This window comes from Streptomyces sp. NPDC005494 (genome assembly GCF_042872025.1).
In the GTDB taxonomy this organism is placed as follows: Bacteria; Actinomycetota; Actinomycetes; order Streptomycetales; family Streptomycetaceae; genus Streptomyces.
Genome location: NZ_JBIAJR010000007.1, coordinates 282,113 through 445,666, shown reverse-complemented (window position 1 = coordinate 445,666; position 163,554 = coordinate 282,113). Strand labels below are relative to the sequence as shown.

The 163,554-nt window shown below is 71.4% G+C and carries 143 protein-coding genes and 4 pseudogenes (1 of these 147 running past the window's edge); 62 read left to right on the top strand and 85 right to left on the bottom strand.

Translation table 11 applies throughout. The annotated features are described in order from the left end of the window. Positions 1–136: 136 nt before the first annotated feature. Together manD and ACFYQ6_RS22560 are read right to left on the bottom strand one after the other, a co-directional pair. Positions 137–1,351: a D-mannonate dehydratase ManD gene (manD, locus tag ACFYQ6_RS22565; RefSeq protein ID WP_361581462.1), complete on the bottom strand. Its 1,215-nt coding sequence runs from the start codon at positions 1,349–1,351 to the stop codon at positions 137–139. Between the two features lie 224 nt (positions 1,352–1,575). Continuing rightward, positions 1,576–2,130 carry an NUDIX hydrolase gene (locus tag ACFYQ6_RS22560; RefSeq protein ID WP_361581465.1) on the bottom strand — a complete coding sequence of 185 codons (555 nt, stop codon included), beginning with the start codon at positions 2,128–2,130 and terminating at the stop codon, positions 1,576–1,578. A 238-nt stretch (positions 2,131–2,368) separates the two neighbouring features. Here ACFYQ6_RS22560 and ACFYQ6_RS22555 point away from each other — a divergent pair, with 238 nt between their 5' ends. Then, positions 2,369–3,001, top strand: coding sequence for a DUF4232 domain-containing protein (locus ACFYQ6_RS22555; RefSeq protein ID WP_361581468.1), 633 nt, complete (start codon positions 2,369–2,371; stop codon positions 2,999–3,001). A gap of 105 nt (positions 3,002–3,106) precedes the next feature. Further along, positions 3,107–4,135, top strand: a complete 1,029-nt coding sequence (locus ACFYQ6_RS22550) for a bile acid:sodium symporter family protein (protein WP_361581471.1) — start codon at positions 3,107–3,109, stop codon at positions 4,133–4,135. 126 nt (positions 4,136–4,261) lie between these two features. On the opposite strand, the gene ACFYQ6_RS22545 is transcribed toward ACFYQ6_RS22550, so the two are convergent. The 7 genes from ACFYQ6_RS22545 to ACFYQ6_RS22515 all read right to left on the bottom strand — a co-directional run bounded on the left by ACFYQ6_RS22545 (position 4,262) and on the right by ACFYQ6_RS22515 (position 13,968). Then, positions 4,262–4,870 carry an XRE family transcriptional regulator gene (locus ACFYQ6_RS22545; protein WP_361581474.1) on the bottom strand — a complete coding sequence of 203 codons (609 nt, stop codon included), beginning with the start codon at positions 4,868–4,870 and terminating at the stop codon, positions 4,262–4,264. 72 nt (positions 4,871–4,942) lie between these two features. Next, complete coding sequence (locus tag ACFYQ6_RS22540; RefSeq protein ID WP_388764527.1) at positions 4,943–6,928, bottom strand: ABC transporter ATP-binding protein; 1,986 nt, start codon at positions 6,926–6,928, stop codon at positions 4,943–4,945. After that, entirely contained in the window at positions 6,928–7,758 is an 831-nt protein-coding gene (locus ACFYQ6_RS22535; RefSeq protein WP_361581480.1) for an ABC transporter permease, read from the bottom strand. Before ACFYQ6_RS22535 ends, ACFYQ6_RS22540 begins: the two co-directional genes overlap by 1 nt. Continuing rightward, positions 7,755–8,846 carry an ABC transporter permease gene (locus ACFYQ6_RS22530; protein ID WP_361581483.1) on the bottom strand — a complete coding sequence of 364 codons (1,092 nt, stop codon included), beginning with the start codon at positions 8,844–8,846 and terminating at the stop codon, positions 7,755–7,757. The genes ACFYQ6_RS22535 and ACFYQ6_RS22530 overlap by 4 nt, the downstream gene beginning before the upstream one ends. Then, positions 8,843–10,966 (bottom strand): alpha/beta fold hydrolase, encoded by a 2,124-nt coding sequence (locus ACFYQ6_RS22525; RefSeq protein WP_361581485.1) that lies wholly within the window; start codon positions 10,964–10,966, stop codon positions 8,843–8,845. The genes ACFYQ6_RS22530 and ACFYQ6_RS22525 overlap by 4 nt, the downstream gene beginning before the upstream one ends. Positions 10,967–11,109: 143 nt before the next feature. Beyond that, positions 11,110–12,765 carry an ABC transporter substrate-binding protein gene (locus ACFYQ6_RS22520; RefSeq protein ID WP_388764524.1) on the bottom strand — a complete coding sequence of 552 codons (1,656 nt, stop codon included), beginning with the start codon at positions 12,763–12,765 and terminating at the stop codon, positions 11,110–11,112. A gap of 153 nt (positions 12,766–12,918) precedes the next feature. Then, positions 12,919–13,968, bottom strand: coding sequence for a PP2C family protein-serine/threonine phosphatase (locus ACFYQ6_RS22515; protein WP_388764557.1), 1,050 nt, complete (start codon positions 13,966–13,968; stop codon positions 12,919–12,921). Positions 13,969–15,156: 1,188 nt separating this feature from the next. Here ACFYQ6_RS22515 and ACFYQ6_RS22510 point away from each other — a divergent pair. After that, positions 15,157–16,032 carry a peptidoglycan-binding protein gene (locus ACFYQ6_RS22510; protein WP_388764522.1) on the top strand — a complete coding sequence of 292 codons (876 nt, stop codon included), beginning with the start codon at positions 15,157–15,159 and terminating at the stop codon, positions 16,030–16,032. 115 nt (positions 16,033–16,147) lie between these two features. On the opposite strand, the pseudogene ACFYQ6_RS22505 reads toward ACFYQ6_RS22510, so the two are convergent. From ACFYQ6_RS22505 to ACFYQ6_RS22495, 3 genes and pseudogenes are all read right to left on the bottom strand, one after another. Further along, positions 16,148–16,744 (bottom strand): annotated as a pseudogene (locus ACFYQ6_RS22505) (N-acetylmuramoyl-L-alanine amidase); the annotation flags it as partial. Between the two features lie 147 nt (positions 16,745–16,891). After that, complete coding sequence (locus tag ACFYQ6_RS22500) at positions 16,892–17,644, bottom strand: BTAD domain-containing putative transcriptional regulator (RefSeq protein ID WP_388764520.1); 753 nt, start codon at positions 17,642–17,644, stop codon at positions 16,892–16,894. A gap of 76 nt (positions 17,645–17,720) precedes the next feature. Then, a complete protein-coding gene (locus ACFYQ6_RS22495; RefSeq protein ID WP_361582571.1) occupies positions 17,721–18,425 on the bottom strand; it encodes a peptidoglycan DD-metalloendopeptidase family protein in 705 nt (234 codons plus the stop codon). Between the two features lie 556 nt (positions 18,426–18,981). Here ACFYQ6_RS22495 and ACFYQ6_RS22490 point away from each other — a divergent pair. The 3 genes from ACFYQ6_RS22490 (at position 18,982) to ACFYQ6_RS22480 (ending at position 21,724) form a co-directional block, all read left to right on the top strand. Then, a complete protein-coding gene (locus ACFYQ6_RS22490; RefSeq protein ID WP_361582574.1) occupies positions 18,982–19,764 on the top strand; it encodes a peptidoglycan-binding protein in 783 nt (260 codons plus the stop codon). A gap of 65 nt (positions 19,765–19,829) precedes the next feature. After that, complete coding sequence (locus ACFYQ6_RS22485; protein WP_388764518.1) at positions 19,830–21,053, top strand: hypothetical protein; 1,224 nt, start codon at positions 19,830–19,832, stop codon at positions 21,051–21,053. A gap of 164 nt (positions 21,054–21,217) precedes the next feature. Continuing rightward, on the top strand, positions 21,218–21,724 hold the full coding sequence (locus tag ACFYQ6_RS22480) for an LGFP repeat-containing protein (RefSeq protein ID WP_388764516.1): 507 nt from the start codon (positions 21,218–21,220) through the stop codon (positions 21,722–21,724). A 32-nt stretch (positions 21,725–21,756) separates the two neighbouring features. Here ACFYQ6_RS22480 and ACFYQ6_RS22475 read toward each other — a convergent pair whose 3' ends face one another. Then, positions 21,757–22,095, bottom strand: a complete 339-nt coding sequence (locus ACFYQ6_RS22475; RefSeq protein ID WP_388764514.1) for a hypothetical protein — start codon at positions 22,093–22,095, stop codon at positions 21,757–21,759. Positions 22,096–22,155: 60 nt separating this feature from the next. On the opposite strand from ACFYQ6_RS22475, the gene ACFYQ6_RS22470 reads away from it, so the two are divergent. From ACFYQ6_RS22470 to ACFYQ6_RS22455, 4 genes are all read left to right on the top strand, one after another. Continuing rightward, a complete protein-coding gene (locus ACFYQ6_RS22470) occupies positions 22,156–25,038 on the top strand; it encodes a hypothetical protein (RefSeq protein WP_388764512.1) in 2,883 nt (960 codons plus the stop codon). 56 nt (positions 25,039–25,094) lie between these two features. After that, positions 25,095–29,108, top strand: a complete 4,014-nt coding sequence (locus ACFYQ6_RS22465; RefSeq protein ID WP_388764510.1) for a hypothetical protein — start codon at positions 25,095–25,097, stop codon at positions 29,106–29,108. A 329-nt stretch (positions 29,109–29,437) separates the two neighbouring features. Next, positions 29,438–30,535, top strand: coding sequence for a tetratricopeptide repeat protein (locus tag ACFYQ6_RS22460; protein ID WP_388764508.1), 1,098 nt, complete (start codon positions 29,438–29,440; stop codon positions 30,533–30,535). After that, a complete protein-coding gene (locus ACFYQ6_RS22455) occupies positions 30,532–31,620 on the top strand; it encodes a polyprenyl synthetase family protein (RefSeq protein WP_388764506.1) in 1,089 nt (362 codons plus the stop codon). The genes ACFYQ6_RS22460 and ACFYQ6_RS22455 overlap by 4 nt, the downstream gene beginning before the upstream one ends. A gap of 30 nt (positions 31,621–31,650) precedes the next feature. On the opposite strand, the gene ACFYQ6_RS22450 is transcribed toward ACFYQ6_RS22455, so the two are convergent. Together ACFYQ6_RS22450 and ACFYQ6_RS22445 are read right to left on the bottom strand one after the other, a co-directional pair. Next, a complete protein-coding gene (locus tag ACFYQ6_RS22450) occupies positions 31,651–33,435 on the bottom strand; it encodes a cholesterol oxidase substrate-binding domain-containing protein (RefSeq protein ID WP_388764504.1) in 1,785 nt (594 codons plus the stop codon). Between the two features lie 226 nt (positions 33,436–33,661). Then, positions 33,662–35,632: an ABC transporter ATP-binding protein gene (locus tag ACFYQ6_RS22445; RefSeq protein WP_388764555.1), complete on the bottom strand. Its 1,971-nt coding sequence runs from the start codon at positions 35,630–35,632 to the stop codon at positions 33,662–33,664. Positions 35,633–36,114: 482 nt separating this feature from the next. Here ACFYQ6_RS22445 and ACFYQ6_RS22440 point away from each other — a divergent pair, with 482 nt between their 5' ends. Further along, positions 36,115–36,540: a DUF5959 family protein gene (locus ACFYQ6_RS22440; RefSeq protein WP_361582598.1), complete on the top strand. Its 426-nt coding sequence runs from the start codon at positions 36,115–36,117 to the stop codon at positions 36,538–36,540. A gap of 248 nt (positions 36,541–36,788) precedes the next feature. Then, positions 36,789–37,034: pseudogene (locus ACFYQ6_RS22435) on the top strand (aldehyde dehydrogenase family protein); the annotation flags it as partial. 184 nt (positions 37,035–37,218) lie between these two features. Here ACFYQ6_RS22435 and ACFYQ6_RS22430 read toward each other — a convergent pair. After that, positions 37,219–38,496, bottom strand: a complete 1,278-nt coding sequence (locus ACFYQ6_RS22430) for a lectin (protein WP_361582601.1) — start codon at positions 38,494–38,496, stop codon at positions 37,219–37,221. A 418-nt stretch (positions 38,497–38,914) separates the two neighbouring features. On the opposite strand from ACFYQ6_RS22430, the gene ACFYQ6_RS22425 reads away from it, so the two are divergent. Beyond that, the gene (locus ACFYQ6_RS22425) at positions 38,915–39,418 is read left to right on the top strand and encodes a GNAT family N-acetyltransferase (protein ID WP_388764501.1); all 504 of its coding nucleotides are present in this window, start codon (positions 38,915–38,917) and stop codon (positions 39,416–39,418) included. An 88-nt stretch (positions 39,419–39,506) separates the two neighbouring features. On the opposite strand, the gene ACFYQ6_RS22420 is transcribed toward ACFYQ6_RS22425, so the two are convergent. Beyond that, positions 39,507–39,905: a hypothetical protein gene (locus tag ACFYQ6_RS22420; protein ID WP_361582607.1), complete on the bottom strand. Its 399-nt coding sequence runs from the start codon at positions 39,903–39,905 to the stop codon at positions 39,507–39,509. Between the two features lie 138 nt (positions 39,906–40,043). Next, entirely contained in the window at positions 40,044–40,802 is a 759-nt protein-coding gene (locus ACFYQ6_RS22415) for a DeoR/GlpR family DNA-binding transcription regulator (protein WP_388764499.1), read from the bottom strand. Between the two features lie 49 nt (positions 40,803–40,851). On the opposite strand from ACFYQ6_RS22415, the gene ACFYQ6_RS22410 reads away from it, so the two are divergent. From ACFYQ6_RS22410 to ACFYQ6_RS22400, 3 genes are all read left to right on the top strand, one after another. After that, the gene (locus ACFYQ6_RS22410; protein ID WP_361582612.1) at positions 40,852–41,235 is read left to right on the top strand and encodes a DUF4406 domain-containing protein; all 384 of its coding nucleotides are present in this window, start codon (positions 40,852–40,854) and stop codon (positions 41,233–41,235) included. Further along, on the top strand, positions 41,232–41,909 hold the full coding sequence (locus tag ACFYQ6_RS22405; RefSeq protein ID WP_361582615.1) for an NUDIX domain-containing protein: 678 nt from the start codon (positions 41,232–41,234) through the stop codon (positions 41,907–41,909). The genes ACFYQ6_RS22410 and ACFYQ6_RS22405 overlap by 4 nt, the downstream gene beginning before the upstream one ends. 256 nt (positions 41,910–42,165) lie before the next feature. Beyond that, positions 42,166–43,035 (top strand): hypothetical protein, encoded by an 870-nt coding sequence (locus ACFYQ6_RS22400; protein WP_361582618.1) that lies wholly within the window; start codon positions 42,166–42,168, stop codon positions 43,033–43,035. Positions 43,036–43,099: 64 nt separating this feature from the next. Here ACFYQ6_RS22400 and ACFYQ6_RS22395 read toward each other — a convergent pair whose 3' ends face one another. Beyond that, on the bottom strand, positions 43,100–46,108 hold the full coding sequence (locus tag ACFYQ6_RS22395) for a family 16 glycoside hydrolase (protein ID WP_388764497.1): 3,009 nt from the start codon (positions 46,106–46,108) through the stop codon (positions 43,100–43,102). A gap of 568 nt (positions 46,109–46,676) precedes the next feature. Between ACFYQ6_RS22395 and ACFYQ6_RS22390 the strand changes: the two genes are divergently transcribed. Then, positions 46,677–47,882 (top strand): oxygenase MpaB family protein, encoded by a 1,206-nt coding sequence (locus ACFYQ6_RS22390; RefSeq protein ID WP_361582623.1) that lies wholly within the window; start codon positions 46,677–46,679, stop codon positions 47,880–47,882. A 108-nt stretch (positions 47,883–47,990) separates the two neighbouring features. Here ACFYQ6_RS22390 and ACFYQ6_RS22385 read toward each other — a convergent pair whose 3' ends face one another. From ACFYQ6_RS22385 to ACFYQ6_RS22360, 6 genes are all read right to left on the bottom strand, one after another. Further along, a complete protein-coding gene (locus ACFYQ6_RS22385; RefSeq protein ID WP_361582625.1) occupies positions 47,991–49,154 on the bottom strand; it encodes a TetR/AcrR family transcriptional regulator in 1,164 nt (387 codons plus the stop codon). 321 nt (positions 49,155–49,475) lie between these two features. Continuing rightward, a complete protein-coding gene (locus ACFYQ6_RS22380) occupies positions 49,476–50,087 on the bottom strand; it encodes a dihydrofolate reductase family protein (protein ID WP_388764495.1) in 612 nt (203 codons plus the stop codon). A gap of 354 nt (positions 50,088–50,441) precedes the next feature. Then, complete coding sequence (locus ACFYQ6_RS22375; protein ID WP_388764553.1) at positions 50,442–51,434, bottom strand: endonuclease/exonuclease/phosphatase family protein; 993 nt, start codon at positions 51,432–51,434, stop codon at positions 50,442–50,444. A gap of 601 nt (positions 51,435–52,035) precedes the next feature. Next, positions 52,036–52,560 carry a hypothetical protein gene (locus ACFYQ6_RS22370; RefSeq protein ID WP_388764493.1) on the bottom strand — a complete coding sequence of 175 codons (525 nt, stop codon included), beginning with the start codon at positions 52,558–52,560 and terminating at the stop codon, positions 52,036–52,038. Further along, positions 52,557–53,210, bottom strand: a complete 654-nt coding sequence (locus ACFYQ6_RS22365; protein ID WP_388764491.1) for a hypothetical protein — start codon at positions 53,208–53,210, stop codon at positions 52,557–52,559. The genes ACFYQ6_RS22370 and ACFYQ6_RS22365 overlap by 4 nt, the downstream gene beginning before the upstream one ends. A 181-nt stretch (positions 53,211–53,391) precedes the next feature. After that, positions 53,392–54,198, bottom strand: a complete 807-nt coding sequence (locus ACFYQ6_RS22360; RefSeq protein WP_388764489.1) for a GTP pyrophosphokinase family protein — start codon at positions 54,196–54,198, stop codon at positions 53,392–53,394. A 269-nt stretch (positions 54,199–54,467) separates the two neighbouring features. Between ACFYQ6_RS22360 and ACFYQ6_RS22355 the strand changes: the two genes are divergently transcribed. After that, a complete protein-coding gene (locus tag ACFYQ6_RS22355; protein ID WP_361582639.1) occupies positions 54,468–56,207 on the top strand; it encodes a serine/threonine-protein kinase in 1,740 nt (579 codons plus the stop codon). Between the two features lie 211 nt (positions 56,208–56,418). Here ACFYQ6_RS22355 and ACFYQ6_RS22350 read toward each other — a convergent pair whose 3' ends face one another. Continuing rightward, on the bottom strand, positions 56,419–58,539 hold the full coding sequence (locus ACFYQ6_RS22350) for a HEAT repeat domain-containing protein (protein ID WP_388764487.1): 2,121 nt from the start codon (positions 58,537–58,539) through the stop codon (positions 56,419–56,421). A 213-nt stretch (positions 58,540–58,752) separates the two neighbouring features. Between ACFYQ6_RS22350 and rpmF the strand changes: the two genes are divergently transcribed. After that, complete coding sequence (gene rpmF / locus ACFYQ6_RS22345; RefSeq protein ID WP_361582645.1) at positions 58,753–58,923, top strand: 50S ribosomal protein L32; 171 nt, start codon at positions 58,753–58,755, stop codon at positions 58,921–58,923. Positions 58,924–58,998: 75 nt separating this feature from the next. On the opposite strand, the gene ACFYQ6_RS22340 is transcribed toward rpmF, so the two are convergent. Beyond that, a complete protein-coding gene (locus ACFYQ6_RS22340; protein ID WP_388764484.1) occupies positions 58,999–59,283 on the bottom strand; it encodes a hypothetical protein in 285 nt (94 codons plus the stop codon). 363 nt (positions 59,284–59,646) lie between these two features. After that, a complete protein-coding gene (locus ACFYQ6_RS22335) occupies positions 59,647–60,303 on the bottom strand; it encodes a hypothetical protein (protein ID WP_388764482.1) in 657 nt (218 codons plus the stop codon). Between the two features lie 395 nt (positions 60,304–60,698). Here ACFYQ6_RS22335 and ACFYQ6_RS22330 point away from each other — a divergent pair, with 395 nt between their 5' ends. Continuing rightward, positions 60,699–62,084, top strand: a complete 1,386-nt coding sequence (locus ACFYQ6_RS22330) for an MFS transporter (RefSeq protein WP_361582653.1) — start codon at positions 60,699–60,701, stop codon at positions 62,082–62,084. Positions 62,085–62,188: 104 nt separating this feature from the next. Here ACFYQ6_RS22330 and ACFYQ6_RS22325 read toward each other — a convergent pair whose 3' ends face one another. Together ACFYQ6_RS22325 and ACFYQ6_RS22320 are read right to left on the bottom strand one after the other, a co-directional pair. After that, positions 62,189–62,668 carry an NUDIX domain-containing protein gene (locus ACFYQ6_RS22325; RefSeq protein WP_361582656.1) on the bottom strand — a complete coding sequence of 160 codons (480 nt, stop codon included), beginning with the start codon at positions 62,666–62,668 and terminating at the stop codon, positions 62,189–62,191. A gap of 102 nt (positions 62,669–62,770) precedes the next feature. Next, on the bottom strand, positions 62,771–63,790 hold the full coding sequence (locus ACFYQ6_RS22320; protein WP_388764480.1) for an aldo/keto reductase: 1,020 nt from the start codon (positions 63,788–63,790) through the stop codon (positions 62,771–62,773). Positions 63,791–64,031: 241 nt separating this feature from the next. Between ACFYQ6_RS22320 and ACFYQ6_RS22315 the strand changes: the two genes are divergently transcribed. Further along, the gene (locus ACFYQ6_RS22315; protein ID WP_361582661.1) at positions 64,032–64,628 is read left to right on the top strand and encodes a helix-turn-helix domain-containing protein; all 597 of its coding nucleotides are present in this window, start codon (positions 64,032–64,034) and stop codon (positions 64,626–64,628) included. Positions 64,629–64,907: 279 nt separating this feature from the next. On the opposite strand, the gene lnt is transcribed toward ACFYQ6_RS22315, so the two are convergent. From lnt to ACFYQ6_RS22300, 3 genes are all read right to left on the bottom strand, one after another. After that, a complete protein-coding gene (gene lnt / locus ACFYQ6_RS22310) occupies positions 64,908–66,503 on the bottom strand; it encodes an apolipoprotein N-acyltransferase (RefSeq protein WP_361582664.1) in 1,596 nt (531 codons plus the stop codon). A 135-nt stretch (positions 66,504–66,638) separates the two neighbouring features. After that, positions 66,639–67,211 (bottom strand): hypothetical protein, encoded by a 573-nt coding sequence (locus ACFYQ6_RS22305; RefSeq protein ID WP_361582667.1) that lies wholly within the window; start codon positions 67,209–67,211, stop codon positions 66,639–66,641. Between the two features lie 70 nt (positions 67,212–67,281). Beyond that, a complete protein-coding gene (locus tag ACFYQ6_RS22300; RefSeq protein WP_361582669.1) occupies positions 67,282–68,076 on the bottom strand; it encodes an aspartate/glutamate racemase family protein in 795 nt (264 codons plus the stop codon). Positions 68,077–68,134: 58 nt separating this feature from the next. Between ACFYQ6_RS22300 and ACFYQ6_RS22295 the strand changes: the two genes are divergently transcribed. Then, a complete protein-coding gene (locus ACFYQ6_RS22295; RefSeq protein WP_361582671.1) occupies positions 68,135–69,322 on the top strand; it encodes a glycosyltransferase in 1,188 nt (395 codons plus the stop codon). Between the two features lie 114 nt (positions 69,323–69,436). Next, positions 69,437–69,805: a S1 RNA-binding domain-containing protein gene (locus tag ACFYQ6_RS22290; protein ID WP_388764476.1), complete on the top strand. Its 369-nt coding sequence runs from the start codon at positions 69,437–69,439 to the stop codon at positions 69,803–69,805. Positions 69,806–69,936: 131 nt separating this feature from the next. Here ACFYQ6_RS22290 and ACFYQ6_RS22285 read toward each other — a convergent pair. The 4 genes and pseudogenes from ACFYQ6_RS22285 to ACFYQ6_RS22270 all read right to left on the bottom strand — a co-directional run. Then, positions 69,937–70,240, bottom strand: a pseudogene (locus tag ACFYQ6_RS22285) (transposase); the annotation flags it as partial. Between the two features lie 123 nt (positions 70,241–70,363). After that, entirely contained in the window at positions 70,364–71,656 is a 1,293-nt protein-coding gene (locus ACFYQ6_RS22280) for a TerD family protein (protein WP_388764474.1), read from the bottom strand. 129 nt (positions 71,657–71,785) lie between these two features. Beyond that, positions 71,786–72,391 carry a sugar O-acetyltransferase gene (locus tag ACFYQ6_RS22275; RefSeq protein WP_361582680.1) on the bottom strand — a complete coding sequence of 202 codons (606 nt, stop codon included), beginning with the start codon at positions 72,389–72,391 and terminating at the stop codon, positions 71,786–71,788. Between the two features lie 346 nt (positions 72,392–72,737). Next, positions 72,738–73,604 carry a SigB/SigF/SigG family RNA polymerase sigma factor gene (locus tag ACFYQ6_RS22270; protein WP_361582683.1) on the bottom strand — a complete coding sequence of 289 codons (867 nt, stop codon included), beginning with the start codon at positions 73,602–73,604 and terminating at the stop codon, positions 72,738–72,740. Positions 73,605–73,918: 314 nt separating this feature from the next. Here ACFYQ6_RS22270 and ACFYQ6_RS22265 point away from each other — a divergent pair, with 314 nt between their 5' ends. Continuing rightward, positions 73,919–74,899, top strand: coding sequence for a TIGR03557 family F420-dependent LLM class oxidoreductase (locus ACFYQ6_RS22265; RefSeq protein WP_361582686.1), 981 nt, complete (start codon positions 73,919–73,921; stop codon positions 74,897–74,899). Between the two features lie 383 nt (positions 74,900–75,282). Then, positions 75,283–76,476, top strand: a complete 1,194-nt coding sequence (locus ACFYQ6_RS22260; protein WP_388764471.1) for an aromatic acid exporter family protein — start codon at positions 75,283–75,285, stop codon at positions 76,474–76,476. 73 nt (positions 76,477–76,549) lie between these two features. On the opposite strand, the gene ACFYQ6_RS22255 is transcribed toward ACFYQ6_RS22260, so the two are convergent. From ACFYQ6_RS22255 to ACFYQ6_RS22240, 4 genes are all read right to left on the bottom strand, one after another. Further along, positions 76,550–77,608 carry a YihY/virulence factor BrkB family protein gene (locus ACFYQ6_RS22255; protein ID WP_361582692.1) on the bottom strand — a complete coding sequence of 353 codons (1,059 nt, stop codon included), beginning with the start codon at positions 77,606–77,608 and terminating at the stop codon, positions 76,550–76,552. A gap of 174 nt (positions 77,609–77,782) precedes the next feature. Beyond that, positions 77,783–78,898, bottom strand: coding sequence for an NADAR family protein (locus ACFYQ6_RS22250; RefSeq protein WP_388764469.1), 1,116 nt, complete (start codon positions 78,896–78,898; stop codon positions 77,783–77,785). Positions 78,899–78,922: 24 nt separating this feature from the next. Continuing rightward, positions 78,923–80,203, bottom strand: coding sequence for a PP2C family protein-serine/threonine phosphatase (locus tag ACFYQ6_RS22245; protein WP_388764467.1), 1,281 nt, complete (start codon positions 80,201–80,203; stop codon positions 78,923–78,925). Then, entirely contained in the window at positions 80,200–81,000 is an 801-nt protein-coding gene (locus ACFYQ6_RS22240; protein ID WP_361582698.1) for an alpha/beta hydrolase, read from the bottom strand. Before ACFYQ6_RS22240 ends, ACFYQ6_RS22245 begins: the two co-directional genes overlap by 4 nt. Positions 81,001–81,242: 242 nt before the next feature. Between ACFYQ6_RS22240 and ACFYQ6_RS22235 the strand changes: the two genes are divergently transcribed. Then, on the top strand, positions 81,243–82,355 hold the full coding sequence (locus tag ACFYQ6_RS22235; protein ID WP_388764465.1) for an ABC transporter substrate-binding protein: 1,113 nt from the start codon (positions 81,243–81,245) through the stop codon (positions 82,353–82,355). Positions 82,356–82,527: 172 nt separating this feature from the next. Here the strand turns inward: ACFYQ6_RS22235 and ACFYQ6_RS22230 are convergent, their stop codons facing one another. Both ACFYQ6_RS22230 and ACFYQ6_RS22225 read right to left on the bottom strand, forming a co-directional pair. Continuing rightward, a complete protein-coding gene (locus tag ACFYQ6_RS22230; protein WP_361582703.1) occupies positions 82,528–83,007 on the bottom strand; it encodes a hypothetical protein in 480 nt (159 codons plus the stop codon). Positions 83,008–83,144: 137 nt separating this feature from the next. Further along, the gene (locus ACFYQ6_RS22225) at positions 83,145–83,885 is read right to left on the bottom strand and encodes a 3-oxoacyl-ACP reductase family protein (RefSeq protein WP_361582706.1); all 741 of its coding nucleotides are present in this window, start codon (positions 83,883–83,885) and stop codon (positions 83,145–83,147) included. On the opposite strand from ACFYQ6_RS22225, the gene ACFYQ6_RS22220 reads away from it, so the two are divergent. The 6 genes from ACFYQ6_RS22220 (at position 83,884) to ACFYQ6_RS22195 (ending at position 90,092) form a co-directional block, all read left to right on the top strand. Then, positions 83,884–84,564 (top strand): DUF3592 domain-containing protein, encoded by a 681-nt coding sequence (locus ACFYQ6_RS22220; protein WP_388764463.1) that lies wholly within the window; start codon positions 83,884–83,886, stop codon positions 84,562–84,564. The two genes, ACFYQ6_RS22225 and ACFYQ6_RS22220, sit on opposite strands and share 2 nt — an antisense overlap. 174 nt (positions 84,565–84,738) lie before the next feature. Next, positions 84,739–84,867: a hypothetical protein gene (locus tag ACFYQ6_RS22215; RefSeq protein WP_361582712.1), complete on the top strand. Its 129-nt coding sequence runs from the start codon at positions 84,739–84,741 to the stop codon at positions 84,865–84,867. A gap of 455 nt (positions 84,868–85,322) precedes the next feature. Further along, positions 85,323–85,820, top strand: a complete 498-nt coding sequence (locus ACFYQ6_RS22210; RefSeq protein ID WP_361582713.1) for a DUF6643 family protein — start codon at positions 85,323–85,325, stop codon at positions 85,818–85,820. A 44-nt stretch (positions 85,821–85,864) separates the two neighbouring features. Continuing rightward, entirely contained in the window at positions 85,865–86,692 is an 828-nt protein-coding gene (locus ACFYQ6_RS22205) for an MOSC domain-containing protein (RefSeq protein ID WP_361582715.1), read from the top strand. A gap of 133 nt (positions 86,693–86,825) precedes the next feature. Further along, positions 86,826–87,443, top strand: coding sequence for a hypothetical protein (locus ACFYQ6_RS22200; RefSeq protein ID WP_388764460.1), 618 nt, complete (start codon positions 86,826–86,828; stop codon positions 87,441–87,443). Positions 87,444–87,656: 213 nt separating this feature from the next. Continuing rightward, positions 87,657–90,092, top strand: a complete 2,436-nt coding sequence (locus ACFYQ6_RS22195; RefSeq protein ID WP_388764458.1) for a right-handed parallel beta-helix repeat-containing protein — start codon at positions 87,657–87,659, stop codon at positions 90,090–90,092. Here the strand turns inward: ACFYQ6_RS22195 and ACFYQ6_RS22190 are convergent. Beyond that, positions 90,062–92,368, bottom strand: a complete 2,307-nt coding sequence (locus tag ACFYQ6_RS22190) for a hypothetical protein (RefSeq protein ID WP_388764551.1) — start codon at positions 92,366–92,368, stop codon at positions 90,062–90,064. The two genes, ACFYQ6_RS22195 and ACFYQ6_RS22190, sit on opposite strands and share 31 nt — an antisense overlap. A 312-nt stretch (positions 92,369–92,680) precedes the next feature. On the opposite strand from ACFYQ6_RS22190, the gene ACFYQ6_RS22185 reads away from it, so the two are divergent. Next, complete coding sequence (locus tag ACFYQ6_RS22185; protein WP_361582724.1) at positions 92,681–93,511, top strand: DeoR/GlpR family DNA-binding transcription regulator; 831 nt, start codon at positions 92,681–92,683, stop codon at positions 93,509–93,511. A gap of 90 nt (positions 93,512–93,601) precedes the next feature. Here ACFYQ6_RS22185 and ACFYQ6_RS22180 read toward each other — a convergent pair whose 3' ends face one another. After that, positions 93,602–94,057, bottom strand: a complete 456-nt coding sequence (locus tag ACFYQ6_RS22180; RefSeq protein ID WP_361582900.1) for a VOC family protein — start codon at positions 94,055–94,057, stop codon at positions 93,602–93,604. A 229-nt stretch (positions 94,058–94,286) separates the two neighbouring features. On the opposite strand from ACFYQ6_RS22180, the gene ACFYQ6_RS22175 reads away from it, so the two are divergent. Both ACFYQ6_RS22175 and ACFYQ6_RS22170 read left to right on the top strand, forming a co-directional pair. Next, complete coding sequence (locus ACFYQ6_RS22175) at positions 94,287–94,715, top strand: hypothetical protein (RefSeq protein ID WP_388764456.1); 429 nt, start codon at positions 94,287–94,289, stop codon at positions 94,713–94,715. Between the two features lie 166 nt (positions 94,716–94,881). Next, on the top strand, positions 94,882–95,316 hold the full coding sequence (locus tag ACFYQ6_RS22170; protein WP_361582729.1) for an SRPBCC family protein: 435 nt from the start codon (positions 94,882–94,884) through the stop codon (positions 95,314–95,316). Between the two features lie 150 nt (positions 95,317–95,466). Here the strand turns inward: ACFYQ6_RS22170 and ACFYQ6_RS22165 are convergent, their stop codons facing one another. Beyond that, the gene (locus tag ACFYQ6_RS22165; protein ID WP_388764454.1) at positions 95,467–96,597 is read right to left on the bottom strand and encodes a PLP-dependent cysteine synthase family protein; all 1,131 of its coding nucleotides are present in this window, start codon (positions 96,595–96,597) and stop codon (positions 95,467–95,469) included. Between the two features lie 228 nt (positions 96,598–96,825). Between ACFYQ6_RS22165 and ACFYQ6_RS22160 the strand changes: the two genes are divergently transcribed. Together ACFYQ6_RS22160 and ACFYQ6_RS22155 are read left to right on the top strand one after the other, a co-directional pair. Then, positions 96,826–97,173 (top strand): hypothetical protein, encoded by a 348-nt coding sequence (locus ACFYQ6_RS22160; RefSeq protein ID WP_361582735.1) that lies wholly within the window; start codon positions 96,826–96,828, stop codon positions 97,171–97,173. Positions 97,174–97,421: 248 nt separating this feature from the next. Beyond that, complete coding sequence (locus tag ACFYQ6_RS22155) at positions 97,422–97,946, top strand: ATP-binding protein (protein WP_361582903.1); 525 nt, start codon at positions 97,422–97,424, stop codon at positions 97,944–97,946. Positions 97,947–98,156: 210 nt separating this feature from the next. Here ACFYQ6_RS22155 and ACFYQ6_RS22150 read toward each other — a convergent pair whose 3' ends face one another. Further along, positions 98,157–98,456 carry an SHOCT domain-containing protein gene (locus ACFYQ6_RS22150; protein WP_361582905.1) on the bottom strand — a complete coding sequence of 100 codons (300 nt, stop codon included), beginning with the start codon at positions 98,454–98,456 and terminating at the stop codon, positions 98,157–98,159. A gap of 198 nt (positions 98,457–98,654) precedes the next feature. Here ACFYQ6_RS22150 and ACFYQ6_RS22145 point away from each other — a divergent pair, with 198 nt between their 5' ends. From ACFYQ6_RS22145 to ACFYQ6_RS22135, 3 genes are all read left to right on the top strand, one after another. Continuing rightward, on the top strand, positions 98,655–99,224 hold the full coding sequence (locus ACFYQ6_RS22145; RefSeq protein WP_388764452.1) for a TetR/AcrR family transcriptional regulator: 570 nt from the start codon (positions 98,655–98,657) through the stop codon (positions 99,222–99,224). Between the two features lie 137 nt (positions 99,225–99,361). Then, on the top strand, positions 99,362–99,943 hold the full coding sequence (locus ACFYQ6_RS22140; protein ID WP_361582741.1) for a DUF4865 family protein: 582 nt from the start codon (positions 99,362–99,364) through the stop codon (positions 99,941–99,943). Next, positions 99,940–100,854, top strand: a complete 915-nt coding sequence (locus ACFYQ6_RS22135; protein ID WP_361582743.1) for a phosphotriesterase — start codon at positions 99,940–99,942, stop codon at positions 100,852–100,854. Before ACFYQ6_RS22140 ends, ACFYQ6_RS22135 begins: the two co-directional genes overlap by 4 nt. Positions 100,855–100,896: 42 nt before the next feature. Here ACFYQ6_RS22135 and ACFYQ6_RS22130 read toward each other — a convergent pair whose 3' ends face one another. Continuing rightward, positions 100,897–102,111 carry an ROK family protein gene (locus ACFYQ6_RS22130; protein ID WP_361582746.1) on the bottom strand — a complete coding sequence of 405 codons (1,215 nt, stop codon included), beginning with the start codon at positions 102,109–102,111 and terminating at the stop codon, positions 100,897–100,899. Between the two features lie 121 nt (positions 102,112–102,232). On the opposite strand from ACFYQ6_RS22130, the gene ACFYQ6_RS22125 reads away from it, so the two are divergent. From ACFYQ6_RS22125 to ACFYQ6_RS22115, 3 genes are all read left to right on the top strand, one after another. Continuing rightward, positions 102,233–103,456: an MFS transporter gene (locus ACFYQ6_RS22125; RefSeq protein ID WP_361582749.1), complete on the top strand. Its 1,224-nt coding sequence runs from the start codon at positions 102,233–102,235 to the stop codon at positions 103,454–103,456. A 79-nt stretch (positions 103,457–103,535) separates the two neighbouring features. Next, positions 103,536–103,904 carry an SCO4225 family membrane protein gene (locus ACFYQ6_RS22120; protein WP_388764449.1) on the top strand — a complete coding sequence of 123 codons (369 nt, stop codon included), beginning with the start codon at positions 103,536–103,538 and terminating at the stop codon, positions 103,902–103,904. A 21-nt stretch (positions 103,905–103,925) separates the two neighbouring features. Next, the gene (locus ACFYQ6_RS22115; protein ID WP_388764447.1) at positions 103,926–104,666 is read left to right on the top strand and encodes a maleylpyruvate isomerase family mycothiol-dependent enzyme; all 741 of its coding nucleotides are present in this window, start codon (positions 103,926–103,928) and stop codon (positions 104,664–104,666) included. Between the two features lie 156 nt (positions 104,667–104,822). Here the strand turns inward: ACFYQ6_RS22115 and ACFYQ6_RS22110 are convergent, their stop codons facing one another. The 4 genes from ACFYQ6_RS22110 to ACFYQ6_RS22095 all read right to left on the bottom strand — a co-directional run bounded on the left by ACFYQ6_RS22110 (position 104,823) and on the right by ACFYQ6_RS22095 (position 108,641). Then, positions 104,823–105,224, bottom strand: coding sequence for a MarR family transcriptional regulator (locus tag ACFYQ6_RS22110; RefSeq protein ID WP_361582757.1), 402 nt, complete (start codon positions 105,222–105,224; stop codon positions 104,823–104,825). A 112-nt stretch (positions 105,225–105,336) separates the two neighbouring features. Then, positions 105,337–106,002, bottom strand: coding sequence for a response regulator transcription factor (locus tag ACFYQ6_RS22105; RefSeq protein WP_361582760.1), 666 nt, complete (start codon positions 106,000–106,002; stop codon positions 105,337–105,339). After that, positions 105,999–107,444 carry a sensor histidine kinase gene (locus ACFYQ6_RS22100; protein WP_388764548.1) on the bottom strand — a complete coding sequence of 482 codons (1,446 nt, stop codon included), beginning with the start codon at positions 107,442–107,444 and terminating at the stop codon, positions 105,999–106,001. The genes ACFYQ6_RS22105 and ACFYQ6_RS22100 overlap by 4 nt, the downstream gene beginning before the upstream one ends. Positions 107,445–107,912: 468 nt before the next feature. Further along, positions 107,913–108,641, bottom strand: a complete 729-nt coding sequence (locus tag ACFYQ6_RS22095) for a TetR/AcrR family transcriptional regulator (RefSeq protein WP_361582765.1) — start codon at positions 108,639–108,641, stop codon at positions 107,913–107,915. Positions 108,642–108,769: 128 nt separating this feature from the next. On the opposite strand from ACFYQ6_RS22095, the gene ACFYQ6_RS22090 reads away from it, so the two are divergent. Then, entirely contained in the window at positions 108,770–109,231 is a 462-nt protein-coding gene (locus tag ACFYQ6_RS22090) for a nitroreductase family deazaflavin-dependent oxidoreductase (protein ID WP_388764444.1), read from the top strand. Here the strand turns inward: ACFYQ6_RS22090 and ACFYQ6_RS22085 are convergent. After that, positions 109,215–110,480: a geranylgeranyl reductase family protein gene (locus ACFYQ6_RS22085; protein ID WP_361582770.1), complete on the bottom strand. Its 1,266-nt coding sequence runs from the start codon at positions 110,478–110,480 to the stop codon at positions 109,215–109,217. The genes ACFYQ6_RS22090 and ACFYQ6_RS22085 overlap by 17 nt on opposite strands. Before the next feature lie 194 nt (positions 110,481–110,674). On the opposite strand from ACFYQ6_RS22085, the gene ACFYQ6_RS22080 reads away from it, so the two are divergent. Next, positions 110,675–112,039, top strand: a complete 1,365-nt coding sequence (locus ACFYQ6_RS22080) for a dipeptidase (protein ID WP_388764442.1) — start codon at positions 110,675–110,677, stop codon at positions 112,037–112,039. Positions 112,040–112,221: 182 nt separating this feature from the next. Continuing rightward, entirely contained in the window at positions 112,222–112,902 is a 681-nt protein-coding gene (locus ACFYQ6_RS22075; protein WP_388764440.1) for an MBL fold metallo-hydrolase, read from the top strand. Between the two features lie 715 nt (positions 112,903–113,617). Here the strand turns inward: ACFYQ6_RS22075 and ACFYQ6_RS22070 are convergent. Continuing rightward, positions 113,618–114,658, bottom strand: a complete 1,041-nt coding sequence (locus ACFYQ6_RS22070) for an NUDIX domain-containing protein (RefSeq protein WP_388764438.1) — start codon at positions 114,656–114,658, stop codon at positions 113,618–113,620. A gap of 196 nt (positions 114,659–114,854) precedes the next feature. Between ACFYQ6_RS22070 and ACFYQ6_RS22065 the strand changes: the two genes are divergently transcribed. Continuing rightward, positions 114,855–115,031 carry a hypothetical protein gene (locus ACFYQ6_RS22065; RefSeq protein WP_361582781.1) on the top strand — a complete coding sequence of 59 codons (177 nt, stop codon included), beginning with the start codon at positions 114,855–114,857 and terminating at the stop codon, positions 115,029–115,031. 32 nt (positions 115,032–115,063) lie between these two features. Here the strand turns inward: ACFYQ6_RS22065 and ACFYQ6_RS22060 are convergent, their stop codons facing one another. Further along, positions 115,064–116,032, bottom strand: coding sequence for an ROK family protein (locus tag ACFYQ6_RS22060; protein WP_388764436.1), 969 nt, complete (start codon positions 116,030–116,032; stop codon positions 115,064–115,066). Between the two features lie 183 nt (positions 116,033–116,215). On the opposite strand from ACFYQ6_RS22060, the gene ACFYQ6_RS22055 reads away from it, so the two are divergent. Further along, a complete protein-coding gene (locus tag ACFYQ6_RS22055) occupies positions 116,216–117,247 on the top strand; it encodes a LacI family DNA-binding transcriptional regulator (protein WP_361582787.1) in 1,032 nt (343 codons plus the stop codon). Between the two features lie 3 nt (positions 117,248–117,250). On the opposite strand, the gene ACFYQ6_RS22050 is transcribed toward ACFYQ6_RS22055, so the two are convergent. The 6 genes from ACFYQ6_RS22050 to ACFYQ6_RS22025 form a co-directional block, all read right to left on the bottom strand. Then, a complete protein-coding gene (locus ACFYQ6_RS22050; protein WP_361582790.1) occupies positions 117,251–118,549 on the bottom strand; it encodes a DUF6986 family protein in 1,299 nt (432 codons plus the stop codon). 173 nt (positions 118,550–118,722) lie between these two features. Then, a complete protein-coding gene (locus tag ACFYQ6_RS22045; RefSeq protein WP_356745787.1) occupies positions 118,723–119,685 on the bottom strand; it encodes an electron transfer flavoprotein subunit alpha/FixB family protein in 963 nt (320 codons plus the stop codon). Between the two features lie 58 nt (positions 119,686–119,743). After that, positions 119,744–120,529 (bottom strand): electron transfer flavoprotein subunit beta/FixA family protein, encoded by a 786-nt coding sequence (locus ACFYQ6_RS22040; RefSeq protein WP_031096812.1) that lies wholly within the window; start codon positions 120,527–120,529, stop codon positions 119,744–119,746. Positions 120,530–120,730: 201 nt separating this feature from the next. Continuing rightward, entirely contained in the window at positions 120,731–121,237 is a 507-nt protein-coding gene (locus tag ACFYQ6_RS22035) for a flavin reductase family protein (RefSeq protein WP_361582794.1), read from the bottom strand. Between the two features lie 43 nt (positions 121,238–121,280). Then, the gene (locus tag ACFYQ6_RS22030; protein ID WP_388764546.1) at positions 121,281–121,361 is read right to left on the bottom strand and encodes a putative leader peptide; all 81 of its coding nucleotides are present in this window, start codon (positions 121,359–121,361) and stop codon (positions 121,281–121,283) included. 72 nt (positions 121,362–121,433) lie between these two features. Further along, positions 121,434–121,760, bottom strand: a complete 327-nt coding sequence (locus ACFYQ6_RS22025; RefSeq protein WP_361582800.1) for a thioredoxin family protein — start codon at positions 121,758–121,760, stop codon at positions 121,434–121,436. A gap of 219 nt (positions 121,761–121,979) precedes the next feature. On the opposite strand from ACFYQ6_RS22025, the gene ACFYQ6_RS22020 reads away from it, so the two are divergent. Further along, positions 121,980–122,702, top strand: coding sequence for a lysophospholipid acyltransferase family protein (locus ACFYQ6_RS22020; RefSeq protein WP_361582803.1), 723 nt, complete (start codon positions 121,980–121,982; stop codon positions 122,700–122,702). 199 nt (positions 122,703–122,901) lie between these two features. Here ACFYQ6_RS22020 and ACFYQ6_RS22015 read toward each other — a convergent pair whose 3' ends face one another. From ACFYQ6_RS22015 to ACFYQ6_RS22005, 3 genes are read right to left on the bottom strand one after another with little or no spacing between them, the layout of a single operon-like run. After that, entirely contained in the window at positions 122,902–123,984 is a 1,083-nt protein-coding gene (locus tag ACFYQ6_RS22015) for a low specificity L-threonine aldolase (protein ID WP_361582806.1), read from the bottom strand. Beyond that, positions 123,963–124,727 (bottom strand): SDR family oxidoreductase, encoded by a 765-nt coding sequence (locus ACFYQ6_RS22010; protein WP_361582809.1) that lies wholly within the window; start codon positions 124,725–124,727, stop codon positions 123,963–123,965. Before ACFYQ6_RS22010 ends, ACFYQ6_RS22015 begins: the two co-directional genes overlap by 22 nt. 26 nt (positions 124,728–124,753) lie before the next feature. After that, complete coding sequence (locus ACFYQ6_RS22005; protein WP_388764431.1) at positions 124,754–126,151, bottom strand: DUF6421 family protein; 1,398 nt, start codon at positions 126,149–126,151, stop codon at positions 124,754–124,756. A gap of 281 nt (positions 126,152–126,432) precedes the next feature. Between ACFYQ6_RS22005 and ACFYQ6_RS22000 the strand changes: the two genes are divergently transcribed. Then, positions 126,433–127,083: a glycerophosphodiester phosphodiesterase family protein gene (locus ACFYQ6_RS22000; protein ID WP_361582907.1), complete on the top strand. Its 651-nt coding sequence runs from the start codon at positions 126,433–126,435 to the stop codon at positions 127,081–127,083. A gap of 84 nt (positions 127,084–127,167) precedes the next feature. On the opposite strand, the gene ACFYQ6_RS21995 is transcribed toward ACFYQ6_RS22000, so the two are convergent. Further along, positions 127,168–127,716, bottom strand: coding sequence for a GNAT family N-acetyltransferase (locus ACFYQ6_RS21995; RefSeq protein WP_361582815.1), 549 nt, complete (start codon positions 127,714–127,716; stop codon positions 127,168–127,170). Between the two features lie 186 nt (positions 127,717–127,902). Here ACFYQ6_RS21995 and ACFYQ6_RS21990 point away from each other — a divergent pair, with 186 nt between their 5' ends. The 5 genes from ACFYQ6_RS21990 (at position 127,903) to ACFYQ6_RS21970 (ending at position 131,270) form a co-directional block, all read left to right on the top strand. After that, complete coding sequence (locus ACFYQ6_RS21990; protein WP_361582818.1) at positions 127,903–128,508, top strand: DUF5134 domain-containing protein; 606 nt, start codon at positions 127,903–127,905, stop codon at positions 128,506–128,508. Positions 128,509–128,594: 86 nt separating this feature from the next. Further along, positions 128,595–129,530: a M56 family metallopeptidase gene (locus tag ACFYQ6_RS21985; RefSeq protein WP_361582821.1), complete on the top strand. Its 936-nt coding sequence runs from the start codon at positions 128,595–128,597 to the stop codon at positions 129,528–129,530. Positions 129,531–129,564: 34 nt separating this feature from the next. Next, positions 129,565–130,254, top strand: coding sequence for a phosphatase PAP2 family protein (locus ACFYQ6_RS21980; RefSeq protein WP_361582824.1), 690 nt, complete (start codon positions 129,565–129,567; stop codon positions 130,252–130,254). A gap of 30 nt (positions 130,255–130,284) precedes the next feature. Continuing rightward, positions 130,285–131,010, top strand: a complete 726-nt coding sequence (locus tag ACFYQ6_RS21975) for an HAD-IA family hydrolase (protein WP_361582827.1) — start codon at positions 130,285–130,287, stop codon at positions 131,008–131,010. 80 nt (positions 131,011–131,090) lie between these two features. Continuing rightward, positions 131,091–131,270: a hypothetical protein gene (locus ACFYQ6_RS21970; protein ID WP_361582829.1), complete on the top strand. Its 180-nt coding sequence runs from the start codon at positions 131,091–131,093 to the stop codon at positions 131,268–131,270. 171 nt (positions 131,271–131,441) lie between these two features. On the opposite strand, the gene ACFYQ6_RS21965 is transcribed toward ACFYQ6_RS21970, so the two are convergent. Next, positions 131,442–132,932: a hypothetical protein gene (locus ACFYQ6_RS21965; RefSeq protein WP_361582831.1), complete on the bottom strand. Its 1,491-nt coding sequence runs from the start codon at positions 132,930–132,932 to the stop codon at positions 131,442–131,444. A 163-nt stretch (positions 132,933–133,095) separates the two neighbouring features. On the opposite strand from ACFYQ6_RS21965, the gene ACFYQ6_RS21960 reads away from it, so the two are divergent. Both ACFYQ6_RS21960 and ACFYQ6_RS21955 read left to right on the top strand, forming a co-directional pair. Beyond that, positions 133,096–133,776: a DUF305 domain-containing protein gene (locus tag ACFYQ6_RS21960; RefSeq protein WP_388764427.1), complete on the top strand. Its 681-nt coding sequence runs from the start codon at positions 133,096–133,098 to the stop codon at positions 133,774–133,776. A gap of 88 nt (positions 133,777–133,864) precedes the next feature. Further along, entirely contained in the window at positions 133,865–135,262 is a 1,398-nt protein-coding gene (locus tag ACFYQ6_RS21955; protein ID WP_388764425.1) for an FAD-dependent oxidoreductase, read from the top strand. Between the two features lie 34 nt (positions 135,263–135,296). Here ACFYQ6_RS21955 and ACFYQ6_RS21950 read toward each other — a convergent pair whose 3' ends face one another. The 13 genes and pseudogenes from ACFYQ6_RS21950 to ACFYQ6_RS21890 form a co-directional block, all read right to left on the bottom strand. Continuing rightward, the gene (locus tag ACFYQ6_RS21950; protein ID WP_361582840.1) at positions 135,297–135,644 is read right to left on the bottom strand and encodes a helix-turn-helix transcriptional regulator; all 348 of its coding nucleotides are present in this window, start codon (positions 135,642–135,644) and stop codon (positions 135,297–135,299) included. Between the two features lie 51 nt (positions 135,645–135,695). Beyond that, complete coding sequence (locus tag ACFYQ6_RS21945) at positions 135,696–136,424, bottom strand: class I SAM-dependent methyltransferase (RefSeq protein WP_388764423.1); 729 nt, start codon at positions 136,422–136,424, stop codon at positions 135,696–135,698. Positions 136,425–136,453: 29 nt separating this feature from the next. Further along, positions 136,454–137,554 carry an NADH:flavin oxidoreductase/NADH oxidase gene (locus ACFYQ6_RS21940; RefSeq protein ID WP_388764421.1) on the bottom strand — a complete coding sequence of 367 codons (1,101 nt, stop codon included), beginning with the start codon at positions 137,552–137,554 and terminating at the stop codon, positions 136,454–136,456. Between the two features lie 167 nt (positions 137,555–137,721). Then, a complete protein-coding gene (locus ACFYQ6_RS21935; RefSeq protein ID WP_361582849.1) occupies positions 137,722–138,126 on the bottom strand; it encodes a hypothetical protein in 405 nt (134 codons plus the stop codon). 27 nt (positions 138,127–138,153) lie between these two features. Continuing rightward, positions 138,154–141,342 (bottom strand): glycosyl hydrolase 115 family protein, encoded by a 3,189-nt coding sequence (locus ACFYQ6_RS21930; RefSeq protein ID WP_388764419.1) that lies wholly within the window; start codon positions 141,340–141,342, stop codon positions 138,154–138,156. Positions 141,343–141,421: 79 nt separating this feature from the next. Then, entirely contained in the window at positions 141,422–141,601 is a 180-nt protein-coding gene (locus ACFYQ6_RS21925; protein WP_388764417.1) for a hypothetical protein, read from the bottom strand. 20 nt (positions 141,602–141,621) lie between these two features. After that, a pseudogene (locus ACFYQ6_RS21920) lies at positions 141,622–142,050 on the bottom strand (Na+:solute symporter); the annotation flags it as partial. Between the two features lie 64 nt (positions 142,051–142,114). Next, entirely contained in the window at positions 142,115–143,383 is a 1,269-nt protein-coding gene (locus ACFYQ6_RS21915) for a glucarate dehydratase family protein (RefSeq protein WP_388764415.1), read from the bottom strand. 38 nt (positions 143,384–143,421) lie between these two features. Next, a complete protein-coding gene (locus ACFYQ6_RS21910; RefSeq protein ID WP_388764413.1) occupies positions 143,422–144,525 on the bottom strand; it encodes an endo-1,4-beta-xylanase in 1,104 nt (367 codons plus the stop codon). Between the two features lie 140 nt (positions 144,526–144,665). Continuing rightward, entirely contained in the window at positions 144,666–147,068 is a 2,403-nt protein-coding gene (locus tag ACFYQ6_RS21905) for a glycoside hydrolase family 3 N-terminal domain-containing protein (protein WP_361582861.1), read from the bottom strand. Between the two features lie 52 nt (positions 147,069–147,120). Next, on the bottom strand, positions 147,121–148,020 hold the full coding sequence (locus ACFYQ6_RS21900) for a carbohydrate ABC transporter permease (protein ID WP_388764411.1): 900 nt from the start codon (positions 148,018–148,020) through the stop codon (positions 147,121–147,123). Between the two features lie 4 nt (positions 148,021–148,024). Next, positions 148,025–148,954: a sugar ABC transporter permease gene (locus ACFYQ6_RS21895; RefSeq protein WP_361582866.1), complete on the bottom strand. Its 930-nt coding sequence runs from the start codon at positions 148,952–148,954 to the stop codon at positions 148,025–148,027. A gap of 2 nt (positions 148,955–148,956) precedes the next feature. Further along, positions 148,957–150,201 (bottom strand): extracellular solute-binding protein, encoded by a 1,245-nt coding sequence (locus ACFYQ6_RS21890; RefSeq protein ID WP_361582912.1) that lies wholly within the window; start codon positions 150,199–150,201, stop codon positions 148,957–148,959. Between the two features lie 214 nt (positions 150,202–150,415). Between ACFYQ6_RS21890 and ACFYQ6_RS21885 the strand changes: the two genes are divergently transcribed. Both ACFYQ6_RS21885 and ACFYQ6_RS21880 read left to right on the top strand, forming a co-directional pair. Beyond that, on the top strand, positions 150,416–151,474 hold the full coding sequence (locus ACFYQ6_RS21885) for a LacI family DNA-binding transcriptional regulator (RefSeq protein ID WP_356745815.1): 1,059 nt from the start codon (positions 150,416–150,418) through the stop codon (positions 151,472–151,474). A 216-nt stretch (positions 151,475–151,690) separates the two neighbouring features. After that, positions 151,691–152,776 carry an exo-alpha-sialidase gene (locus ACFYQ6_RS21880; RefSeq protein ID WP_361582869.1) on the top strand — a complete coding sequence of 362 codons (1,086 nt, stop codon included), beginning with the start codon at positions 151,691–151,693 and terminating at the stop codon, positions 152,774–152,776. A 34-nt stretch (positions 152,777–152,810) separates the two neighbouring features. Here ACFYQ6_RS21880 and ACFYQ6_RS21875 read toward each other — a convergent pair whose 3' ends face one another. The 4 genes from ACFYQ6_RS21875 to ACFYQ6_RS21860 all read right to left on the bottom strand — a co-directional run bounded on the left by ACFYQ6_RS21875 (position 152,811) and on the right by ACFYQ6_RS21860 (position 157,239). Continuing rightward, positions 152,811–153,227: a universal stress protein gene (locus tag ACFYQ6_RS21875; RefSeq protein WP_388764407.1), complete on the bottom strand. Its 417-nt coding sequence runs from the start codon at positions 153,225–153,227 to the stop codon at positions 152,811–152,813. 1 nt (position 153,228) lies between these two features. Further along, the gene (locus ACFYQ6_RS21870) at positions 153,229–154,683 is read right to left on the bottom strand and encodes an APC family permease (RefSeq protein WP_361582875.1); all 1,455 of its coding nucleotides are present in this window, start codon (positions 154,681–154,683) and stop codon (positions 153,229–153,231) included. Positions 154,684–154,858: 175 nt separating this feature from the next. Next, entirely contained in the window at positions 154,859–156,079 is a 1,221-nt protein-coding gene (locus tag ACFYQ6_RS21865; protein WP_388764405.1) for a saccharopine dehydrogenase family protein, read from the bottom strand. 482 nt (positions 156,080–156,561) lie between these two features. Then, positions 156,562–157,239 carry a uracil-DNA glycosylase gene (locus ACFYQ6_RS21860; protein WP_361582881.1) on the bottom strand — a complete coding sequence of 226 codons (678 nt, stop codon included), beginning with the start codon at positions 157,237–157,239 and terminating at the stop codon, positions 156,562–156,564. A 205-nt stretch (positions 157,240–157,444) separates the two neighbouring features. On the opposite strand from ACFYQ6_RS21860, the gene ACFYQ6_RS21855 reads away from it, so the two are divergent. Beyond that, on the top strand, positions 157,445–158,449 hold the full coding sequence (locus tag ACFYQ6_RS21855; protein WP_361582884.1) for a BadF/BadG/BcrA/BcrD ATPase family protein: 1,005 nt from the start codon (positions 157,445–157,447) through the stop codon (positions 158,447–158,449). Positions 158,450–158,587: 138 nt separating this feature from the next. After that, positions 158,588–159,511 carry a hypothetical protein gene (locus ACFYQ6_RS21850; protein ID WP_361582886.1) on the top strand — a complete coding sequence of 308 codons (924 nt, stop codon included), beginning with the start codon at positions 158,588–158,590 and terminating at the stop codon, positions 159,509–159,511. A gap of 302 nt (positions 159,512–159,813) precedes the next feature. On the opposite strand, the gene ACFYQ6_RS21845 is transcribed toward ACFYQ6_RS21850, so the two are convergent. Together ACFYQ6_RS21845 and ACFYQ6_RS21840 are read right to left on the bottom strand one after the other, a co-directional pair. Then, positions 159,814–160,887: a lactonase family protein gene (locus tag ACFYQ6_RS21845; protein ID WP_388764402.1), complete on the bottom strand. Its 1,074-nt coding sequence runs from the start codon at positions 160,885–160,887 to the stop codon at positions 159,814–159,816. A gap of 107 nt (positions 160,888–160,994) precedes the next feature. Then, complete coding sequence (locus ACFYQ6_RS21840; RefSeq protein WP_388764400.1) at positions 160,995–162,506, bottom strand: FUSC family protein; 1,512 nt, start codon at positions 162,504–162,506, stop codon at positions 160,995–160,997. 377 nt (positions 162,507–162,883) lie between these two features. Here ACFYQ6_RS21840 and ACFYQ6_RS21835 point away from each other — a divergent pair, with 377 nt between their 5' ends. Next, a protein-coding gene (locus tag ACFYQ6_RS21835) for a beta-N-acetylglucosaminidase domain-containing protein (protein ID WP_388764398.1) crosses the window boundary here: on the top strand, positions 162,884–163,554 show its start. 1,342 nt of this gene lie beyond the right edge of the window; only the first 671 of its 2,013 coding nucleotides appear in the window; the start codon lies at positions 162,884–162,886; its stop codon lies off the right edge, out of view.

The following is a 163,554-nucleotide window of genomic DNA, read 5'->3' as shown; positions in this document are numbered from 1 at the left end:
CGGCCCCGCCCGCCCGGCCCTTTGGCCGGGGGGCGCCCCCTCCCCCCCGCTCCCCCCGGCCCCCCCCCCCGACGGGGGGGGGGGGGCCCCCCCCCCCCCCCCCCCCCCCCCGCCGCCCTGAGCACCCGCGGGGGGTTCACCAGTCGTGGACCGTGCCGTCCTGGAGACGGTTGACGGGCAGGTACGCCGCTTCGTAGGGGTGGGCCGCCGCCGCCTTCTCGTCGAGCTCCACACCGATGCCCGGGGCCTCGCCGGGGTGCAGGTGCCCGTCCGTGAAGGTGTAGGCGTGCCGGAAGACCTCGTCCGTGAGCGGTTCGTGGCCCGCGTACTCCTGGATCCCGAAGTTGTGGACGGCGAGGTCGAGGTGGATCGCTGCCGCCATCCCGACCGGGGAGATGTCCTGCGGGCCGTGCACGGCGGTCTTGATCTGGTGGAGCGCGGCGAAGTCCGCCAGCTTCCTGAGCGGAGTGACACCACCGAAGTGCGTGACGGCGGACCTGACGTAGTCGATCAGCTGCTCCGTGATGAGCGTCTGGTAGTCGTGGACGGTGTTGAAGACCTCGCCCACGGCCAGCGGTGTGGTGGTGTGGCGGCGTATCAGACGGAAGGCCTCCTGGTTCTCCGCGGGGGTGCTGTCCTCCAGCCAGAACGGCCGGTACGCTTCCAGGTCCTTCCCGAGCCGCGCCGCCTGGGCGGGCGTGAGGCGGTGGTGCGCGTCGTGGAGAAGGGGCAGTTCCTCCCCGAACTCCGCGCGGACCGCCTCGAAGACGGCGGGAGCGTGGCGCAGGTAGGCGTCGGTGTCCCAGTCCTCGACCAGGGGCCTGGCCTGCTGGTGGAGGACGGGCGACCCGTCGTCGTGCGTGGTGTGCACCCCGTACACGGCCTTGAGACCGGGGACGCCCGACTGGACACGCACCGCCTGGTATCCCTCGGCGAGGCGGGCCCGCACCGAGTCGAGCAGTTCCGGGATGTCCTTGCCGTTGGCGTGGCCGTAGGCGCGGACGCGGTCCCTGCTGGCGCCTCCGAGGAGCTGGTACAGCGGGAGTCCGGCGGCTTTGCCCTTGATGTCCCACAGCGCGACGTCGACGGCGGCGATGGCGGCCATCGTCACCGGTCCGCGCCGCCAGTAGGCGCCTCGGTACAGGGACTGCCACGTGTCCTCGATCCGGTGCGGGTCGAGACCGATGAGCAGGGGGACGACGTGGTCGGTGAGGTAGCTGACCACGGCCAGCTCCCGGCCGTTGAGCGTGGCGTCGCCCAGTCCGGTGAGCCCTTCGTCGGTCGTCAGCTGGAGCGTGACGAAGTTCCGGCCGGGGCTGGTGACGACCACCGTGGCGTCGACGATCTTCATGCGGATGCACTCTCCGATGCGAGGGGTGGGGCGGACCGGCTCAGCCCTTGGCTGCACCCGGCGTCAACCCTGCACCACGGTCATCGGCGCGGGCCCGTCGGGGCCGTGGTGCGCGGCCGGTGCCAGGCGCCACGGCGGACCGGCCTGCCGCGCACCGCACCCGCGCCTGCCACGCGCCTGCCGTGCGTCGAACTCGCGTCGGACTCGCGTCGGGGGACGGTGCCTCAGTCACCCGTGCGCAGGAGGCCGGCCGCGACGAGTCCGGCGAGGCCCAGGTCCGTGTCCGTGTACTCACCGCCGAGGAGGTGTGCCGTGTAGGCGTCACGCTCCAGCAGGAGCGGCTCCAGGAATTCCTCCGCGTCGGGGGTCGGTTCGGCGACCCTGCGGCAGTCCCGCGCCAGCACCCCGTACCGCACGTGCGTGGCGAAGGAGGCGAGGTACGTCCGCATGAAGACCTCGACGGTCCCCGCCCGGTGTCCGGTCTCCTCCAGGAGCTCCCGTTCCGCCGCGCACAGAACGTCCTCGCCGGGCTCGACCATGCCGCCGGGGAGCTCTGCCAGTACCTTGCCGGGGCCGGGACGGAACTGCCGTACGAGAACGCCCCGGCCGTCCTGCGTGAAGGCGACGAGGGCGACCGTGCGGGGGCCGTGGAGGACGTCCCAGTCCGACTCCCTGCCGTCGGGCTGCACATAGGTGCGGCATCGCACGTCCAGGTAGCCCGCCGGCCCGGGACGCTCGCTCCTCAGCGTCCACTCCAGCGCGTCACAGCTCTGCGTCATGAGCGGGAGCATGTCCAGCCCACGGCACGGCAAAACGGTCCCGTACCCGAGGAGCACCGGTGCCACCCGGTGGGACGCATGGCCGGCCTCCGGGCGGGCACGAGCCCTCGTGGAGGCGGCGCCCTCCGACGCACGATGGTTTTCGGCCGGCCCGCAACCCTCCGCGCGAATATCGCGTGCCTCACCGGTGTACGTGTTCGTGCGGAGCACTCGACGCCTCTCACCCCAAGGGGAAATCATGCGTCTTCACAGCACATCCGCCGTCGTCGCCGTCGCCGCTGCGGCCGCCCTCTCCCTCACCGCGTGCGACGGTGACGGCGCCACCGACAGCGCCCCCGCCGGTGCTTCTGCGTCGGCCACGCCGGACACCGGGGCTTCCACCGACGGCGGCACCGAGCGCCCCGGTGCCGCGGAGAAGACGCGAGCCCCGGGCGGAGGCGACACCCAGGCCTCCGCATCCGGCGCGCCGCGCGTGGGGGACGGCACCTGCCGGACCTCGGACCTCTCCTTCAGCAGTTCCGGGGGCATGGCGGAGGGCGAGGTACTGATCAACCTGAAGAACACCGGATCCGCCGCCTGCTCCATGCGCGGGTTCCCGGGGCTGGACCTGGAGGGCAAGGACGGCACGGTGAGCGCCGAGCGCAGCGACCGGTCCGCACCGACCGTCACCCTGGCCCCCGGGGAGGGAACCAACTTCTCCCTGCACTTCCCGCCCGGCACCGGCGACGGCTCGGGGGTGACGTTCACCTCGGCACTGGTGACCCCGCCGAACGAGACGCACTCGCACCGCATGTCACTCGCCGTCGGCGTCCCCGTGGACGCCGGCACGGCCCCCCGGATCACGGTGGACCCGGTCGGGTCGGGGAAGTAGTCACGCCGGGTCCCGGGGCGCTCCGCACCGACAAATCCTGGACATTTAGTCCGTATGATGAGACGGGTTTGCGGAGCCCGGGGCACACGGCGTCTCATCGCGCCTGTGCAGAACGAACAGATAACCCCTGATCAAACCGGTTCCGACGACAAGGGAGCGAGGCGCGCCGTCACGGTGTTCCCCGTCCTCGTGCTCGTGGCGGGCGTAGCCGGTCTCGTCACTCCCGGCACGTTCGCCGGCTGGACGGAGTCGGTCCCCTACCTGCTCGGCGTGGTCATGTTCTGCATGGGGCTGACGATGACTCCGCTCGATTTCAAGGGCGTGGCGAGGCGGCCGTGGGCCGTGGCGATCGGCCTGGTCGCGCACTATGTGATCATGCCCGGCCTCGGCTGGATCATCGCTCATCTGCTGGGGCTGCCTCCGCAGCTCGCGGCGGGACTGATCCTGGTCGGCTGCGCGCCGAGCGGCACGGCGTCGAACGTGGTGACCTTCCTGGCCCGTGGCGACGTGGCGCTGTCGGTGTCCGTGGCGACCGTCTCCACACTGGTCGCTCCCCTGGTGACGCCTCCGCTGACACTGCTCCTGGCCGGTGAGTACCTGCCCGTGGATGCCGGTTCGATGATCACGGACATTCTCAAGACCGTGCTCCTCCCGGTCCTCGGCGGCCTGGTGGTGCGGCTCGTCTTCGGCAGGCTCGTCGACCGGGTCCTGGGCGTCATGCCCTGGCTGTCGTCCCTCGCCGTCGCCGCGATCGTGTGCGCCGTCGTGGCGGGCAGCGCGAGCATGATCAAGTCGGCCGCTCTCACCGTCCTGCTCGCCGTCGTCCTGCACAACGGCCTGGGGCTCGCTCTCGGCTACGCCGCGGGCAAGGCGGCCCGGCTCGGCCGGCCCGCCAGCCGCGCCATGGCCTTCGAGGTCGGCATGCAGAACTCCGGCCTCGCCGCCTCGCTCGCCACCGCCCACTTCAGCCCGCTGGCCGCTCTGCCGGCCGCGGTGTTCTCCGTGTGGCACAACATCTCGGGCGCGCTGGTGGCCGCCTGGATGGCCCACCGGTCGCGGCGTGACGACGACGTGGCGCCCTCGGCAGGGCGGACACAGGACAGCACCGCCGCTGCCGCCACCGGCAGCGCCTGACGGCGAAGGTGCCCGGTCGGGACCTCCTGGCCGGGCACCTTCGCGTGCTCGCGTACGGTTCGCCGGCCACGCCGTACAGCCCGTCGGCCACCGCCGGACGGTCCGTCACTCATGCCGTACAGCCCGTCAGTCGCCCGGGTAGCTCACGATGGTCTGCGTAACGGCCGGGGAGTCCTGCGTCATGTAGTAGTGGGCGCTGAGCCCCGAGAACCGGGCGGTGTCGCCCGTCTCCAGCTGGTGGGGTACGTCGTCCACCACCAGGGTCGTCCGGCCGGACAGCACGGTCACGTACTCGACGGAATCCGTGCCGTGCGAGCTGACCTGGCTGGTGCCGTGCGGGTGCAGCCGTGACCGGTAGATCTCGATGCGGCCCTCGCCCCGGCCGGCGAAGAGCAGGTTGACCGAGGTCTCGCCGTCCGGCTCCTGGAGGTCCGCGGCCCGGACGATCTCGGGGCGCAGCATCGGCTGCCGCAGCAGATCCGTGGCGCCGACCTCCAGCACGTCGGCGATCCTGACGAGCACGTCCACCGTCGGGTTGGCCTCGGCGCGCTCGATCTGCGAGAGCAGCCCCTTGCTGACGCCTGTGGCCGCCGACAGCTCGCGCAGACTGAGGCCGCGGGCCAGCCGGCGGCGGTTGAGGTTGGACGCCAGCGACGCGCGCACGGTCCCTGGGGCGGCCGGCGGAGTCTGCGGACGCGTCGGCGCGGGCAGTGTCGGCGCGCTTGGTGTCTCCACCGTTGCGTTCCTCCTCACGGTCTCGGTAGGCGCAGGTCAGCGCACCACTCTAGCGGTGTGTCTGTCGGGCCGTCAGTCCTCGACGGCACCCCTCGCCCCGCTGCGGGGCGTATACCCCGGCAGTGCGTCGAGCATCCTGCGGGTCCATGGGTGCCCCGGCGCGTCCAGCACCTCGGTGACGCTGCCTTCCTCGACGATCCGCCCCTGGTACATCACCGCGACCCGGTCGGCGATCTGCCGCACCACCGCCAGGTCGTGGGTGATGAACAGGATGGCGAAGCCCTCGCTGCGGCGCAGTGAGTCGAGCAGATTCAGCAGCTGGGCCTGGACCGAGACGTCGAGTGCCGCCACCGCCTCGTCGCAGATCAGCAGCCTGGGCCTGGCCGCCAGGGCCCGGGCCAGCGCGACCCGCTGGCGTTCGCCGCCGGAGAGCGCGGCGGGACGACGGCCGGCGTACGGGAGCGGCAGCCCCACCTGCGAGAGCAGGGCGTCGACGTCCGACGGGGCGATGTCGCGGGCGCGTCCTCCCGCCCGGGCCGCCAGCGCCTCGCGCAGTGTCGCGCCCACCGTGCGCAGGGGGTTGAGCGAGGAGTACGGGTCCTGGAAGACGATCTGCGCCTGTCCGGCCAGCCTGCGACGGTCCGCCGTGGCGGGGCGCCGGCCGGCCGGCAGCGCGATGCCTCCCGTGCGCACGCTCCCGCTGTCGAACGTCTCCAGGCCGATGGCGATCCGCGCGAGGGTCGTCTTTCCCGAGCCGGACTCCCCCACCAGCGCCACCACGGAACCGGGCGCGACGGTCAGGCCGACGTCCCGCAGGGCGTGGTGGTCCCCGCCCGGCGAGCGGAACGTACGGTCCACGGAGGTGACGGCGAGTACCGCTTCCTCGCCCTTCGCGGCGCTGGGCGCGCCGCCGGTGCCGGGCTGCCGGTCGCCCGGCGCAGCAAGCGCGTCGCCGATCTCCGCCAGCCGGTGGCAGGCGGACTGCCGACCCCCGGTGACGGTCCGCAGGGCGAGGGGCGTGCTCCCGCACTGGGGCGCGGCGTACGCGCACCGGGCGGCGAACGGGCAGCCGCCGGTGCGCCTGCCGGGCGGCGGTACGAAACCCGGCAGGGCGGGCAGTTCGGCGAAGCGGGTGCGGACCGAGGGCTCGGACGCCAGCAGTCCGGCCGTGTAGGGGTGCGCGGGCGCCGATTCCAGCTCGTCAGGACGGCCGTGCTCCAGCACCGCGCCCGCGTACAGCACGTACACCCGGTCGCAGGCGGAGAACGCGACCCGCAGGTCATGGCTGATCAGTACGAGCCCCATGCCCCGGTCCCGCTGGAGGCCGCGCAGCAGATCCAGTACGGCCTGCTGGTTCGCGGCGTCCAGCGCCGTCGTGGGCTCGTCGGCGATCAGCAGTTCGGGATCCCCGGCGAGCGCCGCCGCCGCGGCGACTCGCTGGCGCATTCCGCCCGACAGCTCGTGCGGATACTTCCCTGCGACCTCGGGGCCGAGGCCGACCTCGGCCAGCCGGCGCGCCACCTCGGCCCGTCGGGCCCCGGCGTTCCGGCGCCCGCGCAGGACCCCGTGGCGCTCCCGCAGCCCGTCGGCGATCTGACGCCCGCAGGTCAGCTGCGGGTGCAGCATCGTGAACGGGTCCTGCATCAGCAGGGTGACGCGGCGTCCGCGCAGGGCGTGGCGGGCTCGCGGGGCGAGCTCCAGCACCTCCTGGCCGGCGATCCGCACCGTGCCCCCGGTGACGGCCGTGCCGGGCGGCAGCAGCCCGGCCACGGCACGCATCGCCAGCGACTTGCCGCTTCCCGACTCCCCGACGATGCCGACGCACTCGCCTCGGCCCACGGTCAGGGAGACGCCGTCCAGGATGGTGGCCGGTCCCGCGCCGCCTGCCGTGGCGGCGACCCGCAGCCCGTCCACGGCGAGCAAGGGCCCGCCGGGTCCGGGCGCTGTCCCGGCGAGCAGGGGCCCGCCGGGTCCGGGCGCTGTCCCGGCGAGCGGGGGCCCGTCCGGAACGGGTGTCTCGCCGGGAGCGGCGTGTCCGGTCGTGCGGCGCGCTGCCATCAGGACCTCCCTCGGTCGGAGAACGCCTCGAACAGCCGGTCGCCGAGGATGTTCAGCGCTACGGCCGCGACGACGATGAGGACGGCGGGCGCCAGCGCGGCGGACGGATTGTCGTACAGCAGGGTGCGGTTCTCGGAGAGCATCCGCCCCCAGTCGGGGGCGCCGGGCGGCACTCCGAGGCCGAGGAAGGAGAGCGAGCTGAGGGCGACGACGGCCCCGGCGAAGTTGAGCAGGGCGTTGGCGACGGCCACGGGCAGTACGTTCGGCCAGATGTGCCGGGTCATCACGGCGAACCGCGAGAGTCCGAGCGTCTCGGCGGCCTCGACGTAGGCGCGGTGCCGCTGTTCCAGCACGGCGGACCTGACCAGCCGGATGTCGGCGGGCGAGGTGAGCACCACGAGTACGCCGACCGCGAGCGCGTACCCGCCTCCGCCGATCCCGGCGACGACGATCGTCACCAGCAGGGCGGGAAGCGCGAGCAGCAGGTCCGCCCAGCGGCGCACCAGGGCGTCGGTCCAGCCGCCCCGGTAGCCTGCGAGCAGCCCCAGGACGTTGCCGATGACCATCGAGCCCAAGGCGACCAGGGCCGCGCCGGCCAGCGTCGAGCGCGCTCCGGCGACCACCATCCGGGCGATGTCACGTCCCAGTTCGTCGGTCCCGAGGAGATGCCCGCCGCCGGGCATCGTGACCCCGGTGGCCAGGTCCTGGGTGTCCCAGCCGGGCAGCAGCACCTGCCCCAGGGCGGCGGCCAGCACCAGCAGGAGCACCACGGCGCTGCTCCACAGGGCCGCCGGGGACAGACGGGGGAAGAGGGGCGTGCGGTTCTTCATCGGCCGTCCTTCTCGGGAGCGCCGGGAGCGCCGGGAGCGCCGGCCAGGGCGGGCCCCGGTGCGTCCTGGGCCGCGGGAACCCCGGGGCGCGGCGCCTTCGGTGCGGGGGTGGACTGCAGACGCGGGTCCAGCAAGGGCTGGGCGAGATCGGTGACGAGGTTGGCGGCGCAGACGAGGGCCGCGAGCAGCAGCGCCTCCGCCTGGACGACGGGCACGTCCCGGAAGGTGACCGAGTCGACGAGCAGCGAACCGAGCCCGGGAAGGGCGAACACCTGCTCCACCATGACGGTGCCGGCGAGCAGATAGGCGATGACGAGGCTCACCCCGGTGAGTACCGGCACCAGCGTGCCGCGCAGCACGTAGTGGAGCAGGATGTCCCGTTCCCGTACGCCGCGGGCGCGGGCGAACGTGACGTGCTCGCGCTCCAGTTCCCGCACGACGGCGGCCCGGGTGAGTTTCAGCAGCACCGCCGTGACCGCCAGCCCGAGGGCCACGCCGGGCAGCACCAGGTGGGTGAGACGGTCGGCGCCCGGGCCTTCGCCCGGCCCGTACGCCGGGAACCAGCCCAGCATCAGTGAGAAGACGTAGATGAGCACCAGCCCGCTCGCGAAGGCAGGTGTGGACAGGGCGACCACGCCGAGGCTCTGCACGGCCCGGTCGGTCGTACGCCGGTTGCGCAACCCGGCCAGGACGCCCAGCGGGAGCCCGAGCAGGAGGGCCACGAAGAGGCCGAGGCCGACCAGTTGGCCGGTCAGGGCGAGCCTGCCGCCGATCGCGGACGCGACACTCTCGCCGGTGCGGATGGAGGTGCCCAGGTCCAGCCGGACCGCGTCGCTGATCCAGTACCAGTACTGGGCGGCCAGCGGACTGTCCAGGTGGTGGCGGGCCCGCACGGCCGAGAGCGCCTCGGGCGTCGCGCTGCGCGGGCCGAGCAGGGTCTGCGCGGGGTCGCCGGGAGCCGCCTGGAGCAGGGCGAAGACGGCGACGGACAGGATGAGGAGCAGGACCGCCGTGCCGGAGACCCTGCGGAGTACGAAGCCGAGCGGCAGCCCGGCACGCAGGCGCGCGCCCGCGCGGACGGCGGTCATCGGCGCTCCCCGGACGACGAGGGGGCGGCCGTGCCGGAGGTCGACCGGGGGAAGTCGCGCTCCGGCACGGCCGGGGAAGCCGCACCAGGGTTCGGTCCGGGGGAGACCGGCCCCTGGGCGGCGGCTGTGGGCGGCGGCGCCGGAACGGCCCCGCCGAGATGGGTGTCGAGCCATTCGGCGACACGGGTGACGGCGTCGAGGATGTGCGCGGGCTCGGTGAACTCGTGCCCCTCGCCCGCGTACACGAGCAGTTCAGCGGGGGCCCGGCCGGCGCGCAGCAGCGAACGGTGGAGCTCGTGGGCCTGGCCCACGGGGGTGACCCGGTCCTCGGCGCCGTGCACGATGAGTGTCGGGGTACCGCTGCCGCCGTGGGCGAACACGGCGGACCGCCGGCACCACTCCATGGGGTCCTGCGGGGAGCCGATGCGGTAGGTGCGGTCGTAACCGCCGCCGATGTTGCTGGTGTGCGTGAAGCTGAGCCAGTTCGTGGGCGCCGACACCACGACGGCCGCTGCGAAGACATCGGTCCTGGCGGCGGCGAGGGCGGCGAGGTGCCCGCCGTAGCTGTGTCCGAGCACGGCGGCGCGGCGCGGGTCGGCGAGGCCTTCCCTGACGAGATGGCGGACCCCGGAGAGGACGTCCTCGAGATCGCCGCCGCCGACGTCGCCGACGACCGCGCGCGCGTGCTCCCGGCCCGCGCCGCTGCTGCCGCGCGGGTTGGGCAGCAGGACGAGATAGCCGGCGGCGGCGAGCGCCGGTGCCAGGCCGAGCACGTCGCCGGGCGCGTACATCGAGGACCAGAGCCAGGCCGGGCCCCCGTGCACGAGCACCGCGAGGGGGCGGGGGGTCCGCGTGCGGTCCTGGCCGGCCTGGAGCAGGAGCCCCCGGACCGGGCGGCCGTCCTCGGAGCGCCACGTCGTCGCGGTGGTGCGCAGAGACACGTCCGCGCTGTCCCGCGCACCGGCGTTGAGCGAGGTGACCGCCGTCCAGTCCCAGGCACCGGGACCGTGGGTCCGTGCGACGACCGCCTCGGCGGGGCGGCCCGGTGCGTCCAGGACGGTCACGGCGATACGCCCCGACGCGTCGAGGGACAGCGCGGGCCGGAAGCCCGCACCGCTCAGGGTCGCCTCGCCGCTCCAGAGACGGGCTCCGTCGTGTCCCACCCGGGAGCCGGTGCCGTCCCATCCGGCGTGCCAGAGGATGCCCGGGGCGGCGTGGTCGTCGAACTGGAGCCAGGTGGCGTCCTCGACGTCGTCCCGCCTGCGCACGTCGCCGGTGGTCAGGTCCATCAGGAGGGGCCGGCCGGAGACGATGGAGATCCCTTCGCACACCGCTGCCAGCCGCCCGTCGGCGGAGAGGGCGGGCGCCGCGAGCTGTCCGTCCGGCGTGTGGAGCGTGCGTGCGGTCCGGGTCACCAGGTCGAGTTCGGCGAACCTCGCGTCGTAGTAGCCGGCCGGCAGGGTTTCCTCGGAGACCGTGGCCACGGCGGTGCGCCCGCCACGCCACGCGACGTTCCACACGGTCAGCCCGGCCGGGCCCGCGGCCCGCACCGATCCGCCGGCCAGCTCGACCGTCCAGACCGAGCGGCGGCCGCCGCCCTCGGTGAAACGCTCGGGGACGGGAACGGGCCCGAGCCGCACCGGCAGCCCGAGGTTCATCCCGTCACGCTCGGCGCCGTCCTCGGCGCAGAGGAGCAGAGCCCGGGTGCCGTCGTCGGAGACGAGGATGTCCTCCACGGCGCCGGGCGCGGTGGCCACCGTACGGACGGATCCGGTCCTCGTGTCCAGGGCTGCCAGCTCCGGATGGCCGGAGCCCGCCGGTTCCGCGATGTGCAGCAGGGTCCGGGAGTCGGGCAGCCAGCGGGGGCTGTGGCGGTCCACGGCACGGTCCCGGGGGGCTCGGGGCACCGGCTCCGCCGACGCCGGCTCCTCGCGGAACGCCTCCGGCACGGCCGACAGCACCAGTTCGGTGCGCTGCGGTCCGGCGGCGCTGACCGCGACCGTACGGCCGTCGGGGCTGACCCGCGCTTCGACCGGGTGCGTCAGCCGGAGCGTCGCCTCGCGGGCGCGCCGCACCGCGAGCGCGGCGGGCGGCTGCGGTGGTGCGACGGTGCCGGTCATGTGTCTCCGTTCGTGGTGCTGGGGCGGGGCGGGGTGTCTGCCCCGCCCCAGGCCTGACGTGGCCGGGGAGCCGACGGGACGTCAGGCGGGCGCGGCGATGTGTCAGGCGAATGCGACGAGGGTCAGGGGGGAGCGACGAGGTGTCAGGCGGACTTACGGACACGGGTCGCCCACGGTCCGATCAACGCGTACGGGCCCTGCTCCAGGAGCACGATGTCCTTGGACAGCGCCGTCGCGCTCCGGGCCCACCAGAGCGGCAGGTAAGGCAGATCGGGGCCCGCCTCCTGCACCGCCTTCATCAGCAGCCTGCCGCGCTCCGCCGGGTCCGTGGACTTCTTGGCGCTGTCGAGCGCGGAGTTCACGGCGGCGTTGTCGTAGTGGGCGATGTTCGTGGCGGTGGCGGCCGCGTTGAGATACGGGTCGGCGAGCTCCGCCGGATCACCCGTGACGGGGAAATACCACAGGAACTGGAGCGGCTGCTTGCCGGAACCCAGCTCCGAGACCCACTGTTCGAGGGTGATCTCCTTGACGTCCAGCGTGATGCCGATCTTCTTCAGCGACGCGGCGAGTGCCAGTGCCGCCTTGCCGAGCTGCGGTCCGCTGCCGGGGTAGTGCAGCTCCACCTCGAAGCCGTCCTTGGCCGAGGACCTGGCCAGTTCCTCCCGGGCAGCTTCCAGGTCGAAGTCCGGGACGGGTATAGCTCCGTAGCCGGAGCGGACGTCGCCCGCCGGCATCAGGTCGCCCCACATGTCGGGGGACGGCAGGGCGTCGGCGACCTCGGCCTTGCCGTGCAGGAGGCCCTTGACCATGCCCGCGCGGTCGGCCGCGTGGGCGAAGGCGCGGCGGACGTGGATGTCGTCGAAGGGCGCCTTGGTGGTGTCGAAGGCCAGGGAGACGACCGAACGGTCGCCGGTGTACGTGACGCGCGCGGCCGACTCCCAGCTGCGGGCCTCGTCGGACGCCAGGCCGAGGGCGCCGTCCACGGCCTCGGACTTCATCGCCACGAGCCGCGTGCCCGCGTCCGGCACGAAGGACAGCTTGATCTTCTGGACGGCGGGCTTCTCGCCCCACCACGCGTCGTTGCGCTCGAGCAGCACGTGGTCGTCGGCGGCGAACTCGGTGATCCTGTAGGGACCGGTGCCCAGCAGCAGCGTCTGCGCCGTACCGACCTTCCCCTTGTTGCGGGTGAGGAAGGCGCGGCTGCTGACGAGGAGACCGCCCGCCGTGGTGGTCCAGGCGAACATCGCGTCCGGAGCCGAGAGACGGATGGTCACCTCGAGGTCGCCCGTGGCCTTGACCGAACTGACCCCCGCGTAGGCGTACGAGAGCGCGGAGCCGTTGTCAGGGTCGCGGATGGCCTCGATCGAGGCGACCACGTCGTCCGCGGTGAAGGGGGTTCCGTCCGAGAAGACGACACCCCGGCGCAGGGTGTACACGTAGGTCCGGGCGTCGGGCTGCTTCCAGGAGGCGGCGAGACCCGGCCCGAGCTCACCCGAAGGGCTGACCGACAGCAGGGATTCCTGAGCCAGTGCCGCGACGAGGTAGTTCAGCACGCCGGACTCGCGCCCCACGTCGAGGCTGGACAGGGACGACGGAAGTGCCAGCGTGAGCAGGTCGATCGCCGCGCCGGCGCCCTGCGCACCGCTGCCGGAGCCGGTCCCCGCAGCGTCGTCACCGCTGCCGGCGGGCTGCGGCGCACAGGCGGCCAGGACACCCGAAGCGGCCAGCAGGCCCATGCCCGCTCCAGCGATCCGCAGCACGTTCCGTCGGCTGAGGCTGCCGCCCGGCTCCGAGTTCATCAGGACCAACCCATCTCAAGATGTCCATTGATACTGCCCAATTGGGCACGGCCAGTATACGAATCACTTTGAGGGCGTCAACGTGCGGCTTATGGATGCCCCGAATGACGAACTTCGGGCGATTTGCTGGCGGGCGGAGCGCGGTGGCAGCCGTCAGGCTCCGGGGCGTACGCGGTGAAGCGCCAGCACGGCCTGGTCGTCCTGCGGCCGGCCACCGCTGTGCCGCCGGACGTCCTCGATCAGGGTGTCCAGGATCTGCCCCGGCGCCAGGCGGTCACGGGAGCGCGCCGTCCTGCCGAGCGCGATCGGCAGGCGGGCGACGGGGTCGTAGAAGACTCCGTCCGGGTCCCGGGACTCCGTGACGCCGTCCGTGTAGCAGAGCAGGGTGGCGCCGGGCGGAAAGCGGTAGCTGTCGACGGGCGCGGACCAGGCGCCCAGTCCGCCCATTCCCAGCGGGGGCGCCTCCTCGGAGGGCTCCAGGAGTGTGGCGCGGCCCTTCGCGTCGAGGAGCACCGGCGGCGGATGCCCCCGGTTGACGAGACGCACGACGTCCAGGTCCTCGGACAGCTCCGCGATGAGCGCGGTGGTGAACCCCTCCTCCTGTTCCTGCCCGCCGCGCCGCGCGCCCTCCCGCATCAGGGCCCGCTCCAGCCGGTCGACCAGCTGCGGAAGGTCCTCCGCCTCGTCCGCGGCATAGCGGAAGGCTCCCAGATCGGCGCTGACGGCTCTGACCGCTCCGAGCCCTTTCCCTCGCACGTCCCCGACCATGACGCGGATACCGAAGGGCGTGCTCTGCACCACGTACAGGTCACCGCCGATCGCGGCCTCGCTCTCGGCGGGCACGTATCGCGCGTCGATGCGCAGGTCCCCCAGACGCGACGGCGGGTCGGGCAGCACCGCCTGCTGGGCGACCGCTGCGACGTGCTGGGCACGCCGGGTGCGGGCGTCCTGTCTGCGCAGTGTGCGGTGGATCAGGAGGGCGAGCACGGTGAGAGCCGCGAGGGCGAGCTGGTTGGCCGCTCCCGCGTGCCAGCCGAAGGTACCGTCGATCCAGGCGAGAAACGCGTGTACGACCATCGAGGCGAGGCCCACCCCGATGATCCCGCGGACGCCGTGGAGCGGTGCCGCGGCGACGGGCGCCGCCATGAGGAGCGGTGCCGACGTCACTCCGTGCGGCGTGACCAGGTCGATCACCACGGCCATGACGATGAGACCTACGGGGATCCACTGGACTCTGAGCAGCTGCGGCACTCCCCCACGCTGCCTTCCGGCACGCTCCCGCGCATCCCGAGCGGCCGGACGGCCGACGGGGGCGAGACCGGCTCCCACACCGGTCGCTGTCTCGAACCCGACACCGGCCCCCACACCGGTCGCGACCCTGAACCCGACACTGGCCCCTCTCGTCGCGGCCCGGAACCCGGCCGAGCCCTCCGCACCGGTCGCGACCCTGAACCCGACACTGGCCCCTCTCGTCGCGGCCCGGAACCCGGCCGAGCCCTCCGCACCCCCGCGCCCGTCGCGGCCCGGAACCGGTCCCGCACCGGACGCGGCCCCGAACTACGACCACCCGCCCACAAAACGGGCTCCCGGTCGTCGCCGCGCGCACTTCGGACGTCGGGCTTACAATCACCCGCCCGCCCGGCCCCCGCTGGTCCGCCGCCCGTGCCGTCCCACCGCACGGGAGCCTCGCCGCAGGCCTTCGCCGTCAGTTCCCCGCGCCGCTGGTGACGCCTCGTCACCGCGCCCGGATGCCCCTCGCGTGCCGGGGGCCGTGACCGCGTCTGCGGTGGTCAGCGCCCCACCCCGGACATAGACTTGAGAGGGCTTTCGGCGCCTGCGGCGGTCTCGCCGCTGCCGATGGATGACGCGAACGGGCGCACGAAACACCGCATGCGGGATGACCCTCGGCTCGACGCCGCGGAGCAGCTCATGGACGTCACATCCGAACGCATGAGTCCGTCCCCTGTCCAAGTCCACGTCCGTGGGTCCGTGGGGAGGGGCATCCCCCGCCCTGGGTCTGCGCGTGCCCGCGCTGCGGGAGCGGCGAGGAATCCTCCTGTTCGAGGACCACCTGGGGCAGGCCGCCGGTGTCGACGACACACCGATCGTGGGCATCGGCGCGAGAGAATCCGGGCTCGGAATCCGGGCGGCGTGCAGTTCCACTGTCCCGGGCGCGGTCCAGGACCTCGGCCTCGCCGGCGACCCTCCGACCGACGAGGGCCCCGGCGACGGCAGATCGATGGCCGCCCCCTGCCCCCGCGCCCTTCCTCGGAGGGGCTGCGAAACAGCCGGTCGTCTCCCCGTGGAACTGATCGTGCCTGCCCTGCGGCTGCCGGGCTCGGTCCGCCGGACGGGACCGCCCCGCCGGACCGTCGAAGAGAGGCCGAGATCATGCACCAGTCCGTACGCGACCAATGGATCAGGTTCAACGACCCGCTCGAAGGCCGAGTCGATTTCATGTACCTCGACCAGAAAGGATGGGTGAGCACGGGGATCGGCAACAAGATCGACCAGACGGCCGCGCCCAACTCCGCCCCGAGTGCGGCGGAGCGGGCCGCCTCGCTCGCCCTGGCCGGCGAGCTGCTGTGGCTGGACGCCGGCGGTAATCCTGTGTCGGCGGACCTCGTCGCCGCCGAGTGGGACAACGTCAAGGGGCGCCTCGATCTTGCCCCCCAGGGACACAACGCGTTCCGGCCCCCGTTCACGTCGCTGCACGTGGACGACGCGGAGATCGACCGGCATGTGTTCGCCAAACTGGACCAGATGGAGTCCGTCCTCACCGCCCGTCCCGAGTTCGCCGACTTCGGCACGTGGCCCGCCAACGCGCAGCTGGCGACTCTGAGCATGTGCTGGGCGCTGGGACCCGCGTTCAAGTTCCCCAAGCTCCAGCAGCACGTGTCGGTGCGCAGTTGGAGCGGCGCGGCGGAGGAATGCCACTTCACCCCGGACGAGGGAACGATCAGGATCCGGAACAAGCTCGACCGAGCGCACTTCCTCCTGGCCCAGACCGTGGAGAACCAGGGGCTGCCCACCGAGAGTCTGGCACTCGACCTGTCTGACGTGTTCGGCGTGCAGGGTGCGCTGCTCGCCCTCGGCTACGACCCCGGCCGCCAGGACGGCGGGGACGGCCCCCGCACCCAGGGCGCCGTGCGTCAGTTCCAGGCCGACCACGGACTCGAACAGAACGGGGCTTTCAGTGACCCGGCCACGGTGGGCGCTCTCGGCGCCCGGCTCGCGGAGGCGGGTTTCACGGTGGTGGGTGTCTGACCGGTTCCGGCACACGGCTTCGGGTGGCAGCGTCGCTGCCACCCGAAGCCGTGTGCCGGAAACCGTGTGCCGGAACCGGTCGGACCGGCTCCGCCAGGACCTGTCAGGAGTGCGCCGGGACACCGGACAGACGCCCGCGCGTCCCTCGTCGCAGGTCCGTCATCTCCAGGCCCTTGGGGTCCACCTTGCCGGGCTGCCATTCACGGTGGCCGATCACGCTCCGCTCGCTCCAGCCGTGCGCTCGGCAGAGGGCGGCGGCCACCTTCTCGATGGCCTGCACCTGCTCCTTCGGCCACGGGTCTCGTCCGTCGCCCAGGTTCACGCACTCGAAGCCGTAGAAGCGGGCGTTGCCGTCCGTGTCCGCGGTTCTGTCCGGCGGCAGAGCGGTCTCTGCGATCACCGCGCGCAGGACGTCCTGGTCGCCCTTGCCCGCATGGTTGGTTCGGCCGTAGCCGACCAGGAAGACCGTGCCGTCCTTCGCGATGACTCCGTGGCACAGGGGGCCGGGCAGAGCGGAGTGGCCCTTGCAGCACAGGTCCACGCTGCCGGTCGTGCCTGAGGTCACCGTGTGGTGGATCATCACGCCGTGCACGGGGCCCCAGGGGCCCTTGTGGTTGCGGTTGTGCGTACGCCACGACCGGTGCTCGACCACGGTGAGCCCTTCGGAGCGCAGCGCGGCGAGGAAGCGGTCGGCTGAGAGTGGGGTGGCCATGACTCTCCTCGGGAATTGCCGGGCCCGCCCCGGGTGCGAGGCCGGCCTCTGCCCCTGCCACTCTTCGCCGATGAGCGTGACCGCCGCGTGACGGCCGCGTGACGCGCTTCCCGTGTGCTGCCAGGGGGGCGGTCCCGCGTCGCTCCTTCACGCCGCGCCCTCGTCCGGGGCGGCGACGGCCCTCGCGGGCCGGGCGCACTCCGACACCAGCCGGTACAGGTGTTCCGGCGGATCCAGGCCCAACTCGTCGCGCAGGCGGCGGGCGTAGCGGGTGAACGCGTTCAGGGCCTCGGAGAGGTTCCCGTCGGACAGATGGGCCAGCACCAGGGAGGTCTGGCCGCTCTCGCGCAGGGGCTCGGCGTGCACCGCGGCCTGCGCGGCGGCGATGGCCTCGGCATGCCGTCCTGCCGTACGCAGCCGCCCTGCCAGGGTCTCCAGGGCGTGCAGGCGCAACTGCCGCCACTCCTCGGCCTCCGACAGGGCCCAGTCCTCGTACCAGCCGGGCAGCAGCTCGGCCGAGAGAACGCGGACGATCTCCAGCGGCGCGCCGGGAACCCCGTCCGCCCCGGTGGGATCGGCGGTGGGGTCGACGAGGCGTTGCGCCGTCCGGCGCACGTGATGCAGATCGACGGTCGTGCCCGGCGCGAGACGCACCTCGGCGGAGGTGACGTCCAGCGCCTGCCGGCCTCTGTGGCTGAGGCGGGCCAGTGCCGCGCGCAGATCCGCGTGCGCGCACCGCTCGGAAGCCTCGGGCCACAGGGTGCCGGCGACGAGGGGTCTGGGCACCGCGGCCCGGCAGCGCAGGGCGACGAACGCGAGCACCCTCTCCGACCCGGCGGGTACGGTCACCGGGTCCTCGCCCACCCACAGCCCGAAACCGCCGAGGACTCCGATCCGCACGCGAGGCCGCTCAGGGCCGGCACGTCGCTCGGAGCCCATGAGGGGCGGCTCGGGACCCATGTCCGTCCCTCCGGCGTCACCAGCCGGGCTTCGCGACCTGGCCGTAGGCCCACCGGGAGCCCTTGGACATCTCGAAGTGCAGGTGCGGGCCCGTGGAGTTACCGGTGCTGCCGACCTTGCCGATGCGCTGCCCGGCCTTCACCGTCTGGCCTCGCTTCACCTGCCGTGCCGAGAGGTGGCAGTAGGTGTACACATGGCCGTTGTCCGCGTGCAGACCGATCCACTGGCCGTACGCGCCGCCGTCGCCGTTCGACCACTCGACGGTTCCGTTGCGCACGGCCACGACCGGTGAACCGGGGGCCGCCGCGAAGTCCTGGCCCGTGTGCCTGCCGATTCCGTCGGGCTTCCAGGCGTACGGACCCGGCCGGAAGAATTCGAACGACACCTTGTGCCCCGGCACGGGTGTGGCCACCCGCCCACCGTGCGAGGAGGCCCCCTTGGGCTTTGCCGCGGCTTTGCCGCAGTCCACCTGGAAGTGCTCCTGCTTGCCGAGGTCGGTGAGCGAGCGGCAACCGGGCACACCATCGGCGTCGTCGCCCTTGAGTCCCTGCTTGAGCTGGTACGTGCGGTAGGCCTTCTTGGTCTGCTCGCCGAAGTGGCCGGTGGCACCGTCCGGAATGTCGAAGCCCCGCTTGATCAGAGCGCGCTGGACGGTGCGGACCTGTTCGCTGGTCTTTCCGAATCGGATTTCCGACAGATCGATCTTGGTCATGGTGGCCATGATGGGCTCCTGACAGCCGCAGGGGTGCCGACCCGTCGCCGCAGCTCCCGAGCATGTCGGCCGTCGTCACGGCGGGCCGGACAGGAGAGAGAGGTGGCAGCGCCGGAAACGTCTCAACGAATTCTCTGACACTGCCTCATATTGTCCACCGTCCCCGCTCACGCAGGCACTTACGGGGTGCCGCGCCGGACGAAGCCGGTTCCATTCCGACTATAAACCTGCCCACGGCGACCGGCCACTATAACCGTCGACCGCATTCCACGCACCGTACGCCCTGCGGTCGTTCACTCCGCACGTGAGCTGTAGAACCGACAACAATACTCACCCTCGGCGATCGATGAATCCCCAACTTCTCCGGGACAGGGCTTCAATTGACGGCAGAGCAAGGACAGAAGCTCCTTCACGACGGGTTCCCGCCCGTTCATTCCCATCCGGTCGCGACGGCACTCTCGGCGTCATACGCTGAAAAGTGTCGGCCGGTCCGGCGAGAACCGGGAACGGGCCGAGGACGAAACCACCGCATCGCGAAGTGGAAGAGCGCGCTCGGAGGCACGTCATGGCAGCGTTCGACATCGAAGTGTCCAGCCCCGTCTCCGCGGGCTTCACCTCAGGACTCGGCGGCCCCCATATCGGAACGCATGCGCCGCCCGCGAAGTGGTACATCGAATACGGGATGGACCTGGGGGCGCAGGACGGGTCCATGGTCCGAGCCGCCTTCGACGGCCACGTCACCGTCTTCCACCCTCATGTCCCGACGGAGGACACCCCCAAGATCTACGGCGCCCAGGTCTTCATGCGCGCGCCCAACGACATGATGGGCGGCTTCTACACGCACATGAAGGATGTGCCGGACGGACTCGGTGTCGGTTCTCCCGTCGGCCGCGGCGACGAGCTGGGGTCCGTACTCCGGTTCCCCGGCACCACACCCCACCTCCACATGGCGATCGTCGAGATCCTCGGCGGCGCGCCCGCTCCGGACGACCGCTACCGCGGCGTGGACAACATGTACGACTTCTTCCTGGAGACGGCGACGTCCGACGCCGCCACCGGCGTCCAGTTCCTCCAGGACGGCTCGCCCCCGGTCGTCGGGGACGGCGGCGGTGGAGGTGGCTCCGTGGCCGTACACCTCGGCACCGTCCGGGGCATCCAGCAGGGGCTGGTCCTGCTCGGCTACTCCCCCGGGGTGGTCGACGGCATCGACGGACCGAACACCCAGGCCGCAGTGCTCGCGTTCCAGGCAGACCACGGACTGCCCCGGACCGGACAGTGCACCGATGTGTCGCTGGCGACGCTGGCGGCCCTGCTCATCGCCGGCGGCCATCAGGTGGACGGGGTATGACCCCCGCACCGCCGCTCCGGGCCACGGGCCCGCGACGACCGGCAGACCGCTGAGGAGGAGTTCTCATGGCCACCTGGACCGTCGGCGCGGCCAGGAGACGAGCGGCCCGTGCTCCGGCGTCGGCCGAGGACGACGCCACTCCGGACTCGGGCCCTCCGGGAGCGGTACCGACGGCCGCCTACGCCGGAGCGGAGGAGCCACCGGCCTGGGTGCAATTCCTCAGCCCGCGCGACGACATGGGCCCGTGGGAGCAGAAGGAGGGGCTGAGGGCCCGGATCACGGAGCTCGAAGCCATCATCGACGCCTTGAGCACACGGGCGTCCGTCGATTCCGACCGGCGCAGAGTGGTACGGAACTACGCGTCCAACGCTCGCAGAGAGCTCGCGGAGGCCGAGCGCTCCCTTCTCGTCACGCAGCCCGGCAAGAGGCGCGCGGCTCACCTGGGCGTCGCACAGGCACACATGGACGCGGCGCTGAACCTCATGGTCTGGATGGCGTCCGCCGAGGACGTCAAGGCCATGCTCCCGCAGATCGTGGCCCTGGTCGAGGAACACCTCCCGGCCGGCGACCCACGGCGGGTACGGGTCATCGACATCGCGCGCGGGATGCAGCACAACGCCGACCGAAAGCTCCGCCCCAGCGAACGGGCCTTCCTGGCCGAGACGGTCAGCCTCGCCCGCAAGCTTCTGTGGAACGAGCGGCTGCGCGTACGGAGCTTCGTACGCATCGTGGGGACGGTCACCATCGGCCTGACGATCGCCGCGGTGGCCGTCGCCGTGATCACCGTCATCTGGGAGGCGTTGGTCCCGCTCTGCTTCACCCCCGAGGTCAACGGCGGTTTCAACGTCGTGTGCCCGACACGCAGCCGATTCGTCATCCCGTTCCCGCCGGACTCGCCCGTCACCAGCCAGATGACCGCCCAGGTCGCACAGGCCGGGGACTATCTCGTCATCGAGATCATCGGCGTCCTGTCCGCCGCCGTCGCGTCGGCTGCGGCGCTGCGCCGCATCAGGGGCACCTCCCTGCCCTACAACGTCCCCGTGGTCCTGGCGCTGCTGAAGCTGCCGCTGGGCGCCCTGACAGCCGTGCTCGGCCTGTTGCTGATGCGCGGCGGATTCGTGCCGGGCCTCAGCGCCCTCGATTCCACTGCCCAGATCATCGCCTGGGCCATCGTCTTCGGTTACTCGCAGCAGTTGTTCACCAAGTACGTCGACCATCAGGGACAGGCTCTGCTCGATTCCGTCCGTGGGCCGGGTACCAGGAGCAGTTCGTCCCCCGACGCGGGGTGAGGGCGAGGTCAGGGATGCCACGACGCAGACACACCATTTCGCCGTTCTTCCCACCAGGGGTACGCCGGCACCCCGCCGGTAGCCCCCTGATCCGGCTTCCCGTCCACGGCGGGCGGGGAGCACCACGGCGCAAGGCGCGGCCGTGACCCGGAACTGGAGGTCCGATGTCAGCCATCGACGAGAAGTGGGTACAGACCCAGTGGCTCGGACAGCCGGTCGACACCGGCGTCGGCAGCGCGGAGGGAGCGAACCCCGACGGGCGCGGCCGGTCCCGGGACTACGAGCACGGGTCGATCTACTGGTCGCCACAGACCGGCGCCCACGAGATCCACGGGGACATCCGTCTGCACTACGCCCAGCTAGGAGGTTCGAGCCACTTCCTCGGCTACCCCCTCACGGACGAGTCGGGCTGCCCCGACGGTGTGGGCCGTTTCAACCAGTTCGAGGGCGGGTCGATCTACTGGACCCCGCAGACCGGCGCCCACGAGGTTCACGGCCCGATCCGTCAGACGTGGGCGGGCCTGGGCTGGGAGAACAGCTTCCTCCACTACCCGGTCTCCGACGAGATGGGCCCCCAGGAGCGGCGCAACAACCGTTTCCAGGGCGCCCGCATCGTGCGCAACGCGGACGGCAGCGGGGCCGTGGCCCACGAGTCCGTCCCCTTCGACTGAGACGCCTCGTGCGTCGGCCGGCCCTCTGGTCCCTACCGTGCCAGGAGACAGTCATGTTCCACATCGGCACCCAGCTCCTCCTCCTGCGGTTGTGGAGGGAGGTGCTGCCGGCACGGCACGGTGGGGGCCCTGGGGGCGGTGGAGGGGGGAGAGGCTTCGGCCGCGGCGGGGAGGGCCGCGGGGATCGAGGGCGTGACGGCCGCGGGGATCGCGGTGGGGAGGGCGGGCGTCCCGGACACCGCGACGACGGGGGTGGATTCCGGCGGGGCGACGGCGGGGACCGTGGTGGAGACGGCCGGCGCGGACCTCACCGGCCCGAGCACGATGGCGGCCCGCACGGCCCCGGCGAAGGCCCTCACGGCCCCGGGCACGACGGCGACCCGAACCACCCCGCTCCAGGGGACGGCACGCCCGTCACTGGTCCGTTCCGCGTGCTCAGGCCGCAGGACATGCTGGTCCTGGAGATCGGTCTGGTGAATCTCCGTCAGGACGGGGACCGGCTCGTGCGTCAGGCTCCGGGCCCCGCCCAGATCCTGGTCACCCTGCCGCCTCAGCACGTCGCCGAGGCAGCACTCCCCCTTCCGCCCACGCCGCCTTCACGCGTCGCGAGCTTCTCCGCGCGGCCGTCCACGCTTGCTTTCTCCCTGCCCGACGACATGGACGGTGTCGGCCTCTCGCTCGCGGCTCTCCTCGACTGGACCCGGCTGGTCCCCCAGTCGGTTCCGGTCGTCGGGGCCCCCGATCCCGGCACCTCTGCCGTCTACGGCGGTGTCCACAGGACCACGATCGAGTTCCCCCTACGGCTCCTGCTCACCCACGACGACGCCATCTCCCGCTGGGAGCACCTGGCCGATCCTTTCGCCGCCGACGGCCGCTCCGAGCTCTGGCACACGAGCCTGCTCGGCCCCGAAGCGGGTGAGGCGCCCCTCCTGCGTGCCGTGGCGACGACGGGCGTCCTGCCGCCCGGGCTGCCCCTGCTCCAGGATCATCTCGAGGGCATCGTCATCCAGACCAGCAGGCACGAGGTCTTCGACAAGAACGGGTTTCCCATCGAGATCCTCAGCGATCCGCTGCACGCCGAGCAGTTCAGGCTCACGTCACTGGGCGCCTCCGCGCATCTGCACGGCAGCTGGTCCCTCGACAAAGATGCGCTGAACCAGTTCGTCGAGGCGGGCCGGCCGGCCCCTCTGGCCTCGTACGACCACATCACCGGTCTCGGCAGGGACCAGTTCGTCCGGACGGCTGATCGCTATTTCTGCCACACCGGCCATCAGGCCCTGTTCATCATCGAAACCCGACGGGTCTTCACAGCCGCTGGGGACGGCACCATCGTGGCCGGCCTTCACTCGGAGCGGCACGCGGAGTTCCCGCAGCCGGACATCAGCTACGGGGCGACCACCGGTTACGTGCACCAGGGGCGGGAGATGCCCCTGACCTCGCTGCACATCGACGAGCGCGCCACTCCGAAGCTCAAGAACGCCGACCCGCCGTCAGGGCCCTTCTTCGCCGTGCTCGAGGACACCGGGGCCGACTATCTGCTGCCGGTCACCGGAACCGATCAGGAAGGCCGGAAGGTCAGCTTCCGTATGCCCCTCCTCCTCGTCCCGTCGGCAAGCGGAGCCAACGGTTCGGTCACGGCCTCCTTCCCGCACGCCACGCCCGCTCCGGCGGCGCTCGGTCCCGGTGACGCGCGCGCGATCGCCCGGCTGGACGGACAGGAGATGGCGATCGCGGAACCCCTGCCGGGCGCGCCCGGCAGCACCTGCCACCCCGTGGACACGCTGCGCTTCGACGTGCAGCCCAGAGCGCAAGGCGGCGATCACCCGCTGGACGCGGTGCTGTTCGTGGCCGGAGCCGAGGTCCGCGAACCCGCGGTCGAGGCCTTCGCGCCCGGCGGCGGCCGCGTGCAGGTGCGGATGAACGCCGGCTATCTGGAGCGCGGGTTCACCGACAACCCCTCCGGGGCCTACCTGACCATGAACACGCCGGTGCAGCTGCTGCTCAAGGCGGAACAGGCCGGCGGGCTCGCCAGTCCCAACTCGGCGGTCTCCGAGATCACCGGCCGTGCCGGGGTGCTGGCCGAGACCTTCTCGAAGGTCCCGGTCGCACCCGATGTCCCCCTCCCCATCGACGAGGTCACGAAGGCATTCAAGATCGGGAAGCTCCTGGGCATCGTCGAGCTGTCGGACATCCTGGGCACGATCCCGCAGTCGGCCGTCACCGATCTCGCGCAGCTCTCCGACAGCAGGATCGAGGAGATCATCAGGAGCGGGGATCCCAGGACCCTCCTGCCCGTCCCCGTCCTGCGCGTCACCGAACTCGCCGAGGGCGCGGGCAAGGAACTGCGCTACGTGTGGAAGCCGTCCATCAAGAGCTCCGGCATCGTCGGTCTCGATGACGCCTCGCTCGTCCTGGACTCGCGTACGACCGTGTCCACCGACGGCCTGGACAAGTCCAGCGTCAGCGGTGAACTGACCAACCTCAAACTGAGGTTCGCAGGCCTGGCCGAGGTGAGGATCGCCCGCCTCTCCTTCACCTCCGCGCCCGGTGGCAAACCCGACATCGACGCTTCCGGCCTGGAGCTGGTGTTCGAGGGTGCACTGTCGTTCATCAACAATCTGCGGAGCCTCCTGCCCGCCGACGGTTTCGGCAAGGGCGCGTACATCGACATCGACCCGTCCGGCATCAGGGCGGGCTACTCGCTGGCGGTACCCAGCATCGCCGTCGGTGTGTTCAGTCTGCAGAACCTCTCCCTCACCGCCGGGCTGACGATCCCCTTCGAGGCGTCGTCCATCCGCTTCAGGTTCGGGATCTGCAGCCGGGAGGACCCGTTCCTCGTGAGCGTCTCCCTGTTCGGCGGTGGCGGGTTCTTCGCCATGGAGGTCTCCTCCGAGGGCATCGAGCTCGTGGAAGGAGCCCTGGAGTTCGGAGGGACGGCTTCGCTCAATCTGGGTGTCGCCAGCGGCGGTGTCTCGATCATGGCCGGCGTCTACTTCAAGCTCGAGAAGAACGACCAGGGCGCCCAGGACATCACTCTGAGCGGCTATCTGCGCTGCAACGGCTATCTGTCGGTGCTCGGCATCGTCAGCGTGACCGTCGAGTTCTACCTGGAGCTCAGCTACCAGAAGTCCGGGGGCGAATCGGTGATACGCGGCCGGGGCACCCTCTCCGTCAGCGTACGGATCGCCTTCTTCAGCAAGACGGTCTCGCTCACCCTGGAGCGCAGCTTCGCCGGCGCGCCGGGTGACCCCACCTTCGCCCAGTGCGTGGAGCCGGACGACTGGGACACGTACTGCCTGGCCTACGCGGCCTGAGCCCGCCCTCCACCGACGCCCCGCAGCGGGCCCGGCCACAAAGGAGTCCTCCAGCCATGGCCCTCGAACAGCGGATCCACTGGACCGTCCTCCCGGGTGGTTTCTCGGCCGACGGGACGAAACTGCTCGTCTCGGTCTTCGTGTCGCCGCAGCTGTCCACCGGCGAGCCCCAGGCGCCCGGTACCCGAGCCATGCTCGGCCCTTTCCCCGACTTCCTGCGGTGGCCCGATCAAATCGCATCGGCCACGTTCGCATTCGCCACCACCGACGGTGTCACCAAGCCGCAGGACTTCCCGATCGGGCCGCTCGAACCGACCGGCGCGCCTCCCGACACGGTCCTGTGGCAGCGTCTCTTCCGCGCGGAGACGGTTCTGGACTCCTTCACGTTCGACCGGCACCAGGACCGTGAGGTCACCACCTGCCCCTCCCGGGCCATGACGGCGAGCGCCCGGCACATCTACGCCATGGCGGCCACCCGCTTCCCCGAAGGTCCACCGCGACGCAGCGAGCTGGACACGATGAGCGCGGAGGGCGGGATGCGGGGTCTGGCCCCGTCGTCCGCCGAAGGTATGAACACCTTCGAGCAACTGCAGGGCTTCCACCACCCGCCCCCGGCCCAGTCCACGCTCGCACGTTCCGAGGAGAACACCGATCCTCCGCTGGAACCCCCTGTGCCCGACTTCCACACCATGCTCAGCTCGCTGGGCGACCACCCGGCGTTGTTGCGCCGTCTGGGGCTGGTCCTGGACTTCGCGCTCCCCGCCGACGGTGTCCCCGACTCGGCGGGCGGTCTCTTCCTCGTCGTCGAGCCCACCTGGGAGCCGCTGCTGCGTGGCCCCGACGCGGGCCCGCCACTCAGCCATGACGTGACCCCGCACACGAGTTACGTCCTCGACCGGGCCAAGCATGCCTTCGTCGCCGGCGCCCGTGACGCGCAGCCGGCCGATCCGCTCGCTCCCCCGGCCCAGGGCCTGGTGCCGCTGCCCGCTGAGGAGTTCTCGATCGAGCAGGCCGATGCCGACGGCGCCCTTCTGCAACTGGACGCCACCGAACCGGAGTCCGTGGGACTTCCGGTCGTCCGCACAGGCGGTCTCACCCTGGCACGCAAGGACCGCATGGCTCATATCACCGAGGACTTCCAGGCCGCCGCCGAGCAGAAGCAGAAGGCCGACGAGCTCGTGGCGGACGCCGGCGCCACCGGTCAGGTGAAGCTGTTCGCCGAGGACCTCGTCCGCGGGCACCGGCTGGACGTCTGGGACGAGAGCCGCGCCCAGTGGTTCTCCCTGCACCAGCGCGACGTGGCGTACTGCCCGCCAGGACTGCCGCAGGCCCCGCTGTTCGCCGCCTCCGACGAAGGGTTCTTCCAGGTCGGCCTGGCCACCAGGCCGGAGACCGCACAGCGGCTCTACCTGCACGACAACGTCATCACCTGGGACGGCTGGTCACTGGCCGCACCGCGGCCGGGCAAGGTGGTGAGCGCAGCGGAACGGGCCCCGGACCCCGGGGACGAAACCACCCAGCCCCAGCGCATCGGCAATCCGGCCGCCCCCGGAATCCCGCTGGAGATCACGTCCGTCGCGCGGCCGGGGACGCTGCCGAAACTCCGGTTCGGCCGGTCTTACCGGGTCCGTGTACGCACCGTCGACCTCGCGGGCAATGGGCTCACCCCCGCGCAGGCCGACGCACTGATGCAGGCGGAACCCGGGAGGACCGATCTGGCACTCCCCGCCGACGGCCCGCAGCCGTTCCGCCGCTTCGAGACGGTCCCCTCCCCCGTGCTGGTGCCGCGTCTCCCGCTCGTCGACGGCGCCCGCGCCCAGCGGCTGGTCGTCCGCAGCGACCGCGAAGTGACGACCGAGCAGTACGCCGCCGCCTTCAACGCGTCGCCTTCGGTCACCGGCGGCGCCCACGCGCCGTACACACCCCACGACGAGCGCCATGTCGTGGCTCCGAAGGCCTCGCTGGAATGCGTCGAACGCCACGGGCTGCTGGACACCGCCATCGGTTCGGCCGACCCGGCCGTGCGGACCGCCGTGTACCGACTCGCGCTGCACGAGAGCGGATCGCTCGACGATGCCACGCTGCCGGGAGCGCAGGTGCAGGAGGGGGTCGACGCCGCCGACGGCGGAAAGTCACCGCCGCTGGTCCTGCACACGGGCGAGCAGGTGCCGATGCCCTACCTCCCCGATCCGCTGTCCACGGGCGCCGTGTTCTTCGGCCTCCCCGGTCTGCCACCGGGTCAGCCCTTCCCGGTGGAGTGGAACGGCGCCGCCTGGCACAGTCCGGTGTCCTTCCGGATCCGCGTCACGGAGGGCGACGGCCCGCCGCAGTTCGACCAGCAGGCGCGTGTCCTCACCGTGCAACTGCCCAAGGCCGCCGTCCACACCGTCCGGGTCTCCTCGCGGATCACCGTGGAGGACAGCGTGCTGGGCGTGGCCGACTGGTGCCGCGAGTCGACGGCGACCGACGACGCCCAGGTCGGTGAGCTGATGACATCGGCGCACGAGAGCCGCCACTGGCTCTTCACCCCCGGGCAGGAGTTCACCCTCGTCCACGCGGTGGCGCACCCGTTGAAGGATCCGCTGCTGCAGCTCGGTACAGCACCGGTCCGCCTCCCGTCGGCCACGACCGAGCACCTGCTGGGTGCCGTCACGGTGCACACCGGGAGCACCGAACGCGTCGACGTGTTCGCCGAGTGGACCGATGTCACGGACGAGGGGCCGGAGGGCCGGACCGAGCGGCCGGGCAGCGCGCACGTGCTCTCCCTTCCGCTCTCCCTCGCCGATACCGTGGACGCGGACGGCCGGCCTCTCAGGGTTCCTCCCTCCTGCACGGTGACCGACGGGGTGCTCACGTTCAGTACGGAGCTGGCCGAGACGCTGGCGAAGAATGCCCAGCCTCCGGCGGCTCCGCCCTACAGCCGGCAGGAGTTCGGCGACACCAAGCACCGCCAGGTGCTCTACCGGCCGGTGGCCACCACCAGGTTCGCCGAGTACTTCTCCGGGCAGCAGCCCTCGGTACAGGATCCGCCGAAGGGCGAAGCGGTGCCCCACTCGGTCCCGAGCAGCGCTCCTCCGGCAGCCCCCGGGGTCCTGTACTGCATGCCCACCCTGGCCTTCGAGGAGCCGGACAGCCCTCCCGGCACCGTGGTGCGGCAAAGGCGCGGCGGAGGCATCCGGGTCTTCCTGGACCGCCCCTGGTTCTCCTCCGGCGACGGAGAGCTCCTGGGCGTCCTCATCGACGACGGATCCGGCCCGGGCGCCCCCGGCGAGGAGCCGGTCGTCACGCAGATCGGACGGGACCCGATCCACCTGTCGGCTTCCGTAGGGCCCGCGACGGCCGCGATGTTCACCGGCAAGGTCGCGTACGTGGACACGGTCCGCCGCCCGTCCCGCGGCACGGCCGACGGCGTGGCCGGGGCCTCCACGGTCACCGCGCTCGGCTTCACCCCGCAGTTCGACAAGGCCCGCCGGCGCTGGTTCTGCGACCTCGAACTCGACACCGGGGACAGCTACTTCCCCTTCGTGCGTCTGGCCCTCGTGCGCCTGCAGCCCGCATCGATCACCGGGGCGGAGATCTCCGGTGTGGTGCTCTCCGATCTCGTACGGACGCTGCCCGACCGTGAACTCACCGTCAGCGGTGACTCGCCCGTGAGCATCACGCTGACCGGGCCGTCCTACCGTCCGCAAGGTGCACCGCCCCCCAGGGTCAGGGCTCGTCTGGAACGCAGGCACCCCGCCATCGAGGACGAGGACCTCGGCTGGGTGACGGTCGAGGACAGTGCCGTGGAGCTCGTGTCCGTGGACGCCGAGACCTCCGACAGGGCGGTGTTCACCGGCGAGGTGACTCTGCCGCAGCGCTGCCACGGATGGCACGGGCGCCACCGGCGGTGGGGTACCGGCGGGCGGCCGTGGGGCCGCAGAGGCCACGCCGAGGGCGGCCGGGGACAGGGCCTGCGGCTCACGGTCGAGGAGACGGAGTCGATCAGCACGGACGGCTCGGCCGAGACGCAGGAGCGGGTGGTCTACTGCGACTTCGTGGACCTCGGCGACATCGACCTGGACGGCTGAGGACGGCAGGTTCCACAGCCCCGGCTCCCCCGCGCCTCCCCCGCAAGGAGGACCCGTACGGCGAGCCCGCGCGGGCCCTGGAAGCGGGCTGTACGCGGGCGGACACGGCGGGGGGCCCACAAACCGGCGGCGCCGACGGGACTGCCCGGCCCCCGGGCGCCGTCCGTCCCGATGACTACACAGGGCTCCATCCGTGGCCCTCAGGTATGACCCACGACGAGATCGGAGAGGGATTCGCCTCACCCCCGCTCGCTCCTAACGTCCTGATCAAGACGGTGGGACAACCGCCGCACGGCAGCGATGCCGAGGACAGGCGAGACAGTGAGCAGGTGGCACGGGTGACTCAGCAGGACCGTCCGACGGTCAAGGCGTTCGCTCCGGAGTATCAGGGGGCCCTCGGATCCCTGTCGGTCAATTCCTCCCTCACCGAGGTGCTGGCCAAGGGCGTCGAGGAGCTGAAGGCGGCCGAACGTGCCGGGCAACGACGGGAGATGGCCCGCTGCGGGCTCGCGGTCGCGGAGGCCTGCCGGCGACTGGGCCGGATCGAGGAGGCCGATGCCGCGTGGAAGGCGAGCTACCGCGCGGCCCGTTCGGCGCAGGACAAGGGGGCGATGGCCTGGGCGCTGTGGAGCGGAGGCACACTGGCCCGCCAGCGCGGTTCGCTGGCCCTGGCCTACCGGCTTCTCCGGCTCGCGGCCGAACTGGGCGAACGGGGCGGCGATGTGGTCGTACGCGGTTACTCACTGGCCGGTCTCGCGGAGACCGGCCGCATCCAGGGCGACTACCAGGCCGTCGGGGAACTGCACGAGCAGCTGCTCGCCGAGGCGCGCCGGCGCGGGGAGGCCAGGCACACGGTGTGGGCGCTGGAGGGCATCGCGCAGATGCACCGCAACACCGGTTCGTACGACAAGGCGCTGGCCCTCTTCGAGGAGGCGGCGGAGACGGCGGGCCGGGCCGACGACCGGCGAGGGCGGGCCTGGGCGCTGCGCGGCATCGCCGACGTGGTCTCCGTACGCGACGGTGACGTGGACCGCGCCCTCGCGCTGCTCGGCGAGGCCGAATCCTTGTGCCGCGAGATGAAGTTGTCCAGCGCGCTGGCCTACAACCACAAGATGCGGGGCAACGTGCGCTACCGGGCCGGGCAGTATCCGCAGGCCCGTGCCGACTACGCGCTGGCGCTCGCGGAGTTCGAGGAGATGAACGAGCCACGCGGGACGGCACTCTCCCGGCTGGGACTCACCAAGGCGCTGGCCCGGCTCGGTCGCAATCCCGCGGAGACGGTCGTGGAACTGGCCGGGCTCCGCGAGACCCTGGACCGGATCGGCCTGCGGCACGCGCGGGACATGGTGGACAGGGCCGCAGCGGAGCTGGGGGTGGGCCCTCTGCCGGGGACCGGCCCTCGGGCCGAGGAGGCGATGACGCGATGACCACCTCCGCTACCGTGCCTGCCGGGCCCGCACACACCATGCGCCCGGAGCTCGCGGGCACCGCTGCCCGCACCCTCGTCCGCTGCCGCGATCTGGTGCGCCCCTCCCTGTCCGCCGCTCTGGAACGGCTCCATGAGTGGCCGGGCGAGATGGCCGCGTACTCGCTCGGCTGGTGCGAGGTCGGCGGCACTCCCACCGAGGGGGCCGTCGAGGGCAAAGGCGTGCGCCAGGCCCTCGCCGTCCTGTCCGCCGAGGCGGTCGGAGCGTCCGGGGAGAGCGCCCTCGCCGGTGCGGTGGCCGTCGAACTCGTCCACACCTTCTCGCTGCTGCACGACGACATCATGGACGGCGACGGGATGCGCCGGCAGCGTGAGACCGTGTGGAAGGCGTACGGCACGGGTCCGGCCGTACTCGCGGGCGACGCGCTGCTCGCCCTGGCGGTGCAGGTCCTCGCCGAGACGCCCGGTCCGCACGCTGCCGCGGCGGTCGGCCGGTTGTCCGGGACGCTGACCGGTCTCGTACGCGGTCAGGCCGAGGACCTGCTCTTCGCGTCCCGTCCCTGGACCGGGCCGGACGCCGTCCGGCCCGGTGAGTACCGCGCGATGGCCGAACTCAAGACCGGCACCCTGCTGGGGTGTGCCGCGGCGCTCGGCGGCCTCCTGGGCGGCGCACCGCCGCGCACCGTGGCCGCTCTGGACCGGGCGGGGCGGCACCTCGGGGTGGCTTTCCAGGCCGTCGACGACCTGCTCGGGATCTGGGGCGACCCGGCGGTGACGGGTAAGCCCGTGCACAGCGATCTGCGGCAGCGGAAGAAGACCTGTCCCGTCCTCGCCGCCCTCGCCGGGGGCGGGCGCCATGCCAGGGAACTCGCCGCCCTTCTGGACGCGCCGCTCCCCCTCGACGATGCCGGCGCGGTGCGCGCGACGGCACTCGTCGAGGCGTGCGGCGGGCGTACCGCCACTCTGGAGGAAGCCCGCCGCCACCTCGACGCCGCCCATGGCTGCCTGCGGGGTGTGCCCCTCGCCCCACGCGCGGCGTACGAGATCGAGGGGCTGCTCGAGTTCCTGCTCCACCGCGAGGTCTGAGGAGGGGCCGGCTCCGTCACCCCGGGCCGGTCACGTCCGGATCAGCCGGTCGGTGAAGGCGTTCCCGAAGACGCCGTGCGGATCCAGCCGGTCGAGCACTCCTACGGCTTCCGCCCACTGCCCGGGGCCGTACGAGGCGGGCACCGTCGTTCCGATGACCTCCGGGTCCGCCCAGGCCGCCGTGTCCGTGTACGCCCAGCCCTTGGACCACTCGACACGGGTGAGGGCGTAGTCGCCGTCGAAGGTGGCGAGCAGGAAGCGCTCCAGGTCCCGGTAGAACGCGTGGGCTCCCGGGGTCGTCGGCTGGGTGAGGACGTCGATCCACACCGCGCAGTCGAAGTCCGGCCGGTCCGCGGGGGGCCGTACGACGGAGAGCAGCGGCGGCCGGGCTCCGGGGGCGGCGGACTCCTCGGGCCGGTCCAGCCCGCCCACACGGATCTCGACCTGGCCGTTGACGGGGAACTCCCCGCGGGCGGCCCGGGTCTTCAGCTGCTCGCTGTAGTAGGCCGCGAACTGCGAGATGACGCGTTGCACCTCGGCCCGCCGGGTGATGATCGCGTACCCGTTGGCCGTCTCCCGCAGGGTCGTGGGGCGGAGGTAGAACTGCAGGTTGTGCGCCGCCCCCCAGAGGTCCGTGGAGAAGGTCGCCGCCAGCCCGGTGGCCGCCACGGTGTACTGGGCCGCGCCGAAGGCCGGGGCGAGATACCAGGCCCCTTCCCCCAGGAGGCGTCCGGCCAGCCGGGCGACGGGGGTGGGCAGCGAGTCGCTGAACGGATAGTTGTACGGGTGGTGCACGGCCCTCGCGGTCGGCGGACGCTCCGGGCTGAGGCTCCACACCTTCAGCCATGGCTTGTCCGTGAAGGCGAACCAGATCGCTTCCACCCGCCCCGCGCTGTCGAGGAAGTCGGCGAAGGTGTTGCCCCGGGCGGCGAGGGCGCTGCCCGGAGCGGCGAACAGTTCGTCGCTGGTGAGGTCGACGCGGCTCCGGCAGCGGAGCGGTACCTCCTCGCCCGCCTGGAGCACCGCCTCCACGACGAGACCGCGGCCGACGTGTGTGGCCAGGGCCTCGCATTCCTTGTCGGAGCCCCGGTGGAAGGTGCGCACCACGTACGCGGACCGGGCGGCGTCCCAGACGACCGCGGTGAGCGAGAGGACGAGGTTGCTCAGGGTTCCGTAGGTGTGTCCCGGGCGCGGGGTCTCCCCCACGGCGGGCACGCTGGTGCCGTGGGCGTCGATGGCGAGCGTCCCGCCGAGCGTCAGCTCACCCGGCGCCGGGGTGTTGGTGACGCCCAGGCCGTGTTCGGCGAGGTAGGCCGTCAGGGTCTCCAGGGTCACTCCGGTCTGCGCCCGGACGGCACCGGGGGCGCCGGGCGGCGGCGTCACGAGTTCCATCCGGGTCAGGTGCTCGGTGGTGTCCATGAGCAGCACGCGCCGGTCCGACTCGTCCGGCCCGGTGATGGTGAGGGGCGACCAGTTGTGCGCCTTGCCTCGTGCGCGCAGCCGCCAGCCGTTGGCGTGCGCCCAGTTCGCGAGGTCGGCGAGGTCCTGGCCGGTGCGGGGGGCGCAGGCCCACAGCCCGGTGTGGGTGATCTCGCCGGCCCAGTTGACGTAGGGGGTGCGGTACGCCACCAGCCCGGCGGGCAGTTGGGGAGGCGGCGACGGGACGATCGAGGGCGTTGCCGCGGCGGAAGGCTGCCCACCGGCCGCCACCACCGCGCCGGGTACACCGAGTGCTCCGCCGACGACGGCCGCCGCTCGCAGCACCCCACGGCGGGAGGGGACGGCCGGTGACGTGGAGTCAGAAGAATCAGGCATGGGCACGAACGTAGGCGGCTCCCTCTGTGCCCCTGACGCATACACCGGAAGACCTGCACGATCCTCACCGTCGGGTGTAATGCACCGCGAAGTCTCCTCGCGGCGAAGATCTTCCCCCGCGCCGTCGGCGGCCTCCGCGGGACGGGCGTCGAGCGAACCGCCGCCTGCCGTCGGCCCGTTCCCGTAGGCCGAGGTGGACGGCAGACCCTTACCTACGCCCTGGAGGTCACCGTGCCTCCTCCTGGCCGGCGGGGGAGGTACGTGGGCCGGGCAGCACGTCGGGGGAGGGTGCGGCGGCGAGACCGTACTGGGCGGCCTGGGCGGTGAACATGGCCTGGTAGAGGCCGTCTCGACGGGCCATCAGCTGCTTGTGATCGCCTTCTTCGGCGACCCGCCCCTGATCGAGTACGTAGATGTGATCGGCCTTCGCGGTCGCGGCGAGCCGATGGGTGACCAGTACGACCGCGTGCCCCTCGTCCGCCAGGGACCACAGCGCTTCGAAAGCCGCGATCTCGGCGTGCGGGTCGAGCGCGGACGTCGGTTCGTCGACCAGCAGGAACGGCGCTCCGCGGTACAGGCTGCGAGCGGTCCCGAGCTTCTGCCACTGGCCGCCCGAGAGCTGGACGCCGCGCTCGTACCCCTTGAGGACGATCGAGTCCCAGCCGTGCGGCAGACCTTCGACGAGCGCGAGCACGTCCGCGGCCCGGGCGGCTTCCCTGACCTGGTCCATGTCTCGCGGGCGGTCCCCCGCGCCGATGGCGACGTTCGCGGCGGCGGTCATCTCCCAGCGTGGGAAGTCCTGTGCGAGCAGCCCCACCGAGGCGAAGACCTGAGCCCGGTCGGCCTCGCGGAGCTCGACCCGCTCGCCCGACTCGCCCTCCCACCAGACGTCTCCCTCGCCGGGCAGCAGCAGGCCGGCGAGGACTTTGGTCAACGTGGTCTTCCCGGAGCCGTTCGCCCCCACCAGGGCGGTCACCTTGCCCCGGGGGACCGAGACGCTCACCCCGCGCAGGGAAGGGGCCGAGGCCCCGGGGTAGGTGAACGACACGTCGTCCACCCGCACGGCGTGCACCGGCAAGGGCAGGGCGGTGCCCGTACGGGGAATCGCCTGTGCCGTGGCCACCTCGACGGCCTTCTCGGTGTCGGTCAGGAACAGCAGCTCCTCGTACAGCCTGTTGACCTGCTGCACCAGGGAGGTGAGGCGGGCGGTCGAGGTACGGATCGCGATCACCGCCGTCCCGCCCACGGCCAGCGGCAGCCCGCCGCTCGCCAGCAGCCACCACAGCACCCCGTAGCAGGCCAGCGACGCCATCCCGGCGAACCCTCCGGCGACCAGGTCGGTGGAGGCCTGCGCCCTGGCCAGCCGTCGCTGTTCCGCCTCTGTCTGCCGGGACATCTCCTCGTACCCGGCGAGCAGTTTGGTGCCGGCCGCGTGCACACGGATCTCGCCCGCGGCGTGCGGACGGGTGAGGCATCCCAGCAGCGAGGCGATGGCGCGCCTGTGGTCGATCCAGGTCAGGCGCGAGAGGTAGTCGCGACGAGCCGAGCGGACGGCGCCCCACCCCTTGGGGAGGGCGATCGCCAGAAGCATCGGCAGCAGGGTCCAGTGCAGCGCCGCCAGAACCGTCGCGGCTGCCACCATGCCGATGAGTACATTGCCTACGCCCACCGAGAGCCGCAGCATGTTGCGGGCGGAGTCCGTGCCGAACCTGCCCGCCTCCAGGATCCGCTGGACCTCGGGCCGCTCCGTCGCCTCCACCTCGACCTGGGTGACGGCCGCGTAGTACCGCGCGGACACCGCTCGCTCCACCTGCGGCTCCAGCCGGCCGGACATCGCGGTCGACCACGCCGTCAGCAGTGCCGACCCCACCGCCACGAAGGCCAGCACCAGCAGTGACGGCAGGGCGTCACGCAGCTTGTCCGCGGTCGGGCCGGTCGCGAACAGCCGTGCGAGGACGCTGTTGACGGCGACCAGGCCCCAGGCCGCCGTGATTCCCTGGCCGAGCTGGGCGGCCACGACACCGGCGAGCGCACGCCTGTCCGTCTCCCAGCCGGTACGCAGCACCATGCCCACCATGCGTGGCAGCGCCGCCGCCAACCGCCCGAACCCGAGCCGCGTCAGAGGGCTTTCATGGCGCACGAACGCCTGGTCGTAGCGGAGCCGCCCCCCGAAGAGCTCGCGCTCCGCGTTCGACATGCCGTCCGCCCGTGCGGATTTACGCGCATCCTTGTTCGCCTCGCGGTTCGATCCGGCCGCTATCAACGTGTCTCCTCCGGCGGTTGCGGTTGTGTCGTCGGGCTCAACGAGCCGACTCCACTGTCGAACACATGTCTTTCGGTCGGTCTGTGCACCCGTCCCGCGCGCGGATCCGCGAGGGTGCGGCGTACACGGATCCCCGTCCCGCACGGTTCGGCCAGGAACGTCGACTGGCCGAAACGCCGGTGCCCGGATCGGCACGTCACGTGTCCTGCCCTGTCCAGTTCCGCGACGGCCCGTATGCCACCGTCGTCGCGCCGGCCCGGAGCGGCTCCGACGGCGGACACAGGAAGGCCGGCCCACCACCCCCCCGGGGACCCGGGAGGAGGTGCACGACGTGTCCGCCGGGACTCCGCACGCAGAAGGTTCCAGGGCATGATCGGCAACGGATCATCTCTGGACCCTCCGGCGAAAGGGCAGCCGTGTCCGACCCAGCTCCGAGAGAGCTCATCTCCCTGGCCGATGACGAGGGGAACAGCGTCGCCGTCGGCATTGTGGGTCCTCTGCCCGTATGGGCGGGAGGGCTGCGGGCCGAGATCCTGGTCCGGACGCCGTTCGTCTCCGGCCGTACCGACCTGGTGCTGTCCGTCTCGAAGCTGAGGGCCTGGGCGGAGGCTCTCGACAGACTGGCCGCCGGCGAGGACGTCGCCTGGATGGAGTGGGACAGGGGGCCCACCGTCTCGATCCAGCTCACCGGGGAGCGCGACTGCCCGGAGGTGATCGTCGAAGACGATTCGTCCATGGTCACCGTGCGGGTTCCGCTCGTCCCGCCGGACGACTGGATCGTCGGGCATCGGCAACGCCTGGACCGAGTGGTGGATCACTGGGTCCCGTTGCTGTCCCGGTAGCGCGCCGGGCGGTCGTCGACCGCAGCAGGGCAGAGTGAGTTGCAGGTCGGAGCGGGGCGGGAGCCTCGGGAAGTTCAGGGGCGGGCGGGAGCGTCGGGAGTTCGGGGAACGAACGGCAGGGAAATCACGATCCGGCCATCGGCGGCTGAGTTCACGCCGTGGAAGTCTGGGGCAGTATCACGGGCGACCGCAGAGAGACGGATTCCGTGATGATCTCACCCCTGGAGACGACCGAGCAATGCACCGGGTACGGCCTCTCCCTCGGCATCGTGACGGCTGACGGGCTCGCCGGGCTGGAGCTCGCCCGGCGCATCCCGACCGGCATCGTGCACATCAACGACCAGACGGTGAACGACGAGGCGAACGCCCCGTTCGGCGGGGTCGGGGCGTCAGGCACCGGATCGCGCCACGGCGGCACGGAGGCGAACATCGAGGCCTTCACGGAGACCCGCTGGATCACTCTGCGACGCGAGCCCGCCGGCTGTCCGCTCTGACGGAGGCTGACAGGCCGGGCCACCGTACGAGGACTTCTCGCCGCCCGCGCACGGGCGGCGAGAAGTCTTCGGCGGCCGGAAGGGCCGATCGTCCGCCGTCCGGATCAGTCGGTGCGGCCGGGCGCGATCGCCATCTGCCCCGTGCCCGTGAGGCGGTGCCCCGGATGCGGCGGCTGACGGTTCGTCACCTGGTGACGGTCCATTTCTGGTTGGCGGCGCCGGTGCAGGTCCAGATCTGCAACCGCGCCCCGTTGGCGCTGCCGCCACCGGACACGTCCAGGCACTTGTTCGCCTGCGGGTTCACGATGTCCTTGGCCGCAGGCGTCGCCCATTGCTGCGCCGCGGTTCCGTTGCAGTCGTACAACTGCACCAGGGACCCGTCGGCCGTACCGCCGGAGGCCACGTCCAGGCACTTGCCCAGCGCACGGATGGTGCCGTCGGAGCCCACGGTCCACTTCTGCGCCGCGGTTCCGTTGCAGTCGTACAGCTGCACCGCCGTACCGTTCGCCGCCGCACCACCGGCGACGTCCACGCACTTGCCGGCGAGCCCGGTGATGGGCCCACCACCCGAGGGCGTGTCTCCGGTGGTCACGCGGACGTAGTCCACGACGAGTTGCTGGGGGAAGCTGGTGCTGCCGTCCGGGTCGCCGGGCCAGTAGCCGCCGACGGCGAGGTTGAGGATGAGGAAGAACGGCTTGTTGAACACCCAGGCGTTGCCGTTGAGGTCGGCGGGTGTGCGGCGCTGGTAGACGGTGCCGTCCACGGACCAGGTGATCGAGTTGGGAGACCAGTCCACCGCGAACGTGTGGAAGGCGTCCGCGAAGGCGGCGCCGCCTGGCAGGGTGTAACCGGCGCCGATCCCGCCCGAGCCGGAGTAACCGGGACCGTGCAGGGTGCCGTGGACCGTTCCCGGCTCGAAGCCGACGTTCTCCATGATGTCGATCTCACCGCTGTTGGGCCAGCCCACACTGCCGATGTCGGCACCCAGCATCCAGAACGCCGGCCAGATGCCCTGCCCACGCGGGATCTTCATCCGGCTCTCGACGTGCCCGTACGTCGAGGTGAACCGGCCCGAGGTGTTCAGACGGGACGACGTGTACTCACATCTGCCGTACCAGCACTGGTAGTTGCCGGGGTTCTCCTTGCGGGCGGTGATGACCAGGTTGCCCTGGCCGTCGAGGGCGGCGTTGTTGGTGCCCGCCGTGTAGTACTGCCGCTCGTGGTTGTTGACGTTGTCACCGGTCTCGGTCAGCCACTTGCTGCCGTCGACGGCGGAGCCCGCGGGCCCGTTGAACTCATCGGCGAACGCCACAGCGGCAGTTGCTGCCGCCGTTGCGGTGTCGGAGACGGGCGCGGCCGTCGCGACGGGCGCGTTCTGCGCCAGGCCGGTCGTCAGCGAGGCGAAGCCGAGCGCCATGACGAGGGACAGGACCAGACGTCTGGGAAAGCGCGTGGAACTCATTTACTTCTCCCTTCGGGGAGCGTGGGGGATGACGCGCACATGACATATGCACCGAGGTGAGGCGGAAGGGGCACTCCCCTGAGACCCCCCGGCCGAGCGGACGGAGGGAACGAAGGGATGGAAGCACTTACTTCAGTACGTGATTTAAGGAATGAACGCCGAGCCTGTCAAGGCTTTGGTCTGGACCGGAGGCATGTACATCTCTTGCACACACGCTCACTTCCGGCCACGGCGCCCGGCAAGGGCCCACTCGGGCGGGACCCGCACGGCTAGTTGGCCGCCGGAGTGGTCAGGCCAGGACGCAGGGGTGTCGCACGCCTCACCACCTGCCGCCGGACTCGAGCCATCGGATCGGCATCGTCCGGCCAAGGCGGCTCGTGATGGGGCACGCGGCTGAGGCATGGGGCAAGGTGGGCCCATGTCACCATACGAGACCATGCCGTTCCACCTCGAGACCGAGCGGCTGACCCTGCGGCCGTGGGCGGAGTCCGACGCCGGCGAGTTCAGCTCCCTTCTCTCCGAACGCGGCGACGGAGCGCCGACGGTCGAGCACATCCGTACGTCCATCGCGGAGTTCCTCACCGAGACGGTGACGACGGGCATCGCTCTGCTGCCCATCCAGCGCCGCGCCGAAGGCGACTTCATCGGGTACTGCGGACTGATCATCGGCCGCTCCACCCTGGAAGAGCCGGAGATCGCCTATGAGTTGTTCCAGCGCGTGCACGGGTGCGGCTACGCCACCGAGGCGGCAGGCGCGGTCCTCGACGCCGCCGCCGCGACCGGGCGTGAGCGGCTCTGGTCGACCGTCCGCCCGTGGAACACACCGTCGTTGCGCGTCCTGGAGAAGCTCGGGTTCGACCGGGATCACGTCTCCACGGACGACAAGGGTGAAATCGTGTGGCTGAGACGAGAGTTGCGCTGAGCGACGCCACTCCCCCGGCCGGGGGGCGCGGTCGGCGGCCCCCTCCCGCCCGCCGGCCGGACGCGGCTCCGGGGAGCCGCGCGGGAGCTCAGCGACCGCGCCTCGCCACGGCCGCGAAGCGCGGCGCGTCGCCGTCGTGGGTCGCTCCTGTCAGATCGCCGAGGATGTCGACCTCGCCGAAGCCGGCGTCGCACAGTTCGGCGACGAGTTCCGCCGGAGTGAAGTAGCGGACCCAGTCGAGGAGCGTCCTGTGCCGGTCGGCCTCGAAGATCTCGTACGTGTCCAGGGACACGCACTCACCGTCGCAGCGACAGGTGTTGTGGGAGCCGAAACGGGGACGGGCGGACCAGAATCCGTCCACGAGCTCCGGGGCGCAGGCCGCCTGCTCCCGCGCCCCCGCGAAGGCGGATGCGGACTCGACGTCGAAGACGAAGCTGCCACTGGTGTCGAGATGTTCGCGAGCGGTGCGCGGCAGCGAGCGGCGCATGCCACTGAGGCTGGAGACCTGCCCTTCGGCGCACCGAGGCTTTTCGTCGCGCGCCGGGCCGGGACCGCGAGCGGACGGGCCCGAGCGGTCGGGCCCGAGCGGTCGGCGCGAGCGGACGGGCGCGGACGCCCGTAGCCGTCAGTCCGCCGCCAGGACCTCGACGCCGCGCGCCGTGAGCTGCTCGATGACCGGATGGTGCGCGGTCGCGTCCGTGACGAGGCCGCTGATCTCCTCCCACGGCAGGACACGGAAGCGGGAAGCGGCACCGATCTTCTCCGAGGAAGCCAGGACATAGGTGTCCGCGGCCCGCGCGGCCAGCGCGCGCTTCATCGCGGCCTCCTCGGCGTCACCGGTGGTCAGTCCCGCCTCGGGATGCACACCCGTGACGCCGAGCAGGCAGAGGTCCGCGGAGACGTTCTGCGCCGCCTCCACCGCCGCCGCTCCGCAGGCGACCGCCGAGTGTTTGAAGATGCGGCCGCCGAGCAGGAAGACCTCCGCCCGCGGATGATCGAGCAGTGCGGCGGCGATCGTCGGGCTGTGTGTGATCACGGTGCAGTCCAGGTTCCGGGGCAGGGCATGGACCACCGCGAGGGCTGTGGTGCCGCCGTCGAGGATCAGCGCCCCACCCGGCCGTACGAGCCCGGCGGCCACGGTGGCGACCTTCCGCTTGCCGTCCGGGGCCACGGCCTGCCGGGCTTGATAGTCCGCCACGGCCGGCGAAACGGGCAGCGCGCCGCCGTACACCCGCTGACACAGACCTTCGCCCGCCAGGTCGCGCAGGTCGCGGCGGATGCTGTCCTCGGAGATCCCCAGCTCGGCGGCGACGTCCTTGGCGACGATCTTGCCCTTGCGAGCGAGCAGACCCAGCAGATGGTCCCGTCGTTCAGCAGCCAGCATGCACACTCTCCCATGTTCTTTCACGTTTCTGCATGTATCGTACCTCAGCATGACCGACAAGCCCATGCTCATCCTCATCGCCGGCCCCTACCGCTCCGGAACCGACGGAGACCCCCAGGCGATGGCCGCCAATCTCGCCCGCCTCGAAGCGGCCGCGTGGCCGGTCTTCGCCGCGGGCCACCTGCCGGTGATCGGTGAATGGATCGCCCTGCCCGTCCTGCACTCGGCGGATGCCGGCCCAACCGACCCGCTCGCCGACCAGGTGCTGTACCCGGTCGCCGACCGCCTGCTCGCCCGCTGCGACGCCGTGCTGCGCCTGCCCGGCGCATCGGCCGGAGCCGACCAGGACGTCGCCACCGCCCGCCGCCGGGGCCTGCCCGTGTACGAAGACCTCGGCCAGATCCCTTCACTCGCCCCGCAGGCGAACGCGTGAGCCCCCGCCCCGGCGTCGACATCGCCGACCACCGCGGACGTACCGGCCTCGACCGGACCGGGCGCGATCTGCACCGCAACGCCGACGTCGTGATCCGCGACGTCGAACTCACCTCGCAGGGCTGGCACGTGCTGCGGCGCACCACGTTCGACTACCGCCGGCGCGACGGGCGATGGACCACGCAGGAGCGCGAGACGTACGACCGGGGCAACGGCGCGGTCGTCCTGCCGTACGACACGGAGCGCGGTCGCGTCCTGCTCACCCGCCAGTTCCGCTACCCGGCGTACGTCAACGACCATCCCGACGGGATGCTCGTCGAGGCCGCCGCCGGGCTGCTGGACGCCGACGACCCGCCGGCCGCGATCCGACGTGAGAGCGCCGAGGAGCTGGGGGTCACCCTGGGGCCGCTCACCCATGTCCTCGACGCCTACATGAGCCCTGGTTCCGTCACCGAGCGCCTCCACTTCTTCGCCGCTCCCTACACCCCTGCCGACCGGACCGGGGCCGGCGGCGGGCTGGAGGAGGACGGGGAGGACATCGAGGTCCTCGAACTGCCGTTCACCGAGGCCCTCGCCATGATCCGCGACGGGCGGATCGTCGACGGGAAGACCATCATGCTGCTGCACTGGGCAGCCCTGGACGGCCCCTTCGCTCCCGGAGCCGCTGACCGCTGACCGCTCAGCGGCCGCCGGCCACATCCGCACCGCGTCCCCCTCGCCCGCGTTCGAGGCGAGGGGGACGCGGTGCGTCCTCGTCACCCGGCCGACGGCGGAGCCGCTGTCACGGAACGTGGCGAGCGGCCGACTCCACGGCTGCCGGGAACCGCACCACAGGTGTACGTACGGCCACGGGGTGATGCGGATCGGTCCAGGACGCGGCGATGAACGGCCATGTCGTGGAGACTTGAGATGCTGGAAGGGGCCCCTGCCGGTGGAAGGCCGCACAGCCGGGACAGGGGCGCAGACGGAGCGCCACGTCCGGCCCGCAGACCGGACCGAGGCCCACGAGGAGGACACGATCGACACCACCGAGAAGACCGGGCACTCGCTGGACTCCGCCAGCGTCCTGAACGCGAAGGAGACGCTCCTCGAACTCCTCGGCCGCGCGGGTGTGTTCCGTGACGAAGCCGATGAGCTGATCGCGCTCGTGGAGGCCGGTGCGCTCGCGGACGCGCACGCCGAGGTCGCGAAGGCCGAGGTCGCGAAGGCCGAGGTCGCGAAGGCGGAGCGCGCCCCGGGCGAGAAGGGAGATTCGTACGACGCCGGCTGGCACGACGGTGCCCGGGCCGTCGGCGACGCGCTCGCCCGCCTCGCCGAGCGCGCCCTCGACCGGGCCATCGGCACGGCGGTGCCCGACTCGGACGATGACGACGCAGCCGAGTCCCATCACTCCGTCGGCAGGGTGGACGTGGAGCGCGCGAAGGTCGCGGTGACGCCGCTCTACCTCTCGTTCAACGACGCCTCGGACCTCGAACCCGAGGGGTCGGACGAGGTCCTCGCCGCGGTGCTCGGCACCATGAGCGTCGTGGGGCGGGTCGGTTACGCGGGGCAGCTGGAGGAGTTCACCGAGGCCCATCGGGAGCGGATGGCCCAGTTGTACGCGCGTTTCGGACCCCGCAGCCACATCGCCCTGCACGGCCGCTACTCCCTCCTCCACTCCCCCACGAGCATCGCCGTACTGGAGCGGCTCACGGCCGCGCCCTCGGCGCTCCGGGCGGAATGGGATCAGGCGGAGCTGCCCCCGGCCTGGCTGGAAGGTCTCCTGTCCGCCTGGAACGCCTCGGAGGATCGACCCGGATGAGGCCCGCGCCGAAGCGGGGCGCCCACAGCTCGTGGACGCCCCGCTCGCCGGTGGAGACCCGCGGTCAGCTCAGCGGCTCGATGCGGATGTTGCGGAACCTCACGGCGTTCCCGTGGTCCTGGAGACGGATCGCTCCCGCCGACGGCCCTTCCGGCGCACCCGCGCCGGTCGGCCCGTCGATCGCGATGTCGTCATGGACCTTCTTCCCGTTCCACACCACCGTGACGCGCGCGTCGGCGGTCTTCACGCCGCTGTCGTCGAAGCGTGCGGCCCGGAAGGTGATGTCGTACGTCTGCCACGTCTCCGGAGCGGTGGCAGCGTTGATGTCCGGCGCCTTCTTCTGGTAGATCGCCCCGGCCTCGTTCGTGTCGGGGGTGGTGTCGCCGAAGGAGTCGAGGATCTGGAGTTCGTAGCGGTCCTGGAGGTAGACACCGCTGTTGCCGCGGTTCTGACCGGTCACGTCGTCCGGCAGCAGGGGCACCCGGAACTCCATGCGCAGTCTGAAGTCCTGATAGGCGTCCTTGGTGCGGATGTCGCCGCAGCACACCTCCATGGACCGCTCGGGGGCGAGCGGCCATTCGACGCGCCGCCCGTCCGTGTGCTGCCACTGTTCCTGGGAGTCCGAGGTCCCGTCGAAGAGGGGGACGGAAGCACGGTGAGGGCGCACGGTGATCAGGTCGAGGTTGACATGACCGGTGTCACCGGTGTCGAAGCTGTACGTGACGGTGTTGCGCCCCGCCTTCAGCCGCACCCGCTCGGTCTGCGTCGACCAGGCGTCCCAGGTGCCCGTCGAGGCGAGTTTCGTCTGTCTGAGCTTCTTCCCGTTCACGTACAGGGAAAGGGACTTGGTTCCCTGGAAGGGGTTGGGGCCGTTGGAGTAGCGCAGGTTCACGTCGTGGTCGCCGGCCTTGGGGACGGTGATGTCGAAGGTCGTGCCGGTCCTGTTCTCCGTGTTGTAGCGGTCGACGAAGCCGCTCCCCGAGTAGCCGGTGTGGTCGGTGTGGACACCGGCCGTGCCGGTGAGCCGCGCCTCCTCCGCCTCGTACAGCGTGGCAGGCGCCGGCTGCTTGCCGGGCAGGGCGTTGAGCGTGTACCAGGCCTCCGTGCTCCACAGCGTCTCACCGGAAGCCGAGGCGAAGGGGCGTGGTGAGCGCAGGTGGACGACCCTGTCCGACTTGAGTCCGTCGAGACGCAGCCGCACGGTGCGGCTGTCGTCGGAGAGCGTCGCCGAGCGTACGGCGAGCCGTTCCTCGGCGATCTTCGGGCCGCCGTAGTCGGAGGTGGGGGTGTAGCGCCACTGCTCCGCCTGGTAGTGCGAGGCCAGCTCCTCGGCGGTGGCTTCGGAGAGCGGCTGGGTGTATTCGAGGTCGAAGCCGCCGGGGACGGCCCGCATCTCCTTGATGTCGAAGGTGTTGCCACCGTTCGGCGTGAGCTTCTGCAGGCCGAACTTCAGCTTGCCTTCCTGCCCCCAGTTGCCGTCGGCGCCGAGACCACCCGCGTATATCGAGCCGTCGGGCCCCATGGTGATGCGGTTGACGCCGGCTTCGAGCCCTTGCGTGTAGCGGAAGACGGCACCCTGGTACTGCCCCTTCACCTTTTCCAGGTAGGCCCGCTGGAGTCCCCCGTAGGTGACGTCACCGAAGAGCATCTGTCCGGCAAACCGGCCCTCCTTCACGTACAGGGGCGTGCTGGGTGAGTTGGCGATCTCGTTCTGCGGCAGCCAGAGCACCGGCTGGGTGGGGGTGCGGTCGTCGAAGGCCCCTGAGGGCTGGGTGTAGTGGTTGAAGAAGCGGTCCTGCTTGATCTGGACCAGCTTCGAGGCGGGCAGCCAGCCACCCTGGTTGTCGGTGGTGAAGAGAGAGTTCTCGGGACCCCAGCCGATTCCGTTCGGGGTCCGCAGGCCGCCGGCGATCGCCTGGATCTTCCCTGTCTTCCTGCTGACCTTGTACGTCGTGCCGCGGCCTTCCGCAGGCTGCGGCGTCGTGGTCGCGCCGCCGTAGTCGATGGCGACGGACAGGTTCACGTAGAAGTAGCCGTCACGGTAGAGGAGCCCGAACGCGAACTCGTGAAAGTTGCCGCCGTACGGCCAGGTGGCAACCGTGCGGTACTCGTCGGTGACCAGGTCCTTGTCGGAGTCGACGAGTTGCGTCAGCTCGTGCTTCTGCGAGACGTACAGCGAACCGTCGACGTACTTGATGCCCATCGGCTCGCGCAGGCCCTCGGCGATCTTCTTCACCGTCACCTTGTCGCGGCTGGTCTCGCCCGTGACATTGCCCAGGATGTACACCTCTCCGGTCGTGGTCTCCGACCCGCCCCAGGTGGAGAGCGCCAGGCGCCCGTCGGGCAGCCAGTCCATCCCGGTGACCTGCGGCTCGAAGCCTTCCGGACGCAGGTCGGTGAGGTCGAGGTCGGGGCGTACGCCGGTGAGCGGGAGGCCGTCACCTGGGGTGTCGGCGCCCGATTCGCATTCCTTGCGGCCCGGTGCCGTGACGCGGACGACCCCGGCGTCGGTGCTCAGCGCCTCGCTCGGGACGACCGCGAAGTCGCCCGCGCCCGGCGGCTTCCACGCGAGCGTCAGCTGCTGGTCACCGCCTCGCTCGAAGTAGTCGACGCGGAACGGGTGGGACCCCGCGGTCAGTTGTGCGGATCCGTCCTTCGGCTCCGCGCCGTGCAGACCGTCGTGGTCGATGACCTGCTGGTCGTCGATCGTGAGCCGTGAGCCGTCGTCGCTGGTGAGGCGGAAGGTGTACGAGCCGTCGGCGGGTACGACCAGGTAACCGGACACCTGCGCGACGAAGTTGTCGGCGAAGCCCCCGAAGTCGTCGACGGTGGACCAGTCGACGGTGGGCATCAGCTTGTCGTGGTTGGGCGTCTGGCCCGGTTTGAGCGTACACAAATTGCTGAGTGGCACCTGGGTGTCGAACACCCGCAGAGTGACGCCCGGTTCCTGAGACGGTATGTCGTCAGGCGCGGCGGCGGCCGGAGGCCCGGCCCAGACGCCTCCTGCGAGGAAGCCCCCGACGAGCAGGGCGGTGAGCTGTCTTCGGGCACGTTGGAACAGCCGTGGATGCATCGATCCTCCAGAAACGGGGGCACTCCGGACGGGCTGTACTGATCCGCGAAAGCGATCGCCTACGGTTGCGCCGCCACGCTAGGGGGCTTCTGCTGAAGAAGTCCATACTTTGTCATCTGTGAGTTCAAAGTGCGGGGGGCTCATTCCCGCGCACCACATCGATGGACTGCCGACAGGCGAGGGCCGCGGGGCGGCAGACCCGTGCGGCTCGCCGGCGCAGCCTGACGCCCCGTCAGGATGTGGCCGGAATCAGGCTTTCCCGGAGGCTCACACAGCACATCAGCCGGTGATGCGACAGGCACCGGCCGGTCGACCTTCGAACACCCCGGCCGCCGCCCCGCCCACCGGGCAGCGCGCATCGTGTCGCGCCGGAAGCGCCGTGGACGGCAGCGGCAGGGAAGGGGCGGCCACTCGGGGTCGGTCATCACCATTGCCGACGCCGAGACACCCCGCTATGTTAATTGAAAATCACATGGCTCAGCACGGTATGAATCATCGTGCTCACGCAACTGGCAAGCCAGATAGGGCACATAGCACCCTCTGGTCCATCAGGGAAGCGGGTAAGTCAATGGACAATCTCAGCAGGCGAAGGGCCCTGTCCCTCGGTGTCGCGCTCGGCCTCGTCAGCGTGGCGGATCCCTCCAAGGCGTGGGCATGGGCATCGAAGGACTCGGTCGCCGGAGCCGGGTCGGGCGTCGACCCGGAGTACGTCTGGGACAGCGCGACGGATCCTCTGATGGTCTCGCTGCTGGAGAACGGCCAGGTTCCCGCGGTCAACACCGCGATGAAGGAGTGGGTGAACAACAACGACGCCCTGCCCAGCGGTCTACCGGCCGAGCTCAGGGCGCACCTTCAGACGTACAACAAGCTGCCGTCCTGGGCCGACCCCGTCAAGCTGGCCCGCGCCGCCGACTTCAACCGGCGCAAGGACACCTACCTGTTCATGCTGTACGGCCTCGGCAGCGGGATCATGAGCACCGTGATCCCCCGGGAGGCACGGAGCGTCTACTGGTCCTTCGGCGGCGCCGACATGAAGGACCGGGCGGCCAAGACGTTCACGTTCGGCTACGACCTGTCGCAGCTGGACGCCTTCAAGCCGACCGGGCAGTTCATCGTCACGGCCAACAAGACGCGTCTGGTCCACGGCGCGGTGCGTCACCTGCTGCCGCAGTCGCCGCACTGGCAGGCGGGTGCCGACCAGACCATCCCGATCAGCGTCGCCGACATCCTGGTCACCTTCCACAGTCTGGGCACGTACGTCCACCGCAAGATGCTCGACTGGAAGATCCCCATGTCGAAGGCGGACGAGGAGGCGTTCCTGCACTCCTGGCAGGTCGCCATCTATCTGCTCGGCGTACCGGCCGAGTACATCCCGCAGACCTGGGCGGCGGCGGACGCCCAGTCGGCGCAGGTGCTCACCCCGATACTCGCCCCCACCCCGGAGGGCCTGGACCTGGCCGAGGTCCTGCTCGGCCTGACCGCGGAGATCGACCTCGGTGTCACGCGAGGGTTCCTGAACGAGTTCGTGCGCTACGCCCTCAGCGACCAGGTCGGCGACTGGCTGGGGCTGCGACGCGACTACGCGGCGGCGGCCCTGGTCCGCACGGTGTGGCCGGCCTTCATCCTGTTCCGCGAAGGCCTGTCGCCCGTCGCTCCCGGCGCCTTCTACGTCTTCGACCAGTTCCTGCGGGGCGTGGCCATGGCCTTCCTCAACAACGGCTCCTCCTCGACCACCACCCCGATCACCATCCCGACGGGGAACAGGCCGGGCTGAGCCACCGGGCCGCTGCCGCGCGTGCCCGTTCCTCGGCCGGTGCGCCGCGGAACGGGCATGCGCAGCCACCTGTGCGGGCGGGGCCTCCCGTTGTCGTGCGGCCCCGGGTCAGACGCCCAGGGCGCCGACGACCAGAGCTGTCACGGCGTCACGGTTGCCGGGGCTGTCACGCCACCGCAGGCCGCGTCCGGCCTCGACCGCGACACCGAACCCGGCGTGCACCAGCAGCCTGGCCTGGCGGGGGTCGAGCTCCGGCCTGGCCAGTCTCAGCTGCTGTTCCCAGACGGCGATGTGTTCACGCTGGGCGAGGACCAGGGACCGCCGCAGATCGGCCGGCAGGCCGGCGAGCTCGGCTTCCGCGACGCTGTTGAGGGCCGTGTACTCGAAGCTGTAGGCCACGTACGTCGACGCCAGGGCGACGAGGGCGTCGTGCGGGCCTTCCACCCCGTGCAGGCTCTGCTCCACCCCCTGGGCCAGCAGTCCGGCTGCCTGGAGGCAGGCCGCCTGGAGGATGTCCACCTTGCCGGGGTAGTGACGGTAGAGCGCGGACGGTGCCAGTCCCACCGCCTCCGCGATCTGCCCGTTCGTGACGCTGGCGAACCCGTCCCTGGCGAACAGCGGGATGGCGGCCGCGAGGATCTCCGCGCGGCGCGTCCGCGGCACCGGCTGGGCCGGCAGCTCGACCGGGCGTGCACCGCTGCGGGCCGTGGCGGGATCGGTCGCTGCCACGCGCAGTGACGATGCCGACAGCAGTTCCTCGGCCCGGCGTTGGGCGATCGAGGTGTGGTGCATGGTCACGGACCCGATCGCGCCGAGGGCCGCCGACGCGCGCAGACGCCCGTCGGGCAGCGGGTACTCGCGCTGCACCGCCTCGTCGACCCGCCCCACGACGTGCCCGAACTTCGCCGTGAGGTGCCGGCGGTCGTCATGGTTGAGGAAGCGGGCCTCCCACCGGTACACGCCGCCCGACGCCCGGTGCGCGACGGTGACCCGGGTGACGGCCGTGAGCACATCGGACAGGGGCGCCCCGGACGGCACCTCGTCGATCGCGGCGACGAGCCGGTCCGCCATGACGTCGGCACACTCGGCGAACAACGCGTACTTGTTCGGGAAGTGCCGGTACAGGGCCGCCGCGGTGATGCCCACTCCGGCGGCGATCTCCTCCATCGACGCAGCGTGGTAGCCGCGCTCGCTGAAGACCCGGCCGGCCGCCTCGACGATGAGCTGCTTGCGGTTGCGGGGCCGAGTGGCCGCGGTCGGATCGGCGGTCACGACCGAACGGGCGGTTGAGGAGACGGGGCCATGCGGATCAGTCAATCACACGTCGCCCGACGGTCACCGGTCCCAGCGCCACGGACCGCACGGGACACGAATCCGGCCATCGAGTGTGCTCCCCGGGCGAGGTGGACGGGCTCGAACGGCGATCCGCCGGACGAGGTGCACGGTCTCGAAGGCCTTCCGTCATGGCCCTCCTCGCGGAGGGGCTCGGGAGCGGACCGGTTCCGGAGCGGACCGGTTCCGGAGGGGCTCGGTTCGGGAGCGGCCCGGGACCTGGGATCCGCTCGGTTCCGGAGCGGACCGGTCCGGGAGTGCCTACGCGTCGGCCCCGTACGTCCCGTACTCCGGAGCTCCGGCCGATTCGTAGACGTGCACGGTCAGTCCGCCCGGTGTCGTCTCGTTGCTCACGAGCCGCAGGGCTGCCGGAGCGCCCCCGTCCGTGAAGAGGCGGCGTCCCTCGCCCACGACCACCGGGGCGATCACGAGGCGCAGTTCGTCGATCAGCCCGGCGGCCAGCAGGGACTGGGCCAGCCGGGCGCTGCCGTGGATCTGCAGCTCGCGGCCGGGCCGGAGCTTCAGGTCCGCGACCTGTGCGGGGACGTCCCCGGACAGGATCGTGGTCGGGTCCCATCCGGCCTCGGACAGGCTGTGGGAGGCGACGTACTTCGGCAGCGCGTTCAGGATGCGGGCGGAAGGATGCTCGGTCATCTTCGGCCAGTCACGCGCGAAGTTCACGTAGGTCCGGCGACCGAAGAGGAACGCGTCCGCCGCAGCGAGCCAGACACCGGCCAGTCGTTCGAACTCCTCGTCCAGGTACGGCACGAACCAGCCACCCCGGGTGAAACCGTCGCTGGTGTCCTCGTCCGGGGAGCCCGGCCCCTGGCAGACGCCGTCCAGCGACAGGAACTCCTGCAGTACCAATCTCATTGTGCGCACCACTCTCTCTTCGCCGGGCGAGGTGCCCGTAGCACTGAAGACATCGTGCCGGGCGACAACTCATCGGTGCGGGCGCTGCCGATTCTCCGGGTCATGTGTCGGACACGCCGACTCCGTGCACAGCGCCTGCGTACGGGAGCGGGTCACCCGCGCCCCGTCGTCCTTGTCCAGGGGGCACTCCGGTCGGGATGACGGCGATCCCGGCCGACCACCCGGCCATCTCCCCGGCCTCCGCCTCGATCTGAAGCCGTTGCAGGCCGCACAGCCGCTGCATGCCGACGGAACTTCCTGCGGAACCTCCGGCGGAACTTCCGGCGGAACTTCCGGCGGAGGTACGTAAGCGGCTCACCAGCTGATGCCGGCGGCCACCGGCAGGTGGTCGCTGCCGGTCGCCGGCAGCACCCAGGAGCTCTTCGGCTGCACCCCGCGAACCAGGATCTGGTCGATCCGCGCCACCGGGAACGTCGCCGGCCAGCTGAAGCCGAAGCCTTCCCCGGCCGCGTCCTGCGCGGATCGCAGCTGCGAGGTGAGGCCGTCGAACGCGCGGTCGTCCATGGTGCCGTTCAGGTCGCCCAGCAGCACCACCCGCTCGTTCCGCTCGGCTGCGACGGCCTCGGCGAGAGCCTGCGCACCGGCGTCCCGCTGCTCCGTCCGGTAGCCGCCCCTGGGCATCAGCCGTACGGAACCCAGGTGGGCGACGTACACCGCGAGGGGTCCACGGTCCGTGGTCACCGTGGCACGCAGCGCCCGGGGCGTCGGTTTCCTTTCTTCGGCCGACAGGTGCGCCGCGAGCGGCCCGGCCATGCCCTGCATCGCGACGTCGACCGTCCGGGTGTCAGAGAGCGGCAGCTTGCTCCACAACCCGACCGTGCCTCGCACCTCATGATGCGGGTAGGCCGTCGCCAGCTCCTTGTCGTACGTGGCCTCGGCCTGCGGGGTGATCTCCACCAGGGCCAGCAGATCCGCTCGGGAAGCGGCCAGGTCGTGGGCGGCACCGACCGGGTCGGGGTTTCCCGCCCCCACGTTGTGGCTGACCACGGTGAGGTCACCGCCCGAGTGGGACGTGTTGCCGAGCACCCCGCCGAAGAGGCTGAGCCACACCAGCGCGGGCAGCAGCAGAGCGACCACCGCGGACGCGGAGCGGCGCCACAGCGCCCCGGCGAGGAGTACGGGTACGCACAAGCCGAACCATGGCAGGAAGGTCTCCACGAGACTGCCGAGCCCCCAGGCATCCGGGACCTGCGCGTGCAGCAGCATGAGCAGGCCCAGCAGCAGCCCCAGCGCGGCGAGCACCGGGCCGCGCTTCCAGGGTCCAGGGCGAGCGGCGAAGCGGATCACGTTGCGGATGCCCGCACGACGGGTACCGGAGCGCCGGCGTCCGGCAGGACCCTGCCCGGCCCCCACCGGGGCCACGACCTCGGCACGCTTCTCGGCTTCGGCGCGATCCTCGGCCTCACCCCGCTGCCGCCGCGCATCCGCGAACTCCTGTGCTGATGTACTCACTGATCAAGTTCCCGGCTCATGAGGTCCGCGGAGGACTGGGACAGGTGCACGGAACCGTCCCGTACGTACGCGAGGCTCCTGACGATCGTCGGGCCGGTCCCGGCACTGCGTCGGCCGGCCGCGATCGCTTCGAGGCTATGGGCCGGCACATATCCTCGGCGTATCGAAAACTCCCTCACCCACGCGTTCCCTACGTGGGCGCAGGGCGCAGCACTCGTCTCCCTGTGCACGCTGGATGCCGTCGGCCTCTGCTCGTCAGTGGAGCCCTGAGGACGTCGCACGAGGTTTCACCGCGACCGCGGCGCTCGAAGGAGAGCGGCCCACGACTGCGCCCCTTGGCCAGGAGATGGTGGACCGCTTCCGTTGCCCGGCCGGACGTGACGACGGCCGCGAACGGTCCGCGGCAGCGCCCGGGAAGGGAGACGAGAAGGCGCGCCTACGGGTGGCCGGTTCGGCTCTCGCCCCGGGCGAACTCGTGGCTCCGGCACAGTTCGTCCACCGCCTCCGCCGCCTCCCTGCGCACCTCGGGGTCAGGGTGCAGTAGGTAGCGCTCGACGACCGGCAGCGCCATACGGTCGTACGTGGCGCCCAGTATGGACAGGACGTAACCCAGGAGCACGGGCTCGAACGTGTCCGCACCGACGGCGAGGGCTATCACCACCCCGTAGGGGAGCTGGTAGTGCGTGGAGGCGGTGCAGACGGCGTGCAGCGCCGACTCACGGACCGCACAGGTCTCGTGGGAGAGCGCGACCAGGACGAGTCGCTCGACGACCCGCTCGGCGTCGTCCGGCGCCAGGCGTCCCGTCTCCAGTACGTCGCTGATGGCGTCGAGGCAGAAGTCCCGGCGCCGGGTAGCGGGCGCGTCCAGCTCCTCCCAGGCCGACTCGACCACTGCGATCAGTCGTCGGCGTCCCGGTACACCCAGGTCGCTCCGTTCGCTCCGTTCGCTCCGTTCGCTCAACGGTCGCGGCCGAGGTCGAGGTCGGTGTCGAGGTCGAGGTCGAGGACGAGGTCGGGGGCGGGGTCGGGCCAACTCGCCACGAGGTCTTCGCGATCCGGGTAGGCGGAGTCGGAGTCCTCCTGCTGGACCGTCTCACCGTTGAGCCAGCACACCGGCCCGAAGCTGCCGTCACCGATGTCGAACAGGCAGCACACTCCACCGCTGGCCGCCGTGAGACCGGTGAACACCTCCCGGACGCGAGCGGACCGCGCGAACAGGCGGCTCATCGCCGATGTCGCTGCCCAGAACTCCAGTGAGGCGTAGCCCGGATGCAGCATGGACTCGAAGCGGATCGTCAGGTAGACGTAGCCGATACCGACGCGCCCGTCCTGCTCGACATCGAGGCCGCACCTCTCCGCGTACTCCCGCACCGCGTCATCGACGCCGAACATGATGGACGTGTCGAGATCGAGCGTGCCGCGTGGGGAGCAGTCGACCGGTGCGCTCTTCCAGTCCGACGTGAAGGGAACGACGATCCGGTCCCCGCCGGGCAGTGTGAGCTCGAGCGGCGGTCTGTCCGTACGCGGTGGGGTGAGCGCGGCCAGATTCACCAGCGCCCGGGCAACGTTCCCGGGAGGCAGGTAGATGTCGTAGCCGTAGGCGAGCCCCATTGCGTTTCCCCCTCTGCCGGGCCGAGCCGCAGCTTCTCACCCTTCGCCCCCGAGGAGCACGCCGGTTTCCGAAGAGGGGGGAAGAACACCTGGTCAGCACCCGGCCGGCCCGGAGGACAGCGCCGCTTCCCGATTCCCACCCCCGGCGGCCGGTGGACCGACCGTCCGGCCCGCGAGGCGGTCAGTCCGCCGGCCCGCCTGCGTTCTCGCCGCTGTCCTCGGCTTCTGCACCCGCCCGAGCGCTCCTCCACAGCCGCATCAGCATCTGCTCCTCGGCGTCCGGCGTGGTGTCCTCGGCGCTCTCCGGCACCGCACCCCGCACCTCGGTGTGCAGCTCCTCCATCTGCTGGTCGAGCAACTCGGCGAGATGCGCCGCCTCGGTCAGCCTGGCGACGAGACCGGCGGGGACGGAACCGTCGTACTTGTAGTAGATCTTGTGCTCAAGGCTGGCCCAGAAGTCCATCGCGATGGTCCGGACCTGTACCTCGACGGTCACCGGCACCGGGCCGGTGCTGAGGAAGACCGGGATCTCGATGAGGGCGTGAAGGCTCTTGTAGCCGTTGGGCTTGGGGTGGGTGATGTAGTCCTTGATCCGGAGCACCCGTACGTCGGTCTGGAAGGTGAGCGCCTCCAGGACCCGGTAGGTGTCGGCGATGAAGCTGCACGTGATGCGCACGCCGGCGATGTCGTGGATGGACGCCCGGATCGCCTCGGGAGTGGGCTCGATACCCAGGCGCGCGACCTTCTGCAGGACGCTCGTGGGGGATTTGACGCGGGAACCGACATGCTCGATGGGGTTGTACCGGTGCAGGTGCAGAAACTCCTTCCGCAGGATGGACACCTTGGTCAACACCTCGTCGACGGCGAACTCGTGCTCCATCTGGATGCGCTGGAAGTCCTTGCGTATCCGGCGTACGAAGGCCACGTCCGCCGGTGCGGGCGGCTCCTCGCGGGTGCTGTCCGCGGGTGCCTGCGCCTGGTCGGCCACGGTGGTGCTCCTGTCCCGGGTCGGTAGGCGAGTTCCGACGCGTTCGCCGGGCGCGCCGCACGGAGGCGGACGCACTCCCATGCTCGCACCGGTGAAGGGGCCCGGCCACCTGCGACATGGCTCGTGCACCCTACGGGCGCGTGCCGCGAACGCACGACTCGGGCGCCGGCCGGTGTTTGTGAAGTTTCCGCAGATCGCCTGTACGCGGCGCACGTGCACGGCATGATCCGGGATGACGGGGGCCGGGGCGGAACGAGGAGGCGTGGCGGTTGCGGGACCAGCTGCTGGGGGGCCGCTACCGGCTCGTGGAGCCGCTCGGCAAGGGCGGGATGGGACAGGTGTGGGAGGCCCGGGACGAGACGCTGGGCCGGCTCGTGGCGGTCAAGCTCATCTCGCTGCTCGCCGGCGGCGGCAGTCACGCCACCGACGCCCGCGCGCGCTTCCTGCGTGAGGCGCGGCTCACCGCCCAGCTCCAGCACCCCCACATCGTGACCCTGCACGACGTCGGCGAGGTGGACGTGGAGGGACGGACGACGCCCTTCCTGGTCATGGAACGGATACGCGGTGAAGGTCTGGACGCCCTGCTGCGCCGCAGCGACGTCACCCCGGAGGATGCGGCGCGGTGGGGCTCCCAGGTGGCCGACGCGCTGGCCGAGGCTCATGCGGGCGGAGTGCTGCACCGGGACGTCAAACCCGCGAACATCATGGTCACGAGCTCCGGCCATGTGAAGGTCCTGGACTTCGGCATCGCGCGCGCGGCCGACCCGTACGCCACCGCGGACCGGCTGACTCAGACCGGTTTCATCGTCGGCACTCCTCCGTACATGGCCCCCGAGCAGGCCCGTGGCAGGCCCGAACCCCGCAGCGACCTCTACGCCCTGGGATGCGTGCTCTTCGAACTCCTCACAGGACGGCTGCCTTTCGAGGCGCCCGACACCATGGGCTATCTCAGCGCCCATCTCACGGACGCCCCGCCCTCGCCCCGCACCCTGGTGCCGGGTGTCTCGGCGGAATGGGACGCACTCGTACTGAGGCTGCTCGAGAAGGATCCCGGCCTTCGGCACGGCAGTGCGACGGAACTCGCGGCAGCCCTGCGGCAACTGGCCCACCCGACGCCGTCCACCTCCTCGAGCAGGCCGGCCGGACGTGGCCGGGTCGACCAACCGACCGTCCGCGTCACGACCGACGGACCGGGCGGGACCGATCCCGACGCGCGCCGGACGGCGGCCGTTGCCATGGCTGCGGCGCTGTCCTGCCTGCCGCCCCTGGTCTGCCTGCTCTCCCAGACCGCCACCTACTTCACGGACAGCGGCGCGCCCTTCGGACTGCTCGTCGCGAATCTGCTGCTGGGCCTTGTCGAGTCGGCTGCGCTGGGGACAGGCGTGGGGCTGTTGCTGCGTCGCAGACTCTCCGGCCGCCGGACGATCGTGGCTGCCGGCGTGTCGACCACGCTGCACGGACTGAGCGCGAGCGTCCAGTACGTGGTCGCACAGGGGCCGCAGACCGTCGCCGTGATCGCCTATGCCGTCGGCCCGCTGATGGCCGTCGCCGCGGCGACGGCTGTGGTCGCGGCCCTGCGACCGTCCACGGTCCGGTGGTGCCGCGACAGTCGCGCGGTCCCAGAGCCGGTGGTCCGCGGCGGGGCCGTCGCTCCTGCCCTGCTGACCCTGCTCACGGCGCCGGCCGTCCCCGTCGCCGCGGCGCAGGCCATCGACGCGGGCGCGACGACGTACGGCGCGGGGACGCTGCAGACGGTGCTCTTCGCTCTGCTGTCGGCGGTGCTGGCGACCGGCGTGATCCTGGTCCTCGTCCGTGACCCCGCAGGGCGTGTGCCGGTCATCGCGGCCGGGCTCGGTCTGGTCCTGGTGGCCCTGAACGGCATGCTGCACATGACCTTCCTGGGCTTCGCACTCCGCATCCTGCTGTGCGTGCTGGCTGTCGCGGCTCTGGTCACCGTGGTCCGCACCGCTCTGTCCCCCGGTCACACCCGCCGTCAGCCGTCCGCGTAGCGCCGGCGAAGCCGTGGATGCCCGTACGCCCCCGGCGTGCTCGGCACGGGGCGTTCGACCACACGGCTGCACCCTCCCAGCACGAGCGGAAACCGGCGCACGCGTACGTCAACTCCGTTGCCGGACGGTGGAGTCGGCACGCCTGGACCACACGTGGCGCACCCGGCCGCACACGGGGGTAAGGCCACCACCACGCACGGGAGTGCCGGAATCACACGCCGGGGCGGCTTGCCGGCGGCGTGGCGAAGCGCCGTTCGAGGGTGCGGCACGTGCGGTGCAGTTCGTCGTCCAGGTCGACACCCCGGCTACGGCGGGCGCGTGCGGCTTCCGCTCGGAGGAGGGGCAGGGCCGGTGCTGCGGCCGGTCCCATGCGTTCGAGGCACGTCACGACGTGGAACGCGGTGGCGTCGTTCCCCTGCCATACCTCCATCAGCGTACGGATGACGGCGTCGGACTCGGCCGCACCGGCGATGTCCCACACGGCGACTGCGGCATGGAGACGGGCCCAGTCGTAGTGGGCGGACAGCATCGCCTTCAGGCGCGGCAGCGCGGGCGCGGCGGGTGGGCCGATCCGGCCGAGGACGTCGGCCGCGTCGCGGTGCTGGTGGCTGTCGAGCAGGTCGTGCAGGCGTGGCACGACGTCCAGGGGGTCGCGTTCGAGCGACCAGAGTGCGGCCGTTGCGGCCGTCCGGAGGTTCACGTCCTGCGCGTCGGCCAGTGGGCGGACCGTGTCCAGGGCTGATGCGGCGTCGGGCCCGATCGACGCCAGAGCGGTCAGCGCGGAGGCTGCGGTGCGCCACTGCTCGTGACGGAGCGCGGCGTTGATCGCTTCCGTGAGGGCGGGCACCGCAGCCGTGTCTCCGAACGCGGCCAGCGCGGAGATCAGGGCTCCGGCGCCGGAGGCGGGCCCTTCCTGCGAGTAGTCGGCGGCGGCAAGACGTCGGCAGAGCCGTGGCACGAGTTCTTCGGCGCCCGCCCGCACATGGCCGGCGACCTGAACGGCACGCCAGGCGTCCACGTCGGCGTCGAGGGCGGTCAGCAGCCCTGGCAGAGCACGCGCGTCCCCGAGACGAGCCAGGGCCATGACGGCTTCCTGGTGGGCACGGCGCACCAGCGGCGTCGGGATCGCCCAGGCCTCCGGTCCGTACGTGGCGCGATGTGCGGCGACGAAGGCGGCGAGTGCTTCGCGGGCGACGTCGGTGACGGGCACGAGGGATCCGAGGCTCTCCGCCGCCGCGGCGGCGGTGTAGGCGTCGTCGGCGAGCAAGCAGTCCGCGAGGAGCCCGACGAGGCGTGCGTGGTCGCCGCGCCAGGTGCCGATCAGGTCCTGGGCCATGCGTATCGCGTCAAAGCGGATGGCAGGGTCCGGGCTGCGGAGCTGTTCGGTGAGCAGGGCCGTACGCTCGGGCAGGCGGTCGCCCAGCACTCTGTGGAAAGTGCGCAGCAGGGGTGTGGTGGGGGCGTGGACCCGGTTGTGCCGTGCCATGTCGGCGAACGCGGCGGCGATCTGCCGCGGGATGCCCGCCGTTCCGGCTGCGGGGGCGCACTCGCAGGACCCCGAACCGGCCCTGCGAGGCTTCTCTCCGGTGCTCGTCCCCGTCGCGGGGGCGAGCCGGCGCAGCAGGTCGGCCGCTGTCGGTACGGTGTCCTCGCCGACGGCGTCCGGGACGCAGCGGGCGTGGTGGACGAGAGCGGCGAGCCTGATGTCGGGGTCCGCTGAGCTGTCGTCGGCCAGGTCGCGGAGCCAGGCCGTGGCGGCGGTGCGTGCTGCCGGCAGCCGCAGCGCCAGACCGGCCATCGTCTCGATGACGAGCAGCCGTTCCACGGTCCCGGGTTCGGCGGGCAGCCGGGACCGGACGGCGTCGACCGCGCGGTCGGCGTCGTCGAGAAAGAGGCCCAGGCCCGGGATCGCCGCGCGCCGCACGGGGGGATCCGCGTCGGCCGCGTACGCGACGAACGCCGCGGAACGGTCACGCATCATGACAGCGCCGTCCGTACAGGCTGTCGAGATGGTGCCGTCGGGCGCGAAGCGGATGCCGCCGTCGTCACAACCGACGGACTCCCGCCCGATGCTGAGCAGCAACCCGACGACCGAGGCACGGTCGCCGGCCGTGGGATCGTCGGCGAGCGCGAACAGGAACGGCAGACTCGCCACCGTGCACGGGTACACGTCACCCTGGTGGTGGGCGGCGCCGTAGTAGTCGTCGAGTGCCTTCCGCCGGACCTCGCCGTCGGTCGAGGCCATCCCCCGGAGCCATACCGGAACATCGACGGCCGCCCCGTAGGCATGGCTCATCGACGACCAGTCGATGGTGTCCACATCGTTGATCATGCACGGCACTCTGCCGCACGCCACTGACACCACCCCCGACCGGACGGGCCGGGGTACGGCGCATCGGGCGCTCCGGCCCGACGGCATCTCCGGCCCGGCCGTCGTCCGGCCGCCGGTCCCTGCGCGGGGACGAGAGCACTGCGTAGCCGACCGCTAATTGACCTTGACTATCATTTTCATATAGCGTCGACCGCGCCGATCCAGGAGGTCACCATGGCAGTCCCGAAGCGGAAGATGTCCCGCAGCAACACCCGTCACCGCCGCGCCCAGTGGAAGGCCACGACGCCGCAGCTCGTACCTGTCACGATCGACGGGGCGGTCCACCAGGTGCCACAACGGCTGGTGAAGGCCTACGAGCGCGGACTCCTGCGCCCCGAGGGCTGACAGGCCGAGCCCCACGACCTGCGGCCCTCGCCTGCGCCGTCGACACGGACGGCAGGGCCGCCCGCCGTATCCCCGTCACCCGCCCCGCCACGAGGTGAAGGCGGAGCAGCCGCAGATCTCAGGGATACTCGTCCCCTTCCAGGTGGTGCCATAACTGTCGTCGCCCCACCGGGCGTCCCCCCGCTCGTAGCGGCAGGCGCCCTTCCAGTGGTGCCAGCGGGCGTGGCCGCACGCCGCGCACATCGGCTCCGGAGGGACGTACGGCCCACGGAGCCCGCTGCGGACGATCACCACGACGGCAGTGACACCACCCGCGACGACGAAGAAGCCGACGGTACCGACGACGTAGTAGGCGCTCATCCCCGATCAGGCTCCCCGCTGCCGTGAACCCTGCGTGCGGTACGCGGCGGCCAGTGCCGCCGCTCCGCGCCCAGCGTGCGTGACTGCGGGCCGGGCACCGCCGCGCGTAACTCGTACCGTATCGACACCGCACCCGAGGACGCGGCGGCGCGCGCCGCCGGACGGCCTTGAGCGGACACCGCTCGCTCGTGTCCTGCCGACGTGGGATGCGCACTGCCGCTCCACACGCTTCGCACTGCCCAGAAGAAGAGGGCACTGGGCGCAGTCGGCGCCACCGTCGCTCTACCGCCGCCCTGCTCATCGCCGTTGACGGATCGGTGATGGAGCGAGTGCTCACCACCCGTGGGTCGACCACGGCAGGCGCTACACCGCGAGGCTCACCATGAGCGCGCGCATGTCCTTGATCATCAAAGGCTTGAGCTCTCGGGGAGTCCGGTCTCCATCACTGTTCAGGTTGAAGGAGAACTCGGCGCCCCCGTCGAGAACGGTGAGGACTGCAACTGCGCCGGGGCCGCCGTAGTCGATGACCCCGAAGTAGGCCCGCTCACCGAGCCCTTCGACCGGCGCCTTGACGATTGTGGGGCCGGTGTTGGTCTCGATCGCTTCGCCGTTGGCCTCGAACTCCGCACGTGGACTGGTCACCTTGTGCAACTGCAACCGTATGGTCAGCTGCTGAGCCGTGTCGTCCGTGACGAGGGAGTCGTGGCACTGGGCAACATCCATAGCTCGGTGACGGTGCTCCTCGTGCGTGGAGTCATCGCCCCTGCCCCAGATCGCGCCCAGGGCAGTCATCTCCGCGTCCGCGCACAGGTCGTCACTCATCCGGTACCGCACGTCCGGGCCGTCGGAGGCGCCTATCGGCAGCAGGAGCGTCACGCCCCAGATCGCTGAAGCCAGCAAGGCGCCGGCCACTGCCCAGACCACTCGTTCACCGCGTCGCGGCAAAGTGGCAGAAGGCTGCACCGCACCCGGTGCGGACTGGTTCTCGAGGTCGCGCGTCTGCTGCGCTGAGATGTGCACCAGGTGAACCTACGTCAGCTCCGCTGCCGGCCGGTTGTGAACTGCCTCACGGCCGGACCAGCGCTTTCCTGGCACGCCGTGCAAGGTTGCCAGGTCCCACACAGGTAGCCCCAGGGCTTCTCGGGGTGCCGCACCGCGCATGATCGCCCAGGGCCTGACCAGGAACAGCAGGAGTCAGCACCACACCGTCGAATCACCCTGAACTGCACATCCCGGACTGCCTTCGTCCCGACTCACACCGAGCCCCTGAACCGCCCGGCCGTGAGGCGGCATGGGGGCCGCAGGCATAGCACACCCTCGAACTATGTTGCCCCGCCACATGTGCTCCTGACCTGCGGATTCCTACGGTGTGGCGACACGCAAACGTCCCCGTCACACCCCAGGAAGTGGTGCCGATGTCGTCGCCCGCAACCACCCCGCCCCCGTCCAACCTCCGCCGCATCGTCGCCGCGAGCCTCGTCGGGACCACCGTCGAGTGGTACGACTTCTTCCTCTACGGCTCCGCTGCCGCGCTGGTCTTCAACAAGCTCTTCTTCCCCGACTCCGACCCGCTCGTCGGCACCCTGCTCTCCTTCCTCACCTATGCGGTGGGCTTCGCCGCACGCCCGCTGGGCGCTCTGGTGTTCGGGCACTACGGGGACCGGCTCGGGCGCAAGAAGCTGCTGGTGCTGAGCCTGTTGATGATGGGCGGTGCCACCTTCGCCATCGGGCTCCTGCCGACGCACGCCACCATCGGTTCCGCGGCGCCCGTCCTGCTCACCGTCCTTCGCCTGGTCCAGGGCTTCGCCCTCGGTGGCGAGTGGGGTGGGGCCGTGCTGCTCGTCTCGGAGCACGGCGACGCGAAGAGGCGCGGGTTCTGGGCGTCATGGCCCCAGACGGGGGCGCCCGCCGGGCAGTTGCTGGCCACCGGGGTGCTGTCCGCGCTCACAGCGCTCATGTCGGAGTCATCGTTCGAGAGCTGGGGATGGCGCATACCCTTCCTGCTCTCCGGGGTGCTCGTGATCCTCGGTCTGTGGATTCGTCTCTCTGTCGATGAATCACCTGTGTTCAAGGCGGCCCTCGCCCAGGCCGAGCAGCGCAAGGCCGCTGCCGAGCCGGCGGACAAGATGCCTCTCGTGGCCGTTCTGCGGGACCACTGGCGCGACGTACTCATCGCCATGGGCGCCCGGATGGCCGAGAACATCAGCTACTACGTGATCACGGCGTTCATCCTCGTGTACGCGACGACAGCCGTGGAGCTGAGCAAGCAGACGGCGTTGAACGCCGTACTCATCGCCTCCGCCGTGCACTTCGCCGTGATCCCGCTGTGGGGTGCGCTGTCCGACCGGATCGGGCGCAGGCCCGTCTACCTCATCGGTGCGATCGGCGTGGCCGTGTGGATGTTCCCCTTCTTCGCGCTGATCGACAGCCGGAGCTTCGGGAGCCTGCTGCTCGCCGTGACCGTGGGCCTCGTCTTCCACGGCGCCATGTACGCACCGCAGGCCGCGTTCTTCGCGGAGATGTTCGCGACGCGGATGCGCTACTCGGGTGCCTCGATCGGCGCCCAGTTCTCCTCCGTCGCCGCGGGCGCCCCGGCGCCGCTCATCGCCACCGCGCTGCTCGCCGACTTCGACAGCTCGACGCCGATCTCCCTGTACGTCATCGCCGCCTCGCTGCTCACCGTACTGGCGATCGTCTGCGCGAAGGAGACGCGGAACCGCGATCTCGCGGACATCGAGCCCGGGGCCGAGAGGCAGGCCGCGGAGGGTACGCCCCTACCCGCCGACGCGCGTTCCGTCTGAGCGGCGGCACCCCCGGACGAGGCGATCCGGACAGAGAGGTCCGTCCGCCTGACAGGGCCCTGCAGCCCCTTGGCCCTTCCCGCGCGGGAAGGGCCAAGGGGCTGTCATCCCTCCGTGGAGGGGGCGAACCAGGTGGGGCCGTCCGTGAGGGACTGCTTGATCCGGAACAGCGCGAACTCGTTCAGCGGCGGCAGCGCGTCGACGTCGAACCACGCCACCTCCAGCGACTCGTCGTCGTTCACCCTCGCCTCCCCGCCGGTGGCCCGGCAGCGGAAGGTGATGTCGAGGTACTGGCAACGGTCGCCGTTGGCGTACTGAACGGGCTGCAACGCCTGGGTGAGGACCACCCGTTCCGCCACACAGCGCACGGCGGTCTCCTCGAACACCTCCCGCTCCGCAGTCAGAGCGGGCTCCTCACCGGGCTCGGCGATACCGCCGATGACCGACCACTTACCCGTGTCGGACCGTCGGCCGAGCAGCACCCTGCCCTCGTCGTCGAAGACGACCGCGGTGACCCCCGGCAGGAGAAGCAGCTGGTGACCGGCGGTGGCGCGGATGTCGCGGATGAACTCTGGAGTCGCCATGTGCCGAGCCTACGTGTCCGCCGGACCGCCCCGCCCGAGGGTGGGCGCACCCCGCCCGAGGGCGGCGCGCCCCGCCCGGGGCCGGCGCGTGCCGCCGGAGGTTCAGCGCCGGCGGAGCGCCGGGTCGAGCAGCGCCGGCGGGGTGTCGAACTTCTCGTGCGCGGCGAGATCGGTCCCGGGAGCGACGATGGCGTCGATCGCGTCCAGTACGTCCGCGCTGAGGACGGTGTCCGCCGCGGCAAGCTGCGCGTGCAGGTGCTCCGTGGTGCGCGGTCCGATGATCGCGCTGGTCACGGCGGGGTGCGCGGTCACGAAGCCGAGGGCGAGCTGGATCATCGTCAGACCGGACTCGTCCGCCAGCCGGGCCAGTTGTTCGACGGCATCGAGCCTGGCCCGGTTGGAGGGAAGGGTGATGTCGAAGCGTTCCGGCAGGATTCTGGAGCGGCTGGTGGTGATCTCGCGCCCCTCGCGGACAGCTCCGGACAGCCAGCCGGAGGCCAGTGGGCTCCACGCCAGCACGCCGAGCCCGTACTCCTCGGTCACCGGCAGCACATGGGACTCGATTCCGCGCTGCAGGATCGAGTAGCTGGGCTGCTCCGTGACGTAGCGGCTCAGGTGGTGCTCGCGAGCGGCCCACTGGGCCTGTACGACACGGTAGGCGGGGAAGGTCGAGGAGCCGAAGTAGCGGATCTTCCCCGATCGCTGCAGATCGGTCAGCGCCGACAGCGTCTCCTCGTCGCTGACGCTCGGGTCCCACCGGTGGATCTGGTAGAGGTCGACGTGGTCGACACCGAGACGGCGCAGGCTGTTGTCCAGTTCGGTGGCCAGCCAGCGGCGCGAGGCTCCCCGGTGGTTGCGCTCCTCCCCCATCGGCATGGTGGCCTTGGTGGCGAGCACGATGTCGTCGCGGCGGCCGGCGATGGCCTTGCCGACCATCTCCTCCGACTCGCCCTCGCCGTACATGTCGGCGGTGTCGATGAGGTTGATCCCGGCTTCGAGAGCGGCATCGACGATCGCCGTGGCCTCGTCCTGGGTGGTGCGCCCGATCGCGCCGAAGTTCATGGCGCCGAGCACGAGGGTGCTGACCTGGACGCCGGTGCGGCCCAAAGTGCGGTACTGCATGTACGTGTTCCTCCATGACGGTGAAGCGTGATGGCAGGCATGACTTGGTCCCGGCCTCCCGCTCTGACAGGATGAGCAAACGGAACCTCGTTCCGCTAACAATACGGAACACCGTTCCGTTTCGCAATGTCGAGGGCGTCTGCGTGTGCCGAGGCATATGCGGGCGCCGGGGACCCGACGGGTGTCGACGGGTAATACCGACGGGCGTAGGGACGGCAAGGACGGCGATGGAGGGAACGACGTGACGAACGACGAAGGCCACGGCGCGGGCGCGGGAAAGGCGGGTCCACGCAAGAGGGCCGACGCGCTGCGCAACGAGAGGACGCTGCTCGACGCCGCCGCGGCGGTCTTCGTGACGTCAGGCGTCGAGGCGCCGGTGCGCGACATCGCGGCCAGGGCCGGTGTCGGGGTGGCCACGATCTACCGCCACTTCCCGACACGGGCGGATCTGATCATCGGCGTGTTCCGGCACCAGGTCGAGGCCTGCGCGGATGCGGGTCCGGCCCTGCTGGCGACCAGCGAGAGCCCGCACGCCGCACTGGGCAGCTGGATCGATCTCTTCGTCGATTTCCTGGTCACCAAGCACGGGCTCGCCGCGGTGCTGCAGTCCGACGACCCGGGCTTCGAGACGCTGCACGCCTACTTCATCGACCGGCTGGTCCCCGTGTGCGCGCGGCTGCTCGACGCGGCGGCCGAAGCGGGCGAGGTCCGGACCGACCTGAAGGCGTACGAACTCATGCGGGGCGTGGGGAACCTCTGCATCGGCGCGGAGAACGACCCTGCCTATGACGCGCGGCGTCTGGTCGCGCTCCTCGTCGCGGGGCTTCGCCTGCCGTGACGCCGGGCGGGCCCGCGCTGCCGGGCTGCCGGGCGGGACGGGCCTGACCCGGTCGGCACAGGTGCGCGCCGGGCCAGGCCGTCCCGACGGTCACAGGGCAGGGCAGGCCGTCCCGAGCGCCACGGGGCAGGGAAGGCCGGGCGTACCGAGCAGCGCGAGGCAGGGCCTACCGAGCGCCACAGGGCAGGGAAAGGCAGAGCGTACCGAGTCCCCGGGGCGCGCCGTGCGGCCCGGAGGAGGCGGCGCTACGTCCCCGCGTCCGCCACTGCCTCGCGTCCCCTACTCCCCCGCGGTCTTCCTCGCCCGCACGGAGCGGGCCGTCACCCAGCCGAGGCCGGCCACGGCGATCAGGGCCAGGATGCCTTCCGGCAGGGTCCCGAGCCGGGTGGCGGGTGTCAGCGAGGAACGCAGGGGGACCTCGTCGACCAGCGCGTCCGCGGTGAACATCTTCGTCTTCTCCACGATCGTGCCGTCCGGCCGGATGACCGCGCTGACACCGCTCGTGACGGGTACGACGACGGACCGCCCGTGCTCGACCGCCCGCACCTGGCTCATCGCCAGCTGCTGATAGGTCATCTCGCTGCGCCCGAAGGTCGCGTTGTTGCTCGGCACGGCGATGAACTGGCCGCCGCTCTTGACGGTGTCCCGCACGGCGTCGTCGAACGCGGCCTCGTAGCAGGTCACGAGGCCGACCTTGGTCCCTGCCAGGTCGAAGACCCCGACCTGGCTGCCGGCGCCGAAGTCCCGCTGCACCCGGTCGACGTCCTTGCTGAAGATCCGCACGAACGACCGCATCGGCATGTACTCGCCGAACGGCTGGATGTGCCGCTTGTCGTAGGTGTCGACGGGGCCGTTCTTCGGGTCCCACTCGATCAGGGTGTTGCGCAGCGGCCCGGTGTCGGGCGTGAGGACGGCGCCGATGACGGTGGGTGCGCCGATGGCCCGCACGGCCCGTTCGATGGCCTCGGCCGCGTCGGCGTTGCGGTACGGATCGAGGTCGGAGGAGTTCTCCGGCCACAGGACGAGGTCGGGCCGGCGCTCCTTCCCGGCTGTGACGTCCCGGGCCAGCTGCTCCGTACGCGCCACGTGGTTGTCCAGGACCGCGCGACGCTGGGAGTTGAAGTCGAGCCCGAGCCTCGGCACGTTGCCCTGGATCGCGGCGACGGTCGCGGTGCCGTCCTCGGCCGAGTCGTCGACGAGCGGAAGGGCCGCGAGTGCCGCGACGACGGGGGCGGCGACGGTCACGGCGGCCGCCACCACGGCGGCACGCGGCACGGCGTCCCCGGTGCGGCGGCGGCGCACCTGCCGTACGGCCTCCAGGAGACCGAAGCCGCACAGCACGACGGCGAACGAGAGCAGCGGGGTGCCGCCGAGCGCGGCGAGTGGCAGGAAGGCGCTGTCGGCCTGGCCGAAGGCAATCTTGCCCCAGGGGAAGCCGCCGAACGGCACCCTGGCCCGCACCGCTTCGTCGAGCGTCCAGACCGCCGCGGCCCAGACCGGCCAGTACGGAAGCCTGGAGACCGCGGCGATGCCGACGCAGCCCACGGCGATGAAGAGCGCCTCGGCCGTGGCGAGCGCGAGCCACGGGACGGGGCCGACCTCTTCGCCTGTCCAGTGCAGCAGCGGCAGCATGAAGCCGAGGCCGGCCAGCAGCCCGAGGCCCAGCGCCGCGCGCAGTCTGCGGGCGCTCAGCACCCAGCCGAGCAGGGCGAAGCCGGGCAGGACCAGCCACCACAGAGGCCGGGGCGGGAAGCTCGCGTAGAGCAGAGCACCGGACAGCACGGCTGCGGCCGGCCGGACGAGCCGCGGCCACAGCTTCCTGCTGCGGGGCGCGGGGGCGGACGGCTGGTCGACGGTGGTGATGGTGGCGCTCACCTGGCGGAGTCTACGGTGAGCGGCTGTGAGAGCGGCAGGCGCTCCGGCCCTCCGCGTTCATGCAGGAACGAGCGCGGCAGGCGCCCCGGCCCTCCGCTTCCATGCAGGAACGGAGTTCAGGAGCCGGGGCGGAGTTCAGGAGCCGGAGGAGCCGGGAGCCTGCTCGGCGGGCCCGAGGTGCAGCCGGTCGCGGATGAAGCGTACGGCCGCCTCCGCGTTGTCCACCGTGACGGTGAACGTCCTCCCGTCACCCAGCCGGAGCACCAGTGCCTCCCCCCTGCGCACGACGACGGCGGTGCCCTTCTCCGGACGCCAGCGGTATCCCCAGCCGCCCCACTGGCGCGGGGTGACCTTGGGAGCGAAGTCCGCGCCCACGACATGGGTGAGCAGGATCCGGCGTCTGGGGAGCCCCGCGTGGCCGCAGCGGACCTCGAGGGCGTCGCCGTCGACCTTCACGGCCACGTGCACGAAGGCGAGGGTGCCGAAGAGGATGAGGAGTCCGGCCGCGACGCAGCCGATGACGGACATGAGCAGCGGCGCGATTCCCGCACTCCAGGCCGAGTCGACAGCCAGTTCGATGCCGAGCGCCAGGCACCCGGCTCCCACAGCGGCGAGCAGCCACTGGAAACGATTGGTGGCCCGTCCCGTCCAGACCGTACTCGGGGCCTGGCTCGAACCGTGCCGTGCGTTGCCGGGGTGGTCCGTCATGCCATGCAGCGTACCCAGGTTCCGCGCGCCGGGGCGGCCGTGCGCGACCCGGCCGGGGCGCCGGGACCGGTCAGAGGGCAGGGCTGACGGCCTTGAGCAGCAGTCCCTCGGCGTAGGCCAGAGCGGGTGCGGGCACGTCCGCGGCGTGTCCCGCGAGCAGCACGGTGAGGGTGCCGGCCGGTTCGGCCGACGGAGCGGGTACCGCACCGATCCGGCGCAGGGCCTGCGCGGCCACCGCCTCGGCGGACCCGTGCAGTACGAGCGGGGCGAGGCCGGGTGCCCGGCCGCTCTCCACGGCGGCACGAATGCGTTCGGCCACCAGCTCGTAGTGGGTGCAGCCCAGGACCACGTCCGTCACCCCGGCCGGGGTGAGGGCGGCGGCAGCGGCCACCGCGCGGTCGATGCCCTCGTCGTCCGCGTGTTCGACGGCATCGGCGAGCCCCGGGCAGGGCACCTCGGTCACGTCCACGGCCCGCGCGAAGTCGTGGATGAGCCCGCGCTGGTAAGGGCTCCCCGTGGTGGCCGGGGTGGCCCAGATCGCGAAGGGCCCGCCGCCCGCCGCGGCCGGCTTGATGGCGGGCACCGTACCGATGACCGGCAGGCCGGGTTCCAGTTCGGCCCGCAGGGTGGGCAGGGCGTGGACGGACGCGGTGTTGCAGGCGACGATCAGGGCGTCGGGCCGGAGGGCCGCGGCCGCGCGGGCCACGGCGAGAGCGCGACGGGTCACGTCCTCGGGCGTGCGGGGCCCCCAGGGCATCGAGCCGGGGTCCGACGACAGCACCAGATCGGCGTCGGGCCGCAGCCGACGCACCGCGGCGGCTGCCGCGAGCAGGCCGATTCCCGAGTCCATGAGTGCGATCTTCACCCGGTCACCATAGTCGACCGCCCTTGCGGCGCCGCCGGAGTGGGGCACACTTCGACGGATGAGCGCCGTTGCCTGGATCGCCGTGGGTTCGCTGGTCGTGTGGGTCTGGTTGCTGCTGGGCCAGGGCTTCTTCTGGCGGACCGACCAGCGGCTGCCCGTGCGCGCCGAGGCCGAACCGGCGCGCTGGCCCTCCGTCGCCGTGGTCGTGCCCGCCCGGGACGAGGCCGAGGTCCTGCCGAAGACCCTGCCGTCCCTGCTGGCCCAGGACTATCCCGGAGTCGCGGAGATCTTCCTCGTCGACGACTGCAGCGGCGACGGCACGGGGGACCTCGCCCGGGCGCTGTCCGTGCGGTGCGGCGGACTCCCGCTGACGGTGGTGTCCCCCGGTGAGCCCGATGCCGGCTGGACCGGCAAGCTCTGGGCACTGCGCCACGGAATGGCGCTGGCCCAACGGGGAGAGCCCGAGTTCCTGCTGCTGACCGACGCCGACATCGCGCATGAGCCGGACAGCCTGCGCGAACTCGTCACCGCTGCGGGGAGCGACGGCGCGTCAGGGTTCGATCTGGTCTCCCAGATGGCCAGGCTCCGGGTGGCGAGCACCTGGGAGCGGCTGATCGTCCCGGCCTTCGTCTACTTCTTCGGGCAGCTCTACCCCTTCCGCCGGGTGAACCGGAAGCGGTCACGTACGGCAGCGGCTGCGGGTGGCTGCGTCCTTCTGCGGGCCGCCGCGGCCGAGCGGGCGCGGATCCCGGAGTCCATCCGGCAGGCGGTGATCGACGACGTCTCGCTGGCGCGTGCGGTACGCCGCTCGGGCGGCCGGATCTGGCTGGGCCTCGCGGAGCGGGTGGACAGTGTGCGGCCGTATCCACGGCTGGCGGACCTGTGGCGCATGGTCGCCCGGAGCGCGTACGCCCAGCTGCGGCACAGCCCGATGCTGCTGGCCGGGACGGTCCTCGGGCTCGGCCTCGTCTATGTCGCGCCGCCCGCCGCCCTCGTCACCGGACTGCTGACGGGCGACCCCGTGGCGGCCTGGTCCGGCGGGGCGGCCTGGGCGGTGATGGCGGGCACTTACATGCCGATGCTCGGGTACTACCGGCAGTCGCTGTGGCTGGCGCCGCTGCTGCCGTTCACCGCGGTCCTCTACCTCCTGATGACGGTGGACTCCGCCGTGCAGCACTACCGGGGCCTCGGTGCGGCCTGGAAGGGGCGTACGTACGCCCGCCCCGAGGCCGCACCCGAGCCCTGAGCCCCGGCCGCTCACGGGACGCTGTTGGCGAATTCAGATGTTGAGGCCCGTGTGAGTTGAAGCTCGCACCGGACTCTCCTGTCCAGGCCAGTGCTGAGGTGCGAGGATGCGTAAGTGGTGACGGAAGCAGAGTGGGAGCGAGTTCAAGGTGAGCTGCGCTTCGGGCAGGTCTTGACGGGCACTGTTGTCCGGGTGCCCAGGCCGGGGGCGATCGGTGTCTTCGTGGACATTGGCCTCAGTGTCGAAGGGTTCGTCGACGTCGTGCTTTTGCCTCGTCGGCGAAACGAGGACTGGCCTGTCGAGGGAACAGTGACCGATTTCGAGGTCTGGTGGGTGCACAGCGGTCACCAGCAGATACGGCTGAAGCCCTCTGACCCGCAGTACCTGTGCGAGGACTTCGCCGACTTCGTTGCCCGATACAGGCCCAATTGGCCATCCGACATCGGCAAAGCTGTAAGGGGTTCTGGAGCCATCAATCCGTGAGCGCTGGTCAGCCCTGGCTCTGCTGGAGAGCCGCAAAGTGTGAGACGCGCGTGCGGGCATGGCTGGTACCGGAGAGCCAGGCGTCGATGCGGGCGAGGTTGATGGCGGCGCCCGTGAGTTGGTGCTGGAGGCCCCGGATCGGTCAGATCCAGTCCGAGCGCGTATTTTGAAGTCGATTTCTCGCCCGCACTGCCTCCGCGGCCTGCCGGTCAGTCAGGCCTTCCACGAACTGCAGAACCAACACCATGGCGAGCCGGCCCGGCGACCGCGCAGGCTTACCGCGCGCGGGGAACAGGTCTGCGAACTCCTCATCGCGGAACAGCATCCCCAGCTCGTCCCGAATCCGGATTGCCAGACTCCCCTTCGGCAAGGCAGCCAGCGCCACCCGCAGGTCTCAGCGGGAACGTCTCCCGGCTCCGTCGGCTGCATCGACATCGGCACCCACCCCATACGACAACGTCGGCCTTCAAGAGCACAACCAGGTCTTGAAGGCCGACGTCACGCCGAGCCCCGAATCAGCCAACAGCGTCCGCTCCCGGGCCGGGGCGCAGGGGGAGGTCACTTGCGTCCAGGGGTCCAGTTCATGCCCCAGCCGTAGGCGGCGTCGATGGTCCGCTGGGGGCTCACCCCGCGCTGCGGCACGAGATAGCGGGCCTCGCGCTGCACCGTGAGGTCCCGCCCGTCGCCCGTGATCAGCGCCAGCGCGCAGACGGTGGAGGGCACGGTGCACTCGTCGAGGGAGAAGTCGATCGCCGCACCGTTCTGCGGCTGCAGGGTCACGGTGGCGTGCAGATCGGCGAAGCTCCGGGCGCCCTCGTAGATGGTCACGAAGATCAGGACGCGGCGGAGCCGGTCCTTGTGGTCCAGGTTGATCGTGAGGTTCTCGCCGGTGGAGACCGCCCCGGTGCGGTCGTCGCCGTCGAGGTGGATGTACGGCGGCTGCCTCAGCGACCCGAAGGCGTTCCCGAGTGCCTGCACGACTCCCTTGCTGCCGTCCGTGAGTTCGTACAGCGCGCAGAGATCGAGGTCGAGGTCGCCGTGCACGGCGACGGCCCGGCCGAGCTTCGCCCCCCAGCCCTTGAACTGCTTGCGCACCTCCCAGTTGAGATTGACGCGCAGCGCTCCGGATGTGCCCCCCTGCTTCGAGAGCGAGACCGAGGGGGCGTCCTTCGTCAGCGTCACCTTCGTCAGCCTCACGGCTTGCACGACGGGTGGTGCGGGCGGGGGCACGGGGGCGGTCCGAGGCGTGGCGGCAGGCGTCGGCGGCTGGTGGGGGGCGCGCAGGGGCGGCTGCGCCGGCGGCTGTGCCTGCTGCGGTTCGTCGACGGAGATTCCGAAGTCCGTGGCGAGGCCCGCGAGCCCGGTGTCGTAGCCCTGTCCCACCGCCCTGAACTTCCACGCCCCCTGGCGGAGGTAGAGCTCACCGAGGATGAACGCGGTCTCGACCGTCGCGTCCGCGCTCTCGAAGCGCGCGATCTCCGTGCCGTTCGCCCCGTCCACGACCCTCACGTAGAGGCCGGTCACCCGTCCGAACGTGCCGCCGTCCGCCGAGGCCGCGACGACGACACGGTCGATCACCGGCTCCATCCGCGCGAAGTCGACGGTGAGGCTGTCCGTGACGACTCCGCCGGAGGTGCGCTTGCCTTCGTGACGGACCGCACCGGAGCCGTGGACCGGCTGGTTGTAGAAGACGAAGTCCGAGTCGCCGCGCACCTTTCCCGACACGAGAAGGAGCGCCGAGGCATCCACGTCGGGCGTCCCCGGAGCAGCGCGCCAGCCCAGTTCGACCCGCACGGCCGGAGCCGGCACCGCGACATTGGTTCCCTTTTGCATGGTCATGCTCGCCCCCATCACGAGTCCGGCAGCCCGGAGCGTTTCCCGACAACCTAATCCCCGGCCCACCGGGGAGCCCACAGTCGCGACCGAGCGGTTACCGGCGATCCCCCGGCAGCCCGGTGCGGACCCGCTCCCTCCACGGGCCTACCGCTGCGCGGCGGTGCGGGTGGTGAGGTCCTCGTCCGTGATGGCGCGGACCGCCCGGCAGGGCGTTCCCATGGCGACGGTCATCGGGGGAATGCTGCGGCTGACGACGCTGCCGGCGCCGATGACCGACCCGTACCCGATCCGCACGCCGGGAAGGACCACCGCGTTGCTGCCGATCCACACCTTGTCCTCGATCACGACAGGTTCGGAGAAACGCCCGAAGTCGGTGCGGCGCGAGGGATGAACGGGGTGTCCCGTGGTGGTCAGCGTCACGCTGGGCGCGATCATGACCCCGGCCCCTATGCGGATCTCCACGTCGTCGACGAACGTCAGGTTCACGTTCCCGAAGAAGTCGTCACCGATGTGTACGTTGCTGCCGAATCCGGCGTGGAACGGCGGCAACAGGACCGTGCGCTCCCCCACCGAGCCGAGGATCTCGAGGAGCAGCTCCCGGCGCCTCGCGGCCTGGCCGGGCGGTGTCCGGTTGTATTCGAAGATCTGATCCGTACGGCGCCGAGGGGCCAGGAAGGCCGCCTCCGACTCGCTGTACACGAGTCCCTCCGCTATCCGGGCCAGGACCTCTTTCTCGTGTGCATCCGTCACGACGGGACGCTCCATCAAGCCGATTCCTCGGGCGCGGGGCCCGGCACGCCCCGGTCGCACGCGCGCCCAGAGCATACGTGCGCCGCGAGGGCCGCGTGAGGCGTTGTCGCGGCCCGTCCCCGCTGTCGGGCTCGCGTGCCGGCGGAGCGGTGCGTGTCCTCGCGGCTGCGGCTGGACGGAGGTGCCCGTAACCGGTCATGTCCGGCCGATGCGTGCATCGGCCGGACATGACGTACACGATCCGCGGCCGGGGCCCGCCGTGGGCCTCTTCGGCTTCACCGCCCCGGGTCGTCCGGACGGGGATGGTCCCGCAGGCCGCCGAGGCTCGTCAGGAGTGTTCCGCGGACTACTCCTCGGCCAGCATTCCGGCGCGGAGCTTGGTCAGAATGCGAGCGAGGAGGCGTGACACATGCATCTGGGAGAGGCCGAGGTGTTCGCCGATCTGGGCCTGGGTCAGCTCCTGGCCGAAGCGCATCTGGACGATGACGCGTTCGCGTTCGTCCAGGGTCTCCATCAGCGGGGCCAGAGCGTGGAGGTTCTCGACCAGCTCCATGTTGGGATCGAGGTCGCCCGCGAGTTCGGCGAAGGTGCGGTCCTCCTTCCCCGAAGCGGTCTGCTCGCTGCTGTTCACGGGCAGGTCCAGGGAACCGGCGGTATATCCGTTGGCCGCGATGAGGCCCTCGATCACGTCCTCTTCGTCGATGTCGAGATGGGCGGCCATCTCGGCGACCGTGGGGTCCCTGTTCAGATTCGTCGCCAGCTCTTCCTTGGCCTTGGCAAGGGTGACCCGCAGCTCCTGGAGCCGGCGCGGTACGTGGACCGACCAGGTGGTGTCACGGAAGAAGCGCTTTATCTCACCGACGATGTAAGGAATCGCGAAGGAGGTGAACTCGACCTCGCGGGAGAGCTCGAAACGGTCGATCGCCTTGATCAGCCCGATGGTGCCGACCTGGATGATGTCTTCCATCTGTCCGTCACCGCGGTTGCGGTAACGCTTCGCCGCGAACTGGACGAGCGACAGATTCATCTCGATCAGTGTGTTGCGCGCGTACTGGTATTCGGGGGTGCCCTCTTCGAGGACCTGGAGCCGGTCGAAGAACACCTTGCCGAGGGCCCGGGCGTCCTTCGGAGCGATCTTCAGCGGATCGTCGATCTGCGGCAGCTCTGCCTCAGTCGCGGGGGCAACGACCGAAGTACGTACGAGTGTCGACATTCAAACTTCCCCTCCACGTGTCTGCTGCCCTGTGTCCCCCGTTGGCGTTGGGCGTGTACCCCCGCCGAACCCGCTCACACTTCCTGTCCCTGAAAAAGCCTTGCGATCTTCGCCGGACACTCACGGGATGCGCACCACGCCGTGCCTGACGGATGAACAGCAGCCGACCCGTACGGAGGTGTGCCAGGTTGCGAAATCGCGGCACCCGGGCAGGAGAAATGGTTGTGCGGCGGGCAGCCGGCGGTATCCGCCCGCGGCTCGGCCCGGCCTGATGACGGGAGCGGGCCGGAGAAACACGCGAGGAGTCGAGGAACATGCAGATCGGGTACAAACTGGCGGCCGAGGCCTTCGGGCCGGCCGAACTGGTGCGCCAGGCGGTGCTGGCGGAGAAGGCTGGTTTCGACTTCGTCGAGATCAGCGACCACTACCACCCCTGGCTGGACAATCAGGGCCATTCCCCCTTCGCCTGGACGGTGCTCGGGGCCATCGCGGCCCGCACCGACCGGATCGGGCTGGCGACCGGTGTGACCTGCCCGACGGTGCGCTATCACCCGGCGATCATCGCGCAGGCCGCCGCCACCCTGGCACTGTTGTCGGACGGACGCTTCACGCTCGGTCTGGGCTCGGGCGAACGCCTCAACGAGCACGTGGTGGGCAAGGGTTTCCCGGATACGGTCGACACCCGGCAGGACATGCTCCGGGAGGCCATCGAGATCATCAGGCTCCTGTGGCGCGGCGGGTACCAGTCCTACGAAGGCAAGCACCTGCGACTCGCCGACGCCCGGGTGTTCGATCTGCCCGGCACCCTGCCGCCGATCGCGGTGGCCGCCGGCGGCCGCAGGGCGGCAGCGCTGGCGGCCGAGCTCGCGGACGGTCTCTTCGCCACCGAGGACCGGCCGGAGCTGGTGCGCCACTACCGTGACGCCGGCGGGACGGGCCCCCTCTACGCCGAGGTGCCCATGGCCTGGGCCCCGGACGAGGAGAGCGCGGCGCGAGCGGCCCTGGAGACGTCCCGCTGGGCACTCACCGGCTGGAAGGTGATGAGCGAGCTGCCCAACCCGGTGAACTTCGAAGCGGCCACCACCACGGTCCGGCTCGAGGACATCACCGCGAAGTTCGCCTGCGGGGCCGACCCCGCCCGCTACGAGGCGGCGGTTCAGCCCTACCTCGACGCCGGCTTCGACCGGCTCGTCATGCAGAACGCGGGTCCCGACCCCGACGGATTCATCGACTTCTACAGCCGCGAGCTCGATGCCCGCCTTCGCGGACTTCAGCCAGGGCGACAGGACTCCTGACCACGGGCCGCTCCGCCCCGTACACCGCCTGCCTCCCGGGCCCGAACCGCTCCCCGGGCGGGCCCCCCTCACCGGCACGGCGCTGCCGTCCACACCCGTCCCGCCCTGTCAGCGCCGGGGAGGGGCGGGTGCGGGCGGCCGGCCGCGTGCTGCGCGGCTTCGGACGACCGATCGGGGGCAGTGGTGCGAGAGCCGCCCAGCGGGCAGCAGAACCTTTGACCGCGCGAGCGAAGGACACCGGATGACCGAAGCGCGCGGCGGACACGGCGATCGCCTGGGGCGACTCGCACGGGAAGTACGACTGCCCGGCTGAGAGCGGAGCGGCGGCGGGACAGGAACATGCCAAACAGAACAGGTGCCGGCAGAGGAAGGACGTCGCGTACATGATCGGTGGCACAACGACCGACCGGGAGGGGACGGGACGGCTCACCGCCGTGACCCGGTGGTGGCGGCGCGTCTTCTCCTACGCGGGGGACGAGCGAGCGACCGTCCTGGTGATCGGGAAGAGCATCCTCGCCGCCACGATCGCCTGGGCGATCGCGTACGACGTGCTCCACTCCCGCTCCCCTGCCTTCGCGCCGTTCTCCGCCGTGCTGATCATGCAGGTGACCGTCTACCGATCGATCCTGCAGTCGCTCCGGTACGTGGGCGCGGTGGTCGCGGGTGTCCTGGTGCAGGCGGCCCTCGGGTTCCTCGCCGGCCCGGACCTGCTGACGTTCGCCCTCGTGGCCCTCGTCGCCCTCACGATCGGGCGCTGGCACGTCCTGGGCGTCCAGGGGCCTCAGGTCGCGACGGCCGCGTTTTTCGCGTTCGCGACCTACACCTCGGCGTCGAGCGGCTCCGAACGGTTCTTCCGCCTGGGGGAGATCGTGCTGCTCGTCCTCATCGGCTGTGCGATCGGTACGGCTGTCAACGTCCTCGTGGCCCCGCCCCTGCGCTACCGCAGCGCCGAGTACAGCATCCACAGTCTCGCCCACACCCTCCACGACCTGCTCTCCGAGATATACCCCGTGCTCGCCGAGGGAGTGCCCGACGAGGAGACCACCGGACGATGGCGTGCCCGCGCGGCGCACACCGGGGAGATGATCGGGCAGGCCAGATCGGGGTTCCAGACGGCCAAGGAGAGCACGCTGCTCAACCCGCGGCGGCTGATACGCCGTTACCGCGGTCACCCCGGCTTCCAGGACTACGAGGCCGTTCTCGGCGCTCTGGAACGTACGCTCTACCAGGTGGCCGCCCTCACCCGGGGCCTCGACCGGTACCGCGAGGAGGACGAGGCACGCAAACCCTTCCTACGGCGGTACGCGGCGTTCCTGGAGTCGGTCAGCACCGTCGCCGCGGTGCTGACGACGCTGGACGAGACGACCCTGCGCCAGCAGGCGAAGCGTCTGGAACGCCTCACCGGTGAGGCGGAGACGCACCGCGCGGAGGTGGTCGAGGAGACCGAGCGGCTCTCCTTGTCCCTCGCCGATCCGTCAGCCCCCTACGGCATCCTCGTCACCGAGGCGACACGGCTCATGGAGGAGTTCCGCCACACCTGCGACGTCCTCCTCGACGCCGCACAGGTCACCGAGTGAGCGGCGGGTGCCGCTCGCACTCCGGCCGGCCGCCGGACACCCTCCCGACGCGGGTCACGGCCCGTACGGCACCTCACTCCGAGCGCGGGTCGGAGGGGCCGGTGTCGCCCATGTTCCTGCGGTCCTGGTCGGTCCACTTGCGGGTGTCCCGAGGGGCGACGTAGGGCTCCTCCCGGCGCGGGTGACCGCCGATGACGGCCCGCTCACGGTCCATCTCGGCGTCGAACTCGAGCCCGAGCAGGATCGCCAGGTTGGTGATCCACAACCAGACCAGGAAGATGATCACTCCGGCCAGGGCTCCGTAGGTCTTGTTGTAGGAGCCGAAGTTGGCGACGTAGAACGCGAAGCCTGCGGACACCACCATCCAGATCAGCAGCGCCAGCAGGCTGCCCAGCGAGACGAACTTGAAGCCTCGCCCCTTGGCGTTGGGGGCTGCCCAGTAGAGGATCGCCAGGATCATCGACACGAGCACGACCAGCACGGGCCACTTCACGATCGACCAGACGGTCATGGCCGTGTCGCCGATGCCGAGCGTGGTGCCCAGCTGGCGGGCGAGCGAGCCGGAGAGTACGACGATCAGCGCGCTGACGCAGGCCAGCACCATCAGCACCAGGGTGAGCCCGACGCGGACCGGCAGCACCTTCCACACCGGCCGGCCCTCGGGCAGGTCGTACACGGCGTTGGAGGTCCGGATGAAGGCGGCCACGTAGCCGGACGCGGACCACAGGGCGGCCAGCAGGCCCACGATCGCCATCGCCCACCCGGTGCCACTGCTGGACTGCAGCTGGGTCACCGCGTTGCCGAGGACGTCACGCGCCGCGCCGGGGGCGAGTTTCTGGATGTTGTCCAGCACGGTCCGGGTCGTCTCCTTGCCCGCGATGCCGAGCAGGGAGACGAGAACGAGCAGAGCGGGGAACAGGGCGAGGATGCTGTAGTAGGTCAGGGCCGCAGCCCGGTCGGCGAGCTCGTCGCGCTTGAACTCCTTCAGCGTGCGCCTCAGCACCGCCCCCCACGACGCCTTGCCGACCTTCGTGGGCGAGCCGGGCGCCTTGCGCTCCACCTCCGGGTCCGGGCCCGCGCCCGTCCGGTCCTCGCGAGCGGAGCCGTCCTCACCGTGCTGTTCGTGCGCCATGAGAGGCAGACAACCCCAGGTCCCCCGGCCCCGCGACCTCACGGCCGGTCGCTGCGACCAGATGGAGGAGCCGATGGCCCCGCGCCGGGGACGTCTGCGCTCCCCCAGATGCGGCGGCTCGGGCGGCCGGCGATCGGCACCACCTCACCGACCGGCCGCCGCGGCCTCGTCCCGCTACCCGATCCCGGCCCGCTGCGCGTGCAGTTCGGAGCGTACGAGTTCGAGGAGACGTCCCGTCCAGTTACGGCCGCTGCCGCTGTTGTCACCCCAGAAACGGGAGTCGGCGTCGTCGTAGAGGAGGGTGGCGTCCTCGGTCGCCAGGAGAATCTCCGCCAGGTCCGGGTGCTGTGCGTACTTGGCGCGCAGGAGGGTCGTCATGACGGCGGTGCGGGCGTGTTCCCAGCCCTCGCGCCGGACGGCGTCCGCGGCCAGTGTGCTCGCCGCGTACGCCGTCTCCGCTGCCGCGACGGCGGCTCGCGCCGTCGCGTCGGCGACCGACAGGGCCCAGTAGGCGTGGGCGGCGGACGGGTAGGTGATGCCGTCGATGTCGACGGGAGCTGGGTAGTCGTTGCGCAGACCGGCCTTGCCTGGGTCGTCGGCTCTCCTGCGCGGGTAGGAGTGGGGCACGTGGATCGCCTGCGCGTGCGGCTCGACCGGGCCGTCCACGGGAACCCGCGACGGCCGTCCGGCGATGAGCCGGGCACGTTCCTCGAAGTAGGCGACGGCACTCTCGTACGCCTCCTGGGAGACCGGCTCGCCGTACCGGCTGTCGGGCGTGCCGCCCGGCCCGGCGACCAGCAACTGAAGCGGCCGATCCTTGTGGTCCATGTCGCCGAGGGCGTAGTGGCGCTGCGTCTCGGGGACGGCGAGATACGCGTCCCGGGCCGTGGCCCGGTTCTCCTCGGTCCGGTCGGCGAGGAACACGTCGACCGCCGCCAGGCACCGCTCGGTCGAGTCGGGGCGGCCGTTCAGCTGCTCGACGGTGTCCCGCACCTCGGCGAGCAGCAGCTCGGGGGTGAGCCAGGTGTGCGGATCACCGAACTGCCAGGCGGCAAGGTCGTGGGCCGACACCCTGCCGCCTTCCGGGAGGTCGGTGGCCACCCATCCGGAGCGGAGCTTGCGCTCGAACTCGTCGAGGGTGACCAGGCCCCAGCAGTCGATGAGCCCGTCCGCGTAGATGAAGAGGTCCGTGAGGAAGAAGTTGCCACCGTTACAGATGAAAGCGTGACGCCACGTGCCAGGTATGCGGACGCCGTCCGCCGTTCGGTGGGTGATCCGTTTGCCGATCATCCGGTCATTGTGCCGCGCTCGGCGTCACGGACCACTGTCCTTTTCGGCACGACGGCCGAGCGGCGGGGGCACACCCATCGCCAGGAGCGCGGTGTCGTCGTCGAGTCCTTCCCCGAAGGAGTTCAGGAGTGCGTCGAGGGCCTCGACGGTACGGGGCGCCGACGCGGGCGCGAGCTCTCGCGTGAAGTCCAGGAGCGCTTCGTCGCCGTAGCGTTCCCCGTTGCTCGCGGTGCGCGCCTCGGTCAGGCCGTCGGTGTAGAGCAACAGGGTGTCACCGGGCCTCAGATCCACCGTGGCGGTGGTGAACTGGGCGTCTTCCACGACCCCGACCAGCTGACCGCCGGGCGTGGGCACCTGGTCGGCACTGCCGTCGGCGCGCAGCAGCACGGCAGGGGGGTGGCCGCCCCCCGCCAGGACGACATGGAAGCCCGCGCCGCCCCGCGCGGGTGTGAGCAGACCGAAGATGACGGTGCAGAAGCGCGGTTCGTCCTCCTGGAACTGACGGTTCAGCGCGGTGTTGAGGTTGGCAAGGACGGTGGCCGGTACCGGATCGGAGATCGCTGCGGCCCTCAGGGTGTACCGCGCCAGCGAGGTCACCACGGCCGCGCCCGCTCCCTTGCCGCGCACGTCCCCCATGAAGAACCCCCAGCGCCCGGCGGCCAGGGGGAAGAGATCGTAGAAGTCCCCGCCCAGTTCGTCGGAGGACGCGAAGTGGTAGCGGGCGGCGACGTCCAGGCCCGGAACGGATTCGAGGACCGGAGGGAGCAGGGTGCGCTGGAGGGTGGTGGCGAGACGGTGCAGGCGTGCGCGTTCGTGCTCCGCCTCCTGCCGGGCTCGCAGGAGTTCCCGCTCGTAGGTGCGTCGGTCCCGGGCGTCCAGCAGGGTGGTGCGGATCAGCAGAGGTTCACCGTCAGGCCCCCTCTTGAGGACGGAGGTGACCAGCACGGGCAGCCGGCCGCCGTCCGCGGCCTTGAGTTCGAGGGCGATACCGCTGACCTCACCCTGCATCTGCAGCAGCGGCGCGAAGTGCGTCTCGTGATAGAGCCTGCCGCCGATGGTCAGCAGTTCGGAGAACTGCTTGCGGCCGACCAGTTCCTCGCGACGGTAGCCGAGCCATCGCAGCAGCGTTCCGTTGATCTTGACGATCCGGCCGTCCAGCAGAGTGGAGAGGTAGCCGCACGGCGCGTTCTCGTACAGGTCCTCCGCACTGTCCTGCGGCAGGGCGGAGAGCTCCGGCAAGTCCCACCCCGCGCCGTCCGCGGTCCTCGGCCCTGTGCTCCCGTCGCCCCCCGGGCGCACCGTCACGGCCTCTCCACGAAGGCGATGACCGCCGCGGCTGTCTCCTCCGGAGCGCTCAGCTGGGGGCAGTGGCCTGTCGAGTCGAGGGTCACCAGCTCACTCCCGGCGATCTGGGCGTGGACGAAGGCGCCCACCTCGCGCGGGGCGATCGTGTCGCGCGCACTCTCGGCGACGAGCGTCGGAACGGTCACCCTGGCGAGATCCGCGCGGTTGTCGGACAGGAAGGTCACTCTCGCGAACACGCGGGCGATCTCCGGATCCGTCCGGCAGAAGCTGTTGGTCAGCTCCTCGGCCAGGTCGGGGCGCTCAGGGGTACCCATGATCACCGGTGCCATCGTCGCGGACCAGCCCAGGTAGTTGCTGTCCAGCGATTCCAGCAGTTCGTCGATGTCCTGCTCGCTGAAACCACCCCGGTAGTCACCGTCATCGATGTACGACGGTGACGGGGTGAGGAGGATCAGCTTGTCGAAGAGTCCGGGCTCCTGCGCTGCGGCGAGGACACCGATCATGGAGCTGACCGAGTGACCCACGAAGGTCACGGGGCCGAGATCGAGATCCCGGCAGATCTCGATCACGTCCTGCACGTAGCCGTCCATGGTGGCGTACCGCTCAGGGCTCCACGCGGACACGTCGGAACGCCCCGCGCCCACGTGATCGAAGAGGACCACCCGGAAGCGCTCCTCCAGTACGGGCGCGACGAGACGCCACAGGTTCTGATCGCACCCGAAGCCGTGGGCGAGCACCACCACCGGTCCGCCCTCGCGTCCGGTCACCGATACCCGGTTCCTTTTGCGCACGTCCATAGGAACATCCTGGCACCGTTGGCGCGCGACGGCCCGGCGCGCCGGTGGACGGCCCCCAGCAGCACGTATCACTCCCTGTGAGGCATCTGCGTGCGTAGTGTTACGGGACCCCGGGCCACGCCCGGCCACCCGGGTACACCCGCGGGGACGCGATGAGGTGGGATGCATCCGTACCGCCCGGCCCTGCCACTGCGCGAGCCGGGCGTACGCCGACCGGGCCGACACACGGGGGACGCCGACGCATGAACACACCACCATCGACGCCGGAGGCGGGACGAGCCGGAGGAACATCCGTCCGGATCGGGGCCCTCGTCCCGCTGACCCGGCCCGGCTGGGTCGAGGCGGGCCGGCACCTGCTCGCCGGACTCGAGCTGGCCGTGCACGAGGTGAACGACGCCGGCGGGATCACCGGAAGACCGCTGGAGCTGCTGGTCCGGGACACGGCGGCCGATCCGCTGAGGGCGGCAGCGGCTGTGGACGAGCTGGCAGGTCTGGGCGTGGCCGCCCTGGCGGGCGAGTACCACAGCGTCGTCGCCCGGGCCGCCGCCGCGAGGGCTGACGCCCTCGGCCTGCCCTTCCTCTGCTCTTCAGCGGTTCTCGACGCGCTCACCGAGCAGCCCACGGACCGGGTCGCACGACTCGCGCCGGCGCAGTCCCACGGCTGGCGGATCTACGCGGACTTCCTCCTGGACGCGGGCCACAACCGCGTCGCCGTTGCCACCCAGCCGAGTGTCTACTGGGCGTCCGGGACACGCATCCTGCGGGACCACCTCGCCCCACGCGGCGGCACGGTCACCGAACTGGACATGCGCACGCTCACCCCTGCGGACGTGTGCGACGAACTCGCCGACAACGGTGCGACGGCCCTCCTCCTTCTGGTCGGCGCCCCGGAGCCGGCGGTGCCACTCGTGAAGTCCGTCCGCCACGACCAGCGGCTCGCCGAGATCCTAATCGGCGCACCGGCCGGGCAGCCGGAGTTCCCCGAGTGGGCGGACGCGCTGGGCGAGGACGGTGCCGCGATCCCGTTCCTGCGCTACATGCCCGAGCGCCTCGGTCCTCTGGGCGCACGAGTCGGGACGGCACTCCGCGAGCGGCTGAACACAGCGCCCTCCTTCGTCGCGTTCGAGGGCTACGACACCGTCGCCGTGCTCGCCGGCATACTGCGCACGCACGGCACGGACCGGGTACGCACCGCAGCGTCCTGGCCGCGCGTCCCGGTCGAGGGCACCCGCGGGCAGATCCGGTTCTCCCGCACACCGGGGATCGGCGTCCGGCAATGGGCGTGGGCCCCCGTACAGGTGGTCGACCGGGATCCCGCGCGACCCGACCGCTTTCGCGTCCTGCGCTCCGGATGACGGACGTACGGAGGTCAGGTTGCCCTGGTCCGCCGACGGCGGGGCGGTTGATGCGCCCCCTGCTGCCGAAGGCCCCGGAACAACCGGATCGGCCTGCCGCGCAGGGAAGTCGTGGGCAGTGGTGGCCCGGACCGCTGTCCCATAGCCGTACGGATCCTCCACCGACCGGTGGTCATTCGATACCGAGAGGCCCGATCCCCAGATCCTCACGCATGCGGTGGCGCATCTCAGCCATGGCAGTACGGCGCTGCTGGACGAAGGCCGTGTCCTCGGCTGAGCCGACTGCCACCCCGCGGGCATAGGCGTCACGCATCCGACGCAGGCTGTGAAACGCCTCGTTCCCCGCCGCGACGACGAGGGGCGGGCCGACGAGCCAGAGTTGCTCGCTCGCCCTGTGCAACCCGGTGCCACGGAAAGCCTCACGCACCGCCGCATCACGCGCCGACTCGGACATGTGATCGCCCAGGGCGACAGCCCGTATCTCCTCCCCCGCGTCCTTGAGGGCGGTGGCGTACTCGGTGTACACGGCACGCCGCACTTCCAGGGCGTGTTGTGTTTCCTCGCGCCGCCACCTGGTGCGATCGGCAATCAGAGTGGCGGCGATACCGATGACGGCACCTGTCAGCGTGGAGAGCAGAGGCATCCAGTCCATGCGCCCGCATGGTGCCGGAGCAACTGCCGTGACACCAGAGGCTCTTACAACCGGGCGGTGAGCCCCACCGATGGTCACGTCGAGGGCCGGCCCTCTCGCGGGCCGGCCCTCGACGTGGTTGCGAGAGGGCCTGCGTGTCAGGCGGTGAAGCCGCCGTCGACGTGGATCGAGGCTCCGGTGATGTACGAGCCATCGGCACTGGCCAGGTGTGCGACGGTAGCCGCGATCTCGGCCGGCTCCGCGTAGCGGCCCACAGCCGTGAAACCTGCGATCACCTCGGCGTTCGGCCCGTCAGCGGGGTTGGTGTCCGTGTCGGTGGGGCCGGGATGCACCAGATTGACGGTGACTCCACGGGGACCGAGCTCTCGGGCCAGGCCCTTCGTCATCCCGAGCAGCGCCGTCTTGCTCATCGAGTACAGCGCCAGTCCGGGGAAGACCGCACGCTCGGCGACGTTGCTGCCGATGCTGATGATGCGGCCGCCCTGGCTCATGTGACGCACAGCCGCCTGCGACGCCGCGAACGGCGCCCGGACGTTCACTGCCAGGGTGCGATCGATCTCCGCGGGCCCCATGTCTTCGAGCGGGCCGACGAGGAAGACACCGGCGTTGTTGACCAGGATGTCGAGTCTGCCGAACGTCGCGGCGGCCTCGTCCACTGCGGCGGTGAGTGCTTCCGGGACGGCACTGTCGGCCTGGACGGCCGAGGCCCGGCGTCCTCTCTCCTTGATCTGCTCCACCACCTGGGCGGCGAGTTCCGCGTTGTTCTCGTACGTCAGGACGACATCCGCGCCTTCTTCGGCCAGCCGTAGTGCCACAGCGGCACCGATGCCCCGGCTGCCACCCGTGATCAGGGCCACGTTTCCTTCAAGTCGATTCATGACATCGAGCATCGTCGGCACCAGCGCCGATAGCTGGCGGGATCACGACGTGGCGCTCGGCCTTCGGGAGGGCCGCCGCTCGGTCCTCCCACCGGCACTGCAACACCCGCCGGTAGCAAAGCAGTTGCGGTTCCGGCGAGACGGCGGCGGGTATCGGTCCTCCGTGACCGTGTTCGATGTGTTCACCGCCGTATTCCTGGTGGTCGTGGGGCTTGTGGTCGCCTTCGGGTGCTACCTGATCGTCTACGTCCTCGTGGACAGCGCCCGACGCCGACGTGTCGTGCGCATCGATGAGCGCACCACGGCCCGCTGCATCCACGCGTACTACGGTTCGTCCCACCCTTCCCTGGAACCCCCGGATCGCCCACGCAGGTTCAAGCGGCGTTTCGTCATGGGATTCACCGGGCCCGGGGGCGACCTCATACGCTTCGAGGACCTGTCGGTCCCCGATGCCACGCGTGAAGGTGATGAACTGACCGTCGCTCACCTGCCTGGGCGGCCGGAGAGTGCCGTGGTCGTGACGGGAGACGAAAAGTCGGGTCTCGACGACACGTTGCGGATACTCGCCGCATTGTGCGGCTTCCTCGTCGTGATGGCGGGCATCGCCTACATCGGTGTGGCGATTCTCGACGGTTATGAGTCGGCCGCCGCCGACCCCGGCAGCTGGATCGAACCGTGAACCAGAGGTTCTGCCCTGAGCGGGAATGAGGCGTTTCCCCGCAGCGGGATCTGCGCCCTCTCCCCGGCTCGGCCAGATCCGGACCACTCCCGTCGCGCTCAGGGGGCGCCCCTCCCCCTGTCGACGCGTGCGGAGCCCGCCGGGGCGCTGCTCGCGCTGGTCGTCACACTCGCCATGCCGAGACTGATCACGGGCCTCCACGGCATCGCCCGGTCGCTGGTGCGCGTCTTCCGGACGGCGGACCTCCACGCGACCGCTCCGCCACTGCTCGCCACTGCCCGCGCGGGAGGGTGTCCCTGCTGATCTTCCGGCGGACCCGGTCGCCCTTCGGACTCCCGGTCCCATTCAGCGCCTGATCCATAACGCGGGCAATCCCTCTTTCCGGGTGCGGAGTTCGGCTTCGTGATCAGATCGGGCGGGCGCCCCGCCCCGTAAGGTGATCCCTGACGACAAATGCCCGGCGCTCCGGCGGGGGTGACGGCGGGCCCCTGTGGCCACCACTCGGTGATCTCCCGATTGCACAACGCCTCCGGGCACTCGGTCCGGGAAGCCGTTCGTCCTGGCGAGCGGCGTGCGGATGTCGCCCTTTGTAGTGCCTCCGACACTTCTCGTCAGCCATCCCGTCGACGGAAATCCCGCTCTGTTAACGGAGGCTTTGACGCGGTCTTGGCAGGTGAGGCCGACAAAAGCAGCGTAAAACGGATAACCCCAAGATTGGGGCTCCCCAACCAGCACATCGTGGGCTTAACTTATGTGTCATGACCTCCCCCCGCTCCACCTACGGCAGCGGCTACTACGCCACGCCGTCGTTCCCCGACACCCCGATCTACGACTCCCTGGTCGCCGAGCGGGGGACCCCTCAGATCGCGCCGATCCGGGTCCCCGCCGCCTACGACACCGGGAACAGCTACCTGCCGGCCCTGCCGTCGGCGCTGCCCGCCCTGCCCGCGGCCCCGTCGCAGCACACCGGGTCGTACGGCTACCCGCAGCAGACGGCGCAGCCGCAGTACCAGAACTCCGGGATGCAGCCGGCGCCGATGATGCAGCCCGCACAGCTGCAGCACGCACCCGCCCCGTACATCCCGCAGCAGCCCTCGGCGCCGCGCGGCTACCAGCAGCAGCCGCAACAGCAGCCGCAGAGGCCCGGCACGGGTTACGAGGCGATGCGCCCCGCCGCGCCCCGGCCCGCGCCCGCTCCCGCGCAGTCGCCGTACGAGGACCCGTACAACCGTCCCTATCAGGGCCGGGGGTACTGAGCAGGGGGACCATCCTCCGGCAGGACTGCTGGCAGGATGGAGGCATGCATTCCGCAGCACTCAGCGCCGTGCGCATCCATCCCGTCAAATCGCTGGCCGCCTGCACGGTCGACGAGGCCGCCGTCGAGCCATGGGGACTCGACGGCGACCGCCGCTGGATGCTGATCGACGGCGAGAGCAGGGTCGTCACCCAGCGTCAGCAGCCGCGCATGGCGCAGCTGTCCGCGGAGCCGCTGCCCGGTGGTGGCATCGCTCTGTCCGGGCTGGGAAGTGAACCGGTGCGTGTGGAGGTGCCCGGTGGTCCCGGGCGCCTGCTCGTCGCGGAGCTCCACCGGAGCAAGGTCGAGGTGGTGGAGGCGCCCGCGGCCGCGCACGCCTGGTTCAGCGCGCGTCTCGGTGCGGAGGTCCGGCTCGTCCATCTCGACGCGCCGTCGCACCGCAGGCCCGTCGATCCGGCGTTCGGCCGCCCGGGCGAGACCGTCTCACTCGCCGACGGTTTCCCGCTGCTCCTCACCACGCACGCCTCCCTGGACGCTCTCAACACGCTGGTCGCACAGGGCGAGCATCCGGACGAGGGTCCGCTGCCGATGGACAGGTTCCGGCCGAACGTGGTCGTGGACGGCACGGCAGCCTGGGCCGAGGACGACTGGCAGCGGGTCGCGATCGGGGAGGTCGCGTTCCGTGTGGTGAAGCCGTGCGGCAGGTGCGTCGTCACGACCACCGACCAGCGCACGTCGGAGCGGGGCAAGGAGCCGTTGCGTACGCTCGGCCGCCATCGCCGGGTGGGCAAGGAACTCCTCTTCGGCCAGAACCTGATCCCGGAGGGCACCGGAGTGATCCGGGTCGGGGATCCGGTGCGGGTCCTCGGCTGACGGCCATGGCTCGTGGCGTACCGGGAACTCACCGGGGCACACGGAGTGTTGACGGCGTGAGGTTGCTCTCTCTTCGTCGTCCGGGGACGTATTCGCCCTCCTGCCGGGTTATCACGGACAGGGAAGGGGGTGCATGACTGTGCGAGCGGTTCTGGGAATCCGGCGGTGGCGGCACAATGCGCTGTGCCGGCCCACCGACCGCCACGAGGCGTGGGTGGCGCTGACGGCGTTGCTGGTGATGGTCCTGGCGGCTCCGGTGCTCGGCTGGCTGTGCGGGTCGCTCACCGATGAGGCGCTCCAGCAGGCGGTGCGCTCCCAGCACGCCCAACGCAGTCTCACCTCGGCCGTGGTGGTCCGGGAGGCATCCGGCGGGTCCCTGTTCGCCCAGGACCCGGAGGCCGCCGTCACGGAGGACACCACCCGGACGCCGGTCGTGGCCGACTGGCGCGCCCCGGACGGCACGCCACGCACGGGCACGGTGTCGACGGCGTCCGAAGTCACCACCCCGGGCACCCGGATCAGGATCTGGACGGACCGCGAGGGCCGCCCGGCGATGCGCCCCATGGACGCCCCCACGGCTCGCACCCACGCGGTGCTGGCCGGCGTCGGCGTGGCGGTGCTCGCGGGCGGCCTGACGGAAGCCGCCCGCCGGCTCGTCGTCTGGCGCATGACGCTCCGGCGTTACGCCAAGCTCGACCGCGCCTGGGCGGAAGTCGGCCCGGACTGGGGCAGAACGGGTACGGGTAGCTGACCTGGGGGGGCGCCCGTGCCGCTCGCGCACGCCCCAGCAGGGCTCTTCGGGAGCCGACCCGTCAACTCGCGCCCGTCGCGCGCGCTACGGTGGACCGGCCCGCCCGACCTCCTCGGCAGGCGGAGCAGAGGGCTGCCGGAGTATCCGGCGGTCCCGGCACATGCGGACAGGCACGAGGCAGCGCACGGCACGAGGTGGGGGCACAGCAGCACCATGGCACAGGGCACGGTCCAGGTGACGCACACCGGCACATCGCGATGGCGGCGCCGTACGGGCGAATACGCTTCCCTCACCGCCGCCCTGGAGGCCGCAGCGGAAGGCGACATCCTCACCGTCGCCCCCGGCACCTACCGGGAGAACCTGGTCGTCAACCGGGCGGTGACACTGCGCGGACCCGAGGGGTCCGCCGGATCCGTCCGGATCGCGCCGGCCGACGGTGTGCCCCTGACCGTCCGCGCCTCCGCCGTCGTCATGGACCTCCACGTGGAGGGCCAGGACTCGGCCGCCCCCGCGGTGCTCGTCGAGGAGGGTGCACCCGAGCTCACGGACGTACGCATCGTGACCCGGTCGGCGGCCGGCATGGAGGTACGCGGCGCGGCCAGGCCGACGGTGCGCCGCTGCACCGTCGACAACCCGGCCGGCGTCGGGATCGCCGTACTCGACGGCGCCGGTGGCGTGTTCGAGGAGTGCGAGGTCGTCTCGGCCGGGCAGTCCGGGGTGTCGGTGCGCGACGGCGCGCATCCGCGCCTCGAACGCTGCCGCGTGCACCACGCCTCCGGCGCGGGACTGAGCGTGACCGGGGAGGGCAGCAGCCTGGAGGCGGTGGGCTGCGAGGTGTACGAGATCAAGGGCAGCGGCGTGCAGGTGACCTCGCGCGGCACCGCGCACCTCACCGACTGCACCGTGCACCGCACCTCCGCCGACGGGGTCACGCTGGACACCGACGCGGTCCTCACGCTCGCCGACTGCGACATCCACGACATCCCGGAGAACGCGGTCGATCTGCGGTCCCGTTCGGTGCTCACCCTGACCCGCTCCACCGTGCGCCGGTTCGGGCGCAACGGCCTCTCGGTGTGGGACCCGGGCACCCGGGTCGACGCCAACCAGTGCGAGATCCACGACAGCACGGGCGACTACCCGGCGGTCTGGGTCAGTGACGGGGCCACCGTCATACTCGACTCGTGCCGTGTCCACGACGTGCCCGACGCGCTCTTCGTCCTCGACCGGGGCTCACGTGCCGACGTCGTGGACAGCGATCTGTCCCAGATCCGCAACACCGCGGTCTCGGTGAGCGACGGGGCCACCGCCCAGCTCGACGACTGCCGGATCCGCGAGGCGTCCACCGGGGCGTGGTTCCGTGACCACGGCAGCGGCGGCACGCTGAACAACTGCACCATCGACGCGGCGCAGACCGGCGTGATCGTCACCAAGGGCGCCGACCCGACCATCGAGCGGTGCACGGTCACCTCCCCCGCGGAGGCCGGTTTCTACGTCTCGGCCGAGGGCCGGGGCACCTTCGACAGCTGCCGGGTCACGGGCAGCGAGGGCTACGGCTTCCACGTGATGGAGGGCTGCCGCTCCACGCTGACGCGCTGCCGTACGGAACGGTGCGCGCGCGGCGGATACGAGTTCCCCGACGGCTCCGCCCACGGCGACGGGCACTCGGGCGGCCCGGTTGCCACGGACTGCACCAGCGACGAGAGCGGTCTGCGCGGGGCCACTCCCCCGCCCCCCGCGGTCCTGACGGCGACCCAGAGCACTCCCGGTCTCCTCGGGGTCATGCCCGGGCAGCGGACGGCCGAGCCCGCCGCCGTCGCGGCGGTCCCCGCCGAGCCGGTGCGGGACTCCGGCGCGGTGCTCGGTGAGCTCGACGCCCTGGTGGGCCTGGACAGCGTCAAGCGCGAGGTGCGGGCCCTGACCGACATGATCGAGGTCGGCCGCCGCCGCAAGCTGGCCGGCCTGAAAGCGGCTTCGGTCCGCCGGCACCTGGTCTTCACCGGTTCGCCCGGCACGGGCAAGACGACGGTGGCGCGGCTGTACGGCGAGATCCTGGCCTCGCTCGGGGTACTGGAGCACGGCCACCTCGTGGAGGTGTCCAGGGTCGACCTGGTCGGCGAGCACATCGGGTCGACGGCCATCCGTACGCAGGAGGCCTTCGACCGGGCGCGCGGCGGGGTGCTGTTCGTCGACGAGGCGTACGCGTTGTCGCCCGAGGACTCCGGCCGCGACTTCGGCCGGGAGGCCATCGACACGCTGGTGAAGCTGATGGAGGACCACCGGGACGCGGTGGTGGTGATCGTGGCGGGCTACACCCACGAGATGGAGCGTTTCCTCACCGTCAACCCCGGTGTGGCGTCCCGCTTCTCCCGGACCATCACCTTCAGCGACTACGTGCCCGAGGAGCTGCTGCGGATCGTCGAGCAGCAGAGCGAGGAGCACGAGTACAGCCTGGCCGACGGGACCGGGGAGGCGCTGCTCAAGTACTTCACAGCGCTTCCCAAGGGCCCCGCCTTCGGTAACGGCCGGACGGCCCGCCAGACCTTCGAGTCGATGGTCGAACGCCACGCGGGCCGGGTCGCCCAGCTCACCGAGCCGAGCACGGAGGATCTGACCATGCTCTACCCCGAGGACCTCCCCGCACTGCCCTGAGCCTCGGTACCGGCCCCCTGGGCCCCGGCCTGCTGCGGCAGGACGGGCCCGAGCCGTTCCAGGAGTGCCGCACGCTCCACGGCGAAGACCGGGTCGGCCTGGTAGTCCGAATGCCCCAGGACGGGTTCGGGGAGCGGGAGTTCGGGGGTGCGGCCGTAGACCAGCGGGTCCTTCAGCGGGCCGCGGTCCACTTCGGGGCGGTCGCCTTCGTCGATCCGCACCGGCCCGCCGATCGGGTCGGTCGCACGCCACAGGTTGCGCCAGCAGTGCACCGACCGGTGCAGACCGTCGAGCGCCGCGGGTCCGAAGTACGCCGGGAACCACCGTCCGTACAGCCGCTCGATGGGAGAGCCGTAGGTGAGCAGCGCGACCTGCCGGCGGGCGGTGTCCGGCAGCTGCCAGACGGCGGCGGCGGCGAGCACGCTGCCCTGGGAGTGGCCCGAGATGACGAGCCGGCCCCGGGTGCGCCCCGTCCAGGCACACATCCGCGACGAGAGGTCCGGAACGGCACGTTCGGCGTAGCAGGGCGGGGCGAAGGGGTGGGCGGCGCGGGGCCAGAACGTGCCCACGTCCCAGAGGATGCCGATGGTGCGCCGTGTGGAGGCGTCGCGGTAGGCGCGGCGGCCGCAGGTGACGAGCACGAGGACGCCGACGCCTATCAGCCAGGAACCGGTCGCCTGGGCCGCCTCGGCGGACGCTTCCACGAACGGGGCCGCGTCGTCCATCGCGAGCCCGGGGACCTCGCCGGTGAGCCAGGAACCGGTCACTGCCGCGGCTCCCAGCAGCAGCGTGGCGGCTGAGAGCAGCCCGAGGATGCCGGGGGCCGAGTCGGTGAGGGCGGCGGCGGCCCTGATGCGCGCGATCTGGCCGGTGCGCCCGGGCTCCGGGTGCTTCACCTCGTACTCCGCCTCGACGACGGGACCGAGGCGCCGTGCACGGCGCACGGTGCGCGCCCCCAGCCAGACGAGGGGCACGATCAGGAGCAGCAACAGGACGGGGATGACGGCGGCTTGCCAGCTGAGGAGCACGGGCGGACCCGGTATGGCGGACCCTGCTCCCATGCCCGGTGTGCCCGGCCCGTCGAGCCAGTCGGCGACCCGCTGGGCGATTCCGCCGGACATCACGCCGCCGAGGGCACAGGCCAGCATGGCGACGGCTGGACCGCCGAGCCCGTGCAGGGTGGTGCGGAGTTCGGGGGTGCTCCGGTACAGGCTCAGCGCCACGACGGCCAGTACGACGACGAGCAGCCCCTGGCCGAGCGTGAGGACACGGAAGGCCGTCTCACCGGGGAGGGCGCCCGAGGACTCCCATCCCGGACGGGCCCAGCCCGCGTACGCCACGGCACCGGCCAGCAGGGCCATCGCGGCCCCGGGAAGGAAGGTGGTGACCGTGCGGTCGAGGAACGTGTCGACGCGCCGCTCGCTGCGCCCCCGTTGGCAGACCACCGCGACGACGACGAGCCCGCACAGGACGAGGGCCGCCTCGAGGAGGACGCCGATCACGGCGGGTACGGGGCTGGCGGCGGTCCTGTCGTGCCGCGCCGCGGCCCCGCCGACCGTGGCGGCGACCGTGAGGAATCCCGCCGCGGTGTGCGCGGCGCGCAGCCGGGCCACCAGCCTGCGGCCGTACCAGAAGCCGGGCCTGCCGAGGGCCGGGCGGACCAGCGGGGCGCCGGGACGGGCCGGCGCGCCCTCCTCCTCGTCGTCGGTTCGCGGGTCCTCGGACTCGTCCCAGGTCAGGGGGCGCTGAGCTTCGTAGGCGCTCCAGGTGCGGTTGGAGAGGTACCAGAGCAGCCCCACCAGGGCGGCGGGCACGAGCGCGGCGACGGACAGTCTGCGGCCCGGCTGGGAGAACCACCCGTCCTGCCGCGTGGACAGGAAGCCGAGCCAGGACCGCTGCTCCGCGCAGCCGGGGGTGCCCGCGCACTGCCAGGCCACGAGGTCGAGGGCGACCTCACAGACCGCGGCGGTCAGCAGCACGGTGAGGCTGAGCGCGACCAGCCTGACGACCACCCCGTACAGCCGGACCGTGCCGGGACGCCCCCGTGTGGTGGGCCGCATCCAGTGGGCGAGGTTGACCACCATGAAGGGGAGCAGGAGCAGCCACAGGGCGCGGGAGCCGTTGCCGGAGGTGAGGTTGGACCAGCAGTAGGCCTCGGCGACGGGGCCTTCCCGGTCGCGCTGCGGGTGCTGCTCGGCGCCGACGTCCTCGGTACGCCGGTAGATCGCGGCGGTGGCGTCACCGGTGATCCTGCTCGTACGCGGGTCGCCCAGCATCTCCTGCGGGGTTGCTCCGCCGACGCCGTGGACGAGCAGTTCCAGCGCGGTGCCGCCGCCGTGTGCGGGCTGGGGGGCAGGGGGCAATTCGGTGACTCGCTCTCTGGTCCCCCGGCTCGCGGCCGGGCGGGGAGGGGGACGACTGTTCCGTCCTGATGCCTGGTCACCACCATCGCGGAAGGAGGGTGCCCCGCGCACCGTCTTGCACGGAATCTCCCCAGTGGGATGGCCGGAGGGTGTGCGTGGGAGGATGAGGGCGTCCCGCAGTGCCGCTGCCGGACCGTGCGGACAGAGGGAAGGGCCGGGCCGGCGTTGAGCGAGAACCAGAACCTGCTCGCGGAGCAGCGGCGCGCGCTCATTCTCGACGATGTGCGCAAGCGTGGCGGGGTCAGGGTCAACGAGCTGACGCGCAAGCTGAGCGTCTCCGACATGACCATCCGCCGGGACCTGGACGCGCTGGCGCGCCAGGGGGTCATCGAGAAGGTGCACGGCGGAGCCGTCCCGATCGTCGAGGCGAGCACGCACGAGCCCGGTTTCGAGGCGAAGTCGACCCTGGAGCTCAGCGCCAAGGAGGACATCGCCCGCGCTGCCGCCGCGATGGCGGTACCCGGCAGTGCCATCGCACTGTCCGGTGGGACGACCACGTTCGCGCTGGCCCGGCACCTCCTCGACGTCCCAGGGCTGACGGTGGTGACGAATTCGGTACGGGTCGCCGACGTGTTCCACTCCGCGCAGCGTCCGACGGCGTCGGGCGGCGGACGGGCCGGGGCGGCGACGGTGGTGCTCACCGGCGGGGTCCGTACGCCCTCGGACTCGCTCGTCGGCCCGGTCGCGGACCGCGCGATCGGCTCGCTCCACTTCGACGTCCTGTTCATCGGGGTGCACGGGATCTCGGTGGAGGCCGGTCTCTCCACGCCCAACCTCGCGGAGGCGGAGACGAACCGCCGCTTCGTGCGGGCCGCCCGCCGGGTCGTGGTGGTCGCCGACCACACCAAGTGGGGGACTGTGGGGCTCAGTTCCTTCGCGGCGCTCGACGAGGTGGACGCGTTCGTCACGGACGCGGGCCTGCCGGACGGCGCCCGCAGCGAGATGGAGGAACATCTGCCCGGCCTGGTGGTGGCGGGCAGCTCCCCGGACGCCTAGCGGGCAGCTCCCCGGACGCGTGGCGGGCAGTTTCCCGGACGCCTGGCGGGCAGCTCCCGGACACCTGGTGGGCGGCTCCGGTTCGGTGGTTCACCCACGGGGGGACTCCGGTGGAGGGATCTGGCTGATCTGCTCGGCCAGGGCGACGATGATTCCCGAGGGGCCGCGGAGGTTGCAGAGCCGGTAGGAGTTCTCGTACTGCGCCACCTCACCGAGAAGTTCGGCGCCATGGCTACGCAGGCGGGCGATCGTGTCCTCGATGTCGTCGACGGCGAACATCACTCGGTGCAGGCCCAGGGTGTGGGGCGGCGGGGCCGGCAATGCCGCAGGGATCGCCGCGGGAGTGCGGAACTTCGTCAGCTCCAGCTTGCCGTGGCCGTCCGGGGTGCGCATCATCGCGATGGCGCTGCGGACCCCGTCGAGGCCGAGCATCCGGTCCGCCACGATTCCCTCGATCTGCGCTTCGCCCTCCAGCTCCATGCCGAGCTCGGTGAAGAAGGCGACGGCGGCCTCCAGGTCTTCGACGACGATGCCTACGTTGTCCATCCGGTGAATCGTCACGGGGTGCTCCTTCTTCGTCGCGTGGTCCGCTTCCTGCTGCCGGTACCCCTGGGACGGGGCCGGTGCCGCATTCTCGACCCCCGAGAGGGAGAGGCTCCAGGTTCCGCTCTCCGGCGCGCCGCGGACGACCGGCCGAACGTGACCCGCATCCGACCGGCGATGAGCCGAAGCCCGGGAAGGAGCCGCTCGGGTACGGTCACCGCGGAGGTGCACCGTGTCCTGGCCGTCTGTCATCGTTCTCGCCCCCACGGAGCGGAGTTCCTCGTTCGAGGACCCGATACGCGCTCTCGGGGTCTTCCCGGATCCCGCGACGGGTGCCGAGCGCCTGCACTGGCAGGAGTACTCGTACTACCTCGATCTCACCGGCGGAATCCTGGCGGACTTCGAGCAGGAGGAACTGGAGCACATCGCGGAGCTCATCGGAGAGCCCCGGGGGTTCTACGTGTCGGGGCAGTCCATGGACGCGATACGTGCCCTCCTCGGGCACCTGCTGCCCGGTTTCCACGGCCTGGTCGACACCGACCACGGCGACATCCTGCCCGCCCATGAGTTCCTCGGTCTGCTGGGCCGCTACCCGCGATGGGACTGGCGCCGCGTTCCGAGGGCGGACGTCGGGCGGAGCGGCGAGAACGGACCGGAGTGAGGCCGGCGAACCACGGGCCGCGGTGCCGGAGGCCCGCAGCGCCTGCCTGCGGGCACGCGTCCCGCTCCGGCACCCGCGCCCGGACGTGCGCACGATCCGCCGCCCACGCGCCCGGCCGTCCTTCCGCTCCACGGCCTGCGGGCGCCGGACGTCCTAGGATCGGCGTGTGGCCGTATTCCGTATCGAGCGCTTCACTTCCCTTCCCGCCGCCGAGGCATGGCGACGGGTGACCGACTGGGAGCGGCACGGCAGCACCGTTCCGTTCACGTCGGTCACCGTCCCCACCGGCCTGCCCACCCGCACCGGCACGGTGTTCGTGGCACGGACCGGCCTGGGGCCGCTGGGCTTCGACGACCCGATGGAGGTCGTGCGGTGGACCCCGCCGGCCGCCGGCCGGGCAGGGCTGTGCGAGTTGCGGAAGCGGGGTTCCGTGGTGCGCGGCCGGGCGTCGATCGACGTGCGCCCGACCGGCTCGGGATCGCACGTGATCTGGGTCGAGGAAGTCCGGGTGAGACTGCTGCCCGGCTGGGGCGATCCGTTGCTGGCGAGCGCAGGGCGCCGGGTCTTCGGCCGGGTGCTGACGGTCCTGTTGGAGGAGTAGGGCGCACGCGGGGCCAGGGCACGCTGATCACCGATCATGCGCGGCACCACTGACAACGGCCGCGGACGCGGACCGGCCGTGCGGTCACGCAGGGCGTTGATCAGCGGTCCCCGGCCTGTCCCGGCGCCCGGGAGCCCGGCGCCGCGCGGATCAGGGCCAGGTGCCGGTGGCCAGGAAACCGTCGATCGTCTCGGTGTACGGCCGGATGTCCAGGCCCTGCCGCTCCAGCCACTCGTCGGAGTAGTACTTGTCGAGGTAGCGGTCTCCCGGGTCGCAGAACAGGGCCACGACACTGCCGGTGCTGCCCTTCTCCACCATCTCGGCGACGAGCCTGAAGGCGCTCCACAGTCCGGTACCCGTCGAGCCGCCCGCCTTGCGGCCGATGGCGCGCTCCAGCACCCGTACGGCGGCGACGCTGGCCGCGTCGGGCACCTTCATCATCCGGTCGATGGCCCCGGGCACGAAGCTCGGCTCCATCCGCGGCCGTCCGATGCCCTCGATACGCGAGCCGCAGTCACTGGTCGCCTGCGGGTCGTTCCGGACCCAGCCCTCGAAGAAGCAGGAGTTCTCGGGGTCGGGCACGCAGATCCGCGTGTCGTGCTGCATGTAGCGGACGTAGCGGCCGATGGTCGCGGAGGTGCCGCCGGTACCGGCGGTCGCGACGATCCAGGCGGGTTCCGGAAACCGCTCCAGCCTCAGCTGCTGGTAGATGGACTCGGCGATGTTGTTGTTGCCCCGCCAGTCGGTGGCGCGCTCGGCGTAGGTGAACTGGTCCATGTAATGTCCGCCGGTCTCGGCCGCCAGGGCCGCCGACTCCTCGTACAGACGGCGTGCGTCGTCGACGAAGTGACACTGGCCGCCGTGGAATTCGATCAGGCGGCACTTCTCGCGGCTGGTGCTCCGGGGCATCACCGCGATGAACGGCACCCCGATCAGTTTCGCGAAGTACGCCTCGGAGACCGCCGTGGAACCACTGGAGGCCTCGATGACCGGCTTGCCCGGCCGGATCCAGCCGTTGCAGAGGCCGTACAGGAAGAGCGAACGGGCCAGCCGGTGCTTGAGGCTGCCGGTGGGGTGGGTCGACTCGTCCTTGAGGTAGAGGTCGATGCCCCAGTGATCCGGCAACGGGAAGCGCAGGAGGTGGGTGTCCGCCGAACGGTTGGCGTCCGCCTGGACCTTGCGTACGGCTTCCTTGAGCCAGGCCCGGTAGCCCGGGTCGCTGCGGTCGATGTCCAGGGTCTCCATGACGCCACCCGCAGGTCTGTTCTGATTGGTGTCCATCGGCGGTCTCCTCAGGGTGACGGCGGTGCTCCTGGGAACCAACGATATTCCCCCCACCTGCACAAACGATTGCTTTGGCAGCCCATAGCCTTCCCTTGGCCCCGGCCACCCGGCCCGTCCGCACACCGGGGACGCGAAGCCGGAGGGAAACGGTCCGGAGGGGGCCTGGTGCGCGGGCCTCGTCCGGGGCAGACTTGCAGAAGCCGGTACAAGGGGGGCGAAGTCGTCATGGCCGAGACGGAATTCAGCGCGACCGATTACGGGACGGCGGAGTTCAGTGCGAGCGATGTCAGGATCCGGCGGTGGGCGCGGTCGCTCACCAGAGCCGGCCAAGTGATCGTCAAGGACGGCCGGATCGTGCTGCTGACGAGCAACGGGCGCGAGATCGCCAGCGCCCCGGTGACGACGGTGAGTGCCGGGAAGCCCTGGTTCCTGGCATCCGATTCCGCGATCGCGCGCATCAACGGGGTGCGGTACCGGCTGACCATGGGCCAGCGCAACCGCAGGCCGGGCGGCGCCGTGCCGGTCAGGCGGTTCCTGGCCGCACTGCGGGGAGCGACAGGGCGACGCGGCTGACGCTGCGGGGAGCGACAGGGGGGCCGACGCGGCTGACGCTGCGGGGCGGCGCGCACACCGCGAGTTGCGGACGCCAACCCCCTGAGTCACGCTGGTCACACGTCACTGATGGTGTACCGGCGGTGACAGCGAAAGCGCCCCGCCGGGAGCCACGCAGGGCGGACCACGCATGACCAGAAACAGCAGTGAGCCATCTGCTGGATCCGTTCCTTCGTCTTCTTCCGGACCTATTTCGGGGAGTCGCAGCCGTGATCAGCGAGCCAAGCAGGCACTGCGCGGTGGAGCTCCAGGCCCTGCCGTCGCGGATCGGTCAGGTCCGCAGAATCATTTCGGCGCAACTGCGCTACTGGCATCTCGATCCTCTGATCGACCATGCAGCGCTGGGTGTCACCGAACTGCTGACCAACGTCCACCGGCATGCACAGCCGGACAAATCGTGCACCGTCGAGATCGAGCTGCTGCTCGACCGGCTGACGGTCTCCGTCCACGACCACGACCCCCGGCTGCCGACCGTGTGCGATGCCGATTCGTCCGCCACTTCGGGGCGCGGACTGGCGATGATCGCCGCGGTCAGCGAGAGCTGGGGCGTACGACCGAGCGCCGGCACGGGGAAAGTCGTCTGGTTCACCTTGCCCGCGCCTTCCTTCACCAGTGCTCTCCCCCCTCTCCCGGTCTACGGGTCCACGACCGACGGGCCGTTCGGCTCCGGTCCCGGCGTTCTCATGGAACCGGTCGCGGTTCGGACCCGGACCGGATCGGCCGTGGTCGGCTGACGGTCCGGGAGCGGCATGCTGCCGCCCACCTGCGACCGGACGGCGGGCTCACCGCACCGGACACCCACAGGAGCGCGTCGATCTCCAGTGGATCGACGCGCTCCTGCCGTCCCCCGCGCTACTGCCCCCCTTCCGCGCTCCGCCCCCGCCTCCAGCGACCTCCGGCGCTCCCGCCGTCCGCGCGCTCCCGACGTCACGCGAGGGGCGCCGTCACGCCGGGCCGTCCTTGTCGTAGCGGCCGTAGGGCTCGTCCAGGACGGAGAGCCTGCGCCAGTACTCGTCCTCGTCGATCTCGCCCGCGGCGAACCGACGACCCAGGAGGTCGATCGGCGACCGCTCACCGGCCGGAGCTCCCCCGCGTACGCCGTGGTGCCGGCGCCAGGGAGCACGCCGGCCGGTCCGGGCGGTGTGCCGCAGCAGCGTGACGACGCCGAAGGCCACGGCCGCCCAGACGAGCGGGAAGAAGAGGGTCCAGGGCCCGGGACCTCCGGTGTACGCCAGGGTGTCCATCTCGGTCACTCCCCTGTCAGTAGTTCGTGCGTCCATTCGCTTCACCTATGAGCCTGTCTCCGCACGGCGGCCGGGGCGTCGTACGGGCGGCGGCAGTGCGCGTACACCGGCGGGAGTAGACATCGCCCAGGGCCTGTTTCCAGGTTCCGCGCGGCACCGCCCTGGATTTCTGTACCTACTGGTATGTACAGTCGCGGCATGAGCACTCCGGACCGGTTGATCGAGGCCACCCAGGAACTTCTGTGGGAGCGCGGCTACGTCGGCACCAGCCCCAAGGCGATCCAGCAACGGGCGGGGGCGGGCCAGGGCAGCATGTACCACCACTTCGCCGGAAAGTCCGATCTGGCGCTCACCGCGGTGCTGCGCACGTCCGCCGAGATGCGGGAGACCGCCGGGCGGCTGCTGGACGGTCCCGGCACGGCGTTGGAGCGGATCTCGGCCTACCTGCTGCGCGAACGTGACGTGCTGAGGGGCTGCCCGGTGGGCCGGCTGACGATGGATCCGGACGTGGTGTCGAGCGAAGCGCTGCGCGCCCCGGTGGAGGAGACGCTCGGCTGGCTGCGCGGACGACTCGCCGGGATCGTCCAGGAGGGCCTGGACGACGGGGAGTTCAGCCCGGGCATCGTTCCCGCTGAGATCGCGGCGACCGTCGTGGCAACCGTCCAGGGCGGCTATGTCCTGGCTCGCGCGTCCGGCTCGACCACCGCGTTCGACGCCGGGGTCCGAGGGCTGCTCTCCCTGCTGGCCCGGCACACGGATCAGACCTGAGTCGCACCCTGGCACCGGGAACCCGGGCGGCCTCCGCGGCAGGTCCGGGAACTCCGGGCGCCGCACGGGTCCGAGCAGACCGGGCACGCGGCAGGTCCGGGTCGGCCCGCCCCTGAACCACGACCGAGGAGCACGCGATGCATGCGATGCAGTACGAGATCACCCTGCCCGCCGACTACGACATGGAGATCATCCGGAGGCGGGTGGCGACCCGCGGTCACCTCCTCGACGACTTCTCCGGACTGGGCATGAAGGCGTATCTGATCCGCGAACGCGGCGGCGTCTCGCCGGTCAACCAGTACGCCCCGCTGTATCTGTGGTCCGCCCCCGAGGGCATGAACGCCTTCCTCTGGGGCCCCGGATTCCAGGGCGTCGTCGACGACTTCGGCCGTCCGGAGGTGCGGCACTGGACCGGCCTCTCCTTCCGGGAGGGCCCGGCCTCGGGCGCACTCCCCCGCACGGCCGTCCGCCGTCGGGAGCGGATCGCGGAGACACTCCGTCCCGCGGATGCGGTGGAGGCCGCACTGGAGGAGAACAGCCGGTCGGCCCTCGCCCCCGGCGCGGTCGCCACGGCGCTGGCCGTCGATCCACGCCATTGGGAGCTGCTCCACTTCACTCTCTGGGAACACGAGCCTCCCGAAGGTCCGGGGGACCGCTACGAGGTACTGCACCTCTCCGCGCCGGAGCGCGGCCGACTGGGCTCGGGCAGGCAGTGGTGAGCCGGGTCCGGACGGTCCTCGGGGACGTGCCCGCAGGGGAGTTGGGCGTCTGCGACGCCCATGACCACCTCTTCATCCGCACCCCGGCCCTCCCGGGCCAGGAACTGGACGACCGGGAACTGGCCGGGCAGCGGCTGCGGAGCTTCCACGAACTCGGCGGGCGGACCGTGGTCCAGTGGACCCCGTACGGCATGGGCAGGCGGCCGGAGGATCTCGCGGCTCTCTCGCGCGAGTGCGGGACCCGGATCGTCGCGGCCACCGGGCTGCACCGAGCGGCCCACTATCCGGCCGAGTTGCTCGACCGGCTGATGCCGGACCTGGAGGATCTGTTCGTCACGGAGATCTCGCGGGGAATCGGTGCGACGGGAATCCGGGCCGGTCTGATCAAGGTGGCGGGGGCCTTTCACGGCATCGACGAACACGCCGGACGGACCATGAGGGCGGCTGCCGGGGCACATCACCGTACGGGCGCTCCGATCGCCGTCCACCTGGAACTGGGCACGGCCGCCATGGACGTACTCGACCTGCTGTGCGGGGAGTCGGGGGTGGAGCCGCAGCGTGTGATCCTCGGCCATCTCGGCCGGTTCCCCGAGGGCGAGACGCACCTCGACGCCGCGCGGGCGGGGGCGTTCCTGGCCTTCGACGGGCCGTCGCGCGCCAACCACGCGACCGACTGGCGGCTGCCGGAGCAGCTCACGGCGCTCGCGGAGGCCGGGTTCGGCGACCGGCTGCTGCTCGGTGGGGACACGACCGTCCCGGAGACGCCGGGCATGCCGCACCTGCTGCGGCGACTGCGTCCTCGCCTGGAACGGTCGCTCGGCGAGGAGTTGCTGCGCACGATCCTCGTCGCGAATCCGGCGCGGGCCTTCGCGCTTGCCGCGGTCCGAACGGCGGGCGCACCCTCCCGCTGACCCGAACCCGGACCCGAACCCGGACCCGAGCCCGGAGCGGTGTCAGGCCAGAGCGGCGAGCGGGTCGTCGAGTACGGGCTGCCAGGCGAGTTCCGCGGCGCCCACGAGGCTGTTGTGGTCCAGCGTGCAGGAGAGGATGGGCACGCTCCCGCTTCGCCCCCACAGGCTGCGGTCGGCCACCACCGCGCGCAGCCGTTCGGGGTCCGCCTCCAGGAGGTCGCGGTGGAGCCCGCCGAGGATGATGCGGTCCGGGTTCAGGATGTTGACGAGTCCGGCGAGCCCGAGTCCGAGGCGGTCGATGAGCTCCTCCGCGGCTGCCCGTACCCGGGGGTCGTCGTACTCGGCACGCAGCAGGTCACCGGACTGCTTGAGCAGGGACTCCTCGGGACCCGGCTCACGGCGCGCCGCGGTGAGGAAGGCGAGAGGGTCCGTCTCGACGTCGAGACAGCCGCGTCCGCCGCAGTGGCAGGGGCGGCCCTCGGGGTTGACCGTGAGGTGCCCCACTTCCAGGGCGAGTCCCGAACTCCCGCTGTGCAGACGGCCGTCCAGCACGAGCGCGCCGCCCACTCCCCTGTGTCCGGTGGCGACGCAGAGCAGGTGCTGGGCCCCACGTCCGGCGCCGTGCCGGTGCTCGGCGAGCGCGGCGAGGTTGACGTCGTTCCCGGTGAACGCCGGCCCGGCGATACCCGCGTCACGTACGCAGGCGGAGAAGATCTCCCGCACAGGTGCGCCGGCCGGCCAGTCGAGGTGCAGCGGGTTGAGCGCCGTGCCCTCAGGTTCAGCGACGGCCGAGGGCACGGCGAGCCCCGCGCCCACGCAGCGCAGCCCGCTCTCGCGCAGGAGCCGGGCACCGGCGTCCACGACCTCCCCGAGGACCTGCGCGGGGTCGGCCATGACGGCCACGCACCCGGGCGCCGTGGCCACGATCCGGCCGCCCAGCCCCACGAGCGCCGCACGGAAGCCGTCGGAGTGCACCTGCGCGGCGAGCGCGACCGGACCGCTGTCGCGGACGGACAGCCGGTGCGAGGGGCGGCCCTGCGAACCGGCCGCGGACCCCGGGCTGGAGTCGACCTTGATGAGCCCGAGCGCTTCGAGCTCGGCGGCCACCGCGCCGGCCGTGGCGCGGGTGACACCCAGCTCCGAGGTCAGCACGGCACGGGTGGGAGCGCGCCCGGTGTGCACGAGCTCCAGAGCGGGTCCGAGGGCGCTGCGGCCCCTCTCCAACTTCGTCCGCGTGGTGGTCGACTTGCCGTTCATGGGGGCGAGTCTCCCATGATCCGGAGCCGTTGCCGACGCTCCCGCATCCCGCACCGCGCACCGGACGGCCATCAGGGCAGCCGTCTTGCGTGCGCCGCCGGAGCACCTCTATGCTCACTTTGTGCCGCAAGTAAACAAACTGCGGACGGCCCTGTCGGGGGGACTTGGCGGAGACACCGCCCCACCCTCGCCCGTACGGCTCCGTACCGCGCTGACCCTGTTCTTCGCCCTCGACGGCTTCCTGTTCGCAGGCTGGGTGGTCCGTATCCCGGCCATCAAGCACCAGACCGGAGCCACAGCCTCCACCCTCGGGCTCGCGCTGCTCGGCGTCTCCGCCGGTGCGGTGATCACCATGATGCTCACCGGCAGACTCTGCCGGCGCTACGGAAGCCACGCCGTCACCGTGGCCTGCGGGGTGCTGCTGTCACTGAGCATCGCCCTCCCCGCGCAGACGGATTCGGCTCTCACCCTCGGCCTCGTCCTCCTGCTCTTCGGTGCCGCGTACGGCGGGATGAACGTCGCCATGAACAGCGCCGCCGTCGACCTGGTCACCGCCATGCGGCGACCTGTGATGCCCAGCTTCCACGCCGCGTTCAGCCTCGGCGGCATGGCGGGCGCCGGGCTCGGCGGACTGGTCGCGGGCAGCCTCTCCCCCGCGACGCACCTCCTCGCCCTGACGGGGATCGGGCTCCTCGTCACCGCTGCCGTCGGGCCCGTACTGCTGGGCAGCCGGGATGCCGCGCCGCCCCCTCCGGAGCAGCACACCGGCACCTCGGAACGGCCACGGCGGATGAGCCCCGGCGCGCGGCGCATCGTGGTCCTCTTCGGCGTCATCGCCCTCTGCACGGCCTACGGCGAGGGAGCGTTGGCCGAGTGGGGCGCGCTGCACCTCAGCCAGGACCTGAACGCGGCTCCCGGGCTCGCCGCAGCCGGATACTCCCTGTTCGCGCTGACCATGGCCATCGGCAGGCTCAGCGGCACCATCCTGCTCGAACGCTTCGGGCAGACGCGCACCCTCGTGGCGGGCGGGGCCACGGCCGCGGCGGGCATGCTGCTCGGCGCGCTCGCCCCGGCCGTCTGGCTCGCCCTGCTCGGCTTCGCCGTGGCCGGTCTGGGCCTGGCCAACATATTCCCGGTCGCGGTGGGTCGGGCAGGTGCCTTGGCGGGCCCGAGCGGGGTGGCGGCCGCATCCACACTCGGCTACGGCGGGATGCTCCTGGGCCCGCCCGTCATCGGCTTCCTCGCCGACTGGTTCTCGCTGCCGGTGGCCCTCACCACGGTGACCGTGCTCGCCGCGACGGCGGCGGTCCTGGGGTACGCAGCCCGCAACGCGGCGAACACCTGAACGATTGAGTAGCCGTACTCAGGCATGGCCGTCCTGTCCGGCGCACGATGGACGCATCGACCATCCACGGGGAGCGGACATGCGTGACCAGGCGACGGACAAGCAGTGGCTGCGTACGGCGGCGCGGTTCACCTTCGGCAACACGGCTTCACGGATCTATCTCGGGCTCGTCCTGGCCGTTGCCGCGTTCGTGGCGGTGGACACTCTGTTCGTGCCCCACGAGGACGCGTCGTTCGCCGGGGTGTGGCTGTTCTTCATGGCGGCGCCGACCGTGTTCGCCTTCCTCCTCGGCAGTTCCCTGGCCTCGCCGGACACGGGCGTCCCCGCCTGGTTCGTCCATCTCGCACTGGTCCTCTCGGTATTCGTACAGGCGTGGGCCCTCGGCTGGTTCTCCCAGTTGCTGCGCGGTCCTCGCACGGGTCGTTCGGCACACCCCCAGGGCGTCTGAGGTTCTGGCACAATCGCGGGCGTGGAGATATCGGAGCACCTCACGGCCCTTGACGCGGAGGGGCTTTCGCTCACCTCCGCCGCCCGCGAAGCGGGGACCGACGCACCGGTCCCGACGTGTCCGGACTGGCGAGTACGCGATCTTCTCAGGCACACCGGGACGGTGCACCGCTGGGCGACCGCGTTCGTCGTCGAGAGGCACCGGACGTACCACCCCGAAGGCAAAGAGCCCGATCTGGACGGCGACGCGCTGCTGGACTGGTTCGCGGAGGGCCACCTCCTGCTGGTCGACGCGCTCCGGGCCGCACCCGCCGACCTGGAGTGCTGGACGTTCTTCCCCGCGCCGTCACCGCTCGCGTTCTGGACACGCCGGCAGGCGCACGAGACCAGGATCCACCGGGTGGACGCCGAGGCCGCGCGCGGCGGAGCTCTGACACCCGTGGCACCCCGTCACTCGGTGGACGGCATCGACGAGCTGCTCGCCGGATTCCACGCCCGGCCCAAGAGCAGGGTGCGCACGGACTCGCCGCGCACCCTGCGCGTGCGAACCACGGACACGGACGCGGTGTGGACCGTGAGGCTGTCCGCCGAACCTCCCGTGACGGCGCGCGGGCAGGAGGAGAGCGCGGCGGACTGCACGCTGAGCGGGACCGCCGAGAACCTCCTGCTCGCCCTGTGGAACCGCCTGCCGCTCTCGTCCGTCGAGCTGTCGGGGGACCGCGAGCTCGGTCGGCTGTGGACCGAGAACTCCGCCGTCATCTGACGGGGCACCATCCGGTGCACGGTGCGGCGCGGCGCGGCACGGTCCGCGACACGGGGCGTCCTCGCCGGCTGGCTCGGTCCAGGTAGCTCGGTGTGCGGGACTCGGGGCTCGCCGCAGGTGGCGTGGAGCCCGTTCGGCGTGGAGCCCGTTCCTTCCTCAGCCGCCGGTCCCGTTCAGCATCCGGGACAGGACCTCCCGCTGGAGCGGCCGGGCCTCCGCGTGGCGGTTCCGGCCGGCCTCGGTCAGTTCCACGCGCACACCGCGCCGGTCCTCGGCGCACATCGCGCGGCGTACGAGACCGTCCTTCTCCAACCGCGCCACGAGCCGCGACAGCGCGCTCTGGCTGAGGTGGACCCGGGAGGAGATCTCCTGGACGCGGAGGCAGGAGGAACCGTCGCCGTCCGCGCCCTCCGCGAGGATGTCCAGCACCTCGAAGTCACTGGCCCCCAGGCCGTGCCGGTCCAGTACGCGATCGAGCTCGCCCACGGTCCTGGCGTGCAGCGCGAGCATGGCACGCCACTCCTCGACGAGCACCCGCTCGGACTTCTTCGCTGCCATGACGGAACGCTAACAGAGGCGGGTCAGGCCCTCGCGCGCGCAACTGATGTACACGCAACGACACACGGGCGCGGCACTTCCCGCTCCGTGGAGTCGTGGCCACCCGGCTCGATCAGCCCAGCCAACCGGGTCGCACGAGCCCGGACTCGTAGGCCAGCACCACGAGTTGAGCGCGGTCGCGGGCGCCCAGCTTGACCATGGCCCTGCTGACGTGGGTCTTGGCGGTGAGGGGGCTGACGACGAGCCTGCGGGCGATCTCCTCGTTCGAGAGTCCCATGCCGACCAGAGCCATGACCTCGCGCTCGCGTTCGGTCAGCTCGTCCAGGACCGTGCCCGCCGCGGGCGGCTTCGAGCGGGCGGCGAATTCGGCGATCAGCCGACGGGTCACGCCCGGCGAGAGAAGGGCGTCCCCGTCGACCACCGCGCGCACCGCCCGCAGGAGCTCCTCCGGTTCGGTGTCCTTGACCAGGAATCCGGAGGCCCCGGAACGAATGGCCTCGAACACGTACTCGTCGAGTTCGAAGGTGGTGAGCATGACCACCTTCACCTCACCGAGCTCCGGGTCGGCGGTGATGGCACGGGTCGCGGCCAAACCGTCCAGCCTCGGCATACGGATGTCCATGAGCACCGTGTCGGGACGGAGTTCGCGTACCAGGCGTACGGCCTCCGCGCCGTCGGCGGCCTCGCCGGCGACCTCGATGTCGGGCTGCGCGTCCAGCAGCGCCCGGAATCCGGCCCGGACCAGCACCTGGTCGTCCGCCAGCAGTACGCGGATCACGGCGCCTCCCCGGATCTGCCCGGGTCCGTCTCCTCCGGTCCGGTCTCCCCCGGAACCGTCTTCCCTGAAACCGTCTTCCCTGAAACCGTCTTGCCGGGGGCCCTTCCCTGCGGGGCCCGTCCCCCCGGGGCCGTCTCCCGCTGGGCCGGCGGGGTGGAGACGCTCGCGCCGGGCCGCAGCGGCAGCTCCGCGGTGACGCGGAATCCGCCGTCGGGCCGTGGACCGGCGTCGATCGTCCCACCCAGCGCGGCGGCCCGCTCCCGCATGCCGACGAGTCCGTTGCCGCCGCCACCCGCGTGGCCGCCCGTGGCGGGCCCGTCGTCGTCCACCAACAGTCCGATGCGTGTGGTCCCGTGGGCGATCCGAACGAGCGCCGTACGCGAGCCGGAGTGTCGCACCACGTTGGTCAGGGCCTCCTGCACGATCCGGAACGCCGCGAGGTCGACCCCCGGCGGGACCCGGGGCGGGTCACCCTGGGTCTCGACGGTCACGGCGAGGCCCGCCGCCGCGGCCTGGTCGACCAGCTCGGGCAGGCGGTCGAGCCCGGGTGCCGGGGCCCTGGGGGCGTCACCCGGGGCCCGCAGGTTCTCCAGCACCTGCCGGACCTCGTCCAGCGCCTCCTTGCTGGCCGACTTGATCGTCGTCAGAGCGGTGCGGGCCTCGTCGGGATCCGAGTCGAGCAAGGCCAGGCCGACCCCCGCCTGGACGTTGATGACGGAGATGCTGTGGGCCAGGACGTCGTGGAGTTCGCGGGCCATGCGCAGTCGCTCCTCGTCGGCCCGCCGCTTCTCCGCGGCCTCCCGTTCGGCCCGCGCCGCCGCCCACTGCTCACGGCGTACCCGGAGCAGCTCCGCCGCGGCGACGATCGCCACGACCCAAGCGGTGACGAACGCCTCCTGGCCCCAGGGGGCCGGCCCGTCGCCGTCCGGTGGCAGCCAGTGGTAGAGCCAGTGCGCGGCCAGCACGTGCCCCGCCCACAACGTGCCGAGCGACCACCAGGCCGCCGCGCGGTGGCCCGACACGATGGCACTGAAGCAACCGACGGCCACAGCCAGGAACACGGGGCCGTACGGATAGCCCAGCCCGAGATAGACCAGCGTCACGGCGGACGTGCCGGCGACGGCGAGCACGGGGTGGCGGTGGCGCACGAGGAGTACGGCGACCGCGGCCGTCAGGAGCAGCCGGGCGGCGAGGTCGAGGGGTTCGCGGCCCTGGCCGTGGGCGGCCACGTTCGTCCCGGCCATCACGACCACACCGAGCACCACGGTGGACGGCCACGGCAGCCGGCCGGTTCGCCCGCCCGGGTCACCGGGTCCCACGGGGCGCCCGTGCCGCCCGGGAGCGCCGTCGTCGTGCCCGAGCCGGCGGGTGAACCGTCCGTACCAGGGCGGTCCGTGGCCGGCCGGGCGGCGTCGGCCGGCGGGGTCCCGGCGGAGGACCATGCCGAGGTCCGCTCGCTGCTCATGCATACGGTCAACGCTAGACGCGCGGGCGTGGGGCACGCGTCAGCCGGACGTGGTGGCGCCCTGTACTCCCCGGGGAGTACACGACCGGACGGATGCCCGACTACGTCCCGCCCTCTGCCCCCGGCCGGCCGGGAGTCCGACTACGCCTCGGCCGCCGCGCCGCGTCCAGGTGGTCCGGTCACATGCCGGCCGCCCGGCCGTGCCCTCCCGCCGTGACCTCCCGCCGTGACCTCCCACCAGGAGCGGTCGGCGGGACGTCCGCGCCGGGCGCCCGTGCAGCAGGCGGCCGGGGATCCGTACCTCACGTCCGTACCGGTTCTTCCGCGCCCCCGTCCCCGGTGCCCACGCACGCCGGCAGCCGACTCCGGGGCGGCACCAGCGGTGACCGCACCAGGCTCCTGGCCGGCGGGCCCGGGTCCCGAGCACACGCAGGAGCTGCCCGCGTCAGGCGCCGGTGGCTGCCGTTCCGGCGGTACGGCCGTCCAGCAGGCCGACCGAACGCCCGAGCTCGGTCGCAGCGGACCGGAACAGGAGGTCGCGCGCTTCCACCACGCGCTCGAACTGGCCGAAGATCTCGAAGGAGATGAGCCCGAAGAGCTGCGCCCACGCGGCGACGAGGGCCGCAACGACCGCTGGGGGAAGGTCGGGGGCGACGTCGGACGCCAGCCGGGCGGCCTCGGGGCGCAGTTCGGCGTCCAGCCGGGGAAGGGCGAGGCCGTCGGCGCGGTGGGCGTCGCGTGCGAGGCCGATGAGGACGAGGCCGACCCGCGACGCGGGGCCGACGGTGTCCTGCGGCGCGCTGTAGCCGGGGACGGGCGAACCGTAGATCAGTGCGTACTCGTGGGGGTGGGCCAGAGCCCAGTCCCGCACCGCGCAGGCCACCGTCGCCCAACGGGCGGTGTGGGGGCCTTCCGAGCCGCCGGGTGTCGCCCGTGCGGTCTCCGCCGCCTCACCCACGGCGTCGTAGGCGTCCACGATGAGGGCTGTCAGCAGGTCGTCGCGACTGGGGAAGTAGCGATAGAGCGCCGACGAGACCATGCCGAGTTCACGGGCTACGGCACGCAGGGAGAGCTTCGCGGCGCCTTCCGCCGCCAGTTGTCTCCTGGCCTCGTCCTTGATCGCTGCGGTGACCTCGACACGGGCGCGTTCCCTGGCTCCTCGGATGGTGCTCATGGAGTTCAGTGTGCCACGCGATCGGAGCGCCGAACACAAACGAGAGCACTGCTCTTGCTTCAGAGCGACACACTCGTGCACACTGCTCTAAAGCGAGAGCACCGCTCTCCGAATGACAGGAGCCCGCCATGTCGCAGCAGCCGCAGCCGTACTACCTCCGGGGCAGCGCTCTCAACGTCCGCTTCAACAGCCTCATCGGCCGCCTGGCCCGCAACGGTCTGAGCCTGCTCGGTACCGCCGAGATGTCGGTGCGGGGCCGCAAGAGCGGGCAGTTGCAGCGCATCCCGGTGAATCCCCACACCCACGAGGGCACGCAGTACCTCGTCTCGGCCCGCGGCCACTCGCAGTGGGTGCGCAACATGCGGGTGGCCGGCGGCGGAGAGCTGCGGGTGGGCCGCAAGGTCCGCACGTTCACCGCGGTCGAGATCGCGGACGACGAGCAGAAGGCGCGGATCGTACGTGCCTACCTGAAGCGCTGGGGCTGGGAGGTCAACCAGTACTTCCAGGGCATCACGGCGACGTCGACCGACGCCGAACTCCTCGCCGCCTGCCCCGACCACCCCGTGTTCCGGATCACGGTCGAGAGCTGACCCGGTCCGCTCCCTGGCGGTCCATCACATGGAGCGCGCGCTGAGCCAGCGGATGCGAGCGGACCAGCTCCGCGAGAGAGGTGGTCCCCCGGGTGACCCCGGCGAAGGCGTTCCACGCGGGGCGGAAGCCCGTCAGGATCGCGTGCAGGAGACCGGGCCGCCGCTCGAACAGCCGGAGCATGCGCCGCCCGACGCCCATCTCCACACCGAGCCCCGCCTTGATGGCGAAGGCGTAGTTGAGTGCCTGCCTGCGGGCATCGACCGCGTCGTGCGACTCGGCGATGCGCACCGCCCACTCGCCGGCGAGCCGGCCGGAACGCAGCGCGAAGGAGATGCCCTCCCGGGTCCAGGGCTCCAGCAGTCCGGCCGCGTCGCCGCAGACCACCACGCGTCCTCGGGACAACGGCGAGTCCTCGCTCCGGCAGCGGGTCAGGTGGCCGGAGGAGATCTTCGGCTCGAACCCGGCGAGACCCAGCCGGCCGACGAAGTCCTCCAGATACCTCTTGGTGCCCGCTCCGTCTCCCCGTGCCGAGATCACCCCGACGGTCAGGGTGTCGCCCTTGGGGAACACCCAGCCGTAACTCCCGGGCATCGGCCCCCAGTCGATGAGCACCCGGCCGGCCCAGTCCTCGGCGACCGTCTCCGGCACCGGGATCTCCGCCTCGAGACCGAGATCCACCTGATCCAGCTTCACCCCGACGTGAGCCCCTATGCGGCCGGCGCTTCCGTCCGCGCCGACGACGGCCCGGGCGAGCACCGTCTCCCCTCCGGCCAGCACCACGGCGACCGTGCGCCGGTCCGGCACGGCGGGGCCGTGCTGCTCGACCCGTGTCACCGACGCGCCCGTGCGCAGTTCGGCGCCCGCCTTCTGGGCTTCCTCCACCAGGCCGGCGTCGAACTCCGGGCGGTTGATCAGCCCGAAGAGCATGCGCTTGGACCGGCGGGTGCGGGACAGCTTGCCGTTGAGCGAGAAGGTCACCGCGTGGATGCGGTCCTTCAGAGGCAGTTCGAACCCCGGCGGCAGGGAGTCCCGGGAGAACCCGATGATTCCGCCGCCGCAGGTCTTGTAGCGGGGGATCTCCGCCTTCTCCAGCAACAGCACCCGGCGGCCCGCCACGGCTGCCGCGTACGCCGCGGAAGCTCCGGCCGGACCCGCGCCGACCACGACGACGTCCCATACCGAGGAATCCTGCGGTACCGACGACGACTCATCCGGCTCACGTCCGGCGTCTGCGTTCTCGCTGCTCACGATGTGCTTCTGCTCCCGATCCGACCAGTTGCCCCAGCTGCTCACGGCATCCTACGGCGCGTCGCGGCCGAACTCCGCTGTGGGAGGATCAGCCATGAATTCGTCGTACACGCAACGTCGCACCCACGGCGTCGCCCACGGTCGCGTACTCACCGCGCCATAGTCCTAACGTCGCACCCACGAGGAGCGTGCCCATGACCGCCCAGCCGATTTCCGAGACCGTCGCCTCGCTGATGCCCCGTGCGAAGGCGGAGCTCGCCGAGCTGGTGGCCTTCCGGTCGGTGGCGGACCCCGCGCAGTTCCCCAGGAGCGAGTGCGAGGCGGCGGCCGGCTGGGTCGCGGACGCCCTGCGCGCGGAGGACTTCCAGGACGTCGCCCTCCTCGACACCCCCGACGGCACCCAGTCGGTGTACGGGTACCTGCCCGGCCCCGCCGGCGCACCCACGGTGCTGCTCTACGCGCACTACGACGTGCAGCCTCCCCTGGACGAGGCGGCTTGGCTCTCACCGCCGTTCGAGCTGACCGAGCGGGACGGCCGCTGGTTCGGCCGCGGCGCGGCGGACTGCAAGGGCGGATTCATCATGCATCTGCTCGCGCTGCGGGCCCTGAAGGCGAACGGCGGCGTCCCGGTCTCGGTCAAGGTGATCGCGGAAGGCTCCGAGGAACAGGGGACCGGTGGCCTCGAGCAGTACGCCGAGGCCCACCCCGAGCTGCTGGCCGCCGACACGATCGTCATCGGCGACACCGGCAACTTCCGGGTCGGCCTGCCCACCGTCACCGCGACGCTGCGGGGCATGACCATGCTGCGGGTGCAGCTGGACACATTGGAAGGGAACCTCCACTCCGGGCAGTTCGGCGGCGCGGCCCCCGACGCGCTGGCCGCGATGATCCAGCTGCTGGCGTCCCTGCGGTCCGAGGACGGCACGACCACCGTCGACGGCCTCACGACCGACGTGGAGTGGGACGGACTGCAGTACCCGGAGGGCGAGTTCCGCACGGACGCCAAGGTGCTCGACGGTGTGGAGCTGATCGGCGCGGGTACGGTCGCCGACCGCATCTGGGCGCGGCCGGCTGTGACCGTCATCGGCATCGACTGCCCGCCGGTCGTCGGCGCCACCCCCTCGCTCCAGGCGAGCGCCCGGGCGCAGATCAGCCTGCGGGTGCCGCCGGGCCAGGACGCCGCCGAGGCGACGAAGCTGCTGACCGCCCACCTCGTGTCGCACGCCCCGTGGGGTGCCCGGGTCTCCGTCGAACAGGTCGGCCAGGGCCAGCCGTTCAGGGCGGACATCACGAGCCCGGCGTACACCTCGATGGCCGAAGCCATGCGCATCGCCTACCCGGGTGAGGAGATGCAGTCCTCCGGCATGGGCGGCTCGATCCCGCTCTGCAACACCCTGGCCTCGCTGTACCCGGAGGCGGAGATCCTGCTCATCGGTCTGAGCGAGCCCGAGGCGCAGATCCACGCGGTGAACGAGAGTGTGTCCCCGGAGGAGCTCGAGCGGCTCTCGGTGGCCGAGGCGCTGTTCCTGCGGAACTACGCGGAGTCCAGGAAGGCCTGAGGACGGCGCCGCAGTCCCCCGCCGCCGACCTGCGCCGCCGACCTGCGCCGCCGACCTGCGCCGCCGACCTGCGCCGCCGACCTGCGCCGCCGACCTGCGCCGGGGGACGGTACGCGCTGAGCGAAAGTCGCCCGGAGCAGATTTCCGGGCGGCCGGCGCTCCGGTGTACGTACGTTCGGGACATGGACGTCGTCGAGGTCATCCCGCAGCTGCACATGTTCCGCTTCCCCGTCGCGCAGGTGTACCTCTGGCGTGACGGCACTGAGCTGACCCTGGTCGACGCGGGCGACGTGCACGCGCCGTCCGCGATCGAGGAGGGGGTGCGGGGGCTCGGGCTGGACCCTGGCCGGATCCGGCGGATCGTCCTCACCCACGGGCACCGGGACCACTACGGCGGCGCCGGGGAACTCGCCGAGCGGTACGGCGCCGAGATTCTGGCCCACCAGCTGGACGCCCCGGTGATCCGGGGCGAGGTGCCCGCGCCGGAGCCGGTCCTGCACGACTGGGAGCGCCCCTTGTACGCCCGCGCGCTGACGGTGCCGGAGGCGCCGCCCACCCGGGTCGACCGCGAGCTGACCGGTGGCGAGGAGCTGCCGTTCGGCGGCGGCGCCCGGGTGGTTCACTCCCCCGGGCACACACCCGGCTCCATCGGCCTTCATCTGCCGGGCCACGGAGTGCTGTTCACCGGGGACTCCATGGCGTCGGTCGGAGAGGTGATGCTGGGGGTCTTCAACACCGACCACGAGCGGGCGCGGGAATCGTTCCGGCGGCTGGCCGCCCTCGACCCCTCCGTCGCCTGTTTCGGCCACGGTGACCCACTCACCGACGGCACGGCGGCCCCGCTGCGGGCCGCCGCCGGCTGACCCACGCCCTCCGTGTCCAGCGGCTCTCGCGTTGGTCGTGGCATGCAGATGTGGCTGAGACCTGGGCCGAAGTGCGGTTGCTGAAGGCCGAGCAGGAGGGCGAGCGGTGCTGCGACCGGACCGAGGCCGACGTAGCCCGCCCGGCCGGTCGCCCTGAGCCACTGACTGCTGCTGGCCGGCCTCTGCCGGATCCCCCGATCAGTCGGACAGGAGCCGGACTCAGTGGGAGACATGGGTGCCGTCAGCACCTGCGATGCCACCACGCCAACTCCGGGTCAGCCGTCGGCTCATGATGCGTTCGCCCGAGGAGCACCATGTCCAGGCGCTTCACCCGCGCCCGTAGCTCGCCGGCGGCCCTCGGCGGAAGCATGTACAGAGCGTCTCGCAGCTTGTCCCGGGCCCACCCCGCTCCGCAGCACGGGCAGGTGAACTCGGCCTCCCATTGCCTCCACCGACGCTCGGTGCCATGGACACGCACGGACCACACGCTCAGCGCCACTGCCACGATGCCAGGAGACAATCGCTCCCGTTCGAGCACACGGACGGCGGCGTTCGCCGCTCCCGACAGTCCTGGGACATCGCGGTACCGCACCCAGGGCCCTCCCCGGCCACGTTCCCGCGACCGAAGTGAAGCTGGTGTTCTACGCGGCACGGCCCCTTCGGATGCGAGTCATGGACGGCATCCTCCCACACTCCAAGATCGGCCGAAGGGAACCTAACCGCCCACCGGCACACCGGCCTCCAGGTTCAGCACGGTGGACCGTTCGCGGGCGCGCAGCGCCCAGCGGAGCCGCTCGAAGCGGGTCGGAGGCAGCAGGAGCGCTGCCTCGTCCTCGGTGACGAATCGCCAGCCGCGCAGTTCCGCCCCCGGCAGCAGCAGCCGCGAGGCCTCGTCGCAGCGGAGCCGGCCCCCGTCGAACAGGAAGCGCAGCCCTCCGTACGCGGGTGGCTTCGGAGCCTCCCAGTCGACCACCAGAAGCTTCGGTTCGGCCTCGAGGCGCAGCCCGAGTTCCTCGGCGACCTCCCGGAGACCGGCCTGCGCCGGGGCCTCTCCGGTCTCCACCACGCCGCCGGGGAACTCCCAGCCGGGTTTGTACGTGGGGTCGACGAGCAGGACCCGGTCCTGCTCGTCGAAGAGCAGGACCCCCGACGCGACGGTCTCCGCGCGCGGTTCGGGGGTCTGGACTATCCCGCACTCCTTGGCCTCGCCGGTGCGCAGCGCCTCCGCGATCCGCTCCGCCGTCTGGGACGCGGTGAGGGCGCTGGTGTCTATCGTGAGAGCGTCCTCGCGTATCCATCCGAGCGCCGCCCGGTAGGGCTCGATGTGCTCGTACGCCCACTGCCGGATTCTCTCGCTGTGCTCGGGATCGTCGGCGAACTCCTCGCGCCCGGCTATCCGTTCACGCAGGATCGTTTCCTCGGGAGAGAGCAGCACATGGCGCACCGGTATGCGCCGGGAGGCGAGGCCGCCGAAGATCTCGTCGCGGTAGTCCTGCCTCAGCAGCGTCATCGGCACCACGAGCACCCCGGGAAGCTCCGCGAGGAGTGCCGCGGCCGTGTCGACCACCATCCGCCGCCAGATCGGCAGGTCCTGGAAGTCGGTCACCTCCGCGAGCTTTTTCTGCGGGAGCAGCATGCGCAGTCCCCCGCCGGTCAGCTCGGGGTCGTAGAAGGTGCTGTTCGGGATCAGATCGATCAGTTCGCACGCGGCGCTGGTCTTGCCCGCACTGAACGCACCGTTGATCCAGACGATCACGGGTCCCCCTCTTCCGTAGCCCCCTGTGGCTTGCCCGCAACACCCCGCTGCGGAAACCACCTCGGGACGACGCGGTTGTGCCGGAGGGCTGCCGGGCGCGTCCCACTGTACGAGCCCGGCCGGTCGCCGGGCCGTGACGAAGGGCCGCCGGACGTCGTTGGAGCGGACAGCCACTGGAACGACGAGGGGGTACACGGTGCACCGCACGGTACTTGAGCAGTTTCCCGCGGGAGGGCCGCGGGGCAGCAGGCCGGCCGAGGAGTTCGCCGCGGCCCGCCGCGGCGAGGGCATGCCCGCGGAGGTGGTGATGGATCTCGAGCGTGACGCGTTCCTGGTCGTGGTGCCCCAGCAGCCGGCCGACCGGACCCCCTGACCCGCGCGCCTCCCGCCCGGCCTCGTGCTGCGTTACTGCGCGGCCACGGCCCGCACGCCGTTCACACTGCCGGGCCGGACCGCCGAGGCCGCGGCCGCCGCGCCCACCAGGCCCGCGTCGGTGCCCATCACGGCTGAGGTGACCGTGAGCCCCTGGACGAAGGAGAGTGTGGCGTAGTCCCGCAGGGACCTGCGCAGCGGCGCGAAGAGCACCTCGCCCGCGCCGGCCACTCCCCCGCCGATCACCGCGATGTCGATGTCGGTCAGCGTGGCGGTGGCGGCGATCCCGGCGGCGAGTGCCTGGGCGGCCCGCTCGAAGGAGGCGACGGCGACCGGGTTCCCGGCGCGCGCGGATGCGGCCACCGCGGCCGCCGTGGCGTCGCCGTCCGGGCCGGGGAGCCAGCCGTTCTCCAGCGCCCGCCTGGCGATGTTGGGCCCGCTGGCAAGGCGCTCCACGCAACCGCGGGCACCGCACGGGCAGGGGTCGCCGTCCAGGTCGACGCTGATGTGACCGATGTGGCCCGCGTTGCCCGAGGGGCCGGGGTGCAGCTTTCCGCCGAGAACGAGACCGCCACCGACTCCGGTGGAGACCACCAGGCACAACGCGTTGTCATAGCCCCGGGCGGCGCCCAGCCAGTGCTCGGCCGCCGTCATCGCGACCCCGTCGCCGACGAGCGTGACGGGCAGCCCGCCCGTCGCCGCGGCGACCCGGTCCACCAGTGGGAATCCGCGCCAGCCGGGGACGTTGACCGGACTGACCGTGCCCGCGGATGCGTCCACGGGGCCGGCGCTGCCGATACCCACCGCACCGGCCCGGAGCCACAGCGGGGAAGCCGCCAGATCGGCCAGGACGTCGCCGACGGCACCCATCACCGCCTCGGCGCCCTCCTGTGCGGGCGTCGGACGCTGTGCCCGTACGAGAAGGGATCCGGCGCCGTCCACCAAAGCCCCGGCGATCTTGGTACCGCCGATGTCGAGCGCGGCGACGAGGTCGGTATGCATCGGTGTGGACTCTCCGGAGGGGTGAGGCGCAGGACCTGCGACTTCAGTCTGATGGTCCACCCAGTCTCCATTCTCTTGACAACGTTGTCCAGGGCCTATGCTCGACGCCACAGCAACCGGCCCCTCCCCCGGTACCACGGGGACGGCCGGAATCACCCGTTCCCGACGACAGGACAGCGCACCGTGGCCGAGACCGCCCGTCATTCCGAGACCCGCTACGGCAACAGGCCGACCATGAAGGATGTCGCGGCCCGTGCCGGTGTGGGCCTCAAGACGGTCTCCCGGGTGGTGAACAGCGAGCCCGGGGTCACCCCTGACACCGAGCGCCGCGTCCAGGAGGCGATCGAGGCACTCGGCTTCCGCCGCAACGACAGCGCGCGCGTCCTGCGCAAGGGCCGCACCGCGTCCATCGGCCTCGTCCTGGAGGATCTCGCGGACCCCTTCTACGGTCCGCTGAGCCGTGCCGTGGAGGAGGTGGCCCGTGCCCACGGGGCCCTGCTGATCAACGGCTCCAGCGCCGAGGATCCCGAGCGCGAGCAGGAGCTCGTCCTCGCCCTCTGCGCCCGGCGGGTCGACGGCCTCATCGTGATCCCGGCCGGCGACGACCACCGCTACCTGGAGCCCGAGATGAAGGCGGGCATCGCCACCGTGTTCGTCGACCGTCCGGCGGGCCGGGTCGACGCCGACATGGTTCTGTCGGACAGCTTCGGCGGGGCGCGGGCCGGAGTCGCCCACCTGATCGCGCACGGCCACCGCAGGATCGGCTTCGTCGGCGACCAGCCCCGTATCCACACCGCGACGGAACGACTGCGCGGCTACCACGCGGCCCTGACCGACGCCGGCATCGAGGTCGAGGACGCCTGGATCTCCCTCGGCCCGACCGACCCCGCCAGGGTCAGGTCGGCCGTCGAGACCATGTTGGCGGGCCCCGAGCCGGTGACCGCGGTCTTCGCGGGCAACAACCGGGTGACGGTCACCGCGGTACGGGTCCTCGCCGAGTGCGACCGCCGGATCGCCCTGGTCGGCTTCGACGACATCGAGCTGGCCGACCTGCTCGGCATCACGGTGATCTCCCAGGACGCCGCCGCCGTGGGCCGGACGGCGGCGGAACACCTGTTCCGCCGCCTCGACGGCGCCGCTCACCCGCCTGCCAGGGTGGAGCTCCCGACCCGGCTCATCCCCCGCGGCTCCGGGGAACTGCCGCCCGCGCCGTAGGCCCTACGGCGCCGTCACGGTGAGCCCGCCGCGGCGCGGCGAGGCGAAGCCGTCCAGGTCCGCACGGGTCAGGCCGGTGAGACCGGTGACCTCGTCGGCGTCCAGTGCTCCGCAGTCGATCCCGCGGAGCAGGTAGCCGCTGAGGGCCTTCGCGGTGGCGGGTTCGTCCATGACGTCTCCGCCCGCCTTGGCGACGTAGGCGGCGAGCCGGGACGCGGCCTGCGCAAGCCCTTCGCGGTAGAAGGTGTAGACGGCGGCGTAGCGGGTGGGCAGATGGCGCGGGTGCATGTCCCATCCCTGGTAGTAGGCGCGGGCCAGGGCGCGCCGGGTGAGCCCGTAGTGCAGGCGCCACGCGTCGTGCACCTGCTGGGCGGGACCGACCGGGAGCACGTTGGTCGAGCCGTCGCAGACGCGTACGCCCGTGCCGGCCGCCGCGACCTGCATCACGGCCTTGGCGTGGTCGGCGGCGGGGTGGTCACTGGCCTGGTAGGCGGGGCTGACACCGACACAGGCGCTGTAGTCGAAGGTCCCGTAGTGCAGTCCGGTCGCCCGGCCACGTGCGGCGTCGATCATGCGGGCCACCGCGGCGGTGCCGTCGGCGGCCAGGATGGACTGGCTGGTCTCGATCTGGATCTCGAAGCCGAGGCGCCCGGCCGGCAGGGCGTGGGTCTCCTCGAAGGCCTCGAGCAGCCGCACGAAGGCGGCGACCTGCTCGGGGTACGTCACCTTGGGCAGCGTCAGGACGAGACCGTCCGGCAGGCCGCCCGCCCGCATCAGGCCGGTGAGGAAGATGTCCGTGGTGCGGATGCCCCGGTCGCGCACGGCGGCTTCCATGCACTTCATCCGGATGCCCATGTACGGAGCCGCAGTCCCGTCGGCGTACGCCTCGGCGACCAGACGCGCGGCACGGGCCGCGGCGGCGTCCTCCTCGGCGTCGGGGCGCGACCCGTAGCCGTCCTCGAAGTCGATGCGCAGGTCCTCGACCGGCTCACGCTCCAGCTTCGCCCGTACACGGTCGTGGACGGGCTCGGCGAGCTCCTGCGGGATGCCGAGGACGCCGGCGAGTGCCGCGGCGTCGGGGGCGTGCTCGTCGAGGGCCTCGACGGCCTGGTCACCCCAGGTCCGGAGAGTGGTGGCGGCGAAGGTGTCGGCGGGTACGTACACGGTGTGGACGGGCTGGCGGGTGCCCGGGTCTCCCGGGTAGCGGCGGGCGAGTTCGGCGTCCACCGGCGCGAGGGAGGCGCCGATCTCCGCGCCGACCGTGCCGGCGAGGCTCGTCGCCACCTTCTCCTGCTGACCCATGACCGTACCCTCCATACATTCGGCAATTTTCCGCTTGTCGGAATCTTTCATCCGCATAGTGAAGTTATAAGGTGCCTGGTCGTGCGTCAATGGTGATCGGAAACGGCCCGGGGCCGCGCGGTGAGAACACCACGCGGCCCCGGGCCGTCGTTCGGGCGATGCCCTGGACGCGGTCAGCCCTTGCGGGACTTGACCTCGTCCGTGAGCTGCGGGACGACGTCGAAGAGGTCGCCGACGACGCCGTAGTCGACGAGGTCGAAGATCGGGGCTTCGGCGTCCTTGTTGACCGCGACGATGGTCTTCGAGGTCTGCATGCCGGCGCGGTGCTGGATCGCGCCCGAGATACCGGAGGCGATGTACAGCTGCGGGGAGACCGACTTGCCGGTCTGGCCCACCTGGTTGGTGTGCGGGTACCAGCCGGCGTCGACGGCGGCACGCGAGGCGCCGACGGCGGCACCGAGCGAGTCGGCGAGGGCCTCGATGATCGCGAAGTTCTCCGCACCGTTGACGCCACGGCCGCCGGAGACGACGATCGCGGCCTCGGTCAGCTCCGGACGGCCGGTCGACTCACGCGGGGTGCGGGAGAGGACCTTGGTGCCGGTGGCCGTGGCCGAGAAGGAGACCGAGAGGGCCTCGACGGCGCCCGCGGCCGGGGCGGCCTCGACGGCGGCCGAGTTCGGCTTGACCGTGATGACCGGAGTGCCCTTGGAGACACGGGACTTGGTGGTGTACGAGGCGGCGAACGCCGACTGCGTGGCGACCGGGCCCTGGTCACCGGCCTCGAGGTCGACGGCGTCGGTGATGATGCCGGAACCGATGCGCAGCGCGAGGCGGGCGGCGATCTCCTTGGCCTCGGCCGAGGACGGCAGCAGCACCGCGGCCGGGGAGACCGCGTCGTACGCGGCCTGGAGCGCGTCGACCTTGGGGACGACGAGGTAGTCGGCGAACTCGGGTGCGTCGGCGGTGAGCACCTTGACCGCGCCGTGCTCGGCGAGCGCGGCGGCGGTGTCGGCGGCACCGTTGCCCAGCGCCACCGCGACGGGCTCGCCGATGCGGCGGGCGAGCGTCAGCAGCTCCAGCGTGGGCTTGCGGACGGCACCGTCCACGTGGTCGACATAGACGAGAACTTCAGCCATGGGACTTCAATCTCCTGCGTGCGAGGGAGTGCGGGGCGGTGGAAGGGACGGCCGGGGCTCAGATGAACTTCTGGCCCGCAAGGAACTCGGCCAGCTGCTTGCCGCCCTCGCCCTCGTCCTTGACGATCGTGCCCGCCGTACGGGCCGGACGCTCTGCCGCCGAGTCGACCGCGGTCCAGGAACCGCCCAGGCCGACCTCGTCCGCCTCGATCTCCAGGTCCTCCAGGTCCAGGGACTCCACCGGCTTCTTCTTGGCCGCCATGATGCCCTTGAACGACGGGTAGCGAGCCTCGCCCGACTGGTCGGTCACGGAGACCACGGCCGGGAGGGACGCCTCGAGCTGCTCGCTCGCGGAGTCGCCGTCGCGACGGCCCTTGACCGTGCCGTCCTCGACCGAGACCTCGGAGAGCAGCGTGACCTGCGGGACGCCGAGGCGCTCCGCGAGCAGCGCCGGCAGCACACCCATGGTGCCGTCGGTCGACGCCATGCCGCAGATGACCAGGTCGTAACCGGTCTTCTCGACGGCCTTGGCCAGCACCAGCGAGGTGCCGATGACGTCGGTGCCGTGCAGGTCGTCGTCCTCGACGTGGACGGCCTTGTCGGCGCCCATCGACAGCGCCTTGCGCAGCGCGTCCTTGGCGTCCTCGGGACCCACCGTGAGCACGGTGATCTCCGCGTCGTCCGCCTCGTCGGCGATCTGCAGCGCCTGCTCGACCGCGTACTCGTCGAGCTCCGACAGCAGACCGTCGACGTCGTCACGGTCCAGGGTCAGGTCATCGGCGAAGTGCCGGTCGCCGGTGGCGTCGGGCACGTACTTCACACAGACAACGATCCTCAAGCTCACGCCGGCTCTCCTACTGCATCGTCATTTCTGGGCTGCCTTGTTGCACGCAGCATAGGCGCCTTATCGGGCGGTTTCCGGTCGGGGCGACCGAGCTCCCGGTGAAATATTACTCGCCAGTACACCCAGTACGTTACCCATAAGCAAGCGCTTGGAACTGTGACGTAGCCAACGGACTGCGCTCCGGTACCGCCTTGCTCGCCCTCAGTCTCGCAGAGCCGTGAAACGGCCCTGGTGGTAGACCAGCGGCCGGCCCTCCTGCGCCGGGTCCCCGGCCACCACCTCGGCGATCACGATGCGGTGGTCCCCCGCCGGAACCCTGGCCACCACCCGGCAGACCAGCCAGGCGACCACCCCGGCGAGCAACGGCACGCCCTCGGGGCCACTGCGCCAGTCGGTGGACGGGCCGAACCGGTCGGCGCCGCTGCGGGCGAACGTCGCGGCGAGCTCCTGCTGGTGCTCGCCGAGTATGTGCACGCCCACGTGCTCCGCCTCCGCGATCACGGGCCAGCTCGAGGACGAGGTGCCCACCCCGAAGGAGATGAGGGGCGGCTCGGCGGCCACGGAGTTGAGAGAGGTCGCGGTGAAACCGACCGGCTTCGCGCCTGCCGCGGTGATCACGGCGACACCGGCGGCGTGCTGCCTGAAGACGGAGCGGAGGAGTTCGGGGGCAGCCGTCCGGGCGATGCCGAGATCGGGAGAGGCCGTCATGGAGACATCCTTCTGCGAGAGGGCGTACAGGTCAGCGGGTACTTCAGACACCCGGACAGCACGCACTCGCGTAGCGCACGAGGTCGACGTGGACCCGGCCGAAGAGAAGGAGTTCTGGCGGCACAGCGCCAGACTGACGATGCGTGTCGTACACAGTCAAGTGCGTCCCGTCATGTGGGAGAAGCGTCACGGTCCGTCACATCGCCTGCCCCAGTGCCGCGACGACATCCGCCGTGCGCGGCTGCCCGGCCGCGCGGCGGACGATGCGGCCCTGCGCGTCGAGCACCAGCACCGTGGGGGTCCGGGTGATGCCGAGCCGGCGCACGAGGGTGAGATGCGCCTCGGCGTCGATCTCGACGTGGGCGACGCCGCCGACCATCCCGGCCACCTCGGCGAGTGTCCGCCGGGTGGCTCGGCAGGGCTGGCAGAAGGCGCTCGAGAACTGCACCAAAGTGGCCCGTTCCCCCAGTTCCGCGCCGAGTTGGGCGGCGTCGAGCGTCCCGGCAGCAGTCTGCCCGTCCATCCCTGTCTCCTCCTCACAGCTCCGCGCAATGGGTCAGCACCGTGCGTCCGCATTACATTCCCGGAGGATTCACGTGACGAGAATCTCTCGCCCCGGGGCCTTTGGGGCTGGCCACGGCGTCACACATGGGGCACGATCGCCCCAATGCCGAAAACCTACGGCTGCGTAACTTCCGCCGGGAGAACCCTCCCCAGGCATTGAAGAAGGGTCTTCACCCAGATGGCAGAACTCGTCTACAGGCCGGTCATCGGCGCCGCGCGCACGCTGTTCAAGGCGCTCGACCTGAAGATCGACACCCAGGGTTCGGAGCACATCCCGAAGACTGGTGGCGCGGTTCTGGTCAGCAACCACATCAGCTATCTGGACTTCATCTTCACCGGACTCGGCGCCCTGCCCCAGAAGCGGCTCGTCCGCTTCATGGCCAAGGAGTCGGTGTTCCGGCACAAGGTGTCCGGACCGCTCATGCGCGGAATGAAGCACATCCCCGTCGACCGCAACCAGGGCGAGGACGCGTACGCCCACGCACTGGCGTCGTTGCGCGCGGGAGAGATCGTCGGTGTGTTCCCCGAGGCGACCATCTCGCAGTCCTTCACCCTCAAGAGCTTCAAGTCGGGCGCCGCGCGGCTGGCCCAGGAGGCCGGCGTACCGCTGATCCCGATGGCGCTGTGGGGTACCCAGCGTCTGTGGACCAAGGGCCGCCCGCGCAACTTCCGGCGGAGCCACACCCCGATCACGATCCGCGTGGGTGAGGCCGTGGAGGCTCCCACGGACCAGTACGCGGGCGCGATCACCCGCCGGCTCCGCGAGCGCGTCCAGGAGCTGCTCGAGGCGGCGCAGCGCGCCTATCCGGTGCGCCCGAAGGACGCGAGCGACACCTGGTGGGTCCCGGCCCACCTCGGCGGTACGGCTCCCACTCCGGCCGAGGTACGCGAGAACGGCTGACCTTCGCCGAGTGCGGCGGGGAGAACGTCACGCCGGGTCGTGCAGGACGCCGGGCCGCCGGGCTCGTCCCCGCCGGGCCGCCCTGCGGAAACGAGCCCGCCCGGCGGCCCGGCGGGTTACCGGGTGCCACCCCGCCCCGGACAGGTGAACACGGACGAGCGGCCGACCGGATGGACCGGTCGGCCGCTCGTCCGTGCCGCTACTGCCTGGCCATCTCCTCCTTGACCGCCAGCACGAAGGCGTCCACGTCCTCCTCGCGGGTGTCGAAGGCGCACATCCAGCGGACGTCTCCGGCCGTCTCGTCCCAGAAGTAGAAGCGGAAGCGCTTCTGCAGGCGCTCCGACACCTCGTGGGGCAGCCGGGCGAAGACGGCATTGGCCTGCACGGGATAGAGGATCTCCACGCCGTCCACCGCGCGCACCCCCTCGGCCAGACGCTGTGCCATGGCGTTGGAGTGGCGGGCGTTGCGCAGCCAGAGGTCACGCGCGAGCAGTGCCTCGAGCTGGACCGAGACGAAGCGCATCTTGGAGGCGAGCTGCATCGACAGCTTGCGCAGATGCTTCATCGCCCGGACGGAGTCCGGGTTCAGGACTACGACGGCCTCGCCGAAGAGCGCTCCGTTCTTGGTGCCGCCGAACGAGAGGACGTCGACGCCGACGGTGTTGGTGAACGTGCGCATCGGCACGTCCAGCGACGCGGCGGCGTTGGCTATGCGGGCACCGTCGAGGTGCACCTTCATGCCGCGCTCGTGGGCGTGGTCGCAGATCTCACGGATCTCGGCGGGCGTGTAGACGGTGCCGAGCTCGGTGTTCTGGGTGATCGAGACGACCTGCGGCATCGCACGGTGCTCGTCGTCCCAGCCGTACGCCTGGCGGTCGATGAGCTCCGGCGTCAGCTTGCCGTCCGGTGTCGGAACGGTGAGCAGCTTCAGCCCGCCCATCCGCTCCGGCGCCCCGCCCTCGTCCACGTTGATGTGCGCGGACTCGGCGCAGATCACCGCGCCCCAGCGGTCGGTCAGCGCCTGGAGGGCGACGACGTTGGCCCCCGTCCCGTTGAAGACCGGGAAGGCCTCGGCCGTGGGACCGAAGTGGCTGTGCATGACCCGCTGGAGGTGCCCGGTGTAGTCGTCCTCGCCGTAGGAGACCTGGTGGCCCCCGTTGGCGAGGGCGAGGGCCGCGAGAACCTCAGGGTGCGCGCCGGCGTAGTTGTCGCTCGCGAAGCCGCGCACCTGCGGATCGTGATGACGTCGCGCATCGGTCTTTACGGTTGCGGGGTCAGCCACAGACGCTTTCCGTTCACTTCTCCGGCGGGCTCGTCCCAGACTCCGGCGATGGCCTCGGCCAGCTCCTGGACGTCCGTGAAGCCCGCGAACTTCGCATTCGGGCGCTCGGCGCGCATCGCGTCGTGCACCAGTGCCTTGACGACCAGGATCGCAGCAGCCGCCGTCGGGCCCGCGTCGCCCCCTGCCTTGCGGAAGGAGTCCGCGAGGGCGAGGGTCCAGGCCTCCGCGGCGGCCTTGGAGGCCGCGTACGCGGCGTTGCCCGCCGTGGGGCTGCTCGCCCCGGCCGCGCTGATCAGCAGGTAGCGGCCCCGGTCGCTGCGCTGGAGGACCTCCTGGAACGCCAGCGAGGTGGACTGGACGGTGCGGATCAGCAGCTTCTCGAGGAAGTCCCAGTCGGCGAGGCTGGTGTCCGCGAAGCCCGCGCTGCCGCGCCAGCCGCCCACCAGGTGGACCAGGCCGTCGATGCGGCCGAACTCCTTCTCGGTCTTGACGACCCAGTCCCGGGTGGCCGCCAGATCGAGCAGGTCCACCGTGTCACCGGTGACGGTCGCTCCCCCGTGGGCGTACCGCGCCGCGTCGACCGCTTCGACGAGCCGCTCGGGATTGGCGTCGGAGGCGACCACGGTCGCGCCCGCCTCGGCGAGCCTGAGCAAGGTGGCACGGCCCGCAGGCCCCGCCGCTCCGGCCACCGCGATCACCGCACCGTCGAGCGCACCGCTGTCGGCACTGCTTGTTCCGTTCATCGCCACCGCCTCCTCAGAACCCGCGCTCACGCAGCTGCCCGCCCGGCATCCGCCGCAGTGATCCCCTTGGTGGAGGCGATCACATGCTTCAGTTTCTTCGAGAGCGCCTCATAGAACATGCTCAGGGGAAACTCGTCCGGAAGCACGTCGTCGACGAGCTTGCGGGGCGGTTGATTCAGGTCCAGGGCCTCCGGGCCCTTGGCCCAGCGGGAGCCGGGGTGGGGTGCGAGATAGGTCGCGACCAGGTCGTACGCCGCGAACCAGTGCACGAGCTTGGGGCGGTCGATGCCGTCGCGGTAGAGCTTCTCGATCTCTCCGCAGAGCTGGTTGGTGACCTGCGGGGCACGCTCCCAGTCGATCCTGAGCGTGTTGTCGGTCCAGCGGACGACGTCGTGCTTGTGGAGGTAGGCGAAGAGGAGCTGACCGCCGAGACCGTCGTAGTTCCGTACACGCTCACCGGTGACGGGGAAGCGGAACATGCGGTCGAAGAGCACCGCGAACTGCACGTCGCGGCCCTGGCCGAAGCCGTCGGCCTCCAGTTTCACGGCCTCCTTGAAGGCGGTGAGGTCGCAGCGCAGCTCCTCGAGCCCGTACATCCAGAACGGCTGGCGCTGCTTGATCATGAAGGGGTCGAACGGCAGGTCACCGTGGCTGTGGGTGCGGTCGTGGACCATGTCCCAGAGCACGAAGGCCTGTTCGCAGCGCTCCTGGTCGCCGATCATCTCACGGATGTCGTCGGGCAGATCGACGCCCAGCAGATCGACGGAGGCCTCGGTCACGCGGCGGAAGCGCGCGGCCTCACGGTCGCAGAAGATCCCGCCCCAGCTGAAGCGCTCAGGCGCCTCGCGCACGGCGATCGTCTCGGGGAAGAGGACGGCCGAATTGGTGTCGTAACCCGAGGTGAAGTCCTCGAAGGTGATGCCGCAGAACAGCGGGTTGTCGTAGCGCGTCGCTTCCAGGTCGGCGAGCCACTCGGGCCAGACCATCCGCAGCACGACCGCTTCGAGGTTCCGGTCCGGATTGCCGTTCTGGGTGTACATCGCGAAGACGACCAGGTGCTGGAGGCCGTCGGCGCGGTTCCGGGCGGGCTGGAAGGCGAGCAGGGAGTCCAGGAAGTCCGGGACGCCGAAGCCGTCGGCGGCCCAGCGGCGCAGATCCGCGACGAGCGCGCGGTGGTAGGCGTCGTCGTGCGGGAGCAGCGGGGAAAGCTGCTCGACCGCCGAGATCACGCGCGTGATGACGGCCCCGGCCGCGGCGGCGGTGGGAGCGCCCTCGGCCGTGAAGTCGATGGAGCCGTCCTTGGACTGCCAGGGGCGGAACTCTTCGACGGCACTCTTGAGCGAGGGCCAGGCCGGATGCTCCACGACCCGCTGGGCAGCAGCTATCGCGCCGGTGGCGGTCGCATGCTCAAGAATTTCCGTCATAACACTTCCTTCACGGGAGAACCTCGCGTCAAGCAACCGTATCCATGCACGGCTCCTTCGGACAAGTGGGGGACAGAAAATTATCCTGCCATCCCCCCATGGTCACCGTTATTTTTCCTGTCACACATCCATGCGACAACTTCTTCCGCCGGGCTGGCGGCGCAGGCTCGGCCCGGCGCGCGGGAACTGCTTCCCTGGGGGCAGAAGCCGCACGCGGGGCGAGAACGACGGACGGAAGCGGGAGTGCCTTGACTTTTCTCACCATCGGACATCGCGGGGTCATGGGTGTCGAGCCGGAGAACACGCTGCGCTCGTTCGCGCGCGCCGAGCAGGCCGGCATGGACGCCGTCGAGCTGGATCTGCATCTGAGCAAGGACGGCGCGCTCGCCGTCATGCACGACGCCGACGTCGAGCGCACGACGAACGGCCGGGGACTCATCTCGGAGAAGACCTTGGCGGAGCTGCGTGAGCTCGACGCCGGACAGGGCGAGCGCGTGCCCGTCTTCGAGGAGGTCCTCGACGCGATCGGCTCCCCTCTCCAGGCCGAGATCAAGGACGTCGCCGCGGCCCGGGCGCTGGCCGAGGTCATGCTGCGGCGCGATCTGGTCGGCCGCGTCGAGGTGTCCTCGTTCCACGACGAGGCGGTCGCCGAGATCGCGCAGCTGGTTCCGGGTGTGCGGACGGTGCTCATCGCCAGCCGCTGGGAGGGCGACGTGGTGGAACGCGCGAAGGCGGTCGGTGCGGCGACGCTCGCGCTCAACATCCGCCGGCTCACCCTGGAGGTGGTCGAGCAGGCGCACGCCGAGAGCCTGAAGGTGCTCGGCTGGGTGGTGAACACGCAGGACCACCTGCGTCTCGCGCGCGCCCTCGGCCTGGACGGCGCGACGACCGACCATCCGGAGATCCGCCGGGCGGGCCGCTTCACGGCCTGAAGGCCCCCGCGGGCTGCTTCACGACTGAAGGCCCCCGCGGCCGCGGCGGCACCGCCGTCGGGAGCGGCTCCCGTCGGCGGTGCCCTACAGGTCCTTCACCAGCAGCTCGAACGCGAGGTCGTCGCGCTGCGGGATCCCGAAGCGCTCGTCGCCGTACGGGAAGGGCGTCAGCTCTCCCGTGCGGCGGTAGCCCCGGCGCTCGTACCAGGCGATCAGCTCCTCGCGGACCGAGATCACCGTCATGTGCATCTGCCGGGCCCCCCAGTCCGCGCGTGCGGTGCGCTCCGCCTCGGCGATGATCACCTTGCCCAGACCGGCCCCCTGCAGCTCCGGCCTGACCGCGAACATGCCGAAGTACGCGGCGTCCCCCCGGTGTTCGAGCTGGCAGCAGGCGACCGGCTCGCCGTCCCGCTCGGCGACGAGGACCCGCCCGGAGGGGGTCGCGAGCACCTCGCGCACCCCCGCCGCGTCCGTCCGCTGCCCCTGGAGGATGTCCGCCTCGGTGGTCCACCCGGCCCGGCTCGCGTCGCCTCGGTAGGCGGACTCGACGAGCCCCACGAGGACCGGGACATCCGCCTCGGTCGCGTCGCGGAAGGTCAGGTGTACCCGGGCCGAGGCCGGTGCGATGTCCATGTGGCGTTCTCCGGTAGGTGTGCCAGGTGTGCTGCCGACGGTGCTGTCCGAGACTAACGCGGCCCCCGGCCGCCCCCCGCAGGCCCTGTCGCGCTCCCCCAGTACCCCAATGCGCCCCGGTAGGCGCAGACGGATCGGGGCATCGATGGGACGACACCGGCGTCATTCGTCGTAGGGGGGTGCACCGTGCACGGACCGGCGCTGTCCGGCTGGCTGCTCATGGTGTTGTGCGGGATCACGGGGGCGTACTGCCTCCTGCGGACCCGCGACGGACCTGAGAGGGAGCGTCGCGCGGCACGCGCGGAGGCCGTGATGGGCTTCGGGATGGCCGCGATGGCGGTGCCCGCAGCCCTGCTCAGGCCTCCCGAGTGGACCTGGGCGGTGTACGCGCTCGTCTTCGGCGGCGCCTCACTGCACGCACTGGTCCAGGCGTCCAGGGGCGGTGGCCACCACTGGCACCACCTGGTCGGCTCGCTCGCCATGGTCTACATGGCGGTGGCGATGGCTCCCGGGGCGGCACACGCAGGAGCCCACCTGTCTCACGGAGCGGGTGCTGCCGGGTCCGCCGGCGGCGTCCCCGCTCTCACCGGCGCCCTGCTGGTCTATTACGCCGTCTACGTCCTGCGCTCGGCCGGACGTCTCATACCGGCAGCCGGCCCGGCCGGCGTGACGGCCGGCGGGGCAACTCTCGGCGGCGCGGGACGCGCGGCCTGGGGGGCGCGTCCCGAGATGGCCCTGGCGTGCAGGCTGACGATGGGGATGGCCATGTTCGCCATGCTGCTCACCCTGTGAGACAACTGGCCCGCCGGACCGTGGCGTACGTCACTTGGCGTGCGTGGCCATATCGGTGAACTGTGCGGCGCTCATAGGCTGACGCCATGTTGGTCTCCCTCGCGCTGCTGCTGCTCGGCGCCATGGCCGCTGTGGCGGCCCCGAGCCTGATGGCGAGGGCCCGGTGGCCGGAGCGCGAGCCGGTGGTGGCCCTCTGGGTGTGGCAGTGCGTGGTGGCAGGGGTCCTGCTGTCGTTCGGGCTCTCCATGACCCTCAGCGCGGCGGCCGCCTGGCAGGCGGTGCGCGGCCACGTCTTCGCGCCCGCACCGCATGCCGTGGTCGAGGCCTACGCCCTGGGCGCGTACGGACCGTGGTCGGCGGTCATCGCGGTGCTGCTGGCGCTCGGCGGGGTGTGGACCGCCGCCATGCTCGTGCGGGAGATCCACCGGGCCCGGCGCCGCCGCAGGCTGCGACGGCGTGAACTGCTCGTGCGTTCCCCGCTGATGCCCGGCGAGGAACCCGGCAGTGGCCGCCTCGTGGTGCTGGAGGGCGAGCGCCCGGACGCGTGGTGGCTGCCGGGCGCGGCCCCTCAGCTGGTCATCACCACCGCGGCGCTCGGGCGGCTGAAGGGGCGTCAGCTCGATGCCGTGCTGGCGCACGAACAGGGGCACGCGCAGGCCCGCCACGACTGGCTCCTGCACTGCTCGGGCGCGCTGGCGTCCGGTTTCCCGCAGGTTCCCGTGTTCGCGGCGTTCCGCGACGAGATGCACCGTCTCGTCGAACTGGCCGCCGACGACGTGGCTTCACGCCGCTTCGGCCGCCTCACGATCGCTCTCGCCCTGGTCGAACTCAACGAGGACCGGGGCGTTTTCGGTCCGTGCCCCACTCCTGGCGCACAGGTGCCGCTCAGGGTGAACCGCCTTCTCGCGCCGGGTGAACGGCTCACCGCCGGCCGGCGCCTGCGCCTGACGGCCGCCGCCGCGCTGGTACCCGTCGTTCCGCTACTGGTGGCGTTCGTCCCGGGACTCAGCGCCCTGGGTTGACGTCCCGTGCGGGTCGTCCGCGAGGATCATCCGCATGCACTCCCCCTCCCGAGCCCCGCGCGCCCGAGCACCCTTCCTCCTGACGGGTCTCGTCTGCGCCGCCCTGTCCGTCGTCCTGCTCGTCCTGGTCGCGGTGCGCTGGTCGCCCCTGATGTCGCTCGACAGCGGGCTGGCCGACGCGCTGCACCGCGACGCCGTGCACGAACCGGGGCTGGTCCACGTCAACCGGGTGCTCACGGACTGGGTGTGGGACCCCTGGACGATGCGGGCCCTGACCGCCGTGACCGCGGCCGTGCTGTGGTGGCGCGGTGCCCGTCTGCTCGCCGGGTGGGTCGCCGCGACCAGCCTGTTCGCCACGCTCCTGCAGCAGGGCCTCAAGGCCGCCGTGGGACGGGAGCGTCCGCGGTGGCCCGATCCGGTCGACTCGGCGAACTACGCCGCCTTCCCTTCGGGCCACGCCATGACGGCGGCGGTGACCTGCGGGCTCCTGATGTGGCTGCTGCGCCTGCACGGCGCGCAGGCCCCGGTGTGGTGGGGCTCACTGGCGCTCGCGCTGGTCTCCGTGGCCGGGGTCGCCCTGACGCGCCTCTACCTGGGCGTGCACTGGATGACCGACGTGCTGGGCGGAGTGCTGTTGGGAGGCGCCGTGGTGGCGTTCTCCGTCGCCGCGTACACCGCGTACACGGGCAGGCGTGCGCCCGGCGGCACGGACGCGCCCTTGTAGGGCCCGGCCGGAGCCACGACGATCGGTCCCATGCCGATCAGGGGTGTACTTTTCGACTTCTCCGGGACGCTCTTCCGGATCGAGTCCGTCACGGCGTGGCTGCGGGCTGTCCTGGACGCCCGGGGTATCCCGGTTTCACCGGACGACTTCGAGCGTCACGTGCGTCTGCTGACGGCCGCCGGAGCACTCCCAGGAGGTCCGGCCCCGCAGGAGGTGCCCGCCTCCCTGGCCGCCGCGTGGGCGGTTCGCGACCGCAGCGCGCTGCTGCACAGGCAGGCGTACACCGATGCGGCCCGCCGGGTCGCGTTGCCGGACCCCGGCCTCTACGACGCGCTGTACGAACGTCATATGGACCCGGATGCCTGGCAGCCGTACCCCGACGCGGCCGAGGTGCTGCGAGGGCTGCGTCACAACGGCGCGGCGATAGGTGTGGTCAGCAACATCGGCTGGGACCTGCGTCCCGTCTTCCGCGCGCACGGCCTGGACGAACTGGTCGACGCGTACGTCCTGTCCTGCGAGCACGGGGTCCAGAAGCCCGATCCACGGCTGTTCCTCATGGCCTGCGAGCTGCTGGGGCACGATCCCGTGGATGTGGTGATGGTCGGCGACGACCGGCATGCGGACGCCGGTGCGGGCGCTGTGGGCTGTGAGGTGCGTTTCGTGGACCATCTGCCGGTGGCGGACCGGCCGGACGGGCTCAGGTCGCTCGGCCTCGTGGAGCGCGTGGGAGAGGCGCGGCCCAGGCGCGGTGCGTGAAGAATTCCGGTGGGCGGTGTGAGGGATGTCCCTGTCCCTGAGGGAGACCGGACCACCGCAGGGGGTTTAGTTTGGTGCACATGTCCCCGTATCCGAACACGTCCGGCACCGTGCGCCCCGCTTCCGTCGTCAACGAAGAGATTCGCGACCTGTGGCAGCGTTCGGGCGGTCTGCTGTCCCCGGACGAGGAGACGCGGTATCAGCGTCTGCTGGTGGAGTGGGCCACCGCCGCGGGCACGAGCGTGCGGCCGGCCGCCTGAGCCCGGCTCGCGGCACACGGCTGTACCTCTGATTCCGGCGATCCCCCGCATCGCCGGAATCAGAGGTACAGCATGTCCCCGTGCCGCCCACGGGTCAATCGGATAGACGTGCCCCGCCGGGCGGGATCCGCCCGGCGGGGCACTGTCGTCACGAGCTAGGTGAGCGGTGGATCAGCGGTCGAAGTAGTCCGGCTGCGTCTGGACGTTGAGCTCCTTCAGCCGCACCTTCTTCGCCGGGTCGGTCCGCCGGTCGTCGATCTTCAGGACGTCGAACCCCTTGGCGATGTCGTTGGAGTAGATGTAGCCGTTGTAGTAGTACGCCGACCACGGGCCGGCCGTGGTGACAGCGGCCGTCGAGACGGGACCGCGCTCGAAGTACGCGATCTCCTTCGGCTTCGAGGAGTCGGTGAAGTCCCAGACGGAGACACCGCCCTGGTACCAGGCCTGGACCATCAGGTCGCGGCCCTTGACCGGGATGATCGAGCCGTTGTGCGCGACGCACACCTCGGTGTCCGCCTGCGGACGGTCGATCTTGAAGTAGCTGCGGAAGACGAGCTTGCGGTTGTCGCCCTTGCCCGTGATGTCGTAGACGCCGTCGGCACCGCGGTTCGGGCCTATCGCGTCGTTGCAGGTCGCCGCGCCACCGCCGCCGAGCTCGTCGGTGAACACGACCTTGTCGGCGCGCTGGTTGAAGGTCGCGGAGTGCCAGAACGCGAAGTTCACGTTGTCCTGGACCCGGTCGATGATCTTCGGGTTCTCCGGGTCCTTGATGGAGAAGAGCAGGCCGTCACCCATGCACGCCCCGGCTGCCAGGTCCTTCGACGGCAGGACGGTGATGTCGTGGCATCCGGTGGTCTTCGAGACACCGGGGTTGGCCGGGGCACCGGGGTTGCCGCCGTCCGGGAACAGGACCGGGAAGTTGACGATCCGGGAGTCCTCGGGAGCGCTGCGCGGCACCTTGATGACGGAGATGCCGTCGTGCGGCGGCTGGCAGTCCGGGAACGTCTCGTTGGGCGAGTACGACGAGACGTAGACGTAGACGTTCTTGCGGTCCGGAATGATCGTGTGGGTGTGTGAACCACAGGCGGTCTCGACGGCGGCGACGTACTTCGGGTTGCGCTTGTCGCTGATGTCGAAGACCTTCATGCCCTCCCAGGAGGACTTCTCCGTGGCCGGCTGGGTGGTGCTGGCACAGGAGTTGTCGCTGCGTGAGGAGTCGGTCGACAGGAACAGCAGGTTTCCGGAGACCGAGATGTCGTTCTGCGAGCCCGGGCACAGGACCTGCGCGACGGTCCTCGGCTTCTTCGGGTCGCGGATGTCGAAGATCCGGAAGCCGTCGTAGTTTCCGGCGTAGGCGTAGGTTCCCTGGAAGGCCAGGTCCGTGTTGAGCCCCTGGAGCGCGTCCTTGGGGATGTTCGTCACGTGCTCGATGTTGGCGCTGTGGACGATCTCGTCCACGCCGGGTATCTCACCGCTCTCGATGGCGGCGCGTGCTTCGGCCTGCTCGCTCACGGAAACACCGCTGCGGGTGGTGGCGGTGTCGCCCGGGTCCGGCGTCGCGGCTGCGGGTCCTGCCGTGAACAGCGTGGCGATGAGCCCGGCCGCGGCTGCCGCCACACCCAGACGTCTGCGCCGCACGCTGGTGGTGTGCAACGAGGTCACTGCGTCCTCCCTTGTATCCGTCCGTCGACGAACGGTTCTTGGACCCCGGCAGTATCGTCCCTCTCATGTACACACCAACAGATGGCAACAGAGACGTAATAAAAGTTTTTGATCATCGGCCGGTGGAAGCTGTTAGGACGGTCTGCGACACACTCATGTGGCCATGGAGGTAGTTGTGTTGATCCATCGTCGGACCGCACACGTACGCGCAGCCCTTCTCGCGGCCGCGCTCGCCGCCGCTGTCCTCGCGCTGGGCGGCTGTGACGCGGGCAGCGGTGACGACGGCGCGAAGGCCGGGGCGGACAAGGGGCCTTCGATCGTGGCGCCCGGGAAGCCCGGTGAACCGGCCCGGACCCTGTCGGCCGAGGAGGCCGCGAAGGCGGTCGGCGACGACACGCCCAACTCCGCCGACTTCCGTTACACCCGGATGATGATCGAGCACCACGAACAGGCGCTCGTGCTCACCGCGCTCGTCCCCGACCGCGCGGCCTCCTCGTCCGTCGAACGGCTGGCGGAGCGCATCTCGGCGAGTCAGAAGCCCGAGATAGGCGCCATGGAGGGCTGGCTGAAGAACAACGGAGGGGACGAGCGCGAGGAGACGCACGACCATTCCGCGATGCCCGGCATGGCGACCGACAAGCAGATCGAGCAGCTGCGTGCCGCCCGCGGCAAGGCCTTCGACACGCTCTTCCTCGAACTGATGATCACCCACCACCAGGGCGCGGTGACCATGGCGACCGAGGCTCTGGCGGACGGGAACAACGTCCTGGTGGAGGAGATGGCCAACGACGTCGTCGCCCAGCAGACCGTCGAGATCGACCGGATGCGCGGGCTGCTGACCTGAGAGACCTCACCTGCTTGCCGGGGCCGCGCTCCTCCCCGCGTCCGCACTGCGGTGCCATGCTGGAGTCATCCGCGGGAAGAGGTGCGCCGTGCTCCGTGTCGCCGTCGTCGGTTCGGGTCCCAGCGGGGTCTACACCGCCCAGGCCCTGCTGGAGCAGTCAGGGGTGCCTGACGTGCGCGTGCATGTGCTGGACCGGCTCCCCACCCCGTACGGTCTGGTGCGTTACGGGGTGGCGCCCGACCACGGGAAGATCAAGTCGCTGCAGAGCAGTCTCCGGGCGGTCCTGGAGGACGAGCGGATCACCTTCGTCGGTCATGTCGAGGTGGGGGGCGAGGGCGGGCTGTCACCGGCGCGCCTGAAGGAGCTCTACCACGCGGTGGTCTACTGCGTCGGAGCGGCGGCCGACCGGCCGCTCGCGGTGCCCGGCGAGGGGCTGCCCGGCAGCTTCTCCGCCACCGAGTTCGTCTCCTGGTACAGCGCCCATCCGGACGCGGCCACCGCCGGTTTCGCGCTCCGCGCGCGCTCCGCCGTGGTGGTGGGCGTGGGCAACGTGGCAGTGGACGTGGCGCGGATCCTGGCCCGCGGCGCGGCGGAGCTGCGGGGCACCGACGTACCGCGCGCGGCGCTCGACGCACTCGGGGCGAGCCACGTGCGCGAGGTGCACATGGTGGGCCGGCGCGGGCCCTCGCAGGCCCGGTTCACCACCAAGGAACTGCGCGAGCTCGGCGCCCTGCCGGGGGCGCGCATCGTCGTGGACGGTGCGGAGCTCGCGCTCGATCCGGCCTGCGCCGCTCCCCCGGACGCCCCTGGTGCACTCCCGCTGCCTGCCGTGGTCCGGCGCAATCTCGACGTACTGCGGGGCTGGGCGGGGGCCCCGCCCCCCACCCCCGCGGACGAGGAGGAACGCCGCCGCATCCGGCTGCGGTTCTACCTGCGTCCGGTCGAACTGCTCGAGCGGGAGGGGCGGGTGGCAGGGGTGCGCTTCGCGCGGACGGCCCCGGACGGGGCGGGGGGCGTACGGGACACCGGGGCGTACGAGGACATCGAGGCGCAGCTGGTGCTGCGGGCGGTGGGCTACCGGGGGACGCCACTGCCCGGCCTGCCCTTCGACCCGGCGCGCGGGACGGTGCCGCACGTGGGCGGCCGGGTGCTCAGGGACGGTACGACGTCCCTCGGGGAGTACGTCGCCGGGTGGATCAAGCGAGGGCCCACCGGCGTGATCGGTTCGAACAGGTCGTGCGCCAAGGAGACGGCCGCCTCGCTGCTGGCGGACGCGCCGCTGCTCGTCGGCCGGGAGGTCTCCCCCGATCCGCTGGCCGCCCTGCGTGCCGAGGGGCTGCGGCCGGTGGAGTGGGACGGCTGGCTGTCGATCGAGCGTGCGGAGTCGGCGCTGGGCCGGTCGCTCGGCCGAGGCCAGGTGAAGATCCCGGACTGGCCGGGGCTGCTCGGCGCGGCGCGCAGCGAAGGCCCGCGGCCGGGCGCGTAGCGGGGCCGGGACGGAGCGGCAGTGGCGTGCCGCCTCAGGCCTGGTCGACCCGCGCGCTCTGAAGCTCGGCCGCGCCGAGGACGCTGTCCAGCAGGCCCGGGAAGAGCGCGTCCAGATCCTCCGTCCGCACACAGCTCAGCTTGGCCGTCCCCCGGTAGAACTGCGTGATGACGCCGTTCTCGCGCAGAACGCGGAAGTGGTGCGTGGTGGTGGACTTGGAGACCGGCAGGTCGAAGCGGGAGCAGGCCAGGTCGTCGCTCGCACCCGCGAGCTGGCGCACGATCCGGAGCCTGACCGGGTCCGAGAGGGCATGGAGCACCCCCTCGACGCGGATCTCCTCGCGCGCCGGATGGGCGAGCACGCGAGCGGCGTTCGACGTCACGGTGGCTCCACTTCCTGCAGGGGTCCCTATTGTACGAGAGATGTCGTAGTTTTATCCACGAGCCGCCACCACGAGCCGGGCGCGGGGGCTTCCGTCGGGCCTGCGGCCGAGCTCCTCCAGGGGCAGCAGCCGCACCTCGAAGCCGGTGCGTACGAGGTCGTCCACCACCCCGGCGAGCGGGAACGTGCGGTAGTACATGACGAACCGCGGGCGCCACAGGGCGTTGCGCACCCGCATGGCCACGTCGAAGCCGAGCAGCGACCAGTACGGCCGGGAGCCGACCGCCGGCGGCGCGCCCACCGGGAAGACGAACATTCCCCCCGGCCTCAGCGAGGAGAACACCTGGTCGAACAGGACCGGGCGCTCCTCCGGCAGGAAGTGGCCGAACGCCCCGAAGCTCAGGGCGAGATCGAAGACGGGGGCGAAAGGGAGCGCGCGGGCGTCGGCCCGCACCCAGTCCACCGGCGGTGCTCCGGCGGTACCGGGATGCGCGGACCGGGCGACACCGAGCATGCCCGCGCTGAAGTCGACACCCGTGACCCGCTCCTGGCACAGCTCACGCAGGACGCCCACACCCGCGCCGGTTCCGCAGCAGACGTCCAGGCCCCTGCGGAAGGGGCCGAGCGGCCGGACGGCGTTGGTGACGGCGTCCAGCACCCGGTCAGGCGTCCGGTAGGGCGTCAGGTCGAACTTCGGGGCGAGCAGGTCGTACCCGCGCATGGTCGAGGACAGCGCTTGTACGGCCAGTTCGCGCAGCGTGGGGCCCTGAGGAGTCGGCATCGCCGCTCAGCGTACCGACAGACGCGGAGTCACACGGCGTAGCCGTACGGTTCGGGCAGCTCGATGTCGCCGTCGAGCGCGCGTGAGGCGTTGCGGGCGAAGTAGGGGTCGCGCAGGAGTTCGCGGCCGAGCAGGACGGCGTCCGCGCTGCCGTCGGTGAGGATCTTCTCGGCCTGCACGGGGTCGGTGATCAGCCCGACGGCGGCCACCGGGAGGCCCGTCTCCTTGCGTACCCGCTCGGCGAAGGGCACCTGGTAGTCCGGCCCCACGGGGATGAGCGCCCGGGGAGCGAGTCCGCCGGTCGAGACGTCGAGCAGGTCCACGCCGTGGGCGAGCAGTTCGCGTGCGAGACGGACGGTGTCGTCGGCGGTCCAGCCCTCGCGCGGGTCGTCCGGATTCTCGGTCAGCCAGTCCGTGGCGGAGATACGGAAGAAGACGGGGAGCTCCTCGGGCCACACGGCGCGCACGGCGTCCACGACCTCCAGGGCGAAGCGCGTGCGGTTCTCGAAGGAGCCGCCGTACTCGTCGGTGCGGTGGTTGCTCTCCGGGGAGAGGAACTGACCGATCAGGTAGCCGTGCGCCCCGTGGACCTCGGCGACCTGGAAGCCGGCGTCGAGCGCCCGGCGGGCGGCGTCGGCGAACTCCTGGACGATCGCCTTGATGCCGTCGGCGGACAGCTCGGTGGGAACCGTGTAGTGCTCGTCGTAGGCGAGGGCGCTCGGAGCGACCGGCTGCCAGCCCTCCGGCGCGTCGGTGGGGACGGGACCCCCGCCCTGCCAGGGACGGCCGGTCGACGCCTTGCGCCCCGCGTGGGCGAGCTGGATTCCGGGGACTGCGCCGTGTGCGGTGAGGAAGCGAGTGATACGCTGGAACGCCTCCACCTGCCGGTCGTTCCAGATGCCGAGGTCGGCGGCGCTGATCCGCCCCTCAGGACTGACACCGGTGGCCTCGACGAGGACGAGTCCGGTGCCGCCGACGGCACGGGAGGCGTAGTGGGCGAAGTGCCAGTCGTTGGGCGCACCGGTGTCGGGACCGGACGCGTCCGCGCTGTACTGGCACATGGGGGCCATCCAGATGCGGTTCGGGAAGGTCAGCGACCGCAGGGTGCAGGGCTCGAACAGTGCGCTCACAAGGGGGCTCCGGTTTCGGAATTCGACGGGCGGCACCGCGGCCCGGTCCGCCCGGGCCACAGCATCGTACGAGATTTACCGTACTACGAGAATCACCGTACTACGTCGATCGTCGAATTATCGAGCCCTCGTGCGGCGCCCGGCCCTCTCCCCCTCGCCCGCGCGGCTCACCTCCCCGGGGCGCGCCGGCTCCGGAGCCGGATGTCGGCATCGGCCTCGTACACCTGACTCCAGCTGCGCCCCCCTCCCGACGCCCAGGTGACCTGGACGTTCGCCCCGTCCGTCCTGACCGCCTCCACCGTCATGAGCCGGTCCCCGTCGCGTACGTCGCCCCGCAGCAGCTCGCGCGCCTTCACGGTGACGGGCTCCGCGGATCGCCCCGCCTCCGCTTCGGCCGCCGCAGCGAGGAGCGCCGCGGCCAGTTCCCTGGCCGCGGCCGGCGAGCAGGACCAGGAGGCGCCTGCGGACGGGCTCTCGATCAGGAGTCCGACCTGGAGGGGCCCCTGAGCCGGACCCGGGGCCACCTCCAGCCTCGCGCCGCGCCCCTCGGTGTCCCGGATCTCGATGCTCATCCCTGCCGCCTCCTCGTCCCGCTCCGGTCAGCTCAGCCGGAGACTCTCCGGCGGACCCAGATAGCTGGGCTTGAGGCCGCCGGTGTCCACCACGAGGTTCTGGAGTACCACGGTCGGGTCGACCATCCAGAATTTGAGCACGTGCACGCCCGGCCGGTCGATCCGGTGCACGGTACTGGTGCGGTTGACGTTGTCCGAGGTCGTGCGCGCCCACTGGGCGTTCATCGTGCCGTCGTCGGACCCGGTGACCTCAGTGATGTTCACGGAACGCGGGGCGTCGTCGTCGAAGGAGACCGCGTACGTCAGTCCGTCGGTGGCCAGTGCGTTGTTGCGGGGTGACAGGTACGCCCAGACCGTGACCGGCCCGGTGGTGAACAGGCTGACCCGGTATTCCAGCCTCGGTGCGTCGCCGCCCGGGGTCTGCCGCGCGGCGGTGACCGGGAAGGGCTCCATGCCCGATCCGGTGCGGCCGATGTCCGGGATGCGCCGCCAGGAGATGCCCTTGCGGCCGACCGCCCGGTGGAAGTGGTCGGCCTCGACGGAGACGTACCCGTTGGCCTCGACGAAGCCCCTCAGCCGGGAGCGCTCCAGGCGGGGCCGGTCGGCCACGGCCGTGACCACGACCTCGCTGCCGCCGGGGCCCTGGACGGTGACGGGAACCCGGGTGATCCCCTCCGGCGCGCGCGACCAGTCCACCCGGAAGGTGACCCGGGTCTGGGCCTCGACCCGGCCACGGGTCCGGTCCGCGATCAGCCAGGGGGCACCCGTACGGACGCGGAAGTCGAACGGCTCGGTGCCCCGGTTGAACACCTCGACGTACTGCGCGGGCTGGCTCTGGTAGGGGCTGAAGACCGGCAGCACCGCCTCGGCGCCGTCCTCCCCGGCCGCCGGCCACCAGGCGGTGGAACCGTCGACGGCGACGCCCATCTCGGCCCTGCGGGGGAGTTCGATGCGCCGCACGGCGGGGAAGATCTCGTCGGCGATCGCGACGTTGTTCAACTCGGGTTGCTGCCATGGCGCGTTGGGGCCGTAGCGGTCCACATCCCCGTAGCCGATGTGTGGCTGGGTCTGGAAGCCCTCCCACTTGCCGTCGGCCACCTCGGTGTTGAAGCGCCGCGCCAGGGCGAAGTCCTCGGCCAGGCCCGCCTCGGCGGTGGCCGCGAGCTGGTTGGTCAGGGCGCGGCCCTGGGGCGCGTAGTGCAGGTTCGTGAACTCGGCCTCCCGCAGCGCGTACAGGTTGGCGGTCGCCCGGACGGCGTAACCGACGAGTTCGTACCAGGCGTCCTGGGCGGACGCCGGCAGACCCCGCCGGACGCGCTCCGCGGCGGCGCCGAGGCGCCGCCAGTCCTCGGTGACCCGCTCCAGCTCGCGGTAGTCGACGATGCTGAAAGGCGTGGCCCGGTCGTCGTGGACGATGGCGGAGGAGTCCGTCGCGGGGTCCTTCGCCGGGTCGACGGTGATCTTCCTGTTGAGCAGTTCTGGCTTGCGGCGGGACTGCAGCCGGGCGTAGGTACGCAGGATCTCCGCGATGTCCTCGGCCTGCCGTGCGCCGAAGTTCTGCGCGGCGTACCGCTCCTCCCACTCCGGGAGCGCGTCCAGGGGCCACCGCTCGGGGTCCCAGGCGTACTCCAGGAAGAACTGGGTGGGCAGTTCGTTTCCCTTGAGGTCGCCGACGTTGGTGACCCAGAGGCCGTGGTTGCCGTAGGCCGCGCTCTGGTGGAGCTGGTCCCACAGGTTGGGGAGCGAGGCGGTGTCGACCCACTTGTAGTTGCGCCCCACCCCGACGTAGTCGAAGTGGTAGTAGAGGCCGTATCCGCCGCGGCGGGGGTCGTTCGTCAGGTCCGGCAGCTTGCGGACGTTGGCCCAGTTGTCGTCGGTGAGGACGACGGTGATGTCGTCCGGGACGCGCAGCCCGCGGTCCCAGTAGTGCTGGACCTCCTTGTAGAGGGTCCACACCTGCGGGACGGCGTCCGCCGCGCCGAGTTCCTCGGCGAGGATCGCGCGCTGGGTGGCGATGATCTCGGTCATCAGGTCGATGCCGTCGCCGTCCGGCAGGCTGACGTCGCCGTTGCCCCGCATGCCGAGGGTGACGACGCCCTCGAAGTCCTGGTCCGCCATGCGGCGGATCCCTTCACGCCAATACGCCTTGATGGCCTCGGCGTTGCGGCGGAAGGACCACTCGCCGGTGCCTCCGTAGGGGTCGTGGCCCGGCTTGGTGATGTTTCCCGCGCCGTCGCGTACAGCGGCGACCGCGTGCCTGTTCCACTCCTCGATGCCCCGCATCATGGGCGCCTCGTGCGAGGTGCCCATGACCACGCCGTAGGCCTTCGCGGTGGCGTGGTTCTCCGGGTCGTCCTCGGCGAAGGCGCGGCCCCAGACGGCAGGCCACAGGTAGTTGGCCTTCAGGCGCAGCATCACCTCGAAGATCTTGGCGTAGAAGCCGGCGTTGAAGCCGCCTTCGAAGCCGGGGGCCTTGCCCGGGCCGAAGTAGGCGGGTGCCCAGGTGCCGAGCGCCGGGTTCTCGTCGTTGATGAAGAATCCGCGGTATCTGACGGCCGGGGTTCCCTGGCTGTGCAGACCCGGCAGGACGTACAGCGCGTCACGGTGGACCGGGGCGACGTCGGCCCACCAGTACCAGGGCGAGACGCCTATACCGCGGGAGACGTCGTACGCGCCGAAGATCGTGCCGCGCTGGTCGCTTCCCGCGATGACGAAGGCACGGTCCACGCCGGGCAGCGGGTTCTCGACCACGGTCTGCAGGCTGGTCTCCCACTTGCCCGCGATCCCGGAGACCCTCAGCTTCCCCGCGGCGACCAGCCCGTCGATCAGCGGGCTGCGGCCGACGGTGCCCACGAGGACGATCTCGCGGCCCCGGGGGGTGGCGTCCTTCATGAGCACGGGACGGACGCCGGTGACGCGCTCGATGTCGTCCCTGAGGTCTCCCGCCACCCGGACGACGCCGTCGTGGTCCTCGCCGCTGACCACGATCGGCGCCGCTCTGCCGGACCTGACCAGGGGGAAGGCGCCGGAGCGGGGCGTGAAGGAGATGTACGCGCCGGGGTCGGTGGGCCGGATCGGCGGGGAGCCGGCGGAGTCGGCCGGCGCCGCGGCGGCGTCCCCGGCCAGCCCCATCAGGGACCCGAGCGGTGTGGCGGCCAGGGCCGTGAACCCGAGACCGGCCCCGAGGACCGTTCTGCGGCTGGTGTGCTTGTCCATGTTGCTCTCCATTTTGTTCACACACATGACAAATTGGACGGGCGGGTCCCCCGGTGCTGTTCGGCCGGTCCGTACGGCGTCAGTCCGTGACGCCGGGCGCTGCGGCGGGCCGCGGGGCGAGGTCCCGCTCCTGTTCACCGTCGCCGGGGAGCGGCGAGAGCGCCGCGACGATCGCGTCGGCGGTGTCGTCGGGCTCCGGGCCGATCAGGCCGACGACGACGTACACGACGAGGGAGGTGACCAGCGGGGTGACGATCACGAGGGTCTGGTCCGTGCTGTCACGGACGCCCACGTGGCCGCCACGTCGAAGACCTTGAGCAGGGCGCCGCTCCAGGCCGGGGCCTGCTGGGTGGGCACGTCGTAGCGCTCGGCGAGGTACTCCAGCGGCGAGGCGACCGCGTAACGCTGCCGCAGTCTCTGCCGGCGCGGGGCGAACAGCCAGGCGCCCACCGCCGCGTTGAGGGCGAGCGGCAGGAAGGCCCAGACGTAGACGGTGATGCCGTAGCTGTACGCGACGGCGGCGTACGCGACGAACACGGCGGCGCTGCAGCCGGACATGTGGGGGGAGATCCCGGAGAGCCACCAGGGCATCCGCCCGCCGCCGGTGAAGTGGTCGCTCACATCGCCGACGCGGCGGTGCGACCAGAGGCCGATCAGCGGCATCACCAGGAAATAGCCGCCCAGGGCGGCCCAGTCGAGCGGGGCCATCAGAACTCCTCGATGTACGTGCGTGGCCGGGGCGACCGGCGGGAACCCGGCGGCCCAGGCGGATTCACCAGCGGGGCGTCTTCTTCTCGTAGGAGGGGTCGATCCGCCGCATGTAGCCGGTGTCGTCCCGGTTTCGCAGCCCGCAGACGATGTACTGCTCGTGGAGCCGGGCGAGGGCGTCGCGGTCCAGTTCGACGCCGAGCCCGGGGCCCTCGGGTACGCGGACCGCGCCGTCGGCGAGGGTGAGCGCGCCGGGGGCGACGACCTCCTCGGTCTTCCACGGCCAGTGGGTGTCGCAGGCGTACGTGAGATGGGGTGTGGCCGCGGCGAGATGGGTCATCGCGGCCAGGCTGATGCCGAGGTGCGAGTTGGAGTGCATCGAGAAGCCCATGCCGAAGGTGTCGCAGATGCCGGACAGCAGCCGGGAGCGGTGCAGACCGCCCCAGTAGTGGTGGTCCGACAGCACGACCGCGACCGAGCCCCGCTCGACCGCGGGCGCCAGATGGTCGAAGGCGACGACGCACATGTTGGTGGCCAGCGGGACGGCCGTCTCCCTCGCGACCCGCGCCATCCCGTCGAGTCCGGGCGTCGGGTCCTCCAGGTATTCGAGGACCCCGTCCAGCCGCCGGGCCACCTCGATCGAGGTGTCCACGCTCCAGGCGGCGTTGGGGTCCAGCCGCAGCGGGATGCCGGGGAAGGCGTCACGCAGGGCCAGTACCGCCTCGATCTCCTCCTCGGGAGGCCGTACGCCGCCCTTGAGCTTGATCGCCGAGAAGCCGTGGTCCGCGATCATGCGGCGGGCCTGGGCGACGATGCCGTCCGGGTCCAGCGCCTCGCCCCAGTCGTCGGGGTCCGCCCCGGGATGACCGGCCCACTTGTAGAAGAGATAGGCGCTGAACGGCACGGATTCCCGTACGGCGCCCCCGAGCAGGTCGCTGACGGGCCGGCCGGCCGCCTTGCCCTGGATGTCCAGGCAGGCCACCTCGAACGGGGAGAAGACCCGGTCGACGGCGCTGCTGGTCGTGATCATCCCGGTGAGGCCGGAACCCTCCGGACCGTCGTCGTGCGCCAGCGCCTCGGCGACCTTGCGGTGCATGGTCCCGAGGGCGTGGACGTCCGTGCCGGTGATCGCTTCGGCGGCGGCCCGCAGCCGGCGCAGGTGCCCGTCGTCGGCGTAGGTCTCGCCGAGGCCGACCAGGCCACCGGCCGTGTCGACCTCGACGATCGCCCGCAGTGCGAAGGGTTCGTGCACGCCGACCGCGTTCAGCAGTGCCGGGTCCCGGAAGGCCACCGGAGTGATGCGCACTCCGGTGATCCGGAGGTCCGTCGTCATTCCGTCGCCTCTTCCGTACCTGTGGGGATTGGTGTGGTTCAGTGCCGGCCGGCGGCGAGCGTCAGGGTCTGGCGCAGGGTGCCGTAAGCGGGCTTGGGGGCGTAGTTCTCGTCGAGGATGTTGGCCGCGCCCTGGCCGGGGAAGGTGTCCGGCACCCAGGAGTAGGTGTCGGTGAAGCCCCAGACGGTGAAGTCGTTGCAGCCGGGGGTCAGGAGGCAGCCGCGCAGCAGAACTCCGTAACCCTCGGCCTGGGCCTCGAGCTTGGTGCTGTCGGCCGGCATGGGCATCCGGACGTCCGCCTCGGTGATCGCGGTCTCCAGGCCGAGGCGGTCGAAGCGCATCATGTTGTCGGCGATGTCGTGCGGCGCGCTGTACTGGACGCCCAGGTGGCCCTGGATGCCGACGCCGTGGACCGGCACGCGCTGCTTGCGCAGCTGGGTGACCAGCTCGTAGAGGGCCGTGCTCTTGGCGTTGACACCCTCGATGTTGTAGTCGTTGATGAACAGCCGGGCCTTGGGGTCCGCCTCGTGGGCCCAGCGGAAGGCGTCGGCGATGTAGCCGGGGCCGAGCTTCCGCAGCCAGATGCTGTCCCGCAGCGTGCCGTCGTCGTTGAAGGCCTCGTTGACGACGTCCCACTGCCAGATGTCGCCCTTGAAGTGGGTGACCTGGTCGGTGATGTGCCGGCGCAGGATCTCCCTGAGCTCCTCGGCGGTGAAGTCTCCGTCGTTCAGCCAGGCGGGAAGCTGGCTGTGCCAGACGAGCGTGTGTCCGCGGACCAGCTGCCGGTTCTTCTTCGCGAAGTCGACGAGCTCGTCGGCGGCGGCCCAGTCGTAGGTGCCTCGCGTCGGTTCGACCGATTCCCACTTCATGGCGTTCTCGGCGGTGACGGAGGAGAACTCCCCCGCGACCTTGGCCCGGTAGGGCGCGTCCTCGGCCAGGGCGGTGGCGCCGACAGCCGTGCCGATGCGCAGGCCGGCCTTCTTGCCGAGGCTCCCGAGCGTCTGCGGCGCCGCGCTGTGGCCCGGTCCCCCGCGCCTGCCGGCGTCGTCGGTGGCGGCGGAGGCGCTGGAAAGGGTGAACGCCGAGACGAGGAGTACGGCGACGGCCGAGCCGACTGCTACCGATCTGTTTGCCTTGAGCATGACAGGTTCCTTTCGGTGAGGGCGCACGGCCTTCGGCCGCCTACGCCGGGAATGACCTTTCGAAAGTTTCGACGCCGCTCCGCGCACCTCCGCGAGGGTGCGCGGAGCGGACGGCCGGGGGCCCCACGGCCCCCGGCCCGTCAGTTCTCCGGGACGAGCGCGCCGAGGGAGGTGGCGCAGACCATGTGGCGCCGGTGGTCGACGATGCGTTCCGCTCCCGTGAGACGCAGCCGTACGGTGTGCTTCACGTCGGCCGGGTCGCTGGAGGTGGCGAACCGAAGCTCCAGGTCACCGGGCTCGACGATCCTGCGCCCGCCGACGCCGGTGAAGGAGACCAGGTCCGGATGGAAGCGGAAACCGACCGTGCGGGACTCCCCCGCGGCGAGCGGCACCCGGGCGTAGCCGATGAGCCTCGACTCGGGGCGCGTGGTCTGCGCGACCGGGTCGTGGACATAGAGCTGCACCACTTCGGCGCCCTCGCGGTCGCCGGTGTTGCGGACCGTGATCTCGAGGTCGGTCTCACCGTCGGTGGGCAGCTCGGCAGGCACCTCGGCACCCGCCTCCCACGCGAACGTGGTGTACGAGAGGCCGTGGCCGAAGGGGTGGAGCGGGGTCGGGTCCAGATTGCTGACCCCGTTGTTCTGTCCCAGCGGAGGCTGCAGATACGTCCACGGCTGGCCGCCGGGGCCGTTGGGCACGCCCAGGGGCAGGCGTCCGGAGGGGTTGACCCGCCCCGAGAGCACACCGGCGAGCGCAGGGCCTCCCTCCTCCCCGGGGAAGAACGCCTGCACACAGCCGGCCAGCCGGTCGGCCTGTGCGCCGAGCGCGTACGTACGCCCCGTCAGCAGCACCAGGACCACCGGGGTGCCGGTCGCGAGCAGCGCGTCGAGCAGCTCACCCTGGAGACCGGGCAGCGCCAGGTCGGCCGCGTCGCAGCCCTCGCCGGAGGTGCCTCGGCCGAAGAGTCCGGCGCGGTCGCCGAGCACGGCCACACAGACATCGGCACCGGCGGCGAGCGAGACGGCCTCCTGGATCAGGGAGTCGTCGCTCCCGTCCACCTCGCAGCCCTGCGCGTAGCTGACGCCCGCCCCGGGGAACTCGTCCCGGAGCGCCTCCAGCACCGTGGGCACCTCGATGCCCATGGCCGCCTCGGGGTGCTGGACCCCTACGTGGCTCGGGAAGGAGTAGCAACCGAGCATGGCCAGCGGATCGTCGGCGCGCGGCCCCACGACCGCGATCCGGCCGGTGCCGGCCAGCGGCAGCACGCCGTCGGCGTTGGACAGCAGGACGCAGGAGCGCTCGGCGAGGAGCCGGGCCAGGGCCCTGTTCCGCGGCGGGTCGAGGTCCACCGTGCCGCGCGCCTGCTCCGGGTCCACCCCGTCGAGCACGGCGGGCAGCAGCGGCCGGTCCGGGTCGAGCAGGCCGAGTTCACACTTCTGCAGCAGGACCCTGCGCAGGGCGCGGTCCACCAGTTCCTCGGCCACGAGGCCCTCGCGTACGGCGGCGACCAGTTCGTCGCCGTAGCTGCGTACGGTGGGCAGTTCCACGTCGACGCCCGCGGTGAGGGCCAGGCGCGCGGCGTCGCCGCGGTCCGCCGCGACCCTGTGCAGCGTCTCGAGGAAGCCGACGCCGAAGTAGTCCGCCACGACGGTCCCGCCGAACCCCCAGGTGTCCCTGAGGAGTCCGGTGAGCAGGGCCGGGTCGGCGGCTGCCGGGACCCCGTCGATCTCGGCGTACGAGTGCATCACCGAGCGGGCGCCGCCCTCGCGCACCGCCATCTCGAACGGCGGCAGGATCACGTCCGCCATCTCCCGCCCGCCGGCCCGGACCGGGGCGAGGTTACGGGCGCCGGCCGAGGCGGAGTAGCCCGCGAAGTGCTTGAGCGTGGCGACGATCCCGGAGGACTCCAGCCCTCGGACGTAGGCCGTGCCGATGGTCGCGACCAGGTACGGATCCTCGCCGATGGTCTCCTCGACGCGGCCCCAGCGCAGGTCCCGCACCACGTCCAGGACCGGGGCGAGCCCTTGGTGCACCCCGACCGACCGCATGTCGCTGCCGATGCGGTGGGCCATCTCGGCGACCAGCTCCGGGTCCCACGCGGCGCCCCAGGCCAGCGGCACCGGGTAGGCCGTGGCCCCCCAGGCGGTGAAGCCGGCGAGGCACTCCTCGTGGGCGAGCGCGGGGATCCCGAATCTGCCCGCCTCGACGATCCTGGCCTGGGCCGTGGCCAGCGAGACGGCGCCGACGCCCGGGTCGACCGGGGCGGTGCCGAACGGCCGGGTGAGCTGGCCGAGTCCGCGCCTGGTGATGTCCTCGAAGTCGACCGGGTCGACCATGTCGTTCTGGTGCGGCGCGACTCCGTCGCCCTCCGCGTCGGCGCCCACCCAGATTCCGTACAGCTGGGCGGCCTTCTCCTCGAGCGTCATCCGGGCCGCCAGGTCGGCCACCCGCTCCTCGGGACTGAGCGAAGGGTCGCGCCACGGGCCGTCGACGGCGGGGGGCGAATCGGCCTGACGGGCCTGCGGGACGGGGTGGATTGCCATGGCGGCAGGGGTTCCTCTCATGAGTGCGGTGGTCCGGGGCGGCGTCGGTGTGCTACTTGCCGCCCACGCCCATCAGTCCGTTGATCAGCGCCCGCCGGGCCACGAGGTACACGGCGAAGATGGGGATGACGGAGAGGACGATCGCTGCCAGTACCGCGGGGATGTTCACTCCGAACTGGCTCATGAAGTTGAACAGCCCCAGCGTCAGTACGCGCTGCTCCTCCGACTGCGTCAGGATCAGCGGGAACAGGAAGCCGTTCCACGCCTGCAGGGCGGAGAAGATCGCCACCGTGCTGATCCCGGCCTTGGACAGCGGTACCGCCAGCTGCCAGAGCATGCGGAAGGGTGAGGCACCGTCCAGAGCCATCGCCTCGTACATCTCCTCGGAGACGTCACGCATCGTGCCGCTCAGCACGAGGACCGCGACCGGCATCGCGAAGGCCGCGGTGGGCAGGATGATCGCCCACAGGGTGTCGTACAGCCCCAGCTTGCCGATCATCAGGTACAGCGGCACGATCACCGCCTGCGCCGGGATCGCGACGCCGAGCAGGAAGGTCCGGAAGGCGAGCGAGGAGAGGCGGCTGCGGGTGCGTACCGCGACGTACGCCACCGGGACGGACAGCACCAGCACGAGGGCGACGGTGACCACCGCGACGATCGCGGTGTTGCCGATCAGCGAGAGGAACCCGCTGTCCAGCACGGTCCGGTAGTTCTCGAGCGTGGGATCCGTGGGCAGGGCCAGCGGATCGCCGTTCAGCGCCTCGTCCTGCCGCATGAGCGAGGCGGAGACCAGGGTGTAGAGCGGTACCAGGACGATGAGCAGCCAGACCAGCGACCCGATGCCGGCCACCGGGTTGCCCAGGGACCTGCGCCGGCGAACGGCGCCTGCGCGCCGCGGTGTCACAGGGGTCGCGCGGTGCTCCGGCGCGGCGGGGCGGGTGTCGATCGACATCTCGTCACATACCTTCCCGGGTGGACCGCATGGACCCGAAGCCACTGAGGCGGACCATGATCAGCGAGATACTGGTGGCCACGACGACGAGCGCGGTGGCGATGGCGGCCGCGTAGCCGAGGTCGTACGTCTGGAAGCCGGTCCGGTACATCAGGTAGGGCAGGATCGTGGTGTCCGTGCCGGGACCGCCCTTGGTCATGATGAGCACGGTGTCGAAGTACGTCAGCGAGCCGACGATCATCAGGACCGACGAGGTCGTCATCGTGTGACGCAGCTGCGGCAGGGTGATGTGGAAGAACTGCCGCACCATGCCCGCGCCGTCGATGGAGGCGGCCTGGTACAGGACTTCCGGGATCTGCCGCGCACCGCCCTGGTAGATCAGGGTGTGGAAGGGCATGAACTGCCAGCCGCCGACGAAGGCCACCACGAGCAGGGCGCCGGTTGACGACCCCATGACGTTGGGGTCGATGCCGAGCCAGGGCCCGATCGTCTGGATCACCCCGAAGTTGGGGTCCAGCAGCGCGTGGAAGAGCATGGCGATCGCGGTCGTGGAGAGCAGCAGCGGGATGAAGAAGATCGCGGACAGGAACGCCCGGCTGCGCTGGCGCCCTGCCGCCCACACGCCGAGCAGGAGGGCCACCGGGGTCTGGAAGACCCAGCTGATCGTGGTGAGGAGAAGGCTCAGCCAGGCGGCCTGCCCGAATTCGGAGTCCTTGAACAGCCGGGTCCAGTTGTCGAGGCCGGTCAGGGTCGGGGAGTCGAGCCCGTCCCATTCACAGAAGGAGAGGTAGACGGCGATCGCCAGGGGGACGATCGCGAATACGGCGAAGAAGAGGATGCCGGGGACGGCCCAGGCGACCGGCGGGCGGCCGACGTTGCCGACGGCCGCCTTCCTGTCTCCGTGCCTCTTCGCGACCGGAGTGTGGTGCGACATCGTTACTTGGCGGCCTTCATTGCTGCGACGAACTGCTCGGGAGTCGTCTTGCCGGCGAAGAGCTTGCTGATCTCGGTGAGCAGCGGGGTGGCGTACTGGGCTTCGAGCGCCTGGTCCCACGAGAGGGTGAAGCTCGGGGCCTTCTGCACCAGGTCGTACTGGTCGGTGGCGAACTGCGGGTTGGGGGAACCGCTGAGCATCGACGCCGCGTTGGAGGTGGTGGGGACGTCACCGTTGTCGACGAGGGCCTGTGCGTAGGTCTTCGACGCCATCGCCTTCAGGAACTCGATGGCGGCGTCCTTGTGCTTCGTGCGGGCGTTGACGGACCAGTAGTTGGTGGGGTTGCCCACCACGTTCGCGGGGTCGCCCACTCCGCCGGCCACCGTCGGGAAGGCGGTCCAGCCGAGGTCCTTCTTCGCGAACTCGGGGGCCTTGCCCAGCTGGGTCGAGTACTCCCACGAGCCCATGAGGTGCATCGCGGCCTTGCCCTTGTTGAGCAGGGTCGGGGCTCCGCCGTTGCCGTAGTCGACCGAGTTGAAGTTCTTGCCGAAGGCGCCGTCGTCGATCAGCTGCTTGACGGTCTGGGCCGTCTTGAGCACCGCCGGGTCGCCCCAGCCCTCGGTGTCACCGTCCTGGATCTTCTTGAAGACCTCGGGACCGCCGATGCGGTCCAGCAGGTATTCCATCCACATCAGTTCGGGCCACTTGTCGGAGCCGCCGAGCGCGAAGGGGGTGATACCCGCTTCCTTGAAGGTCTTGATGGCCTTCTGGAGGTCCTCCCAGGTCTTGGGCGGCTCGATCTTGTGCTCGGCGAAGAGGGACTTGTTGTAGAAGAGCATCACGGGCTGCATGCCGCGCATGGGCACCCCGTAGATCTTCCCGCCGAGCCCGCCGGCCGTCATGATCGAGGGAAGGAAACCGTCCTTGAGCGTCGCGTCGTTCTTGACCGTCGACGTCAGGTCGACCAGGTCCTTGGAGTCGACATACGGCTTGATGGAACCGCCGCCCCAGTTGAAGAAGACGTCCGGAGCGCTGGGCGAGCCCATGGCGCTGCGCAGCTTGTTCACGTAGTCGGTGCCGGGCACCGACACCAGCTTCACCTTGACCTTCGAGGTCTTGTTGAACGTGTCCACCGCGGCCTGCTGAACCTTGACCGCGTCGTCGCCGTAGACGTAAGCGGTGATGGTTCCGCTGTCACTCCCGCCGGCCCCTGAGCCGCAGCCGGCCAGCAGACCGGCCATGGCCATCGCCGCACCTGCTGCGGCCCATCTCGTCGTACGTGTGCCCTGAGCGAATATCCCCGACCGCATGACCGCACCTCTGTCGAATGTTTCGGCGTGCCTTTCGAATGTTGCCGGAACCGTACGGTCGTGTTTCGGGCCAGTCAAGAGGGTGGGAGCAAGGATTTACGAACCTTGCCCAGACGCGTGCTCACGGCTGCGGGCGAGCTACGATTCGTGCATGAGCCCTGCAAAGGTCCAGCCCCAACAGGAGAAGGCGTCCGTCGACGAGTCGTCGGAGAGCACCGCCACGCTGGCAGAGATCGCCCGAGCGGCCGGAGTCTCGGCTCCGACAGTTTCGAAAGTGCTGAACGGCCGCGCCGACGTCGCCCCTGGTACGCGCACGAGGGTGGAGGAACTGCTGCTGAAGCACGGCTACCGCCGACGCCGCGGCGCCTCCCAGCAGTCACAGCTCATCGATCTGGTCTTCCACGAGCTGGACAGCGCCTGGGCGATGGAGGTCGTCCGGGGTGTCGAGAACGTCGCGCGGGAAGAGGGCCTGAGCCTGGTCCTCTCGGAGAGCGCGGGCCGGCTCACCCCGGGCCAGACGTGGGTGGACGGCGTGCTCGCGCGCCGTCCCGCCGGAGTGATACTCGTGCTCTCGGACCTCGACGCCTCGCAGCGCGCCCAGCTGACCAGCCGTTCCATTCCCTTCGTCGTCGTCGATCCGGCCGGCGATCCCGGGGACGACATCCCCTCCGTCGGCGCGGCCAACTGGCAGGGCGGCCTCGCCGCCACCCGTCATCTGACGGGGCTCGGCCACCGGCGGATCGGCATCATCGGCGGACCGGCGCGCATGATGTGCAGCCGCGCCCGGCTCGACGGCTACCGCGCGGCGCTGGAGACCTCGGGTGTCCCGATGGACCCCGAGCTCGTCCGGGAGGGCGAGTTCAACCACGAGGACGGTTACACGGCGGCGCTGGAACTGCTGCGCCTGCCGGAACCGCCCACAGCCATCTTCGCCGGGAACGATCTGCAGGCGCTCGGGGTGTACGAGGCGGCACGCGAACTGGGGCTGCGGATTCCGCAGGATCTCAGCGTGGTCGGCTTCGACGACCTGCCGCTGACCCGCTGGATCGGCCCGCCGCTCACGACGGTGCGCCAGCCGCTGATAGAGATGGCCGAGACCGCCGCCCGGCTGGTGCTCGACCTCGGCCGGGGCAGGCAGCCCGCTACCACCCGGGTCGATCTGGCGACGAGCCTGGTGGTGCGCAGCAGCACGGCGCCGCCGGCGCGCTGAGGAGGACCGACCGCGCAGGGTGGCCGGGCACGCCCGTGCGCGCGCCGCGGGAGTGCGGGCCGCGGGAGCGGGCGCCGTGGGAGCGGGCGCCTCGCACCGGGCCCCCTCTGCCACGACCGCTGTGACCTGGGCCGACGCCGCAGCTACCGGCCACTGTCAGTGGCCCGGTGCAGACTGGCACCTGTCCGGCACAACGGCGTATCGGGAGGTCCTGTCATGGCCGAGGTTCTGCTCACCGTAGGCACCCGCAAAGGGCTCTTCATCGGCCGCAGGCGCGGCGGTTCTTGGGAGTTCGGCGCTCCCTGTTTCAACGCCCAGGCGATCTACTCGATCGGCATCGACACCCGCGGCGGGACACCTCGGCTGCTGGTCGGCGGCGACAGCGCGCACTGGGGTCCCTCCGTCTTCCACTCCGACGACCTGGGCGAGACCTGGGTGGAGCCGAAGCAACCCGCCGTGAAGTTCCCGCAGTTCACCGAGGCATCGCTGGAGCGGGTCTGGCAGCTGCATCCCGCGGGGCCCGAGGCCCCCGGCGTCGTGTACGCGGGCACCGAACCCGCCGCGCTGTTCCGGTCCGACGACCGGGGCGAGTCCTTCGAGCTGGTCCGGCCGCTGTGGGAGCATCCGACGCGGTCCAAGTGGGTGCCGGGCGGGGGCGGCGAGGGCCTGCACACCATCCTGACGGACCCGAGGGACGCCCGGGCCGTGACCGTGGCCGTCTCCACCGCGGGCGTGTTCCGCACCGAGGACGGCGGTGAACGCTGGGACCCCTCCAACAAGGGCGTCTCGGCGGTCTTCCTGCCGGATCCCGATCCCGAGTTCGGCCAGTGCGTCCACAAGGTCACCCGGGACGCGGCCGATCCCGACCGGCTCTACCTCCAGAACCACTGGGGCGTCTTCCGCAGCGACGACGGCGGGAAGCGCTGGAAGGACATCGGCACGGGCCTCCCTTCGGACTTCGGCTTCGCCGCCGCCGCGCACCCGCACCGCGCGGACACCTTCTACGTCTTCCCGATCAACGCCGACGCCGACCGCGTGCCCGCCGGCCGGCGCTGCCGGGTCTTCAGGACCCAGGACGCCGGCGAGACCTGGGAGCCCCTCACCCGGGGCCTTCCGGAGGACGACCACTACGGCACGGTGCTGCGCGACGCCCTCTGCACGGACGACGCCGACCCGGCGGGAATCTACTTCGGCAACCGCAACGGCGAGGTGTACGCGAGCGCGGACGACGGCGACAGCTGGCAGCAGCTGGCCTCGCATCTGCCCGATGTGCTGTGCGTGCGGGCGGCGGTGCTCGGCTGACCGGAGGTGCCGCCCGGAGGGCTCTCCGGTCGGCTCACTCCTCGGTCGGCACGCAGAGCACCGGGACGGTCGACAGGTGCAGGAGCTTGTGCGGGGTGGAGCCGAGCAGCGCCCCCCGCATCGGGCTCTCGCCCCAGGTGCCGACCACGATGACCCTCGCGTCGTGATGTGAGGCGGCTTCGATCAGCGCCTGCGCGGGACTCAGGTCGATGACCTCGACCGTCGTCGGCACCCCGGCCTCCTCGGCCGCGGCGACCGCCCGTTCGAGCCCTGTACGTCCCGCCTGGCGAATGGCGTCGTAGTGGGCGCGGTACTCCTCGCCGGCGGGGCCCGGCGGGGCTGCCCCGTAGACCAGGACGAGCCGCTCACCGAACGCGGCGGCCACCTCGATCGCCGCCCGCAGGGCACGCGCGGCGCCCGGCGATTCGTCGTACCCGAGGACCACGGACATCTCAGCGCTCCTTGCCGTGCACGAGGCCGGGATCGACCACACCGCGGCGCTCGTCCCAGAAGGCCGGCGACCGGAACCGCAGCACCACCATGAACACCACACCGGCGAGGCTGATGCAGATGCCGATGACGAGCGGCGGGCCCAGCCCGAACCAGGAGATCCCGCTGTAGGAGTTGGCCGGGTCCGACATATCCATGACGGACCGGACGAGCAGCCAGGTCAGCAGACCGGCTCCGGCCAACGGTCCGAGGCCGATGAGGAGGAAGTTGCGGGCGCTCTCGGTGAGGTGGCGCCGGTAGTAGACCGCGCACGCCACCCCGGTGAGCGCGTAGTAGAAGGCGATGAGGAGGGACAGCGCGGTCAGCGAGTCGAAGAGGGCGTTCTCGCTGATCCGGTTGACGACGAGGTACCAGGCGATGGCGATGACCGCCACCCACCAGGTGCTCACGTCGGGGGTCCGGAACCGGGGGCTGATGTGTGCGAAGTGCGCGGGCAGCGCGTGGCGGCGGGCCATCGACAGAGCGGTGCGCGAGGCCGGGATGATGGTGGTCTGGGTCGAGGCGAGCGCCGACGTCGCGACGGCGAGCAGCACGATCCAGTCCCATCCCCCCATGACCTCGCCGGCGAGCAGGGCGAAGATGAACTCCTCCTCGTCCGCGTTCTCGGCGAGGTAGGCAGGACCGGCGAAGGCGACGACCGCGAAGCCGACGGACAGGTAGGTCACCAGCAGGATGACCGTGGACCACACGCCTGCCCTGCCGGGAGCGGTCGCGGAGTCCTCCACCTCCTCGGTGAGGTTGACGCACGACTCCCAGCCCCAGTAGATGAACACCCCCAGCAGCAGGCCCCCCGTGAGGGCGGCGCCGCCCGCGCCGAAGGGGTTGAGCCACTCGACGGCGGGCGTGACGGAGTCGAAGTCGGTCGTGCCCGCGTAGACGCGGTGGAGCGCGACGATCACGAAGGCGAGGAGGAACACCACCTGTGCCAGGATCAGGATGTTCTGCACCCTGGCCGAGATCTCGGTCCCGATGACGCACAGCCCGGTCATCACCACGATGAGGACCACGGTGAGCAACTGGCGGACGAACGTGTTCTCGGCCCAGCTGTCGAGGCCGACGGCCATCAGCCCGAAGCTGACGGCGACGTCCGCCAGTGACCCGACGACGAGCACACCGGTCATGGCGATGGCCCAGCCGCCGAGCCAACCGGTCCACGGCCCCAGGGCGCGGGTGACCCAGGAGAACGTCGTCCCGCAGTCCTGGTCGACCTTGTTCAGGTAGTAGAAGGCCGCGGCGATGAGGAGCATCGGCACGAAGGAGGCGAAGAGCACTCCTGGTGCGTAGATACCGACGAGCGCCACGATCGGTCCGATGACCGCCGCCACCGAGTAGGCCGGCGACGTGGCGTTCAGTCCGATGACGAGCGCGTCGACGAAACCGATCGCGTTCGGCTTCAAGCTTGCCGGCGGTCCCGATCCGGCACGGTCCTCTGCCACGCTCCCTCACTAGGGTCACAGGCCTGGAGAAAAGGGGAATATAACGTTTCGTATGCTATTGAGCCGGCTCCCGGTGTGCACGTCCGGCAACTCCCTCAGGGCCGCCGCGGACGTGTCCCCGGCTCCGTCACCGCCGTCATTGCTCGCGCATGCCCCACGGCGTGCCGTACTCCGTCAGAAGATCGAGGAACGGCCGGGGCGGCATGGCCTCGGGACCCAGTACCCCGGCGCCGCCCCAGGTGCCGCCCGCCACCAGTTCGAGCGCGGCGACCGGGTTGATCGCGGTCTGCCAGACCACGGCCTGGGAACCGTACTCACGCATCGACCATTGGTTGTCGACCACGTGGTACAGGTAGACCTCGCGGGGCTTCCCGTCCTTGCTGCCCTTCACCCAGGTGCCCGCGCACGTCCTGCCGTGCATCCGGTCCCCCAGGCCGGCCGGATCGGGCAGGCAGGCCGCCACCACGTCCCTCGGCGACACCTGGGCGTCACCGCCGCCGCTCTTCACGGACACGGGGTCCGTACGGTCGAGGCCCAGCTTGTGGAGGGTGCGCAGCACCCCGATGAACTCGTCACCCAGGCCGTACTTGAACGTCACTCGCCGGGCCTTCAGCCATCGGGGGACGAGCAGTACCTCCTCGTGCTCGACATTGACGCACTCGACCGGCCCGATGCCCTCGGGGAAGTCGAAGACCTCCGGTTCGCTGAAGGGGACGGTGGTGAACCAGCCCCGCCCCTCCTCGTAGACGACCGGTGGGTTCAGGCACTCCTCGATGGTCGTCCAGATGCTGAAGGACGGGGCGAAGTCATAGCCCTCCACCGTGAGGTCGGCGCCGTCGCGGATTCCGATCTCCTCGATCTCGTCGAAGAGCTCGTCGGAGGCGTAGCGGGCGAACACGTCCGAGAGCCCGGGCTCGACCCCCATGCCGACCAGTGCGAGAAGCCCGGCGGCCTCCCACTCCGCCGCGCGGTCGAACTGCGCGTCCCCGAGTTTGACGCCGCACTCCTCGTAGGGGCGGGACGGGTGGGGCCGGGAGAGGGACATCGCCATGTCGAGGTAGTGCGCGCCCTGGGCGAGAGCCGCCTCGAAGAGCGGCATGACGAAGCGCGGGTCGGTGGCGTTGAGCAGCACGTCGCAGCGGTGTGCAGCCAGTACGGCGCGCACGGCCGCGGGGTCGGAGGCGTCGAGCCGGACGGCTTCGAAGCGGTTCTCGCGCTCCCCCAGGGCGGCGACGGCGGCCTCCGCCCGTGCGGGGTCGAAGTCGGCGACCGTCATGTGCTCGAAGAAGGGCCGCCGGGCCGCGATCCGTGTGATCGCCGTGCCCACCCCTCCCGCGCCGACCAGGAGAACACGCATGGGACACCACTCCTCTGCCGAGCCGACGGCACGGCCGGGCCGGCCGGTCCGGTGGAGTGGGACGCTAACAGCCCGGATCGCGGGCGGCGAGCAGCGTCGGGCCGGTGTCCCGTGCCCGGGCCGCCTCGGCTGCGGTGCGCCACCCGGACGGACTCCCGGGCCCGGCCGGGAGGGGTACCGGAACGGCGCGCGGTTCCCGAACCGTCGGCGGGACCGGCACGGCTCGCGGTTCCCGAACCGTCGGCGGGACCGGCACGGCTCGCGGTTCCCGGGCCGTCGGCGGGACCGGATGCGGAGAAGGAGCCGGCCCCACCGGCGGGGGGATGCCGGAGGGGCCGGGTGCTCACGGAGGTGCGGGAGGTACACCTGCCGGAGCTCGGGTCACAGGGTCGTGTGCCCCGGTTCGGGGAACCTATGTACGGTGCCGGAGCCCGGATCCCGGACCGCTGCCGGGTGAGGTCCGGCGGACGTCCGGGTGCCCCTCAAGGAAGGCGCCAGTCCACCGGCTGCTCCCCCAGTCCGACCAGGAAGTCGTTGGTGCGGCTGAACGGCCGCGACCCGAAGAAACCTCGGTCCGCCGACATGGGGGAAGGGTGGGCGGATTCGACCGCGGGCAGGTCACCGAGGAGCGGGCGCACGTTGCGGGCGTCCCGCCCCCACAGCACGGACACCATCGGCTTGCCCCGTGCCGCCAGGGCGCGGATGGCCTGCTCGGTGACCGCTTCCCAGCCCTTGCCCCGGTGCGCGGCGGGTTTGCCGGGCGCCGTCGTCAGCGCCCGGTTGAGGAGCAGTACGCCCTGTCGCGTCCACGGCGTCAGGTCGCCGTTGGAGGGCCGGGGCAGGCCGAGATCGGAGTGGAGTTCCCTGAAGATGTTCTCCAGGCTGCCCGGGAGCCTGGAAACATCGGGCGCCACGGCGAAACTGAGCCCGATGGCCATGCCCGGTGTCGGGTAGGGGTCCTGACCGACGATCAGGACGCGCACCTCGTCGAAGGGCTGCTGGAACGCGCGCAGGATGTTCCCGCCCGCCGGCAGATACGTACGTCCCGCCTCGATCTCCGAACGGAGGAAGTCCCCCATCGACGCGATCCGGTCGGCCACGGGCGCCAGCGCCTCGGCCCAGCCCGGCTCCACAAGTTCACTCAACGGTCGCGCTGCCACGAGCGTCACTCTACCGGCCTACACGGCCGACGTGATCATGTGGCCCCACGGAGCGGCTTCGAGCGGTAGGGTGCCGCACGTCTTCAGTCCTCCGTCCCCTGGAGCCCGCCCATGAGGCCGTACCGGCGTTCGCCCGAAGGCGAAGGTGCCCGTTGCAGCCGGTGACCGCGGCGCCCGCCGCCGGAGCGGCGATCCGGAGGCTTCGGTGACCGCCCCCGCACCGGACGCGTTCGTCCTCGGGGTGGACTCGGGCGGTTCCGGGCTGAGGGTGGCGCTCGGGCCTGTGGACGGCGAGCACCCTGCCCTGACGTCGGTCTGCGCCGAACCCGTGCGGACAGGGGCGGCCGGCATCGACGCCGCGCACCTGCTCGAGCAACTGCTGCCCGCCGTGGGCGAGCTGCTGGACCGGGCCGGGACGGGACAGGTCGTCGCCGCTGCGATCGGCGCGGCGGGCATGGCGACCCTCGGAGGCCAGCTGCGCGAGCGGCTGCCCTCGGCCCTCGCGCAGGCCCTGGGTGTGCGACGGGTGGCCCTGGCGGCGGACGCCGTGACCGCGTACGCCGGAGCCCTGGGGCAGCGCCCCGGGGCGGTCGTGGCCGGCGGCACCGGCATGATCGCGCTCGGCACCGACCTCACGACGTGGCGCAGGGCGGACGGCTGGGGGCACCTGCTGGGCGACAGCGGTGGCGGTGCCTGGATCGGGAGAGCGGGACTGGACGCCGCGATGCGCGCCCACGACGGCCGGCGCGGAGGTTCGGCCGCCCTGCTGGCCAGGGCGGAGGCCGTCTTCGGACCCCCCACCGGACTGCCGGGCCTGCTGTATCCCCGAACGGACCGCCCCGCCCTGCTCGCTTCGTTCGCCCCGGAGGTCGGGGCCTGCGCCGCCGGCGACGACGTGGCCGCGCGGATCCTGCGGGAGGCGGCCGCGCACATCGCGGAGGCCGCCGCCGCGGTGTGCCCGGCATCCGAGGGCCCCCGTTCCGGCGCTCCCGAAGTCGCTCTGACCGGAGGACTGTTCCGGATGGGCGAACCGCTTCTCGGGCCCCTGCACCGGGAATTGACGCAGCAGCTTCCCCGGGCGCGGGTGGTGCCGGCCGCCGGCGACCCGTTGCACGGGGCGCTGGAGATGGCCCGAGCCCTCGCGGCGCCGGGGGCCGGGCTGCGACTGCCACCCCACCCGACCCTGCTGTTCGTACCGGGAGCGACGTGACCGGATCGGTCAACTGTGCCCCCGGACAGAGCGGGCCAGTCGCCCGCTTTGCCGCCGAGCAGACATATATGGACAGATGACGCCTGGTCGCCCCCTCCCCGAACAGAGGGGTACCCAAAACCAGTAGCATGCGGCGCCATGAGCACCCCCACTGGGCCCGCTTCCGGCCTGCCTGTACGAATGCCGCGACCTCGCCAGTCCGGACGGCACCGCCGCCCGGAGCCCGTGGTCGCACCTGAGGGCGCTGCCGCGCTCGTTCTCGCCGTTCCCGGTACCCCTTCCTCGGCCTCGCGCAGCCTGGCCGAGGAAGTGATCAGCATCGCCCGTTCCGAGCTGCCCGGCCTGAATGCCCGGATCGGCTACCTCGACGGCGACGACGCCGAATACTCCACGCTCGCCTCCGTACTCACCCACGCCGCAGCCGAGCGCACCGCTCGCTACGAGCAGGCCACCGCCGCGGGCCGTGAGGTCCCCGTGCCCTCGGGGCCGTCCGCCGTCGTGGTGCCGCTCCTCGCGGGGCCGGACAGCGCCACGATGCGGCGCATACGGCAGGCGGTCATGGACAGCGGTACGCAGGCCGAGCTGACCGACGTACTCGGACCGCACCCGCTGCTCGCCGAGGCACTGCACGTCCGCCTCTCGGAGGCCGGGCTGGCCCGCGCCGACCGTGCACGGCTCTTCACGGTCGCGACCGCGGCCGACGGCATCGTGCTGGCCACGGTCGGCGGCGAGGAGGCCGTCCAGGCCGCCGGGATCACCGGCATGCTGCTGGCCGCGCGCCTCGCGGTGCCGGTGATGGCCGCCGCCCTGGACGTGGAGGGTTCGGTCGCCTCGATCGCCGCGCAGCTGCAGAACTCCGGCTCCGCGCAGCTCGCGCTGGCGCCGTACCTCGTGGGCCCGGAGATCGAGGATGGCCTGCTGGACGCCGCCGCGAAGGAGGCCGGCTGCGCGACCGCCGAGCCTCTCGGCGCATACCCGGCCATCGGCAAGCTCGTGCTTTCGCTGTACGCGACGGCGCTCGGCATCACCCCGGCCACGCCGCAGGGAGCCCAGGCGCACTGATCCCGCCTGCCCCGCGACCGGAGAGCGGCGCGGACCGGTTTCCTCCGGTCCGCGCCGCTCTCCGGCTCCTGCGGCGGCTCAGGCACCTGGGCGGGCGCGAGGATGCCGCTCAAGGCTCTCAGGGCACCCTGAGGGCTCCAGGCGCGCAGGGCGGCTCAGCGCTCCCAGGATGCGCGGGTCCGGGCGCTCAGAACCCGGGTTCCGGACCCCGAGGACGCTCAGGGCCCCGAGGTCCGCACGCTCAGGACCTCAGGGCCCTCAGGTACGCGGGGGACGCCCGGGGCCCCAGGACCTCAGGACGCTCAGGCGAACACCACGCAGGAGGCGGCCGGGGCGTCCACGGAGCCCACATGGGTCGGGATTCCCGTCTCCGCGTCCACGGCGAACCAGCCGACGTTCCCGGAGCGCTCGTTGGCGGCGTACAGCCACTGCCCGGTGGGGTCGAGGGCCAGGTCACGGGGCCAGTGCCCACCACAGCCCACGGCAGCCGCCAGGACGGGCTTCTCGGCCGTCTCGTCGAGGGTGAGCACCGAGATGCTGTCGTGCCCGCGGTTGGCCGTCCAGAGGAACCGGCCGTCGTGCGAGACCACCAGCTCGGAGGGGTACGTCCGGCCCTCGCCGTCTTCCGCGTACGCGTCATGAGGGAGCACCGGAGTCTCGCCGACCGGCTCCAGCCGCCCGGCGGCGGCGTCCCAGCGGCACACCGTGACGGTCGGTTCCAGCTCGTTCAGGACGTAGGCGTGTCCCCCGGACGGGTGAAACGCGAGATGGCGCGGACCGGTGCCCGGGCGCAGCGCCGTCTCGTCGTGCTGCCGCAGGGCTCCTGTACGGGGATCGAGGACGCAGACGCGTACGGAGTCCGTACCGAGATCCACGCTCAGCACCCACTTCCCCGACGGATCGGCGAGCACCTGGTGCGCGTGCGGGCCCTCCTGACGGGAGGCGTCGGGCCCGCTGCCCTCGTGCCGCAGCACGCAGGCGGCCGGACCGGGCGAGCCGTCCGACAGCACGGGCAGAGCGGTGACGCTGCCGGAGCCGTAGTTGGCCGTGAGCAGATGGTCCGCGGCGAGGCTCAGGTGGGTGGGGCTGCTGCCGTCCACCGGCCGGACGTCGCCGAGCAGCCGGGGCGTGCCGTCCTCGTCGACCGCGAACGCCGCGACGGCGCCTTCCGAGGTCTCGCTGACCGTGTAGAGGAGGGTGTTACCCGTCTCGGATGCGCGCCCGACCGCGAGGTACGACGGGTCCGCCACGACCTCCGTGGACGCGAGCGGCGTCAGCGCCCCGGTGTCCCGGTCGACGGCGGCCACGGTGATCCCGCGGCCTCCCGCCGAGGTGAACGACCCTATGAATGCCCGTACGGCACCGTGCGCGCTCATCGCGCCACCCCTCTTCGCCTACGCCACGATCTTCACGACCGACGGTAGCAGGCAGCGCTTTTTGGTCCAGACCAATATGCGCCGTCCGCGGCGCCTGCGCGTGAGGCTCAGGCCCCGGCCGGGACGCGGCCGGCCCTGCGCAGGGGCACTGCGAGTTGCAGCAGGGTCCGCTCGAGCGCGTGGAGGTGGGCCAGCACCTGCTCGGCACCCGTCGGCTCCGCGGCCGACGCGCCGTGAGGACCAGGGTGCCTGCTGACGGCGGGCGCATCGGTGAGCGCCTCGACAGCCGCCTCCACCCGCCAGCAGGCCGCGGCGAGCCGGACGTCGTGCGAGGCTTCGGGGTCGGCGGCGACCGAGGCCAGGCCGCGCACCTCGCGCGCGCAGTCGTCGAGCAGCTCGAGAATCTGCCGCGCCCGGCGCTTGCGGGCCCGCATCGGGTTGAGCGGGTGCACCAGCGGCGTGAGCGACAAGCGCAGGCGGCCGAGGATCGCCTCCAGTTCGGCGACGCGCCGGGGCGGGTCGGCGCCCTCACTCCCGGCGAGCAGCGCGGCGGCCTCCTCCGTGCAGGCGTGTACACAGCGCAGCGCCCGCTCCACCCACGCCTCGGTCACCGAGTGCGTGGTGACCGGCAGCACGAGCAGCACCGCCATCACGGCACCCAGCGCCCCGACCGCCGTCTCGGTCACCCGGAGCACGAGCAGACCGGCGTCGAGCACGCCGAGGACCCCGTAGAGCATGCTCGCCATCGCGGTCACGGCCAGCATCATCCAGGTGTAGGAGACGGCGGCGGTGTAGAAGATCCCGAACACGCTGACGGCGACGACCACGCCCACCACGACCGGCTCATGGTGCAGCGGCACGGCCACGGCGAAGCCCAGCCCGATCCCGAGCACGGTCCCGAGGAAGCGCCTGAAGCCTCGTACGACGATCTCGCCTCTCGAGGTCGTGGCCACGAACACCCACCAGGTCGCGCCGACCGCCCAGTACCACCGCTGGTCGGAGAGGACCTGCCCCACCCCGAGCGCGAATCCCGCCCCGAGCGTCGCCTGCACCGCGTGGCGCGTCGTGATCCGCCCCAGCCCTCGCGCACTGTCGGGGAGGGCGACTGCCACGGGTACGGGGAGCCGCCGCTCGTAGCACCACAGCCCGAACCGCACCAGCGACGACGCGCCGAGCGACAGCAACACGGCCGCGTACAGCTCGGGAAGGTCACCGGGCACGGTGTGGAGGAACTGGGCGGAGAAGTAGGACATGAAGCCGAACACGCCCAGCGAGTGGCCGCGAGGTCCCCAGCGCCGGGCGTACACCCCTGCTCCCACGACGGCGAGAAACGCCAGGTCGCGCGCGACGGGCACGTCGTGCAGCACGGCGGCGAGCGTGAGCACCGGAAGGCCGGCGACGGGGAGCAGCGCGGTCGTGCACGCCTGCCCGCGCACCGTGGGGTCGGTCACCGTGAACAGCGCGAGCAGCGCGGCCAGGCCACCGAGGATGGCCGCCGCCTGCGAGTGCCCGACAGCCCCGCAGACCGCGACGGCGAGCCCGATGCCGAGCACGGCCCGGGACGCGAACCGCAGCCGCAGCCGCCCCGGGTCCTGCGCGACGAATGCCCTCTTCAGCAAGTTGCCCCGTCCCTTTCACACTGACCGGTCCAGACATGAGAAAGGCGCCACAGAGATCCCGAGAAGGGGACCCGCGGCGCCATTGACAGGACCATCTCAGCACCTGAGCGGCTACTGGTTCAACCGAGGCTCGCTCAGCTGTACCAATGGCCCAGCGCAGTTTCTCGCGGCCCGACCCTGGCCGGACCAACGGACCACCCCTCCGTCCCGGGGTCACGGCGGCCCGGCGCGGGGTGCGACCGGTCCCCGCCGGCCCGACGTGCGCCGCGGCACACAGGTCTGTTCCGGATCTTGACAGCGGCGCCATGGAGTGGTGGTTTAGACCACTCCACCACCTGAATGTGATGGTCCACTTCCGTGGAGGTGCAGTGTCCCGTATGCCTGAAAGCCATCCGTACTGTCTTCCCCGCGTCCCCCGGCTCCCGCTCCTCGGAGCCGCGGCCCTGCTCGCCTTCGGTACCCTCGCGGCTCCCGCCCAGGCGGCCGGGCAGTCCTCGGCCGTCGCGGCGCCGCCTGTTTCCCGCGCGGCGCGGCCGACAGCCCCACCCGTCGTCACACCCACCCCGCAGCACATGGAGTCCACGGGGCGTGACCTCCGTGTTCCCGACCGCGTGCGCCTCGTCCTGGGCGACGGCGTGGACACCGCGAGCGTCGAAGTCGTCAAGAAGGCGCTGGCCTCCGCCGGTGCCGGTCGTGTCGACACCGTCGAGGCGCAGGACGCCTCCCCGGCGCCTCGCGCGCGCCGGGCGGAACTCACCGTCGTGGCCGGTTCCGTCGAGGACCCGGCGGTGGCCGAGGCCCTGCGCGCCTCGGGCGGTACCGTGCCGGACGCCCCGGTCGCGGAGGGCTACTCCCTGGTCTCGCGTGACGACACCGTCGTGCTCGCCGGCAACGACGGCGACGGCGTCTACTACGCCGCTCAGACACTGCGGCAGTTGGTGACCGGCAAGCACAGCATCGCGGCCGTGTCGGTCACCGACCACCCGGCCATGCCCCTGCGCGGCAGCATCGAGGGCTTCTACGGCGCGCCCTGGTCGCACGCCGACCG

Bases quoted from the DNA above. Each gene is read 5' to 3' on its own strand.
- ACFYQ6_RS22410 (WP_361582612.1), top strand. From the start codon at position 40,852: ATGACCGACAAGCCCATGCTCATCCTCATCGCCGGCCCCTACCGCTCC.
- ACFYQ6_RS22020 (WP_361582803.1), top strand. From the start codon at position 121,980: ATGGCAGAACTCGTCTACAGGCCGGTCATCGGCGCCGCGCGCACGCTG.
- ACFYQ6_RS22220 (WP_388764463.1), top strand. From the start codon at position 83,884: ATGACATCGAGCATCGTCGGCACCAGCGCCGATAGCTGGCGGGATCAC.
- ACFYQ6_RS22515 (WP_388764557.1), bottom strand. From the start codon at position 13,968: ATGGCCGTGGTGATCGACCTGGTCACGCCGCACGGAGTGACGTCGGCA.
- ACFYQ6_RS22430 (WP_361582601.1), bottom strand. From the start codon at position 38,496: ATGAGTTCCACGCGCTTTCCCAGACGTCTGGTCCTGTCCCTCGTCATG.
- ACFYQ6_RS22145 (WP_388764452.1), top strand. From the start codon at position 98,655: ATGAGCACTCCGGACCGGTTGATCGAGGCCACCCAGGAACTTCTGTGG.
- ACFYQ6_RS22160 (WP_361582735.1), top strand. From the start codon at position 96,826: ATGGCCGAGACGGAATTCAGCGCGACCGATTACGGGACGGCGGAGTTC.
- ACFYQ6_RS22260 (WP_388764471.1), top strand. From the start codon at position 75,283: ATGATCGGTGGCACAACGACCGACCGGGAGGGGACGGGACGGCTCACC.
- ACFYQ6_RS21880 (WP_361582869.1), top strand. From the start codon at position 151,691: ATGGCCGAGGTTCTGCTCACCGTAGGCACCCGCAAAGGGCTCTTCATC.
- ACFYQ6_RS22255 (WP_361582692.1), bottom strand. From the start codon at position 77,608: ATGGCGCACGAACAGCACGGTGAGGACGGCTCCGCTCGCGAGGACCGG.
- ACFYQ6_RS21960 (WP_388764427.1), top strand. From the start codon at position 133,096: ATGGAGGTAGTTGTGTTGATCCATCGTCGGACCGCACACGTACGCGCA.
- ACFYQ6_RS22060 (WP_388764436.1), bottom strand. From the start codon at position 116,032: ATGCATACCGACCTCGTCGCCGCGCTCGACATCGGCGGTACCAAGATC.
- ACFYQ6_RS21915 (WP_388764415.1), bottom strand. From the start codon at position 143,383: ATGACGACGGACCTCCGGATCACCGGAGTGCGCATCACTCCGGTGGCC.
- ACFYQ6_RS22095 (WP_361582765.1), bottom strand. From the start codon at position 108,641: ATGAGCACCATCCGAGGAGCCAGGGAACGCGCCCGTGTCGAGGTCACC.
- ACFYQ6_RS22340 (WP_388764484.1), bottom strand. From the start codon at position 59,283: ATGAGCGCCTACTACGTCGTCGGTACCGTCGGCTTCTTCGTCGTCGCG.
- ACFYQ6_RS22165 (WP_388764454.1), bottom strand. From the start codon at position 96,597: ATGGACACCAATCAGAACAGACCTGCGGGTGGCGTCATGGAGACCCTG.
- ACFYQ6_RS22415 (WP_388764499.1), bottom strand. From the start codon at position 40,802: ATGCTGGCTGCTGAACGACGGGACCATCTGCTGGGTCTGCTCGCTCGC.
- ACFYQ6_RS22365 (WP_388764491.1), bottom strand. From the start codon at position 53,210: ATGGGGCTCGCCTACGGCTACGACATCTACCTGCCTCCCGGGAACGTT.
- ACFYQ6_RS22325 (WP_361582656.1), bottom strand. From the start codon at position 62,668: ATGGCGACTCCAGAGTTCATCCGCGACATCCGCGCCACCGCCGGTCAC.
- ACFYQ6_RS22280 (WP_388764474.1), bottom strand. From the start codon at position 71,656: ATGGGGGCGAGCATGACCATGCAAAAGGGAACCAATGTCGCGGTGCCG.
- ACFYQ6_RS22100 (WP_388764548.1), bottom strand. From the start codon at position 107,444: ATGGTCCTCCGCCGGGACCCCGCCGGCCGACGCCGCCCGGCCGGCCAC.
- ACFYQ6_RS22445 (WP_388764555.1), bottom strand. From the start codon at position 35,632: ATGTCGAACGCGGAGCGCGAGCTCTTCGGGGGGCGGCTCCGCTACGAC.
- ACFYQ6_RS22480 (WP_388764516.1), top strand. From the start codon at position 21,218: ATGTCAGCCATCGACGAGAAGTGGGTACAGACCCAGTGGCTCGGACAG.
- ACFYQ6_RS22090 (WP_388764444.1), top strand. From the start codon at position 108,770: ATGTCGCAGCAGCCGCAGCCGTACTACCTCCGGGGCAGCGCTCTCAAC.
- ACFYQ6_RS21910 (WP_388764413.1), bottom strand. From the start codon at position 144,525: ATGCTCAAGGCAAACAGATCGGTAGCAGTCGGCTCGGCCGTCGCCGTA.
- ACFYQ6_RS22525 (WP_361581485.1), bottom strand. From the start codon at position 10,966: ATGACCGGCACCGTCGCACCACCGCAGCCGCCCGCCGCGCTCGCGGTG.
- ACFYQ6_RS21930 (WP_388764419.1), bottom strand. From the start codon at position 141,342: ATGGACAAGCACACCAGCCGCAGAACGGTCCTCGGGGCCGGTCTCGGG.
- ACFYQ6_RS21985 (WP_361582821.1), top strand. From the start codon at position 128,595: ATGTTGGTCTCCCTCGCGCTGCTGCTGCTCGGCGCCATGGCCGCTGTG.
- ACFYQ6_RS22295 (WP_361582671.1), top strand. From the start codon at position 68,135: ATGAGCGCCGTTGCCTGGATCGCCGTGGGTTCGCTGGTCGTGTGGGTC.
- ACFYQ6_RS22425 (WP_388764501.1), top strand. From the start codon at position 38,915: ATGTCACCATACGAGACCATGCCGTTCCACCTCGAGACCGAGCGGCTG.
- ACFYQ6_RS22190 (WP_388764551.1), bottom strand. From the start codon at position 92,368: ATGCTGGGCGACCCGCGTACGAGCAGGATCACCGGTGACGCCACCGCC.
- ACFYQ6_RS22390 (WP_361582623.1), top strand. From the start codon at position 46,677: ATGGACAATCTCAGCAGGCGAAGGGCCCTGTCCCTCGGTGTCGCGCTC.
- ACFYQ6_RS22200 (WP_388764460.1), top strand. From the start codon at position 86,826: ATGACTGTGCGAGCGGTTCTGGGAATCCGGCGGTGGCGGCACAATGCG.
- ACFYQ6_RS22250 (WP_388764469.1), bottom strand. From the start codon at position 78,898: ATGATCGGCAAACGGATCACCCACCGAACGGCGGACGGCGTCCGCATA.
- ACFYQ6_RS22485 (WP_388764518.1), top strand. From the start codon at position 19,830: ATGGCCACCTGGACCGTCGGCGCGGCCAGGAGACGAGCGGCCCGTGCT.
- ACFYQ6_RS22000 (WP_361582907.1), top strand. From the start codon at position 126,433: ATGGGTGTCGAGCCGGAGAACACGCTGCGCTCGTTCGCGCGCGCCGAG.
- ACFYQ6_RS22225 (WP_361582706.1), bottom strand. From the start codon at position 83,885: ATGAATCGACTTGAAGGAAACGTGGCCCTGATCACGGGTGGCAGCCGG.
- ACFYQ6_RS22465 (WP_388764510.1), top strand. From the start codon at position 25,095: ATGGCCCTCGAACAGCGGATCCACTGGACCGTCCTCCCGGGTGGTTTC.
- ACFYQ6_RS22450 (WP_388764504.1), bottom strand. From the start codon at position 33,435: ATGCCTGATTCTTCTGACTCCACGTCACCGGCCGTCCCCTCCCGCCGT.
- ACFYQ6_RS22005 (WP_388764431.1), bottom strand. From the start codon at position 126,151: ATGACGGAAATTCTTGAGCATGCGACCGCCACCGGCGCGATAGCTGCT.
- ACFYQ6_RS21865 (WP_388764405.1), bottom strand. From the start codon at position 156,079: ATGCGTGTTCTCCTGGTCGGCGCGGGAGGGGTGGGCACGGCGATCACA.
- ACFYQ6_RS22215 (WP_361582712.1), top strand. From the start codon at position 84,739: ATGCCGAGACTGATCACGGGCCTCCACGGCATCGCCCGGTCGCTGGTG.
- ACFYQ6_RS22230 (WP_361582703.1), bottom strand. From the start codon at position 83,007: ATGGACTGGATGCCTCTGCTCTCCACGCTGACAGGTGCCGTCATCGGT.
- ACFYQ6_RS22195 (WP_388764458.1), top strand. From the start codon at position 87,657: ATGGCACAGGGCACGGTCCAGGTGACGCACACCGGCACATCGCGATGG.
- rpmF (WP_361582645.1), top strand. From the start codon at position 58,753: ATGGCAGTCCCGAAGCGGAAGATGTCCCGCAGCAACACCCGTCACCGC.
- ACFYQ6_RS22420 (WP_361582607.1), bottom strand. From the start codon at position 39,905: ATGCGCCGCTCGCTGCCGCGCACCGCTCGCGAACATCTCGACACCAGT.
- ACFYQ6_RS21890 (WP_361582912.1), bottom strand. From the start codon at position 150,201: ATGGCCATGGCCGGTCTGCTGGCCGGCTGCGGCTCAGGGGCCGGCGGG.
- ACFYQ6_RS21905 (WP_361582861.1), bottom strand. From the start codon at position 147,068: ATGGCAATCCACCCCGTCCCGCAGGCCCGTCAGGCCGATTCGCCCCCC.
- ACFYQ6_RS21845 (WP_388764402.1), bottom strand. From the start codon at position 160,887: ATGAGCGCGCACGGTGCCGTACGGGCATTCATAGGGTCGTTCACCTCG.
- ACFYQ6_RS21885 (WP_356745815.1), top strand. From the start codon at position 150,416: ATGAGCCCTGCAAAGGTCCAGCCCCAACAGGAGAAGGCGTCCGTCGAC.
- ACFYQ6_RS22530 (WP_361581483.1), bottom strand. From the start codon at position 8,846: ATGACCGCCGTCCGCGCGGGCGCGCGCCTGCGTGCCGGGCTGCCGCTC.
- ACFYQ6_RS22210 (WP_361582713.1), top strand. From the start codon at position 85,323: ATGACCTCCCCCCGCTCCACCTACGGCAGCGGCTACTACGCCACGCCG.
- ACFYQ6_RS22140 (WP_361582741.1), top strand. From the start codon at position 99,362: ATGCATGCGATGCAGTACGAGATCACCCTGCCCGCCGACTACGACATG.
- ACFYQ6_RS22520 (WP_388764524.1), bottom strand. From the start codon at position 12,765: ATGAACTCGGAGCCGGGCGGCAGCCTCAGCCGACGGAACGTGCTGCGG.
- ACFYQ6_RS22045 (WP_356745787.1), bottom strand. From the start codon at position 119,685: ATGGCTGAAGTTCTCGTCTATGTCGACCACGTGGACGGTGCCGTCCGC.
- ACFYQ6_RS21980 (WP_361582824.1), top strand. From the start codon at position 129,565: ATGCACTCCCCCTCCCGAGCCCCGCGCGCCCGAGCACCCTTCCTCCTG.
- ACFYQ6_RS22350 (WP_388764487.1), bottom strand. From the start codon at position 58,539: ATGATCAACGATGTGGACACCATCGACTGGTCGTCGATGAGCCATGCC.
- ACFYQ6_RS22050 (WP_361582790.1), bottom strand. From the start codon at position 118,549: ATGGGTCAGCAGGAGAAGGTGGCGACGAGCCTCGCCGGCACGGTCGGC.
- ACFYQ6_RS22330 (WP_361582653.1), top strand. From the start codon at position 60,699: ATGTCGTCGCCCGCAACCACCCCGCCCCCGTCCAACCTCCGCCGCATC.
- ACFYQ6_RS22305 (WP_361582667.1), bottom strand. From the start codon at position 67,211: ATGACGGACCACCCCGGCAACGCACGGCACGGTTCGAGCCAGGCCCCG.
- ACFYQ6_RS22080 (WP_388764442.1), top strand. From the start codon at position 110,675: ATGACCGCCCAGCCGATTTCCGAGACCGTCGCCTCGCTGATGCCCCGT.
- ACFYQ6_RS22320 (WP_388764480.1), bottom strand. From the start codon at position 63,790: ATGCAGTACCGCACTTTGGGCCGCACCGGCGTCCAGGTCAGCACCCTC.
- ACFYQ6_RS22035 (WP_361582794.1), bottom strand. From the start codon at position 121,237: ATGACGGCCTCTCCCGATCTCGGCATCGCCCGGACGGCTGCCCCCGAA.
- ACFYQ6_RS21995 (WP_361582815.1), bottom strand. From the start codon at position 127,716: ATGGACATCGCACCGGCCTCGGCCCGGGTACACCTGACCTTCCGCGAC.
- ACFYQ6_RS22010 (WP_361582809.1), bottom strand. From the start codon at position 124,727: ATGAACGGAACAAGCAGTGCCGACAGCGGTGCGCTCGACGGTGCGGTG.
- ACFYQ6_RS22110 (WP_361582757.1), bottom strand. From the start codon at position 105,224: ATGGCAGCGAAGAAGTCCGAGCGGGTGCTCGTCGAGGAGTGGCGTGCC.
- ACFYQ6_RS22265 (WP_361582686.1), top strand. From the start codon at position 73,919: ATGCAGATCGGGTACAAACTGGCGGCCGAGGCCTTCGGGCCGGCCGAA.
- ACFYQ6_RS22380 (WP_388764495.1), bottom strand. From the start codon at position 50,087: ATGAGATTGGTACTGCAGGAGTTCCTGTCGCTGGACGGCGTCTGCCAG.
- ACFYQ6_RS21895 (WP_361582866.1), bottom strand. From the start codon at position 148,954: ATGTCGCACCACACTCCGGTCGCGAAGAGGCACGGAGACAGGAAGGCG.
- ACFYQ6_RS21850 (WP_361582886.1), top strand. From the start codon at position 158,588: ATGAGCACCCCCACTGGGCCCGCTTCCGGCCTGCCTGTACGAATGCCG.
- ACFYQ6_RS22240 (WP_361582698.1), bottom strand. From the start codon at position 81,000: ATGGACGTGCGCAAAAGGAACCGGGTATCGGTGACCGGACGCGAGGGC.
- ACFYQ6_RS22150 (WP_361582905.1), bottom strand. From the start codon at position 98,456: ATGGACACCCTGGCGTACACCGGAGGTCCCGGGCCCTGGACCCTCTTC.
- ACFYQ6_RS22235 (WP_388764465.1), top strand. From the start codon at position 81,243: ATGAACACACCACCATCGACGCCGGAGGCGGGACGAGCCGGAGGAACA.
- ACFYQ6_RS22535 (WP_361581480.1), bottom strand. From the start codon at position 7,758: ATGAAGAACCGCACGCCCCTCTTCCCCCGTCTGTCCCCGGCGGCCCTG.
- ACFYQ6_RS21875 (WP_388764407.1), bottom strand. From the start codon at position 153,227: ATGTCCGTGGTCCTCGGGTACGACGAATCGCCGGGCGCCGCGCGTGCC.
- ACFYQ6_RS22395 (WP_388764497.1), bottom strand. From the start codon at position 46,108: ATGCATCCACGGCTGTTCCAACGTGCCCGAAGACAGCTCACCGCCCTG.
- ACFYQ6_RS22555 (WP_361581468.1), top strand. From the start codon at position 2,369: ATGCGTCTTCACAGCACATCCGCCGTCGTCGCCGTCGCCGCTGCGGCC.
- ACFYQ6_RS22180 (WP_361582900.1), bottom strand. From the start codon at position 94,057: ATGGACAACGTAGGCATCGTCGTCGAAGACCTGGAGGCCGCCGTCGCC.
- ACFYQ6_RS21970 (WP_361582829.1), top strand. From the start codon at position 131,091: ATGTCCCCGTATCCGAACACGTCCGGCACCGTGCGCCCCGCTTCCGTC.
- ACFYQ6_RS21945 (WP_388764423.1), bottom strand. From the start codon at position 136,424: ATGCCGACTCCTCAGGGCCCCACGCTGCGCGAACTGGCCGTACAAGCG.
- ACFYQ6_RS22130 (WP_361582746.1), bottom strand. From the start codon at position 102,111: ATGAACGGCAAGTCGACCACCACGCGGACGAAGTTGGAGAGGGGCCGC.
- ACFYQ6_RS22560 (WP_361581465.1), bottom strand. From the start codon at position 2,130: ATGACGCAGAGCTGTGACGCGCTGGAGTGGACGCTGAGGAGCGAGCGT.
- manD (WP_361581462.1), bottom strand. From the start codon at position 1,351: ATGAAGATCGTCGACGCCACGGTGGTCGTCACCAGCCCCGGCCGGAAC.
- ACFYQ6_RS22455 (WP_388764506.1), top strand. From the start codon at position 30,532: ATGACCACCTCCGCTACCGTGCCTGCCGGGCCCGCACACACCATGCGC.
- ACFYQ6_RS22490 (WP_361582574.1), top strand. From the start codon at position 18,982: ATGGCAGCGTTCGACATCGAAGTGTCCAGCCCCGTCTCCGCGGGCTTC.
- ACFYQ6_RS22075 (WP_388764440.1), top strand. From the start codon at position 112,222: ATGGACGTCGTCGAGGTCATCCCGCAGCTGCACATGTTCCGCTTCCCC.
- ACFYQ6_RS22270 (WP_361582683.1), bottom strand. From the start codon at position 73,604: ATGTCGACACTCGTACGTACTTCGGTCGTTGCCCCCGCGACTGAGGCA.
- ACFYQ6_RS21975 (WP_361582827.1), top strand. From the start codon at position 130,285: ATGCCGATCAGGGGTGTACTTTTCGACTTCTCCGGGACGCTCTTCCGG.
- ACFYQ6_RS21935 (WP_361582849.1), bottom strand. From the start codon at position 138,126: ATGAGCATCGAGATCCGGGACACCGAGGGGCGCGGCGCGAGGCTGGAG.
- ACFYQ6_RS22120 (WP_388764449.1), top strand. From the start codon at position 103,536: ATGCGTGACCAGGCGACGGACAAGCAGTGGCTGCGTACGGCGGCGCGG.
- ACFYQ6_RS22205 (WP_361582715.1), top strand. From the start codon at position 85,865: ATGCATTCCGCAGCACTCAGCGCCGTGCGCATCCATCCCGTCAAATCG.
- ACFYQ6_RS22510 (WP_388764522.1), top strand. From the start codon at position 15,157: ATGCACCAGTCCGTACGCGACCAATGGATCAGGTTCAACGACCCGCTC.
- ACFYQ6_RS21900 (WP_388764411.1), bottom strand. From the start codon at position 148,020: ATGTCGATCGACACCCGCCCCGCCGCGCCGGAGCACCGCGCGACCCCT.
- ACFYQ6_RS22540 (WP_388764527.1), bottom strand. From the start codon at position 6,928: ATGGCAGCGCGCCGCACGACCGGACACGCCGCTCCCGGCGAGACACCC.
- ACFYQ6_RS22495 (WP_361582571.1), bottom strand. From the start codon at position 18,425: ATGGCCACCATGACCAAGATCGATCTGTCGGAAATCCGATTCGGAAAG.
- ACFYQ6_RS22025 (WP_361582800.1), bottom strand. From the start codon at position 121,760: ATGGACGGGCAGACTGCTGCCGGGACGCTCGACGCCGCCCAACTCGGC.